Consider the following 227,565-nt stretch of genomic DNA (forward strand, 5'->3'; position numbering starts at 1 on the left):
TTCAGCAGTCAGGACCAGAGGTTCGAGTGGGCGGCCAGTTCGAAGTCGCATCTTCCCACTCACCTCCATGTGTTGAGGGAGGGGATCGTCCAAAAAATGTTCGCGTTCTTCTAACTCAGGACACTAGGCACGCTCGGGGCCGATGCCAGCGCGCCGCCGGCGTAGCCCTTGCACGAAGAGTTTTCCGTTCTCCAGGAGGACGGGGTTGCGGTACACGATGCTGTTGTCCCGCGCATTGAGGAGCGCCGGGCGCGTCTTCCCGGTCCCGAGGTCGAACAAGAAGAGCCCGTCCCGCCCGATGTACGCGACGTCGTCGCCGTTCCGGGCGCCGCCCTGAGAATACTCGTGAATCGCGTTGTACGTGCTGTTGAGCTCGTAGCCGGAGGCGGCGATCTCCGCCTCGATGTCGCGGTTTTTCCCGGTATCGTTCGCGTAGAAGAACGGGCCCGTGGCGGACAGGTAAAACACGCCCTTCGAATCCCATTGCGCGGCCATGGCCTGGGTCTCGTTCTTCAGCCACGTGGCCTTTCTTGCGGCGATGTCGAGGCTCCAGACGCGACCGCTCTCGATCAGGATCGCGGTATTGCCCTCGACGCCGAAATCCCAGAATTCGCCGACGCTCATGCCCGCCTCTTCCCAAACGCGAGCAGGCCGACGAGCGCCGTTCGTTCGAGCATGAAGCATCGTTGCATGGGGATCCGTCCTTTCTCCGCCAGGGTACCCGATCCACCCCGGTGCGCGCGGCGCGCCGCAGCGGGCGCGCGATTCCGCAGGTGCGGCGCCCGCTCCGCAGGCGAGATCCCGCGAAATCAGCGAGATCCAAGGGCCGCGAGCCTGGCACGCCGCGTGCTTTTCCTCCGCTCGAACCACGGCAATCGCCCGTAAAGGAGCCCCGCCATGTCGAGCCTTCGTACCTTCGTCCGCCCCCTCGCCCTCGCCCTCGCCTTCGCGTTTGCCACCGCCCCGCTCGCCGCCTCCGCCGAGGAGAAAGGCAAGGCGCCGAAGGTCGAGAAGGTCGACAAGAAGAAGCACGGCCAGGGCGAGTTCCCGATCGATTCGGCCCGTTTCGACGAGAAAGTCGAGGCGAAGATCAAGCATGCGCGCGAGCAAATGGAGTCGCTCCTCGCCGCGCACCCGCTGCCGGAGTCGATGAAGGCGCAGATTCGCAAGGACTTCGAGGCCGGCGCCGCCGCGATCCGCGCCGCCGCGAAGGAGGCCGGCAAGGACGGCAAGGTGACGCGCGATGAGGCGAAGGACGTGAAGAAGCTCGCGAGGGACCTGAAGAAGACCGCGCAGGAGAAGTACGGCAAGGAGGCGCGGCGCGACGGGAAGAAGCGCGAGAGGCGCGAGAAGCGCGCGAGTTAGCTCAAGGAATGGTCAGCGTGCCGCCATTGCCCGCCACGTCGCGAATCTCGACGGACTGCGCGTCCAGCGCCTCCTGCATCGTGAGCGGCACGCTGGCCTTGCCCTCGGCGTCGGGGGTCGCCTCGAGCGTCTTCGTCTGGTTGTTCGCGAACGTCACCGTCACCGTCCAGGGGCCGAGCAGCGGCACGCCCGTATCGCTCGGCCCGACGCGCAGCGCGCGCAGCCCCGGCGCCGCGCCGAGGTTCGCCACGAGGTCGATCGACGTGGCGCCGCGCGTCGCCGTCGACGCGGCCGAGAGCGGCGCCGCGACGACCTCGAACGGCGGGCTCGTGATCTCGTAGACCGTCTCGCCGGCCGCCGTTTGCGCCTTGCCCTTCACGCGGAAGCGGTATTTCCCGAGCGGGAGCGAAAACGGCAGCATGGGCTTCTGCGCCGCATAGAGGTCCGCCGGCACGGGCTGCCACGTCGCCGTGTAGACGTGGTGCGCGGGCGCCTCGGCATTCACAGGATCGGGCGAGTATGTCGTGACAATCGCGCCCTCGTACGACGTGGCCGGGCGGCCCTTCGCGTCCGCGAGCGGCTGGTACATGCCGAGCGCCGCCTCGCGCTCGATGAACACCACGGGCATGTCGACGGACGGATCTCCGCCATACCAGGCAAACCGCGCGGCGCCGACGGCCCGCGGCACCTCGGCCGCCGAGACCTCCGCCGCGACCGTGTCCGGCCAGAAGAGCGCGGGCGACGCGGACGCCGGCGTGCCGTGATCAGTGGTCTCGAGCTTCGCGATCGGCGCCTCGTCGGGGTATTTCCAGGCGGCGAAGCGCGAGCTGCCCACCTCGGGATCCTCGATTTCGGGCGTCCAGGCGAGCTTCGCCGCTTCGAGTACGCCGGCGAGGATCTGCTCGCCTTCGAGCGGGCCCCAGACGTTGATGCTGGGCTCGTAGCCGCCGGCGAGCCAGTCCTCGCCCGTGAGGATGTATCCGACGTGATCGTCGGCATACCCGATGAGCAGCGTCCGATCCGGGCCCGCGGGCGAGAGGCCACGCAGGTACGCAGCCCAGGGCGCGACGGGCTCGCCGGGCGCCGTGACGACGAGGTAATCGCCGGTCGGCGTGCCAGTGATACGAAGCGCCGCGGCCGTCGTGCGGACGGAGTCGCAGAGCGGAAGGGGCATGTCGGTGGCCACGTCGAAGAGGCCGAAGATGACATTGCCACCCTTGGCCATTTCGAGGCACGAGCCATAGACGGGCATGCTGATCGCGCCCGGGAGCCCGGCGATCGCGCCGAGGCCCGTCGCTTCGCCGCAGAGGCCCGCGCCGGCGTAGGTGTTGAACTCGTCGATCGGGCTCTTGACCTTGCCATTCTCGTCGAGCAAGACGCCGTCGGGCACGTACTCCTCGACGTTCGGATCGTACGCGGCGTAGCGGAGCTCCGTGCCGTCAGGGCGCTTCACGACGCCCTCGCGGCCGATGTAGTAGCTGCGCGTGACGATCTCGAACGCGGCCTTGTCGCCGGTCTGGACGCTGTCGATGATGGGCGCGATGATCTCGGTCGCGCGGGCGCCGAGCGTCTCCAGGCGCGGAATGTCGAGGCAGCGGAGCGAGTCGGGGCAGGCATTGCGGCCCTCGTGGCCCGCGGGGGAGACGTCGCCGGCCGCGCCCTGCACGTGCATGACGGGGTAGCCGAGCTCGGCGCTCAGCGCGCGCGCGACGGCGCCGGGGGCGTCGGTCGAGACGAGCGGGTTGTCGCCGCCGCCGATCGTGCCGTGCATGGGGAAATCGACGAGGGCCGCGAGCGGCGAGCCGTCCGCCTTGTCGACGCGCAGGACCCAGAGCGTCGGGTCTTTCCCCTTGCCCGCGTCGTTGCCGTCGGGCCCGGGGATCATGTTGTTTTCGCCGCGCCGGTCGCGGTTGACCTCGTCGTTCGGGTCGAAATTCTTCTCGACGGTGACGCCGATCTTCGCGGGGGCGAGGCTGTCGAGCGCTTGCTGGATGGCCTCGGCCATGCCGCCGATGGCGCGCTCGGCGAGCGCGGATTTGGGGCGATCGACGCCGGGCATGAGGATGAAGCTCGGCTGGTAGCCGGCCCAGGCGGCGTGGCTATGCGAGGCGGTCATGATGATGCGGCCGCGCATGGAGCCGTCGGGGGCGACCTTCGATTCGAGCTCGAAGAGCGTGTTCTCGTTGAGGAGCGGCGCGTCGACGCGCACGATGACCACGCGCTCGCCGCCGGCTTCGAGGGCGAGGGCCTGGGCGCGCGGCGCGTCGTGGATGCCCACGGTGGGGACGAGGCTCTTGCCGAAGCGGCGGGGCCGGTCGTCGACGGGCTTGGCGCCGCCGAGGCCGACGGTGCGGGACGCGTAGCCGCCCACGGGCGTGCCGATGGGCATGGGCAGGACGGCGGCGCCGTAGCCGGCCTTCACCTCCGCCGGGGCATTCGCCGGTTTGGACGGGTGCTCTGGCGGGGTTTCGAACTGGCAATGGGCCAGCGGATCGACCACGGTCGGGGGGGGATCCGTAATCTTCGTGTCTTCGTCCCCACAGGCTGTGAAGCTCGCCCCGAGCAACCCGAGGGCGATCCATCCGAGCGTTTTCTTGCGTGTTTTCGTCACCGAAGGCCTCCTCGCGGGCGAGGATAGCCGAAGCGGCGGACCTGGCGGGAGAGAGGTTTCAGAGCCGGGAGCTTTCGAGCCGGATGTCCGCGCCGGCGAAGGCGATCCCGAATCGGCCGATGACCAGCGCGGCCTCGCGCTCCTTGCCCTGCAGCCCGAGCGCGTGGGCGAGGCCGAAGAGCGAAAACCCGTTCTCCGGCAGCTTTTCGAGGTCCTCGCGATAGACACGCTCGGCGTCCGCGGCCCTCTGCGCGCGGAGCAGGACGGCGCCGAGGATCTGCCGCGTCGGGTGGTGCCAGTCCGGCGGCTCCATGTAACGGAGCTGATCTTCGAGCACCACGGCGAATTGGAGCTCGCGGATGGCCGTGTGGAGATCGCCCCGATCCGCCGCGAGCTCGCCGCGCGCGACCGCGAGGGCCACGCCGAGCACGGCGCTCGCAGAGTTCACGCCGGACACGGTCGCCCGGAGGAGCGAGGGCTCCGCCGCGAGGGTTTCCAGCGCGGCAAACTCGCGATCCGCGGCCGCCGCGTCGCCGCGCCGGGAGTATGCAATGGCCCGGGCATAATGGTATACGCCGCGCGAATAGAGGCGCTCCTGGGGCGGCGCGGGCTCGTTCAGGATCTCTTGCCAGCGGCCGAAACGAACCATGGCATAGAGGGGTGCGGCCTGAAAATGCTCGATAATCGTGGCGATGGCGCTGTGGTGGCGCGCGGCGTCGCCGAGGAGCCCCGGAATCGAGCGCGCCGCGCGCAGCGCCTCGGCGGACCTGCCCTGGAGCGTCGCCGCAGCCCACAGAAAATGCCAGTTGTGGATCCGGTACATGACCAGGTACATGTTCGACGGATCGGCGAGGGGGACGTACCTGTCGTCGACGACGATGGCGCGCTCGCTGGCGAGCGCGGCGTCGCGATAGCGGCCCAGGCGAAAATAGATGTGCGAGGGCATGTGCACGAGGTGCCCGGCGCCGGGCACGAGGTCCGCGAGCCGGTCGGCGACGTCGAGCGCGCGCGCGGGGGTCGGCGAGGCCTCCATGACGTGAATGTAATAATGGTTTGCCCCGGGGTGGTTCGGATCGAGCTTCATCGCCCGCTCCAGCGCGGACGTGATCTCCTCGGTATTCCCCCGCGGCATCCCGTGCTCCCAGTAATTCCAGGGGCTCAGGTCCATGAGCGATTCTGCGTAGAGTGCGAGGACGTCCACGTCGTTCGGGAGGCGCTTGGCGACCTTCTTCATGGCCCCGGCATAAGCGAGATCGAGCGCGCTGCGATCGGCGACGGGGGCGGGCGCGTAGCGGAGCGCGAGGGCCTCGACGAGCTCGCACTCGGTCCGCGTGACGGCGGTTTTGGTCGCGAGCGCGCGTGCGCGCTGGATGTGCGCATACGCGCGCGGGACGACGTCGTCGCTCATGGGAGCGTTGATGTTCGGGCCGAGCACGAGCGCGGCGCCCCAGAAGCACATCACGCAAGTCGGATCGAGGCGCGCGGCTTCGAGGAACGATCGCTCCGCCTCGGCGTGGTTGAAGGCATAAGCCAGCGTGAGGCCCTGGTCGAAATAACGCTGGGCGGCCGGGACGCTGGTGGTGATCGGGCGATGCAGTGATCCCATCCCTTCGAGCAGGGGCGCTGCTGCTGTCGCGGGCGCGCTCTTGCTCTCGCGGGCGTCGTCGCTCGCCGCGGTGCGCAGGGCGAGGAAGGACGAGGCGCCGAGCAAACCGAAAAGAACGTAGAGCGTCTTCCGCGATGAAATTCGCATTTTCATCCTCCCCGTCCGGGCCCCGTCGGGGGCACGTTCGAAGGCAATGGGGCGGGCCGCCCGGACGGCAAGCCCTCCGGACCTCTTGACGCCCGGTTGCGGCGGGGGCACTGGTCTGGAAAGGGCCCCAAACGCGGCGGCCGAAGAGGTACACATGAGGCGCTTTCGCTGGATTCACCTACTTGCATTGCCCTCCTTGCTCGCGGCTTGCGGCGGAGCCCCGGACGGGGAGCAGGGGGACGGGAACGGAGACGCGTACGATCCCTCGTCGGTCGTGACGGGCGCGCAAAACGAGACCCCCGAGCTCTGGTTCGTTGAGCTCGAAGAGGCGCCGCTCCTGCGTGGCGGGTCGGAGTCGTTGCTCCTCCAGCAGAAGGTCGTGTTCAAGGCCGAGGCCGAGAAGCGGGGCATCCAGTACTCCGAGCGGCTCTCGTTCCATCGGCTGTGGAACGGGCTTTCGCTGCGCGTCGCGCCCGAGCACGTCGCGGAGCTCGCGCAGATTCCCGGGGTCAAGTCGGTCTGGCCCGTGATCCCGATCCAGCAGGAGGACACGCCGGACGACGGCGGCGCGCAGATGGACATGGCGACGGCGGTCGCCATGACGGGCGTGGACATCGCGCGGAACCAGCTCGGGCTCACGGGCACGAAGGTCCGCGTCGGCATCATCGACAGCGGCGTCGATTACGATCACCCCGATCTCGGCGGCGGCTGCTTCGGTCCGGGGTGCCGGGTCCAGTACGGCTACGATTTCGTCGGCGACGGGTTCCAGGCGGGCGTCTCGGGGGCGTATGCCATTCCCGATGCGGATCCGGACGATTGCGGCGGCCACGGCACGCACGTCGCGGGCATCGTCGGCGCGAATGGCTCGGTCGTGGGCGTCGCGCCCGCGGTCACGTTCGGCGCGTATCGCGTGTTCGGCTGCACGGGGTCGACGACCCCGGACATCATGATCCAGGCGATGGAGCGAGCGCAGCAGGACGGCATGCGCGTCGTCAACATGAGCATCGGCTCCGGGTATCAATGGCCTCAGTATCCGACGGCCGTGGCGGCGTCGAACCTCGCGAAGAGCGGCACGCTCGTCTCCTGCTCGGGCGGCAACAACGGCGACCGCGGCGTGTGGGCCACGGGCGCGCCGGGTGTCGGGACGAACGTCATTGCGTCGGCCTCCGCGGAGAACACGCACATCGCGCAGCTCTCGTTCACGATCACGCCGGACAACAAGTCCATCGGGTACAACTCGGGCACGGGCGTGCCCTTCGCGCCGTTCACGGGCACGCTGCAATTCGTGGCCACGGCGACGGCGAACACGATTGCCACGGACGCGTGCAACGTGAATCCGCCGGCGGCGGGGAGCCTCACGGGCAAGGTGGCGCTCATCAAGCGCGGCGGCTGCCCGTTCTTCGAGAAATCGAAGAATGCGCAGGCCGCGGGTGCCTCGGCCGTCGTCGTTTACAACAACACGGCGGGCGCGCTCGTCCCCGGCGTCACGGTTCCCGCAGGCTCGCCCGCGGGGACGACGCCGGTGGGAATCCCGGTCGTCGGCGTCACGCTGGCGGACGGCGATGTCATCGCGCAGCGCATCGGCGCGGGCGCGACTTCGTTGACGTGGACGGACGACACGGTCACCACGCCGAACAGCCTCGCCGGGCGCATTTCGGCGTTCAGCTCGTGGGGGGCGGGGCCGGATCTCTCGTTCAAGCCCGACCTCACGTCGCCGGGCGGATCGATTTATTCGACGTATCCGCTGGAGCTCGGCGGGTTCACCTCGCAGAGCGGCACGTCGATGGCCTCGCCGCACACGGCGGGCGCGATCGCGCTGCTCATCGAGGCGACGGGCGAGTCGGATTTCGAGCTCATTCGCACGCGGCTCCAGAACACGGCGCAGCCGCTCCTCTGGGGCATCGATCCGGCGCAAGGGATTCTCGACAGCGCGCACCGGCAGGGCGCGGGCCTCATTCGCGTCGACAAGGCCGCGGTCACGAAGGCCAGCGTTTGGCCGAGCCGCATTGCCATCGGCGAGACGACGGGCCCCACGACGCACACGATCACGCTGAAGAACGACACCAGCGAGCCCGTCACGTACGACGTCACGCACCAGCCGGGCGCCTCGTCGCTGAACACGTACGGCACGCCGCAGGCGCTCTCCGTGACGAACGCGCCGCCGAGCGCGACGTTCAGCGCGCAAAGCGTGACGGTGCCGCCGAATGGCACGGCGACGGTGGACGTCACGATCACGCCGAACCCGAACCTCGCCGACCGCGGCGTGTACGGCGGCTTCATCCAGTTCGCGCAGACGGGCGGCAATGCGGCGCTGCGCGTCCCGTACATCGGCTTCAAGGGTGATTATCAATCGATCGTGGCGCTCGTCCCGACGGCGTCGGGCTTCCCGTGGCTGTCGCGACAAGACAATTCGACCAATCCTGCGACCTACAACAAGCAAAACGCGGGCGCTGTCTTCACGATGTCGGGCACGTCCAACGTGCCGAACGTCACGCTGCACCTCGAGCACCAGGTGACGACGGTCAAGGTCGACATCGTCGAGGCCGCGGGCCTGCAGAAGCCCTGGGGCAATGCGTACACGTACACGTACGTCGGGCGGAACGCCGACCCGACGGGCACGTATTCGTTCGCCTGGAATGGGACCACGACGGTCGGCAAGAACGTGGTCACCGTGCCCAATGGCACGTACGTGATGAAGATGAGCGTGCTGAAGGCGCTCGGCGACGCGAGCAACCCGGCGCACTGGGAGACCTGGACGTCGCCGGCGTTCAAGGTCGAGCGTCCCTGAGGTTCGCAGCGCGGGGGGCTCCGATCGGCCCGGAGAGCCGGTCGCCCCCCCGCGCGGCATTCAGCCGAAGGTGACCAGGGGATCGCCCGCGGCGAGCGCTGCGGCGCGGTTCGGAGCGGGAGGATAAATCCAGATCGTATTGATCTGGCGCTTGCGCTCCTTGCCCGCGGCAGCCGTGAGCTTGATCTGGCGATCCCAGCCTTCCGTATAAAGAGCCCCCCATTCGCCGAGGTCGAGGCAGGTGGCGTAGAAGCGCTGCCGGTATTCGAGCGTGGGAAGGTCGAGGAGATCGGCCACGACGTTGTGCCCGCCGAAACGACCCATCGCAACGGCGTGCTGGCACGACATGAGGGCGTAATGCCCCTCCTCGTCGGCGAGCGCGCGGGCGACGTCACCCGCCGCGAAGACGTGCGGTGTGCCGACGACGCGGAGGTCCGGAGTGACTTCGACGCGGCCGAGGGAATCGAGTGAGGAAGAGACCTGGGACGTGAGGCTGCTCGCGCGCATGCCGGCGGTCCAGGCGACGGTGAGGGCCTCGATGCGCTCGCCGGAGCTGGTCACCACGCCGCCGGCATCGATGGATGCGACGGCGATGCCGGCCCGGTATTCCACGCCGAGGGATTGGAGGGCCTCCACGATGATGGGACGTGGATTCTCACCGAGGCCGCCGCCGACCTCGCCTCCCCTTTCGACGATGATCACCGAGACCTTCGCATTTGCGCCCAATACCTGTCGCAGGCGCGCGGGCAGCTCCGTGGCGAGCTCGAGCCCGGTGAATCCGCCTCCTGCGACGACGACCGTATTCCGCGCGGGCGTCTCGGGCAAAGCGGCGAGACTCGCGAGGTGCTTGTCGAGCGCAACGGCGTCGCCGAGCTGATCGACGGAGAAGGCATGCTCCGAGAGGCCGGGAACGGGCGGTCGGAAGAGCTTGCTGCCGCTGGTGAGCAGCAGCCGATCATAAGGCAAGGTGCGCCTCGCGCCGTTCGTGCCCATCACGTCGACCTGCGCGTCGCGGGTTCGGATTTCCGTGACGGATCCCTCGACGAAATGGACGCCGATTGCATCGAGGAGCGGCAAGAGAGGCGCGCTCATGTCTTCTGGAGAAGGCTCGTACAGCCGTGGGCGAATGTGGAGGGCGGGCTGCGGAGAGACGAGCGTGACCTCGACGTCCGCGGGTTTTTTTCCTTGCTGATCGAGCAGCCGCGCGGCCGCAAGGGCGCCCCAGACTCCGGCGAAGCCTGCTCCGACGATCAAGACTTTCTTCGACATGCTACCTCTGGTAGGACGAGGAGGGCGTGCCGCAAATGCCATTGACCCCTGATTTTCGGCCAACGTGCGCGAGCACACCGAGGCTCGTGCTGTTCGTCGCGTTTCCCGGGATGGGGCTCCTCGACCTGACCGGGCCGCAGACGGTGTTTTGGGCCGCGTCGCGCTACATGGAGGCGCTCGGACGGCCGGGTTATGCGGGACGAACCGTGAGCCTGACAGGCGGGCTCGTACGCGCGGCGGAGGGCGTGGAGCTCGATACAGCGCCCGTCGCGGAGTTTGCAGGAAAGGAGGTGGACACGGTCATCGTGCCCGGCGCGCCGGAGATCGAGCAGGCGCTCGACGGCGCCGCGGAGCTTGCGTGCTGGCTCGCCGAGATGTCCCGGAAGGCGCGTCGGACGGCCTCCGTGTGCAGCGGGACGTTTTTCCTGGCATTGGCGGGGCTGCTCGCGGGGAAGCGGGCCGCGACGCACTGGATGATGTGTGACCTCTTGAAGAAACGTTTTCCCTCGGTCGAGGTCGATCGGGACGCGATCTTCGTGCAGGAAGGGCCGGTCTGGACGTCGGCGGGCGTGACCGCGGGGATCGATCTTTCGCTGGCGCTCGTGGAAGCGGATTGCGGGCGGGACATTGCGATGAAGGTGGCGCGCGAGCTCGTGGTCTTCCTCAAGCGGCCGGGCGGGCAGTCGCAGTTCAGCGAGGTGTTGCAATCGCAGCTCGAGGACGGCGGGGTGTTCGACGATCTGCACCACTGGATCTCGGAGCACCTCGGCCGCGAAGATCTGACGGTCGAGCAGCTCGCGGAAAAGGCGGGGATGAGCCCGCGGAATTTTTCGCGCGTCTACCGGCAGAAGACGGGACGAACGCCGGCGAAGGCGGTGGAGATGTTCCGGCTGGAGGCGGCGCGGCGGCTGCTCGAAGCGTCACCGCACAATGTGGACGAGATCGCGCAAAAATGCGGATTCGGCAATGAAGAGCGGATGCGCGTGACGTTCCAGAGGCACCTTTTGGTGTCGCCGACGGAGTACCGCAGTCGGTTTTCGAGGTGAGGGTTCACGCTCCCTCGGCGCAGGGGCCGCGCATTTCTTGCGCTTGAACTGGGGACTTGCCCGGCACGAAAGTCCGGCGCATGCTCCCGGCCCTCAACAGGACATGCACGGAGAAAACATGGCCAAGCTCAGCAAGGACATCGTCATCGTGGGCGCGAAGCGCACCGCGTTCGGGGCGATGAATGGCGCGCTCAAGGGTGTCTCGGCGAACGATCTCGCGGCGCACGCGGCGAAGGCAGCCCTCGCGCAGGCCGGCGCGGCGCCGGGCGACGTCGGGCACGTCGTCGTCGGCAACGTCATGCAGACGAGCTCGGACGCCATCTACTGCGCGCGCCACGTGGGCCTCAAGGCGGGCGTGCCCATCGAGATCCCGGCGCTCACGGTGAACCGGCTTTGCGGCTCGGGGTTCGAGGCCGTCGTGCAAGCGGCCCAGCTCCTCCTGCTCGGCGATGCCGACGTGGTGCTCGCGGGCGGCACCGAGAACATGTCGCAGGCGCCGCACGTGCTGCGCGGCGGGCGCGAGGGCTTCGCGTTCGGCAAGGCCCCGGCGCTCGAGGACTCGCTCTGGAGCGCGCTCACCGATAGCTACGTGAATTCGCCGATGGCCATCACGGCCGAGAACCTGGCGACGAAGTACGGCATCTCGCGCGCCGAATGCGACGAATACGCGCTCCGCAGCCAGAAGCTCTGGGCCACGGCGAACGAGGCAGGCGCGTTCAAGGACGAGATCGCGCCGATCGAGCTGCCGGGCAAGCGCGGGGCGCCGCCCGTGTCGTTCGCGGTGGACGAGCACCCGAGGCCGCAATCGACGCCCGAGGCGCTCGCCAAGCTCGCGCCGGTGTTCAAGAAAGACGGCACGGTCACGGCCGGCAACGCGAGCGGCATCTGCGACGGCGCGGCCATGCTCGTCGTGACGACGGCCGAGAAGGCGCGCGAGAAGGGCTGGACGCCGCTCGCGAGGCTCTTGCAATGGGCGTCGGCGGGCGTCGATCCCTCGATCATGGGCATCGGCCCGGCGGCGGCCATTCCGAAGGCCCTCGAGCGCGCGGGCGTGTCGTTCGACGCGGTCGACCTCTTCGACGTGAACGAGGCGTTCGCGCCGCAATGGCTCGCCGTGCAGAAGGAGCTCAAGATCCCGCTCGACAAGGCGAACATCAACGGCGGGGCCATCGCGCTCGGCCACCCGCTCGGCGCCTCGGGCGCGCGCATCACGGCGCACCTCGTCCACACGCTGCGCCGCACGGGCAAGCAGATCGCCGTGGGCAGCGCCTGCATCGGCGGCGGGCAGGGAATCGCGGTCGTGCTCGAGCGAATCTGATCGGGAGCGGCGAGGCCATGGCCCCTTTCCAGAAAGAACGCGAGGCCGACGTCGTCATCGTCGGCGCCGGCCTCGCGGGCCTCTCGGCGGCGGACGCGCTGACCCGCATGGGAAAACGCGTCGTCGTGCTCGAAGCGCGGGATCGCGTCGGCGGGCGCACGCTGGGCCGGGAGATCGGGGGCCGTGTCCTCGACCTCGGGGGGCAATGGCTCGGCGCGGGGCAACGCCGCTTGGGGCGCCTCGCCGCCGAGCTCGGGGTCGCGACGTTTCCGACGTACCATTCCGGAAAAAAAGTATTGCTGCGGGACGGGCGCGTCTCGACGTATGCGGGGACGATTCCCTCGCTTCCCGTGCCGGGGCTCGTCGCGCTGCACCTCGCGCTGCGCAAGCTCGACGCGCTCGCGGCGCGGCTGCCCGAGGGCCGTCCGCTCGCCGCGGCGGAGGCGCCGGCGTGGGACGAGGACACGCTCGAAACCGCCGCGCGGCAGCTCATTTCACGTGCCGACGTACGCGAGCTGTTCGACGCGGCGGTGCGGGTGGTCTTCGGCGCGGAGCCGCGCGAGATATCGATGCTGTATTTCCTCGCGTACCTGCGCGCGGGCGGCGGGCTCATGCGCCTCGTCGAAATCGAGGGCGGGGCGCAGGAGCGGCGCTTCGTGGGCAGCGCGCAGGAGCTTTCGATCCGGCTCGCCGCGGGGCTCGGGGACGCGGTCGTGCTCTCTGCGCCGACCCGGCGCATCGAGCAGGACGGGCGCGGCGTCGTCGTGACCTCGGACGGGATCGCGGTGCGGGCGCATTACGCGATCGTCTCCGTCCCTCCGGCGCTCGCGGGGCGCATCGAATACCGCCCGCTCTTGCCCGTCGTGCGGGATCAGCTCACGCAACGCATGCCGATGGGCTCCACGGTGAAATGCATTGCCGTCTATGACCGGCCTTTCTGGCGCGAGGCCGGCCTCTCGGGGGAGGCCGTGACGAGCACGGGGCCGATGTCGGTCGTGTTCGACAATGGCTCGCACGACGGCGCGGTGCATTCGCTGCTCGGGTTCGTCGTGGGACAGAAGGCGCGCGTCTTCTCGGAGAGGCCTCCGGAAGAGCGGCGCGCGGTGGTGCTCGGGAGCCTCGGTCGTATGTTCGGCGAGCGGGCGCTCCGGCCGAGCGAATACGTCGAGTTCGACTGGTCGACCGAGGAATGGACACGCGGCTGTCCCGTCGGGGTGATGGGGCCCGGCGTGATGACCGGCGTCGGGCGCGCGCTCCGCGAGCCGGTGGGGCGAATCCACTGGGCGGGCACCGAGACGGCGACGGAATGGACGGGCTACATGGAGGGGGCGCTCGAATCGGGCGAGCGAGCGGCCGGCGAGGTGAGCGCGAGGTTCGAGGGCGGGATCGGCTAGGCGGATCCTTCAAGGCATCCAGCAAATGTAGGGAATCGTCTTCGTCGCCGCGCCGTCACAATCGTCGGCCCGACGCAAACGCGCGTGGGCAAGCATCCTGACCGGAACGACATCGCTGGTTCCGCGCGAAAGAACGCCGACTGGACGCCGCGCCCACGTTCGGGCACGCTCGGCCCATGAGCGTCGAGGAGACGTGGGTCGGCCGGCACTACGTTCGATTCGAGCCCGAGGATCTCCTCGTGATGGAGTTCCATGGACCGATCCTGCCCGGCGAGATGAGAACGCTCACGCGCCTGACGGACGAGCGATTGCTCGCGCGGGGCCGGCTCTGCATCCTGTGCGACATCTCCGACGCAGACGGGTTCAGCCCCGGAACCCGGCACGAGCTGCGTGATCGGTCCCGGAACCTCCCTCCGCATTTCGTCGCCTACGTGGGCACGCCGGCCCCCGTTCGCGTGGTGCTCGATCTCATCATTCGCGCCACGATCTCCCTCACGGGCGCGAAGATCGCCCACCGCTTCTTCGAGACGCAGGCCAAGGCACGCGCGTGGCTCGAAGAGATGCGCGCGCAGGCCGCCTGAGCGTCAATCCGAGTTGCTCCACGTCAGCACGGCTGGCCTCGGATAAGGGCCGAACCCCGAGAAACCGGCGAGGTCGTCCCCGTCGGACGTGACGAGCGCCCATACCCACGCCTCGTGCGAATCCGCGAGTCGTGCACGGTCCACGGTGATGAACCGGGAGAGCCCCCACCCGCTCGGGAAGGAGAGAATCGCCCCGAAGCCGACGCCTTGCCAGAGCTCGACGGTGGGCAGGCGCCTCATTTCCCCGTGAGCAGCCACCGGAGCGCCTCGCCCTCCGTCGTGAAGAACGAATAGAGCGGCAGCCCCGTCTCGACCGAGAGCCGTTGAATCTGCATGCGCCCGAGCGCGCTGCTGACGAGATTTGCCGCGCGCACGAGGCCGTTGCCCCGCGCGTGGGTCATCGTCTTCTCGACGAACGCGCTCACGTCGGGCTTCTGCGGCGGGAAATTCGAGATGTTCGCCAGGACGTACCAGGGTTTGCCGAGGAGCGGCCTCGTCTTGCGCTCGAACTCCTCCCAGTACGCCTTGCCGTCTCCGACGTCCCAGAACCCCCACACGTCGACGCGGACCACGTTCGTCGCGCCATCGACCGTGACGAGAAACCCCTTTTTCGCGACCTCGCGCGCCGGAGGCACCGCGGCCGAAGATTTGGGTTTGGCCGATGGAACCTGCTCCTCCGGCGGGCGCGCGCTCTCACGCACGAGGTCGAGGAGCGCCGCGATGGCCGCCGTCGCCCGCGGAAAACGCGCGTCCACCGATTTCGCCGTCACCGTGGCGAACCAGAGATCGAAGCCGAGAGGCAGCTCCACGCGCTTGCGACGCCGAGCCCGCGACTCCGGCGATTCGCGTGGCCCGTCGGAGATGTCGGCCGCGAGCAAGATGGGCGAGCCGTCGCGCTCGAGCTCCTCGGCCCAGTATGGCTCGCCGACGAGGAATTCGTAGGCGAGCTGGCCGAGCGCATAAATGTCGGCGGCGGGGCCCACGTCGCGCGAGGCCTCGACCTGCTCGGGCGCCATGTAGAGCGGCGTGCCGAGGATGCCGCGGGTGCTGATGCCGGTGACGACCGGCTCGACCGTCTTCACGACCCCGAAATCGAGGACCTTGATGCAGGGCGCGCCGTCGTCGCGCCACGAGAGGAAGATGTTCTCGGGCTTGAGGTCGCGATGCACGACGCCGGCGGCGTGGAGCTTGTCGAGGGCGAGCGCGATCTGGCCGAGATAACGGAGCGCGTCCTCGACGGCCATTCGTACGCCCTGATCGAGGATCGCGCCGAGGTCGCGGCCCCGGAGCAGCTCCATCACGAGGAAAGGCAGCTCCGTGCCCGCGTCGACGCCGACGTCGAGGATTCGAACGATGTGATCACTCTCGATCGCGCCCGTCGCCCGCGCTTCGAGCTCGAAGCGCTTGCGTCCCTGCTCGCTCGTCACGAGATTCGGGAGCATGACCTTGAGGGCGCGCCGGCTCGAGGTCTTCTCGTCGACGACCTCGTAGACCGCGCCCATGCCCCCGGACTTGATCAGCCGGATCACCCGATAACGGCCGTGGAAGAGGGCATCGGCGGCGAGGAGCGCGGGGCGTTGGAGGAGCATGGCGGGACAGACGACGCTACCAACGCGCCCGCGCGGCGACAAGCTTCGCCCGCAGCCGTCAGGAGAGCCGCTTCGGCCCGCCCTCCCCCTCGCCGAGGACGTCGCCGAACGACGACGCCGAGGGGCCGGTGAGGCGGCCGAGTCGCTCGGCATAATGGAGGAGCAGCGTGCGGTTGTCCGAGACGGAAAGATTCTGGATTTCCAGGGCGCCGATGCGATCCTCGGGCGTGAACGCGCCCTCGGTCTTCTCCATGGAGAGTTTTTCGGGCGCGTACGCGCTCTTTTCGGCGCGGGTCTCGAGGATCGAGTAATCGTCGCCGCGGCGGAGCGAGAGGCGCACGATGCCGCTGATCGGCGTCGCGACCCAGCGGGCGAGCGACTCCTTCAGCATCATCGCCTCGGGGTCGTACCACTTGCCCTCGTAGAGCAGGCGGCCGAGCCGGCGGCCGAGCGTGACGTAGAGGTCGGTCGTGTCCTCGTTGTGCGTGGCCGAGAGCAGGCGCTCGTAGGCGATGTGGAGCAGCGCCATGCCGGGCGCCTCGTAAATGCCACGGCTCTTCGCGCCGATGACGCGATTCTCGATCTGATCGCTCATCCCGAGCCCGTGCCGGCCGCCGATCTCGTTCGCCGCGACGACGAGGGAGAAGAGCGACGAGAATCGAGCGCCGTTCAGCGCGACGGGCACGCCCTCGGCGTATTCGACCGTGATCTCCTCCTCGGCGATCGCCACGTCCGAGCGCCAGAACGGCACGCCCATGATCGGGTTCACGATCGTCATGCCCTTGTCGAGGAACTCGAGGTCCTTCGCCTCGTGCGTCGCGCCGAGGACGTTCGCGTCGGTGCTGTACGCCTTCTCGGTGCCCATGGGGTACGGCATGCCGATCGAATCGAGGTATTGCGCCATCTCGGTGCGGCCGCCGAAGGCGTCGACGAACTTCTGGTCGAGCCAGGGCTTGTAGATCTTGAGCTCGGGGTCGACGAGCACGCCATAACGGTAAAACCGCTGGATGTCGTTGCCCTTGTGGGTGCTGCCGTCGCCGAAGACGTGCACGCCCTCCTCGCGCATCGCCCGGACGATGGCCGTCGAGGTGACGGCGCGGCCGAGCGGCGTGGTATTGAAATATTTGCGACCGGCGGTCGAGAGGTGGAACGCGCCGCACTGGATGGCGATGATGCCCTCGCGCGCCATGGACTCGCGGCAATCGACGAGCCGCGCCGCCACGGCGCCGTGCGAGAGCGCGACGGGCGGGATGTCCGTCGGCGTCTTCTCGTCCGGCTGGCCGAGATCGGCGGTATAACAATGGACGCGGAGGCCCTGTCGCGAGAGCCAGGCCACGGCCGTGCGCGTGTCGAGGCCCCCGGAGAACGCAATGCCGAGCGCGGTGCCCGGCGGAGGAAGGGTGCGGTAGATACGGCTCATCTCGCCGCGTGCGATAGCAGGCCACGACGCGCCGCGAAAGAGCTTTTTGCGTCTTGTCCCGAGGGGGACGCCTCGCGTCCCCCTCTCGGCCAGGCGGAGCCCGGCCGATTCACCCCCCGAGGCGAGCTCGCTGCGCGACCTCACAGAGCAGCGAATGAATCGCTGCTCTAGTTCTCGTCCCCGACGAGCCCCTCACGCCGCCCCATCTCGTAGAGCTTTTCCTTGAGGTGCTGGAAGCGCTTGCGAAGCCGTGCGGCCGCTCGTTTCCGCTCGTCCGCCCCGAGCGGCGGCGCGTCCTCGCCGTGGAGCACGACGGCGAGGTCGTCCCACGAGAGCTGTCGATCGACGCGCAACATGAGGAGCTCTTGCTCCTCGGGCGGGAGGCGCGCCCGAAGCTCGGCGAAACGATCGCGCCGCTCGGTGCGGAGGTACGAGCGCGTGACCGTGCGGACCTCGGCCTCGATCGCCGAGAGCGCGGAGCCCTCCGGCAAGGGCACGACCCGCGCGGCGCGGCGCTTCTCCGCGCGGCGGAAATCGAGGGACGACGTGCGCGCCACGGCATACGCCCAGGTGCGGAAGGAGGCGTCCCAGCGAAAGCTCGGCAGGCTCTTCCAAAGCTTCTCGGCGAAGAGGGAGAACACCTCCGAGGCGTCGGTCTCGTTGCGGTGGAGCGCGGCGACGAACTCGAAGATCTCCGGGCCGTAGGCGCGCAAGGCGACGGACGTGGCGGCGCCGATGTCCCCGCCCTCCGCGAGGCGGCGGATGTCTGCGTCGATCGTGCGCCTTTTGTCCGCTTCCATGCGAGGGATGCGCGAGCCTCGGGGCTTTTCGCGCAGGCGTTCCATCTTGCCCGTCGGGCCGTCGCTTGGGAAGTGCTCTCCCGCGCGAAACGGGGCTGCCGGATGGTATGCTCGCGGCGGTCCATGCCAGGCGAGCCCTTGTCCGGACGCACGGACGAAGTGCGACGGGACGTCGACGACGACGAGGACGACGCGTCGCTGTCGTCCTCGTCCGAGGACGGCGAGGGGTCGATCACGCCCGATCCCTTCCTGGCGAAGATCGCGCGGATTCCATCGCGAGGAGCGCCGAGCGCGCCGGCGACGTTGCCGCGCCCCGGCGAACGCGTGGGGCGCTTCGTGGTGCGCGAGGAGATCGGCCGCGGCGGGATGGGCGTGGTGTTCGCCGCGACGGACCCGACGCTCGGCCGCGAGGTCGCGCTGAAGGTGCTCCTGTCGGAGGACGACGAGCGCAAACGGCGGCTCTTGCGGGAGGCGCGCGCGGCCGCGGCGCTCGTGCACGCGGGGGTCGTGGCGATCTACGACGTCGGCGAGGACTCTGGCCGGGCGTTCATCGCGATGGAGCGGCTGCGCGGATCGACGCTGCGCGAGCGGATCGACGCGAGGCCGAAGGACGCGCCGGCGCTGCCTCCGGACGAGGCGCGGCGCGTCGCGAAAGACCTCGCCCGCGCGCTCGCGAAGGCGCACGGGCGCGGCCTCGTGCACCGGGACATGAAGCCCGAGAACGTGATGATCGAGGGCGACGGGCGCGTGATCCTGCTCGATTTCGGGCTGGCGAAGGCGACGCACGTGGAGATCGACCCGGTGACGGTGGCCACGGCCGACGGCGCGATCATCGGCACGCCGAGCTACATGTCGCCCGAGCAAGCACACGGAAAACCGGTCGACGCGCGAAGCGACGTCTTCTCGTTCGGCGTGATGCTCTACGAGATGCTGACGGGCAAACGCCCGTTCGTCGGAAAAAACGCGGCCGCGGTGCTCGCGTCGATCGAGGGCTCGGAGCCGACGCCGCCGTCGGCGATCCGCGCGGGCGTCGATCCAGAGCTCGAGCGCGTCGCGCTCCGGTGCCTGCAAAAGCAGCCGCACGCGCGGTACGAGAACGCCGGGGCGATCGCGAAGGAGCTCGATCACGAGGCGCAAGAGAAGCCGAAAAGGATGCGCCTCTTGGCCCCGGGCGCGCTCGCGGCGCTGGTGCTGATGCTCGTCGCGGCGATCGGAGCGTCGAAGCTCCGCGGCGCGGAGACGGCCGCGGCGCCGCCTTCCGTACCCTCGGCGAGCACGCAGGTCGCCACTGCGAACGCGCTCTCGCCGGTGGTGGCGACGGACCTGCCGAGCTCGGCGTCGCGGAGCGAGGAGGCGCGCGCGGCCTACCGCGCAGGGCTCGAAGCGTTCCGCGCAGGCGGCTCGTGGGGCCCGGATTTTCAGCGGGCGATCACGCTCGATCCCGGGCTCGCCTCGGCTCACGTGCAGTACGCGGCGATCGGGATGGCGCAGCACCTCGACGGCGTCCGCGAGAGCTTCCGGCAAGCGCGAACGAAGAGCGACGCGCTCTCGCCGCGGGACCGCGCGCTGCTCGACGCGATCGAGCCCGTCGTGCAGCGCGAGCCCGCGGACTGGGCCGAGGCGAGCCGCAGGCTCGGGGCGATGATCAAGGACCACCCGGGCGACGCGCAGCTCTGGTACTTCCTCGCGCTCGGCCGCGGCAACTTCGACGACTTCCAGGCCGCCATCCAGCACCTCAAGCGCGCGATCGAGCTCGATCCGCAGTTCGCCCGGGCCCTCAGCTCGCTGGCCGTGTTCGAGGCCTACCGCGGCCGCTTCGACGAAGCGCAGAAGGCCATCGATCGATGCCTGGAGGTCGCGCCGGACGCGATGGCGTGCCTGTCGTACCGCGCGCGGCTCGAAGGCTACGCCGGTCGATGCGCCGCGATGGAGTCGACGGCGCGGCAGATGATCGCCCGCGGCGCGCAGGCGCACCTCTCGTACCCGCTGCTCGCCGACGCGCTCGCGTCGCAGGGCGAGCCGAGCGCGACGGTGGAGGAGGCGCTGCGGCACGCAGGCAAGCAAGTGGACGCGCTTCCGAAGGGCACGGCGGAGCTCGTGCGGAGCCGCGTGCTCGTCGTGGGCGCGATGCGCAAGGCCGCGCTCTACGGCGACTTCGAGGCAGCGCTCGAACAAGCGCGCACCCTCGGACAGCAAGCGGACGGCAGCGCGCGGCGCAACGATCACGGGATCGCGGCGCGCGCCGTCGCGGAGCTCTTGATCGAGTCGGGGAAAAACGCGGAGGCCGGCGCGGTCGCGCTCGACTATCTCGATCGTCAAGGCGCGTGGGAGCCGGATCCGAGCGCGGAGGACTCGGCCCTTTCGAACGACGCGACGCCCGCGCTGCTCGTGACGGCGCGGCGGGCAGGCGTGATCACGCGCGAGGGGCTCGCATCGCGGCGGCGCGCGTGGCTCGCGGAGTGGTCGGCGCGCGCGACGCCCGCGGCGCGCAGCTACCTGTGGCTCCACGGCTGGGCGGCGACGACGATCCATGCGGACGACGCGCGCGACGCGCTCGCGGCGCTCGCGGAGCACGGGCCGCTGCCGCCGTACGTACCCGGCACGCTGGTGGGCGCGTCGGCGGGCGTCACGTTCCTGCTCGGCGGGCGGCTCGAAGAAGCGAAGCGATGGCTCACGCAGGCGACCGGGAGCTGCTCGGCGCTGAGCTTCCCGATGGCGCACACGCGCGCGCATCTGTGGCTCGGACAAGCGCTCGAAGCGTCGGGGGACACACGGGGCGCGTGTGCGTCGTACCGGACGGTGCTCGATCGATGGGGGCACGCGCGGCCGCGGAGCGTGACGGCGGACGAGGCGCGCGAGCGGTCGACGCGGCTCGGCTGTACACGCTGAACTTTTTTCGTCACACGCGCCGGCCTTCCACGTCGATCTCCATGAACGGACCGACGGAGGGCCTGCCTGATGCGCACTTCGGAGATGTTGTTTGCCGCCGTATCGATCGTCGTCTCGGCCTCGCTCACGACCGCGTGCGACGCACCCGCGGGCGCGGGCGACGCGAAGGGCCTCGCGCGGGCAGGAGAGGAGACGTCGACGTTCGTCTTCGCCGGCAAGCGCGGTTCGACGGGCCAAACATGGCGTTCGATCGGGCCGGACGGCACCGAGAAGCTGCACGGCGAGATGCGCCTCATGCTGGCGAGCGGGGCCGAACGGCAGGTGGTCGAGGACGTGACGCTCGACGTGAGCGGCCGCATCGTGGCCGCGGAGATCACGGCGACGAGCAGCGCGCCGAACGAGCTGCCGGTGCGGCTCGGGCTCGTGCCCTCGGAGGGGCTCGTGCGGATCGTGTCGGGCTCCTCGGAGACGAGCTTCCGCGTGCCCGTGGACGCGCCGTGGGTCTACACGGCGCTGCCTGCCGGTCTCCCCGCGACGCCGATCGCGGCGTGGATCGCGAAGCGCGGGGCCGACACGGCGCCGTGGCTGCGCGTGGTCTCGGCGAGCGAGGCGCGGAGCTTCCTCGCGCCGCTCGATCAGGTCGTCGTGCGGACCGAGACGGGGACGACGGTGGTGCTCGGGCAGGACGCGGCGGACACGGATGCGGTGTTCGTGCGGGACCTGCGCCTCGTCGGCGGGGAGTCGATCTCGCGGACGAACGGGCCTGCGCTCGTGTTGTGAAGCGCGTCGTCGCTCACGACGGCGCATGAACTTTGTCCTCCAATCATTCCGTTCACGCGCGCTCGGGCTTGCGTGACCGGCGGTTCCAGCAGGACAAACCGGACCAGCGCGACGGCCTCACCGCGCGGCGCGCTCGGCCTCGATGTGCTCGTTTGCACGCTGCGCGATGCCGTGTCCGCCCGGCCGAAGGCCCGCCCCGTCCGCTGACCTCGCTTCCCCGCGAGAGACGTAATCCAAACCACGTCAGCTGCGCCAAAAAACTTCGATCATGCCCCCACGGCGGGAGGCTCGTCACGCGGTTCCAGCGGCTCGGGGGCCCTTTCGCGCGTGCTCGACACGTTCGGGCAAATTTTTGGCGGAAAGGTCGCCGGTCTGCATGTAGACTCCGTCCCCTCAACATGCCGACCGCTCCTCGTCGTCGCCTCGAAAGCAAAGACATTCCGCAAGCAGACAGCCTCGAAAACGTCCGCCGCATCATCGATGCGGTCGCCGATGGCTCGAAAACGAAGGCTGACGTCTCCGACCGCACCGGGATCAACCCCCGCCACGTGCTCTACGGACTCCACACCGCTCGGGTGCTCGGGTTCCTCGCGGAGGAAGAGGGCGGCGGGTTCGGGACCACCGAGCTCGGCAAGGCGCTCCGCAATGACGCGGCCGGGAGCGCCGAGGAGCGCGAGACGTTCCGCAAGTCGATCCAGGGCAGCGATATCATCGACGCGATCGCCCCGGGGATCCTCTCCGACAAGCCGCCCACGCAGGACGCGATCACGAAGCAGATCGTGAAGCTCAGCGGGCTGTCGGATTCGACCGCGGGCCGCCGCGCGCAGACGTTGATCTCGTGGCGCACGCAGATCCTGTCGCAGCTCGGGACGGGCGTCGTGCCGAGCGCGGATGACGCCGCGGACGAGAGCGACGACGACGAGCCGGTGGCCCAGGCCTGATCGGACCCCTCACGCGCCCACCTCCTCTCGCGGGGTGGGCGCGTTTGCATCCATGGTCCGACGACACGTGCCCCGGGTCGTCCTCCCAAAGTCGCATTTCTCCTTTTGACGAACAACCGTCAATGGTGTGACATACCATTGCGATCGCTATCGTCTCGCCCGGCGCATGTGTCCGTGTTACCTTGACTTTCTCCGGACGCCGGTGCTCTCCGCAATGCCCATCGGGGAGGATCCCGTGGAGAAGACGACCGCATGATCGCCATGGAACGGGCGAATCGAGAGCGCGCCGAGGCGCGCATCGGGACGCTTTTGAAGGGGAAGTGGCGGCTCGATGTGCTGCTCGGCGTGGGCGGCATGGCGGCCGTCTACGCGGCCACGCACCGCAACAAGAACCGCGCGGCCGTGAAGGTCCTCCACCCGGACCTCGCCGCCGAGCCCGCGATCCGCGCCCGGTTCCATCACGAGGGGTATGCCGCGAACGCCGTCGGCCACCCCGGCGTCGTCCGGATCCTCGACGACGACGAGACCGACGACGGCGTCGCCTTCCTCGTGATGGAGCTGCTCGAAGGCGAGACCTACGACCGCATCGCCCAGCGCTGCGGCGGCAAACTCCCCACGCCCGAGGTGCTCGCGCTCGCGCACGTCGTGCTCGACGTGCTCGTCTCCGCCCACGAAAAGCGCATCCTGCACCGCGATCTCAAGCCCGAGAACGTCTTCCTCACGCAGAGCGGGATCATCAAGGTCCTCGATTTCGGCCTCGCGCGCGCGCTCGAGCCCGCCGTGCAGCAAGGCCGCATCGTGACGAGCTTCGGCACGACGATGGGCACGCCGGGCTTCATGTCCCCGGAGCAGGCCCGCGGCGACTGGAACGAGGTCGACGCCACGAGCGACCTCTGGGCCGTCGGCGCGACCCTGTACACGCTGCTCTCCGGCCGCCTCGTGCACGACGCCCAGAACCTCACCGGCAGCCTGATCATGGCCGCCACGAAGCCCGCCACCTCGCTCGGGCTCGTCGCGCCCGGCCTCTCCCGCGCCGTGATCGACCTCGTCGATCGGGCCCTGCAGTTCGACAAGGCGAACCGCTTTCCGGACGCCGCCTCGATGCGCGCCGCCGTCGCCGACGCGATGCAGCCGACGACGCGCATCTCGCCCGGAAACACGCCCGACGCCCATCGCCTGCACGGCAAAGCGCTGATGGAGCCGAGGGTCGGCACGAGCTCCGAGCCGGCCACCATCGCCGTGGTCGACATGAGGCGCACGCAGCCGCCCACGTTGCCCACGCCGCCGGACACGGCGCCGTTCGCGCCTCACGCGCCTCACGTGCCTCACGCGCCCCCCGCCGCCCGCCCGCCGACGCCGGTCGCCCAGCTCCTGCCCTCGCGCGGCACGAGCGGCCCCCTCTCCCCCGCCGGGAGCCCGCCGGGCGGACACCGCGCCACGCCTGCCCAGCCGCTCGATCGGCCCGAGGTGGTCTCCCCCATCGAGATCGCGAAGGACACGTTCTGGGTCGGCAAGCGCGACCCGAAGAGCATCTTCCACGCGAACCCCTACCTTCGCATCTTCCGCCCGAAGCCGGGCTTCGAACAGGCGGGACCGTTCCACCTGCTCGTCGACCCCGGATCGAGCTCCGACTTCGCCGTCGTCTCGGCCAAGATCGGCACGCTCATCGGCGGGATGAACAAGCTCTCCGCGCTGTACATCAACCACCAGGACCCGGACGTCGGCTCGAGCGCCGCGGTGATCTCGGCCCGTTACGCGCCCGGCGCCGCGATCGTCTGCTCCGAGGCGACGTGGCGCCTCATCGTGCACTTCAACCTGCCGCCCGAGCGCTACGTCGACACGGCCCGTTTTCCCCGCGGCTTCGACGTGCCCACGGGCCACACGATGCTCCCCGTCCCGAGCCCGTTCTGCCACTTCCGCGGCGCCGTGATGCTCTACGACCCGGAGACGCGCGTGCTCTTCACCGGCGACCTCTTCGGCGGCCTCACGCCGATCGAGGCGCGCGGGCTCTGGGCCGACGAGAGCGACTGGGCCGGCATCCGCGCGTTTCACCAGACGTACATGCCGACGAACCGCGTCCTCACCCGCGCCATGGACGCGATCCGCGCCCTCGATCCGCCGGTCGAGATCATCGCCCCGCAGCACGGACGACTGCTGCGCGGCCCCTTGCTCCACCGCTACATCGAGCGCCTCGCGCGCCTTCCCGTCGGCCTCGACATCCTCGACGACGTCGCCGACGAGGAGACGATGACCGCCTGGAACAGCGTGCTCCGCCGCGTCGTCCGCACAGCGCGCATGGTGCTCGGCCCCGACGCCGACGCGCTCCTCCAGCAGCACGAGGACCTGCGCGACGTGCTCCAGGTCCACGGCGACGACGTGCGCCTCTCCTCCCTCGGCCGCTGGACCCTCGGCGCCGTCGTCGAGGCCCTCACGGTCGGACAAACCCCCACGATCGCGAACCCGATCAAGCTCGAAGCCGTCCTCGCCTGCGAGGAGCTCGAGCTGCCCTCGCCCGACATCCGCATCGAGGACGCCGAGTCGGCGGAGCCCATCGGCGGCTGAGAGAGGGTGTTCTACAGGCTGCTGCGCGGCTCGACGCGTCGGGCGGCCTCGCTCGACGTACAGTGTACGCCTCGCTCGGCCTCCCTAGCCTCGAGCCGCTCGCGACGCCTGTAGAACCCCCTCTCCGTTCAGCCTTCGCTTGGTGGACTCGCGGGGATCGAAGGCCTCGCGCTCGGGCGCGGCCCCGACACCTCGCTCGCTTCCGGGTGGAAACACGCGACGCGGTGGTGGCTGCCGGGCACGATCTCCGTGAGGTCCGGCGCCTCGACGTCGCAGCGCCCCTTCTCGGCTTTCTGGCAACGCGACTGGAAGACGCACCCGCGCGGCGGTTCGAGCGGGCCAGGCGGCTCGCCCCAGAGCACGCGCCGCGGCCGCGGATCGCCGTCCTCGCGCGGCAGCGCCCCGAAGAGCGCCCGCGTGTACGGGTGCAGTCGCCGCTCCGCCACCTCGCGCGCCGGCCCCATCTCCACGATGCGGCCGAGGTACATCACCGCGATGCGGTGGCTCATGTAGCCGACCACGCGCAGGTCGTGCGAGATGAACAGGTAGCTCACGGACAGCTCGTCCTGCAGCCGTTCGAGCAGGTTCAGGATCTGCGCTTGCACCGAGACGTCGAGCGCGCTCGTGGGTTCGTCGCAGACCACGAAGTCGGGACGCACCGCGAGGGCGCGCGCGATCGCGATGCGTTGCCGCTGTCCGCCCGAGAACTCGTTCGGGTAGCGATCGAGCGCCTCGCGGCCGAGACCCACCTTCGCGACCATCTCCTCCACGGTCTCGTCGGCCTCGCGCGTGGTCTTCGCGAGCCGGAGCGCCGCGATCCCTTCGCCGACGATCTCGCGCACCGTCATGCGCGGGTTGAGCGACGAGTACGGGTCCTGAAAGACGACCTGCATGCGCCGGCGCAGCGGCCGGATCGCGCGCTCGGAGAGGCGCGTGATGTCTTGCCCGTCGAACACGACGCGCCCGAGCGTGGGCTCGACGAGGCGCAGCACCGTGCGCCCGAGCGTGCTCTTGCCGCAGCCCGACTCGCCGACGAGCCCGAGCGTCTCGCCCGGTCGGATGTAGAAGCTCACGCCGTCGACCGCGTGCAAGAACTTCGGCGCGCGAAAGAGCCCCTGCCGCACGGGGAAGAGCACCGAGAGCTTCTCGACCTGGAGCAGCGGTTTGCCCGAGCGAGGTTTGTCCGGTCCGCCGCTCACGCCGCGCCTCCTTGGTGCAGGAAACACCGGACCGCGTCGCGCGCACCTGCCGTCGTGACGAGCGGCGGCGCCTCCTCGCGGCACCGATCCATCCCCTCGGGACAGCGCGGCGCGAACGCGCATCCACGGGACACGCCCCGTGGATCCGGCAGCGATCCTTCGATCGTCGGCAGCGCCTTCCGCTTCTCGCCGCGCGTCCGGAACGAGTTCGCGGGCGGCACGCTGCGCACGAGCGCCTTCGTGTACGGGTGCCGCGGCGAGCCGAGCACCCGCGAAGGGGGCCCCGTCTCCACGACCTTCCCCGCGTAGAGCACCACGATCTCGTGCGCGATCTCCGCGACGAACGGCAGGTCGTGGGTGATCACGAGCAAGCTCATCCCGAGCTCGCGCGCTTGATCGGCGAGCAGCGCCATGATCTGCGCGCGCAGCGCCATGTCGAGCGCGCTCGTGGGTTCGTCCGCGACGAGCAGGCGCGGCGGCGCGGCGAGCGCCATCGCGAGCAGCACCCGCTGCCGCATGCCTCCGCTGAGCTCGTGCGGGTAGCTGTCGAAGCGCTCGTCGGGCCGGGGAAACCCCACGCGGTGGAGCAGCGAGCGCGCGCGGTCCTTCGCTTCCTTGAGGGACATGCGCTCGTGAAGGCGGATCGCCTCCATGATCTGCGCGCCCACCGAGTAGACCGGCGTGAGCGCCGTCAGCGGCTCCTGAAAGACCATCCCGATCTTGCCGCCGCGCACCTGCCGCATCGCGCGCTCCGGCAGCCTGAGGAGGTCCTCGCCCTGGAACACGATCGCGCCGCGATCGATCCGCGCGCTCGGCGTGGGCAAGAGCCGCAGGATCGACAGCGCCGTCGCCGTCTTGCCGCAGCCCGACTCGCCCACGAGCCCCACGGTCTTGCCTTGCGGCACGTCGAACGAGACGCCGTCGAGCGCCTGCACGCGCGTTCCCTCGGCGGTCGCAAACGAGACGGCGAGGTCGCGGATCGAGAGCAGCGGCTCCGGGGCCGTCACCGGACGTAGACCTCGAGGCGCGGACCCCGCTTCTCCACCACGCCGAGGGAGAACGTGATCCCGCGCGGATCGTTCGGATCGGCCAGCAGCGCGAGCCCGTGCTCCTCGCCCGTACGCTTCGCCCATCGCTGCACCAGGTGCGTCACGTCGAGGCGCACCGGGCTCGGCGACGTCACGCCCACGGTGCCCGCCTTCTCGGCCACGTCGAGGCGCGGGCTCCGGCCCCACGAGACGAAATCGGCGCGCCACGGCTCGAGGATCCGCGCGATCGAGAGCGCCACTGGCTCCGTCGGCGGCTCGGCCGCGGTCGCCGTGTCCAGCACGAGGAACGCCGACGACACCTCGCCCACCTCGGCGACGGGCACCTCGAAGTGCAAGAGCAGCGACGTATCGCCCGCCGCGCTTCGCCCGAGCGAGACCACCTCCGGCAGCGCGCTACCGCCGCCGCTCGGCCCCTTCGACGAGACGACCGCGACGGCGTCCGGGAAGAGCACGAGGCGCCGCGCGTCCGTCGCGGCCACGACCGAATCTTTTTTGGGCCGACAGCGGCCGACCACGCAGACGTCGCCCTCGGCCGCGCAAGGCACGTCCGCGGCGCAGAGCGGCGGGCCGGGAGGGCTCTGCACGCAGCCGAGGAGCGAAGCGGCGAGGAGCACGGCGAAAGGCGGGCGAGCGATCCACACGGCGGCCCCGGGACCCTAGCAAAAGTGCCCGCCCACTCCCACCACGGAACGAAAAAGACGTCACCCCTCGGGCGAAGGCAGCGGCGCGGGCGGCGGGGACCAGCGGGTAATCCGGTAAATCTTGTCCCCGTCGCGAGGGCAATCGCCGCGGCCGTCGCAATTGCTCGTCGTCACGTAGATCGCCCCCTCGGGCCCCGTCACCACGTCCCGGAGCCGCCCGAGCCCCGTCGGCCCCTCGCCCTGGAAATACACCTCGTGATGCTCGACGCGCCGCGGGTCCTCCCGGTCGAACGTCACGCGGTGCAGGTGCTGCGAGCCGAGCGTCGCTACGAGCAGGCTCCCTTTCCACTCGCGAATCGCGTCCCCCTGGTAAAGCACGGCCCCGCCCGGCGGCGTCGCTTGATCGAACACGAGCGAAGGCGCCGTCACGCCGAGCGCCACCTCGCACCCATAATACGTGGGCCAGCCGAGATCGTCGCCCGCCCGCGCCCGCGTGATCTCGTCGTGCCCCTCGCGGCCCATCTCCCCGCTCGGCCCGTGATCCGCCACGATCACCTCGCCGCCCGGCGCGAATGCGAACGCCTGCACGTTGCGCACGCCGCTCAGGTACACGAGGCTCTTGCGGAAGGGATTGTCCCCGGGCACCTCCCCGTCCCGCGTCATTCGCAAAAGCTTGCCGGCGAGGCTCTTCGGATCCCGCGCGAGATCCGGGTGCTGCGCGTCCCCCGTCCCTGCATAAAGCATCTCGTCGGGCCCGAAGCGCAGCCGACCGCCATTGTGGAAACGATTCGCCGGGATCCCCGTGACGAGCACCTTGTCGCGCGTCGCGCTCGCGCTGTCGTCGGCGAGCCGATATCGCTCGATCTGATTCTCGGGCCCCTCCGGCCCGCGCACCGTCACGTAAATGTAAAAATACCGATTTTGCGCGAATTTCGGATCGACGGCCACGCCGAGCAGCCCGCCCTCGCCTTCCTGGACCACGGGCAAAACGAGAATCGGCGGCGTGAGCCCGCCTTGATGCACGAGCCGCACGCGGCCGGGTCGCTCGGTCACGAGCATGTCGCCGTTCGGCAGGAAGGCGATTCCCCACGGCACTTCGAGCCCGTCCGCGACAGTCTCCGCCTTCAGAGCGGCCCCGCCGGCCGGCCCCGCGCTTCCCCCGGGAATGAGCGTACATCGCGTGTCCTGGCGCGGCGCGCCGCTCGTCGAGCATCCGGCCCCGAGCGCGCCGAGCGCCACCCCGAGCACCACCCCGGCGAGACCGTACCGGCGTCTGAGGAGGGGTCCTTGCGGGCAGGCGCGCGCCATGGGGGCAGCGCTTGCAAGCGAGAGGCCTGCGACGACCGTTCCGCGGCGTATCAGGGTGACGGGTTCGGGGCCGCCCCGTTCCCTGTGGGGACGAGAATCGGGAGCCACCGGCCGAGCGTCAAGCCCACCATTGCGTCGTGCGGCATGGGCTCGCGCGGCTGCACGTGCTCGAGCTCCCGCAGAAACCCGGGCGCGGCGGGGTTCTCGGCCACGCCTTTCGTGAACACCGAGCGAAAATCACCAAACGGCCGCTTCGCCCACGAGAGCGTCTGCCACGAGACGATCACGTGCATGTCGGATCGGCCGCTCGCCAGCGCCTTCGCCATGTCGGGCAGCATGCACGTGTCGATCGACAGCGCCGCGTGCACCTTCGTTTTCCCGCGGATCGCGGTGGCGATGCCGCCGCGCGCATTGCATCCGCCGCCCGAGTGCGCGGCGACGAGGATGCGGCTCGGATCGATGCTGGCCGTGCCGCCGAGGGCTTTCCCTGTCTCCTCGACGAACCGATCGAGGTCGAAGGCGGGCCAGCTCGTCACGGCGTTCGTCACGGCGGAGGGGACGATCGAGCTCGGCGCGGCCACGATCACCGGCGGGATCTTCCCGGCCTCGACGAGCCCGGCCACGATGCGTCGCACGTCGCCCTCGTTTCCGCCGCCCATCCAGCGATACTTGATGCGCTCGGTGTTCAGGCCGTGGATGAAGACCAGGAGCGGGCGCTTGGCGTTCGCGTCCGCGAGCGCCGTTTGATGCACGAAGGCCCGACCGAGCCAGGCGCGCTCCGGATGCCCGACGTCCTTGCCGTCCCACGCGTAATCGAGCGTCTGGCCGTCGAGCGGCGGCGGAGGTGGCTTCTTCTTGCTCTTGGCCCACGCGGGGGCCGCGGCGAGGAGAACGACGAACGTGAGCACGATCGTCGCGATCGAGAGCGGGGCGCGGCGCTGCATGGGCGAGCCCATGATAGCGCAGGCGTGAGGGGAAATCGCGGGAAATTCTGCCGGGGGCTTACGGGCCGGCGGGATCAGAAGCCGGGATCGTGCCCGCCACTGTCGCCGTCGTCATCCCGATCCCGTCCGGGCGGCGAGTTGCCGGGCACCAGGCCCTTCAGGTATTCGAGCATGTTGTCGCGCCGGTACGGCAGGAAGCCGTTGAGCAGCGCCGGCGAGACGGCCCACGCGCACTGGCAGGTGGCGGGCTCTGCGGTGCACGCCGTATTGCAGTTGACCCCGGTGGCCAACGGCACGAGGACCGCGTCGGAGACCTGCACGAACGCGAGCGGCCGCACGCCCGGCGCGATCTCCGGCCCCGGCGCCAGGTCCGGCCAGACGAAACCGCCGCCGATCTGGTTTGCCTGGGCATTACCGCCGAAGATCGACGCCGTCGACGACGACAGCTGGTGGCAGCCGCCGCAGGCCTGGGACTGGGCCCTGCGCACGATCTGGGTCGGCGTGAGCGTGCTCTTGATCGCGTTGAGCTTGGTCTGGATCCTCTGTGCGAAGGCCCCGTTGGCATTGAAGAAGAGGGAGTAGTTCGTGTCGTTGACCACGGGCGGGCCCCCGGCCACGAGCGACGGTTGCGACGTGCTCTGCCCGCTGTTGTACTCCCGGCCCAATTTGTTCATGTTGAGCCGGTTCAGGTCGGCCCGCGCGAGCTCGGGGATCTGGCTGATGAAACCCTTCGGGTTGTTCGGATCGCGGAACGAGAGCGCCAGCGCGCTCAAGTTGGTATCGTCGAACAGACGGGCATCCGGGTTGACCAGGGTCGGGTCCATCCGGACGTCGGGCTTGCAATTCTGCTTCGGGCCATTGCCGGAGCAGCTTCGACGCAAATGGTATTCGCGCAGCTGCCACGGCTGCCCGAGCCCGCCGCCGGCCTGGTCGTTCAGGAACTGGTTGGCGCGGATCTGGCCGCTCAGGAACTCGCCCGTCTGCGGATCCCAGTCCCCCGAGAAATGCTCCCACCGAAGGGCCGCCGCGAAGCCCCCGACACCTTTGAAGAAGAAGCGATCGAGCTCCTCGGCCCGCTTCGCCGCGTCGTTCATCTCCGTGAGGCCGGCCCAGAACTGCACCAGCTTGGAGCAGCCCTTCAGCCCTTGATGCGGCTTCGGGTTCGGCAGGACCGACTCGAAAATGAGGAGGTTGCGGTTGCCGATGAGCTGATTGCCAGCCGTCTCGAGCGGAGAGCGCTGGAAGCCCTTGGCGAAGATCATGCGGTACTGGCCGCAGTTCTGCCCGTTGGACGGGGCCAGATCGAATCGATTGACGAGGGCGAGCGGCGTGTAGGGATCGCAGCCCGGGCCGCTGCAGAACGGGTTGTGCTTCGAGAGATCCGCGAGCGCGCCCTCCTGCCTCGGACAATCGATCGGGACGCCGTTCAGCACCGCTCTTCCAATGGCGTCCTTCTGGTCGTCGCAGTGCTGACCGTCGGGCACGAAGCCCCCGGCCTTCGTGTTGTTCGTATCGAAGATCCGCTGATAGAGCTTCGCGGCGTCGAGGCCGCCCGGGTTCGGCCCGCTGGTGGCCGCGAGCTGATTGAGCACTCGTTCCAGCGAGAAGATGAAGTTGCCGCGCGAGTCTTTGGCTTCCAGCGTCGGCAGATCCGTGATGATCAACGAGCGGTCGACGTTGACGACCGGTGTCTTGTCCGCTGACTTCGCGCCGACCGCCTCCGCGCCCTCTTCGAGTTGTACAGATTCCTCCGACGGGGCACAGGCGGCCACGCCGAGCAGCACGAGCATCGAGAGATACGGGGGTATCGAGCGGTGGATAGATCGTAGCCCGTCCGCCGGAGCACCGATGGTACTCATGTCAACCTCCCTGAATCGCGAGGCGCGCAGCACCCGCGAGCCAAGCCATCATTTGCGCTTTTCGCCCCGGCGACACGCCAGGGCATGCACGCAGCTTATCGGAGAGGATAGCGGGGAGAAGCTTCGCGACCACCAAAAAGTGAGACAGCTCACACGAGCGTTGCGCCCGGAGCTATGACGTCGCGTCCCGGATGATGGCAATGGTGACGTTGTCAGAAGCGCCGCGCCCGGGGCATCGCAGGCGGACGGCGTGGTCGATGGGGCGCGGCTTCCGTGACGGAGGGGCACGCAGCGCTCGCCTCGCGAGCCGTGCATGCACGAAAACGCGGGAAAGTCAGGCGAGGCGCTCGGTGGTGGCCGGCTCGGGAGCCGACTCGGGTTCGGCGTCGAGGCCTGCGCTCGGGTTCATCAGGCAATACGCGACCCCACCCAGGGTGTAGATCAGGGCGATACCGAGCAGGTACTCCGGCAGGATCCGAAGCGGCCCGCACAGGTACGCCCCGACGACGTTGCACACGGTGAACGCCTTGAAGACCTTGTTCTTGCCGAGCTTCAGCTTCGGCAAGCGGACCGTGCTCACCATGAGGCCCGCGGCGATCACGAGCACGGCGGGGCTCACGATGAGCATGCGCTCGGGCAAACCGTACTTGTCCCAGGTGAGGTACGCCGAGGCGACGATGGCGCCCATCAACGTGCCGGGCAGGCCGTAGAAGATGCCTTCACCGCCCGTCGTCACGTTGAAGCGCGCGAGGCGCACGGAGAGCGCGAGCGCGTAGAGGCCCGACGTCGCGAGGAGCGCGTGTTTCTCCCAGCCGAGCATCGGCCCGAGCGGCAGAAGCCGGAAGTACACGAGCGCCGCCGGGGCGATGCCGAAGACCACGAAGTCGGCGAAGCTGTCGAACTCGACGCCGAACTTGCTCGTGGCGTTGAGCAAGCGCGCGGCGCTGCCGTCGAGCTTGTCGAGCAGGACGCCCCAGAGGATCATCCACGCCGCGAGGCGGAAATTGCCCTCCGAGCTCATCACGACGGAGCCGAGGCCGAGGAGAAGCGAAAGCCCGGTGAACCCATTGGGTACGAAGTAACGAAGCGGCGGCACGGCGTGGGATGGTACATCCGTCCGGGGCGCCGCGTCAAAAGCCATTACACGATCCACGTCGATGCGGCGCGGTGCGCAAAATGCTTCGCAGTGGCCCTTCAGGGAAACCACGGGGGAGCTGCGGACTGGGCCCCGATCATCGAGCCGATTCCGAGCACCAGCAGCGCGAGCGAGAAGATGCCCCAGGCCGGGGATGTCTCGCCGTGGCGGATCTGTTCGACCACGGTGGCGAGGTCGGCTTCACGCACGCAGAAGTGGGGCGCCTCGCCGCGCACGAGCCGCGCGCCGCGGGCGGGCAGCCGGTACAGGGACCCATGCGGCTCGTCGCGGCGGACCTCGCCGACGGCGACGACGCGATGCCCGACCCGGACCACGCCATAATGGCGCGTGCCCTCGTCGATCGGCCCATCCGCGCCATCCGAGCGCTCGACGCGGAGCACGTCGCCGCTCGCGTCCGCGAGGACCAGCGGATAGTTGACCCATTCGTCGGCCCCCTCCTTCACGGGCTCGCGAGGCTCGATCGGGCGACCGCTCACGACCCAGGCGTCGATCGCCACGAATTCATGGGGCCGCGCCTCGCCCACGGGGACCTCTTTCGCGCGCGCGACGCGCGAGGAGCGGCGGCGGGCGAAGGTGCCTTTCACGAGGGAGATCGGGAGCAGGTACACCCCGATGAAGAGCCCGCCGAACGCGGTCGGATACCAGGACATCCCATCGGGGACGGAGAGGACCCACCGCTTGCAGGCGTACATGACGCCGAGCCCCGGCGCGAAGAGGAACACGATGAAGGCGGGTATCAGGACATTGACGAGGACGAAGGAGGCCATCTTCTCGACGACCCAGACCGACACCTCGATCGCCTCGGTCACCCGTTCTTTGAGTCTTTTCACGCCGGGAGAAACGAGTCCACGGGAACGCGATTCCCGCGCCTTCGTCGATTGCCACGTTGTCCGGGAGCGCGCCCCGCGGACGGCGGGCCCGGAAAAAATGACAATCACCGGGGCTTCGGCCGGGACGCCTCCCGCGCGGAATCGATGAACAGGATCCCGAGCAGCACGAGCAGAATGGACTCCGCGAGCACGAGCGCCCAGACGGGACCCTCCCGTTTGTCCGGAGGCACGTGCAGCATGTACGCCGCGATCGCGGTCATCCCCGAAAGCACGAACGTGAGCAGGTCGATCACGAGCTGGATCCACTTCCGCAGCTTGCGCCGCCCGTCGCGCCGGTGAAAACCTTCCCACCCGAAGAGCGCCTGCCGCGCCCTCGCGCGGAGCTTGACGCGCTTGCCGAGCTCGTCCTCCACGTACATTCGAATCGCGGTGATCTTCTGGTCGTTCACGAGGTACGTCCAGCCGAGGATGGCCGTCACCCACGGCACGACGAGGAAAGCCGCGTACATCGGGCCGCCGCCCCCGCCGAAGCCGCCGAGCGCCACGCTCGTCACGGCGCCGACCGCGCCGACGGTCACGTAAAGCAGGTTGTCACGAAAACCGATCCGCGCGCTCTGCTCGGATTTCAGCGCCCCGTACTCGCCGAGGAGGACCTCGAGCTCCTGCTCGCTCGCAACGTCCTCCTCCTTGCGCTCCGCCCCATTCATCCAAGGACCTCGCTCGGCGGCCACGGTAACGTCGGCAAAGCGCTCGGTCAACGAGGATCGGCGCGCGCGGGCCGCGCCTCCCGCATTGATTCGCCCGGCCGCCCCTGCTACGCCGGCTTCATGTCGACGCGCACCGGGCTCCCCCTCGCCGTCCTTCTCTCGATCCCCGTCGTCCTTCCGGCCTGCGGCGGCGCCGCTCCACGCGAGCCGTCCCGCGCGCCCGCGCACGCTGCGCATGCCGACGCTTCGCAGGGCGTGGCGCGCATCCGCGCCGACGCGCCGAAACTCGCGCCGCTCGTCCACTCGGATCTCGCGCGCCGCTTCCTCGCGGCCGCGCCGTCGCTCCCGGCCATCGCGCCCCGCACGCTCTACCGCGACGCCGAAAAGAAGCGCGTCGTCGACGCGGAAGGTTTGTCGCGGGTGCCGGACCGCGACGCCTTCAAGCCGCTGCCGGTCGACGAGGAGTTTTATTACAACACGCGGTATGGCTCGCCGCTCGCGTATACGCGCGCGCTCGACATCCTCGGCGAGGCCGGGGCCACGCTCCCGCCCGGATCACGATTCTTCGATTTCGGGTACGGCGGCGCGGGGCACCTCCGGATGCTCGCGAGCCTCGGCGTGCATGCGGTCGGCGTGGACGTCGATCCGCTCCTGCCGGTGCTCTACGGCGCGCCCGGTGATCAAGGCGTGATCCCGGGCCTCTCGGGCGCGGCCGGCTCGCTGCGCCTCCTCTCCGGGAGCTTTCCCGGCGATCCCGAGATCCGGGCGGCCGCGGCCGGGCCGTTCGACGTGATTGTCTCGAAAAACGTCCTCAAGAAGGGATACATCCACCCGGACAGGCCCGCGGACGAGAGCAAGCTCATCCGGCTCGGCGTGGACGACGCGGCGTTCCTCGGCGCCGTCTTCGAGCGCCTGCGCCCCGGAGGGTTTTTCCTCGTCTACAACATCTGCCCGGCCCCGACGCCCCCGGACAAACCCTTCGTGCCCTGGTCCGACGGCCGCTCCCCGTTCCCGCGCGAGGCCTTCGCGGCCGCGGGCTTCGAGGTGCGCGAATTCGATCGGGACGACACCGAGGCCATTCGGGCGATCGGCCGCGTCCTCGGCTGGGATCAAGGCGAGGACGCGATGGACCTGCAGAACGACCTGTCCGTGCTTTACACCCTCGTGGTGCGGCCACCTGGGTGATGTCGTCGACGCGACCTCGGGCCAGGCCTACCGCGGCGCGACGGCCGCGGCCTCGGCAGCCCCGAGCTCCAGCGCGAGCCCGATCATCTCGTCGAAGCTCCTCTCGCGCTCCGTGGAGGAGAGCGAGCGGCCCGTCGGCAGGTGATCCGCGACCGCCAGGAGCGCGAGCGCCCGCGCGCCCTGCTCGGCAGCAACGCCATAAAGGCCCGCCACTTCCATTTCGATCGCGAGCATGCCCATGCGCACGAGCGTCTCGTGCAGCCGCGCGACATCCGGCATGTAAAACAGGTCCGAGCTGAACACGGAGCCCGCCCGAACCGGCTGGCCCCGGCGCGCGGCGAGCTCCATCGCCCGCCGGGCGAGCTCGAAATCTGCGACCGCCGGGAAATCGTGGTCGAGAAAGCGGTGGCGATTGACGCGCGAATCCGTGCCCGCGGCGAGGGCGACGATCACGTCCTTCAGGTCGACCTCCGGCCGCAGCCCGCCGCAGCTCCCGACCCGGATGAGGACACGCACGCCGTAATGGCGAATGAGCTCCGTCGCATAAATGGAGATCGACGGGATGCCCATCCCGTGCCCCATGACCGAGACGCGCTGCCCCTGGTACTGGCCCGTGAACCCGAGCATGTTGCGCACGGCCGTCACCTCGCGCGGCTGCTCCAGGAATCGCTCGGCGATGTAACGGGCGCGGAGGGGATCCCCCGGCATCAGGACCACGTCGGCGAAATCGCCGGGCGCTGCGGAGATGTGAATGGTGGACATGGCTCGATCATTCCAGGGTGGAGTTCGTGACCTGCGGGTCCCCGTTCCCGAGCACGAAGATGCCGGGATAACCCGGGGTCTCGAAGCCGAGGCTCGGGTTCTTCGAGAGCACCGAGTCCTGGATGACGAGCGTGCCCGTGAGGTCGTTGCTGACGAAGAAGATGGCGCCGCCCCCTTCGTTCGCGTGGTTCTCCGTGATCTTCGTCCCGCAGACGGTGAGCGTGAAGGTATTGCCGTCGTTGTAAATGGCGCCGCCGCTGCCGCCGCCCGGCGTCCCGTCCTTCGCCGGGTTCGCGCCGTTGCCGATCGCGCGCTGGTGGGACATCAAGCTGTTCAGGACCGTGTACGAGACTCCGATGCTGCTCAGCGCGCCGCCGTTCGAGCAGACGTTGCCGAGCTTCTCGCTCCCGCCGAACGTGCTGTTCACGACGTACACGGGCAGCCCCTCGTATTGACTGAGCACGCGGATCGCGCCGCCCCCGACGTCCGGGCCGACCTCATCGCAGACGTTGTTGAAGAAGCGGCTGTTCACCACCTTGAAGCGCCCTCCCCGCACGAAGATCGCGCCGCCGCCGTCCGGATCCTCGCCCGTCGCATTGCCGTCGACGAACGTCAGGTTTTGCACCGTGAGCCGGGGGTGGTCCTGGTTCTGGCACATCGGCGTGGTCCAGTGTTGCGCCTCGTCGCACGTGTTCATGTAGAGAATGCGCCGCGCGCCCGCGCCGCTCAGCGTGACCTTCCCGCCGCCGTCGATCACGATCTCCGGACCGGTGTCGTTGAAGATCTTCGCCGTGCGATCGAGCGTGATGATCACCGGATCCGGGCCGCAATCGAACGTGATGATGCCGCCCTTCGCCACGGCGTCGACGAACGCGTCCGACGTGCAGCTCTCCTTCGTCCCATTGCCGACGACCTGGGTCGGATTCGACGTGTCCGCCGCCTGGGCCTCGGCCGGCACGGCGCAGGCGCCGTCCGGGTTGCCCTCGGTGGGCCCCTCGTCGGGGTTCGTTTGGGGATCGACGGGCAAAGGCGCGGGATCACCCCCGCAGCCGGAAACCGCGCCCGTGAAAAGACAAACCAGCGCCACCCCGTGAAGCATTCGTCGCCGCATCGCTCACCCTCGCTCGTCCCAGGCTACGTGCAGACGGCGCCGGGAACAAGGGGTTGACGCCGGGGTGACGGACGCGGATGCTCGCGCCGAGGGGCGTCATGAAATTTTGTCCGAACGTCGCGTGCTCGCATCGACAGCGCACCGGAACGCCGGCCGAATACGACGTGGAGCGATCGGACTGCGCCGATTGCGGCGCGGAGCTCGTGGACGGGCCCGCGTATTATGCACCGCCCTCGGGGGAGCCCGCAGCGCGCACGCTGCCGAAAGGTTTCACCTCGCGGATCTTGGTGACGGTGGTGGCGCTCGCCGTCGCGATCGCCGGGCCGAGGCTCGTGCCGCTGCCCGGCATCGATACGAGCGCCCTGCCCTCCAAAGTGTCGCTGGTCAACGTGAGCGTGTTCGCGCTCGGCCTGCTGCCCGTCATCGTCGCGGCGCAGCTCGTCGAGATCGTCGCCTGGCTCGTCCCCGCTCTGCGCCCACTCCGCCACGCGGGCCCCGAGCGCCGCGAGAAGCTCGGGCGCGCCACGGTTCTCCTCGCAATGGTGTTCGCGCTCGTCCAGGCCTGGGGCATCTCTGTGTGGCTCGGTGCATGGCAGTTCGGCGCGTCCCCGCTCGTCACGGTGGCCAGCCTGCTCGCCGGAACGAGCCTGCTCGTGCTGCTCGCGGCGTGGGTCACGCGGCGCGGCCTCGGCAATGGGTATGCCCTGCTCTTCTTCGTTCCATGGCTCGTCACCGAAGGCGAGATCCTCGAAGGGCTGCTCCGCGAACCGCTCTCGGCCGCGGAATGGGCCCCCATCTTGGCCATTCCAGCGGTGCTCGTGGTCACCACCCTCGCGTGCGCGCGCTGGCCTGCTCGGCGGGATGAACACACGCACGCGCGGGCGGCCGGCGCGGAACCTTATCGTCGGGGTGCCGGGTCGGTGGGCGCAGCTCCGACGCCGCTCAGGCTTCCGGCCTCCGGAATCGCGCCGTTGCTCATCCTCGCAACCGTGGGCTCGCTTCTCCTGACGTCGTCGAAGATTGGCCTCATCCCCTACGAAGCCGTGGTCTGGTATTTCAAGCGCGACGGCGCGTCGCTCGTCGTCCAGCTCGTCCTCACGGCCGCGCTCGTCGTGGTCTTCGGATGGGGATTCCAAACGCCGACGGCGCGCGAGGCGTTGTGGCGCCGCGTGCGGGAATTCTCGCCGAAGAGCCGCCCGCTCGACGAGGGGGATTCCGAGGTCCTCGCGTCGCTCGGCCGGAGCATCTTGCCGCTCTGTATCATCGTGGGCCTGCCCTTGTTCGTGGACGCCGGCCCGGGGGCGAGCTCCCATTTCCTACCGCTCGTGACCATGCTCGTCCTCGATTTCGTCGCCGAGGTCCGCGCCCGCATGCAAATCGAAGAAGAGCTCGTCTCGGTTTGGCCGGAGCATCGCGTCTTCGCCGCCGACATGGTCGCCGCCCTCCTTCGCAGCGAGGGAATTCCGGTCCACCTGCGCGGCATCCTCTACCGAACGATGGCGCGCTTCGCCCACCCGTTCGTCCCTATCGAGATCATGGTCCCCGCATCCCGCGCCGAGGACGCGACGCGGATCGTGCGGCACATCTTGCTCGGCGAGCTCCCGCCCGCGGAGGTTCGTAAGGACGAACCCGAGGGGCCCGCGGCGCCGAAAAAGAAGAAACGCAAGACGAAGCCGGCCGAGGACGAAGCGACGGCGTGACCGTCACTTCGGGCAGATGTCGAATTCGGCGATCGTCGTCTCCAGATGAAAATTCGAGCCCGACGTGTGCCGCTCGGCGAAGAAGAGCGCGAAGGGGAACACCTCGCCTTTCGTGATCCCGAGGGAATCGGCCTGCTCGTCGAGGAGGATCGTCCGGCTCTCGGTCGCGTGCACGCCCCCGAGGTCGATGGCGAGCCTGTCGTTGATGAAGACCCAGAGGTCGTCGTCGCCGCGGAACGTGAGGGATTCGCCGCCGACGTACCGGAATGGGATCTGCATCTCCAGCGTGAAGTGGAAATTGTGCGGGTTGCCCTCGTTGCCGAGGAGCTGCCCGTCGATCGGGAAAAAGTCGGGCGCGTTGAACTGGTACAAATTCGGCGCGCCCGGGCCCGATGCGAGCTCGATCGTGAACGACGTCGCCGCGTTGATGCCGGAGACGTCGCGGTACCATGGGTCGAAATTCGCCTGGCCGCTCGTCGTGGGCGTGGTGGGGCTCCCGGCATAGACGGGTTTGCCGTCGCTGCCGAGGTTCGTCTGGACGATCCCGAGATCGAGCCCGATCGCGGGCTCCTCGAAATCGGGGTGCGTCGCGCTGAAATCGCGGATCGTGGCGGCGAGGGGGAGCGTGGTGGAGGGCCTCGGCGCCGTGCAGCCCTCCCAGTGCCCGAAGACGCACGTCTCCAGGCCCTTGCCGCAAATGGTCTCGCATTCACGTGTTTGCCCCTCCACCTGGCAGACGGGCAGCTCGGTGCGCGCGCCGCAGCCTGCCAGGAGGGCCAGGAGGAGCCCACGAACGATCGTCGCCATGACGATCATCGTCCCCCCGGCCCAGGGGGAAATCAATCGATTTTACTGGAGGAAGCCGACCGCGCAGCCGTTCGCCACGAGCCGCGCCCAGTCGCCGGTGCCGAGCATGCCCGGGTGACCCGTGCCATTCGAGTAAACGACCTTGAAGTCGGGACGGTACGCTTGCGCGATCTCGCCGTCGACATAGGTGCCGTCGATGATCCCGGCTCCTTGCAGGATGAGGATGTCGCGGTAGGTCGAAGCATAGGCCGAGACGCCGCTGTGCAGGAACGTCGTGCCATTGCCCGAATAACTCGACGCGGCGTAGCGGTTGTCCCCGGTCGGCGAAACCACGGGCGAATACGGGGCGGTCATGATCTTGCCGGCGAGCGAGATGTTGCTCGTGTACGTCGAGAAGACGCCGAGGACGACGTTTCCGCCCGCGTCCACGAAATCGCCGAGGTTGTTGCCAAACGTCGTCGCGTTGGCATACGCCTCGTTGACCCAGGTGTGCACGCAATCGTAGGTGTTCAGCGTCGCGAGCGAGGGCGTGGACGAGCGGGGATCGACGTACGTCACCGTGCCGCCCGTGATCGCCGCGATGGCGGAGCGATACGACGCGGAGTCGCTCGTCGACGGGGCATACGCGATCTTGATGCGCGTGCAGGTGCTCGGCGTTCCCTTGCACCGGAAGTACGGCTCGACCTTGCAAAGCGCGCTGCACCCGTCGCCGCCCATGGCGTCCCCGTCGTCGCATTTCTCGCCGCCGAGGAGGATCCCATCGCCGCAGAGCGGCGCGCACACGCTCGGCGCGCCGGTGCAGCCATACCCGAGCTCCACCTGGCAGGTCGCGCTGCACCCGTCGCCCGACGTCGTGCCCGCGTCGTCGCACCCCTCGCCCGCGACGACGAGGCCGTCGCCGCAGACGGACGTGCACGTCTTGCCATTGCCGGTAAAACCCTGCTTGCAGGCGCAAGAGAAGGAGCCGGGCTGGTTCGCGCAGGCCGCGTTCGGATCACAATCGTCCGTGCCGACGGTGCACTCGTCCACGTCCGTGCACATGACGCCGTTGCCCGCGTATCCCATGTTGCACGCGCAGGTGAACGAACCCGGCGTGTTCGAACACTTCGCATTCGCGTGACAGTTGTCCGTGTCGAGCGCGCACTCGTCGAGATCCGTGCACACGATGCCGTCGCCGGCGTATCCCATGTCGCACGCGCACGTGAACGAGCCGGGCAGGTTCGTGCACGTCGCACTCGCGTGGCAGTTGTCCGTATTCAGCGCGCACTCGTCCACGTCCATGCACAGGACGCCGTCACCGACGTATCCCATGTTGCACGCGCAGGTGAACGAGCCGGGCGTGTTCATGCAGGTCGCGTTCGCGTCGCAGTTGGCCGTGCCGAGCACGCACTCGTCGACCTCCATGCACGTGACGCCGTCGCCCGCATACCCCATGTCGCAGGCGCAGGCGAACGAGCCCGGCGTGTTCGTGCAGGTCGCATTCGCGTGGCAGTTGTCCGTATTCAGCGCGCACTCGTCGAGGTCCGTGCACACGGTCGGCGTCCCCGCGCAATCCCAGCCGGATTCGAGCGCGCAGGCCGCGGAGCAGCCATCCGCGTCGACCGTATTGCCGTCGTCGCACGCCTCCGTGCCGGCGATCAGCCCGTCGCCGCAGCCCGTCGCGCACGTGCTCGGCTCCCCGGAGCAACTCCATCCTGCTTCGATGGAGCATTGGGCCGAGCAGCCGTCCGCGTCCGCCGTATTGCCGTCGTCACACGCCTCCGCGCCGACGATCAGCCCGTCGCCGCAGCTCGACACGCATTTGCTCGGCTCGCCGGAGCAGCTCCATCCTTCTTCGGTGGAACATTGGGCCGAACAGCCATCCGCATCGGCCGTATTGTCGTCGTCACACCCCTCGTCGCCCTCGACCACGCCGTCGCCGCAAACGACGCTGCTACCGCCCGCGCCGCCTTGGCCGCCCTCCCCGCCCTGGCCGCCGCCTTGACCGCCCTGGCCCGCGTCGCCGCCCTGGCCACCCTGGCCGCCTCGGCCGCCCGTCCCCGTCGTGGTCGCCGTCCCTGGATCGTCGCCGCAGCCCGCGGCTGCGCCCGATAGGACCCCGAGGAGCAAGATTCCGCCGATCGCCCGAATCCCACCACGCATGCTCCGACCTCCTCACGGGCTGCTCATCGTGCAGCGCGCAAACGTCGGGCATAAACCTGGACAGCCTCACTTGTCCAGACATTTTCGTGTGGGATCACGGGCGATTGGGGCCCCGCCGATCCGTCAAGCTCTTGGCCGTTGCACGAGCCGCGTCGAGAGGAAAATCAAATACAGACCCGCGAGGCCCACGAGCACGTACACGATACGCGTGAGCGCCGAATCCACGCCGAAAAGGGCGGCCACGAGGTTCCACTGGAAGAGCCCCACGAGCGCCCAGTTGAAGGCGCCGACGATCACGAGGACCATCGCCACCCACGCGAGCCCCGACATCCCATCCGTGCGCGTATCTACCATGCGAGACCCGGGATGCATGGGACGGACCAGCGATCCGCCCAGGCGAGCCGAGCCATCTCAGGATAGAAAATCGAGCAGCGCCCCGTAGGTCTCGAGCGGGGCCTCGAGCGGCACGAGGTGCCCCACGCCGCGAAGCGCGCGGAGCTTCGCGCCCGGGATGCGCCGCGCGATGAGCTCGCCATTCTCGAACGGAATGAGCGGATCGGCGTCGCCGTGCAGGACGAGCGTCCGGGCGCGGACATCGCCGAGGCGATCCCCGATGGAAAACCTGCTGATCGCCTGGATCTGCCGCATGAGCCCCTCCTCCTCGGGCGCGCCTTCGAGCGCGAACGCGACGGCCATGTCGAGGAGCTCGCGGTTCTTCTCGACAAACGATGGCCCCGTGATGGCGCGATAAAAGGCGCCGAGGCGCGCCTCGGATGCCGCACGATCACCGCCGCGGGCGAGCGCGGCGAGCTCGGAGAGGACCGCGCCTTCGGGTTTGCGCGCGAGGTCCCCGCCCGGCCAGGTCGCGATGAGCATGAGGCGCGAGAGCCGCTCGGGGAAACGCACGGCGAGCTCCTGCGCGATCATGCCGCCCATCGAAATGCCGACGAGCCGCGCCTCGGCGATCCCGAGGTGATCGAGCAGGCCCACGGCGTCGCCGGCCATGTCCGCGATGTCGTAGCTCCCGCCGGGGAAACGCGAGGATCGGCCGACGTCGCGGTTGTCGAACTGGATCGCGCGGTAGCCGCGCCCGGCGAGGGCCCGCGAAATGGGCGTCCAGTTGTCCCCGCGCGAGCCGAGGCCCATCACGAGCAGCACGGCCGGACCGCTCTCGCCGAAGATGTCGTAATGGAGGTCGACGTCGCCGATCCGCGCCATGCCCATGGTGATCCGTGGAGGTAGCCGCTTCCGCCCGCGACGTCGAGGCTTCCCAGCCGGGCCCATCTTCCACTACCCTGCCGGCACGGCCCCTCCGGGCCCTCGGGAGAGCATCGATGCTCGATATTTCGCAGCTGATCAAGGCCTCACTCGCCACGCTGATCTTCGTCACGATCGGGCTCGTCGTCTTCGCCGTGGCGTTCGTCATCATCACGAAGGTGACGCCGTTCTCGATCCGCAAGGAGATCGAGGAGGACCAGAACACCGCACTGGCGATCGTGATCGGCTCGGTGATCCTCGGCCTGTCCTGGATCATCGCCGCCGCCATCCACGGTTAGCGAGCGTCACCGAGGGAGGTCCCCGAGCGCCTCGTGAACGGGCCCTGGATCTGGGGCGCGCGCGTCGACGTGGCCGTCTTCGGAGGGTCCGCGGCGCTCGCGCTCGTGCTCGCCGCGCTCGCGCCCGCGCTGAGCGACGAGGGCGCGCTGCCGCTCTGGGGGTGGATCACGTTCGTGCTCGCGGTCGACGTCGCGCACGTCCACACGACGTTCTTCCGGACGTACTTCGATCGCGAGGAGCTCCGGAAACGCCGCGCGCTCTACGTCGCCACGCCGCTCGCGTGCTGGGCCGCGGGCGCGTGGCTCCACGCCACGTCCGAGCGGCTCTTCTGGCGCGTGCTCGCGTACGTGGCCGTGCTGCACTTCGTGCGGCAACAAGCGGGCTGGGTGGCGATCTACCGCGCGCGGGCCGGCGAACGCTCGCGGCACGGGCGACTCCTCGACGACGCCACGATCTACGCGTCGACCTGCTTCCCGCTGCTCTACTGGCACGCGCACCTGCCCCGCGCGTTCCGGTGGTTCGTCGAGGACGACTTCGTGACCGCGCCATGGCTCGGGGCGCTCGTCGTGCCCGCGGGGATCGTCTGGGCCGCGCTGCTCGTCGCGTACGCCGCGCGCGCCGTCTTCGTCGCGCGGCGAGGCGGGCCGCGGAACCCGGGCAAACACCTCGTGGTGGCGACGACGGCGATCACGTGGTTCTCCGGGATCGTCGCGACGAACTCGGACTTCCAGTTCACCGTGACGAACGTGCTCGTGCACGGGATCCCGTACATGGCGCTGCTCTGGGCGTACATGCGCGAGAGGGCGCGGGAGGCGCCCGCGGGGCTCGTCGCGCGGATCGTGGCGGGCGGCGTGCTCGCGTTCGCGGCGGCGGCGCTCGCGCTCGCGTTCGCCGAGGAGGCGCTCTGGGATCGGCTGGTCTGGCATGACAGACCCTCGCTCTTCGGCGGGATGCGCGAGGCGCCGCTGCTCGGCCCCTCGGCGCGCGCCCTCGTCGTGCCTCTGCTCGCGCTGCCGCAGGCCACGCATTACGTGCTCGACGCGGTGCTCTGGCGTCGCAAGGACACGGGCCCGGCGCAGGCGCGGGCGCTCGGGTTCCGGGGCGCGCCGGATCCTGCCGCTTGACCGGGCCACGCCGCGCGGCGAACGTTCGATCGATGCTTGCTCGGTCCCGCGGCGCGAGGCTCGTCCTGCCCCTGGTCGTCGTCGCCCTCGCAGGCTGCATCCCGAACGCGCCGGTCCTCCGCGTCGAGCCCACGCGCGAGCCCACCGCGCAGGCGCCCAAGGCCCCCGCGCCGCTCGCGAACGGCCGCCTGCCGGACACGGCGCGGCCGCTCCGGTACGCGCTCTCGTTGTGGGTGAACCCGAAGGAGCCGCGCTTCACGGGCGAGGTCACGATCGACGTGGAGATCCCGCGTCCGACGTCACACGTGGTGCTGCACGCGGCCGACCTCGAGCTCCGGCGGGTGCAGGTGATCGTGAGCGGCGAGCGGCGCGCGGCGCGGATCTCGACGCGGCCGAGCGCGGGGCAGAAGAGCTCGGACGAGCTCGTGCTCGCGCTCGATGCGCCGCTCCCCGCGGGGCGCGCGTCGATCGAGATCACCTACGTCGCGCCCTTCGGCGAGGGCACGGCGGGCCTGTTCCGCGTCGAGGACGCGGGCGCGTCGTACGCCTTCACGCAGTTCGAGCCCGTGGACGCGCGGCGGGTTTTTCCGTGCTTCGACGAGCCCGGCTTCAAGGTGCCGTTCGACGTGAAGGTGACGGTGCCGAAGGGCCAGCTCGCGCTGTCGAACGCGCCGGAGACCGGCCGGAAGGCCTCGCCGGACGCCGCGCACGAGACGTTCACGTTCGCCACGACCGAGCCGCTCCCGACGTACCTCGTCGCGCTCGCGGTGGGGCCGTTCGAGATCCGCGAGGCGAAGACGACCGTTGGTGGTCAAAAAGAACCCGTGCGCCTGCGCCTCGTGACGACGCGCGGCAAGTCGAAGCTCGGCGAGCTCGTGCTCGACACGGCGGCGCGCGAGCTCGCGGTGCTCGCGGGCTTCTTCGGCCGGGAGTATCCGTACCGCAAGCTCGATCTCGTGGCGGTGCCGGATCTCATGGCCGCGGCGATGGAGCACCCGGGGCTCCTCACGTTCCGCGAGGATCTCGCACTGCTCGACCCGGACGCGGCCTCGGCGGTGGGCTTGCAGGAGATGACGTCGATCGTGGCGCACGAGCTCGCGCACCAGTGGTTCGGCAACCTCGTCGGGCCGCCGTGGTGGGACGATCTCTGGCTCAACGAGGGGCTCGCGACGTGGATGACGGCGAAGGTCGTCGACACGATCACGAAGGACACGAGCGCCGCCGCGTTCGCCGTGCGCGACAAACACCTCGCGATGAAGCTCGACGAGCTGCCCTCGTCGCGGGCCGTGCGCGCGCCCGTGGTGAGCGCGGCCGATGCCGAGGAGATCTTCGACGCGATCACCTACGAGAAGGGCGCGAGCCTCATGCGCATGCTCGAAGGGTGGCTCGGGCAGGACGTGATGCAGAAGGGCCTCGCCGCGCACACGTCCGCGCACGCGCACGGCACGGCCTCGACGGACGTCCTGCTCGCCGCGCTCGCCGAAGCGTCGGGCAAGGACGTCGCGGCCGTGGCGCGCCCGTTCCTCGAACGCACGGGCGTGCCCTTCGTGCGCGCCGAGCTCGCCTGCGAAGCGGACAAACCGCCCCGCGTCGCGCTCGCGCTCACCCCGCCGGCCTCGCGTGCAGGAGCGAACGGCGAGGACGCGCGGGCGTTCGTCGTGCCCGCGTGCGTCGCGTACGAGGGCGGGACGGCGCCCGTGTGCGGGCTGCTCTCCGATCGCTTGACGCTGGAGCTGCCGCGGCGCGGCTGCCCTGCGTGGATCCATCCGAACGCGGACGAGCGCGGCTACTACCGGTTCACGTTGCCGCGCGCCTCTTGGGACGCGCTCGCGAAGGTCGCGAAGAAGCTCTCGCCGACCGAGCGCGTGGGCCTCGTGGCGAACGCGCTCGGGCTCGTGCGGAGCGGGGAGCTCGGGGCGGACGCGCTGCTCGAGCTGCTCGCCTCGCTGCGCGGAGAGCGGCACCCCGCGGTGCTCGCCGAGATGACGGAGAGCCTGCGGTGGATCCGCGTGGTGCTGCCGGACTCGGGGTCGCGCGAGGCGCTCGGTCGGTTCGTCGGGACGCTCTTTCTGCCGCTCGGCAAGGAGCTCGGGTGGGCGACGCGCAAGCAGGACGATGAAGCCACGCGGCTCGCGCGCGTGGCCGTGCTCGAAGCGCTCGGCGTGCTCGCGGAGGACCCGTGGACGCTGCGGCAGGCGGCCTCGCGCGCGACGGCGTACCTCGACGATCCGCGCGCGATCGACGCGGACACGACGGGGGTCGCGCTGCTCGTGGCCGCGCGGAGCGGGGGCGACGAGCGGCTGCAAGCGCTGCGGGACGCGGTGCGGCTGGCGGCGACGCCGGAGGAGCGGGTCATCGCGGCGCGGGCGATCGGGCGGATCGGCGATCCGGCGGAGCTCGGCCGGGGCCTCGACATCGCGCGGGCCGGCGAGCTTAGGGCGCACGAGTTCGCCCGTGCATTTCACGAGTCGGCGCGGGCGCCGGAGACGTTATCCACGTCGCTCGGGTGGATCCGCGCGCGGGGCCCCGAGCTCGCGCCGCGGTTCGGCGGCAGCCTCCTGCTCGAGCTCTCGAGCGCCGTGGGCGAGGCGTGTGACCCGGTGACGCGGGACGACGCGCTCAAGGTCTTCAAGGCGATCTTCGAGACGGCTTCCGTGAATCCGCGGAAGCTCGCGGCGCTCGAAGAGCAGGCGAATCAATGCATTTCCGTGCGGGAACGGGAGACGCCGCGGCTGCGGAAGAAGCTCGGGCTCGGGCCGCGCTGATCGATGCCGCGCGAACGAACGCCGACCCAGTAGGCCCAGGCGATGAACACGATCTGGAACGGGAGCCGCGCCCAGAGCGCCCATTGCGGCAGGGGCTCGTCGCCGACCTGGATCCCGTGGATCGCCATGTTGATGTTCGCGGGAAACACCGCGACGTAAAGCGCAATGAGGCCGATGCCCGCCGCGCGCCGGAGCCGCGGGACGAGCAGGCCCACGCCCCCCGCGATCTCCGCCACGCCGCTCACGTACACGAGCGCGAGCGGCGCGGGCAGGGCCGCGGGGACGATGCGCACGAAGGGTTCGGGGGACGTGAAATGCAGGATGCCCACGCCGATCATGGCCAGGGCGAGCAGGACGCGGAGAGCGACCTTCAAGCGACTCTCGGGCGGCGCGGGCGTGATGGGTTCGGTGGGGCGATCGGCGGGGGCCATTCGCCCTGTTTTCGAGCGCCCGGCGGGCGCCGTCAAGCGTCCGCGCGAATCTCGCCGGCGCAAATCTCAATATCCCCGCGAAGGGGAAGGGTCCCGGGGCTGTGCCCTCGCCGGTTTGAAGCATTCATGGTTCACCTCGCTGGAGTTCTTTTCCGTTGTCGCCGTCTCGGGCGGACGGAAAAACCGACCATGATCGTTTGACGTCGCACCATCCGAACGACGATTCCCCACTTTTGCCCGGCGGGCTCTTCGGATAGCCTCGGTCGTCGGACGACATGGCAGCGATCCAACTGTACTGCCCCTACTGCGGGCAGAAGTTATCCATCGAGACCGAGGCATTGCGCACGCAGACGACGTGTCCGCGCTGCGTGAAGGGCTTCGTGCCGATCGAGGCGATTCCGCGCGACCAGACCTTGCCGGTGATCAAGGTCGCCGACAAGGGCGACGTCGCGGCGTCGCCACCCGCCGAGGCGAAAGCGCCCGCGAAAAAACCCGGTCCGCTCGCCGGACAAGTGGATACGATCCTGCTGCCGCCGAATGGAGGCCCACTGCCGGTCGTCACCGGCGCGCAGCGGACCGCCGCGCCGGAGCCGTCCCCGAAAGAGCCCGCGCCGGAGCCCACGCCAGCCGCGACGACGAACGCTTTGCCTGCGCCCACGCCGCCGCCGGTCCTCGACGGGCCGACGTTGATCCGCGCCGCGTCGCCGGAGCCCACGGCGAATGCATCGGAAAAGCCGGACGCGCTCGCGGCGACCGTCCCTGTCGATCCCCCGGCCGCCGAGCCTCCGGCTGCCGCGCCAAGACCCCTCGAAGCGACCGTGCCCGCGTCGCCGGCGGTCGAGACCACCGCGCCCGCCGCGCCGGAGGATCTGCCGCCGGTGGCCACCGACGGATTGGCCACGACGGTGACCGCCGAGCCCGAGGCTCCGGCGCTGATCCCGCCGCCTCCGAAGCCGGCGTCGGCAGAGGGCGCGATTTCCGCGGAGCTCGCCGCGCGCGCGTCGACGCTGCTCGGAGCCGTGAAGGTGGGCGGCTCGAAGGCGCTCGGATTCGAGCACGTGGCCCTCGTCGCGGCCGTCGCGGCGATTCTCTCGATCGTGCTGCTCGCCGTCACGAACGTCGGCGCATTGCGGGTGGTGGGCGGTTTTTTCGGGACGATTTCGCTCGCCGCGGCCCTGCTCGCGGGCGCGGCGTTTGTTCTCGTCCGTTCGCGGAAGGACGCCTCCGCGTCGCCGGCCATGTCGCAACGAGCGCGCGTCGCGCTGATCGGGGGCGTGGTCGCCTCGCTCGTGCTCGGGTCGGCGATCACGGGCGGCGTCGCCGCGGCGACCGGCGGTCCCGGCGAGCTGCTCCGCGCCAAACACCTGCCGCCGCCCAAACTCCCGCCGAAGCCGGAGCTGCCGCCCGAGCAGCGCGCCGATTACAAGCTGAAGCGCGAGGGCCACGTCTTCGTAAACGGCGGCCTCCTGCACGTGCCGCCGAAGTTCCGCTCCGATGACGGCGCGTTCGACCTGTACATGCATTTCCACGGCAACACGAACCTCGTCGAGGAGAGCGCCGCCGGGGCGGGGCTGAACGCGCTCGTGTACACCGTGAATCTGGGCAATGGCTCGGGGCCGTACGAGGAGAAATTCTCGGTCGCGGGCGTGCTCGACCTGACGATCGACAAGATCCAGGACACCGCGAAAAAACAAGGCCTGCGTGACGCCAAGGTGCGACGCGTGGCGCTCGGCTCGTGGAGCGCGGGGTACGGGGCGCTCGCGAAACTGCTCGACGCCGCGAAAAACGTCGAGCGGATCGATTCGGTGCTGGTGCTCGACGGGATTCACGCCGCGTACCTCGATCCGAAGGCGAAGACCGTCGATCCGCTCCGGCTCTCGCCGTTCATGCGATTCGCGAAGCTCGCGGCCGAGGGAAAGCGGCTCTTCACGATCACGCACTCGGACATCGGCGGCACGGAGTACGCGAGCTCGGCGGAGACCGCGGACGCGCTCCTGCGCGAGGTGGGCGCCGAGCGAGCCCCCGCGCAGGCGACGCCGCCGCGCGTGACCACGAAGACGGCGCTCGCCGCGTTCAACAAAGGGGCGCAGGACACGAAGCTCGAGCAGACGACGGAGGCCAGAAAAGGCGGATTGCACGTGCGTGGGTACTCCGGACAAACGCCCGATCAGCACATGGCGCACCTCGTGCAAATGTCCGTGACCGTGCTCCCGGAGCTCGCCGAACGCTGGAAGGAATGAGCGCATCGATCCGGTTCGTCCGCGCGATCTCCCTCGCGGCCGTGTGTTTGTCCGCGTGCTCGCGCAGCCGGGAGCTGCCGCCGTGCGACGCATCGCCCGCGCTCGCCGTGGCGCCGAAGGATCCCGGGGCCGCCGTGATCGTCGCGGCCGGCGACATCGCCGAGTGTCCCGGGGGGCGGCAGGAGGAGACGGCGGCGCTCGTCGAGCAAATCGGGCCGGACGCGGTGTTCACGCTCGGCGACACCACGTATCCCGACGGCGCGCTCGACGAGTTCCTCGATTGTTATCACCCGAGCTGGGGCAAGTTTCGGCCCATCACGCGCGCGGTCGTGGGCAACCACGAGTATCACGCGCCGCGCGCCGGGCCGTTCTTCGCCTATTTCTGCGGCGGCGCGGGGGCCCCGTTCGAGGGGCGCGCGAGCTTCGACATCGGCGCCTGGCACGTGGTGATGCTGAATTCCAATTGCGGAGGCGACCTCGACGTCCCCGCCTCGGTGCCCGACGATTTCGGCGGATGCGGTCCGGACTCCCCGCAGGCGCGCTGGCTCAAAGAAGACCTCGCGGCGCACCCGTCGCGCTGCACGCTCGCGATGTGGCATCACCCGCGGTTCACGTCCGGGGAGCACGGGAGCGCCGCTTCCATGCGGGATACGTGGCGAATTTTGCAGGACGCCGGCGTCGACCTCGTCCTCGCTGGGCACGCGCACCTTTATGAGCGCTTCGCGCCTATGAACGCCGACGGGGAGGTGGACGCCATGCGGGGAATCCGCGGGTTCGTCATCGGCACCGGCGGCAAGATGCCGCTGCACGGCATCGACGAGGTCCACGCCGGGAGCGAGGTACGGAATACCGATACGGTGGGCGTCCTTCGGATGGAGCTCCGATCGAACGGTTATGCTTGGCGCTTCGTGCCGGCCGCGGGCGGCTCGTTCACGGACGAGGGAGAGGCGTCGTGTCACGATTGACGTGCGCCTTCGTGGTCTCGATTGTTACCACCATTCTGATGACACCGGCCGCGCGCGGTGAGGCGCCGCCCACGCCGCCGCAGCATCGATGGAGCGTCGATGCGCGGCTCGGGTATGCCACGGCGTGGACCACCGGGCAGTCGTTTCTCGGGCCGGCGACCGGGCTCGTCGGGGGATGGACGTTCCGCGTGCCCGTGCACGTCGAGCTCGGCGCGGCGTATCACGTCGGCAGCATCGAATCGGCCGTGAACGATACACTCGTCTACTGGTCGCGTCGGCAGTCGGTGTTCGTCCACGCGGCAATCGGTTACGATCGGGCGATGCAGGCGGGACGACTGCTCGTCAGGCCGAGGCTTCTCCTCGGTTCTTTCTTCATTGTCGACGAGGCCGAGCTCGGCGGGGCGATGCGCGAGGGGATCGAGCCGCGGTTCGCGTTCGGTCCCGGCGTCGACATCCTCTATCGTTTCGGGGATTTGCACGCGGGGATCGACGCGCGCGCGTTCTTCGTTCCGTCCCATGTGGCCGCGCCGATCGGCGGCCTCTTTGGCGTGTTGGGCGTCGAGAGGTAAGCCGGCCAGGATACCGCGGCATTGCCGCGACGCGCAATGGCGCCGCCCCCGCCCGTGTACCGCCGTATCATTGCTTTGCATGGATGGTGCAACGTCACTTGTGATAACAGTTCGAAGGATGATGGCCTCGACGCGCCGCTCCTTTTCCGTCGCCCCGATGCTCCTCACGATGTGCTTCGCCGCTGGCCCGCTCGGCTGCGGCTCGACCACGGAAAACTGTCGACCCGCGATCTCCGGAGATGTCGCGGCAGAGGCGCCTCGCGTGGACGCGGGCGTCAGTGGTACGGCCGGCGCGCGCGTGGATGCGGCGGCAAACGCGAATGTCGAGCCGCCGCGGACCGAGGCGCAGCTCCGCGAGGCCGCCGAGCTGCGCGCGCGCGCCAAGGTGAACATCGACGCGGGCCGTTTGCGCGAAGCCTTGCCGGATCTGGAGCGTGCTTTCGAGCTCTCGGGCGACGTGACGATCCTCGGGGACCTCGGCCTCGCGCTGCAAGCGGCCGGGCGCCTCGACGAGGCGTGGCTCGCGCTGCATCGATTCCGCGCGGAGGCGCGCGCGGCCTACGAGCCGATCCGCGCAAAAATCGACGGGGCGCTCGGCGAGCTTTCGGGGAAGCTCGGCGGGCTCGTGGTGGAAGGCGGCGTCCCCGGCGCCTTGGTGCTCGTGCGCGGGCAACTCGCAGCGAGATTGCCCATGGCGTCGCCCATTTATCTCGCGCCGGGTGACGTCTCGGTCGTGGTCCGCGCGCCTGGAAAGCCCGATTTGACGGTCCGCGCGCGCGTCGCGGTGGGCGCCGTCGCCCGCGCGAGCGCGAACCTGGATACACCTGGCATTGGCGTGGCCGCAGGAGGGCTCACGGGGACGGTCGGAGGCCTCGCAGGAGGGCTCACAGGCGGGCTCGGCAAACCGACGGGAGGACTCACAGGGGCGGTCGGGGGGCTCACGGCGCCCGTGGGGGGACTCACGGGGGCGGTCGGGGGACTCGCGGCGCCGAATCCTGGAATCGAGGCGCCGAATCCAGGGCTTTCGGCGCCGAACATCGGGGCCCCGAATCTCTCGGCGCCCGTCGGCGCGGCGACGGCCCCGGTCGGCGCGATCGCGGCGCCCGTCGCCGCGGCGACGGCGCCCGTCTGGCCGATCGTGGTGGGCGTCGGAGGGCTCGCCGTGATGGGCGGCGCAATCGCGGCCTCGGTCGTGCATTCGGGCCGGCTCGACAATTTCGACGCGAACCTCTGCGGCGGATCGGGCGCGAGCCCCGAATGCCCCTCCATCGAATCCGGAATCAAGGTGACGACCGGCCTCCAGGTCGTGGGGTACATTCTCGGGACCGCCGCGCTCACGACGGGCATCGTGGTCTTCGCGGTGACACGCTCGGCGCCCGATCTCGAATGCCCGAAGGTGGGGCGCGCGCCGGCCGTGACCCTCCAGTGTGGCCCCCACGTGGGCGGCAAGGGCGGCGGCGTGGGCTGCGTCGGCACGTTCTGAACCGTATTTCATGACAAACACGACCATGACCGAAACCACGAGCAAGCGAATTCGCGTGGACGACGCGGAGATCCACGTGTTCACCGAAGGTTCGGGGCCGCCGATCCTCGTCCCCACGGGCGCCGGCATCGAATTCTACCGGCGCACGTTTTCCCGGCGGCTCCTCGATGCCCATTCGTTCGTCTACGTCGAGATGCGCGGAACGGGGGCCTCGACCGGCAGCCCCGAGGGGGCCACGTATGCGACGCTCGCCGACGATCTCGACGCCGTGCGCAAGAACCTGGGGATCGATCGGGCCGTCGTCATGGGTCATTCGAACCACGGAGGCATCGCGCTCGAATTCGGGCTCCGCCACCCCACGCACGCGGCCGCGGTCGTGTCCGTCGCGAGCGTGCCCGATTTCAGCCGCGCCATGAGCGTGGGAATCGCGCGCTGGGAGGCCGAGGCGAGCACGGAGGAGAAAAGGCTCCTCGCTCGAAAACAAGCCGAGCTCGGCGCCCTCGATACGAGCGCGATGGATCCCGACGAGCTCGCGCTGCGTCGATATCTCGCCTTGCATCCTCTCGTGTGGAAGGACCCGGCGCTCGACGCGGGCGCCCTCTGGGGCGGCGTTCCGAGAGGATTTGCCCTCTACATGCAATCGGTCATCCGTCCCGAGGCGGAGCGCTGGAGCCTCGTGACATCGCTCGGCGAGATTGCTTGCCCCGTGCTCGCCCTGAGCGGTCGGTACGATTACGTCTGCCCTGTCGAGCTCTGGGCGGAGGCCATCGATCGGCTGCCGCAGGGCCATCTCGACATTTTCGAGCGGAGCGGGCACAATCCACAATACGAGGAGTCGGCTCGATTCGACGCCGTCTTGCTCGAGTTCTTGCGCCCCCTCTCCTGAGGGTGCGCCCGGCCGATGGAGGTCATGACCATGGAATCGCTTGATGGTTGCTGCACCCTCGACATCGATACGTTCCGGAGCACGCGCGACGCGGTGGAGAAGGCGCCCGAAGCGGGGAAAGGGAGCTTCGAGACCGTGACCGAATGGCAGAGCGGCGCGCAGGCCGTGACGCGGGCGAGGTCCTTCACGATCGAGACCGACGAGCCCACGCCGCTCGGCGGAAAAGACCAGCACGTCGATCCCATGGAGCTCTTGCTCGCGGCCCTGGGCTCGTGCCTCACCATTGGATGGGTCACGCAGGCGCGGCTCCGCGGGATCGAGTACCGCAAGCTCGTGATCAAGGTGCAGGCGCCGTTCGACCTGCGCGGGTATCTCGCGCTCGATCCTTCCGTCCGGCCCGGGTTCGGGGGGCTCCGCTATACCGTGGACGTGGACACGGACGCCGAAGCCGCGACGCTCGAAGAGATCCGAATCGCGGTGGAACGGACGAGCCCCATGTTCGACAACATTCTTCGTCCCACGCCGGTCGAAGGAATGGTCGAACGGCGCGCGAGCGTCTCGGCCTGATCGCAGCGTCGTCGTCGCCTCCTCCTCTGCGCACGCCATTCGAACCCGCGCGACGCCGCGGACGTTCGGGCTCTCTAAAAAGCACCGTACGGGAGAATACCAGCGCTCAGGCACGGGCGAGAGAAGTCCGCTGCGCTATGGTGTGCGAGGTCGCAGTCGCACGGGAGATCGTCGGGCGGGGGGGACGAATGCAGGTCGAGCGCAGGTCGGATTCGTCGTGGGAGGACGAGCCTTCGGGTCTGCCCGTGGCCATCGGCGACGTCCTCGATGGCAAGTATCGTGTCCTGCGCGTCCTCGGCAAAGGCGGCATGGGCGTGATCGTGGCCGCGGTGCACGTGGAGCTCGGGCACCGGGTCGCGCTCAAATTCCTGCTGAAATCAGCCACCCAGAACGAGGAGGTCGTCGCCCGGTTCGCCCGCGAGGCGCGGGCCGCGGCCATGATCCAGAACGAGCACGCGACGCGCGTGCTCGATATCGGGCGATTGCCGAGCGGACAGCCGTACATGGTGCTCGAGCTGCTCGAAGGATCGGATCTCGGCGCGCACGTCGCTCGGAACGGCCCCCTCCCCATCGAGGACGCCGTCACGTACGTGCTCGAGGCGTGCGAAGCGATCGCCGAGGCCCATTCCCTCGGAATCGTCCATCGTGATCTCAAGCCCGACAACCTCTTCCTCGCCCGGCGCCCGGACGGAACCCGCACCGTGAAGGTGCTCGATTTCGGAATTTCCAAGCTATCCGTGGAAAAGGATACGTTGTCCGAGCGCGGTGGTCCGCTCACGACGACCTCCGCCGTCATTGGGTCGCCGATGTACATGTCGCCCGAGCAGCTCCGCGCGACGCGCGACGCCGATCCTCGCTCGGACATCTGGTCGCTCGGCGTGACGCTCTACGAGCTCATCGCAGGGGAAGGACCATTCCCCTGGCAAAGCCTGCCCGAGCTCTGCGCGGCCATTCTGAAGGACCCGCCGGTCCCGCTCCACACGCGTCTGCCCGACGTGCCGCCGGGGCTCGACGCGGCCCTCTTGCGATCCCTGGAGAAAAACCCGGCCGACAGGTACGCGAACGTCGCCGACTTCGCGGTCGCGCTGTCGCCGTTCGGCAAGCCCGGGGCCATCGCGTCGAGCGAGCGGGCGGTGCGCCTGCTCGCGCGCGGTTCGTCCACGGATCGATTCTCGGGCGCGCGCGCCCGGATACGGACGTCGGACACGAGCACGAGCCCGACGTTGACCGACCCGCGCGTGCTCCTTCCGCCCCTGCATTCGACGCCGCCGGTCGCAGCGACCGCGATCCTCGAGCGAGATCCCGCGGGAGCGAAATGGCAACGCCTGCTGCGGCCCGTGCCGCTGCTCGCGATCGTCGCGGCGATCGTCCTCGTGGGAGGAGCCGGGATCCGACTGCGTCGCGAGTATGGCGCGCCGGACGTCCTCGCGGCCCTGGCGCGCGGGGGAATCGAGGCGACGCTCGGTCCGGCGTTCACGAAGGTGAAGCCGCCGCCGGCGTCGGTCGAGGCCGCCGAGACGAAAGCGCCTCCGCCCGTCGTGGCAGGAGCGCGACCCGCGCCGCGTCCGATGAACAAGGCGCCGCAGGGGGGCTTTTCAAAGCCGTGGCCGCAGACCACGATCACGGACAAGGCTTCGGAGAAACCTCCGTCGTCCGTGAAGCGCCCGAATCCTTTCGACGGGCGCGAATGACACCCATGACGAATACCTTCCGAATCACGCATCGTGATCCGAGGAGGCGCGCCGTCACGCCCGCGGCCGCCCTCGCTTTCGTGCTGCTCTCCGGCCACGCCGCCGCGGATCCGCCCGACCCGATGGACCGCGCCGCCCGGAGGGCCGCGGCGGAGGCGCTCTTCGACGAGGGCAAATGGCTGATGGACCAGGGGCGTCATCCGGAGGCATGCCCCAAATTCGCCGAGAGCCAGAGGCTCGACGCGGGCGTCGGGACGCTCTTGAACCTCGCCGATTGTCTGGAAAAAATCGGACGCACCGCGAGCGCGTGGGCCGAGTTCCGTGCCGCCGCTTATGCCGCGCGCGAAAAAGGGCAGGTCGAGCGCGAGACGGTCGCGCGCGAGCGGGCCGCGGCCCTCGAGCCGAGGCTCGCGCGGCTCGTGATCACCGCGCCGTGGGCCGAGAAGGTGCAGAGCCTGGAGATTCGAAAAGACGGGCAGATGTTCGGGCGCGCGCTCTGGGGGACGGCCGTGCCCGTGGACCCGGGCAAACACGTCGTCGAGGCGCTGGCCGAGGGCAAACGCCCCTACCGCGTGGAGGTGGAGGTGCCCGGGGGCCAGGCCGCGCGCGTGACGGCGGCCATTCCCGAGCTCGCGGACGCGCCCGCGGCGCCGCCGTCCACGAAGCCCAGTTCGAATACGAGGGCCACGGTGCACAAGATCGCGGGGGTCGCGCTGGGAGGCGCGGGCGTCGTGTCCGTCGTCGCTGGCTCGATCCTCGGAATGCAGGCCATCGCGCGGAAGAACGACTCGGCGGCTCATTGCATCGAAGGCAACCTCTGCGACGCGACCGGCGTCGCCATGCGCAACGAGGCGCGCATGCGCGGCGACGCCGCGACGGGGGCGATCCTCGCAGGTGTCCTCGCGGCGACGGGGGGGCTCGTTCTTTACCTGACCGCGCCGGAGGCCGCGCCCGCGCGCGCGGGCGTGGGGACGGTGGGATCGGGCACGGGGCTCGTGGTCGGAGGTGTATTTTGAGTACCAATCGACGAACGGGGCGCCTGCGCGGACGGCCCTTTTGGTGGCTCGGGCTCTTCGTGCTCGGACAGGCCCTCGGCTGCAATGCACTCGCGGGAATCGAGGAGGGCGTGCTCGCGCTTTGCCAGGACGGGACGCGCATCGATCGAACCGGCTGCCAGGGCACGGCGGAGGGGACCGGCGGGGGCGACGGGGGAGCGTCTTGCCAGAGCTGCCCGCCCCCCGTCGAGGACGAATGTCCTCTGCCGTGGCAATGGAAGTCCCCGACGACGGGCTCGTGTTATTTGCATCATGGCACCGAGCGAGACTGGAACACCGCGCGCGAGCATTGCCTGGAGCTCGGCGGCGACCTGGCCGCGCTGAGCACGGACGAGGAGTTCTGGTTCATGGGGAGCGTGGTGTCGGGGGACGTGTGGATCGGCGGGACGGACCAGCAGCAGGAGGGCGTGTTCTCGTGGTCGAACGGCGAGCCGTGGGGGTTCACGGCGTGGAAGAACCTGCCCGGGGATCAGGGGAACAAGCAGGACTGCGTGATGCTCTCGGCCTTGCCGGGGACCGCGGCGGCGTTCGACGACCGGCCCTGCGGCGAAAAACGAGGCTTTCTCTGCGAGCTGCCGGCTCCGCCCTGAAGTTTCTTGTCGCATCCCCGCCAGGGGTGCGATCCTGAAGGGGTATGCGGCAGGCTCCCCTTTTCCTTTCGTCCGTCCTCGTGCTCGCGTTTTCCGTCGGCTGCGGCGGCGAACAGAGCTCGCCGGCGAACTCCGGCTGGTCCCAGGATCTCGGCGATCCGACGGGCCAGCCGCTCCGCCGCACCGAGACGCTGAGCGAGCCCGATCAGGCGCCCGCGCCGCTCACGGGGACGACCGCGACGCCGCCCACCGAAAAACGGGTACGTCACGACGTGATGATCGCGAAGGACGCGCCCCACGAGGCGACGTGCTCCTGCCTCTCCGTGGTGGTCGGGGAGCCGGGCGATCCGCGGCTCCAGTGGCAAGCGGAAGTGCCGAAGCTCGGCGGGGACGTGGCCGTGGTCGCGGTGAGCGGAAAGGGCGTGCCGTGCCCCGGGATGGCCGAGGACGCGCCACGGCACCCCAGCATCGCGGCGGTGGCGCAGGAAGGGGCCGACGTGGTGGTGACGATCGAGGAGCTTGCGCCGGGCCGTCCGCAGGCCTCGGGGGCGGTCGTGCCACGGCCCGGGCCGGGCGGCGCGGTGTACGTGAAGCCGAAGGGGCCGAAGGTCCCGTACGGTCGGCCCGCGGCAGGGGCGGGGGCGCGCTGCAAGGTGAAGTGACCGAGCAGGCTGTCGAGAGGCGCCGCGAGCCCCCTTCAGCCTGATGCGCAGCGCAAGCAAGTCAGCCTCCATGCCATGTACATCTGTACATTTGTCCATCTGGACGTTTTTGTTTGTCCACGGGGTTTGTCTCGTATGGATTCCGTGGTAGGGCCTTCGGACACCCTCATACGCAGTAGGGAGGAACCGTGCCCCGACGAACCGAAGCCAAGCCGGTCTGCCTGAAAGTTGGCGCTCGTATTCGCGAGCTCCGCAAAGAGCGCGGCATGTCCTTGCAAGATCTCGCCGATGCCGGCGCGATGTCGAAGGGACACCTGTCGAGTGTCGAGCAAGGTCTCGCAGCGATCACCATCGAGACCCTCGACCGCATCGCACGCGCGCTCGGCGTGCCCTCCTTGTGCCTCGTCACCTTCCCGGCAGAGGACGAGCTGGACCGCATCGCGGATCTCGCGCGCAAGCTACCGAAAGGCGAACGCCGCAAGCTTCGGAGAGAGCTCCAGGCGCGCACAGCGCGCCCGACGTAGCTTCCTGCTAGAGGCCGCCCTCGACGCCGATGCTGGGCACGGTGACGGGGCCGATCTCCTGGGCCTCGCATTCGGTCGGGCCGCAGCTCACGCCGGTCTGCTCGGTGCTGAGCGTCGCGTTGAGCATCTCGATCACGAGCGAGACCCATCCGCGCTTTGTGAGGTTCCAGCGTTTTTCGATGCGCGCGTCGATGCGGAAGAAGGGATCGGTGCGGCTCTTGCCCCAGATGGCGGCATCCGCGGCCGCGATGGGCAAGCCCGTGTAGAAGACGACACGCGAGCCGAGGCGCCAGCCCTTGCCCGCGTCCCAGGAGATCGCGCCATTGAGGACGTGGGTGCGATCGAATTGCGCCGGGCCCGAGGAGAAGCCGATGCTCCGCGACGAGCGGGAGAGCGTGTACGAGATGTATCCGCCGAGCCGCTCCGTGAGCTTGCGGCGAATGTAGAGTTCGAGGCCCACGGCGGTGCCGAGGGAGCGATCGGTGAGCAGGTCCGAGCCCTCGTCGTCGTCGTTCGGCTCGGGCTCGGGCCCGCCCGGACCGCCGGGGCCTCCGCCAGGGCCCGGCGGGCCTCCGCCGCCGCCGCCGTTGTTCGCACGGCCGACCGAATCGAGCGCGTCGGCCATGTTGAAGAAGCCATTGAGGAAAAACGTGCCCGTGGCCTCGAAGCCGAACGGCAATTTGACGTCGAGGCCGGTGCTCGTCTGGACGCTGCGCTGGAGGCCGCCGGCGAGCTTGCCAATGGAGAGGCCGGGGAGGGGCAAGACGAACCCGGGCGGCTGATGAGCGAGGCCCATCGCAGAGACGAGCTTGAGCCGGGGGACGATGGGGACCTTCATGGCGAGCCGGACGTCGGCGCTGATCGCGGTGACGCCGCCCGAGCCCCAGAGGTCGAGGCGCGCCCCGGGCGTGAATTCGATCCCGCGGCCGGCCTCGAGGACGGCGTCCGCGTAAAACCCGACCGCGATGTCCTGGCGCGGCGGGAAGAGCTGGTCGAGGGCGGCCTGGAGGTTCCGGCCCTCCTCGTCGTCCGATCCCGTGACGAGGTCGTAATAATCGAAATTCGCGTCGACGCCGGCCCGGAGGAGCACGGATTCGCTTCTGCGGTGGAGGAGCTGGCTCCTCGCCGAGAAGAGGAAATCGCGCGCGAAAATGCCCTCCTGGCCGCCGACGGCCGTCCTGTCGTAGCCGAACGAAACGGCCTGGCGAAGGCGCGTACGCGGGCTGACGTCCTTGTCGTAGCGGAGATCGATGCGGTGGAACTGGACGTCGAAGAGGCCCTGCTCGACGCCGTCCTCCGTGGCGCCGAGGTAATCGTGCGCGCCGAACGCGAAGAGGGTGAGACGATCCGTGGGCGTGACGTCGAAGGTCGCGCGGGCCTGATAGTCCCAGTAATTGAGCGTGGTGTCGGGCGCGAGCAAGGAGAGCGCGGCCGCGGTGTACGAGAATCGGCCTCCGGCCATGACGGTGGCGCGGTCGCCGATCGGGGTCTCGACCATCGCGCCGGCGTCGAAGATGCGGATGTTCGCCTCGCCATGGAGCTCGCCCTTCGGCTTCGTCGTCTCGCCGGCGACGATGCCGCCGGCAAACCGGCCGAATTGCGCAGGGTAGCCGCCGGGATAGAGGTCGACCCGGTCCACGATCGCCGGATTGACGACCGAGGGGCCGAGGGCAAGGTGATACAGATAAGGGACGCGGACGTTGTCGAGAAAATACCCGACGTTGCCGGGAGGCGCGCCGCGAATGTAAAAGAAGGGCAAACCCGAGAAGATGGGCGTGACGCCGGGGAGGGATTCGATGGCGCGGAAAGGATCGCCGAACGCACCCGGCAAGACGCGGACCTCGGCGCGGCCGAGCGAGGAGGTGCCGACGGCGCGGCGCTCGCCGAGGGCGAGGACCTCGATGGGCGCAGGGCCCGGCGGCTTCGGCGTCGGCTTGTTGCCGGGCGCGCCGTCCTTCGGCGCGGCGCCGTTCTCGGCCGCAGGAGGGGCCTCCTCCTCGGCGGGCGGCTCCGGGGGCGTGAAGTGGACGAGGACGCGGATGCGCGCGGGGATGGGCTGGCCATTGCGCGTGGCCGGCTCGAAACGCCAGCCGGGCGCGGCGCGCGATGCGGCCTCGGTGAAGGGCGCGTCGCCGGAGACGATGCGCGCCTCCTTGACGCTGCCATCCGCGGCGACGGTGACATCGAGCACGACGTCCGCCTCGCCCGTGAGGCCCGGCTCCGTCGGATAAGCGGCCTCGAGCGCGGCGAGCGGGCGAGGCGGGACGAGGACGGGCGCCGCGGGGGGCGCTGCGGCAGGCGCAGGCTTCGGGGGTTCGTCGGCGAGCGCGGGCGAGGTGGCGAGGGAAAGAAAGGTCGAGAAGAGGAGCGGAGGAAGGAAGTGCGTGCTTCGCATCGCGGCGGGCAAGATCGCACGACCACGCGGCCGTGGCCTGGAGAATCCGTCGCAGGAAAACAAGCTGCGTGAAGATGACGCGACGCAGCAGGAGGAAGGCTTCCTGGCTGTCCTGGATGAACGCGCTTGCATTCACAACATGGAAAGTTGTAACCTGGCAGTGTGGGACCCATCATTCCATGGGCAGTTATGTGCGTTGATACCATCGGCTGGTCGCGTAACAATTGTTACTGCACTACCGCTCGGGAAGCAGCTCGCCTGTGCCGCACGTCCCCGCGCGAAGCGGGGGAGGCCCCCGGATGACGAGGGACCTCGCCCCGCTCGAGCTCGTCATCACCACGGCAGATGCGACCCACACGCAGCGGCTGCCAGCGACCGGTCGGCTCACGATCGGGCGTGATCCGCAGAACCGGGTTCACCTGCTCGATCCCTCCGTGTCGCGCCGGCACGCCGTCCTCGATCTCGGTCCGCCGCTGCGTATCGAGGACATCGGGAGCTCCAACGGGCTGCGCGTGACGACGTCCGAGGAATCCGACGGGACAGCGCGAATCGTGGAGCGGCGGGTTTCGCCAGGCCATTCGATGAACATCGAGCTCGGCGACGGCATGCAGCTCGGGGCGACATTGCTCATCGTGCAACGCGTGAATGCCGACGACAACCCCGCCTCGTCTCGCGTCGTCCGCTCCTTCTCCGTTCCCGTCGTCCACGACGGCGCGATGCGAAAGCTGTACGAGCTCGTGGATCTCGTGTCGCAGAGCGGGATCAACGTGCTCTTGCTGGGAGAGACGGGGGTGGGCAAGGAGGTGATGGCCGAGGCCATTCACCGGCGCTCGACGCGGGCGCGGGGTCCGCTCGTATGCCTCAATTGCGCAGCAATTCACGAATCGCTCCTCGAAAGCGAGCTCTTCGGGCACGAAGCGGGGGCTTTTACGGGGGCCACGCGGGCCAAACCAGGGCTGTTCGAGGTGGCCGCCGGAGGGACGGTCTTCCTGGACGAGGTGGGGGAGCTGCCCATCTCGGTGCAAGTGAAGCTGCTCCGCGTACTGGAGGAGCGGAAGGTGCTGCGGGTCGGGGGGCTGCAGAAGCGGCCGCTCGACGTGCGGTTCGTGTCCGCGACGAACCGCAATCTGGAGGACGAGGTGGCGCGCGGCGTCTTCCGGCAGGATCTCTATTTTCGTCTCAATGGGGTGACGATGGAGATCCCGCCGCTGCGCGAGCGGACGTCGGAGATCGAGCCCATCGCGCGGAGCTTCATCGCGCGGGCCGCGGTGCAGATGAACATGCGCGCAGAGCCGCGGCTGTCGCCGCCGGCGCTCGAGGCGCTGCTCGGTTATGGGTGGCCGGGCAACATCCGGGAATTGCGCAACGTGATCGAGCGGGCCGTGGTGCTGAGCGCCGGAGGGGCGATCCTCCCCGAGCACCTGGGGCTCGGCGGGCGCGGATCCGGGGCGTCGTCCGCGGGGCGAAAGTCGAGCCCGGAGCTCGTGACGCTCCCCCCGCCACCTCCGCGGCCCCCGAGCCCGCGCGCCGTCGAGCAGGCGATCGCGCCGCTCCGCGTGCCCGTGGGCGAGGACGAGCGGCAGAGGATCGTGGAGGCGCTGGAGCTCTGCGGAGGAAATCAGTCGAAGGCCGCAGAGATGCTCGGTATCTCACGAAGGACGCTGCTCACGCGGCTCGACCTGTACGGGATTCCGAGGCCGCGGAAGAATCGGTGATGTGCGTCGCGTGACCGAGGGTCCCGTTGTGTAGGTTTGCGCAACGGGGAACAGGTTGCGCAAGATTGCGCGAGCGGGGTTGCGCAAGGCCGAGGGAGATCCGCGCCAATCTCCCGAAAAATTGAATTTTTCAGCCTTGGCACGACGAGTGCACATCGTCTCGACAAAGAGCAAGCGAATCGGCCGCACATCTGCGGCACGGGCCGCCGCGCCGTGTGGATCGAGGAGGACGGGACGATGAAACGGAACTGGCATCTGGCTTTGTTGGGGATCTCGGCGGCGGTGGCGGCCGGCTGCGGCGCGGATATGGATACCGATGCCGAGCTCGGCTGGGACGAGGGTGAGGTGGCCAGCGCGGAGCAGAAGGAGATCCTGACCTGCCCAGCTACCTTCGCGACGGCGGCCGCCACCGTTAAATACGACAAATCGCTCGTGATCAATGATCTCGCCGTCGTCCAGGACGTGTGCCGGACGAACTGGAACTCGTCGGACCCTTCGTGCACGACCTCGACGAAGAACAAGTGGCATTTCTGGTATCTCATGCAGCAGATGGCCGGCACGAACAACGTGACACGGTACGTCCTACGGTGGCTCGAGTCCTACGAGTTCTGGCCCGATCAGGTCAACCAGCAGACCCTACAGACGCGCACCCGCGTGCGTAACCTCATCATCGACCCCTGGATGCAGAAGACGAACCTCGTCAACAGCAACAGCAATTGCGTCCCTGGACAGAAGATCGACGCCGCGGCCAACGTCAACTGCCAGCTCGATCCTGGTTCGACGCCGATGCGATTGCTCGCAATCGTCAACCGCACCGATCTCAGAGCCCCCGGCGTCGTCTCCGGTTATGGTGGAGGGAACGCGGGCGAGGGACGCTTCGTCTTCGGCTTCACGAACCTCAACTCGCTCGACGCCAGCGGGAAGCCGAATCCGCTCAACGCCGTGGTCATCCTCGAGTACAAGCTCCCCACTCCCGCTGGGTGGAATCCCCAGGAGTGGGCTCAACGGTGGCGCAACCTGGGCTCGTTCACCACGTTCGACGCGAACTACAAGTCCTCGCTCCAGACTCTGACCGACAAGTGGACAGCGAAGTTCGCCGTGTCCGGACCCAACAGCGGCACCTCCATCAACCAGGTCCGCATGAACGACTTCGATTTCGATCAAGGTCATTGGGACCCGATCCTCAGTCAGAACATCAAGGTCTGGAACTTCCGCGAGTTCAAGCTGGGATGCCCGTCGGGGACGACCTGCACGACGGACACCCAATGGCTCGTGCCGGTGCCGGTCGCGCACACCCCTGCGAACGGCCGCAACAACACGCCGACCCTCGAGAACTTCGTCGCGGCGAATGCTTCGCTGATCCTGAACGAATCGGACTCCTACGCCGTCCCTGCCTCGTTCGGAGGGTCGTTCTTCCTCGGAGCCGAGTCGATGTCGACGTCGAAGTTTTCGATGTTCGGGCCCATCGTCTGGACGTACCCGAATTATGATCCGTTGATGAACCCCAACGACACCAACCTGCGGCGCAGGGTGTCTTTCGTGACCTGCAACGGTTGCCATTACGCAGAGACGGAGACGAACAACCTGCACGTCGGGAATCGCGCTTTCGGTCAGCCTGCGCTGCTCTCGAACTTCCTCAAGCAGCAGATCACGACCACGTCCGATCCCAGCGGCGAGCCGTTCACGTACAACGAGCCCGAGCGCCGCAAGTGCGAGCTGGCCGCTCTCAGCATGGGAAGCTCCACCAAGGTCAGCACCACGACGGGTCGCCCGCACTGAGCCATCCCCGGCCTGCGAGTTCACCGGAGCTCGCAGGCGTCACGGGCCGCAGGGCAAGGGGCACCCTCCACCACAATCGATTCCCTGCTCCATCCCGTTCTTGACGGCGTCCTCGCACGTCGGCGCCTTGCAGATGCCGCCGATGCATACGCCGCTCACGCAGTGCGACGGCACGGCGCAGCCCTCGCCGACGCCGCACGCCATGGCGCACGCGCCCCCGCAGTCGACCCCCGTCTCCTTGCCGTTCTTCACCCCGTCGGAGCAGCTCGCCATCGCGCATTGCGCCCCGGTGCACACCTTGCTCGCGCAATCCACGCCGAGCTGACACGCCTTGCCAGGGATGCACGGTGAGCACGCGCCGCCGCAGTCGATATCCGTCTCCCCGATATCCTTCTGGCCGTTGGCGCACGTGAGCGGGACACATGCCCCTATCACGCACGTCTTCGGGGCTTGACATTGCGATGGATCCACGCACGCCACGCATTCGCCGCTCGCGTTGCAGTATCCGCCGGCGCAGGGCGTCCCGGGCGCCGTGGGCTCGTTTTGCGAGACTCCTTGGTCGCAGAGCTCCAGGGTACATTCCTTTCCATCATCGTATGCGTCGGTGACGTCCTCCTGGAACACGACGTTCCCGGCCCCGTCGCATACGGTCCTCCGACAATCCCCCTGCAGCTGGGATTCGGTCGGCGTCGCGGCGGGCAATGTCTCCGCGCTGCACGCGCCCCCGTCGCACACTCTCTGCATGCATGGGTTCGACGAGAAGGGACAGTCGGCCGCTTCCGTGCACGCAGCCTGTCCGCCCGCTCCATTCCCCCCAACGCCGCTCGCGGGACTGCCACCACTGCCCGATACGGTCACCCCACCCCCCCCGCCCGTTCCGCCGGGCCCCCCCACGCCTCCTTGCCCGCCAGCGCCACCCGGCCCGACTCCGTAGTTCCTCTCCGCCGGCTCGCACGCGTTCAGCATTCCTCCGAAAGCCAGCACGCACGCCGCCCACAAGAACCCAAATGCCGACCGGCTCTGCCCATCCGATCCTTCACGCCGCTCCATACTCACGCTCCTTTCGCCGCTGCTCACGGACACGCCACGTCCGCCACCACCACGTCATCCACATTCCACGACCCCACCTTTAGCGCCATCCCACCCACGGCGACCCCGAACCGCACCCGCATCGCAGCATTCTTGTAGGCCGTCACGTCATGCTGCACGTACGTCCACCCCTTCCCGACGACTGGCGAGTCCTGAATCCGCGGCGGCGGACCGCTCGTCCATAACCGCACCCACGCCGACCCGTCCCACACCTCGACCGCGTTATCCATGTGCGGCGCAAAATCACTGTTGAGCCACCGATGAAAGCCGAGGACCACGCCTGCCGGTGCCTCCGACGTGTCGAATGCAGGGCTCTCCAGCCAATGAAAGGGGTGCGCGACCGTCGACGCCACCCCGCCGATCACCACCCCCGCGACGCCGTTGTCCGCCGTCGTCGTGTGATCGGCGTCCGGATCCGAGCCGAAAGCATCCCCGATCGAGGCCTTCGCCGGCCCGATCGCCCACTCGAGGCCGAGGAGCCAGCCCTGCTCGTTGCTCGCGAAATCTTCATGGAAATAGACATTCGGCCCGGATGCCGTCACGCACGCGCCCCCCGCGCAGACCTCGTCCGTCGTGCACGCAAGCCCGTCGTCGCACGTCATCCCGTCGTTCGCCGCAACCTCGCCGATACATGCGCCGTTCGCGCACGTCGCCCCCGCCAAGCAAGGGTCGCCGTCGTTGCACGCGGCGCCGTCGTTTCCGGGGGCGGCCGTGCAAGTGTCCGTCGCCTCGTCGCACGCAGCCGTCCAGCACGCCGAGGGCGCGGCGCACGGCTTCGGGCTCCCGGCTCCGCAAATGCCGGCCTGACAGATCTCGGCCACGGTGCAAAACAGGCCGTCATCGCAAGGTTTTCCTTCGTTTGCCGGGACAATCTCGCACTGCCCCCCCGTGCACCGCCCGGCCTTGCAATCCTCCGCCTTGGCCTCTCCACACGCTCCGCCCTCGTTCGCCGGGACGGCCACGCACCCTTGCGCGGCGTCGCATATCCCCAGCGTGCAGGGGCCATCGAGCGCCGTACAATCCACCACGCCCGCGCCGGCGCAGCTTCCCTTGCTGCAAACCCCCCCGACCGTGCAGAGGTCGCCGTCGTCGCAGCTCGCGCCCTCATTGCCGGCGATGCTCGTGCAGGTCGCCGCGGCCTCGTCGCAAACCCCGATATGGCAGTCGTCCGGCGAGGCGCAGAACCGCGACGCGCCGCCGACGCAGACCCCATCGCGACAGGTGTCGTCGATCGTGCAGAACAGGCCGTCATCACAAGCGCCTAGCTCATGGGCCGGCACGGCCTCACACGCCCCATTGATGCAGGCCCCCACGAGGCACGGCCCCGCGAAAGCTTCGCAGTCGGAGGCCCGTGTACATCCCTCGGCGCCGCCCCCGGAGGCGCCCCCCGTGCCGCCGCCTGCGGCGCAAGCCGCGCCGAGCACCAGCACGAGCCCAAGAAGCCCCGCCGCGACCGCCCTCTCGTGCGACATCCTTCGTCTCCCGCTCATTTCGGCGGCACGAGCGTGCAGCGTTCATTGATGCACACGAGGTCTGAGGTTTCGCAGCAATCCGCGCTGGTCACGCAAGCTTCGAGCTCGTCCGAGCACGTGCCGTCCGGCGGACCGCACCGCGGGACCGGGGGATTTCCCTTGGGATCACATTGCCCCCCGCAGCATTGCACGCCGCTCTCGCACGCCTCGCCGTCCTTCCGGCACGGATCGAGGACCCAGAACCCGCGCGTGTTGCCCGACTCGAGCTCCTGCCCCGCGAGGTAAAACGCGGGGTGTGAGGGATCGACGCCGGGGGGCGCGTCGATGTCGATCGCTGCGATCCAGAGGCGCTTCGTGTTCGCCTCGGGCCCCGTGAGCTTGTTCCCGTAGGTGCGGCGCGACGTGAACATGACCCAGAAGTACCCGCCGGAGGCGACCGGGGCGACGGAGGGGATGAAGTTCTTTCGCTCGTCGCGGTCACCCGCAGGCATGGTGCCGTCGCCATTCAATCGAAGCAAGTACACGGGCTGGCTGGTCGACCGGTCGACGGCGAGGATTCGACCCTCGTTGAGCGGATTCGTGTCTTTCCACGTCGCGAGGTCGCCGCTCTGGCCGTCCTGGTAAAGGACGTACCGACCGTCGGGCGTGAACGCAGGCCACGAGAGGTGATGCCCGGGCTTGGGCGCGGCGAGCACGTCGTAATCGCTGAACGTGCGGTTCGCAGCGTCGTACCGCAGAATGGCGAGGACGCTCGGATAAGGAAAAACGGGGTCCCGATCGGTGAACGCGAGCCAGGCGCCGTCGTGCGAGAATGCCGGGGTCTGCGCATAAAACGTCTCGATTCCGCTCGATGGGATCACGACGCCGGCGCGCGTCCGTAGCTCGCTCGTGAAAGGCCCCACGGAAGAGCCAGCCGTATTGGGCGGCCAATACCCACCCGGCAAGGCGCTCGTGACCAGGACGTCCCCGCCTTTCGGATACAACGCGGCGAACGCCGCTCGCTCCGGCTCCTTCCAGACGAGCGGGGGATCGACATTGCCCCCGGAGAGGTCGAACGTGCCGCCAGACCCCTCATGGTTGGCGGCGGCCAGCGTGGATCCGTCGGCGGAGACGCCGTGACAGACGGTGCAGCCGCCAATCAATACCTCCGGGCTCTTGGCGCCGGCCTTGATGCGCATCACCGCGCCCGTCTGCTGGGCCAGGAGAGAGTCGTACGTGTTGTAATAGATGGTGCCGTGGAGCGCGCCGGGCGCGAGTCGGAACGTCCGAGAAATGGGGCCGTATTTCTGGCCCCCGGAGAGCTTGGCGACACGAACCTCGATCGTCGCATTGCCCGCCGAGGCGCCGAGCACCTCCCACGCAGGCTGCGACATGACGAGACGCGTGCTTTTCGAGCCCTGGTTGAAGAAGCCCTCGTACTCGAAATCGCTCGCGACGATCCGGACCGAAAATGCCTCGCCGGGCGCGCTCCCTTCGCTCAGGTGGATCTCCGGCGCGGGAATCCCACGAGGAAAGACCGTCTCGTCATACGGATACAGGAAGACAAACCCCGGGTCCGCGAGCCCCGGAGGGCCCCCGAGCGCTTCGATCTGCGCGGGTGCGAGGCCCGGATCGGTATCGACGGCGTGGATGCGGACGCGGAGCGTGGTCTTCGCCTCGTATGCGCCGTGCTCGCAGCGTACCACGACCTGCCCGGTTTGCTGGCCGCTCGGCGTGAACACGCCCTCCGGCGAGAGAACACCGAGGCCGACGTTCCCCAGGGAAAACGTGGCGTCGGGGATGGCCGCGCCCGTGAGGTTGTCGATGCACTGAAAGACCACGGTCTGCGCCGCGAGAGGCAACGAAAGCGAGAGGACCGGGCTCGCCGGGTCGATCCGCAGTCGGTCGGGGATCCCCGCGTCGAACGAATCCCCCCCTGCGCCCTCGGATCCCGCCGTGCTCGACGCGCCGCCGAGGGGATTGGCGCACGACAGAAGCACGAGCCCTGCGACGAAGACGAGAACGGAGATGCTCCGCGAGAGGCGACCACGCGAGGCGCGCGGGGCGTTATGCTTTTCCATCATGGCGCGAGGGACTCCGACCGCAGGGCCGCGGATGCGCGGGCGACGTCGAAGCCCTCGGTACCTACCATCGATGCATGGCCGGTGCCGACGCTCCGGATCAGGTTTCGCCGTCGAAACCACGCATTCTCATCGGGAGCGCTTGCGCAATTTTGCGCTCGACGCGCAAAGCTGCCCAACTTGCGCGGGCGCGTGCAGCGCTCCCTCGAAATCGAACGCGCCCCAAATGCCTTCCTTCCGCGCCGGGAATCCACGTCGCGGGGCGAGCGACGAGCCAACCTCGGCCGCACGGTGCTCGCTCGACGAATCGTAACGGGCCATCCGTTCGAGCGCCCCCTGCTCGCAGGGCGGTTCTCCTCGGCGATCTCGCCGAAGGCGAGCTCCCAGGGCCCGCACCGCGAATCCTCTTGCGCCCGTCACCCCAAACATGGAAGGAAGCCGCCATGGCGAAGCGCATCTACTTCTTCGGCAGCGGTCAGGCCGACGGCGATGGCACCCAGAAGCCGCTCCTCGGCGGCAAGGGCGCAGGGCTCCACGAGATGACTCGGATCGGCATCCCCGTGCCCCCGGGCTTCACGATCACGACCGAGGTCTGCACGGCCTTCTTCGCCTCGGGTGAGCGGATGCCGGACGGCCTGCTCGACGAGGCGCGCGCCGCCATCCAGCGGGTCGAGGCGATCGTCGGCACCCGCTTCGGCGACGCGGAAAACCCGCTGCTCGTGAGCGTCCGCTCGGGCGCGCGCGCCTCGATGCCCGGCATGATGGACACGATCCTGAACCTCGGCCTGAACGAGGCGATCGTGGCCGGGCTCGGCGCGCGCACGCAAAACCCCCGCTTCGCCCTCGACGCCTACCGCAGGTTCATCGTGACGTACGCGGACGTCGTGCTCGGGCTGCACAGGAAGCGCTTCGACGACGCGCTGGAGATCGCCCGGCGCAAGGCCGCCGCCGCGCGCGGGATGGTCGAGGCGCAGCGGCTCACGGTGGCGGAATTGCAGCGCAAGCTGCCGGACTCGATGTTCGACGAGGAGACCTTGCGCTCGCTCGTGAAGGAGCAGCGCCGCATCGTGCAGGAGGAGACGGGCGCGCCGTTCCCCGACGATCCGTGGGCGCAGCTCGAAGGCGCGATCGTCGCGGTCTTCCGGAGCTGGAACAACAACCGCGCCAAGACGTACCGCAAGATGCACGACATCCCCGAGGCGTGGGGCACGGCGTGCAACGTGCAAGCGATGGTCTTCGGCAACCTGGGCGAAGACTCCGGCACGGGCGTGGCCTTCACGCGCGATCCGTCGACGGGCGAGAAGCGCTTCTTCGGCGAGTGGCTGCCGAACGCGCAAGGCGAGGACGTGGTGGCCGGCGTGCGCACGCCGAACCCGATCGCGAAGGGACAAGGCCACGACGAGGGCTCGCTCGAGGTGCGCATGCCCGAGGCCTACGCGGAGCTCGTGCGCACGCAGGAGCGGCTGGAGAAGCACTTCCGCGACATGCAGGACCTCGAGTTCACCGTGCAATCGGGCAAGCTCTATCTGCTCCAGACGCGAAACGGGAAGCGGACGGGGCGAGCGAGCGTGCGGATCGCGGTGGAGATGGCGAAGGAAGGGCTCATCAACCAGCGCGAGGCGGTGATGCGCGTCGATCCGGCGTCGATCGAGCAGCTCCTGCACCCGACGATCGACCCGAAGGCGCCGAAGAAGCTCCTGGCCAAGGGTTTGCCGGCGAGCCCGGGCGCGGCGAGCGGGCAGGTCGTTTTCCACGCGGACGAGGCAGAACGAAAGGCCGCGCAAGGCCTGCCCGTGATCCTCGTGCGCGCCGAGACATCGCCCGAGGACATCCACGGGATGAAGGCCGCGAACGGGATCCTGACGGCGCGCGGCGGCATGACGAGCCACGCGGCGGTCGTGGCGCGCGGCATGGGCAAGTGCTGCGTCGCCGGGTGTTCGGCGGTCGCCGTGAGCTACGAGACGGCCACGATGACCGTGACGATCTACGACGAGCTCGGTCGGCCCACGGACACGGTGAGCGTGAAGGGCGGCGACGTGATCACGCTCGACGGAGCGACGGGCTCGGTCTACCTCGGCGCGATCCCGACGGCGCCGGCCGCGCTGTCGGCGGAGTACGAGGAGCTCATGCGCTGGGCCGACACGTCGCGTCGGCTGAAGGTGCTGGCGAACGCGGACACGGGCGCGGACGCGCGGACGGCCCGCTCGTACGGGGCCGAAGGCATCGGCCTCTGCCGCACCGAGCACATGTTCTTTGACGACAAACGAATTGCCGCGGTGCGTGAGATGATCCTCGCCCGCGACGTGGACGCACGAAAAGCGGCGCTCGCGAAGCTCCTGCCCTACCAGCGCGAGGACTTCGTCGCGATCTTCCAGGAGATGGCGGGGCTGCCCGTGACGATCCGCCTGCTCGATCCGCCGCTGCACGAGTTCTTGCCGCAGGGGCGCAAGCAGATCGAGGACCTCGCGGCGACGATGAAGGTCCGGCCGGCGGAGCTCGTGCGCAAGGTGGAGGAGCTGCACGAGCTGAACCCGATGCTCGGCCACCGCGGCTGCCGCCTCGGCGTGACGTTCCCCGAGATCAACGAGATGCAAGCGCGCGCGATCTTCGAGGCCGCATGCGAGGTGGCCACGAAGGGCGCCGCCCCGAAGCTCGAGATCATGATCCCGCTCGCCATGACGCGGAAGGAGCTCGCGCTGGCGAAGGTGACGATCGAGCGCGTCGCGGCCGAGGTGTTCGCCGAGAAGGGCCGGGCGGTGTCGTACCTGTTCGGCACGATGATCGAGCTGCCCCGCGCGGCCCTGCGCGCCTCGGAGCTCGCCGAGGAGGCCGAGTTCTTCAGCTTCGGCACGAATGATCTGACGCAGACCACGATGGGCATCTCGCGCGACGACGCCGGGAAGTTCCTCGGGGCCTACGTGGAGGCGGCGATCCTGCCGAAGGATCCGTTCACGAGCCTCGACACGGAGGGCGTGGGCGAGCTCGTGGCGATCGCCTGCGAGCGCGGCCGAAAGACGCGCGCGAACCTGGAGCTCGGCGTGTGCGGCGAGCACGGCGGCGACCCGGCCTCGATCCACTTCTTCGAGCGCGTGAAGCTCGACTACGTGTCGTGCTCGCCGCTGCGCGTGCCGATCGCCCGGCTCGCGGCCGCGCAGGCGGCGCTCGCCGAGGGCGCCACGACGACGCTCCAGACGACGGCGTAATCGATCGGAATCGACGCGGGGGGCCGAGGTCCCCCGCGTCGATTTCGGCTCCGAATCGGAGCCGGAAGCAGCCGAGTCCGCAAAACGGCAAGGCCGCCCCGGGCCCACATTCCTCTCCATACGCGGATCCGACCATGCACATCACCGCTCGGCCCTACGCCGGCCTCGCCGATCTGCACGCTCTCCAGCGCACGATCACGGCCTCGTGGCTCCTCGCGCGGCCGTTCGTGAACATGACCGTGGGTGACGTCACGTGGTGGATGACCGTCTCGCCGCTCGAGGTCGACTGGACAACGCGGATCCGGTTGTGGGAGGCGGATGGCGACGTCGTCGCCTGGGGCGGGTTCCAACCGCCAGGTGAGTTCCTCTTTCATCTCCGCGCCGACCTGCCGGCCGCGCCTCGTCACGCCGTCGTCGCCGAGCTCGTCGAATGGCTGACGAAAAAGGTCGCATCCCACACGACGCCCCCTGGAGAAGGCGCGCCCGCGGAGGCGCCGAGCCACCTCACGACCGACGTCCTCGACACCGATCACGGGCTGCAAGAAGAGCTCCGATCGCTCGGGTTCACGCCCGCCGACGAGCCTTCGTACAGCCACTTCATCGCGCCGCTCGACGAGAGCCCCGCCGCGCCCGTGCTCCCGCCCGGCTACACGATTCGCCACGTCCGAGGCGAAGACGAGATCCCAGCGCGGGTCTCCGTGCATCGCGCCGCCTTCGCGCCCTCCCGCATGACGGTCGAGAAGTACCAGCGGTTCGTCGCCACGAACCTCTACGCCTTCGAGAGGGACCTCGTCGTCGAGGCGCCCGACGGGTCGTTCGCCGCATTCACGATGGTCTTCTGGGATCCGGTGGCCCGCATCGGCGAGTTCGAGCCGGTCGGGACCCATCCGGACCACCGACAGAAGGGCCTCGCCAAGGCCGTGAACCTCGCGGGGCTTCACCTGCTGCGCCGGCTCGGCGCGCTCGAGGCCCTCGTGTTCTCGAGGCCCACGAACGCCGCGTCGGAGGCGCTTTACACCTCGGCCGGCTTCCGGCGCGTCACCGTGCATCGAGCCTGGACGCGCCCGCTCCAGGCTCGTTGATCCAAGCCCCACGCTTTACAGCCGCCGCTCGCCGGTGCACCTTTGCCGCATGGGCATCTTCGACCGGATGGGCAAGGTCATCTCGAGCAACGTCAACGCGCTCCTCGACAAGGCGGAAGACCCGAAAAAGTCGGTCGATTTGATCGTCGAGGAGATGAAGGAGCAGATCCGCGCGGCGCGCAAGGAGCTGGTCGAAGCGGTGGCGGCCGAGAAGGTCCTGCGGAAGAAGGTCGACGAGATCGACGCCGAGACGGGCAAGTGGGAGCGCCGCGCCGAGCTCGCCCTGAAGGCCGGCGACGAGTCGCTCGCGCGCGAGGCGCTCGTGCAGAAGAAGCGCATCATCGCCGAGCGAGACCGCGCCGAAGCGCTGCGCGCCGAGCAACGCGCGGCCGCGCTGAACATGAAGCGCGAGCTCGAGCGGATGGAGCAGAAGCAGCAGGAGCTCGAAGCCCGCAAAGGGACGATCGCCGCGCAGCTTCAGCAGGCGAAGGGCGGCGGCGGGGCCGAGGGCCTCGGGGCGCGCGGGAGCACGGGCGGCGCGTTCGCCGAGTTCCGGCGCATGGAAGACAAGATCGAGGGCAAGGTCGCCGAGGTGGCCGCCGCCCGCGAGCTCGACGACGCGCTCCGCAGCGGCGGGATGTCCGACGTGGAGCTCGAGTCGAAGTTCGCGCAGCTCGAAGGCGGCGGGACGATCTCGAAGGACGGCAAGCCCTCGAACCCCGAGATCGACGACGAGCTCGCCGCGCTGAAGAAGAAGATCCGGATCGGCTGAGCGTTCGCTGCCCGGGTCAGGGCAGGTCGGCGCAGCAGCGGAAGCCGGTGTTCGTGTTGTTGGCGTTGCGCAGGGTGGCCGAGCTCGCCGTGGAGCAATCCATGTCCGTGTCGATGCTCGTGTAGCCGCCACCGCGACGCCGACACGGGTGATCCTGGGGCATGTCGCCGGACTCGTCGCAGGCGTCCTCCCACTCCCAGACGTTCCCGCTCATATCGAAGATCCCTGGGAACCCGCCCTCGCACGTCGCGAGGTTCCTCACCGGGAGCACGACGTCGTCCGCAGCATCCTTGTCCTTGCCGTTGCAGGCCGCGGGATCGTACGTGTCGCCGTAGGGGTGCTTCTTCGTGCCCCCCGCCGTACAGGCGTTGTGCCATTGGCTCTTCGTCGTATCGGCGACCTCGGCATATTGCAGCGCATTGCCGTCGATGTGCCCGCAAAGCCGCTTTCCATGCGCGGCGCAGAACGCGTATGCGTCGCACCAGTCGACGGTCGCGACCGGCAGATCGTTCGCCGACGGCGGCGTCCCCGGGGCAAACGAGGTGTTCCACCCGCACTGCGGGAGCTGCTCGACCACGGGCATCTGCTTCGTCCACGCGAGGTAATGCGCGTTCGTGACCTCGGTGCTGTCGATGCAATAAAACTTCCCGCCGGCAGGGGCCTGCACCTTCACCATCGTCGGCGTGTCGGGCACGTCGGGACACCCATTCGGGACGCCGCCCGTGCCGCCCGCCCCGGAGCTCGACGACGAAGAGCTCGACGACGAGGAGGACGAAGAGGAGGTCGCGCCCCCTGCCCCGCCGGCGCCGCCCATTCCAGCGGCGCCGCCCGACCCACCCGACCCTGGCGGCGGTGCGTCGATCCCCCCACCGCCGAAGCACCCGGCCGCGATCACGAGCGGGCAAGCCATGAGCAGGAAAGAAACGGCGACGCGCATGAGTCCGACGATGACACACGTCGCCCGCGAACCGCAATGGGGGAGCGAGGACCGGGACGGACGCGCGTTCGCCCGCCCGCCGAACGTGAACCTACTTCGACGTCTGGCGGCTGAGCGCCACGACGTTGTCCGCCGCGATCGCGTCGCCCCCGGCCACCGCCGTCACCTTCACGCGGGGTTTGGCGCGGAGCAGGCTCACCACCAGGGTGAGACCCCATCCGTCCTCGCTGCGAATCTGCACCGCGCCGTGGCTGTCCTCGATCGACAGGATCAGCCGCCCGAGCACCTCGAGCCCCGGCGGCGCCGCGCCCGGCGCGATGAGCACGCGCTGGAGCGCCGACTCGGGCAGGCCAAAGCCGAGGCTCCAGTCGAGGATCGAGAGCTCGACCGCCGTGCTCGTCTCACGCACCGAGATCACCGGCGGCTGCGCCGACGGCGACTGGCCCGCGGCCTCGACCATGAACGCCTCGAGCGCCCGCTCGAGCGCGGCCCGATGCCCGATCACGTGGCCCATGCCGCGCATCGGCTCGATCTTCACCTGCCGCCCCGTCGCCCGCGCCGTGCCCGCCACCGCCTGCGCGATCACCTCCGAGAGCGGGAACGCGCTCAGCGGATCGTGCGTCGGCGCCGTCGCGAGCGCGCGGACGTTCGTGGGTTTGTCCTCGGGCTGCTCGACGACCGACGCGACGTATCCGACGATCGAGGAGAAGCCGTCGGCCTTCTGCCGGAGCGCGCGGATCGTCAAGACAAACGTCGGCGACGTCCCCGCCTGGCTGCGGCCCGTGATGCCCGCCTCGCTCTGCAGCACCTCGGCCATGCTCGTCGCCGCCTCCTCCGCCGTGCAGCCCGTGAGCGCGACGAGGATCTGGCTCAGGTGGATCGAGCCGGGCGGGAGCGCGCCGTCGGCCGACTCGGGCGGGACCGAGACGCCGCGCGCGCCGAGCCAGCGGCCGAGCTCGCGGCTCGCGAGGCGCACGTCGCCGAGCGCGTCCGCATAAAAGAGGCCCACGGGGGAGCTACGCAGCACCTCGCCGAACGTGGCGATCTCCTTCGCCGCGCCGTCCGCGCGTTGCACGAGGCGCTCGGACGGCGGCAAGGGCGCGTCGAGCAGGCGCGATCCCGAGATCGGCTCGCCTTCGCCCACGTTGCCGAGGCGGCGTCGGCGCGCGATGAGCGCGAGCTCGCGCGCGAGCCTTTCGAGGCGCTCGGGCGTCTTGGCGAAGGCGGCCTCGGCCTTCGGGCCGCACAGGAACACGTACCCTTCCGTCTCGCCGAGCGCGATGAGCGGCACGACGAGCGTGGGCTCGCCGGGGTTCTTCAGGTAATCCGTCACCACGTGCGGCGCGGCGACGCCGTGCTCGTTGATGTACGGCCTGCGGCGCACGTCGCGGCGGCGCTCGCCGATGAGGTGCTCGCCGACGTCGCCGTCGTCCCAGAACTTGAGGTGCCACTCGGCGGACGGCAGCTCCGCGACGAGCACGAAGTCGGCCGGGAAGAGGCGCCCGGCGAGGCGGCCGAGGCGGGGCCAGAAGACCGCGTCGGGCTCGGTCTGCACGCGGCGGAAGATGCCCTCGCGGCCGAGCAAATCCGAGGTGCGGCTGACCGCGCGTCGCCAGCCGGAGAGGTCGAGCGAGAGCGCAACGATCGCGCCGGCGAGGATGCCCGCGACGAGGCTCGCCGCCGGCAGGAGGCCACGCACCATCGAGGCGGCGACGATCGCTTGCACGAGGATCATCCCGAGGAGGCACACGCCGAGCGCGAGGAGCGAAGCTCGGATCGAGGCGACCCTGCGGATGAAGGCGAGGAGCAAGACCGCGAGCGACGCGACGAGCGCGCTGATCCAGCGCGGCGCCTCGCGCCTCGCGCCACCGTCGAGCAGGCCACCCAGCGCGGAGGCCACGTGCGTGCCCATCGAGATGCCGGGCGCGCCCGCGGCGCTCGTGCGTGGCTCGAACGGCGAGTCGAGCGCGGCGATCACGACGCGGCCGGCGGCGACGGAGAGCGGCGTTCGACCGGCGGCGACGTCGGCGAGCGAGACCTTGGGCACGCTCTCGGCCGGCGCGGGCACGATCCACGGCGCCTCCGCGATCCCGAGCGCGGCGAGCGCTGGCCGATCCGCGGGCGGCGCCGCGAAGCCCACGGCCGTGCCGTGCGCGCCGAGGCGCACGATCCCCGGCGGGAGCGTCTGGATCGACGCGGCCGGCTCCGCGCTCGGTTGTTTGCGGGTCCCACAGAATGCGTCGAGCGGCGGCACGAGCAGCACGCCGCGCGCGTGGCCCTCGACGACGAGCTCGGAGAGGTTGCCGAGGCAGTCGCGTTCGGCGAGCGTCTCGGGCGAGGCATGGACGACGAGCACGTGCGACGAGGGGCTCTGGCCTGCGATCGCGCGCAGCGTCAGCTCACGCGCCTCGTCGTCGGCGGAGCCGAGCGGCGCGATCGCGGCCGTGATCCCGGCGACCAGGATGGCCGTCGCTTCGAGGCGCGCGCGGCTCGAAAGGCGCGAGCGATCCTTCTCGAACGCCATCGGCCGCGGGGCGCGGAACGGCTTCGGGATCTTGCGGGCTTCGAGAAGGCGTCGGGCGAAACTTCGCATCGAGGGGTAACGGGTTCAGCGTGAGCGGCAATTTTCCTGCCATCGGACCGATGCCCGGTAGAGCTCACCCGTCTCGCTGTGGGAACGTCGATCGTTGCACTTTCTCGATCCTGGAAAATCGACCGGCTTGTTCCCGGGTTGCCTCCGCGGGCTTCTCGCTGCGGGCTTCCGTCCTCGCCTCCGATGTCTCCAGGCCTCACGCAGCCTGGTCTTTATACCTCAAAGTCCTGTTGCGTGGGCGGAACCGTGGCCCGGTCGTCGATGCTACCAGGCGCCGTGTCCAGGCGCCCATTTCTCGGCAGCGTCCAAATTGTGCTTCGTTTTCGGATATTTGAGCGGTGTTTCGCCCGGAACGCGTGCTGCACATCACCCGGAATTGGTGGATTTTTTCCCCGCATGGAGGGAGCATCGCTCACCATGCTGTCCTTGCGATTCCCTTCCTCCACCACGGCGCGGGTGCTCGCGCTGGTCGCCCTTGTCAACGGAACGGCGTTCGCCGCGGCTAGCTGCAGCGGTGACTCCGGGGAGACGCCTCCCGGCGGTACCGCCGGCTCGACCGCCCAAGGCGGCGCCGGCGGTGTCGGCGGTCAAGGCGGCGGCGGCACAGGTGGTCAGGGCGGCCAGGGCGGCCAGGGCGGCCAGGGCGGTCAAGGCGGCGTCGGCGGCCAGGGCGGCCAGGGCGGCGTCGGTGGCCAGGGCGGCGCCGGTGGCATCGGCGGCGAAGGCGGCCAGGGAGGCGCGGGCGGCATGGCCGCGACGAGCAGCAGCTCGTCGAGCTCGTCCAGCAGCAGCAGCTCGTCGAGCTCGTCCAGCAGCAGCAGCTCTTCGAGCAGCGGCACGGGCGGCGCCGGTGACCCGGACGCGGGCGAGCTTCCCGACGCGCTGCCCGATTTCACGGACGCCGAGCTCGAACCCGTGACGAGCATCGACGGCATCCCGAACCCGCTGCCGGGCGTCTACCAGGACCTCGGCCCGGCCAGCCTGAACGCCGAGTTCCGCTCGCTGATCGCCTTCCCGACGCGCGACAAGGCGCTGCTCGAAGAGGCGATCACGAACATCTACAACCCGGGCCACCCGATGTTCCGGGACTACATGACGGCCGACGAGTGGATGGAGAAGCACGCGCCGCCCGAGATCGATCTGCACCTCGTCAAGATCTGGCTCGAGTCGCAGGGCTTCACCGTGCCGTACGTCGCGACGAACCGCCTGCTCATCGAGTTCCAGGGGACGGTCGCGAAGTTCAACGAGGTCTTCCAGACGAACCTGCACGTCTTCGAGCGCGAGAACCCGCAGGCCGGCAACCCGCCGATCGACGTGTACGGCACGCTCGAGCCGCTCAAGGTGCCGCTCTGGGTGGCGCAGCGGATCGGCGGCGTGATCACCTGCGACATCGCGGCGGACAAGACCCCGCTCACGGCCGAGGGCGGCGGCATCTCGGTGCAGCCGCAGAACGTGCCGACGAACCGCCAGTCGCCCGCGAAGATCGCGAAGGCGTACGGCGTCGATCAGCTCTACAGCATGGGCTACCGCGGCCAGGGCGTGAAGCTCGGCGTCACCGTCGGCGCGATGTTCCGGTACAAGGATCTGCAGTCGTTCTGGCAGTCCTTCGGGATCATCCGCGACGATCCGGTGGTCACGTACACGATGGAGGCGCCGTCGACGCGCTACATCGAGACGACGCTCGACGTGGAGTGGGCCGGCGCGCTCGCGCCGGGGGCGACGCTGATGGTCTACGCGGGCCCCGACGCGCGCAACACGTCGATGGTCTTCACGTTCAACGAGGCGATCGGCAAGAACGAGGTGTCGGTCATCACCGACTCGTTCGCGCACCGCGAAGACTCCGAGCCGGCGCCGGTGCGCCTGCAGTACCACGAGTCGGCGCTCCAGGCGGCCGCGCTCGGCATCACGGTCATGGCCGCGACGGGCGACTCGGCGCAGGCCGATACGCCCTCGGTGAGCCCGTACGTCACGGCCGTCGGCGGCTCGCGGCTCTTCTGGAACGCGAACGGAACGCTGCAGCAGGAGACGAACTGGTACCAGTCGGGCTGCGGCGACTCGCTCACGTTCCTCATGCCCGAGTGGCAAGCGCCGTACGTCACGAACGTCGAGATCAACATGCCGCCGCGTCGCGCGACGGCGGATCTCGCGGTGCACGCCTCGCAGTACGCGGGCTACTACATCTACTACCTGAGCACCTGGTACAACGGCTACGGCGGCACGTCGTTCTCGTCGCCGGTCTTCGGCGGGCTCATGGCCGTCGTGAACCACTACCGCGCGGCGAACAACCTGCCGCGGGCCGGCTGGCTCAACTCGATCCTGTACTCGAACGCCGCCGTCAAGGCGACGTTCCGCGACATCACGACGAAGGATCCGGACGGCACCACGGCGGCCAACAAATCGCCCAAGGCGGGATGGGATTATCCGACGGGATGGGGCGCGCCAAACGCGATGGGGCTCGCGCTCACCCTCCCCTGATCCAGGATCATGCGTTAATTCGACAGCGCGGCCCCGCCGGCGCGAAGATCATCCACACTTCGCGCCGGAGCTCCTAGCCGCGAGTCCATGCTGGCATCTCTCGCTGTCCTCCCGCCCAACGGGCTCGATCGAAGCCTGCACGTCGCCGTGCTCATCGGCCTCGTGATCGGGACGGTGTTCACAGAGCTCTTCGGCTGGACCTACGCGGGCCTCGTCGTCCCCGGCTACCTCGCGACGATCTTCATCGCCGCGCCCGCGACGGCGCTCTTCATCGTGCTCGAGTCGGTCGTGACGTACTGGCTCGTCGCGGGCGTGGGCCGATGGGTGACGCACCTCGGCGCGTGGTCGGCGGCGTTCGGGCGCGAGCGCTTCTACCTGTTCATCGTCGGCGCGGTGCTCGTGCGGCTGCTCTTCGAGGGCGTCATCGTGCCGCGCGTCGAGGCCCAGTACGGCTTCGCGCACTCGCGTGAGCTCTACAGCGTGGGGCTCGTGCTCGTGCCGCTCGTGTCGAACACGTTCTGGAACGCGGGCATCCTCAAGGCGTTCCCGCGCGTCGGGTTCGTCACGGTGTTGACCTGGATCCTGCTCGTCTTGCTCCTGCGCACGACGAACCTCTCGGTGTCGCGCTTCCAGGTCATCAACGAGAGCCTGTCGATCAAGTTCCTCGAGTCGCCGAAGGCGCAGATCATCCTGGTGATCGGCGCGCTGCTCGGCGCGCGGAACAACGTCCGGTACGGCTGGGACTACAACGGCATCCTCGTGCCGGGGCTGCTCGCGGTCGCGTGTTACGAGCCCTTGAAGCTCGTGACGACCACGGTCGAAGCGCTGCTCGTGTACGGCGCATCGAAGTTCTTGATGAGCGTCCCGCCCTTCTCGCGCATGCTCATCGTCGGCCCGCGGCGCATGCTCATGTGCTACATCACGGGCTTCTTCGTGAAGGTGATCCTCGGGTTCGTCCTGGCCTACTTCTGGCCGGGTGTGCCGATGATCGACTACTTCGGATTCGGCTATCTGCTGCCGAGCCTGCTCGCGGTGAAGATGTGGAACAAGGACCACATCGGCATCGTCGTCATGCCGACGCTGCAGGTGTCGATCACCGCGTTCCTCGTGGGCAACGGGATCGGCTACGGGCTCGTGAAGGCCGAGGGGCTGCTCGTGCCGCACACCGCGGTCTCGGAGATCGCGATGATCACGAGCGGCGCGAGCGTGTCGTACGAGCTCACGCTGGGCGACACGGGGCCGAGGCCAAGGCCCGCGGCGGAACGATCGGCGGGGATCGCGGCGCTGGAGGTCGCGCTCGAGGTCGCGAGCGAGGTCGATGATTTCACGGTCGAGCGGGGTGGGGAGGAGGTCTCGCCGCGGACGCTGACGGCGGCGAAGACCGCGGGCCTCGTGGTCATGCGCGAGGAGAAGGGCGGCTGGGTGGTGGCGCGGCCGCGCGCGTCGGAGATCGATCCGGACGACGTGACGCCGGCGCCGCGCTTCGCGGTGCGGCCGAAGTCGGCGCCGGGGCTCGTCGCGCGTCGAGGCGGCTTTCTCGTGCTCGCGTCGCCGGAGGGGCCCGGCTCGGCGCTGCCCGCGCTCGCACACGCAGCGGCGGAGGCGCTCGGCGCGCAGGCGATCGTGCTCCTGTCGCGGCACGAGGGGCAACGCGCGCTCGACGAGGCGTTCGCGGCGGAGCTCGGAAAGCGGCTCGGGCTCGATGAGATGCTCGTGGTCGAGGCGGGCGGAGACGCGTCGCCCGGCGTGAGCGCGGTCGGCTCGGTGCCCGAGGGCTTCGACGTGATGGCGCTCGGGCGCATGCTCGGCGCGGACGTGTCGCTCTCGTGGAGAGCGCCGATCCAGGGCGCGTCGCAACGGCCGTGGTCGAACGCGCCGACGCTGCGCGTGCCTCTCTCGCTCGTGGAGGAAGTCGGGGGATCGCTGCTCGGCGCGCGCGAGGTCGAGGTGTGGTCGGGTGGTCTGCGGCAGGAGCTCGTGGGCCGCGTCGTCGCGCTGACGTCGGTGGGGACCGCGGGATATCGCGGGCCGACGATCGAAGAACTGCGCCTCTTCGACGCGACGCTCGCGCGGCGGATGACGCACGCGGGCAGGGAGCCTCGATGGACGGCGTGGGAGCGCGCGGTGGCGGCGCGGCTCGGCTACACGATCGTGCGGGTGCACCAGCCGGACGGCGAGATCGAGGCGTGGGGGCTCGTCGAGGAGGAGACGGGCGGGCGGCGCGGGAACGCGAGCCTGTTCGTGAAGGTCGAGAAGCTGGGGCTCGGGGAGGAGGACGCCGAAGGCGATCCGAAGCACGAAGCGTCGCCCAGAGAGGTGGTCGCGCCGGGGGAGATCCTCATCGAGGTGCCGGCGCCGCGCTGGGAGATCGGGACGTTCGGCGCGGGTTTGTCGCTGTACGACGCGCTCGGGGCGCGCGGGCTGCTCATCGCGGGCGCGATGCCGAGCGCCGATCCTCGCGGGGTCGCGGACCCGCGGCGCCGCGTGTCGCGTCGATCGTTCTTCCAGCGCCTGCACGAGGTCTGGCTCGGCGAGGGCAAGAGCGGCCTCAGCATGCAGGGCATCGCGCCGGAGCGGGACTACACGGGCGATCTCGTGGTTTCGTTCGGGCGTGAAGTAATCCGGCGCGAGCAGGTGCCGGAATGGGCGCGGCCGATGGTGGAGGTGTTCGGCGACCTCGGCCTGCGCGTGGGGATGTTCGACGGGGCGCGCGAGCACGCGCCGTACAATGGATCCGCGGACCTCTCGATGAGCTACGCGCGCAAGTTCGCCGATGGTCGCTTCGCGCTCGTGTACATGTCGGGCGAGCTGCGATCGGCGCTGTCCGCGGTCGAGGGCGATGGCATCCTGACGCCGAGGCTCGGGCGGCTCGGCGTGGATCTCGGCTCGGAGGACGTCGCGTCCCGCGCGTTCGAGCTCCTCGCTTGCAAGACGCAAGAGCCCGCGCCGAAGGGGGCGGCGAAAAAGACGGAGGCCAAGAAGAAGGGCGCGGACGACGCGGCCCCGGCAGAGGTCCCGAAGCCGCGTTGCCCGACCTTCACGGCGGACGCGGCGAGCCGCTGCGATGTGGACGCGCGCCTCGAGAGCTTCGAGCTCTACCTCGATCAGAACAATCCGTTCGATCTGCGCGCGGCGATCAAGGACGATCGGGGCTGCCACGTCGAGGTGGTGCGGGACGCGGTGTCGCGTCGAATCTGGGCGCTCGTGGCGGAGCCGGGGCAGGTCGTGCTGGTCCCGCTCGGCACGTCGCGGGTGCCGCGCGCGCCGAAGCCGCTCACCTCGATCGTGCGGGTGCGGCGCGCCGTGGCGACGGGCCTGACCAGCATCCGGGTGACGGAGAGCCCGTGATCATCCGCTGGTTCATCGTCGCGATCCTCTTCTTCGGCTGGGCCGCCTTGCTCTGGCCGCTCACCGCGCCGCCGCCCGCGTCCCACCTCGCGCTGCCGGCGATGGACGAGATCCTCGCGTATCGCGTCGACCCCGAGAAGCCCGTCGCCGTGAAGGTGCCGTCGTCGATCGACGCGGTCGTGGTCTCGACCTGGGCGCTCGTGGCCCGCTCGACCGTTTGTGATCCAAAGGCTCGCTTTTCGTACGGTTTCGAAGCGACGTTCGTCGACGAGAACGGCAAGGACGTCCAGACGCACCGGTTCGAGCTGGAGAGCCGGCTCTCGTGCGACGACAAGGACGGCGCCACGGCGGGCGAGTACGCCGCGCGGGTCGCGCAGGGCGACGAGTGGGTGATCGATCCGCGCACGACCACGATCACGACGGGCGAGCTCCTGCCGCGCGGCGGCGTGATGCGGATGCGGGGGCTGCCGATCTCGGTGAAGGACGTGCTCGCGCGCGTGGAGGGTCGGTACCGGCGCGGATCGTACGAGCGCACGTTCTACGAGATGAGCCTCGACGACGAGGATCGCTCGCGCGTCGTGTCGGACATGACCTCGCTCGGCTTCGAGGATCTCCCCGAGACGGCGCGATCACGCGCGCTGTCCGGCTGGGATCGTCGCCTCGACGCGGCCGGGCTCGAAGGCAAGGACTACGCGCTCCGGCGGCTCTTGCTCCGCAACTACCGCACGCCGTTCCCCGCGGCCGCGGGCACGGTGCCGGGGTATTCGGTGGGCGAGCGGCACGCGGCGGCGATCAACGTGATGGGGCCCGTCGAGCTCGACGTGCTCGCGCCGCCGGGGCGCTCGGTGACGGTCAGCGAGGGCGGCGGCGGCGGCGCGCGCATGCTCACGGTGCCCGAGGACGGCGTCTTCCACGTGTCGTCGTCACGCCTCAACCCGCGCACGTTCGTCGTCGACGGCAAGGGCGACGATTTCCTCGTGCGGTTCGTCCTGCCGAAGCCCTACGAGCGCGCGCAGATCGGCGATCTCATCGCGCTCCCGTTCGAGGGCGATCGTCTGGAGCTCCGGCCCGACGTGCGGGTCGTGAAGTACCTGAAGCTGGATCCCGAGCGGCCCGTCCTCGCGCGCGTGGCGCCGGAGCAGCCTTACCTCGGCCTCCTGCTCCGCGCGGAGTTGCCCGAGGAGGGCGCGCCCGACTCCATGGCCGGCACCGTCGTCGCGCGCTGGGGCCCCGGGCCGAACGAGCGCGCCGAGCTCCGCCAGATCTTGCCGCGCTCGCGCTTCGAACGCTGGGGCAGGCCGCGGGATCAGGCCGCCGAGGGCGCGATCGCCGGGGGCAACGACAAGACCGAGGCCGACGCGACCGATCCGCGCCGCGCGATCCTGCGCATCCCGAAGGGCGCCACGAAGATCGAGATCCTCGGCGACGCGCACATGCGCGTCCACCTGCGCGTGCTCGATCCCGGCGTGCCCGAGGACATCCTGCGCATGCCGTACCGCGTCGAGCTCGCCGAGAACGAGATCTGGCGATATGCGCCGTTCGACGTGCGCACCTGGACGCCCATCCGCGCCGAGAACCAGAACGAGCTCGAACGACAGGGCCGCATCGCCGACCTCTACGAGCAGGTGCGCATCGAGCTGCGCGGACAGCCTTCGCCGAGCGAGGCCGGCCAGAAGCCCGAGCGCACGCTCGTCCCGGATCAAGCGCCCGTTCGGCGTCGCTTCCTCGCGCCGTTCGAGATTGCCGCGAAGGAGCTGCTCCCGAACGACGGATGGACGCCGCTCGATCTGGAGAACCCGCTCAAGCTCGGAATCGGCTACGCGGGGGAGCGCGGCGGGCGGCTGAAGGTGCTGTACCGGGCGCACCCGTCGCGGCTCGGGAAGATGGCCGAGCTCTGGATCGACGGGAAAAACATGGTGGAGCAGCCGATCGCGTCGCTCTCGGGTGTGCTCCGGTCGAGCCTCAAGGCCGGCATCCACGACATCCAGGTGAAGGGGATCGGCGACGGGCTCGTGTACGCGGACGCGGCGCCCTGGGAAGGCGGGGCGATCATGCGGCGGCGCGACGTCTTCGAGCTGCCCGCGCGTGAGCCGCTCTCGTTCACGTTCCGGCATCGCCCGGGCGAGTCGCTCACGCTCGTGCTGTTCGTGATCAGCGAGGCGTCCACGCGACCGTTCAAGATCCGCTACAGCATCGACGGGGGCAAACCCGGGCGGCAGAAGGGCGCGTTTTTCCGGACGATCACGACGGCGAGCGGCGAGCTCTCGGGGCGCACGGGCGACGCGGGGATGGGCCTGCTCTGGGAGGCGCGGCGGACGGCGAAGGAAGCGCGCAAGAACCCGGACGGGCTCGCCAAGGTGAAGATCCCGATCGGCGACGACCTCGAACCGGGGCTGCGGACGATCAAGATCGAGAGCGTGGATCGCGTGTGGATCGGTGCGGTGCTCGTCGGCCAGGCGCCGCTGTCGGGAGACCTCGAGCCGAGGCTTTGGTCGGAGGACGATCTGTGAAACGAGCGCGATGGGCAGGGCTTTTGGCGACGACGTTGCTCTTCGGCTGCGGGGCGCCTTCTTGCCCCAAGACCCCGCCCGCGCCGGCGGCCGCTTGTCCTCCCGCGGAGGCCAGCGCGATGATGCCCCAGGTGAACGAGGAGGCAACGAAGGCGCTCGAAGAGAGGATCGCCAAGCTGCGCAAGGGCGGTCGCCGCACGGTCACGTACAAGGCGCCGACGAACGAGGAGGAGCGCGCGTACGCCGCGTGGGTGCGCGACGCGCTCGTCGCCGCGACCGAGCGCAAGGAGCCGCCGAAGAAGGCGCCCGAGGGGTTTTCGTTGCGGGTGCTCGGCGACGTGTGGCTGCTCGAGGAGACGCGAAAAAAGAAGCGCGGCGCGGGCGTGATCGTGATGCGCACCGGGCGCGCAAGGCCGATCCTCGTGGAAGCGCCGCACACGTTCTACGACGCAGGCACGCTGCCGATCGCGCTCTCCGTGTTCGATGCGCAGGCGGCGCGGGTGCTCTTGATCAACACGGTGCACCGCTACATCGACAAGCCCGCGGACGCCGCGAAGGACGGCGGGACGAAGGACGAGAAGGCCGCGACCAAGGACAAGGCGAAGGGCGCGGAGGCGGAAGGGGACGAGGTCGACGAGAAGGACGACGACAAGGACGATGAGAAGGGCGCGGCCGTGGAGGAGCCGGCCGGCGTCGATCGCGACGAGGCGGACGACGCGAACGCGGCGGCGCCGGTCGTCGCGTCGGACGTGGCCCACGCGGACCGCTCGTTCTTCCACGCGGCCCACCGCGAGCTCGTCGCGCTCATGCAAGGCGCGGTCACCGTGCAGATCCACGGCTTCCGCGACGACAAGTCCGAGGGCACGGGCCTCATCGTGAGCGCCGCGAAGTCGAACGCCGACGCAGCCGGCCTCGCCGCTCGTCTCGGGCCCGCCCTCACCGACGCCCGCGTCAAAATCTACCCGACCGACGTCTCGATCCTCGGCGGCACCATCAACCAGCAGGCGCGCACCTGCCGCGAGCTCGGCGCGCCCTTCTTCCACGTCGAGATCTCGCGCACCGTCCGCGACGCGCTCGGCGCCGACAAGCAGAAACGCGCGCGCTTCGCCGCCGCGCTCGACCCGATCTTCGCCCCGCCGAAGCCGCCGAACCCATGAACGTTCGGTCTGCCCTCGCCGCGGCCCTCGGGCTCGTCCTCGGCCTCGCTCCTCGTGAAGCGCGCGCCGAAACGAGCCTCGATCCGCCCGGCTGGGTCGCGCCGACACGCGCCCGCGTCGCGCCCTTCTCGCTCGACAGGCCCACGCAAGGCGGCGCCGTCGAGGTCGATCCGAGCGCGCCGATCCCCCTCGGAAAGGGCTCGGTCCTGCTCCTGCCCATCGAGCCCGGTGATCGCGTCCGCCTCGAAGGACCCATCACCGCCGTCGGCCTCGGGACCGGCGTGCGCGACGTGCCCGACGTGGTCACGTGGCTGCCGCTTCCACCCCCGACGTCCCCCCAAGCACCCGCCTCCCGCATCGTCGACGTCCCCATGTGGACCGGCGCTCGTTTCCTCGTGGTTCGGTCCGACAAACCCGCCGCGATCATCGCCTCGATGGGCAGCCTCCTCCGCTCCTCGCTCGCGTGGCACAGGCTCGACGAGGACGTCACGCGCTGGCTCCGTGATCCGGCCGCGCCCCGACCCGAGACCACCATCCCCGAAGCCGCCGCGATCCTCCGCTGGCTCTTCGCAGGCCGAAGCGCGCTCGACGCCGTGCCGCCCGCGTCTTCCCGCGACTGGCTCAGCGTCCGCTGGCTCGAAAGCTCCCTCCTCGTTCGCCCGCTCGTCGAGCCGTATTTCGTCCGCCGCCCGGTCTCCCTCGAAGGCGGCCGTGACGCCCGCGAGGCCGCCGATCAGCTCGCCGCCGAGCCCGACGCGTCTCCGTGGCGCCTCGTCGTCGCCTCGCGCGGCGCGCTCGCCGCCAAGGCGAACAGCATCGTCGTCGACGCGCCCGCATGCGACGTCGTTCGCCTCTCGATCCAGGCCCGCGGCATCGGCGCCGCTCGCGCCATCGTCCGCGCCGGCGATCTCGTCGTGCGCGAGCTCGTGTGGGACGTCGCGACCCGCACCGCCGACGCCCAGCGATGGACCGCCACGCAAAGCATCCGCGTCGCCTTGCCCGTCGACACACGCCGCGTCTCGATCGAGGCCCTCGAAGGCGAAATCGCCGTCGCCGCCACCGCCTTCCGCAAGCGCACCGACGTCCTCGACATCGCACCACGCGCGCGTGATCGCGAAGCCCGCCTCGACGCCCTCGGCGAAGGCCCGAACGAGCCCGCCGCCGCAGCCGCCCTCCGCCTCGCCGCCGCGGCCGACCGCACAGGCGCGGCGCACGACGTCGATGCGGCGCTGAAGCGCGTCCTCGCGAGCGACGTCCCTCCCGCCCTCCGCGCCTTCCTCCTCGCCGAAGCCGTCCGCTGGGCCACGAGCCCCGAGCAGGCCCGCGAGGCCGCCGAGCGCGCCTTCGACCTCGCCCGCGCCCTGCCCGCGGGCGCCGCCGGCCCCACCCTGCGCGCCGTCCTCGAACGGCTCGCCTCGGCCCACGCCCGCGCGCTTCCCCCGCCGCGCCCCTGGGAGCGCCCTCTGCCCGAGGCCACCCACGAGGACGACCGCGCCGCCCTCGACGCCCTCCGCGCCATGCTCTCGCCCCCCGAGGACGGCCGCCGCCCCGCCGCCGCGCCCCTCGCCGAGCGATACGCCTGGCTCCACGGCGACCTGCCCGGCGCCGCGAACCGCGCCCGCCAAACCTGGGTCCGCGAGGCGCCCTGGGACACCCTCGATCCGCCCTCCGGCGCCGTCGTCTGGAACGACATCTCCGTCCCCTTCGACGCCATCGGCAGCAGCCGCTGCGCCCTCGTCGGCCCGCGGGGCCTGCGCTGGACCGTCCTCCGCGAGGGCCGCGCCGACATCGACGTCCTCCCGCCGCCCGCACCCGCGACCCACACCCGCCTCCTCGTCATTTCCGGACAAACCGACCCGGCCCCCGAAACCTCGCTCCTCATCGACAACATCGCCGCCGCCGTGCACACCGGCGCCGGCCTCGGCAGCGGCATCGCCGTCACGCCCGGCCGCCACGCGTTCGAACGCCCCGCCGGCGCCGTCCCCGTCTTCGCCCGCATCCCGCGCGACGGCGCCGCGCCTTGCGACACCTTGCGCGAGCTCACCCGCTGGATCCGGCTGAACGGCGACGCCACGTTCCGCGTCCCCGACCCCGGCCGCGCCACCATCGCGCGTGTCGTCGCCCATGTCGCGGAGAGCGGCACCCGCAAGCCGCGCCGCCTCCACGTCCGCGTCGGCGACCGCGTGTACGAGGCCTGGATCGACCACGGCGCGACCGGCGCGATCGAGGTCCCGGTCCCGGCCGATGTCGGCGAGATCCAGGTCGAGACCGAGGAAGAGGCCCTCGTCCGCGTCTCGGCGCGCCTGCACCCGAGCCCCGCCCCCGCGCCTCGTATCCCTGCCGCGGCCCGCGAGACCTCGCCCGAGGCCACGGCCCTGCTCCTCGCCCGCGTCCGCGACGCCAGCCGCGAGCTCGAAAAAGCCCCGCCCGCAGCGCAAGACGCGATCCGGAAGAGGCGCGCCGAGGCCCTCGAATCGCTCGGCTACGGGACCCTCGCCGCCCTCGACCGCAAGGACGTGCTCCCCCTCGACGGCCTCGAAGAACCCGACACGCAAGGCCCGCCGCAGGCCCTCCGCTTGCCCGCGGGCAGCCCTGCCGTCGTCCCCCTCGGCCTCATCCCGCGCATCCCGCCCCTCCCCTTGCCGAAGGACCTCGATCCGCTCACGCGCGCCCGCCGCGCCCAGGCCGCCGACGACACCGCCACCGCCCTCACCGCCCTCACCGAGGGCAACGCCCGCGCCTCCACCGACGCCGACGGCCTCCTCTACGCCGTCCTCACGGAGCGCACCGGCGCCGGCTGGATCGCCGGCGAGGTCTTCGAGCGCATCGGCCTCGTGCACCGCTCCGGCCCGGCCCTCGCCCGCGCCGCCACCCTCTCCGCCGACCGCGCTGCCGACGACCAGGACCGCGCCCGCGCGCTCCGCAGCTTCGTCCTCGCCCAGCACGCCGTCGAGCACGGTGATCCCGCCTCGAACGCCTTCGCGCGCCTCGCACCCGCCGTCGGATGGCTCGCCGTCGCCCGCGCCGATCAGGCCGCCGGCACGGGCCTCGTCGACGTCCGCGGCGGCCGCGCCTCGCCGCTCGGCTTCCAGGTCCGCCGCGCGCTGCTCGACGCCCCCGACGACGCCCTCCTCCTCGCCGAAGGCCAGCACGTCGAGCTCCGCGTCCGCCAGAGCAAACCCACCACGCTCAGCGTCGAGACCCAGTGCCTCGCCCTCGAAGACGACCCGTCCTGCCAGCTCAGCGTCGAGATCGACGGCAGACCGACCCCTTGCGGCGACACCACCACCCCTTCGCCCCGCGCCGCCTGCACCCTCTCGATCCCCCGCGGCCCCCACCGCGTCGAGATCCGCGCCCCGCGCGGCCGCACGATCATCGGCTCGGCGCGCCTGTCCGGCGGCGGCGGCTTCTCCTTCCAGGCCCGCGTCGTCTCCGAGTGGTTCGAGATCGACCCCGCGCGCCCCCTCGAGCTCGCCTTCGCCGCGCCCACCGTCCTCCGCCTCGAAGCCCGCGGCCCCGCCGGCGAGCCTCGCACCCTCGGCTGGTCGATCGACCCGGCCATTTCCCTGCCCGGCACCACCTCCCGCGGCGAGCTCACCCTCGATCCGACCGCCGATCCCGCCGCGCACCTCGTCGGCGGTGATCCGAACACCCTCGTCCCCCTCGGCCAGGAGCTCGAAAAGCGGATCCCCGTCCTCCCCGACGGCCCACACACCCTCCACGTCACCTCGCCCGGCGGCCGCGCCCTCGTCCGTGTCCAGCTCGCCGTCCCCATCGGCCTCCCCAAGCCCCGCCACGCCCCGCCTGTGCCGGGCCTCCGCCCTGCGCCCACCGGCGCCCCCGAGCCGCCCCTCCGCGTCGCGCCCGACCTCGTCACCGATGCGGATCCCGGCAGCCTCCTCGCGTCCGTCTACGCCCGCCTCGTCGACCTCGACGTCGGCGACGAGGACAACCTCACCGGCGCGCGCCTCCTCGAAGTCGGCGTCGCCCTCCGCCGCGAGATCGAATCGATCCAGGCCTGGACCCAGGGCTCCTTCTTCGCCCGCGCCCGCGCCGGCGCCCCGAGCTTCGGCGTCGCCGGCTCCTTCGACCTCGCCCCGCACGGCGCGGTCCCTGGCGTCTTCGTCCGCGGCCGCATCGTCGCGCAGCCGACCGAAGGCACCTTTGGCCTCGGCGCCCGCGCCCTCGCTGGCGTCCTCTGGTCGATCCCCGTCGCCGACTCCGTCTCCCTCGTCCCGTGGGGCGGCGCTGCCCTCATCCTCACCGACCCCGCCCTCGCCGGCCGCGACGACGCCGACCGCGAGGTCTGGACCCGCTACTCCAGCACGCACCCCGCGTACGGCGTCGTTGGCCTCCGCGCCCTCTTCCGCCCGGCCATCGACGGCCTCGCGAGCGTCGGCCTCTCCGCCCGCACCACCCCTGATTTCGCCGGCATCGACCGCGCCGACCTCGAAGCCCAGCTCCACCTCCTGCCTGGCCGCGGCCTCGCGCCCTGGATCACCCTCGGCGCCCTCGCGAGCTACCGACCGGCCGGCTACGACCGCGACGAATCCTTCCTCCGCACCGGCGTAAACGCCCAGCTCACGTTCTGGACGTGGCTCATGCGGGGCCATCGCCTCAGCGCCGGGGCCGAGGGCCGCGTCTTGCTCGACCTCCCCGTCGAGTCCTCGCCCTTCCGACTTTCCGGAGGTATCTTCGTGGGCTACGACCTCACGGGTGGCAGGGGCCTTCGTGACTTGCCGCCGCGGGAGGCACCGTTCCGCGCTCGGCTCGAGGAGGGCAGTGGCCGTATCGACAGGCGCCGCACCTCCTCCGACCCGACCTGGGGCACGCCGCCTTGAAGTACCCCCTCGCTCCCGCGCTCACGAAACGCAAATCCCGCCACGCCGACGGGCGGGACGGGCTCGCGGTCGACCTCTTTCACAGCGTCTCGCCCCTCATGGCGAAGCTGCGCGTCCCCACCGTCGAGCGCATCGCCGAGAACATCGCCGCCGAGCTCGGCCCGGGCCCGCACCCTCCGGGCATCCTCATCGCCTCCCTCGTCCGCGCCGCCGACGTCGCCGTTGGCGAGCTCGACCGCCTCAATGGCGAGGCCGCCTCGCTCATGGTCGCCTACCAGGGCGCCGCCAACGACGAGGACAAACGCAAGATCCTCATCGACCACCTCCGCGCCTCGGCCAAGACCCGCCTCGACGCCCGCCGCGACGTCCAGGCCACCAAGCGCTGGCTCGACATGGAGGCCGTCCAGGAGCGCTTCGCCGCCCGCATCGCCGACCAGGTCGACGCCGTCGAGGTCGCCTACGAAGCGACGATCACAAAGGCAAAGTCCCTCTCCGACGGCGACGCCTTCCGCCTCCTCTCGGGCGGCGGCGTCCTCGAATTCGCCATGTCGCACGCCTCGGCCGGGCGCCCGCAGCCCGTCCGCGTCGCGTCCTTGCGCGTCCTCGCCGCCCTCCTCGCGCGCCTCAATGCCTCGCAGCGCCTCGGCCGATTCGGCGTCGAGCGCGCCCGCCAGGTCCTCGCGTGGGCTCGCGGCGTCGACGCCATGCGCTGGGCGCAGGTCGCGGCCCTCGAAATCGCGTCCCTCGTCTTTCCCGACGGCATTCGCGGCGTCATCTCCGAGCGCCTCCGCATTCGCTCCGGCAAGGACGGCCCCATCATTCGCCGCAATGCCTTGCGCATCCTCGGCACCCTCGCCGACGACCCTACCCGCCTCGAAACGGGCCTCATCGCCAAGGACGACCCGAGCGAGCACGTCCGCCAGGAGCTCGCGCGCTTCCTCGGACAAACCCGCTGCGACGGCGGCCTCGCACAGCTCGTCAAGATCATCACCGAGGACAAATCGCCCCGCGTCCGCGGCCTCGGCATCCGCGTCCTCACGAAGCGCGCCGGTGGCTTTGCTTGCGAGGGCCCCCGGGCCGCGAACGAGCCTCCGACCGAGAATGGCGATCCGGCCGCGGCCGATGCGCTCCTCGGCGTCATCCAGCGCGCCCTCACGAAACCCGAAGATTCGCTCCCGGTGCGGGTCGCGCTCGAATCCGTCAAGCTCGTCGCGGCCGGCACCTCGCCTATCCTCCGCCCGGGGCATTTCGTCGAGCCCCTCGCCGTGCTCGCCAACAATGAAAAGGCCGGCGCCGAGCTCACGGAGGGCGCCGCGGCCACGCTCCGCTGGCTCGAAGTCGCGGCCGAGCCGGAGCTCGTCGCCCTCGCGCAGCGCTTCAAGGACAAACTCGAAAAGATCAAGGAAGGCCGCTCCGCGCGCTTCGAGGTCCCGCCGAACACGCCCACGCGCGACCTCGAACGCGCCCTCGCCGTCGCCGCCCGCGGCGACATGACCGTCTCCCTCCAGAAGCTCGGCCCCGGCAAATACACCCTCTGGCGCGGTGAACCCCGGCACTGGCGATTCTGGCGTTTCTGGAACGAGCTCAAGACGCCGATGCCGGACAAACGCAAAGGCTACGCCCATACCCAGGGCCGCGTCTGGCAAGGTGAAATCGTCGTCCCCCCGTATGGCATGGCCGAGGTCACGCCGACCCGCGTCCCCGGCGAACGCCAGCTCTGCCCGCCCGTCGCTGGCTGGGGCCCGTTCTTGCCGCGCGTCGACGAATTGCTCGCGGTCTGCTCCATCTCGGGCAAACCCCTCCGCATGATCACGCCCGTCGGCACCGTCCTCCTCCGCGGCCCGGGCACGCTGAAGGAGCGCATGCGGACGCGGTGGAAGCTCTCGCTCGAATACCCCCAGCTCGCGCTCGTCCGCCAGCGCTCGCTCGCCGCCAGCGAGCCACGCGAGAAAAAGCTCTTCTGGCAAAAAGCCCAGGAGCTCGGGTTTTCCCTCGACGTCATCGACACCGAGGGCGAGATCGAAAACGCCCGCTTCAACCTCGTCCCGCACCTCCCGCGCAATTTCTACGCCCCGCTCCCCTTCGCGCTCCCGCCGGTCGCCGAGCACGTCCTTTCCTTCTTGTTATCGCCCTCGGGCAACACGCCGGCCCACCTCGCGGTCGTCGTGTGGGGCCTTTTCTCGTACCTCATGCTCCGCACGGCGGTCATCATGCGCGGCATCGAGAAGGCGCGCGCCTCGATTCCGCTCTCGATCGGCGGCTGGGGCACGCGCGGCAAATCTGGCTCCGAGCGATTGAAGGCCGCGCTCTTCCACGCCATGCGCTACGACGTCGTCGTGAAGACCACTGGCTGCGAGGCCATGTTCATTCACGCGATGCGCGACCTCCCGGCCGGCGAGATCTTCATTTACCGCCCCTACGACAAGGCCACGATCTGGGAGCAGCGCAACGTCCTCTTCACCGGGAAAAACCTCCATTGCCAGGTCTTTCTCTGGGAGTGCATGGCGCTCCAGCCGCGCTTCGTCGAGACGCTCTGCAACGAATGGATGCAGGACCCGATCACGACGCTCACGAACGCCTACCCGGATCACGAGGACATCCAGGGCCCCGGCGGCGAGGACGTCGCGCGCGTCATCTCCTGCTTCATGCCCCAGGACGGCGTCACCTTCACCTCGGAAGAGCAGATGTTCCCGCTCTTCCTCGACAATGCGCGCCGCAAACGGACGAACCTCGTCCACGTCCAGCCCATCGAGGCCGACCTCATTCCCGTCGACCTCCTCCAGCGCCTCCCGTACCAGGAGCACCCGCGCAACGTCGCCCTCGTCCTCGAGCTCGCCGATTACTTCCAGATCGACCGAGAAAAAGCGCTCGTCGAGATCGCCGACCACGTCATCCTCGACCTCGGCGTCTTGAAGACCTATCCCACGGTCGAATACCGTGGCCGCAAGCTCACCTTCTCCAATGGAATGAGCGCGAACGAGCGCGCCGGCTTCCTCTCGAACTGGACGCGCCTCGCCTACGACAAACACAACCCCGACGAGACGCCCGACCGGGCCACGTGCGCCGTCGTCAACAACCGCGCCGACCGCGTCGCCCGCTCCCGCGTCTTCGCGCAGATCTTCGTCGACGACGCTGGCTGCGACCACATCGTCCTCATCAACACGAACCTCGGCGGCATGATGCAGTTCATCACCGAGGCCCTCGACAGTTGGCTCGGCGGCACCCGCATCACCGCCGACGCCGACAAGGAAAAGGCGCTCCTCAAATTCGACGAATACCTCCGCCGCACGGGCACCCGGTCGAGCCTCGAAGCCCTCGAAGAGACGCTCCTCATCATGCTCAAGGCCTTGCCGATGGAGGACGAGGACGCGCGCAAGATCGTCGAGGACGCACGCCCGCACTTCAACGCGGCGCCCGAGGAGCTCGGCGCGGCGATTGAAAAAGCCTTGTCCGGAAAATCAACCCCCGAGGGCAAGGACGACATCCGCCCCGACATCGTCGCCCACACGATTCGCTACGCCAAACGCACCAAGATTCGTGATGACGCGAAGAAGCGTGTCTCGGACGCGCTCGACCAGAAGGCGTGGGCAGAGGCCGACGTGCTTTTCCGCACCGCTTACCGCGAGCTCTTCCTCGAACGCGTCTATGTCCTCTGGAACTCCGGGTCCACGGGCGACCAGGTCATCGATTTCATGGTCAAGCAGATCCCGCCCGGGATGGACGTGCGCATCATGGGCACGCAGAACATCAAGGGCACGGGCCTCGACTTCGTGTACCGGTGGCTCTCGATGGACCGCGTGCGTCTGAACATCGAGAAGATGGAGACCACGCCGAGCGCGCGCGCCGAGGTGCTCACGTTCTTCATGTCGTACAACGACTTCAGCCTGATCGATTGCCGCGAGGCCCTCGAAGCGACCAAACGCGCAAAGACCTCCGACGATCCCGACTGGCAGCAGCACGCGAATCTGATCAACGCCGCCCTCGAACGCCTCAGCAACCTCGAGCGGGACAAGGTCACGAAGCTCCAGGCCACGGGCAAAGCGGGCCTCGGGCAACGCGTCCTCAACAAGGTCGAGCAGCTCTTCGACCACCTCGACTCGGTCCGCCGCACGAACACCGCCCAGACGGTCATGAACGACCTGTTCGCCGCGCGCGTCGGGCACGGCCAGGCGGCCATTTTGCTGCGCGACGTCACGGGCCGCTCGAAGGGCGGCTGGCTCTACAAGGACCTCAAGAAATGGTGGGCCAAGCAGGAAGAGCGATTCCCTTGGCTCAAGGGCAAGAGCGAGGAAGAGCAAAAGAAGGACGACAAGAAGGGCGACGCGCCGTCGACGGGCGATCCCGCGCCGGCGGGCTGAGTCGGCCGGGAGCCGAGGTGTAATAGCCTCGTATCAGCCGTTGTCACGTCGCCGTGACAGGTGACACGGCCGCATGACAACCCGCGGTGGGACGCCGCCGTGACGCAAACCCGTTCTTCCCCGAGCTATTCCGCCCAAACGACGGATGGCAAGGGCATTGCTTTGCGGCGGGGCTCGAGACGAGCACGGCACCCGCGAACGGCCCAAGGGCCGAGGCGCGGCGTGTGGGCTGCTCTCCGATCAGCCATGGAGAAGATCATGAACGGACACCCTCCGCCCTCTCATCGAGAAAAATACCGCTCGAATTTGAGATTTTGCAGCGCCCTCTCCCTCGGCGCCCTGAGCCTCTGCGCGGCCGCGTGCGAGGTTTTCGTGGGCGACGAAGACCCGGCGGAAGCCATCGTCGCTTCCGCGGCTGCGCCGCTCGTCCGGAGCGCCACGGCCCCGCCGGAGGAGATGGAGCTCGTCTTCCAATCGCGCGTCGAGGAGACCGAGGACAAGGAGATCGTCAGGAGCGAGGTCGTGGGCGAGCTCGACGTCCAGCAGCGCGACCGCGTCGCGCGGCCCTATCGCTTCGTTCACGAGGCCACGATCTATTCCGAGGAGGCCTGGGCCCGCGGAGGCAAGGATGGCGTGACGGAGCGTGGATACCGGGTGTGGCGTCATGCCAACAAGACCCCGCTCGACATCAACGCCCGCACCTCGGCCCCGCCCGTCGTCAACGCGAATGTCGCGAAATTCGTCGCCGACGCGGCCGACGACGAAGTCCTGCAGCTCGCCTTGAAGCTCCGCAATTTCCCCGAATGGAACGTCCCGCTGGCCCCGACTGCCACGGCCATGAGCCCCGCCGACGTAAAGGAGCAGTCGCAGCGGCGCGAGACCGCCATCCGGGATCGTGAGGCTCTGTTCGACAGGATGACCGCAGACATCGCCGCGCAGGTGGAATCCCTCGGCGGTCGCGTGTCGGTCCGGCACAAGAAGTCCGGCTGGCTGCGGGTGGAGGTGCCAGCCGCGGGATTCGAGACACTGGCCGGCAATACGGCGCTCGCCCGCATCGACGGACCTTATGGCAAGGAGGGCGGGCCGGCCTGGGCGCTGGGTGAAGGCCGGAAAAAAGAATACATGGACGCCGACAAGTTCCACGCCGCGGGCTTCGACGGCGGGGAGCCCAATCCGGGGCGACACTCGTACGGGAACATCATCATCGGCATGAACGAGCCCGACGGTTACGAGAGCGGCGCCTGCGCCTTCAAGGACGGCGCGGGCTGCACCGGCACGAGCCGCATCGCCGCGACGTACCGCTGCGACGACGCCGACTCCGACGGCAACGTGTGCGAGCCTGGGGTCGTCGAGACGAACAGCGTCGACAACCACGGCACGGCCACCACGTCGATCGCCATCGGCGATTACACGGAAGGACAGGCCAACGGCAAGGCATTCGGCGATACCTGGGCGTCGAATACCTGCACCTCCAGCGCGCAATGCAATGGCCAGCCCTGCGAGAGCAACCTGTGCGCGCACAGCAGCGCGTGGGAAAACAACCGCACGGGCGTGGCCCCGGAGGCGAGCGCGATCCTCTTCGGCGTCACCTTGAGCGGGTCGGCGAAGGAGAGCAGCTTCACCGACATGTTCGACGACGCCATCGACCTCAACCTCGATATCACCAGCAACTCGTGGGGGTGGGGCGACACCGATTGCGATCTCGCGACGTCCGACCCCACGGAGGACGAGGTCGAAAACGCCTACGACGATGGAATCCTCGTCGTCTTCGCCGCCGGAAATGAGAATGGCGACGATGCCACGAGTTGCCAGATCCGCGACCCGGCGGACACGCCCAAAGCGTTCACCGTCAACGCCTACGACGCCGGCGAGGCCAATTGCGCGAACTACCCGTCCACGCGTTGCCTCCTGGACAAGGTCAACTGCCCCACGAAAGAGGGCGTCATCAAGGGTTGCTCGGCGCGCGGCGGCGCCGACGTCCAGGTGGCGGGACGCGGCCTGCGTACCGATGCCGTTTCGATCGTCGATCTGGTCGCGCCCAACAACGTCGGAAGCGTCACGTATCCGTCTCCGGGCACGGGTACCGAAGGCAGCCAGGTTGGCGGCTTCGTCGGCACCAGCGCCGCGACGCCGCACGTCTCCGGGCTCGCCGCGCTGGTCAAGTCCTGGTACCTCGACCAGGGTTTGACCTGGGTGAACTCGCCCGGACGCCTCCACACCATGATGCTCGCCATGGGCGATCGCCATTTCAGCAGCGATCCGACGAGCGCCACGACGTGGACGACGCAGATCGCGGCCACACCGGACAAATGGTACGGCGTCGGTCGCGCCCGCCTTCGCCTGCTCGAAAGCTCCGGTGGCCTCAGCCCCTGGGCCAATCACTTCGCCACGTACACGTTCACGGCGCAGGGCAGCGTGGTGTATAACCCCTTCGGCAAGAATCCCATGCCCTCCGGGATCGAGCTCGTGAAGTGCGTCGCCATGCAGGCCGAGGACATGTCGAGCAAGACGGACATCAGCGAGATCAAGCTGAGCGTGCGCGTCCTGCCCAATGCCACGGGGACGACCTGCTCGGGCACCTCCACGGCGACGAGGATCAGCGACAATTTCGATACCAAGAAGGTCGCGGCGCTCGAGGGCTTCGCCTTCACGAATAGCTGCGTCGAGGTCACGCTCGACGCCGAAAACGTGACCACCCAGGGCGTCACCGTGCACACGATGTGCTATTACGCGGGAATCAACGACGATGAATCGCTCTGAGCGCACGCGACCGGGGCTCTGGCAAGCAGCCCTCGCCTTGCTACTCGTACCTGCGTCGCTGGCTGCTCTGGCCGGTTGCGCCCGCGCACGTGGTACCACGAAGGACGCGCCGGACTGCGCTGTCGCGCGGGTCGGGGAGGACGTCGTGACCGTCGCGGATGCCGAGGTGGTCCGGGCCGCCATTCAACCGCCGCTGACGCGCGACGAGGCGAAGCGCCTGGCCGTCACGGCGACCGCGGCCTATCGCCTGAAGCACCCGGATGGGCCCATGGCGGGCATCGGCGCCCGCCTTTCGGCGCACCGTGAGGCCATTCGCGACCGCTCCGCTTCGGGCACCCTGCCCATCGAGCCCGGTGCCTGCTGGGCCGGACAGGAGCCCGGAGCGCCGCAGTCCGTTTCTCACGCACAACGCTAGCGCGCGTAAATCGTCGGCCCCTCTTCCCAGGAGAGCCACGACTCCGAGATGACGAGGAACGTCGAGGCCGACGTCATCCCCTTGTAGCCGAACTCCACGCCGAGCCATTCGAATGCCCGACGATCGCCGGGCCGCACCGGGAACACGATCTCGCCGGCCTCGGGGAACGGGATGAACTCGTCCGTGCCCACGGGATCGAGCTTGATCGACACCCCCTCGTGATTGCCGCCCAGCATCGCGATCTGCGCCGTCGTGGTCGTGCATCGAATCCGCACCCATTCCCGGATCCGGTGAAGCGTGCACCCATTGGCCGACGACCCCGGCGAAAACGACATCTTCTCGCCGAGCACGTCCCAGTCGGCGTCCTTCGGCCGCGCCGACTTGTCCGACGCAATCGCGAGCGTCTGCTTCGGCGGCACGGCGGGCCCTGCCTCCTCCCCTCCGTCGCCCCCGTCCTCCGCGCCCGCGTCCGAGAGCGCCGCGACGCTCCCGAGCGGCGCCTCCGCGGCGGGCGGCGCGTCCTCTGCGCTCGCCCAGCCCGCGAACAGCGCGCCCCCTGCGCATGCCAGCGCCACGAACCCGATCGTACCCTTCTTCGTCTTCATAACGTCCCCAGGAATGCCACGAGCGCGATGCGCTCTTCCTTGGTGAGCTGGTTCGTGTTCCCCATGCGATCGTCGTTCCGCTCGACGAGCTCTTCGAGCGTCGAGAATCGCCCGTCGTGTGCGTAAGGCGCCGTCCCCCCGACAAACCGCAACGACGGCGTCTTGTACCCGAGCTCCGGATCCGCCTCGAAGCCCTCCGGCGGCGGCAGCTTCGAATACACGGGGTACGGCGCGCGATCGCTGTAGTCCATCTCGGGCACGTGGCAGCCCGCGCATTTCGTCTCCACGCGCAGAAACACCTCCTGCCCCTTCTTTTCCATGGCCGAAAGCTCCCGCGCCTTGCGCGGCGGCGGCACGAGCCCGAGCCGCAAGAACGCCCGCAGCGCCATCGCCCGCTCGGTGAGCTCCTTCCGATCGTGCCCGTACGGCAAATCGCCCCACCTGTGCAGCAGAAACCCGTTCGTCAATCGATGCGTGAGGTGCGGGCTCTCCCCGTGCCATCCATAAGGCCCCTCGTACACCACCCGCCCCGCGAGCATCGGTGTTTGGCGCGCAAAACCCCCATTCGTCCCTTTGTCCCCATCCCAGATCGGGATGTTCGCCGCGCCCGCGAAGAAGTTTGGATGTTGCCCGACGGCCTGGGCCTCGTGCCAGACGTGCCCATCGTCTCGCCCCTCCGGATGGCACCCCGCGCAGCCCATCCCGCCGCTCGTCACCTCGTCCGAGCCATTGTAATAAAGCCGCCGGCCGAGCGCCGCCTGCGCGGGCAGCGGCTCCTCGCCGAGCCGCATCCATTGATTCTTCCGCGAATCGAAGAACACCACCTCGACCGAATGCGTCGCCCGGCAGAACACGAACGCCGATCGGTCGTCCGCGCCGAGCGCGATCCCGCTCGGCGCGCCGCAGCCCGTCGCCACCTTGTATTTCGGATCCAGATCCTTCCGCAGCTCGACCTTCGCCGCGACGAACAGCGCCGGATCGATCGGCCCCGCATGAAGCTCCGCCAGCTCGTCCGTCCCCTCCGAGGCCACGAGCAGCGTATCCGTGCTCTTCCGATACACGATCGCGCGCGGCTGCACGAACGGGTTTGGCGTGGAACGCGGACCGTCGCCGCCCGTCTCCCCATCCGTCGCCATCCCCGCGGCTTGCGGCGTCGTCATCTTCGGGGCCGCGAGGCGCGTCGGCGCGAGCGGCGTATCGTCGTTCGTCAGCAGCACATCGACCGCCGACACCCCCATCCAGACCTGCGGCCCCAATCCGCCGAGCGCGTGCCGCGCCACGTAGAGCTTCTTCCCATCGGGCGACAGCACCGCCGAATACGCGAGCGACGCATTCGACTTCGTCCCCACCGGCGTGCGGAGCGGCGACGCCGGCAGCTTGATCGGGTGCGAAAACGCCGCCGCGCCGTCGATCCCGTCGATCCGCGTGAGATCCGTTCCCACGAGGTGCGTCACGTACGCCGCTTTCCCGCTCGGATGCACCACCACGGCGCGTGGCTCGCGCGGCACGTCCAGGGAAAACCGCACCTTTCCCGTCGCGATCTCCACGCCCGACACCTGGTGCGTCCAGGCGCTCGTCACGAGCGCCATCGATTCATCGGGCGTCACGGCCACGCCCCACGCATCTTCGGGCAATTCGATCCGCGACTCGACCACGAGCCCCTTTTCGGCGTCCGGCCGCATCACGAGCAAAAGCCCCGCCCCCGTCGCCGACGGCACCGTCTTCGGCTTCACGTAGACCTCGGGCCCTTTTGCTTTCGTCACCGCCGGCGCCGCGCTCGCCGACGCTGTGGGCGCGGGCGCCGCGCTCGCCTCGCGCTCCTCCGGCGACAGGTCCGTGCCTGGCGCGATCGCCCCTTCGCTCCGGATCGTCACGAGCACCCGATCCGCGAGCGCGAGCACCTGGGCCGGCTGCCCGGGCACCTTCACGGCCTTCGCGGGCTTGTCCACGTCCACCGGCATCGCGATCACGTGCACCACGCCCCGATCCTCGTCGGCCACGTAAAGCGCGTCATCCGAGGGCGAACGCGCGATCGTGCTGCCCTCCCGCGCCACGGCCTTCGGTCTTTCTTTCGGCGTGGGCGCCTCGGCCGCGCCGTTCGCCGCCGCGCTCGTCGTCTCCGCCGGGCTCGGCGTGGGCCCCGCTGTCTTCTCGCCTCCCCCCTTGCATGCGACGAAGGCCGCTGCGACTGCGATCGGATAGCCCCATGAAAAACGCATCGTCCCTGTCTCTCCCGGACCGCGTGGCCCCTGCCTTCACCGCAGCGCCGAGCAACGCTCGGCCCTCGGCCCCTCGTCCAGGGTCCCGCGAGAGCACGCATCTTACCTCGGTAGAGGCGCCTTGATCATGATAAGGTTCTCCCCCATGACGACGGAGATGCGCAAGCTCGTCGAGGAGCTCTGTTCTCCGGCATGCGCCGGTCGCAAACCAGGCACGAAGGAGGGTGACGCGGCGCGCGCGGCCGTCGTATCGGCGCTCCGCGGCGCGGGCCTCGACCCGCACGAGCAGCCTGTCCCGGGCCTGCGCGGCGCGAACGTCGTCGCGATCCTCCCCGGCGACGTCGAGCGATATGTGCTCGTCGGCGCCCATTTCGACCACCTCGGCAAGCTCGGCGGCCAGGTCTACTGGGGCGCCGACGACAACGCCGCGGCCGTTGGCATCCTCCTCGAAGTCAGCCGCGCCCTCGCCGCAAAGCGACCGACCGGGCGCGGCGTCATCCTCGCCGCGTTCGACGGCGAAGAGCCCCCGCATTTCACACAGAACACGATGGGCTCGATATTTTTCGCATGCGACCAGGCCGGCGCCCTGCCGGAGCCGCTCCGCGATCACGCGTCGATGCTCGTGGGCATGCTCGAATCGAAGCTCGCCTGAGGTGCGCCGCGATGGATCACGCCGCACGCATGCGCCGCATCGTCGACACCCTCTCGCGCCTCGTCGACGAAGAGATCCCCCCGCTCCTCGACGTCGTCGAGGACGGCCCGCTCGGCGACATCGAACGTGAGGTCAACCGCGCGGTCACGAGCCTCGGCGCGCGCCTCGAAGAGCGCTTGCTCTTCAGCGTCGGTCCCGTCGTCGTCTTTCGCTGGCGCGCCGAGCCCGGCTGGCCCGTGGAGTACGTCTCGCCAAACGTCCTCGATCTGACGGGGTATCCTGCCGAAGAATTCCTCTCCTTCACGCGGACCTACAACGACCTCATCCTCCCCGAGGACCTCCCGCGCATCACCGAGGAGCTTCGGACCTTCGAGGCGAGCCGCGCCGAATGGTTCACCCAGTCGCCCTACCGCATCACGAAGCGCGACGGCCGCATGATCTGGATCTCCGATACCGCGGTCATCCACCGCGACCCGTGGACGCGAGAGATCACCCATTATTTCGGATACATCGTCGACAGCACCGCCCACATCGAGCAATCCGTCCGCCTCCAGCAAAACGAGCGGGCCCTCCGCAAGCTCGCGAGCCCCCTCCTGCACGTATGGGACGGGATCCTGGCGATGCCCGTGATCGGCGCCCTCGACGAGGCCCGCGCCGCGCACATGACCGAGACCTTGCTCCAGGCGATCACGCGCGGCGGCATCCAGGTCAGCGTCATCGACTTGACGGGCCTCGACGATGTCGACGCGGCGACGCTCGAGCACATCCTGCGAATGGTCCGCGCCGCCGAGCTCCTCGGGAGCCGGTGCCTCGTCTCGGGCATTTCGCCCCGGGTCGCCGCGGCTATCGTATCGCTCGGCATGGACGTGACGAAACTGCGCACGTTCGCCACGCTGAGCGCCGCGCTCGGCCACGCCCTCCGGCATAAAAATTTCCACGACGCCGGCCCGTAGAAGAGCGCACAGCGCGGCATCCGCATTGCGCCTCACGGACGCCTGGCGAATTCCGTCGTTGTCCGAATTCGCTCCGCGTATGACCCGCGTAAACCCCTTGTCGACGGAACTGCGGCTGGGCTAAACTGGACTGGTTTTCATTCGGGGGGAGAAACTTCGGGGGGGAGCTCGAAGCCGAAGGGACTCCCATGGATCAAGCCGAGAGACTGCGTCGAATCTCCGCGACCCTGGCACGCCTCGCCAACGAGGAGCTGCCCGACTTCATCGAGGATATCGACGAAGGCCCGCTCGGCGACATCGAACGGAACCTCAATCGCACGATCGGCACCCTGGCCACGCGCCAGGAAGAGCGCCTCCTCTTCTCCGTGGGCCCGGTCGTCGTCTTTCGCTGGCGCGCCACGGAGGGCTGGCCCGTCGAGTACGTCTCCCCGAACGTGGCCGCACTGACGGGGTTCCCGACCGAGGATTACCTCGCGGACAAGGTGAAATACTCGGACCACGTCTACCCGGAGGACCTCCCGCGCGTGATCGAGGAGGTCAGCACGAACAGCGCGAGCGGCGCCGAATGGTTCGCCCACGAGCCTTACCGCATCCAGCGCCGCGACGGCCAGACGCTCTGGATCGCCGATTATACCGTCATCCGCCGCGACCGGGCGAGCGGCCAGATCACCCATTATTTCGGCTACATCTTCGACACCACCGACCGCATCGAGCAATCCCTTTTGCTCGAGCGCAACGAGCAGACCCTGAAGCAGCTCAAGAGCCCGCTCTTGCACGTGTGGGACGGCGTCCTCGCGATGCCCGTGCTCGGGGCCGTCGATGCGTCGCGCGCCTCGGCCATGACGGACGCGCTGCTCGCCGAGATTACCCGCAGCAGCGTCCGCGTCACCGTCCTCGATCTCACGGGCCTCGAGGACGTCGACACGGCCACGCTGGATCACCTCCTGCGCATGATCCGCGCGGTGGAGCTCCTCGGTAGCCGTTGCCTCGTCTCCGGCGTCTCGCCCCGGGTGGCCACGATCATCGTCGCCCTCGGCGTCGACGTGGCGAAGCTCTCCACGTTCGCCACGTTGAGCTCCGCCCTCGGACACGCCCTCGGACACGCGACGCGCCGCCGCCCGGGCCGCCTCAACGCGTGAACGACTCGACCGCCTTGTACTCCGCGCGCCGCGGCCCGAGGTGCGCGTCGAGCCATTGCCGCGCCCGCCACCGCCCGAGCGCGTCCGCCCATTCGTCGACCACGTTCACGTGCTTACGCACGGTCTCCAGCGCGAACACGAGCGGGAACTGCGCGAACGGGTGAAACCTCCAGATCCCCGGCTCCGGCAATCCGAAGGTGCGGAACGACTGCGGCGACAGGAAAAACTTCGTATACCCGAGCTCGAGGTGATATTCGAGCCTCTTCCAGAACGCCACGGCCGGCGCGTCCCCCTCGCGCGGCGCGTACGATTGCACGTACGAGCGCGCCAGATCCACGCCGTCATTGCCGGCCTTCCTCGCGCCCTTCGTGAGCGCGGTGAACAGCAGGCGCACGCCGTCCTCGAACGTCGTCGGATACCACCTTGGCTGCACGCCCATCAAATGGCCCACGTACCGCCAGAAATGCATGAGCGACTCGATCTCGGCGCGGCTCGTGCGATACCCGAGCTTCCTCAGCGCGATCGCGCCCACGCTGCCGGCCATCAGCGTGATCAGCGCGTCCCCCTGGCTGATCGGCACGCCCCAGGCGTCGAGGTTCCACTCCGGATGACGCAGGAGCTTCTTTCGCACGAACACGTGCATCAACCGGACGCGCAGCGCCGTCTTCCTCCCCTGCCCGCCCGGCCGCAGGGCCCCCGGCTCCGAGATGTCGATCCAGAACGCGGCGGTCTCCAAAAACCGCCGCTGCGCCGATTCGCCGGTATACGCGCCCGTGAACGCGAGCGGCTTCGCGACCGACGACTCCTGGTACCCGTCGAGCGTCACCGCGCCCGCGAAGCTGAACATGTGCGTCCCGTACCGCCGCCAGACCCGCGCGCCGTGCTCGACCTTCTCCCAGTCGAGCCATTCGGGCGGCGTCTCCACCTCGGCGAACAGCGTGCGCAGCGACGTCGGCGCGTCCTCGATCGACGCCACGCCCGATTCCAGGGCCCGATCCACGAGCGCGCGCCCGGCCCCCTGCCCGCGCGCGAGGTAGACCTCCTCGACGAAGGCCTCGGCCACGGGATCCGCGTCGTAATAGCAATGCGCGAACGTCCGGACGAGCTCGTCGGGCAGCACGGGATCGAAGCCGACGAGCCTCCCGAGCTGCTTGCGACGCTTCTGCGTCCGAGCGTCCTTCATGTTGTCCCAGTACCGGAACTCGGTCGGAACCCGATCCTCGGAACCCGACCTGAAAAACGCTCGCTCGCCCATCCTGGCCCCTTCCTGCGCGCGATCGTCCTCGTGATCGAGACCGGCGCGGACCCGAGGATAGCTCAATCGTCCCAGGGCCGGGAGGATTCGAGCAGCCGCATCATCTCTCCCGAGGAGACGCTCGGGACCGCGCCGCTCTCGCTCTCGCCCTCGGAGACCACGTGCCGCATCCGCGTCGAGCGCATCCCGTCGCGCCCGCGCACGAGATCCGCGAACACGATCGCCCTCGGCAGCCCTCGCAGCGCCGCGATGATCGCCGTCGAATGCGTCGAGAGCAGCACCTGCGGCACGGCCGTCGCCTCCCCGAGCGTCGGCGCCGTCGCCGAGAGCAGGGAATCGACGAGCGCGCGCAGCCTCCCTGGATACACGCCGTTCTCGGGCTCCTCGATCGCCACGATCGCCCCGCGCCGCGCCGACCGGAGCAGCGTGAAGAGCGCGAGCAGCCGGAGCATTCCGTCCGAGAGCAGCCGCGCCGGCAGGCGCTTCGTATCCATGAAATCGGCCTCGAGCCGCAGCTCGTCCTCGAAGGCCGTCACCTCGAAGCCACGAAACCCGGGCAGCAGCGTCTCCATGTCCTTTCGAATCACGGTGCGCGCCTCGGGACCGAGCGCGGCGAGCACGGTCGGCAGGTTCGATCCGTCCTCCGTCAGCGACGTCCCGGCCGCCCGATCGCTCGGTTGCGTGAGCCGATGCGGCTCGAGGTGCAGCAGCCGGAAGGCGCGCAGCTCACGGCTCGTCGCCTCCACGAGCGGCGTCACGAGCGCATACGGCAGCGAAAGCAGGCTTCGATCCCGCCCGATATCCACCGATAACGACGGCCCGCCGTCGCCCGGCTCGATCTTCACGATCCGCTCCGGCCCCGGGGCGCCTTCGAGCTCGACGCGCATCTCCGGCATCCCGTACCGCGCGAGTGGCCCCCAATGCGGATGATGATCGATCCACGCGTCCGCGCCGCGCTTGACCGGCAGGAGCCGCTCGCGCGTGATCACGAGGCCGTCGAGGCCGCCGCGCTCGAGCGTCCGCTCGATCTCGACCTCGTACCTCACCCGTGACAGCACGAGCTCGTGCCGCGACGACCCCGGCAGGAACAAGAGCTCCACGGCGAAGCGCATCGAACGCTCCACCCCTTCGGGCGTGCGCGCGAACTGATCCCGAATACGTCCCCGCCCTCCCTTGAACGCGGTGACCAGGTTCGTCTCCGCCACCTTCGCGAGCAGCGCGAGCGCGTCGAACAGATTCGACTTTCCTGCCCCGTTCGGCCCGACGATCGCGGTGAGCGGCTCGAGATCGAGCGAGAACGCGCGCAGCGACTTGAATCCGTCGATCTCGATGCGTGTGATCATCCCGAGGTCCGCGAGAGCCGGCGTCCGGCCCCCCTCCGCGACGCATGCTAAAGCGGCCTCCCCCGGCCTGTCAAACGTCGTATTGGCCTAGCGCACGCTGAAGCTCGTTTTCGCCGTGCGCACCGCGAGCCGCGGATCGGCGGGCCGCACCACGAGCTCGTGATCCCCCCGCGCCGCGTGATACCGCGCCCGGAACGGCGGGCGTGATCGCCCCACGACCTCGCCATCCACCACGAACTCGACCTCGCTGACGCGCCGCTCCACCGGCCCGCCCGCGACCGACGCCGAGAGAACGACCGCCTGCGCGTCGCCCTCCTCCCCGTACACGAACACGCTGCCCGCCGCGGGCCCGTCGATTCGCAGCGCCTGCTCCTCGTGCGTCACGTCGCCACAGCCGGGCACGCTCGACCGTGCGAGCCAGGGCAAACCCAAAGGATCGTGCCCCGGCGCGCCGACCGGCAGCGCCGCGAGAAACCCCTCGTAGGCCTCCGGCAACACCACGATCGATCGGCTCCCCTGCGAATCGCAGGTGAACGGCGCCTCGCCCTCCCGCGCGCCCTCCCGCGTGCTCGCGCGCACGTGCCAATCACACGTCTCCTTCGGCGTCCTTCCGCGAATGAAATGCCGCGACGCATGATCCGCGCAGGCCGGCCCGGGGAGCTTGCCCGTGAGCGGACAAACCTCAGCGGATTCGAGGTGCGCCTCGTCCCAGAGCGGCGCGCGGGAAGGCACGTCCTCCATGGCCCGCCGCATCACGTCCGCGAAGAGCGGCCCCGCGCCGCTCGCGCCGGTGAGCTTTTGCGTCGGCGCGCCGTCGGCATTGCCGATCCACACCGCGACCGTCCGCTCGTGTGTATACCCGACGCACCACGTATCGCGGTGCCCCGAGCTCGTCCCCGTCTTCACGGCCACCGGAAACCCGAGATCGAACGGCCCGCGCCCATGCAATCCCCGCACGCGCGCCAGCGGATCCGAAAGCGACTCCGTCACGAGCGACGCGACGGCCGCATCCATCACGCGCGAAGGCTCGCCCGCCGCCTCGCCCGCCAGGATCCGAACGGGCATTCGCTCCCCGCCGCGCGCGAGCGCCACATACGCGCCCGCGAGCTCGCGCAGCGTCACCTCGCCGGTCCCGAGCGCGAGCGACAAACCATAATGACGCGCCTCCCGATCGAGGCTCGTGAACCCGAGGCCCCGCAGCGATTCGAGCAGCCGCCCCTCGCCCACGTCGGCCGCGAGCCGCACCGCGGGCACGTTCAAGCTTCCGGCGAGCGCCTCGCGGGCGCTGATCGGCCCCTCGAACGTCCCGTCGAAATTGCCTGGTGCGTACGTGCCGCCCTGCTCCGAGAATCGCGTCGGCACGTCCGGAAGGGCCTCGGCCGCCGAATGCCCGTCCGCGAACGCGAGCGCATAGACGAACGGCTTCAGCGTCGACCCGGGCTGCCGCCGGGCCCGCACCATGTCCACCTGCCCCGCGATCGAATCGTCCCAGTACGAACCACTCCCGATCCAGGCGAGCACCTCTCCGTGCTCGTTATCGACCACGATCACCGCCGCGTTCCTCGCCCCGAGCGACGCGAGCGCCGCGAGGTGCGTGCGCACGAGCCCCTCCGTATCCTCCTGCAAGACGAGATCGAGCGTCGTCTTCGTCGTGCCATGCCCGCGCTCGCCGGGCGGCGACACTTCGCGCAGGACCGCGTCCACGAAGTGTGGCGCGTAAAACGGCCGCTCGATCTTCCGCACGCCGATCGGCTCGTCCACGGCGCGCGCGTGATCGGCCTCGCTCATCACGCCTTCCTCGCGCAGATCGTCGAGCAAGGCCCGCTGCCGCAGGCGCACCCGCTCGGGATGCTCATAAGAATCGAGGAACGACGGGGCGCGCGGCAACACCGCGAGCCACGCGGCCTGCGCCCAGCTCAGATCCTTCGCCGACCCCCCGAAATACCCGAGCGCCGCCGCCTCCGGCCCCGTGAGCCCGTGGCCATACCCGAGGCGATTCATGTACGCTTCGAGGATCGTCCGTTTGTCCACGGCCTTTTCGAGGTTCTGCGCCCGCGCGGCCTCCGTGACCTTGCGTTCGATCGTCCGCGGCGCCGGTTTTCCCTCGGCGTCGAGCAATTTCACGAGCTGCTGCGTGATCGTGCTCGCCCCGGACACGATGCGCCCACCTTTCAAATTCTGCCCGATCGCCCGCGCGATCGCCCGGCCGTCGACGCCGTCGTGCTCGAAAAACCGTTTGTCCTCGCTGACGAGCGTCGCGAGCACGATGCGATCTCCCATTTGATCGAGCGCCACGGGCCTGCCGCGCTGCTCGGCCTCGGAGCCGATCTCGCGGAGCAAGCGCCCCTCGCGATCGACGACGCGATGCCCCTCGTGCCAGTGGTCCGCGAGGCGCGCCGAGGGCTCGCCCGCCGCGGCGCGCACGCGCGGAGACGCTGCGACGACGCCGAGGATGACGCCGGCAACCACGAAAGCGGCAATGCCGAACCGCCGCAGGGCTCTCCTGGAGGGACGACGTTTCATTGGATCGTCACCTGCCCGGCGTCGCTGTACCCCACGCCGTCCTGCTCGTACATGAGCTCGCCGGCCGCCGCGGGCAATGCGAACACGCCCGGCGTCGTCGCCCGCACGAGGTACGTCGCGGCCACCGAGTCGCCCCACACCTTGTCGAAATACACGTTCACCCGGTCGTCACGCATCTCGATGTGGCTCGCCTCGGCCGAGCTCCAGCGGAGCGCAGAGTAAAACGGATGATGCGAATCGATCCCCGGCGCGCTCGCCACCGTCGCGAGCTCCGGCTGCACCGGCTCGAAGCCCGCCGGCAGACGATCCGTGAGCGCGACGTATCCGCGCCGCTCGTCGTCCACCTCCGGCAGGCGCGCATACAGGGCCACGCGCAAGAGATCCCCGGCCTTGACCTTCGAGAGATCCACGGCACCACCGCGCGGATCGCTGATCACGCGATACACCGACGGACCGTTCTCGCCGCGCGTCGCGGCCGGCGAATCCGCGGCCGCGATCGCCCGCTGCCAGGCCGACGAAATCGCATACCCGACCGACCGATCGCCCTCGGCCGAGAGCACGAGCTTCATCTTCTTGCCCCGCACCCGGCTCAACGGAATGGCGAATTCCTTGCTGCCGAAGCCGAGGTCCGCCGTGGGCGCGAGACTCTCGCCGTCGAGGCTCACGCGCACGGTCACGCCGTCGTCCGTGCTCGCCTCGAGGTGCTGGCTCAGCGCGAGCAGCGAATACGCCGTCGCCTGCGTCGTGTAATCGTCCATGTCCGCCGCGATCTCGCGCAGGAGCAGCGGCAGGATCGTCGACGAGCGACGCAGGCGCGCGAGCGCGATGGCCGCCTGCGCCCGCGAGCGCGAGGGCGAGCCATAATAGTAAAAATCGCTCATCCGCTTCGTGTTCGAGAGCTCGCCCCGCTCGTCGAAGCTCCCCTCGATCATGTCGAGCAGCGTCTTCACGCGATCCTCCTGCTCCGGGAGCGAGCCGAGCGCGAGCGCGAGGCTGCCGAGCCCGAACACGCTCTGATCACCCTTCCGATCGAAGAGCGCGTCGGCCGCGCTCCGATCGAGTGCGCCCGCGTCGGCTAGGCTCTCGGCGATCGCGGCCGAGACCTCGGGCGCCGTGTCCTTGTCGAGCATTCGATCCGCGAGGAAGCCCTGCATGCCTTCGAGCAATCCCGCGGGGGGATTCACGCCGGCCTTCTTCGCCAGGATCACGGCCCGGATCGCGTACGCCGTACCATACACGTTCGGCTCGTCGCCGCCCGGCCAGTATGCGAGGCCGCCCGAATCCGTGCGCATGGTGGCGAGCCGCTGAATGCCCGCGGCGATCCGCTTTTGAAGCTCGCCCTCCGAGAGCCGCGTGACGCCGATGCGCGGCAGAATCGTCCGCGCGGCGATGAGCGGCAGCGTGCTCGACGTCGTCTGCTCCACGCAGCCGTGCGGATACCCGAGCAGCCATTCGAGCCGCGCGCCGAGCTCGGGCCAGAGGTGCTCGCCCACCTTCACCGTGAGGAACCCGCCGCGCTCGATCACGCCGGCCGGCACGTCGAGTTGCACCTCTTCATTTCGGACAAACGCCCCGCCGAGCCGCGGGCGCTCGTCGATCCCGGGCTCGTCCACGGCGAGCTTCGCCTCCACCTCGTCGAGCTTCTTGCCCGCCTCGTCCTCGGCCGAGAACAGGAGCGGCAGCGCGCCTGCGGCGGCCGGTTCGAGCGAGAATCCCACGCGCGCCTTGCCGCCCGCCGGCACGTTCACCGTCTGCGAGCGTGCCCCGAGACGCACCGTCGCGCCGAGCGCGGCGGCCGTCTCGTTGTGCAGCATCGCCGCTGCCTCGAATCGATCGCCCACGCGCGCGAACCGCGGCACGACGGGCACGAGCATCACCGGCTTCTTCACGAGGAAGCTCGACTCCGACTTCGCCCCCTTGCCCTCGCGATCGAGCGCGACCGCCATGATCCGGAACTCCGTGAGGTTATCGGGGAGCTTGAACCGCACCTTCGCCTTGCCCTGCGCGTCCGGGCGCACGTCGGGCTTGAAAAGCGCGGTCTCCACGAATTTCTTGCGCGCCTCGGTGATCGTCGACAGCGCCGCGCCGCCGCCGTCGCCGGGCACGTGGCTGCGCTCGAAGAGCTCGCCGAGGTCGCTGCGCGAATCACGCACGCGGAACGACAGGCCCCGCCCGGGCCGCAGCGCAGCGGCGGGATCGATCGGGTGGAAATCCGTCAATCGAAGGACGCCCTCGTCGACGACGGCGAGCGCGATCTCCGCGTCGCCTTCGGGCTTGCCCCCGTCCGTGACCTCGAGGTCGATCTCGGCCTCGTCCCCGGGCCGATAAAACGGTTTGTCGCTCCGCGCCGCGACTTCCAGACGCGCGCCCGCCATCGATACGGGCAGCCGCACCGCGCCGATCTTGTAATCGGTGGCCGCGCGGCCCTTCGCGCCGATCGGCAGGAGCGTCGCCGTCGCGTGCACGTACGGCGCATGCTCGGCCCGCAGCGGCACGTCGATCACCGTCGCGCCCGCCTTGACGCGAATCGCGCGTTTTTCGAGCAAATCGCCCTGCTCGATCGTGGTCACGAGCGTCGCCTCGGGGAACGGGCTCCGCACGAGGATCTTCGCCGTCTCGCCGGGCGCATATTTCGATTTGTCGGCCGATAGATCCAGCGCGTGGGGCCGCTCCGGTGCGGCCGGCAGCGCCTCGCCCTCGCTCCCGTAGGCCCAGAGCCCCATGGCGCCGCCGGGCCGGCCGTCCACCTCGGCCGTGATCTCGTAGCTGCCCGAGCGGCCGATGTTCACCTTGCATATCACCGGCTGCTTCGCGCTCGTCACCGTGCAACGGCCGGCCTCGACCCGCTTCGACGTCCAATCCCATTCGAGCGAACCGCCCGCGCCGCGGCGCTTCGCGTATTGCCACTCGATCCGCTCGAGCTTCGCCGCCACGGTCTGGCCCTCGACGGGCCGCCCCTCCAGATCGATCACGCCCAGCTCGACGGGCACATCGTCGCCCACGCCATACCACGTCGAGGGCAGCTTCATCCCGGCATATCGTTTGGCCGGATGAACCACGACGCTCCCCCTACCTGCGACGTGGCGATGCGAGGCGTCGGTCACGTCCGCCTCGATCACGAATCGCTGCGGGCCCATCGCGGGCGCGACTTCGAGCGCCTGCACGACCGCGAGCTTCCCTTCGGCCGAGAGCGACCCCTCGCCTGCGCGCGACCACGGCTGCTCCTCGTCGTCGTACCAGCGAGGCGCGCGCCGGAACGAGAGCCCCGCCGAGGTCAAGGGCCCCTCCGGGAAAGGCGCGCCTTCGCGCCGCACCGTCCACGACGCGGTCGCGCCGTCCATGGGCGCGCCGAAGAGATACCGCGCCCGCACCTCGGCCCGCATCGTATTCTTTGCGTCGGCGGACGCGTCGACGTCGACCACGAATCGAGGCGGCTCGAACTCGGCGACCTGCACCATCGTCTGCGCGAGCGGCTCCCCCTCCCGATCCGGCTGCTCGAGGAGGATCTGATGCCGGCCGATCTTTGCGTCGGCCGGAAGGGTGACCGTCGTCGAGAGGCTGCCCATGTCGTTCGTCGTGAGCGTCTGCTGGAAGACGTCGTCGCCGGTCGGGCCCACGACGTGCAATCGCAGGGACGCGCCTGCAATGGGCGAAAGCGCGGCCCCGTCGGGCTTGCGCACGGTTGCCTTGACGAACACGCTCGATCCGGGCCGATAAATGCCACGGTCCGTCAGGACGAACGCCCGGCCGAACGACGAAGGCGCGCCCTCACCCGAGGCGAGGTCGGGGAAGATCTGCCGCTCCGTGATGCCGTCGCCGTCGAGCGGCAGCATGAAATCCGCGTCCTGCGCGCGTACGTCGAGGAAAGGCCGCTCCGTCGTGCGCAGGTCGAACGGCAGGAGCGCGAGGCCCGAGGCGTCCGTGGTCACGCCGGCCGAAGTCTCGTCGCCCGAGAGGCGCACGAGCGCGCCCTGCACCGGCGCGCCGCCCGCGAGGCGCGAGACCTGCACGATCGTCGCATTCGGCGTCGCGCGGGTATGCACGGCGAGCGAGCGCTCGTCGCCGGGACGAATCAAAGCGACGATGGGCTTCGCCGCCTCGCTCCCGCGCGGAAACTTCGCGAGCTTCGCGCCGAACGCAATCTCGTCGGCCTCGATCGACGTGAGATAACTTTGCCCCGCCGAGAGGTGCTTCGAGAGATCGAGCTGCGTCGTGACGAGCTTGTTCCGCTCGGCCTTGACAGCGATCGGAATGCGCACGGGCGCGGATTCGGGGGGGAGGTCCCGCGTGCGCACGCGCCGGAGCGCGGCCTCCTGCGCGGCGCGGTCCGTGGAGGCGACGGGCCAGGCGAGGAGTGAGGCCTTGGAGACGTTGCGCGAGGTCACGGCGAAATGGCGCGTCGTCTCTGGATCGAGCCACAACATACCGTCTGCCATGGTCACGCTCGCGGGCATCGGGGCCATCTCGGCGCGGAAGGAGACGGGCTTCGCGAGGCGGCTGCCGTGATCGTCGACGAGGCCGTCGATCGAGACCTCGTACGATTTCGAGGGCTCGAACTCGCCGCGGATCACGATTTCGCTGTCCCACCGCTCGTTCCGCACCGTCATGTTCCGCACGGGCGGGCTCACGCGCACGCGGGCCGCGAGTTTGTCGTCCGGGGTCGCGATCGCCTGATTGAACGACACGCGAATCTCGCGCCCCGCCGTGTAGAGCTTCCCGTCCTGGAACGTACACGACCGTTGCCGGCCGTCGTCGTCCCAGTACCATTCGCACGTCACCTCCAGGAACGCGAGCGCGTCGGCCACGGTGACGTCGATCTCAAGCGTCTGATGGAGTTTTTCCTGGAACCGAGGCTTCGCCTGGAGGACGAGCTTCGTGCCGGCCGCGACGGGCGAGACGGGACGGACGAGCACGACGAGCTTCGGATCGACCTTGATCCCCTGAAACGTCGGCGTCTTCGGGTGATCGAGGACGACGGAGATGGGCCTCTCGGTCGCCGCGTCCGTCAACGTGACGAGGCTCCGCGCGAGGCCGAGGTCGATCGGCTGATCATAAAGAACCGCGAACGTCTCGCGCGCGCCGACCTCTCGGCCGTCGTTCGGGTGCATCGCGATGACGCGGTGGCGGCCAGGAATGGGGAGGTAGCCGAGGTCCTTGCCGGCGATCGTGACGCCCGGGGTCGCCTTGAATTGCGCTTTCCAGGCCTGCTTCAGGCCGGCGCCCGCGGGCGTCTTCAATTCGCCGAGCTCCACGCCGTACGTGGTCTCCGTGTCGAAGGGGCGCTTTGCCACGAATTCGAGCGTCGTGTCGTCGATCCAGCGCGCCTCGCCCTCCACGCTCGGCGTCACGCGAATCGTGCCCTCCGCGGCCTTCGTGGGCCCTTTCGCGGCGGGATCGGGCGCGGGGCGCGCGACGGGCTGATTGAACACGATACGGAACGAGGTGCCATGGAAAGAGAATTTGCCGTCGTCGAGGCTCGGGCTCCGGACGTCCAGATCGGTCGAGGTGCGGTCGACCTCGTCGCCATGGACCGGCAGGCGAGCCTGACGCGACGCGGCCGGGGGAAAGACCAGCGGCTCGTCGCCCTTGTGCACGGCCCGCTCGATGACGACGGGCGGCGGAGGTTGTCCGGGCAGGGTGGTGGGAACGGAGGGGGAGCTGCTGCAAACGAGGCCGAACGAGGAGGCGAGCAGCACGGCCGGGACGAGCCAGACAGGACGGGTGCGGGCGGAGGACATGGTCCGCGCACCTTCCACGCCCCGCGCCGGTCGTAGAGGTGAATGAAAACGCATGGTTACGAACTCCCGTGTGTGTCCGACAGGCCGCGACGTGTGGAAACCGCGCCGCGGGGTGGGCCCGGCTGGGACGAGGCGCGCGTGCGAGCTTCCATCGTTCGATGCTACCACCATTTCCTATGCGGGACGTCATTCGAAAGGACGAAAAAAAAGCCTGCTTGCATCTGGAAATCGCGGGGCCCGAGGGGCATGATTCCCGGGGGAGGGTCAAATGGGTGGAGTCACGGTCGAAAGCCTTTTCGAAGAGCTCGCCGGCACCATCGAACAGTGGACCGTACCGCCGAGCCGCAATCTCGGATGGACGGAGCCTCTGCGTCCCTGGCGCGCGACAATCGATGACGCGCTGCGTGTGCTCGCGGGGGACGGGCGGCTCGCGCGGCTCGACGCGCTCGGGCATCCGCTCGTCGAATCCCTCGTGACCATCGCGACGCGCCCGCTCTGGAGCTTCTTCGCCACGCCGGAGGGGCGAAATCGAGCGCTCTTCGAGCTCGTCCAGAACCTCGCGAATCCGGGGCGCATCAATCAGGGGCTCAAGGGCACGTGCGCCGCGGCCTGCGTCGAGACGTATCTCGCCGTGCAGGATCCGGCCGAATACGCGCGCCTCGTGGCCGGGCTCATTTCCACCTCGGGGCGGGCCACGCTGCGGTCGGGCGAGGAGCTCGTCTGCGACGAGGACATCCTCTTGCCGAGCGCGGGCGAGCGCGGCCGAAATCCCATCAGCCGCATCTTTCAGGTCGCGTGCATGGAGTTCGCGTACCCCGATCTCGATTACGACAACATCCTCGACAGCCACTTCAAGGGCGAGGCGTGCGTCGGGACCGGGCTCGAAATGGGCGCGTTCGAACGCCTCCTCGTCGCGGTCACGGGCAAACCCTGGAAGACGCTCTCGACGCAGCACGCGATGATGGCGAAGGCCCTCGCGAAGCTCGGCATCTCCACCGAGGGCGTGGCCGACCTCGCGCGCGACGGGCTCTCGATCCTCGAGCAATCGACGCGCAAAGGGGAGCCGGTCTTCGCGACGATCGTCCTCCCCGCCGTGACGAGGCTCCAGGGGAATGCAGGGGGCGAGCCCATCCAGCACGCGGCGCACAAGATCCTGGTGCTCTCGATCGACGGGGAGGAAGGCGTCGTGCATTATGACGACCCCATCGATCCACACGAGCGCTGGTTCGAAGGCGCGAGCGTGCGCATCGAGGACGAGCTCGGCCGATGCAGCATGCCGATCGCCGATTTCGAGCGGCTCCTCGGCGACCTTTCGTATCGAGAGGATCTCTGGGACCGGTCGCTTCCACGGCCGGAGGCACGCGTCCGAGAAGCTCAGCCGGCGTAGGCCTCGTCCTGCTCGATGCGGCTCAGCACCCAGTCGAACGTGCTCGCCTCGACGAGCGTCCCGCAATGGCCGCAGCGCTCGGCCATCTCCATGGTGAGCGGCGCGCCGCATTGCGGGCAGGACGGGGCGGCGCGCGTCGGGCCATGCTTGGCCGCGCTCCGCACGAGGGTCCAGTATTCGGTGTAGGCGCGCTCCCTGTCGCGTCTGCCGCCCACGACGGCATTGTCCCCCAGCCGGATCGTATAATCGAGCCCGGTCGCGTGCACCCGCACGGTCGCGGCCTCGTACCACCGGTCCGAGGCGATCCGCACGAGCTCGACCCGCAGGATGCGCGCATTCTCGGTGACGTTGCGGAGCCCCTGCTGCCGATAGGCCTCGATCCAGTAGCTCTGCGCTCTCCAAAGACGATCCGTGAGGCAAGGCCGGGCGCGATTCCATTCGAGCGACGTCCACGCGTGTTGCATGGTGGCGAAGATCCATTGCACGCGCCCGGAGAACGTCGACTCGGTGAAGGACGCGTCGCGACGCGCCATCTCCATCCGCGCCGCCGAGAGCCCCGGATCGAAGACCGTGCGTAGCTCCGTGCCCTCCTCCTCCGTCGTACCCGTGAGCATGGGCCCGCGCGTCTCGCGGGCGAGGAGGTCGATCCGCTCGACGACCCAGTCGAATTGACCCGAATCCACGGCTTGGCTGCAATACGTGCAGCGCCCGTGCGTCGTGCGTTCGAGCGGCGCGCCGCAGTTCGGGCAGGAGAACGAGCGGACCCGATCGGGCGAACGCGAGCGGGCGCCGAAGGAACGCACGAAGGTCCAGCGCTCCAGCGCATAATGGGAGGTTGGAGACGCGCCCTGCGGATCCTCGGTATAATTGGATTCGAGCTCCACGACGAGCCGGCTCTGCTGGGTCCGCGTGTCGACCAGGAACGACACGAGCCGGAGCGATCCGACGATCACGGTCGTGACCGGGACACGCGGCAAGCTGCCGAGGGTATTGCGCGCCGCCGGGCGCAGATAAGGCGAATACTTTTCGAGGGCATTCGATCCGCGGGCCGTGTGCGCCTCGGTGTAGAGCGCGGTGATGAAGTCTTCGAGCAGGATGACCGAAAAATCGGGGTCCTGGCCGCGCAGCCACTCCATCTTGCGGCGGACCTCGGCCGGGCTCTCCTCGGGCGCGGACGGCACGTGCATGGGCCCGGTGGCGACGAAATGGCCGGCGGAGGACCAGCCCACGTCGAGCTGATGGCGCTTTCGTTGCCGGCGCAGGAGGAGCCCGATGAGGAACATGGGCGCCGCGAGCACGCCCGCGCCCGCGGCGAAGAAGCCGGCGCCGAAGACGAACCCGACCATGCGCTCGGCGGTCGTCGTCGTGTCGGGCCCGATCGGAATGGGGGCGTGCGGCGCGGGCGCCGGATAGATCGATGCGCCCGGCGACGGGCCTTGTTTGGCGCGAAGAACCCCGCTCTCGTCCCGAAAGGCCCAGACGTGTTTGCGCGCTGTGCCACTGCCGGAGGTCCTCGAGCCGCTCCCGGTGGTGCCGCCGACCGTGATCGGCCGGCTCCCCCAACTCGATCCCGAGGACCGGCTCCCGCTGCTCCCGCTGCTCGACGATCGGCTCCCGCTGCTCCCGCTGCTCGACGATCGGCTCCCGCTGCTGCTGCTGCTGCTGCCGGACGAGCGCGAACCCCCCTTGAAGGAGCTGCCGCCGCCGGGGCGCGCGAAGGCCTGGTCGTTTGACCACAAAAGGAGCAGCGAGAGGAGCGCCGAGCCGAGGAGCGTTTTCTGCCGAATCATGGTCACCGCACCTCGTCGCTGAGCTCGTTGATGTCGTCCGCGCGTGGCGGGAGCGCCTCTTTCAGCCAGGCGCCGAGGCCTCGGACCGCGGAGACAAACCCCTCCATGGGCAAAGCCTCGGCCACGGCGCGCTCGATCCCGCGGATCGCCTCGCCGGGCTGGCCGTCGCTCTCGCGGCGCAGAATGCCGATGTCGGTGACGACCTCGGCGCGGCGCTCGAAGACGGAAATGTAGATGAGAATGCCCGTCCGATCCCGGGTCCCCGCGATTCCCTGGTCCAGAAACGCCTCGCGCGCGGCCGCGCGCACCTGGCGCTCTCGCAAGGCTCTCGGCAGGAGCAGCCGCCGGAGCGGCGCGACGTTCGCGCAAAAGACCGCGCCGGCGGCAAACAGGAGGAGCAGTGCCGGCGGCACGAGATCGTCCGTGAACTCGGTCGGCGCATAGATGTAGACGCAGAGGCCGACGAACGCGCAGATCGCGCCGAACAGAACATCGGCCTGGCGGTAGGCCCCCGAGCGGGGCCGCACCGTGATGACGATCTCGGCCGAGCACATCGCCTCGACCTCCTTGATGAGGCCCTCGATCTGCGCCCGCTCCGCCCCGTCCTTTCGCCACGATATCGACGCCATGATCAATCCTCGATGGGCAGACCGGGGAGAGCCTTCCGCGCCGCGGTCTTCAGCGCCTCCTCGATGTTGCGATGGAAATTCCCGGCGATCTCACCCTTGACGTTCGCGCCGTCGTCGGTGACGTCGACCATGGCGCTGCTCTCCGCCACGAACGCGAATCCGCCGAGGTGACGGCCCGACTCCACGTCGAAGACGAGCACGTCGGCCTTGAGATACCCGCCGCCGAATCGATGGCAGGTGCCAGCGTCGGCCGCGCCGCCGTCCTCCACGCCCGCGTCGAACGGGCTGCACGTGGTGCTCGTCCGCGGATCCGAGGGCTCGACGAACGCGAGCGAGCGGACGACGAGCAGATAACGGAGCGCCTCGCAAAGTTCGAGAACGTCGTCCGCGCGATAACTGCTCATCGACGGCGGGGACAATTGCGGATGCGCCGCGTCGTACGGCTCCCTGTGCGTCGCGAGCACCGACGCACACCGATTGATCGTCCCGGTCGCGGCCGCCCGATACGGGACGTTCCCGAGCTCCGCGAGGTTGTCGAGGTCTTCGAGGTACGCGATCGCGGCATTGACCCCGACGGTGCCGCCGCTGAAGGAAAGAACCGGCGCGGGGCCGCCCGCGACGTGGACGACGTCGCTCGACACCGCGGGGAGCGCGCGGGCTTGCTCCTTCAAGGCCTTGACCTTGGCGAGCTTCGCTTCGACGGGGGCGCGATGCTCGGCGAGGACCTCCTTCAGGTCCTTGCCGAGGAAGCACCCTGCTGCGAATGCAGGTGCGAGGAGAAAAAGGAAAAACCGCGCCGTCCGGAGAGGCATGCGGGCCAGTCTACCAGCCCTTGCCTCCTCGGTGCGTCGTCAGCAAGCTCCCGCGCAACCGCGGACGCTGTGGAACCAGAGACCGCCCTGATTTTCGCAGGCGTCGCGCTCGAGCTTGATCGTACAGCAGCGCTTCGCCGAGCCGCCGCAGACCTGCTCGACGGGTCCGCTCCGAAGACAGCAGACCTCGGTGTCCTCGTCGAGCGGCACGTCCATCTTGGGCTTCTCGGGCGCCGACGGCAGCGAGACCGAGGGCGGCGCAGGCGCCTCGAGGGAGGGAACCTCGGGCGTCTGGGGAAGCTGCGGAAGCTCGACCTTCGGCGCCTGGGGCGCATCCGGCAGGCCGATGAGCTGGCAACCCAGGGGGCCTCCCGCGAGGGCGACCAGGACGAAGGGCACGCAGAGGGCGGCGAGATGGCGGAGCGGCTTCACGATCCCCTTGCATCGCCGAGGGACGGGCACCTCGGCCGACAGTTCAGGTCAACGTGTGTCTCACGAACACGCGCCCGTGGCAAGATCCCAGCTCTTCCCCCGGAGAGCGCGGGACATTAGGGTCGCCGGATGCCCGCCTGGACCCTGCCCGCCATCGTCGCGGCATGCTTCTTCGGCCTGCACTACCTCGCCCTGCGCGCGTCGAGCGGACGTATCGGCGACGCCCTCGGCGCGCTCTGCCTCGAAGGGACCGCGGCGCTCGGGATCCTCGCGTTTCTCGTCGTGCGCCGCGAGGCCGAGAGCACGCCCACGAGCACGCCCGGCGTCGTGTGGGCATGCCTCGCGGGCCTGTGCATCAGCGTCGCGACGACGCTGCTCTTTACGGCCCTGCGCCTCGGCGGCCCGGTCGCCGCGACGGGCACGCTCGCGCTCGGCGGCGGCGTGGTCCTCTCGGCCGCCGTCGCCCCGCTCATCTTCGGCGAGGGTTTTACATTGCGGCGCGCGCTCGGCGTCGCGCTCGGCGTGATCGCGATGGTCCTGCTCGCGACCCCTTCCGGTGCGAAGGAAGCGCCCCAAGGTGCAGGCGGGGAGGAGGGTTCACCCATGCCGATCGACGATCGCCACACGGCCGAGTCCGGCCACGATCCCAAGCGAGTGGTGGGCGTGCGCCAGCGCGAGATGCAACACGTGGAGGTCGAGCGCGAGCGGGAGCGCCAGCGCGCCGAGCCCACGATCGACGAGCTCGTCGAGGAGAACGACCCTCGTTCGAGCGCCGAGGAGTCGGAGGAGCTCTAGCCTCCGGGACCGTTGCCAGCGGGCGCGCGGAATGCCATGGGGGAAGGCATGACGTCCGCACCGCTCGCTTCCCCGGCGCCCGCGCGCTCGCTCGCGCCGCGGGAGCACGGCGCGTACGGTCAGCTCGGCATGCCGCTCGTGGCGGCGCTCGCGCTCGGCCGGCCGGGGATGGCCGCGTTTGGCCTGACGATCGCGTGGGTCGCGGCGTTCCTCGCGCACGAGCCGGTGCTCGTCCTGCTCGGTCAGCGGGGCAAGAAGGCCCGCGCGCAGGACGGCCCGCGCGCGGCGCGTCGGCTCGCGTGGCTCGGCGCGGCGATGGCGCTCTTCGGCGGGGTCTTTTTGGTTCTCGCGCCGCCTCCCGCGAGGCTCGCGCTCGTCCCGCCGGTGGTGCTCGGCCTCGTCGTGATGGCGTTCGTCTGGCGGAAGGAAGAAAAGACGGCGGCGGGCGAGATCATCGCGGCCGCGGCGCTCTCCGGCGCGGGTTTTCCGGTGGCGCTCGCGGGCGGGGCCCCGATGTCTTCTGCGGCGCTCGCCTGGGGCGTGTGGACGACGGCGTTCCTCGTGTCCACGCTCGCGGTGCGCGCCGTGATCGCGCGGGCGAAACACGAGGGAATGGCGCCGCTCGTCGCCGCGTACGTCGCGACGATCGGATTCGGCGCGGCGAGCGTGATCCTCGTGCTCCGGGGCGTGCTCCCGAACGCCGTGCCGATCGCGCTCGCGCCGTTCGTGCTTCTCTCGCTCGGGGTCTGCGTGTTTCCGGTGCACACCCGGGAGCTGCGCCGCATCGGGTGGGGGCTCATCGCGGCGAGCGTGGCGACGCTCGTCATCCTCGTCGCCACGCTGCGCGGGTCCTAGCTAGTTTTCCTGACAATCGAGCTTTTGCGTGCTGCACTGCGTGTCGATGCAGGCCTGGCAATCGGGTGTCGTCGCGGTGCCGGTGCAATGGGAGTTGTCCTGGCAAACGGACGCGCAGGCCGTCTGGCAGGCGCATTGTTTGAGCTCCAGGAACGCGGTGTGGGCCGCGCCCTCGCAAACGTCGACCTCCGTGGTCCCCAGCGTGCCCATGCCCTGCGCGCACGAGATGCACTTGGTCGCGCCGTCGCCCGCGTCCTCGGTCTCCTCCCAGGCATTGCCGTCGACGCCGTCGCAGTTCTGATCGATCCCGTCGCCCTTGGGATCCTCGAGCTGCTCGGGATGGATGTCCTTGTTCGTGTCGTCGCAATCGTACGTCGGGCAAAACCCGTCGCCGTCCTTGTCATCGGCCGGATCACACGGGGGCAGGCCATAACAGGCCATGAGCGTGACGGCCATCGCGCCGCCCGTCGCCAGGGCGACGAGGCTCTTTCCGAAGCCCGCGAGCGCCGCGGGCGCCTTCTCCGCGGGCGCGGTCGCGCCACAGTGAGGACAGCTCGGAGCCGATCCGGGGACGAAACCTTCACACGATACGCAAGTCTTCAGCATGCATCGGTCCTTTCGGGGTGTGGACAACGTCTCGGCGCCGCCGCGAGCAAAAGCTGGGCCGCGCCTGGACGGATCCAGAAACCCCGAAAGAGCATCCCGGAACGGAAAGCCACGGAACGCGAGGCATGACGAGGCTGTCACGGGTATCCGTCGCCGCTGCATGATCGCGCAACGGCTTGCGCGTGTCGGCGCGTGGTGGTCTTCCCGCGTCATGCGGATCACGCCAAAATCATGAGGATTGCGCAAAGGCACGCCGGTTGCCCATGGCGCGAGCATGGCCTGGCGGGCGCTTGGGGGGCCCCACCGTGGATCCAACGGGAGACATCCATGGAGACGATGCGCGCGATTCGAATGCACGAGTACGGCGGCCCGGGCGTCCTGCGCCTGGAGGAGGTCAGGCGCCCCGAGCCGGGCCGCGGCGAGATCCTCGTCCGCGTCCATGCGGCGGGCGTCAATCCGGTCGACGGGAAGACGCGCAGCGGGCGCGGCGCGGCGGGCAGGATCACCCGTCCCTTCCCGATCATCCTCGGCTGGGATTTTTCGGGCACGGTCGAGGCGCTCGGCGAAGGGGTCACCGAATTCGCGCCCGGCGCCGAGGTCTACGGCATGGTGCGTATCCCCGACGAGGGGACGTATGCCGAGTACGTCGTCGTGCCCGTCGAGCACGCGGCCCCGAAGCCGAAGACCCTCGGCCACGAGGAGGCGGCCGCGGTCCCGCTGGTCGCGCTGACGGCGCACCAGGCCCTGTTTGGCGCGGCGAACCTGTCGCCCGGCCAAACCGTCCTCATTCATGCGGGGGCGGGCGGCGTCGGGCACGTCGCCGTGCAGTTCGCCCGTGGCTGCCGCGTCCTCGCGACCGCGTCGGCGAGGAACCACGATTTCGTGCGGTCGCTCGGCGCGGCGCAGGTCATCGATTATGAAAACGAGCGATTCGAGGAGCGGGTGCGCGGCGCGGACGTCGTGCTCGACACGGTCGGCGGCGAGGTACAGATACGCTCGTTCTCCGTCTTGAAGTGGGGCGGGACGCTGGTTTCGATCCGGAGCACGCCGAGCGCGGCGATCGCGGAGCAGCGCGGCGTCCGGGCGAAATCGGTCTTCGTGCAGCCGAATGGTGAACAGCTCCGCAGGCTCGCCGCGCGGATCGACGCCCGCGAGGTCCGCCCGAGGGTCACATGTGTCCTCTCGCTCGCGGACGCGGGGCTCGCGCAATCGCTCGTCGAGCAGGGTCATACACGAGGCAAGATCGTGCTCCGCGTGGCCGAAACGGGAGGGAGGTGAGAATGGATCCGTGACGGCCATCGCAGCGCGGTGCACCTCCCGCACGCGCGCCTCCCATGGTACAATGGGCGCCATGTCCCTCCGCCGCGTCCCCGTGCTCCCGGACGACCTTCATCCCGCGTATGTCGTCTGGGAGCTGACGCTCCGCTGCGATCAGCCCTGCGCCCATTGCGGATCCCGCGCCGGAGGGCCGCGGACGACCGAGCTCGGGACCGAGGAGGCGCTCGGCGTCGTCCAGCAATTGAAGGAGCGTCGCGCGCGGGAAGTCGTGCTCATCGGCGGCGAGGCCTACCTGCACGAAGGGTTTCTCGAAATCGTCCGGGCCCTGAAAGCGGCCGGGATCCGGCCGACCATGACCACGGGCGGCCGCGGGATCGACGCGGCGCTCGCGCGGGACATGAAAATCGCGGGGCTGCACAGCGTCTCGGTGAGCGTCGACGGGCTCGCCCGCACACATGATCTCATTCGCCGGGCGAAATCGAGCTTCGAGAGCGCCACGCGCGCGATCGGCCACCTGCGCGAGGCGGGCCTGCTCGTCGCGGCGAACACGAACGTGAACCGCGTCAATCGGGGCGACCTCGAAGCGCTCTACGAGCACCTGCGCGGGCTCGGCATCGTCGCATGGCAGGTCCAGATCACGGCCGCCCTCGGCCGCGCCGCCGATCGCCCGGACATGCTGCTCCAGCCCTACGACCTGCTCGATGTCGTGCCGCGCGTCGCCGCGCTGAAGCGCCGCGCCTTCCGCGACGGCATCACGCTGATGCCCGGCAACAACCTCGGATACTTCGGCCCGGAGGAGGCGCTTTTGCGCTCCGTCAAAGAAGGCGGGCGCGACCATTTCGTGGGCTGTCAGGCGGGAAAACGCGTCCTCGGCATCGAATCGGACGGCGCGGTGAAGGGTTGTCCCTCGCTGCAAAGCCATCCCTACGTCGGCGGCTCGTTACGCGAGCAGAGCCTCGGCACGATCTGGGACGAGGCCCCGGCCCTCGCGTTCGCGCGAAACCGCACCCCGGACGACCTCTGGGGCTTCTGCCGCTCCTGCCCGTTCGCTGAGGTCTGCATGGGCGGCTGCACGTTCACGGCGCACGCGCTCTTCGGCCGGCCCGGGAACAACCCGTATTGCCATTTCCGCGCGCGCACGCTCGCCGCCGAGGGCAAACGCGAGCGGCTCGTCCCCGCCGCGGCGGCCGAGGGCAAACCCTTCGATCATGGCCTGTTCGAGCTCGTCGTCGAGCCGCTCGACGCCCTCGAACCGGCGCCGCTCGGCCCGGCGGAGAGCCTCGTTCAGATCACGCGGCGGAAGTGACGTTCTGCCCCTCGCAGCCCGGCCAGGGCTCGGCGCGTGTGCACACCCGGCCGAGGGGGGTCTCCGGTCCACCGTTCCAGACCTTAGGGATCTCCTGCGCCGGATCTCCTTTTGTATGTGCGGTGCAGGGTTGCTCCTCGATCACCGGAGGCGAGATGGTGATCGACCGGACGCACGGCGCGCCGCCGCAGAGCGTGGCGGAGGGGATCGCCTTCTCCTGATTGCAGGTGCCGTCCCAGTTTGTCGGCGGGTTGAAGTTTGTCTTGACACCACCCCCGGGATCATCACAGCCGGCGGAGCTGACGGTCCACGTCTCCGGTAGCAAACACGTCCCTTCGGGCTCGTCGCACGAGCACTCCCCACAAGGAAGAGGAGGAGGCGCCGGCGTGCCCTCGAACGCGAGAATCGGCATTTCGTCCGGGCACGGCGGCGGATCGCGCCAGTCCGAGAAGAAGGCCACGAGCATCCACTCTTCCGGGGACTCGTCCACGCATGCGCCGCCGCCCGGGCAGAGCGACGACATCCCCCCATCGGCATCCCCGCCATCCGCGCCCCCGTCGAAGCACTTGGGCGGCAGCGGAGGCGGGCCGTCACACGCGTTCGGGCAGTCCCACGGGATGGGCTCCGGGCCGTTCGGGCACGATTCGGGCCACGGACACGGGCAGCATTCGTTCCGCGGGAGTCCAGGCGGGCAGTCGCCGCCGACATCGGCGCCGCGATAACCGCAAGCTCCCCCGAGGAAGATCGCCGCCCCCCACCCCGCCGCGATCACGAGCATCGTACCCACTGCCCTGCGCATGGTGCGATCCTATCTCCTGCCCGGCTTCTCACGCAAGAACGCAGACAAACCAGGAGACCCAGCCTCGACGCGCGGAAAAAGGGGGAGGCCGACGCGACATGCTGCAAGGAAACCCGGCCAGGGCGCAGAATCTGCGCCGGCCTCCCGAGGACACTTCTTACCAAGGACAATCCCGGGGGTCAAGCTCCGGGACAAACTTTTGGTTCCGGGACGAACGCGGGGGCTATGGGAGCAACGTGACGCGTTCATGGTGCCGCGATGCCGAGCGTGAACCCGGTGATGGGGATGAGAAGGAGCGCTCGCGTCGCTTTGCCGATATTCGACAAATGAGAGACGAACGTGGAGCGGTCGCTACCGGATGAGCTCCAGATTTCCTTTAGGATGATTGGGCTTCTTGTACATGGCCCTGAATGTCGCAGACCGCTCGTTGACGATACTTTCGAGGCAATCGTAAGTGTCGTCGATCCCCACACCCCGACCCCGCCATCCCCCTCCGCCACCACCACCTCGGCCTCGATGACCCCGACCTCGGCTTCCCGCACCGCGCCATCGGGATGCCGCAACCCGCCTCGGGATGCGCAGACCTCGACCTCGGCCCCCACCATCCCGACCGCAGGCTCCATCCTCACGCCCTCGTGACCACACACCCCGCCTACGGGCCCTGGCGCCCCGCCCTCGCAGCGCCGCACCCCGACCGCGGGCTCCCGCCTCCCGACCGCGCCATCGACGAACCGCGCCCGGGTTCCCAGCATCCCGACCTCGGCCTCCGTCAGCCCGACCTCGGCTTCCTGCTTCGTCCTTGACAGATCCGGCACGCTGTTGGTTACCTTCCTGCGCGCAACCACCAAGGAGACCACCATGGCACGCATCGAAGGGCCCCCCTACACGGGGGATTTGGCCATCGACCTGACCGACCAGAAACATCTCCTCGTCGATCTCCCGCCGAACGCTCTCAAAGGCGCGCGGGGCGAGCAGGAGGGCATCAACCCCGTGCTCGACGAGCTGGCGCACGCAATGCCCAAATACGGCGACGAAGCCGAGATTCACCCGAGCGCGTACACCCGCGTCCTCGACGCGACGGTCGGGATCGCCGTGCTCCGCAAGCAGGAGGAAAAACTCCTCAAAGCCCTGGAAGTCGTGCGCGAGTCGCGAGGCCGGCTGGAAAACAACCGCGAAGAAGACCTGAGCGAAATCGGGGGGAAGGCCGCGGACAAAGGCACGCGGGGGAAGAAACCGGACCTCTTGGCCCATTTCGAGAAGACCATCGAATATCGGTCGAGGATCGCCACGAAAGCCGCCGCGACGCGAAAAAAGAACGAGGAAGGCGCGGAAGCGAGCAAGGGCGCGCCATCAAAGGGCACGAGCGAGGACGTGGGCGGGTAGACGGCGCACCGCATTCGCAGGCTGCCAAACCGGGCTTTCGTGTTCCCTTCGCAAGAGGGGAGCACGAAGTTCGCGTCCGCCAGCACGAATTCAGCGCGCAATGATGAACGTTGACTTCTCTGGAATTTCGACCTACCTGGGGCCGGGGGTGGAACTGGGGGTCGTAGCACCCATTCAATACACGCGAGCCCCCGCGAAAGGAAACGTCATGGCCTACTTTGCATTCAACCAACCTTCTTCGCCAGGGGTGGAGTTCATCTTCGAGCTCACCGATGAAAACCAGATCGCCAAGGCGCGCCGGATCATCTCTGGAGAGGAAAAGGACGAGGTGCATGTCCATGGGCGGATCGTAAAGAGAACCGCGCCCTACAACCCGAAGTTTTCGTTTCACCTCGATCCCAGCACGATCAGCTTCTTCACGATGGCGATCGAAGTATGTGATGCCAACATGTTGTATGTCGACGAGCACCTCGATGAAGCTTGCGGCGCGTTCCTTCCGGGCTGTCATTGGTGCCCGTGGGACTCCAGGGTGACGCGAGAAGTGACGCCGTAGGCTCGACGAATGGAGGTGCGAGACCTCGCTCGCACCTCGACGCTCGCGGCGAAATCAGCCGTATAGCTCCCTGAGCAGCGTATACGAGCGCTTGCGCGCCTCCGCATCCGGCACCACGCATAACACCATCAGCTCGTCGGCGCGGGTGGCATCGAGGAGCTTTTCGAGCTGCTCACGCACGGACGCCGGGCCGCCGACGATGTTCTGCGCGAGCCATTTCTCGGCGAAAGCGCGCTCCTCCGGCGCCCACGGATACGTCTCCGCCTCCTCGATCGTCGGATAAGGTTCGCGTTTGCCCTGGCGCACGCGCAGGAATGCAAGCGCGCTCGGGAGCGCGAGGCGCCGCGCCTCGGCGTCCGTCTCGGCGACGATCGCAATGACGCCGATCATCGCTTCGGGCTGGGAGAGCACGGCGGACGGGCTGAACGTCTTTCGGTAGAGCTCGAGGGCCGGCAGCGTGTTGGCCGGACTGAAATGGTGGGCGAACGCGAAGGGCAAGCCGCGCCGGCCGGCGACCTTGGCGCTGTAGCCGCTCGATCCGAGCAGCCAGATCGGCGGTTCATGGCCGAGCGCCGGGACGGCGCGAATGCCATGGTAGGCGTGATCCTCGCCGAAATTGCCGCGGAAGAACCCATAGAGCTCGTCGAGCATCGCGGGGAGGCCGTCGCCCGTCGTCGGATCGTCGCGGCCGAGCGCCGACGCCGTGAGCGGGTCCGTGCCCGGGGCGCGGCCAATGCCGAGGTCGATGCGGCCGGGGAAGAGCGCTTCGAGCGTGCCGAATTGCTCCGCAATGGCGAGCGGCGCGTGGTTGGGGAGCATCACGCCGCCGGAGCCGACGCGAATCGTCGACGTCGCGGCGGCGATCCGGGCAATCAACACCGCAGGCGCCGCCGACGCAATGCCCGGCATGGCATGATGCTCGGCGAACCAGTGCCGCTGGTATCCGAGCGCCTCGACGTGGCGTGACAGATCGATGCTCTCGGCAAAGGCCTCGCTCGCGTTGGATCCACGCCGAACGGGCGCCAGATCGAGCACGGAAAGCGGAATTCCCATCATTCCACCGCAATCATCACGGCAAGGGCGGCGGCACCAGCGGCACGAGCGCGCGCAGTTCGTCCTCAATGAACATTTCGAGGCCCCGCCGCGCCTCCCTCCCCGCCCCCTCGTCGCCGAGGTCCGCGGCCACCGCGTCGTGCCGCAAGGCGAGCTCGCTCCTCCGCACGTACGAAGGATCCGACCGCAGCGCCGCGGCCCACGAAAGCGCGAGCGCCGCCTCGCGTTGCTTCTTGTCGAGTGAATGCTTCTTCGTCAGCACCACCTTGCCGCCCACGTTCACCGCCGTGATCGCCTCGGTCCGGTGGTTCATCGGGAGCGTCAGCCGCGCCGCCGCGACCGCGAGCTCGTCGCTCGACTCCTTCTCGCCCTCCAGCACGTACCGAATCGCGTCCACGCAGGGCGCGCCGAACGCCCGCGCCGCCTCGATGCGCTGCCGCGCCTCCCCGTGCGCCGCCGTGACCTCCTCGGCCGGCAGGGACGTCTTTTTCCCGATCACCAGCACCGCCTGCTCCTCGCGCGGGTCGACGCCCTCCAGCATCGCCGCGTAAAACGCGCCCCGGAGCACGGCGCGCGCGATCTTCGGCGGCAGCCCCTCCGGCACTTCGAGCACCTCGGCCCGCACGGGCTCCTCCTTCGCGAGCGCCCGCTCGTCCTCCTCCGGCAAACCGAGCGACGCGATGAAGCAGCCCCGCTGCGACTTCGCCTCCATCTGGAACGTCCCCGTCGCCCCGAGCACCGCCGCGAGCGCGCGCGCCGCGAACCCCCCGAACGCCTTCACCCGCGCGATGTCCTTCTCGCTCGGCTTCGTCGTGAAGAGCGAACGCACGCCGCGCGCGCCGCCTTCGAGCGAGATCCCCTCGTCGATCACGTCTGCCATCGCGAGCCAGCGCGGCGGCTGGATCGGGGCGATCGCCGCCGCCATCCGCACGACCCACGTGTCCCACGCGCCGAGGTGCTCGGGCGGCGCCCCGCGCGCGGCCGCCTGAAGCACGGGCGCGCGGCGCTTCGCGAGCGCACGCAGGGTGCCGTCGTCGAGGCGGGCGGTCGAGGCAATCGTAAAAAACGCGTCGTCGCAAAGGCTGCGCGCAGCGTTCACCAGGCAGATGTTCGGCGGAAGGGCCACGGCCGGGGTTTTATCAGAAGGACCGCGCCTTCGAAAGATGAAGCACGCGCCGGATCGCATGCCGGAGGCCGTCGCCCAGCGTCGCGAAGGTCCGCGCGCCCGGGAAGAGCTCGCCGATCTCCACGAACGTGCGCGCCGCGTCGCCGCGCACCCCGACCAGCATGCCCTCGGCCCCCACGAGCCCCGTCGCGCGCATCATCGCGCCGAGCACCCCCGCCGCGTGCGCGTCCACCACGCTGAGCCCCGTCACGTCGATGAGCACGACGCGCGCCTGATGCGTCCCGATCGCGTGGAGCAGCACGCTCTTCGCGTGCTCGGCCCGCTCGGGCGAGATCTCGCCGACGAGCGGCAGGAGCAGGACCCCGTCCCACACAGGGAGGACCGGCGAGGAGAGCGCGTGCAGCATGCTCCGCTGGGCGTCGATCGTGGCGAGCTTGTCGTCGAGCTCGGCGCGCTTCTCCCCGAGCTCGGCCTCGAGCTCGCGCTTGCGCGCCACCACCGAGCCCACGAGCTTCTCGCCGTACACGTCCGAGAGCTCGAAGATGGCCTCGTAATAGACGTCCTCGACGAGCCCGAGCGCGGCGAGCGCCTCGCGCGCGGGCCAGCGCTCCTCCGTGATCACGACCGCGACGCCGCGCTTGAACGAGAGAAACCCGCGGAGCAGCGTGGAGACGCGGAACTCGCTCGCCGCGCGCAGGCTCGTCACGTAATCGATGAACGCGCGCAGCGGCGCCCGATCACCCGACGCGAGGACGGCGAGGTTCGTCGTGATCACCCGGTCGACGAGGCTCTGCGTCTCCTCGCGTGGCCTCCTGCCCTGGAGGTCCGGCGCGAGCGCGAAGACCCAGTCCGTGCCGCGCTCCAGCACGTCGTCCCTGCGTCGCGCGAGCAGACCGAGCAGCGCCGCGAGCCCCGGCGTCTCCCTCGTCGCGCCCGGACGCGCCCGGATCGGCCCCGCGCGGCGCCTTTGCACGCCGGCGAGGAGCCGCGTCCGGACGCGACGCGAGCGGCTCACGGCCGGCGCGCGGAGAAGAAGGCTTGCAACAAGGCAGCCGTCTCCCGCGGACGCTCGACCTGCACGTAGTGGCCCGGCCCGGGCAAGTACGCGAAGCGCGCGCCGCGGACCTTCGCGACGATCTCGCCGCGCAGCGCCGCGGGCGGGAGGAAGGGATCGTCGGTGCCGACGACGAGGAGCGGGGCCTTGATGTTCCCGAGCGCATCGGCAAACCCGCCCGTCCGCCAGACGTCGAACGAGAGCCGCACGGCCTCGGGCAGGGTGCGGGCGCCGTCGTCGAGCAACCGCTCGAGCGAGGCCGGCGAGAGCTCCTTGCAGGCGAGGCCGAGGATCGTGCGCTGCGCGTCGCGGTTGCCGCCGGCGCTCGAGAAGAGGCCGATCGCCTCGGGGGGCAGGGGCGCGCCGCTCGCGGGCACCGGGCAGAGCAGCACCACGCCGTTCACCCGGTCCGGATGATAGGCCGCGAGCCACTGGGCGATCTGGCCGCCCATGCTGTGCCCGACGACGGTGAACGACTTGATCCCCTCGGCGTCGGCGATCGCGAGGATATCGTCGGCATAACGCTGGATCGAGTAGCCCGCCTCGGGTTTGTCCGATTGCCCCGCGCCGCGCAGGTCGGGCACGAGGATGCGCAGGCCGTCGCGATCGAGGTGCTCGAGCAGGTCGTCGTGGACCGCGCCCGAGACCATCCACCCGTGGACGAGGAACACCACCTCGGGGCCTTCCCCGAAGCTGCGGTAAGCAATCTTGATTCCGTCGTTCGCCTGCGTGACGTGCATGGATGCCCTCCTCTGGTCGGCAGACACCTTATGCACCCCTCTTCCGCGACTCAAGCACGAATACGCGTACCTTGGCGAAGAGCCCCACCAAGGAGCACGTCGTGCTCCGCGTCAGAACACCCGGTTCAAGCCGTTCAGCGCCGCGACGCGGTACGCCTCGGCCATCGTCGGGTAGTTGAACGTCGTGTTCACGAAATACAGGAGGGTGTTGGCCTTGCCCTCCTGCGACATGATCGCCTGGCCGATGTGGATGATCTCGCTCGCGTTGTCGCCGAAGCAATGCACGCCGAGCAGCTCCAGCGTCTCGCGGTGGAACAGGATCTTGAGCATCCCCACGGTTCGCCCGGTGATCTGCGCGCGCGCGAGCGACTTGAACTGCGCGTGGCCGACCTCGTAGGGGATCCCCGCCTTCGTCAATTCGCGCTCCGTGCGGCCGACCGACGAGATCTCGGGCGAGGTATAGATGCCCGTCGGAATGTCCTCCACGAGCTTCGTTTCGAGCCGGCCTTCGACGAGGTGCGTCGCGGCGAAGCGGCCCTGATCATAGGCCGCGCTCGCGAGCGAGGGAAAACCCACCACGTCGCCGACCGCGTAGATGTGCGGCACGGCTGTCTGGTAGGCCTCGTTCACCTTGATGTTTCCGCGCGAATCGACGGGAATGCCGAGCGCTTCGAGCCCCATCCCATTCGAATTGCCCGTGCGCCCGTTCGCCCAGAGCAAGACGTCGGCCTTGATCTTCTTGCCGCTCTTCAGGTGCAGGACCACGCCGTCGTCCTGGCCCTCGACCTGCTCGTATTCCTCGTTGTGCCGGATCAAGCAGCCCATGTCGCGCAGGTGATACGCGAGCGCGTCCACGATCTCGTCGTCGAGGAACGACAGCAGTTTGTCGCGTGTATTGATGAGGTTCAGCTTGACGCCGAGCATGCGGAACATGCTGCCCCACTCGCATCCGATGACGCCCGCGCCATAGACGATCATCGACTGCGGCATCTCCTCCATCCGGAGGATCGTGTCGGAGTCGTAGATGCGCGGATGATCGAAATCGACGTCCGGCGGGTGATACGGCCGCGAGCCGCTCGCGATGATGAAAGCCTTCGCCGTGAGGATGTCGAGCGCCCCCTTCGGCTGCCCGACCTCCAGCGTGTTCGCGTCGAGGAAACGGGCGCGGCCCTCGACGACCTCGACCTTGTTCCGCTCGTAGAACGTCTGCCGCATGTCGGTCTGGCGCGCGATGACGCTGCTCGCCGTGCGGGTGAGGTCGCCGAACGAGGGCTGCGCGTCGGGGCTCGCCCGGAAACCCGGGACGTGGCGCATCTCCACGAAGCGCTGGATCGCGTGGCGAAGCGCCTTCGAGGGGATCGTGGCCGTGTGCGTGCAGGCGCCCCCGACCTCGTGGCGCATGTCCACCACGCAGACGCTCCGGCCCTCCTTGGCGCACTTCATGGCCGCCCCTTCCCCGCCGGGGCCGCTGCCGATCACGATGACGTCAAACGATCGCGAGCTCATCGGCGCGCACTGTACGTCGGGCCGGCAAAACTCGCAACGAAGCGGCCAGCCGCCGCGCGCCTTCAGAGCGCGACCACGGGATCACAGGCCAAACCGAGGAGCTCGCCCCGCACCTCGCCGACGAGATAAATCGACCCCGCCGCGACGATCAGGTCGGACGGCGCCGCCATTGCGAGCGCGCGCGTGATCGCGTCCCGCGGCTCGGGCGCCGGGACACCGGAAAAACGCGCTGCGAGCTCGCTCGCCTTCACCGGCGCGCGGCCCTTCGGCTCCGCATAAACGCGCCGATCGGCGAGCGGGGCCAGCACGTCGAGCATACCCATCCACGCCTTGTCCGCGAGCGCACCGAAGACGAGCACCACCCGCTCGGGCGGAATCGCGAGGGAGCGCACGTGCTCGGCGAGCGCGGCCGCGCCGTGCGGATTGTGCGCGCAATCGAGGAGAACGACCTTACCGTCCTTGTCGATCCGTTCGAGCCGCCCCGGCCATCGCGCCGCGGCGAGGCCGCGCTCCACGAGGCCCGGCAGCGCCTTGAAAGCGGGCATCGAGCTCACCGCGGTGAGCGCCGCCGCCACCGCCGCATTGCCGATTTGATGCGAACCGGCGACCCCGAGGTGTGTCTCGACGCACAGGCCCGGCAGCTCGATCCGCGCCCGTCCATCCGGGAGCGCCCGCGCCTCGAACACGATGACCCCGCCCGCATCCGAGGCCACCTCGCCCGGCCGCGCCACCCGGAGGATCGGCCGCGCGCCCACGTCCTTCGCCACCTCGAGCGCGGCTGCGAGCGCCTCGTCGTCGAGCGGCCCCAGCACGACCGGCACGTCCCGCCGAAACAGGCCCGCCTTGTCCCGCGCGATCGCCGCGTGCGTGTCGCCGAGCAGCGCCGTGTGGTCGAGGGCGACCGACGTGATGGCCGTTCCGAGCGGCCGTTCGAGCACGTTCGTCGCGTCGAGCCGCCCCCCGATCCCCACCTCGATCACGCCGACCTCGACGTCCGCCGCGTCGAACGCGACGAACGCCGCGAGCGTCATCGCCTCGAAAAACGTGACCCCCTCGGGCGCAACCGCGATCACTCGTTCGAGCGCGTCCGCGAGCTCGTCGTCGGAGATCGGCGCGCCGTTTACCCGGATCCGCTCGGCGAACCGGCAGAGGTGCGGCGAGGTGTAGAGCCCGGTCCGGAAGCCCGCCTCCCGCGCGATGGACTCCAGCATCGCGCTCGTCGAGCCCTTCCCGTTCGTCCCGGTGACGTGGAAAAACTGCCGCTTTTTCTCGGGGTTTCCCAGCGCCGCGAGCGCCGCGTGCATGCGGTCGAGCCCGAGCGACATGCCCCGGCCCGCGCGCCGCATGAGGTCGTCGACGAGAGGGATCAGGCGCGCAGATGTCATCCGATCAGCGTCAGCGTGGGGTCCGAGCGGCGCGGCCGTCCTGCAGATGATCGAGCAACACGCCGATCGTCTGCTTCATCTCGAGGCGTGAGACGATCGCGTCGATCATGCCGTGCTCCAGCAAGAACTCCGCCCGCTGGAAGCCGGGCGGCAAGGTCTGCCGGATCGTGTTTTCGATGACGCGCGGCCCCGCGAAGCCGATGAGGGCCTTCGGCTCGGCGATGTTGACGTCGCCGAGGAACGCAAAGCTCGCGGCCACGCCGCCCGTCGTCGGGTGCAGGAGAACCGAGACGAAGGGCAAACGGCGCTGCCGGAAGCGCTCGAGCGCCGCCACGCTCTTCGCCATCTGCATGAGCGAGAGGATGCCCTCCTGCATGCGCGCGCCGCCCGAGGCCGAGAGCAGCACCACGGGCAGCTCCTCCTCGGCCGCGCGCTCGAAGAGGCGCGTGATCTTCTCGCCCACGACCGAGCCCATGCTGCCGCCCATGAACGCGAAGACGAACGCGCCGTACCCGATCGGCCGGCCGCCGAGGCTCGCCTTGCCGATCTCGATGCCCTCGCGCGCGCCGGTCTTCTTCTGCGCGGCCGAGACGCGTTCCTTGTAGGTCCGGCCGTCGCTGAAGCGGAGCGGGTCGTCGGGCACGAGGTGCTCGTCCCATGCTTCGAGTCCGCCGTCGTCGCAGAGCAGCGCGCGCCAGCCGGCCGCGGCGAGCTTGTGGTGGTGTCCGCAGCGCGGGCAAACCTCGAAGCTCGCGGCGAGATCGTCGGCCGTGATGGTCTCGCCGCAGCCCTCGCAGCGCCGGAACACACCCGCGCCGATCGAACGCTTTTCCCCTGCCCCTGCGCTGGGCGGTGTTTTGTCTGGCCAGCTCATTGCGACGCCGCTACGCCCCCAAACCCCCACCGTCGAGCTCGATTTCCTTCACGTCGTGCGGAACCTTGAGGGTCGGCTCCGTCTTCTCCTGCACTTCACGCGCGGAAATCCCCGGCGCGAGTTCGCGCAGGACGAGCCCGTCGGGCGTCACGTCGATGACCGCGAGATCCGTGATGATCCGGTGCACCACGCCCCGCCCCGTGAGCGGCAGGCCGCACTGGCGCAGGATCTTGGGCGACCCGTTCTTCGCGGCGTGGTCCATGATCACGACGACGCGCCTGGCCGAGACGACGAGATCCATCGCGCCGCCCATGCCCTTCACCATCTTGCCCGGGATCATCCAGTTCGCGAGGTCGCCCTTCTCGGAGACCTCCATCGCGCCGAGGATCGCGAGGTCGATGTGGCCGCCGCGGATCATGGCGAAGCTCTCCGCGCTGGAGAACGTCGCGGAGCCGGGCATCATCGTGACCGTCTCCTTGCCCGCGTTGATGAGGTCCGGGTCCTCCTTGCCGGCCACCGGGTAGGGGCCGATGCCGAGCAGGCCATTTTCGCTCTGAAGCACGACGTCCATCCCTTTCGGGATGAAGTTCGCGACCAGGGTCGGCATGCCGATGCCGAGGTTCACGTAGAAGCCGTCACGGAGCTCTCCGGCCGCGCGGCGTGCGATCTGCTCTCGCGAAAGGCTCATCTTCCTACTTCGCTCCCTCGGGCTTCTGGACGGTCCTGCGCTCGATGCGTTTTTCGTACTTCGCGCCGACCACGACGCGGTGCACGTAGAGGCCGGGCGTGTGGATCGTGTCCGGATCGAGCGTGCCGACCTCCACGAGCTCCTCGACCTCGGCGATCGTCACCTTGGCGGCCGTCGCCATCATCGGGTTGAAGTTCATCGCCGTCTTGCGGTAGACGAGGTTTCCGTACCGGTCGCCCTTCCAGGCCTTCACGATCGCGAAGTCGCCCTGGATCGCAGGCTCGAGCACGTAATCCCGACCATTGAAGGAACGGATCTCCTTCTTCTCGGAGTACTTCTTCACCGAGCCGTCGGGGTTGTAGAGGACCGGCAGGCCGCCCTCGCTGATGGCCGTGTGCGCGCCCGTCGGCGTGTAGAACGCGGGAATGCCCGCGCCGCCGGCCCGGATGCGCTCGGCGAGCGTGCCTTGCGGCGTGAGCTCGACCTCGAGCTCGCCCGAGAGGTACTGCCGCTCGAACTCCTTGTTTTCGCCGACGTAGGACGAAATCATCTTCCGGATTTGCTTGTTCCGGAGGAGCACGCCGAGACCAAAATCGTCGACGCCGCAGTTGTTCGAGACGACGACGAGGTCCTTCGTGCCGAGCTCGCGCAGCGCGGCGATGCAGTTCTCGGGGATGCCGCAGAGGCCGAAGCCGCCCGCGAGGATCGTCGCGCCGTCGGGGATGTCCCGGCACGCGTCGAGGGCGCTCTGGTACACCTTGTTCATACGGCCGGGAGTGCTACCAGAGCCGCGCCCGGGTGGCCAGCGGGATCCCTCGAACTTGGCCACGCCTTTCGCCGAAGGTTATTCCCAGGGCCGTGCGTAGCCCCTTCCGCTCCCTCGCCGCCGCGCTCGCGATTGCGCTCTGCGGCACGCCCACGACGCCCGCCGAAGCCGCGCCGCCCGCGCCCGCCGCCCCCCAGGCCGCACGCACGGCAGCGCACAAACCCCAGGGGGCTTCGCGTCGCGCCAGGACCGAGCCCGCGGCCACGGCACGCCCGGGACGGGTGGGCAAGGTCGCGGCCCCGGAGAAGAAGCCCGAGCCGCCGCCGCGCGCCGATTCCGTCGGCCCGCCCAACGACGGCCGCCTCGAAGGGGGCATTCGGCTCGATACGACGAACAAGCCTTATCTGCGCGTCGTCCCGGCCTACAATTACAAGGACGCGGACACCCGCTGGGGCCTGCCCGCCCTCGTCCGCTCGATCGATCGCGCGGCGAAGGCCGTGCACAAGAAGCATCCGGGCGCCGTCCTCGGCGTCGGGGACCTCTCGCGCAAGAACGGCGGCGAGCTCGCGCACCACCACTCCCACGAGAGCGGCCGCGACGCGGATCTCGGGTTTTACCTGGTGAATGAAAAGGGACAGCCCGTGCTGCGCTCCTCGTTCGTGAAGGTCGACGAGAAGCTCACGGCCCCGAGCGTGCCGGGCAGCCGCTTCGACGTCGCGCGAAATTGGCTCTTCTTGCAGAACCTCTTGCTCGATCGCGAGGCGCGCGTGAGCCACATCTTCGTGGCCGAGCCGCTCAAGCACGCGCTGCTCACCCACGCCCGTTCGCGCGGCGTCGCGCGCGCCCTCTACGTGCGGGCCGCGCAGGTCATGATGCAGCCGACGGGGGGTTTGCCCCACGACGACCATTTCCACGTGCGTATCTCGTGCCCGCCGTCGATGACGAAGAGCTGCGTCGAGATCGCGAAGAACGCGCCGAGCAAGGCGCGGCTCAAGATGGCGAAGAAGGGCCGTCGCGGCGTGAAGACCCCGGAGCGCCGCGCGGCGCCCGCGGCCGCCGCCCCGGCCCCGCGCCGCACGGCCGAGGCCCGCATCGAGAATGGCGAGCGCTCGGGTGGCATTTATCTCTCCCGCGCCACGAAAGCGACGACGGGCCCGGACGTCCCGGTCTCGTTGTGGGCGCTCGCGGGCGCCTCGATCGGCCGCGGCGACGCGGCGCGGGCCGAGGCGACGAAGACGGACGACGGGCGTGACGAGGCCGCATCCGACACGGCCGACGTGAAGGACGCCGTCGACGAGGAAGGCGCGCCGCGCATCACGCGGTGACCGCGCGCCGAGGAGCTTCTTTCATGCGACAAGGTATTTTCCTGGCCGCGGCGCTGGGCGCGTTCGCCCTCGCGACCGCGTGTTCGAGCCCCGACGTGCAGCAGGGCGCCGGCGGCAACGGCGGCAACGGCGGCAATGGCGGCAATGGCGGCGGCGGGCCGGCCATGAGCCTGCTCGCCGCGGGCGTCGTGAGCAACGATTGCGCGCCGAACGACGGCCCCTGGCTCGTGTTCACGCTGGGAACGGCGTCGACGTGTGGCGAGACGGCGGGCTCCGAGCCCCAGCTTCACTTCGCGGTCTACCCTGGCACCACGTCCATGCTCACGCCGGGGCAATCGTGGACGTTCAACGGCGCCATGCCCACGAACGAGGTGCAGGCCTGGTGGTTCGCGGATGGCGTCGGCGGCAATACCGACGTGCCGAAGAGCGCCTCGGTCGAGGTCGTCACGGTCGGCGCGGACAAGGCCCATGTCAAATATGGGTTCGTCACGCCAAACGGAACCCATTATACCGGCCAGATGGACGTCTCGATCTGCACCACGATCCCCATGTGTGGATGAGCGCGGCGAGAGCGCGCGAAACAACAAAAGCGCCCGTTCGTTCACGCTCCCACGTTTCGCCCAAGACCTGGAAAAGGCCTGTTGCACCGAACAGGCGGTCGCTGGTAGGTTGACCGGTCATGTCGCCGGGTCGACTCAGCCCCTTTCCCAAGCGCAAGAGCAGCACGAAGATGCGTGCCCAGAGGTCGGGCTCGATCGCGCCGCCGCGCGCGAGCGTCCCGCCGCCGATGCTGGATCCGGCGAGCGAGCTGTCGGCCCTGCTCGGCGAGCTTTCCCCGCACGGCGTGGCCGCGCTCCTCGCCCACGCGCGCAAGCTGCGGGACGACGAGCGACGCCGCGGCGCGTCTCCGCCCCTCATCGTGCTCTCGCCGCGTGATTTCGCGGCCCGCGTGGTGCAAGCGGCGAACGACTTCTTCGTGGGTCGGGACGACGGCAAGGTGTTCATCGCCGCGCTCTTCCGATCGCTCGAGGAGCGCGGCGAGACGTCCGGGCTCGGGCTCGCCGAGTTCAAGAACCGGCTGCTCATGGCGCACCAGGCGGGCCTGCTCGTGCTGAGCCGTATCGAGCCGCACGAGCGCGCCGACGCCGCGACCGTCACCACCTCCGAGATTCGCCACCTCGGCGCCACGTTCCACCTCGTGCTCGTGCGTCGCCCCAGCCGGAAGGATTGAGGTAGACTCGGACGGCAATGGCGCGTCCCGTTGCCGAAAACAGCCCCGCTCCGCCGCCCGCCGCGCGCGCCGCGGCGCTCTTCGTGATCGGCGCGGTCGTCCTGTCCCTCCTGCTGATGGGCGCGGCCATGGCGCTCTATCCCGGCGGCACGTGGCTCGATCGCGCCTCCCCCGAGCACGACTTTTTCCGTAATTTCTTCTGCGACCTGACGGCCGAGCGCGCCCTCAATGGGCAGACGAACCCGGGCGCCGCGTTCGCCAAGGCCGGGATGATCCTCCTGTCCGCCGCCACGCTGCCGTTCTGGTTCCTCGTCACGCGGCTCTTTCCGGAGCGCGCGCGGCTCGCGGCCTTCGTGCGCTGGCTCGGGCTCGCCTCCGCGCTCGCGGCGATTGCGGTGCCGCTCGCGCCCTCGCAGCGTTATGGCTTGCTCCACCCGCTGCTCATCTTCGTCGCGGGCGTGCCGGGCCTCGTCGCGGGCGGCCTCGCCACGTTCGGGCTCTTCGCGACGAAACGTGCCGCCCGCGCGCCGGCGCGCCTCGCGGGCCTCACGGCGGGCCTCGCGGCGCTCGACGGCGCGCTGTATGCGGCGCACGTGGCGTCGGGCGTGGAGATCACCTCGGCGCTGCTCCCCACGCTGCAAAAGCTCGCCGCGCTCGCGCTCGTCGCGTGGATGGCCGCAGCGGCCGCGCACGCCGGTCTTCGCGATTAAGGTACTCCCCAGCCCGTCGACGCCGTCCACAGGACAAACCAATCCTGCAGGTCGAGATCGATCACGAGCGCGCTCGCCGATGCCGCACGCGCAGATTCGTCTCCATGCGGGGCATCCTACCGGGAGGAGGCGCGCCTTGTCACGGCGCACGAAGGCCGGTCAATCGGCCGTCGTGTCGCAAGTCACCTCCATCCATCCATACGGCTGCGACCTCGCTCCGCCGGTGAAACGGAGCGGCCATTCGTGCGTCCCCTCCTCGCAGCTCACATGCTCGAAGGAAAGGTTTGTCACACAGAACCCGCTCGAACAGCCGGGACAATCGGGCGAGGTCCGGCAATTTTCGAGCGCTGCGCCCTCGTGTTGCACGACCTCGCAGCGCCGCAGCGTCTCGCCGATGCGCTCGACGAGCGTCTCCTTCCCGTCCGGATCCCGCCAACCATTCGCTGGATCGCATTGCCCGAGGTCCGGCTGCTCGACGTAGACCTTGCACGCGGCCACGCCGCTCGTGTCGACCTTGATCGGTCGTTCGAGGCAGATGCGCCCACAATCGATGAACCCCGGGTGGAGGACGTGGTCCCAGGTATCTTCGTTGTCGCACGGCCATGCGTAGTCCACCGAGCCGAGGAGATCGCCCCACGCTTCGAGGCGCGTATCGCCGGCATCCGGGATCCGACAATCGAATTCCCCCGCGTTCGACGGGCTCACCATGACGACGTGCGTCGCCGACGACGACACCTCGTTCGGCAAAAGCTCCTGCGGGGACTTGGCGTCCTCGTCGTCCCGCGTGCTCGCGACGAAAACGGACGCGATCGTGCCTTTGGCGAGCGACGCGACGAATGCCGTCTCCGCGTCGGTCGCGGGCGCCTGCAATCCTTTCATGAGATCGAGCACGCGGCTCGCTGCGCGGAGCGGCCGGTACACCTCTCCAGGTATCGCGAGCCGCTGCTCCATGGCCTCGGCCGCGGCGGCCACGACGGCTTCGACCTCTTCCTCTTTCGAGGTGATCGTCTTCCACGCGAGCGCCGGCCGATCGATGGGCGTGACGAGGGCAAGCTCCGTCGGCGCGCTCGGACGCACGATGATCACGCGATCGTCGCCCGGGCGCCATTCTGCGGGATCGAGCGTCCCCGCGCAGGTCTCGCGCCGCCGCGCCACGAGGGCGAGCAAGCTCCCGCGCAAGGCCTGCGCCGCGCGCGCCCGGAGCGTGGCCGCCTCCGGGGTATTCGCGTCGTCGACGACGAGCACATACACGTTCGGCTCCCCCTTGCCATAACGCCCCTCCAACGTGAGCGGCTCCGTCGAGCTCGGCGTGATCGGCACCGCCTCCGTCCCCTCGCACGCCGCCGCCACGAGCCCCGCCGACACGAGAAGAAAAAGCCTCGATTGCCATTTCATGGCCGCCACGTGCGGCAACTTGTATGCCCGTGAGCGAACGCGTACATCCCTCACGATTTGTAATATTTCTGTGTCAACCCGAGGGCGCAAAGAAGGCCACCTCGGTTGGCAACCAATCAACTGAGGAGCGCCAGCAGATCGTCGCGCGTAATCGCCGCCGCCTGCGCCGCCTCGCCGAGCGCCGCGTCCGCCACGAGCCGCTTTTTCTCCTGCAGCGCGAGGATTCGCTCTTCCACCGTATCCTTCGCGACGAGCCGGTACACGAAGACGGGTTTGTCCTGGCCAATGCGGTGCGCGCGGTCCGCGGCCTGGTCCTCGACGGCCGGGTTCCACCACGGATCGAGCAAGAACACGTGATCGGCCGCCGTCAAATTGAGGCCCGTCCCGCCCGCCTTGAGCGAGAGGAGCATCACCGGCGGCCCGCCTTCGGCCTGGAACTCGTTCACGACGCCGGCGCGGTCCACGGTCGAACCGTCGAGGCGATTGAACGAGATCCCTGCCTCCGCGAGGTGCGGCTCCACGAGGTCGAGCAGCGACGTCCATTGCGAGAAGACGAGCGCCTTGTGGCCGTCCGCCGCCGCGTCGGAGAGCGCCTCGACGAGCGCCTCCACCTTCGACGACGCATTCGCCACCTGCCCCGGCACGAGCGCCGCATGACAGGCGGCCTGGCGCAGGCGGAGCAAAGCTTCGAGCGCCGCGAGCACGCTGCCGCCCTCGGCGAGGCGCTTGACCACGTCGTGCAGCGTCGCCGCGCGCACGGCGTCGTAGACGGCGCGCTCCTTGTCGTCGAGCTCCACGCTGAGCACGCGGTCGGTGCGCGGCGGCAATTCGGGCGCGACCTCGCGCTTCAGCCGGCGCAGGACGAAGGGCCGGATGCGCTCGCGCAGCCGCTCGGCCGCGCCGGCGTGGCCCGCCTCGATCGGCCCGGCATAACGCTCCTTGAAATCGCCGCGCCCGCCGAGCAATCCGCGGTTCGCGAAATGCATCTGGCTCCAGAGCTCCTCCAGCCGGTTCTCCACGGGCGTGCCGCTGAGCGCCACCTTGAATTTCCCGCGCAGCGCATACGCGGCCCGCGCGACCTGGCTGTCGGGATTCTTGATGGCCTGCGCCTCGTCGAGCACGATCGTGTCCCACTCCACGGCCGAGAGCGCCTCGACGTCGATGCGCAGCATCGAATACGTGGTGAGCGTGACGTCCGCCTTGGAATCGAGCGCGCGCTTCGGGCCATGATAGAGGGCCGTGGAGAGGTTTGGCCGGAACTTCCGGATCTCGGCCTCCCAGTTGAAGAGCACGCTCTTCGGACAAACGACGAGCGCGCGGCCGCGCGTGGCCGCGAGCGCCTGCAAGGTCTTTCCGAGGCCCATGTCGTCCGCGAGGATCCCGCCGAGCCCCGTTTCCCGCAGGAACGCGAGCCAATCGATGCCGCGGCGCTGATAGGAGCGGAGCGTGGCGGAGAGGCCGGCGGGCAAGGGTGTCTCGGGTATCCCGGAAAAACCTTCGAGCAGGGGAGCGAGCCGGGAAAAACCCGGCGGGCGCGGGGCGTCGATCTCCTCGCAGAGGCGCGCGAGCGCGGGCAGGAGCGCAGGCGGAATGGTCTGGTCCTCCGTCTCCGCGCGCGCGGCGAGCAAATCGGCGACGCGCTCGCCGAACCGCGAGAGCCAATCGGAGGGCAGCGGCGCGAACCCCCCGCCTTCGAGCGGGACGATGTCGAGTCCGTCCTGCCACGCGCGAATGACGGCCGCGCCGCTCGCGTGTTTCGTCGCGCCGCCCCCCTCGCCCTCCTCGGCGAAGGATTCGAAAACGACGTCGAAGCTGTCGCCCTGGATGTCGAATCGGGGCACGAGCGGGCGCTTGCCAAAGAGCTCGCCAAGCGTCTCGCCCTGCTCGCCGCCGCGGAACCCCTTGAGCTTCTGGGCGAATCGCAAGGCGGCATCGCCATCGAGATCGACGCGCCGGCCGGGGATCAGGTTGAGCTCGTCGCGGAGCCGCTCGATGAGCCGGCGCTCCTCGGCCTCGTCGCGCATGGGCACGGCTCCGCCGAGGTGGACGAGGACATTCTGATCGACGCGCGCCTCCGGCGGATCCCCGTATACGAGCAGCGGCAGCACGGAGAGGGTATGCCCGGCCTGCGAGAGCTCGATCGAAATGCGCGGGCGGCTCTTCCGGCCGACGCCCGGGAGCCTGCGCGTGCGCACAACGAGGCGCGTGTGTTTGTCGAGGTCGGGGAGGATCTTCGTGACGAACGTGCCGAGCTCCTCTTTCGCGACGTGCCGCTCCATCGGCAGCTTTTCCCACGCGTCGCCCGTGATCGAGGTGTCCCCGAGGGGGCGCAGGACGTCGCCCGTGCGCGCGGCGCCGCGCGCAATGACCTCGTCGACGGACGGGTCTTTCTCGACGCGCACGAGCACGCCGTCATTCTTGCCGTCGAGCACGACGGCCGAGGGGCGAACGGCTTGCTTGCTCGCGCGGACGGGAAAACCATCGAAGAGGACGCTCGGCGCATTCTCCAGGAGCGCGAAGAGCTCCCGCACGCGCGCGATCGGGACGACGCCGCCTTTCCAGGTCGAGAACATGCGGTCGATCGTGATGTCCTCGTGCGTGGGCAAGACCGGCAGATCCCCGCGCGAGACGCGATTCGTGATCGATCCCTGAAAAGGCTCGCGGCGGCCGTCCGGGAAGACGACCGCGCGTTCCAGGAACAGCGTGCCCGCGTCGCGGCTGAACTCGTATTCGATCTTGCCGAGCGCGGGCTTTGGCGCGGGCGCGGCGCGCGGGCCGGACTCCGTCCCGGTCTGAGGGCTCTGGCCCTCGGGGGCTTGGGCCGCGACGATCACGGCGGCGGCGACGTGCTGGCAGGGATCGAATTTGCCGCCGCAATCGCACGTCCACTCCTCGTCCGCGACGTACAGCGTGACCGTCGGCGCGATGGCGACGCCGGGGACGCGGATGCGATAGGTGAGCTCGGTGGCGGTCCTCCTGTCGAGGATCACGGCGCCGTCGCGGGCCAGGTTGACGCCCTTCGACCAGAGACCGGGCGGGCAGGCTCTACGAACCGCCTGGAGGAGCGAGTCCATGACGACGGGAGCGGTAGCACGGGACGGCGCGCGTGTCGCCTCCCCTCATGTCAGCGCACGTCGGCCTCGATCTCCGCTCCGTGAGGCCCGTAGCATTCGTAGTGGACGCGATCGGCCGGCACGCCGAAGACGTGCAGCGCCCCGCGGATCGAGCGCATGAAGGGAATCGGGCCGGTGAAATAAAACTCGCAATCGTTCCCGGGGAGGTTCCGCGCGAGCGTGCCGAGCCCGAGCCGGCCCCGGGTCTCGTAATCACGCCCAGGCTCGTCCGCGGCCGAGGGCTGCGAATAGCAGCGGTGGAGCGTCACGTTCGGGTGGCGCCGCGCGAGCGCCTCGATCTCACGCCGGAGCGGGTGGTGCCGGCCGTCGCGCATCATCTGAAAAAAGTAAATCGGCCGGTCGATCCCGCGATCGAGCGCGCTCTGGAAGAGGCTGAACATCACCGTGATGCCGATGCCCGCGCCGATGAAGACGAGCGGGCGCGGCGAGTCGACGAGCGTGAGCTCGCCGAACGGCGTGGAGACGTCGAGCACGTCCCCTTCCCCCACGTGGTCGTGGAAGAACCGGGAGCAGACGCCGTCGGGGTTGCCCTTCGCGCCGGGCTCGCGCTTGATCGTGACCCGGAAATACCCTTTCCCCGGGGCCGTGGAGAGCGAGTAATTGCGATACACCGTGCTGCCGCCGGCGCGTGCATACCCGGGCACCTCGACGCGAAACGTGACGTACTGGCCGGCCTCGTAATGCGGCAGGGGGCCGCCGTCCTTGGGCGAGAGATAAATGGACGCGGCGTCGTCCGATTCCATCACCTTCTGCCGGACCACGAAGGGCCGGAACCCCTCCCAGCCGCCCGGCGTCCGGGCGTTTTTCCGCACGAGGTCGCGCTCGACGTCGATGAACAGATCGGCGAGGACGCCATACGCCTCGCGCCACGCCTCCATGATCTCGTCCGTCGCCACGTCGCCGAGGACGGCCTTCACCGAGGCGAGGAAGTAGTGCCCGATGATCGGGTAATGCTCGGGCCGGACGTCGAGCGCGGCGTGCCGGTGCGCGATGCGCATCACCGTGGCCTTCAGCGCGGGCAGGTCGTCGAGGCTCGTGAGGGAGCCTTGCAAAGCGTTCGTCAGCGCCGCGCCCGGGGCGCCCTCTCGGCCGAAGAAATCCCCCCGGAACGCCTCCTGCTGCGAGCCGCGCGTTTTGTCTTCCCCCGTGCCCTGGTTGGCCGGGTTGAACAAGAGCTCGAGATCGGGGTGAGCCTGGAGCAGATGGCGGTAGAAATGACGAATGATCGTCGCGCCATGCTCGGCGAGGACAGGGGCCGTCGCCTTCACGATCGCGACAGCTTCGGCCGAGAGGGTCTTGCGGCTCATGGTTCAGCCCGCCGCGCGCATGCCGGCGATGAAAAAGGGATATAACTCGGCGCGCATCAGGCCCTCCGACACGACCGGATCGGCGTCGACGATCGCCCGCGCAGCGGCCTCGTCCTCCGCCTCGACGACGGCCATGCCGAACGTCTCCGGGCCCGTCGTGAGCGTGCGGCCGACGAAGACGAGCACGCCCCGCGCCTTCAATTGCTCGAGGTACGCGCCGTGCCGGCCGAGTGTGGCCATCTCGGTCTCCGTGGGGCCGGTTTGCAAGAGGTCCGAGCGCACGGCCCGGACCATGTAAATCCACTTGTTCGTGGGCTGGGAGGCTGCTTGCTCGCTCATGGCGCTCGCATCATGTCCATCGTTGCGCGATAAATCCACTCGAACCTACGACCGGGAACGGCTGTCCTCGAGGATGGCCCGGAAGATCACCTCGGCGAGCTCGGCCGGGACGCCGAGGCGCTCGGCATACGCGCGCCGATCCGCGAGGAGCTCGGCCTCGCGCGAGGGATCCACGAGCGGCAGGCCGAGCGCACGCTTTTTCACGAAGAACGCGCCGACGAGCGCCCTCCGCCGCGCGACGAGGTCGAGCAGCGCATGGTCGAGCTCGTCCAGGGCTCTGCGGGTCTCGCTGACTTCGGCAGGAGGCATGGCGCGACGAGCGTACATCCGCTTCGCGCGCGTGCCACCGCTTTCCGACTGCGTTATAGGGTCGGACCATGAGCTCCTCCGCACTCCCGAGGCGCCCCGAAATCCTCGCCCCCGCCGGCGACGAAGCCGCCCTCCGGGCCGCGGTACTGGCAGGCGCGGACGCCGTTTATTTTGGACTCCAAGGTTTCAACGCGCGGGCGCGCGCGAAAAACTTCGACGCCGAGGGGCTCGCGCGGACGATGGCGTTCCTGCACGAGCACGGGGTGCGCGGGTACGTCACGCTGAACACGCTGGTCTTCGAGGAGGAGCTCGAGAGCGTCGAGAACGCGGTGCGCGCGTGCGCGGAGGCCGGCGTGGACGCGGTGATCGTGCAGGACCTCGGGGTCGCGCGGATCGTGCGGGCGATCGCGCCGGCGCTCGCGATCCACGCCTCGACGCAGATGACGTGCACCGACGCGGCCTCCGTGGAGCTCGCGCGCGAGCTCGGCGCGAGCCGGGTCATCCTGGCGCGCGAGCTGTCGGTCGACGACATCGCGGCGATCCGGCGCGCGACGGACGTGGAGATCGAGGTGTTCGTGCACGGCGCGCTCTGCATCGCGTATTCGGGGCAGTGCTTGACGAGCGAGGCCATCGGCGGTCGCAGCGCGAACCGCGGGGCGTGCGCGCAGGCGTGCCGGCTGCCGTACGAGCTCGTCGTCGATGGAGAAAAGCGGGAGCTCGGGGATCACGCGTATCTCCTGTCGCCGGAGGATCTGGAGGCGAGCGCGCTCGTGCCGAAGCTCGCCGAGCTCGGCGTCTCGTCGCTGAAGATCGAAGGGCGGCTGAAGGGGCCCGACTACGTGGCCGCGACGACGCGGCTCTACCGCGCGGCGCTCGAAGCGAGCAGCGCGGGCCCGAGCGAGGCGCTCGGTTCGATCCGCAAAACCGCGCTGCAAACGTATTCGCGAGGATCGGGGCCGGGCTTCCTCGCCGGCGTGGATCATCAGCGGCTCGTGGAGGGGCGCGCCTGCGATCATCGAGGCTTGCCGGTGGGCGAGCTCGTCGCGACCACGCGCGCGCGTGGGAAAACGTTGCTCCAGATCCGGCTCACCGAGGCGATCGCGCGCGGCGACGGCGTGCTCGTGGAGGGCGGATTCGCGGGCGCAGGCGAGCTCGGTGGGCGCGTGTGGACGATCGCGAAGGGCGGCGCGGATACGCCACGCGCCGAGGCGGGCGACGAGGTCTCCGTCTGGCTCGGGCCCGACGCCCGCGTCGACGTCGCGAAGCCGGGGCGGCGCGTGTGGAAGACGGACGATCCGGCGACGGAGAAGGCGGTCCTCGCGGAGATCGAGCGTTCGCCGCGGAAGGTGCCGCTGTCGATCCGGGTCTCCGGGGCGATCGGGGACGCGCCGCGATTCGAGGCGTGGACGACGTCGGGGCTCGAGTGCGCGGTGACGGGCGACGCGCCGATCGGCGAGGCGCGCGGCGGCGCGGACGCCCTCGCGGTCTTGAAGGACAAACTCGGGCGGCTCGGCGATACGCCGTTCGAGCTCGCGGAGATCGAGGCGAATCTACCGGCGGGCGTGATGATCCCGCCGTCGTCGCTGAACCGCGCGCGGCGCGCGCTCGTCGAGGGCCTGCTCGCGTCGGCCGCGCGGAAGGTGGAGACGACGTCGGTGCATTTCCAGGACCTCGTGCGCGCGGCGCACCCGCCGGATCGGAGCGCGCCGCCGGCCGGTCTTTTCGTGCTTTGCAGGACGGAGGCGCAGGCCGCGGCGGCGCTCGACGCAGGCGCGGACGGGGTCTATCTCGATTTCTTGGAGCTCGTAGGAACGGGCGCGGCGCTCCGCGCGCTGCGTGCGTCGCGGCCGAACGTGACGATCGGCGTCGCGCCGCCGCGCATCCGCAAGCCGGGCGAGGAGAAGATCGACCGGTACCTGCTCTCGCTCGCGCCGGATCTCCTGCTCGTGCGCGGGCTCGGCGCGCTGCGGGAGGGCGCGGAGCTTTCCATCCCGCGGATCGGTGATTTCTCGCTGAACGTGACGAACCGATTGACGGCCGCGGAGGTGCTCTCGCGCGGGCTCTCGGCGTTCACGCCGTCGTTCGATCTCGACGCGGCGCAGCTCGAGCGCCTGCTCGATTCGCCGTTCGGGCCGTTCGCCGAGGTGGTCCTGCACCACCCGATGCCGCTCTTCCACATGGAGCATTGCGTGATCGCGGCGCTCTTGTCGACGGGCAAGGATTTTCGTGATTGCGGCAGGCCCTGCGAGAAGCACAAGGTGTCCTTGCGGGATCGCGCCGGGATGGAGCACCCGGTGGAGGCGGACGTGGGCTGCCGGAACACGGTGTTTCACGCGGCGGCGCAGAGCGCGGCGAGCCTCGCGTCGGCGGCGACGCGGAGCGGCGTGCGGCGGTTCCGGATCGAGCTCGTGCGCGAGACGGCCGAGGACGTGGCGACGATCGTCGGGACGTATCGGCGGCTGCTCGAAGGCAAGATGCACGCGCCGGAGGTGTTCCGGGCGCTCAAGACGGAGGGGGGGTATGGCGTGGTCAAGGGCTCACTCCGGGTGCTGCCGGCGTGAGGGAGGCAGGAAACGAGGGCCATGAAGAAGCGCGAGCCGATTCACTTTGGAAAACATACCCTCTCTTTCGAGGAGCCCGGGATCGCCGTGCACGTCTACCGGGGGCCGATCTCCGTGGAGGACATGCGTATCCTCGTCGATCTGCCGGACATGGACGAGCACGAGGGCAAGTTCCAGCTCGGGATCTATGACATGAAGGAGTTCGGCGGGCTCGACGCCGCCGCGCGCAAGATGGGCGCCAACCGGCCGCGCCCGTCGGGGACCTATTACGCGGCCTACGTGGGCGCGACCTTCAAGATGCGCGTGGTCGTCTCGCTGTTCATGCGGGCCGCGAGCTTCTTGCACGGCCAGAAGAACATCTCTGCGTTTTTCGAGGATCACGAATCGGCCAGGGCGTGGCTGATCACGTGCCGCGAGAAGCACCTCGCCGCGGAAATGAAATAGACCGGAGGCGCACGTCTCCGTGCACCCCCGGCCTGAAGGCTAAGGAAGTGGTGCGGCCCTGGGACGCCCCGGGAGCGGGAGGGACGCCCCGGGGCGGCGGAATCGATTACTTGCGCGCGGCGACCTGCGCCTGGATCTGGCGGCGCAGCTTCCGCACCTCGGTCTGGGGCAGGTAGCGGAGCAATTCGGCGGCCTTGGCGCGCTCGTCCTCCTCGGCGAACGTGAGGAGGTACATCGGGGGCACGCCGAAGCCGTCGGCGAGGCGCGCGATCGTCTGGATCGTGATCGCGGCGAGGCCGTGCTCGACGCTGGAGAGGTGGCCCTTCGAGAGCGCGCTCGCGTCGGCGAGGGCGCCGAGGGACATGTTGCGCTCCTTGCGAAGCGCGCGAATACGGGTGCCAACCTGGAGGGCAAACGGCTCGGGAGTGGAACGTCGGGGCATTTTGATATGGTTCTCGGTTCGCCCACGCGGGCGCTCCGACCGGCCTCCTTCTCGCCGGGGAAAACGGTTTCGTCTGTCGTTTCGGAAGCTCTCGTCGCCTCGCGTCGCTCTTTCGCGACCACCGCGGCGACCACGAAAACGAATATGCACCCATTCAGACGAACCCGCACGAAAAACCGTCGAGTGGTAGGACCGTCAATGTCCCACCAAGCATGGCCGCCGCATCGAGGCCAGGGAAAACGGCGGGCGTGATGGACATTGATTGTCCGAGCTGTTTCGTGGTGGACAAAAAAGCGAGAGCGCCGATCGGGCCTGCCGATCAGCGCTCTCTGGGTGATTTTGGGGTGGGACGCGATTACTTGCGAGCGGCGACCTGCGCCTGGATCTGGCGGCGCAGCTTCCTCACCTCGGTCTGCGGCAGGTAGCGGAGGAGCTCGGCCGCGTGGGCGCGCTCGTCCTCCGCCGCGAACGTGAGGAGGTACATCGGCGGCACGCCGAAGCCCTGCGCGAGCCGGGCGATCGTGCCGATCGTGATCGCGGCGAGGCCATGCTCGACGCTCGAGAGGTGGCCCTTCGAGAGCTCGCTCGCGTCGGCGAGCGCCGCGAGGGACATGTTCATTTCGTACCGGAGCTCGCGGATACGGGCGCCAACCTGGAGTGCAAACGCATCGGGAGTGGAACGTCGGGGCATGTGGATGTGGTTCTCGGTTCGCCCTCGCGGACGCGCCGACCGGCCTCCTTCTCGCCGGGAATCCAAGGGTCTTTCTTGCTGGTGAAGCTCTCGATCGTCCGGCCTCTCCGCGCTCACCGCGCTCTCGGCTCGGCACGACCGGGAACGAATATGCACCGCATTGGACGAACCCGCACCGAAAAACGTGATCCTGGTAGGACAGCAATTGTCCCACCATGCACAGGCGCGGCAGTGAGAGGAGGGAAAACGCGAGGCGGATCGGACGGTTTTCGTCCTAGCCCGCGTTCACTTGCGGCGACGGCGGACGATTGCGCCGGTCGCGAGCGAGAGGAGCACGAGAAAGCCCCCGCCCGGGGGCAGCTCGGGGGTGACGGCGCGGCAGCCGCAGCCGGAAGCCTCGTTCACGCTGGGATCGACGTCGCCCACGGGCGGCTCGCAGGCGTCGCCGAGGCCGTCTTCGTCGGTATCGGTCTGCGAGAAGTTTTCAACCTCGGGGCAATTGTCGACATCGCCGCACACGCCGTCGCCGTCAATGCAGGACGATCGTGGGGCGCTCTTCGCCGGGCAGCCAGAGCTCGGAGATGGTCGCGAACGTGTCTTCCCGCATGTACCAGCACTTCCAGCCGCAGGAGGCCCAGCTCGCGATGCTCAGCACGCGGCGATCGCCTCTGCGCACGGGAAACACCACGTGCAGGCCGTCGAAGGTCTTGTCGATCTCCTTGCCCGTGAAATCGGTGCCCTTGCCCTTGACCTTGAAGTCCGAGATCGAGACGTCCTGCTCGGAGCCGCCGACGACGCGGAGGCCCTTGAACTCGTTCGACGGATCCTTGCAGGAAATACGGAGCCATTCGCGGACCGCGGACGCGGTGCAATGCTCGCTTGGCCGGAGAAGCTCGAGCGGCGCGGCTTTCTCCCATTCCTCGGCCGTGGGTTTGTCGGACGTCGCCTCGGGGGGAGACCACTCCGCGAGCGGAGGCCCGCTCGGCTCCGCGGGAGCAGCGGCCGGCCCGTCGGCCGGCGCGTCGGCGGAGGCGCGCGGAGGCCCGGCGGCAGCGTAGCCAGAGGCGTAGGCGGACGCAGAGGCGCGCGCAGGCGCGGCGGCGGGCGCGGGGGCCTCCTCGGCCACGGCGAACGAGAAGAAGGCGAAGAGGACCAGGAAAGGCGGCGAAAAGGCCAGGGCGCGGCGCACGTTGGAGTTCGTCATAACGTCTTCAGGAAGGCGACGAGCGCCGCCCGATCCTCCTTGGAAAGTTGATCCGTATGGCCCATGCGCTTGCCATTGCGCTCGACGAGCTCTTCGAGCGTGGCCGCGCTGCCGTCGTGGTAATAGGGCGCGCTGCCGGCGAGGTAGAGCAGCGAGGGCGTCTTGAACTTCCAGTCGTCGAGCGACTCCGGTTCGAACCGCGCCTTGTCGAATGCCCACGGCCCGAGCCCCACGAGAGCGCGGTTCGTGTAGTCGGTCTTCGGCAGATGGCAGGTCGCGCAGCCGACGTTGGGGTCGTTGAAGAGCACCTCGCCGCGCTTTTCCGCGTCGGTCTTCTCGTGGTTGTCGCGCGGGGGCGGGACGAGGCCATGACGCGCGAAGGCGGCGATGGCCTCGGCGCGCGGGATCGTCTTGTCCGCGGAATAACTGAGCGGGCCGCCGCCGAGCCAGCGGTGAAGGCCAAAGCCGACGATCACGCGGTGCTTCAGGTTCGGGCTTTCGCCCTTCCAGCCATAAGGTCCGAACGCGGCGACACGGCCCGCGAGCATCGGCGTCTGGCGCGGGACGCCCTTCAAGAAGCCCTCGAACGCCTGCTTGTCCTCGAAGGCATGCATGGCGTAGGGCTCGTGCTTGCCCTTTTCGTCGAAGCTCTCGCGGATGTCCTCGTGCCAGACGTGACCGTCGTCGCGCCCGTCGGGGTGGCAGCCAGCGCAGCCATACGAGCCGCTCAGGAGCCAGTCGCGCGCATTGTAATAAAGCCGGCGGCCGATGGCGGCCTGCTCCGGCAAGGGATCCGGGCCGAGGGAGAACGTGCCAGGGGGCCTGGTTTCGTAGGGCGTGCGTTTGTCGTAGGCGTCGAGCGCGACGATCGCGAGGTCGTGGCTCGATCGGCAGAACACGAAGGCCGTGCCCTCGTCCTCGGCGAGCGCGATTCCGGTGGGCGCGCCGCAGCGGGTGGTGCCGGGCTTGTCGTCGTCGGTGCTGCCGCCGCCGAGGTCGTACTTGCGAAGGGCGCCGAGCGAGGGATCGAGGGAGAGCGCGTCGAGCTCGACGAGCATGTCGGTGCCTTCGCTCGCCACGAGGAGCGTGCGCGTCTTCTTGCGATACACGACGGCGCGAGGCTGGACGAAGAGCTCGCCGATCTGCGAGGGCGCCGGGCCCGTGAGGTGCGGGTCGGCCTCTTCGAACCCGAATTCGCCGAGGGTCTTCTGGAACGCCTTCGATTGCATGACGAACCAGCGCGGCGCGCGCACGGCGAGCGGGCTCTCGTCCGCGATCGAGAGGATGTCGACGGTGTTTTGCCCATTCCACGCGCTCTCGCCCATGGCGCCGAGCGCCTGGCGCGGGACGAAGAGGCGCGCGCCGTCGGGCGAGAGGACGGCCGAATACGCGAGCGTCGCCGCCTCGCGCCGCACCGGATCGGGCGGGGTGCGCAAGGGCGCGGCCGGGAAAGGGACGTCCTTGACGCGGGCCTCGCCGTCGACGGCGTCGATGCGCGAGAGCGTGGCGCGGACGAGGTGCGTGACATACGCGGTTTTCCCGTCCGGCAAGGCGACGACGGCGCGAGGCTCGCGCGGGACGTCGAGGGTCCAGCGCTTCTTCAATGTCTTGAGGTCGACGGCCGAGACCGCGTGCGTCCACGCGGAGGTGACGATCGCGGTGGATTCGTCGGGGGTGATCGCGAGGCCCCAGGCGTCGGCCGGGAGCTCGACACGGCCGATCTCGACGAGGCCCGCCGCGGGATCGGGGCGCATGACGAGCAAGAGGCCCGGGCCTTCGTAAGGCGAGGCAGGATCGTCGGTCTTGCGAATGCCGCGGACCGTGACGAGGACGCGGTCGTCGAGGGCGAGGACGGCCGCTGGGGGGCCGGGCATCTTGACGGCGACGGGCGGGTTCTGGGCGTCGGCGGGGAGCGCGATGCGCCGGACGACCTGCTGGTCCTCGTCCGCGAGCCAGAGCGCCGGCCCTTCGGGCGATCGGACGAGCGCGCCGCCCTCGCGTACGAGCGGCGGCTTTCGCGCGGGCGCAGGCGACGCGCCCGGGGCCGCGTTCGAGGCGGAGGGCTCAGGGGTTTTCTCGGTCGGCGAGGTCGAATCGCCGGATTTGCAGGCGGCGAGGGCCGCGAGCGAGGTGAAGGCGGCGAGGAGGAAGGTGGACGCGGTGGTTCGCATCGGCGGGATCCCGGTACGCCCCAGGGTACCCCGACATTCCAGCCGAGGGCTACTGCCGGTCGCGGGCGCCGCGCGAAGTAAATGCGTTTGTCAGGGTGATCCGTTGCCGGCGAGGATGGCGTGCGCGACGAATCCGAGGACGAACCCGACGCCGAGCGCGACGAGGCCAAACGCAAAGGCGGCGCGGCGCGGGACGGCGTCGGACGGAATGACGACGGCCGGCGCGGCCCGCGGGACGCCCGCCATTTCGCCGAAGCCGACGACGGGAGGACGACCAAGCGGCGGGGCGACGGGGGGCGCCGCAATCGGCGCAGCGACGGGCGGCGGCGCGACGGGCGGCGTGAGGATCACTTGCGGCGGGGCCGCAACCGGCGCGACCGCGGGCATTCCGAACGCGGGAGACGGGCGGCGGAGGGCCGACGGAGGGCCCGGGTCGGGAATGTCGGTGACGGCCGGCATCGGCACGGTGAGCGCGGGGGACGGGCGCTTTAGCGAGGCCGAAGGACCGAGGCGCGCGGAGGCAGGAGACGGGGCCATGGGCGAAGGCGCGGCGGGCGCGCCGTAGGCGAGCTGCGTGGGGGCGGAGCCGAGGAGCGAGGAGACGGGCGCCGCCTGGGTGGGCGCGTCGACGTCCGAGCCTTGCGGGCGCGCGAGCGCGCGGGCCTCGGCGAGGTCCTTCAGCATGGGCTCGATGCCCTCGTACCGCTCGGCAGGCCTGCGCTTCACGGCGCGCATGACGATCGCGGAGAGGCGCTCGGCCGCGGGATCCTTGCGGGCGAGCGCGATGGGCGGGGCCTCGTCGCTGAGCTTCTGGCGCGCGTACGCGAGGTCGTCCTGGTCGCCGAAGACGTTCCGGCCCGAGGCGGCGCGGTAGAGGATCGCGCCGAGCGCGTAGACGTCGGCGGCGCCGCTGACCTCGCGCGAATTCAGGAATTGCTCGGGCGCCATGTACGGGATGGTGCCGACGGCCATGTCCGCGCGGGTGATGCCGGTGAGCGTCTCTTCCTGGCCGCGTTTGTCCTCGGCCGGATCGAGGAGGCGGGCGAGGCCGAAATCGATCAGCACGGCGCGCCGCTCGCCGCTCGACAAGCGCCGCAGGATGACGTTCTCGGGTTTGACGTCGCGGTGGATGATGCTGGCGCGGTGCAGGTCGGCGATGGCGCGCGCGACGCCCTCGCCGATGTCGAGGACCTCCTCGACGGCGAGCGTGCCCTGCTTGTCGAGGAGATCGGCGAGGGACAATCCCTCGACGTACTCCATCACGAGCAAGAGGCCGAAGTCGGGATCGGTCGTTTGTTCGACGACGCGCGAGACGTGGTCGCTCTCGATCTTGCCGAGGAGGAGTGCTTCGCGTCGGAAACGCGTGACGAGATGATGATCCCGCGCGGCGTCGGGCAGGAGGCGCTTGATCGCGACCTGCGCGCCCCCCACCTGCGCGCCGATCCACACCTCGCCCATACCGCCCTCGGCGATCTTGCGCTCGAGGCGGTACTTCCCCCCAATCATCGCCCCCGGGACGAAGTCCATCGGCCGCGATGCTACCCGAGGTCGGGCCCCTAGCACGAGGTTTTGGCGTAGAAAGACGCCCACCTAAGGCTTGGGGTTGTATTCGACGGTCAGGGAAAACGTGTCGACACTGTCGACGACACAACCGCGGCGCAGGCGAACGCTGAACGTGTAGAGGTTCGACCCGCGCAGGTACTGGGAGGGATCGACGCCGAAACGAACGATGCCCGTTCCGCACTCGTCCGCAGGGAGCGCGAGCGGCGAGGTCTCGCAGGTGGTCGCCTTGTGCGCCGGAGTGTCGCAGCGCTCGAGCTCGAGCACGTAGCCGCCCTGCGGTTCGACGGGCACGCGGGTGGCATACTCGGCGAACCACGTGACGCCGACAGCCTGCGAGATCTGGAACTTCGGGTCCGGCGCGCTGACCCACGCTGCGCGCGCATGCGGCTCGCCCTCGCCGAGGAGCGTGCCGCACGGATCGTTCGGGTCGACTTCGCTGCCCGGTTCGAGGCCGCCGCGCTCGGCGCATTCGCCCGCGTCGGATCCTCCGTCCCGCCGTTCGAAGTCGCCCGGCCCTTGCGCAGCATCGTCGTCACGTGCTTGTTCCTGACAACCGGAGACGGCGAGGAGCAGCAAAAGCGCAGCCTGGGACAGCAGGAACGGCCGAAGCGTCGTCGAATGCATGATGCCTTCCGACCTCTGCAATCGAGATGCCCGAAAACGACGGGGACAGACGCCGGAGAAACACGGCGCGGGGCGTTGACGGAGCGGACAGGCCTTCGATACTTTCGTGAGATGTTCGGCGCGGGATCCGCACGTTCGGGATATCGGCTGGCGGCGCTGTTCGTGCTCGGCGCGTTCTCGCTCGCAGGCTGCGGCAGCGACGAGCCCGCGGCGAAGCCGGGCGGGACGGGTGAGCCACCTCCGACCGAGAAGCCGCGGCTCTCGGGGTCGCTTCTATACGAGCACGTAGCGTACGACCGCGTGGCGGACGGGCTCGACTATTCGAAGGTGGAGCAGAAGCCGATCCGCGGGGCGCGCGTGGCGCTGCTCGACGCGGCGAACGAGGCGGTGCTCGCCGAGACGACCTCGGACGCGATGGGCCGGTACGCCTTCGACTGGGAGGGCACGGCGCAGGTGAAGATCTGGGTCTACGCCGAGACGATGGAGCCCTCCATCGCCGTCGTGGACAACACGGCGAACGACGCGGCGTACGTGCTCTCGAGCAACGAGATCGTGGCCGACGAGCCGAAGTCGCTCGACGTGGTGGCGACGACGGGGTGGACGGGTGTTTCGTACGGCAAACCGCGGCTCGCGGCGCCGTTCTCGGTGCTCGACGCGGCCTACACGGCGGCGCGGCGGTTCCTCGACGAGACGACGCCGCCGCCCGTGTTCCCGAAGCTCGAGATCAACTGGAGCGTGGACAACCGGCCCGAGGACGGGGACCTCTCGATCGGCCAGATCGGGACCTCGCACTGGGGCGACGGGGAGATCTACGTGCTCGGCAAGGAGAACGTGGACACCGACGAGTTCGATACGCACGTGCTGGTGCACGAGTGGGGGCACTCGTTCGAGGAGCACATCACGCGCTCCGATAGCTGGGGCGGCTCGCACGGGTTCGGCGACGTGCTCGATCCGCGGCTCGCGTTCAGCGAGGGGTTCTGCAACGCGCTCTCCGCGATGATCCTCGATCCGGACACGGTCTACACCGACGCGATGGGCGTCGGGCAGAAGGACGGGTTCTGGGAGGACATCGAGAAGAACGACACGAGCCAGTCCTCCAAGCCCGGCTGGTACTCGGAGACGACGGTGCAGAACGTGGTGTTCGACGCGTACGACGGGTACGCGGAGGCCTTCGACGGCGTCGAGCTCAAGCTGCAAGGCGTGTACGCGGTGATGATCGGCGATCTGAAGTCGACGCCGGCGATGACGACGCTCTTCCCGTTCGTCGCGGGGCTGAAGAGCGCGCATCCGGAGGCGGCGACCGCGATCGACGCGCTCGTCGGGCACCACGGCGCGGGCAGCTCGTTCGGGATCGATCCGGTGACGGACGCGTGGGGCACGGGCGAGACGCACACGGCCGGCGATCCCGGGGCGCTGCCGGTGTTCGTGCCGGTCGCGGCGAACGAGTCGGTCACGCTCACGCTGATCGGCGGGCTCGATCCGGCGCTGCTCGGTCAGAACCGGTTCCTCCGCGTGAAGGGCACGGGCGGGACGCTGAAGGTGAGCTCGAGCTCGACGAGCGACGTCGACCTTTACGTGTATCTGCGCGGCAAGGAGCTCGACAAAGCGGAGTCGACGAGCGGCGAGGAGACGGTGTCGTTCGCCACGACCGCCGGCGAGGACTACGTGGTCAACGTGGCGGGCTACGGAGAAATTTCGGGGCCGTACGAAGTGAAGATCGAGGTCCTGCCATGAAGAGAGGGAACGAGATGCGCGCGCTCTGGATGCTCGCTTGTGTCGCGGCTGCGTGCGGGACGGTCGATCGGAAGGAGCCCGATCACGGTAGCCCCGAGGCGCCGAGCGCCGAGGCGAAGGCCGAGGAGAGGGGCGAGGTCCGGACGAAGAAGCCGGGGGCGCCCGTGAAGGTCGAGGGGAGGCTCTCCACGTCGAACGCGCTCCTGACGGTCGACTTCGAGCAAGACGCGACCGACGTGACCGTGGAGGTCTGGGGCGTGGACGGGCTCGTCGTGACGAGCGCGAAGGAGCCCGTGCAGAACCGGCGCTTCGGCAGGGGCGAGTCGCTCGACGTGGAGGTGGCGTTCACGGCGCCGGCGACGCGGGCCGATCTCGCGGTGCGGGTGCGCGGGACGTTCGAGGGCCGCGTGCGCGAGCGAGTGCAGTCGTTCACCGTGAACGCGGAGGCGCCGAGCCTGACGCAGCCGCCAGGAGAGATTCGTACGGGGCCGGACGGAAGACGCGTGCGGGTGATGACGGCGGAGTAACGGCGCAGGCAGGGGCGGTCCGGCTTCGACGGGGGTCGAGGGTGAGCGAAGGCGGAGAGGGTCCGGCTCGGCTGAGGGTCGAGGCGCGGCGCGGGTGGAGGGGGTCCGGCTTCGCTGGGGGTCGATGTCGGCGCGGCTACAGGACGGACCGGCTTCGCTGGGGGTCGATGTCGGGGTGGCTACAGGAGGGTCCGGCTTCGCTGGGGGTCGATGTCGGCGCGGACACAGGTGGGTCCGGCTTCGCTGGAGGTCGATGTCGGCGCGGACACAGGTGTGTCCGGCTTCGCTGGGGGTCGAGGGTGGCGTCAAGGCTGCGACAGACGAGCCAACGTCAGCGATACCCGTACTTGCCGACCGCGTCCGCGACCTCCTGGGCCGAGGGCCGCGCGGCGGGGTCGGGGTCCATGCAGCGCTCGAAGAGGAGCGCGAGCCCGCCCTGGAGGCCTTCGACGCGGCGAAGGCCCGAGGGGCGCGGCAGGGTTTGGCCCTGCATGCCGACGAAGATCGGCGGGACGTTGAAGGGGCGCTTGCCCGTGAGGATCTCGTAGGCGATGACGCCGAGGCTGAAGACGTCCGAGTGCGCCTTCCAGTGGCGTGAGCCCTGCGCGAGCTCCGGGCCCATGTAGGTCGGGGTGCCGACGAGGATGCCCGTGCGCGTGACCTCCGAGGGCGGCGGCGGCGCGATGCTGCGGCGCGTGGACGGCGGCGCGTCGAGGTCGCGAGGCCGCTCGGAGACGGGCGGGCGCTCCTGGACCTCGCCCGTGAGCGTGGAGATGCCGAAGTCGACGAGCTTGACCTGCGCGTGGCCCTCGGCGTCCTCGGCGACCATGACGTTGCCCGGCTTGAGGTCGCGGTGGATGACGCCCTGCGCGTGCACGGCGGCGAGCCCCGCAGCCATCTGGCGGAGCACCGAGCAGGACCACGCGACGTCGCGGTAGCGCTCTTTGCAGCGATGGAGCGGCTTGCCCTTGCAGAGCTCCATGACGAGGTAGAGCAGGCCCTCGGGCGTGACGTCGACGTCGGCGATCGAGGCGAGGTTCGGGTGATCGAGGCGGGAGAGGATCTGCGCCTCGCGCACGAAGCGCGCCATCGCGACCTTGTCGCTGCGGCTCGTGAGGACCTTCATCGCGAAGCGGCGCGTGTCGCGGACGCGCTCGACCTCGTAGACGACGCCCATCGCGCCCTGGCCGAGCTCCTCGATGACGCGGTAGCGCTCGGCGATGAGGGCGCCGACCTCGAAGCTCGGCGTGGCGGTGACGAGCTCGTCCTCGTCGACGTCGACGTCGGTGCGGAGCGAGGAGAGGAGGCTCGAGGTGTGCTGCTGGATCTTGCGGCGGAGCTCCTCGTTCAGGACCTCGACCTCGGTCTTCTTGGCCTCGATGGTGCGGATCTTCTGCTGCACGTCGCGGCGCATCTGGTCGAGGCCCCGCGCGAGGTCCGCGAACTCGCTCTTCTCGTCGACGGGGATCGGGGTCTTGATGTCGCCCGACGCGAGGCGCGCAGCCGCTTCGAGGAGCACGGCCTGCTCGGCGATGCGCTTCTGGTGGAGCGAGCTCTCGAGCTCGGCACGGACGGCGCGCGTGGAGACGATGTTGATGGAGAGCTTTTCGCCGAGGGCGTTGAGGAGCGAGAGGTCGGCGTCGTCGAAGTGCCGGCGCGACTCGTCGGCTTCGAGGTAGAGGACGCCGAGGAGCTCGTCGCGCACGAGGAGCGGCGCGGCCATGGCGCTGCGGCGCGTGCCCTCGATCTGCTTCCACACGCGCGCCTCGCGGCGGAGGCGGACCTGCTCGACGAGGTCGTCGAGGTTCGAGGAGAAGCCGGCGATGACCGAGGCGAGCGGGATCTCCACGCCGCCAGCCTCGCGGCCCGCCGCGATTTCGAGGTCGGCCCCCTCGACCGCGCCGCCCTCGCGGGTGACGAAGAGGAGCGCCGCGCGCGCACCGAGGAGGCGGATGATCTCGTCGAGCCCGACGCGCGCCTGGCCGCCGCGATCGAGGACCTGCGCGGAGGCAAGGCTGAGCTCGAGGACCCGCGAGGAGCGGCCCATGCGCTCGTGCACCTCGACGAACCGACGCGCGAGGATGAGGCCGAGCGCGAGGGTGAAGGCGAACATGCCGGCGTGCCCGAGCGAGACGTGGTCGCGCGGGACGAGGCCGATCGCCTTGAGCACGTCGTGCGAGGCGGCCGCGGCGGCCAGGAGGAAGCCACCCGTGAAGATGCGCGCGTCGAGGTTGCCGCGCGTCGCGTGGAGGACCGCGCGGGCCGTCATGAAGAGGATCGTGATGAGCAGGAGGATCTGAAACGGCAGGAGCGTGCGCAGCACGGGGACGAGCCCGAGCGCGACGACGAGGGCCGAGCCGACGAAGTACGCGCCGTGCACCCACGAAAAGCCGCGGAGCAAGCGGAAGCGGCCGGGCCCGAAGACGTGCTCGAAGTACGCGGCGAAGAAGATCGGCGTGAGGTAGAGGCTCGCGAGCTCGACGTGGACCCAGAAGAGCGGCGCGTCGAGGAGGAGGCCGCGGATGGGCGCGGCCGCGGGGAGGTAGATCCCGAGCGAGAGCGCGAGCAGGCCGTAGGCGAGGTTCGATTTGTCGCGACGCTCGGAGAGGAAGAGGCCGAGGACGAAGAGGCCCGCCGACACGAGGAGGATGCCCATCGCGAGCGCGGGGAGATCGGCGCGGACGGCGTCGAGCGCGATGTCGGCGCGCGGGCCGATCAGCGCCTCGCCGTAGGGTCCGATGTTGACGTGATCGGAGTGGATGCGGAGCGCGAGGGTCTTGCCCGCGAAGCTCGATCCGAGCGGGATGAAGTGCGGCTCGTAGCCCTGGAAGCGGAGCGCGCCGTCGCCCTCGAACGCGCCGAACCGGTAGACGAGCGCGCCGTCGAGGTACGCCTCGACGATCTGATCGACGCCGCCGAGGTAGAGGACGGGTTCGCGATCGACGTGGCCCACGAGGCGCGTGCGCATCCAGAGGAAGCGCTCGCCGCCGCGGCCCTCGGGCGTGGCCTTCGGCGGCAAGGCGCGCCATCCGTCGGCCGCCGCGGGCGTGGCCCAGACGAGCGCGCCCGTGGGATCACGTGGTGAGTCGCCCCAGCGGTACTCCCACGTGCCCTGGTAGGCGTGGGCATGCGCCTCCTCGACGGCGGCGGGCAGAGGTACGTCCGCGCGCGTGATCGGCGTGGCCGAGAGCATCACGAGGGCGAGAGCTCCGGCGAACACGGTGCGCCGGCGCGGCAAACGAAGCATCGCTTGGTCTTGGTCCAGGGGTCCTTCGGGCAAGCCGTGAGAATATCAGAGGTGGAGAGCAGGCGAACTCACCGCGCGCTCGCCTTCTTGTTCGCCTCACCGACGGCCTTGCCCGCGATGCGCGCGCGGGCCGCGTGCACGAGCGGCTCGGCCGGCGTCAACGCATCGACGAGGTCGCCCGCACGGAGCGCCGCCTCCTCGGCCCGCTTCCACGCGGCCGAGGCGCCGATCGTGTTCGGCCCGCTCCGCTGCGCGAGTGCGAGCGCGGACGCGAGGTCCCGCCCGACACGCTCGATGCGCTGGAGCTCGACGCGCCCCGCCCCGGAGAGTTTGGCGGCCGCATACATTGCCCGCACGATGCCGATGAGGTCGCGCACGGCCGCCGCGGGAAAGGGTTCCTCACGCCCAGAGATCACCTGAACGAATGTATCGGATTCGTGTCGAAATGGCGAGCGGGCGCGTTTTCAGGGTCACCGCAAGGAGCCGGTGACCTCTTCGACGGCGCGGCGGAGGGCGTCCGAGAGGACGATGTCGCGGACGGCGGCAATGTCGCGATAGAGCGGGCGGTCCTCGTCGAGCGTGGGGGAGACGGCGCGGACGGCCGCGTGCGCCCGCTCGACGGCGGCCGAGGAGCGGAGCGGGCGGCGCTGATCGATGCCCTGGGCGGCCGTGAGGATCTCGATCGCGAGCGAGGTGCGGACGTTCTCGATGACCTGCGCGAGCTTGCGGGCGCTGACGCTGCCCATGCTGACGTGATCCTCGCGGCCGGCGCTCGAAGGGATCGAGTCGACGCTGGCGGGGTGGCAGAGGACCTTGTTCTCGCTGACGAGCGAGGCGCTCGCGACCTGCGCGATCATGAAGCCGGAGTGCAGGCCGCTCTGCGGCGCGAGGAACGGGGTGAGGCCGCTCGAGAGCGCGGGGTTGACGAGCTGCTCGACGCGGCGCTCGCTGATGTTCGCGAGCTCGGCCGCAGCCATCGCCGCGAGGTCGAGCGCGAGCGCGAGCGGCTGGCCGTGGAAGTTGCCGCCGGAGAGGAGGTCGGCGCCGCCGTCGTCGCGGAGGAAGACGGTGGGGTTGTCGGTGACGCTGTTGATCTCGCGCGTGAGGACGTCGGCGGCCCAGCCGAGGGCGTCGCGCGAGGCGCCGTGGACCTGCGGCATGCAGCGGAGCGAGTAGGCGTCCTGCACGCGCGGGCAGTCCGCATGGCTCTGCATGATCTCGCTGTCGTCGAGCATCGCGCGGAGGTTCGCGGCGCAAGCGGCCTGGCCCGGGTGCGGGCGGACGGCCATGAGGCGCTCGTCGAAGGGACGCTTGGAGCCCTTGTTCGCTTCGAGGCTCATCGCGCCGGCGACGTCCGCGATCGTGCAGAGCGCGAGCGCGTCGCGCACGGCGAGCGCGCCGAGGGCGGCCATGTACTGCGTGCCGTTGATGAGCGCGAGTCCCTCCTTCGCCGCGAGGACGACGGGGCGGAGCTCGGCGCGCGCGAGGGCCTCGGCGCTCGTCATGCGCGTGCCGCGGAAGGAGGCCTCGCCCTCGCCCATGAGCGTGAGCGCGAGGTGCGCGAGCGGCGCGAGGTCGCCCGAGGCGCCGACCGATCCTTGCGAGGGGATGCGCGGCGCGACGCCGGCGTTGAGCATGGCGAGGAGCAGATCGACGACCTCGGCGCGCACGCCGGAGTACCCGAGCGCGACGACCTGCGCGCGCAAGACCATCATGGCGCGGACCTCGGGCTCGCCGAGATCCGGGCCGACGCCGCACGCGTGGCTGCGCACGAGGTTCTTCTGCAAGGCGATGACGTCACGCTCGGCGATGCGCGTCTCGGCGAGCGCGCCGAAGCCCGTGTTGATGCCGTAGACGGCAGGCGCGGCGTCCCCAGCCTCGGCGATGGCGTCGACGGCGCGGCGCGAGGCGACGATGCGGGCGCGGGCCTCGGGACAGAGGGCGACGGGGCGGCCGCGGCGGCTCACGTCCTCGAGATCGGCGAGGGTGATCGGGCGGCCGACGAGAAGAGGCTCCTTGGGGTGCACGGGCGCCACGTTAGTACATCCCGCGCCGCATGCCTGCGCGTGGGCGCACGACGCGGGAGAACGGGCGAAAGCGGCTTTGACGGTCGGGGGCGATCGCCTAAGCTCCCGCCCCATGCAAAGCCTACGATTGTCTTTCGCGGCGCTCGTGCTCGGGCTGGTCGCGTGTGCCGGCTCCGCAGCCGAGGGGCCGGGCTCGCCCGAGCCCGGCGCGATCCAGTCCGCTCCGAACGAGGCGCCTCCGGCAGCCGCGGAAGGCCCGATCACCTGCGGCCTGCCCGCGCCCGTGGTGAGCGAGGACCCGTGTACGAAGGACGCCGAGTGCGCGCCCGCGGAGCCTTGCCATGCGCACGCCTGCGTCGCCGTCGCCAAGGCGAAGCCGCGCACGCCCGACACCGTCTGCTCCACGATGCTCGACTGCAAGAGCGTCGACGCGAACCCCTGCGTGTGTCACGAGGGCCATTGCGCCCTCGTGCCGAAGCCCAACTGATCCACGAAACCTCATGCGGTACTTCGTCAAATTCCCTTCCGGTCGCGAGGTCCCCGTCGATCTGACCGTGCTGCCCTCGGGCGAGATCCGCGTTGAGGTCGAGGGCCGCTCCTTGGCCATCGACGCCTACGACCATCAGGGCGCCATGCACCTCGACATCGGCGGCCGCTCGGTCGAGCTCTGGATGGAGGGCACGCCGCCCGAGGTCGGCGTCGTCACGTCCTCGAAGCGGTTTTACGCGCGCGTCGAGAACGAACGGATGCGCGCGCTCTCGGGCGTGCAGGGCGGCAAGAGCGGCGGCGGCGAGGGGCTCATCACGTCGCCGATGCCGGGCCGCGTGCTCAAGGTGCTCGTGGCCGAGGGCGACGAGGTTCACGCGGGGCGGCCGCTCGTCGTGGTCGAAGCGATGAAGATGGAGAACGAGCTCTCGTCCACGCGCGACGGTCGCGTGAAGAAGGTCTACGTGACCGCTGGCGCGACCGTCGAGGGGGGTGCCAAGCTCGTCGAGATCGAATGACTCTTCGAAAGCGCCTCCCGCTCGCCCACCTGCCGACCCCCCTTCAGCGCCCGCGGAGGCTCGCCGCCGCGACGGGCATCGACCTCTGGGTCAAACGCGACGACATGACGGGCGGCGCCGAGGCGGGCAACAAGATCCGCAAGCTCGAGTTCCTGCTCGGCGAGGCCCTCTCGCTCGAGTGCGACACGGTGATCACCTGCGGGGGCCTGCAATCGAACCACGCCCGCGCCACGGCGCTCGCGGCCGCCTCGCTCGGCCTGCGGGCGGTGCTCTTTTTGAGGACGAACGATCCGTCGCTCGCTCCTCCGCTCGAAGGCAACGTGCTGATCGACCACCTCGCCGGCGCGGAGATCCGGCTCATCACGCCCGAGCAGTACCGGGATCGCGAGCGCATCCTGGACAAGGCGGCCGAGGAGCTGCGGGCCGAGGGGCAGAAGCCGTACGTGATCCCCGAGGGAGGATCGAACGGGCTCGGCGCGCTCGGGTACGTCGAGGCGATGGGCGAGGTGCGGCGGCAGCTCGATCTCGGACTCGGCGGGGGCAAGCCGTTCGACGCGGTCGTGGTCGCGTGTGGATCGGGCGGTACGGCGGCGGGCGCAGCGCTCGGCGCGGCGTTCCACGGCGTCGCGAGTGAGGTCGTGGCCGTGGCGGTCTGCGACGACGCGCCCACGTTCCAGGCGCGGATCGAAGGCATCGTCCGCGAGGCGCGCTCGCTCGACCCGCGGCTGCCGGAGCCCGCGCGGGTCACCGTGAACGACGCCCACAAGGGCCCCGCCTACGCGGTGAGCACGCCCGAGCAGCGCCGGCTCATCGCGAGCGTGGCGGGTTTGTCCGGGATGGTGCTCGACCCGGTCTACACCGGCAAGGCGTTCTCGGCGCTGATGGACCTCGCGGGCGCGGGTGGTCCGCTCGCCGGCAAGCGGGTCCTGTTCGTGCACACGGGCGGGCTGCCGGGGCTTTTGGCGCAAGGGGCGACGTTCCAGGACGCGCTCGGCCTGGACTGACCCCAACGAAGAGAGGCGAACCGATGCTACCGCGTGTCCTCGAACCCGAGGTCATGGACACCCCCGAGGAGGCCCGTGACTACGACGCCATGGACCACGCCGCGGTGAACCGCGCGTTCTGCGAGGACATGCTCGCGGTCCTGCCGAAGCCCGAGCGCGCGCTCGACGTCGGCACGGGCACGGCGCGGATCCCGATCGAGCTTTGCACGCGCGCGCCGGGCGTCACGGTCGTGGCCCTCGACCTCGCCGAGCACATGCTCGCGCTCGCACGGGAGAACATCGAGCGCGCGGGGCTCGCCTCCCGCGTCACCGTCGCGAAGATCGACGCGAAGGCCCTGCCCTACCCCGACGGGTCCTTCAGCGCCGTCATGTCGAACTCGATCGTCCACCACATCCCCGAGCCCGCCGAGGTCCTCGCCGAGATGTGGCGCGTGACCGCCCGCGGCGGCCTGCTCTTCGTGCGCGACCTCCACCGGCCCGAGACGGAAGCCGAGATCGATCGCCTCGTCACGCTCCACGGCGGCGAGCGGCCGGCCGATCCGGCCGCGGTGCCTTCGTTCGAGCACCAACGATCGCTCTTCCGCGCCTCACTCGCCGCGGCGCTCACCGTGTCGGAGATCGTCGCGTTCGTGGCGTCGCTCGGGATCCCCGCGTCGGCCGTGCGGATGACGAGCGATCGGCACTGGACGCTCTCCGCCGTCAAACCCTGACGTCGAAGAGCGCCCCGCGCGCGTGGATTTCTCAGGGGTGGATGTTCACCACGGTGCCCTCGCCCGTGGATTCGCTCGCCTGCACGCCGTGCCAGTCGGTGGGCAGCGGCGGATCGGTCCACATGAAGACGCGGCGCGCGTCGATCGGCGAGAGGTTGATGCAGCCGTGGCTGCGAGGCTTGCCGTACTCGTCGTGCCACGGCGCCGCGTGGAGCGCGTAGCCCGCCTCGAAGTACTGCACCCACGGCACGTCGCGCAGCTCGAACTTGTTGCCGACCTCGTGCGAGTCCATCGTGGTCGTGACGTGCTTCTCGCGGATCTTGAAGGTGCCGCGCACGGTCGAGTACGTCTTCTTGGGATCCCCGAGCCCATCGCGGCCCGTCGCCACCGCCGTCGCGTAGACCGGCTTCGTGCCCTCGTACAGGATGAGGATCTGGCTCAGGATCGAGATGTCGATCCACTTCTTCGTCTTCGCCGCGAAGCTCGGCAGCTCCGAAGGTTTGACCGCGATCGCGACGTCGCTGTCCTTGATCCACGTCCCGTCCTTGGCCTCGACGAGGCGCGTCTCGCCGATGCGCGTGCTCTTGCCCGTGAGCTGGATCGGCGTGTGGAACGCGAGCTTGCCTGCCTTCTCGAGCGAGCGCTTGCTCGTGTCGTATTTGTACGCGTCGGTGACGCGCACGAACGCGAGCGGCAGCTCCCAGCCCTTCTTCATGTCGACGCCGTGGAACGTCGAGCCACGCGCGGGCTTGAGCTTCGAAGTCGGCACGAGGCGCGCGTCCGTGGTCATCGCGAAGCGTCGATCGCCATCGCCCACGAACGTGCCGATGAGCGCGAGCCCCGCGTGCCGCGCGACGCGGTTCGTGATGATCGCGTAGTCGGGGACCTTGAACGTCGAGATGTTCGGGATCTTGCGGCCGCCCTGGAAGAACCAGGGGATCGCGTCGTTCCCGTCGCCGCCGTAGAGCTCCTGATCCGGAAGATCCGGCGGCTCGCTCGGCGGCTCGCCGATCGCATTGCCCTCCGCGTCGAGCGGCACGTCGTTCGCGCCGACCTCGATCTCGTCCCACTTCTTCTGCAGGCGCTTGTAGCTGCGCAGGTGCTCCTTGAGCCGCATCTCGTACTGGAACTGCTCGGCCTTCGTCGCGGGCCGGTAGTAGTTCGGCGCGATGGCTCGTACGAACGCGTACGGATACGGCATCGGCTTCGAGAGGTCCGGCCGACGCGTGAGCGCCCGCAAGATCGGGTGCTTCATGTCGATCGACGCGCTGGCCTCGGCGCAGATGTATCCAGCCGGAAGGACCCGGTAGTACCCGCCCTGGCAGTCATCGAACGCGGCCGGCTTCTCGCCGCGCACCGCGGTCGCGCCCGCGCGCAGGTAGCCGATCTTCGGCGACCTTCGATCGGGCTTCAGGTAAATCGGCGCCGCCATCTCCACGGCGCCGATGCGGGGGCCGCCCTCCTTGGGGACCGTTGCCGGATCAGCCGCGACCTGCTCCGCAGGCGCGGACAAGCTGACGATGCCCTCGGGGGAGCCCTTGCCCTTGCACCCGGCGAGCGCGAGCGCACCGAGCGCCAGGAGAGAGAGCGGCTTGCGTGCGTCCATGGGGCCCGGATGCCGGATGTCGGACGAGAGGGCCAAGTTTTGAGGCCAAGCCCGAGGAAAGACGGCCCGAGCGGTCCCCGCGCGACAAGGACGCTCGAAGAGCTTGCGCAGGGGCAAACTTCTCGCTAGGTTGCTGGCCCCCGCGTCGAACACGCGGCGTGCGCCACTAGCTCAGCTGGATAGAGCGTCGGCCTCCGGAGCCGAAGGCCAGAGGTTCGAATCCTCTGTGGCGCGCAGCGAAATCATTGAGGATTTCGGTCCCTCCTCCTCCTGCGTGGGGAGATGGCTGGGGAGATGAAGTCCGAGGACGGTCCCTGCCGCGGCCTCCGCTAGAGCGCTCGCGGCGAGGTGGGCGTACTTCTCCGTCACGTCGATCGAGAGGTGGCCGAGGAGTTCCCGAACCTCCGGGAGGGTCCACCGTCGACCCCACCAACCGGACACGAGCGCGCTCGCGCAGGTGTGCCGGAGGTCGTGCCATCGGCACGCGCGCCGGTCGTGTCGTCTCTCCGGACGCTCGAGGCCGAGGCGATGCTTCAACGCCTTCCAGCCGCGCGGCGGCTTCTTGTCCCGCTGGCGGTTGCCTCGCGGCGTCGGGAAGACGAGGCCGCGGGGGTTGTCGGGTGCGTACCTGGGAAGCACGCGCAGCCAGACACGCATGGCCCAGAGCGAGAGGCCGAAGAGCGGGACGATCCGCGTTCGGTTGCTCTTGACGTTGTTCACGATGCAACGCGGCTCCGAGTCGTCGAGGAACACGAGTCGAAGCTCCAGATCCCATTGTTCGGACTGACGAACGCCGCTACCCGCCGCGAAGCAGGCCATCAGCGCGGCCGGGTCCTCGGTCGCGTGCGCGTACTCGACGAGACGCCGAAGCTCGGGCCGATCGAGGTAGGACCACCCCTGCCGCGGGTCGATGGTCGGTAACTCGAGCTCCTTGACCGGCGACTCCTTCACGTACTCATCCGCGACGGCCGAGCGGAAGATTTTCCCGAGCATGTTGACGCAGTGCTTAACCGTCTGCGCCGATAGGCGCCGCGGTCGCCGTCGGTCCGCCGTCCTCTTGCTGATGAGCTCGTCGACCCACGCTCGGACGTCGCGCGTGCGCACCGTGCGAAGCGGCTGATCGGCGAAACTCGCTGAGAGCAGGTGCACCTTGAAGCGGCTTCGGTCCGTCTTGATGTTCTTGGTTCCGCGCTTCTCGCGCCGGTCGAGCCACTTCGCTCCGTACGATCGAAGCGTCGGATCATCCGGATCGCCCTCCTCCTCGCGGAGCTTCGCCAGGCCGCGCAGCACGCTCTGCGCGTCCTCCTCGCGGCGGCAGTTCGCGACGTCCTGATACTTCCCGGCCACGCGGACGCGCGCCCGCACAGAGCCCGAGGACCGAACCTCAACGGCGCCGAGGCCGTAGTTCTTCGACCCCTGCCCGGGGCGGTTCTTCTTCTCGTTGGTCTTGCGCTTCGTGTCTTCCATGGCTCCCCCGACATCAGCATCGAATCCAGCCGAGTCCTAGCCCCGTCTCGGCCCATCGGTTTGCCAGGACGTCATGCAGAGCGCGACGACGCGCGAGCGCGCTACCGTCCTCCTCGTTCATCCTGTCCGCATCCGCAGCCGCCTCGGCCTCGATCGCCTCAACGACACATTGATCGAGCGCCTGCCGCGCGAGCTCGACGCCGGCACCTCCCGCGCACGCGCCGAGGATCACACGCGCGAGCCAGCCCGCGGCGGCCTCAGCCTCGCCCTCGACAACCCGCCGCAGCGCGCACTGGCGATCACGTGCATCGCGCGGCTCTGCCTCGAGCAGCTTGCGCCCGCTCGCGGCCCATCCCTCGCCGTGGATCCGCGCGCGCAGAAAGACCCACGCCCAGACGCCCGGCCAGGCTTCCGCCTCGACCACGCTGCCCGCCATCATGGTCTCACCGAGGACACCGACCACGCGCAGCGCATCCGAGCCGAGCGCCGGCCACGTCCGGACGATGCCGCCCACGTACTCGAGCGCGTGCCGCACGGCGAGGAAGCGCGGATCGGTCATGCGCGTCTGCTGTCTCGTGTCAACGGGCATCATGCCCTCGCCCTCCCCGCGGACGCGTCCACCGGATCCCGTGCTCGTTGGCCAGCCGCCGCGCCCTCGCGACGTCGAGATCGGTTGCCTCGTCCGCGCGCCTTCGAGGCCGGCGCGTCGGCTCCATGTATTCGCGCAGCGCCACCGCGCACGCGTGCAGCACCTCGCCCGCGTCCTCGCCGCGCAGCTCCTCCCCCAGGTGATCGAGCAGATCCCCGACCCGCCGGCCGCGCGCACGGTCCGGGTGGTCCGGTCGCTCGTGCTCCCCCTGCTCCTTATTGCTTGTCCGCTGCATGGGGTTTTCCTCGTCGTCCTGGACAGATCGCTAGACGCAGCACCGCGTATCGGCGAACCGATCCGCCGGCCGCGCCCTCGTTTGTCTTACCTCGTGAATACCTGTCCGCCCGGTCGCTAGGTTTGGCCGGTACGCCGGGTTTTCCGAATGCACGCCGGTTTGCCTGGCTGGTGAATCAGCCTCGATTGCCTGGCACCCGTGCAGCAACGTCCCGACAACGTGCAGCGAAGTTGCACGGCGGCGACGGATTCGTCAAGAGCCCTTCGATGATTTCCCCATTGCGCCAACCGCCGAGCGACACCAGGGTCCTATCGTGAAAGGTCGCGAATCGGGGGCGTCCCTGAAAGATCGTGTCCGTACCGCATGGGAAGACCTCCCACCAGTCGGCCCCCGTCAACAGCCGCCGAGTTTTCGCACGCTCGAAGAGAAGCACGGGCTACCCTCGGGCATCTTTTCCCGGGTTATCAGCGGCAAGACTGCCACCCTGACTCAACGCAACGCGGAACGCATGGCGCAAGCCTTGAACGTCCCGCTTTCCTGGCTGCTCACGGGCGAAACTGAGGCACCGGCGCCACGCTCGCGCTCCCCGGAGGCCGCCCGCAACCTCGCGATCGAATGGGCGCGATGGGAGCAGATCGACGAGCGCGCTATCCAGATGGTGCAGGTAATGCCCCTCTATCCATACAGTCCGCGCGCGTGGCTTTGCATGATCGAGCTCTGCCAGGCAAACCTCCGTCTCGGGCAAGGCCCACAACAGCCGCCCGATATCGGTACGCCCGGCGCTTGACGACAACGCTGCACGCGTGCATCCTCGCTGCACGTCGGCAGCCGCGATCCTGCATTTCGCGCCCGGCCCCGCTTCGTTGCCTTCCACGCTGACCAGCGGTCGGAATATTCGCGCGGCGATTGCTTTTCATGCCGCCGCGTAACGCTTGGCACACGAATCCCGATGAACTCTTCACTCGCGCTTCGTTATGCGCGCCGCGGATGGCCCGTCTTTCCGGTTGCATGGCCCATAATGAGCCCGCACGGGCGGCACTGCGCCTGTTACCGCGGGCCACGCTGCGACCGGGCCGCGAAGCATCCATGGGCGCCGCTCGTCCCTCATGGCCTGCGGGACGCTTCGACCGACGCGCAGATCATCGGCCACTGGTGGTGGCGCGCTCCACTCGCGAGCGTCGGGCTTGTCCTCGGGGAGCTCGCGGGCGTCTGGGTCCTCGATGTCGACGCTGGGGCGGGAGGGCCGGACACCCTCGCCGACCTCGAGCACGAGCACGGTCCCCTCCCCGCGACGCTCCGCGCGGAGACGGGGGGCGGGGGCTTTCACCTCTTCTTCCTCTGGCCAGGCCGGCGCGTGGTGCCGCGCGCGCATGCGCTCGGGCCCGGCGTCGATGTGCGCGGGGATGGGTCCTACGTCGTCGCCCCGCCGTCGCTGCATGCGAGCGGGCGGCGGTATCGATGGGCCGAGCCGCTGCTTCCGCTGCGCATGGCCCCGCCGTGGCTCGGTGAGCGGGTGATGGTCCCCCCTGCCCCGCCGTCGGAGCCGCCGCGCTCGGAGCTTCGGCCGCTCGCGCGGGCCTCCTTGCACGAGCGGGCCCGGGCCTACCTGCGAGCGCTCCCCCCGGCCATCAGCGGGCAGGGTGGCCACGCCGCGACGTTCCGGGCCGCGCTCGCGCTCGTCCGAGGGTTCGGGCTCGATCCCCGGGCGGCCCTCGAGCTCCTGGAGGCGGAGTACAACCCCCGATGCCAGCCCCGGTGGGATCGCCGCGCCCTGCTGCACAAGGTCGAGAGCGCGGCAGCCGCCCGGACGCCGCCCGGTTACCTCCTCGGGGGGCGTCGAGGATGACGGCCACGATGCCGAACGGCACGCCCGGATGGAAGGACCGGCTCGCCCTCACTTCCTCGGGGGGTATCAAGCCGACATACGGGAATCTGTGCCTCATCCTACGGAACGTGTACGGGTTGCGGCTCGCCTACAACGAGATGCGCGCGGCGCCGTGCATTGACGGCCGCCTCTTTGGGGATGGCGACCTCGGGCGCCTCCGGGAAGACATCGAACGCCGGTTCGCGGTTGGCTTCTCAGCGGAAAACCTCGGGATGGGCGTCCGCCAGATAGCCGAAGAGCGGACCTTCCATCCGGTCCGGCAATACCTCGACGGCCTGCGCTGGGATGGGGAACTCCGGATCGCGCGGCTTCTGCCGGAGGTGTTCGGCCAGGCCGAGACGATCCTCCATCAGGCCTACCTCGTCCGGTGGTTCGTCGGGTGCGTCGCCAGGGCCATTCGGCCGGGGTGCAAGCTCGACACCGCGCTCGTCCTCGTTGGCGAGCAAGGCGAGCGCAAGAGTACGTTTTTCGAAATCTTAGGCGGCGAGTGGTTCGTGGATACCGCCGTTGACATCTCGACGCGTCAAGGACTGCTCCAGGTCGCTGCGGCCTGGATCTATGAGTGGGGCGAGCTCGAACGGGTCACGAGCAAAAAAGCGGTGTCAGAGGTCAAGGCCTTTCTTTCCTCCCGAAAAGACGTTTTCGTCCCGCCCTACGGTCGGGGTGTCGTCGAGCACGCGCGGACCACGGTCATCGTGGGGAGCACGAACGAAAACCACTTTTTGAACGATTGGACCGGCTCCCGCCGGTTCTGGGTGCTCCCCGTCCATCGGCGCCTGAATTGGCGTGTCCTCGAGCAGTGGCGGGACCAGCTATGGGCGGAGGCCGCAGAATGGTATCTGTCCGACCACCCTTGGTGGCTCGACGACGAGGAGGAGGAAGCCCGAAAGGCGGAAGCCGCGGACTATGCCACCGAAGACTCTTGGCAGCCATTGATCGCGAAGTGGCTCGATGAGTTCTTTCTGAAGCCGCGGGACCCCAAGCGCGACCCGAGCGACGCGCTAACCACCGCCCGGATCCTCTCCTCCGCGCTGAACATCGAGCCCGCGAAGCACGACATGATGAGCCAACAGCGAATAGGACGGATCATGCGCGCTCTTGGGTACGTATCGATCACCCATTGGCACGGCGAATGTCGGGACAGCCGAAAGAGCTTCCGGATGTGGAAGCGCCAGGCGACAGCCGGTGAGGCCGCGCCATCCACCGACGAGTAGGTCAACATGTTCCGGAAAGCGCGATTCGAACGGTAGCCCGGCGAGATCCGACCGCGACGCTTGCGGGCCGCGGCCCCCCGCCCAATGTCAAGGTATGGACACGGGGAGGGATGATGCTGACGCTCACGCGGCTGTGCGGACTGCTGTTTCTGGGTATGCTTTCGTTTGCCGGCTGTGCCGGGTTTGCGGAGGATCCGCCGACCGACATCGGGAGCGACGACAGCGCGGACGATTCCGCGGAGGCCCCGGAGGATCTCCAGGGGCAGGTTGGGCGCGGGCGCGCCTGCCTTTCCAATCGGGATTGCCGCGGCCCGAACTTCGTCTGCTCCACCTCGCGCGGCGATTGCCACCCGCCTCCGGGCTGCAATCCTCGGCGCGAGATCTGCCCGGCGATCTGCTACGGCGTGTGCGAGTCCGCCCGGCCTCCGCGCCCGCCCGGGGGCGAGCTCTGCGGCCGTGTGACGTGTCCCCACGGGACGACGTGCTGCAATCCGCTCATGAGCATCTGCACCCCGCCCGGCCGGGCGTGCATCCTTTGAGAGGGTGTTCCACAAGGAGTTTCGCCTGGCCAGTCTGGTCATGGGGAACTCTGGCGCATGGCCATCCATGAGCGCCCGAATAGCTCGCGAATGTGGAAGCGACGGGAGACAGCCGCCGAGGTCACGCCACACGCCAAGGAATTGCCCAGACCAACTCAGAACGAAGCCCCCGCGGAGGAACCCCGCGGGGGCTTTTTCGTTTTTCTCGTGCTACGTGAGGCCTCGGTGGTGTGTCGGCAGGGGGTGCCGTCACCGGGGGGCCGGGCTCAATCTGCCTATACCCCCCCAGAACCCGCCGACACCGCCGACACCGCCGACACCCCCTCGGATCTGGCTCGATTGTTGGACCGCGGGATGGGTCGGCGGGCGGCACCGTGGCCAACCTGGGGCACCGTTGCGGCCTGGAGCTCCGCGAGCAGGTCCCGCTCGTAGAGCCCTGCCAATCCCCGGCCCTCCCGCCTCTCCACGAGCGCCGCTAGTTCCTGCTCCGCCCTGCGCCACTGCTCGGCGGGCGGCGCGTGCGCGATACGCTTTGCGACGCTGAGCGGCGCGCGCAGCTCGTCGATGAGCCGGCCGATCACGGGGTGCACGTTCGCGATTCGGCGGAACGAGCACCGCGCCGCGCGCTTCAACTGGAGAACTTCGCGCAGGAGCTCGTCCGGCGTCCGCGCGACCTTGCAGGCGACCGAAAACCAGCGGGTTTTCACATCGGGAAGCGGCATATGGGGGCCAACGTATCCCGCGTCAGGATACAGGCAACCCGAGATACATAAAAAAGCGCCCGTTCCATCGAATGCCAACCTCCTCCCCGCGCTCACGGCGCAGCAGGGACGCGGGAGGAAACGCAGTAAATGGCAACCATGGCGATGCCGGCCGTCGGGCCGGCGCAGTTGGCGCTCGTGAAGAACCAAGCCGAGATGGCCCAGGTTCGACGCGAGGCCAACGCGATCAAGAAGGAAAACGAAGCGCTCAAGGCCGACCTCGCGGTGATCTCGCGCGGCGTGCGTGACCGGGTGGGCTCGGGCCTCTCCTCGGCGATCACGGCGGGCGCGGCATTCGGTGCGGGCGTAGCCGATGGCTATCTGGAGGCGAAGGGCTCCGACAAGGTGGGCCCCTTCAAGCTCGTTTCCGTGGCGGGCCTCGGCCTCGCGCTCGCGGGCGTGTGGCTCGACGATCCCGACTTCGCCGAGGGCGCGTCAGCGCTCGCGCGCGGCCTCGCCGCGGGTCCGCTCTATGTCTCCGGCCGGGACAATGGACGCAAGATGGCGCAGCGCGGGCAGACCGCGCAGCCGACGCAGCCCGGGCTCGCCACAACGGCGCCGGCTCGGGTCTAGCCCATGTCCGGCCGCGCCCAGCCGGACTTTTCCGGCGCCTCGGAGCTCGCCGAGTCGTTCACCCGCTTCGCCGACAAGATCATGGCGCGGCAAAACGACACGCTCGCGCAGATCTCCGGGACGCTCTTGACCTATGACAGCATGGTCAAGGGTTTGGCCGGGACCATCGGCGAGCAGGCCGCGACGATCAAGGCGCAGGGGGCCGAGATCGCAGGGCTTCAGCGCTCCGACCTCGAGCGGGCAAAGTTCGTCGCCGAGATCGAGCTCAAGCGCGAAGAGATGGCGTGCCGCGAACGGAGAAGCGCGGCGATCATCGGCACGCTTCGCGAGGTGGGGGGCTCGGTCGTGCAGCAGGTCGTCGCGGGGCGAATGCTCGCCGCGGCGACGCCTGCGGCCCAACCGTCGGCGGCCATCGCGCGCCCCGAGCACGGGCGGCCCATTGCGGCGGTGCTCGCGGACATCTGGGCGCGGCTGTCCGACGAAACGATCGAACGACTGCAACAGGAAGCCGGCATCGAATTGGTGCACGAGCTTCTTACCGAAGTTTCTGGGGCGATGCCCCAGGGGGAAGAAAAGACGAGCTGATGGATATCCTGGACGAGCTGACCGAGGGGACCAAGCGGATCAAGATGAAGCTGACGAAGAAGGTGCCCGCGCCCCTTCGGAAGCCTGCGGCGCCGGTCAATCCGGTCGTCGATCGGTCGATCGGCGCGTTCCTCGGGGCCATGGCGCAGAAGTCCGCGGAGGAGAACGCGCGCCCGAACAAGGCGTACAGCCTGATTCCCTCCGATCCGACCGCGGTCATCAACTCGGGCGCGACGGCCACGGCAACCTTCACGCTGCCCGACGACGCTTACCTGGTGTACTGGTCCGCGGTCGACGCGGACGCGACGAACTTTCTTTTGACGTCGCTCAAAGTGGCGGGCTATGACGTCGTGGGCGGCTCGCCGATCAACCTCGCGAGCTTCCTCGCGAACGTCAATCGCTGCGATCGCCCGGGCCCCCTGACGGGCCGCGTGTTCCAGAGCGGCACGACCGTGGAGGCCACGGTCCGCAACATCCAGTCCACGCCGCAGCTCTTCCACGGGCTGACGGTCTGGTGCATCTCGACCGACTGCCAGAGCACGCAGAAGGGCCGCCCGGCGCCGTCGGTGCTCTCGTTCGCCTCGATGGCGCGCTCCATCAAGGGCCTCGGCTCGCGCATTCGCAAGTAGGGCCCGCGATGCTGAATCCGCGGGTGCCGATGACGGCACGAGAGTCCTTGTTCGTCGCGCGGGCGCTCGTGCTCGCGGCGCCCGATCCGGGCGCGCCGAGCGCGGCATTGCGCTACGAGCGGGATACACGGCGCCGGGATCGGCGCCTGCGGGCTCCGGACCAATGGCAGCGCCCGGAGCAGACCGACGCGCAGGGGCGCGGCGATTGCGAGGATCTGATGATCCGCTACGCCGCGTTCCTCGCGCGACGCCGCCCGATCCTACTCTGCATCGTGCGGACGGGCGCGCGAATGTGGCATTACTATCTCCGAGAGATTGACGGGACAATCCTGGATCCATCGGTGCGGCACGGCATGCCGGCGATGCGGCCGAGCGAATACGAGGGCGAGGGGTTTCAAGTGCGAATCGATCCCACGATGTTCGAGATGGGCGAGGAGGGCGCGGGCCCGGTCAAAGCCGACGACGCGATCCGCGGCTTCAATACCGCGAGTCAGGTTACCGCGGTCGCAGCGACCGGGCTTGCCACGGTCTACCCGCCGGCCGGAGCCGTGGCGGGGGTCCTCTCGGCCGCGCTCGGCCTCGTGGGCGGTGCAATCGAGCAGGCCAAGCAAGATGCGCTCGCCAAGGCCCGCGCGCGCCGCGCGCAGGGCAAGAAGCCGCGCAAGGCCGCGCGACCGGAGAAGGTGATCACGGCGAAGGTGCTGCGGGCGCCTCCCTCGCGGATCCGGCTCGCGGCGGTCGCTCGAGGGATGCAACCGGTCGACGACGCGGCGATCAAGCGCGCGCAGGACGCGATGATCGTGGTCGGTGCGGCCCAGGCCGGCGAGGTTCGCGCGAGCGCAGCGGTTCAGGCAGCCATGCGGACGCCCGTGGTGGGGACGGGGGGCGAGGTCAACGAAGCCGCGCTGGCCGTGCGGCTCGCCCTGGCCCACACGGCGCTCGCTGCGCCGCCCGTGGATCCGGACGTGGCTGCGGCCTTCGCCGAGAACCCCGACGCAAAGGCGGATGACGTGCTCGATGCCGACGACCTGGACGAGGACGAGGAGGGATCGGGAGCGTGCTGCGAGGCGTGCGCCCACGGCAAGAGCTGCGAGGGCGGGACGTGCAGCGCGCACGGTGCCGAGGACGACGACGGCGGCGCCGAAGGCGACGACGGCGGCGCCGAGGACGACGACGACGACGACGACGACGAGGACGGGGGCTGCGGCGTGTGTGCGCTCGCGGCTGGGGACGACGAGGACGACGAGGACGACATGGACGACGGCGGCGCCGAGGATGACGACGACTTCGAGGACGAGGACGGCGGCGCCGAGGACGACGAGGACGACGAGGACGAGGACGAGGACGGCGGCGCCGAGGATGACGACGACTTCGAGGACGACGAGGACGAGGACGAGGACGAGGACGGCGGCGCCGAGGATGACGACGACTTCGAGGACGAGGACGAGGACGGCGGCGCCGAGGATGACGACGACTTCGAGGACGAGGACGGCGGCGCCGAGGATGACGACGACGAGTTCGAGGAGGACGGCGGCGCCGAGGACGACGAGGACGACGAGGACGACGAGGACGAGGACGAATAACCGTGTGGTCCATCGCCGGACGCGGCACGGATCGCGGGAATCGGGTCAAGCTCCTTGACGTCTGCGAGCCCGTCCTGCTCACGGGCAACGTTATCGGGGCGGACCGCGTCTTTCCAGCGACCGGGCGGCACCTGCACTTGGTCTATTGCATCGACGGCGGGAAGGTTCGGCCGGGAATCGCAGGCCTCGGAGGGGACGCAACGGATCCAGCGTTCGAGGTGGAATTCGACATCACGGGCCCGAACCATCTGAATTGGCCCGGCACCGTGTACCTCACGGACGGCGATCCCACGATAACCTACCAGGTGGAAACGTCGGTGCTTCGGTGCGCGCCTCAATTCGCGTGGCACCCGCTCACGACGAGGCAGTTAAACCTAGAAATACCGGTCCGTATTCCGAAGCATCACAGCAGAATGAGCGCCGCCCGCGGGGCCGCCTACACGCTCGCGGGGACAACGGGCACACTCGATCACGTGCCGATCCCGTGCGCGGGTGACGATCTGATCGTGTTCTCGGGCGCGGGCACAACGTTTTTTACGGAGTGGTGGGGATGATTGACGTGATCTTGCAGCTCGGGGCGCTCAGCGCTCCGGCTGCACGCGAGCTCATGATCGCGCTCCGCGAGCGGCTGCGCCGCGGCGGGCGCGAGTTCTGGCGCTCGCGAGCGTACGCGCTCGGCACGGATACGCCCGGCCCGCTGACGCACGAATGGGCGCGCTACGGGGGCGCGCGGCCGGAGCTCCGCGGAGCGCCGCGGAATTCCATCCTGGCCGTCAAGGGGCTCGAGAAGATGACGCCGGCCTTTCGCGCGCGGCTGCTCGACCTCTGCGAAGCGCTCGGCATTCCGGTGGACTCGATGGCGGCCATCATGTCGAGCGAGAGCGGCTTCGACCCCAAGGCCCTAAACCCTCTGCCGGCGGCGGGGCTGATCCAATTGACGGTCGGGGCGCACCTCCCCGGGTTCGGCACAAAGGAGGCGATCCTGGCCGTGCTGAACATGAGCCCGGAGCAGCAGCTCGAGGCGATCGTTGCGCCGCTCTACGCGCGAATGCCGCGCGCGAAGCGTGCGACGCCGGGCCACCTCTACATGATGAACTTTCTACCCGACGAGGCCGGAAAGCCGGAGGAGCACCAGGTCGGGATCCTCGGCGAGACGAAGCCCGACGGGAAGCCGACGTTCCGGGCGAAGGTCTACGAGCACAACACCGGGTTCGACCAGGCGAAAAAGGGATTCATCACGGTTGGCGACGTCTACGCAATGGCCGCGGCGAAGGTCCGCGGGGCGCGTGGCCGGCGGATGACCGTGGACGGGACGATCCTCGAGCCCAGCGGCGCCGTTGTGCCGGCGCCATCGTCGGCCCCACCTCAGGCTCCGCCGCCCCCGAAGCCGATGGAGGCCCCGGCGGCCCCGAGCCCGGAGGCCTCGCCGGCCTCCTATGCACAAGGGGACGCCGTGCTTTTCCGGAACTTCGACGACTGGATCCCGGCCCGAATCGTGGCTGTCGATCGGGATTCCTTCGGGGCAAGCTACGCCGTCGAGCACGAGGCGAGCACGCGGCTACCGGCGGGGACGGCATATCAGGTACGCGCCGAGCGCCTGCGGCCTCGCCAGGCCTCGACGGCAGCGCCGAGCCCTGCGCCCGCGGCGCAGGCTCCGGCCTCGGGCCGACGCGCAGGACGAGGGACGCCGGCCGATCCGATCGCATGGGAGGCTGATGTCGGCGGCCTGCTCGTCGCGCTCGCCGAGCAGGACCGCGTCGAGCTCCCGGCCTGGGTGCCCGTGCAGCTCGGGGATCTCGTGGTCGAGGTCTCGGCCGACGCGCTGCGCGCGCAGGTGGCCTACCTCGACGAACGCGGGAAGCTCGTGGAGGCCGCGCTCCGCGTCCCGTGCTCGTACGCCGACCAGATCACCCTCGCGAGACGTCTCGGCGCGATCTCGCCCTGGCCGGCGCTCTGGGATGCCACGTTCCGCGCGGCGCGGCTGAAGGTCGTACCCGAGCCGCTGCCGGCCGGTCCGCGCATGGCCTCGCTTGGCTACTCCGTGCGGCACAACCGCAACCTCGAGAAGTACAACCCCGCGCCGGGCGTCCTCATCCGCGACGTGGGCAAAGGCTGGGTCCTCAGCCCGCGGCTCGATGTGCTCGGCGCGGTGAACTACGGGTGGATCCAGCCAAACGGCAGGGCCATCCAGACGGAGGGCGCACGGCATAACCCCGCGCACGTCGACTATTCGCAGCTCCCCGTGTTCGTCCGCCGGTATGCGCGCGACAGCAAGGGCGGGACGATCGATCTCCTCGAATACCTGCAAGGCCAGGGCATCGCGAAGAGGTGGCTGGATGTCTACCGGTAAGCCACGGCGGAAGCGCGCACAGCGGCTCAACGCCGACGAGGGCGCGGGCGCCTCGGCGGAAGCGCATGCCCGCGTCGCGGAGCTCGCCGCGCGCTGGCAGAAGGTGAAAGCCTGGGGCGCGGCCGAGAAGCTACGCCACACGCGCGAGACACAGGCCGACCTCGAAAGGTTTTTCGCGACGTGGGAGAAGGACCCCGACCCCTCCCAGGTCGTGGGCGTGACGGCCGACGTGCGGCGCCTCGAGCTCGAGGCCGAGGACTACGACAAGCGCCGCGCCGTGGCCCAGCCCTACGAAGCCCGGCCCATCGGCACCACGTTCGACATCGAGCGTGGGAGCGTGTCGCTCGAGGCCGCCACGGCAATCAACGACGGCGCGCGCGTGGTCGGCTCGATTGCAAAGGATATCGCCAAGGAAACGGCGGAGCTCGTCGAGGACACGGCCACGGTGATCCCGTGGTGGGTATGGGCGGGGCTCGGCGTGGGCGTGGTTTACGTCGGATGGCTCGGGAAACGAGCCGTGGACAAGGCAGCAGCGGCGGCCGCCGTGGCCGCGGCATAACGACGAACGGAGACCAAGGTGGCCAACGACCAGGACGAGGACCAGGAGCGCGAAGACGACGGCGGCCGAGGCGTCGCCCTCCTCGCGGCGGGGCTCGCGCTCGGGGCGGCGGCCGTCGGGGTCGCGCTCGCGCATCGGAAGGACGCCCCGGATTCGCGGACCTCGGCGCACGTGCGCGCGAATTATCGGCGCTTCGCTCCGCTCGGGGCGATTCCACCCTCGCATCCCATGCTGCACCCGTACCTCCCGCGCGCTGCGCGCGTGCAGCTCAGGTTGATGAAGCGGCTGGGCATCGGTGACGAGCTCGGCGCGCGGCTCGCGAGCATCTTCACGCCAGGCCGCGGCGAGGCTCGGAAGCACACAGAGCGCTGGAATGACGCTCAGCGAGCCTCGGATCCGTGGACGTTCGGCGTGCCGCGGGAATGGCGCGTCGATGGTGGCCGCTGGCGCTGGGTGAACGTCCCGCCGCGTTTCGGCGGCAGGTAGGCGGCCCATGTTCACAGAGAAGCAGCCGGGCGCCCCGCGCGTCGCGCTCGTGGGATGCTCGGCGCTCAAGGGCGACAAGGCTGCCCCGGCGAAGGATTTCTACACCTCGCCGCTGTTCCGTGCGGCCTACGCGTACGCCGAGGCCACGTGCGACGCGGTTTTCATCGTGTCGGCCTTCCATGGGCTCGTCGAGCCGCATCAGGTTCTCGAGCCATACGATCGGAGCCTCCGCGGCCTTCGGAAGGTCGAGCGCGAGGATTGGGGGGCTCGTACCGTCGGCGAGCTCCTGCCGGGGTATCACGGCGGGCCCCTTCCGGTCCTCGTGCTCCTGGCCGGCGAGGTCTACGCGGACGCGCTCCGCCACGGGGCGCACTGGCATAACATGCCGAGGCCGGAAGAACCTCTTCGAGGGATTCGAGGCGTCGGGCGGCGGATTGCGTGGCTACGCAATCACACGCCGAAACCGCGTTTCCTCCCCCATCCCGACGATCCGGGCTTCGAGGCCGCGATCGCCGACATGGTGAGCCGGCGCCAAGACGCTTGGCTCGTGTACGGGCACAGCGGTCGCGCGGGCGCGCCGTGGCGCGTGCTCTTCGAGGCCGGAGGCCGCCCCGAGGCGGAGGCCTTCTACAACAAGCGAATTCGAGACACGGGAAAACTGACCTACAAGGCCACGGCCTTGCGCCACAAGGGGTGGACGATCCGCGACGACGGGATCGCGCCCGCGGTGGACGGGATCACGCCGAGTTTCGCCGCCGCGGTGGGTCGCGAGGAAGCGTCAAGGACCCGTTGGGAACGCGAGCAGCGCCGGAACTATTGGGGCCGCGGGGCCCCGCGGCGCGAGGAAGCGCGGCCGGCGGAGCGAACGCGTCCCGCGCAGAAGCGCCGAGAACCGGAACCGGTAGCGCCGAGGCCGCTCGAGGTGCGGGCGCCAGCATTACGACAGGGGAGAGCGGTCACGATGGCACGACGCAGACAAAAGAAACTGAGCGCGGCGGAGGAGAATTACCGCGCCTGGCGGAAGGAAGCCCGGGAAAGGCTCAAGAGCGCGAACAAGCTCGTCCGCGATACAGTCCGCAGCATTAACGGCCAGATCCAGGAGGCCATGACGCAATGCAAGGCCAACAGCGCGGCGGCACGGGTGGCCACGCTCGAGGCGCGGAGCCAAGCGCGCAAGGTCCTCGACGAAGCGGCCGCCGACTGCAAGAGGCGCAAGGAGCTCTCGACGTTCCGCCCCGGGGATGCGCGGAAGGATTGCGCACGTCTCGGCAAACTGGCCCGCGCGAACGCCAACAACATCAAAGCGGTCGCGCTGGCGGCCTCGCGCGACCAGGCGCGCACGTGCGCCGCGACGAAAGCCACACTTCGTAAGGACGGCGAGGAGAAGATCAAGGAAGCGATCAAGGAGCTCGCCGCGGCCGAAGACCGCTGGCGCGAGGTCCGGCCCGAGTGGAAGCCGCGCGGCTCGACGTCGAGCCGGCGCCGCGTGTCCCCCGGCGAGCGTGCCGCCGAGTATCGGCAGGAGCAGCTCGGGAACGTGCCGGACGAGATCCGGGGCTTCTGCTCGGACAATTGGCCGCGACTCCTCGGAATCGCCAAGGAAGCGAAGGGCCGGAAGGCGCCCTACGAGGCGTGCATGGAGATCGCCTACGTTCCCGGCGGCGACAAGAGCCCCAACTTCGAGGAGTGGCGGGCCAAGAAGGAGCCGACCGCGAAGCAGCAGGACCGCCTTTACGAAAAGCTCGCGGAGGAGGCCTATTACGCGTCCCTCGATGAGAACCCCCCGCCGAAGAGCGAGAAGCGGCCGGGCTTCCGAGCGCAACGGGCGGCCGCGGGTACCCAGACGCCAAAGGCCACGCCGAGGAGCAAGCGCGCGCCGAAGAACAAGACCGCGTCGAAGAGCAAGGCCGCGCAGCAGGCCAAGACCGCGCCGAAGAGCAAGGCCGTGCCGAAAGCGAAGGTCTCACCGAAGGCGAAGGCCGCGCCGAAGAGCTGGGACGAGCTCCAGGCCGAGCGGGCCGACGCGGTGGAGAAGATGCGCCGGGCGGCGGCTACGTACTCGAAGGCCGCCAGCGGACCACGCAAGAACGAAACGAATAGCGAATGGCAGGCCCGCGTGGCCAAAGCGAAAAAGACGCTCGATGCAGCCGAGACGGCAGCCCGCGACGCGGAACAGCGGCTCGATGCGGCGATCCCGTTCTAGGCCGCCACCCGGAAAGGAAGCGAAAACGGTGCAAGAGCAACCGCAAAACAACCCCGAGCAGGGCCAGCACGCGCCGCAGCTCGACGACATGAGCATGGCCGTTGGTGGCCTCTTTGGCCTGCTCTTCTGGGCCGGCACGGCATACCTCGGGTATAGGGCACTGCGCGCAATCGCAATTGCGCACGCGGAACACTCCCGGCCGGCCAGCCCGGAGGTGCGTCGATGAGCACGCACGCGGAGCAGGGCGGCGGAAGCCATCGGCCGTGGTCCGGCGTCGTGGTCGACGTCGTTGCAATCGTCGGGCTCGTGGTGCTCGCCTGGGCCCGGGTCCTCGACGGGACCGCCGCGGCGGGGTGGATCGCGGCCGTTGTCGCGGGGCGAATGACGGCGAGCGCGTTTCGGCCTCCGCCCGATCCTCCCGCGCCGCCCGCTGTCCAGGTGGCAGGGCACGCGAGGCCGCCCGCGTCGGGCCTGCTGACGCTCGCTCTTGGCCTGCTTCTAGCCGTCCGCGAGGGGGCCGCGGTGCTGTGCCGTCAATTGCAGGCGTAGGGGGAGCGAATGGACACCGAGACGGCTCCGGAACTGGAATCGGGGGATGGGGTCGATTGGTCTGCCCTCGGGCTATCCCTGGCGCTTTCCGTCGGGTTCGTGGCTGCGACCGTTGGTGGCCTCTACCTCTACGGGCGGCGCCTCGACGCGCAGGACCGAGCGATCACCGGCGGCATTCCTTACGACCAATGGCAACGCATGCGCTGGGACGAAGACGGACGCCGTGCGTACGAACGATTCCTCCGCCGTGCGGAGGCAGAGAAGCAGGAGGGCAAGCGATGAGCAAAGTTGCGGGCAGCGGGAAACCTTCGGCAGCGGAGCGGACGATTTCCATGTTCGCCCCGCAGGACATGGCGCCGCAGTTTGGCGCACGGCCGCACCCCGGTTTTGGGGGTGGCACGCTCGACCTCTTCGCGCCGAGGCCCGAGCCGCGCACGCCAGCCGCGCAGGCGGCGATCGCCAAACGAGCGACGAAGCGGGCCGCGCGCGCGACGGCGAGCGCGCGGCCGCGCGTCCTCGGCCCGGGAGGTCGCAAGGCCGAAGGCTTCGGGCGCCAGGCCTTGCGGGCGGCCCTCGAGCGATGCCGGACGCGCCTCGCGACGGCCGCGCGGCCTTCATCGAAGGCGTGCGCGTGCAGGGCGAAGCACGGGAAGAAGCGGGCCGGCTAGGCCGGGGATAGCGTGACGCGAGCGACGACCTACAAGGCCGGCCAGCGCGTGCTCATCCTGGGGACGCCGGAGCGACAAGCCTCGGGCGGGTTCGTGCGCGCTGCGAAGCGTGTGCCCGGCCTGCGACAGACGAGCTACCTCGTGGAGCTCGACGACGGGCGGAAGGCCAGTGCCGCGCCCGGCGAGCTCCGCAAGCTCCCGAGGTACGCGGGCGCGTGGGTGGTGACGGTCGAGGGGGACGGGCTGCTGGTGCCCAGCAAGGCCGCGGCGGGGATCTTCAAGCTCGCCCCCTACCCCGGCCGCTTCGGCGCCTGGGGCGTGGAGCCGTGCGATTCGTGCGGGGCAGACCTGAACGGCAGCCGCGACGAGGACATCGAGGAGCCGCGCCGAGCCTTGGTCGAGGGCGACGCGGTGATCTGTGCGCACTGCGGACACGCGCACGCCATCCGCTACGAGCTCGCGGCCGATGACGACGAGTGACCGAGCGATCCCGCCGCACGCATGAAAAGGGGAGACCGGCGCGGGTCTCGTGGTCCTGGCCAACCAACCGCGAGCCCGCGCCGATCTCCGCGGCAGGAGGACCCGCCGACAAACCTAGGCGGCGGAAGGGGTTTCGTCAAGCCAAACCCTGTGTCCCCCAGGTGTGTTACGGGGCTCAGGACACCGCGCGCCGTAGCGCGACCTTCCATCTCTTGCCGCGCTCCATGGCGACGACCACGCCGACGGCGGCGAGGCCATCGAGTAGATCGGCCACGTCGGCCCTCTTCGCACCCTTGAAGCCGGCGGCAACGTCGTCGGCTGTAAACGCTCCGCGGAGCGTGCCGAGGCGATCCCGGACCGCGGCGATCTGCTCGGGGAGCTTCTTCGGCCAGGCCTTCGCCTTTGGCGCCTCGGCGACCGGCGCTTCCTCCTCGTTGGGCGCCTCCGTGCCGGTGGCGATCGTGGTCTGCGCGGCGGCCTTCGCGCCGCTGGGGTTCTGAAGCTCGGGACGGAGCCAGCGAACGATCCCGCGCGCCTCTTCCGCGGCCCGCTCGGCGTTCAGGGCAACTAGCTTCTCCAAGATCTGCTCGTCGGTGAGGTCGGAGGGCCAGCCGTACGCCTCGAAGACCGCGGAGTCTAGGTCGTCGTGGATCTGCTTCAGGACAGAAACAAGGCCCTTGTCATGGATATTTCGCTCCTTATCCGTCAGCTCTTCGCCGCTGCGGAGCTTTGCAAGCACGTTGTACATGCCCGTCAGCGCTAGGTCCGGATACGCCGCCTGCTGTTGCTTGCGATGAACATCCAACAACTCTCCGAGTTCCTTAATACGCTTCTGGACCTTGGCAGGGGGTGCCGGAAATGGAAATTGTGTAAAGCAACGGGTGTTGTAGACGGGCGTGTTGCCCACCCCCTGCCGACCACCGAGCCGGTTAGCGAATACGACATGAGGCCGAGAGGAAAGGACCCCTAAAACGAAGGCATCCTGTGTTGCAATTACACGAAGCTTCTGATCCGGCAGAATGTCACTGTCGAGGAACACGAACACCCGAACTGGCGAATTCTCAACGGTTACAATGTAGCGTTCAAGCCCCTTGATCGCTTCTCGGAGCTGCGGCCTGTTAGCCTCAAACAGCCACCATTCGTCGCGAAGCCGCTTATTCCTCTCGGCTTGACGCCCGGGTCGGACATGAGTGAGGACGTACTGATACACCGCTGGGAGCGTGGAGCGAAGCGCCGCTTCGGACAGGCCGAATAGATCCAATACGTGCACGCCCCGCGGTGCCTGACCGATATCCTGCCCGTTACGGTATTGCGGAGCGTATTGCGCTCGTGCCTTGGGGTCCGGAAGAAGCTTGCGCGCAACGTCGGAGCTGATGACGAGCCCCGCAGCGTAGGGCTTCATGCCCGCGCTATCGAGTTGTTCTGCGGCCCGGAGATCCCGCAATGCAGACACGTCGACTTGAGGCGAAAGATCCGCAGAGATCGCCGACACGTCCACTGCGCGAAGGTCCGACTCTGCAACGACGGTAGCTCGGTCCTGACCTCTCGCCACCCGATCATGCATCGGCGTCAGCAAAAGCCTAGGGGACGCGGTGTCCTCCTTATGGGCGACAACCGTCATCGATATACGCACCTTGGCGTTGGCAGGGTCGTCCGGCCAAGGGTGGTCCGGGATAGCGAACACGAGCTTACAATCGGATGCCAACGCTTGACGGACAACGCCTTGATTCTGCACCATGCGAATGCTGTTGGTCGTGATCAGCCCCGACCGGCGTACCGTCCGTGCGCCTACTGAGCTAGCTGCGCGCCACCAGAAGTACATGACAAAATCGACGGCATCGCGGAACTCCGGGTAGGCGGCACGAAGCGCCTCCACATAGCCGTCCCCGAAGAAGCTTCGCATATTGCGATTGGCAACAAACGGCGGATTTCCTGCAATAAAGTCAGCCTCGGGCCAACGCGCTTTTCGGGGGTTGATGTACTGGTACGTTGGAACGGTGGCCGTTTCATCGGGCACCATTTCCCCCGTGACGGGGTGCTTCTTCGTGGTTTCCCCGTCCCACCGCGTCACGGGCTTGCCTTTCTCGTCGCGGACCAGCACCTCCCGATCCCACGCGAGCACGGCATCCCGACACTCAATGTTTTTGAAGTCCTGGAGCACGGGCTCCGGCGGCGGCGTCAACTTCCCATAAGTACGGAAGTGCCATTGGAGGTAGCCGATCCAGAGGACGAGCTCTGCGATCTCCTTGGCCCACGGCTTCACCTCGATCCCGAGGAACTGCCCAGGCGTCACGCGGATCCCCTCCGCGTGCAAGAGCTCCTGCCGCTCGCCGAGGTCGTTGAGCAGCGCAAGAACCTCGCTTTCGAGCCGCTTGAAGAGGTCGAGCGTCACATAAAGGAAGTTGCCCGACCCGCAGGCCGGATCGAGGACGCGCGTCTGGGTCAGCTTCGCGTGATAGGCGCGCACGGCCGCCCGAGCTTCCTTCTCCTTGCCGCTCTGGTAAAGCTTCCGCGCTGCGGTCTGCACGTTCTCCCATTCCTCGCGCAGCGGCTCCTCGATCGTCGGGCGGATCAGCCGCTCGACGTAGGCGCGGGGCGTGTAATGGGCCCCGAGCTTGTGCCGCTCCTTCGGGTTCAAGGCGCGCTCGAGGAGCGTCCCGAAGATCGCCGGGTCCACCTCGGACCAGTCGCGCCGCGCGGCCTCGAGCAGGAGCGCGAGCGATTCCTTCGAGAGCGGCAGGCCGGTCGGCTGCTTGAAGAGCCCGCCATTGAACCGGAGGAGCTTGCCGAAGTAGGAGAACGAGGTGCCTTCGTTCATCGCGCTCCAGAGCCCTTCGATGGCCGAAGGGAAGGCGCGCGGGTTCGTGATCCAATGGTGCTCCAAGCCCTCGGTGAAGAGCCGCGATGGCAGGAGCGCCACGTCCTCGGCGAACATCGTGAAGATGCAGCGCATGAGGAACTTGGCCACGGCCTCGGGCGGGTTCTTCTCGGCCTCCAGCCTCTTCGCGAGCTCCGCGAGCTGGGCGGCAACCTCGCGCGTCACCCGCTCGGCCCGGCGGGAGGGGTCGAGGGACAGCGGATCGGTGAAGACCGCGCGCAACGTGTCGCGGTGCTTGGCGAGGTCGCGAAGGTAGATCCGCCGGTTCTGGGCGTTCGGGAAGGCGGGCCAGCGCCGCGTGCCGTCGAAGTCGGCGTAGAGCTCGAACACGTACCCGATGTCGCAGACGATCAGGAACGGCGGCGGCTCGTCGAGCGCGCTCGCGTAGCCGAGGGCTTGCCCGCGAGCGTCGACCATCGCGAGGTCCCACGAGTCCGTCCCGCGCTGCGTCTTGCCGCTCTTCTTCTGCCCGGCCGCGGCGGCCTGCTTCGCTTCGAGGAGGAAGCAGCCATGCTTGTAGAGGTCCGCGCGCTTGGTCGTGACCTTGCCGCCCTCCTGCGTCATCGGGATCGGCTTCTCGAACACGTACCGATCGCGGGCGGGGTCTCCCGTGGCCGGCTCCGGCCGGGGCACGCCCAGCACGTCGCAGAGCTCCGCGAGGAAGAGGTCCTTGTTGGCGCGCTCGGAGGCGCCGGAGGCGCTCCACTTTTCGACGAAGGCGGCGACGTCCATGGCGGAGGCGGGAGGGTAGCCCACGGACGCCCCCGACAGGAAGGGCCGATCGCGTCAGAAGACGATCGGAACGTCGACCTGCAGGATCTTGTACTGCTCCCCCGCGAACCCGTTCGGGGCGTCTAGGCTCATCGAGAACGAGATCGCGGGCCGCACCCATACGTCGCGCTGTCCGAGCCTGAAGTTGCCGCGGGGCCCTATGCCGATCGTCCAGTTGTCGACCGCGGCGGGCTCGTTGCCGATCTCCATCGAGCCATTGACCAGCCACGCTTGATAACGAACCTCGGCCCCGATCGAGAGCTCGCGAATCGGAAAAAACGCGAAGTGCCCCGCGGCCGTGAGGTTAGTCCGCGCCTTGTCCCCGTCGGCTGCGCCTCGAACGCGGACATGCTCGCCGAGCGTCAACTCCATCTGCGCGGTGATCCGGTCCGTGACGTAGGCGATCCCCGCGCCGAGCATGGGCGCGATGAAGTCGACGTCGAACGTCGCGTTATCCATCGCGGCGCGTGCCGGCCGGCCGGCGAGATTCGCGGCCACCGTCGAGGTGTCGCCAGCGCGCCCGGTGCCAATCGGGAGCGTCGTCCCCCCGAAAAGGCCGAGGGTCCAGCGCTTCCGATCGAGCGGAATCGAGTACAGGGCCCCGAGGATGGGGTTCACGAACGACGTACCGCGTACGGTCACATCGTGGACGATCGACCATCGCAGGACAGCGGCCAGGCCGGGGATGATCTCCTTGTGGAACCGCCAAGTGATGGGGATCGTCGTGGTGGACCTGGCGAGCGCGATCGACACATCAATGCCGACCAGATTGCCGGCCGTGACGGGGCGCAGCAGGAAGGGCATTGCGTAGGGCGGGGGCTCGGTGGGAGCCGGCTCTGAAGGGGTGCCCATCGAAGGGAAGGGCGATGGGACGCCGGAACCTACGCGGCCCGGACTCCGGGGCGGGCCAGCAGGCCGGCCTTGCTTCGGGTCGGGCGGAGGGCTGGCTGCGGGCGGCTTAGGTGCCGCGGCGGGCGGGGGGCTGCCTGCGGACGCCTCGGCCGGCGGCGCGGAAGGCGCTGCGGGTGCCGGTTCGGCTGCCGGCTGGCCGGCAGGCGCTTCGGGCTCGGCGGGCGGCGCCCCCTGCGCACGCGCCGTCACCGGTGCGCCGAGGAGGGCGGCCAGGGCCGACGAGGCGAGGAGCCGGCGGAGCGTCGTAGGGGTCCTTGGGAGCGGGCCATCCGTCGCGCGGTTGCGAATCACGCCTACAAGGTGCCCCGGTCGTGACGAGGACACAAGATCGGACAGTCCCTACCCCGCTTGAGGTCACTCCGCGGGCGCCGGTGCGGGCGCCATACAGCACCACGTGACGGCGTGCGTGTCGTCGAGCTCCACCGTTCCGAACGCCGCGCCGCCCGAGGGCTGGCACTTGCCGGGTACGTACACGAGATCCGTGAGTTCCTTGCTCCCGATGGCCCGGCCGGCGGGAATCACATCGTCGCATTCGTGTTTGAGGGAGCCGAGACCGCCAACGGAGACGGGGACCGAACACGCGTCGTCCTCGTACACGCCGAACGTCCCGTAACACACCCCTCCGGACGCCTTGCACGCGCACGGGCTGCACCCTCGCGAGTCCTTGATCGCGTCGTACGGATAGACAACGAACCGCTCCGCGTAGGGCGATCCCTCGACGCACGCGTGGACCCCTTCGCGCCGCGCGCAGTGCCGATAGCCTGGGGGCAGCTTCCACTGGCACGTGGTATCCGCCGCCTCGCATGTCCACGCGGGCGCGGGCGGACTCGCGCTGCATGAAAGCGCGACCTGTTCCCACCACGGCGCGTCGGCCGTCGCCTTGGGCACGGGTGGCGGCTCGGGCTTGCACCCTTCCACCGGGTCGGGTAGCGCCGAGGCGTAGACCGATTGCGCGCACGGAATGCCGCTCCCCGGCGGGCACTCCGCGCCGGCCGGGAGCGCGCCTGCGCTCGTGCAGGAGCCGTCCCAACCGGCCGGCGCTCCGAAGTCGACGGTGGGCGTTTGCGCCTCGGCGCACGAGCCCGCGCGGACGAGGATCGAGCCTGGCGTCGGCGAACAGGAGCCCTCGATCGGCCCGCACACGCACGCGGGGCAGCCTGCGGTAGGGAGCTGAAGATCGGCGTACGCGAGCGAGCCGAACGAACCCACGTCGTCGGGACAAAAAAGCTTCGCCTCGTCGTGCGGTCCGATCCAGAAGGGTTGCGGCGGCTCGAATCCGTCGGGCTCGTTCGGAATGCAGACGCCACGCGGCGCGCAGCTCTTCGCCTCCATGGCCGCGTCGTCAACCTGGGCCGCGTCGGTGCCGGCATCGCAGTATTTCGAGAACGCGGGGAGCTCCGGCACGCACTCTCCACGCGCGTAGCGGCAAGCGGGCTCATTGTATTGCGGATGATCGGGACGGTACGGACATCGGTCTGCGGAGGAAGAACCCTCCCAGCCGCACCCATGCACAAGGCCCGCGCCGGCAACTGCTGCCGCGATCGCCGCCTTCATCCAGGTTTGTCGCCGCATGGCTGCACGATACACGGAAAACCTCCCCGGTCTAGAAAATCATTACCCCCGCGAGGCTCAGAGCCCCGCCGAGCTCCGAGCCTCGCCAAACCACGAAACCGCCAAGCGAATAACCCGGGGGCACTGGTCGCAGGACCCCCTCACCCCATGCGCGGACGCCGAAGGACCCCCAGAAAAGGTCAACCCCGAGCCGCGCCCCCGCGCCCACCACGGGGCGGACCGTGTCCGTGATCCCCGGTGTGATCACGGCTTCGATCTGCCCCAAGCCACACAAGAAGGCGCGATGGGCGTGGACACAGACGGGGAGGGTTGCCGATACCGACCAGAGCGTCGAGTCGGGGGCTAACTCGAGACGACCGAGCCCCCTCACCCCGCGCGCATCGAGCCCCACGGACAGCCCGACGGTGCTCACGGGCCATCGAACCTCGAAGAGCCCGACCGGACCGAGCGCCGCGCCCGGAGCGAACCCCCCCGCAAGTGAGGCACCGAGGCCCACGACGAAGCGGGGGCTGTGAGAGGCGGACGGGCCTACCGGCTCGCGAGCCGGCGCAGCGCTTGGCGCGGGGTCCGGTGGCGGATCCGGCGCACGCTGCATCTCTATCTGGAGCGGAAGGGTTCCGCCCTTCGTCACGGTAAATCCCTGGACGTACGGCACGAACCCGGGCGCCTCGGCGCGGAGCTCGTGCCGGCCGGGCTCGAGGTACGCCACGAACCCGGCCCCCGTGCCGGTCAGCCGCTCCGCGTCGATGTGCACGACCGGGCCCACGACGTTCAACGTCACGCGGACCAGGCCGATCTCGTTACGGGCCCGAGTGAACATCTTCCCGAACGTCTCACGCTCGGCGTCGGAGTCTCCACCGTTGCCCTCGATGGCATCGTGCAGGAGCTCGACGGCCCGCACCCATTGCCCGAGCTCCGCGGCGGTGAGGCCCAAGCGGCCTAGAACGGTCGGCTCGTTCGGCCGGAGTGTCAGGGCGTGCAGGTACGCACGGCGCGCGGCCTCCGATTTGCCCTGAGCGCGTGCCGCGTCGCCGAGGTCGACGAGCGTTCGGAAGTCGAGGCCCTGCGCCGTGGTCGTCGTCGCGATGGCGGCCGAGGTCTCCGCGGCGGCCGCGGGCGTAAACGCGAGCGCGGCAGCGGTCACGGTGAGACGAACGAAGGCGCGGGCCATGGGCGGCGGTCATTCTCTGACAAACCGCTCCGGTTGGCGAGGTGATTCTAGGCTCGCGGCGCGAGCGTCAGCGCACGGCCACGACGGACGCGGCCCCGCGTGTGCGACCTCGGACCGGGGCGGCTGGGCCGGATCTTCGACTCGAGCCGCTTCCGCGTGCGTGCAAGGGCGACGCGGGGTAGGCCGCGCGTGGCCTCGATGAACACGCCACGGGGGCCGCTTTCGATGTTCAGCACATCGATCAATGCGACGCCGAGAGCCACCGCGAGCCCGTGCAGGGTGTCCACGGTGGCATTCGCGCAGCCGTTTTCGACCTTCGACAGGTGAGATGCGCTGATCCCCGCCCGGGCTGCCACGGCCGCCTGGGACAAGTCGAGCGCGAGACGTAGATCCCGAACCCGTTTTCCCAGGGCATGGAGCCACCAGGAGAACGCAAGCCGGTCCACGGTCAGCGCCTCCCGAGGTCGGCGGCGCAGTAGTAGAGCAGCCCGCGCGGGTCCTCGATGGCCGCGCACGGATCGGCGAAGGCCTCGCCAGGGAACATCGGCAAGAGCCGGAGCCGTCTCTCCGCCTCGAGCGCGAGGACGATGCGATCGAATGCGGGTCGAGGGAGCTCCGCGAACGCGTACCGCAGCACGGACAACGGAACCCCGGGCACGCCCTGGTAGCTCCTGGCGAAGTCGCCGATCTTCCGGAGCACGTCCCGCCCGTCCGTCGGAAGAGGCCCGCGGCGAGCCTCGAGCAGCCGCACGATCCACGCGTCCACCTTGGCGAAGGCCTCGGTAGCGTCTTCGCGCTTGGCGAGCTCGCGCAGAAGCGCGAGGGCGTCGGGTGCGGTGCGCCGCGACGGTGGCAAGCTCCCGCTATCCGGAGGCGCACAGTAGTAGAGCAGCCCCCGATCGAGAGTCGGAAGCGCGGCAGCCCGCTCAATGCTGCGCAGTACGTAATCGGCCGGCACGAGCGCCACGAGGCGGCGAGCCTCGGCGTCGAGCAGAGCCGCGTCGAGGTCTCCACGCGACATGAGCGGGAACGCCTGACGCACGCGGACCAACGGGACACCCGGCGCGCCCCGATCGAGGGCGATAGGCGCAAGGCGTTCAATGGCCAGCAGGAGCAGCCGCACGTCGTGCCCATGGCCGCGCATCGCGAGCTCGCCGCGCAGCATGTCGAGAGCATCCGCCGTCTCGGCGCGGTTGAGCAGCGGCAGGCGCTCGAGGACGCCGGCCGCCGAAGACCGCAGCCCCTTCCGCCAGGGCACCGTCTCGGGCGCGGAGCTTTGCGCACGTGCGACAATCATGCGCGCCCCCTCAGGCACGCCACGGCCCCGGCAAACCATCGCAGGAATGACCACCGGGGAATCGACGGCGGCGCCGGCTCCGATTCTCGCGCGGCCAGATGTCCGGCCTCCGGCAATGTAGGGCGCTCCCAATACGTGCCGGGCTCCGTCGGGCGGTCTTCGGCCGATGCGCCGGAAGGCCCGACCGGCGCGGCGTTTACGTGTCTCGGTTTCAATGGACGCACCTCTCCCCAGCGCGGCGCGACGCCGCGGCGTTCAAGGGCTCAGCGCGAGACGGCACGCAGAGCGGACGCAGAAGCAGTCCTTCTCCGTGTACCTTGGCCAGATGCGCGCGAGCGTGGCGTCCCTACCCCTGCGCCCGCTCTGCGTGCCGTCTCGTCCGAATGCTTCGTTTACGGGCCGGCGCGCGGCGGCACGACACGCCGCGGCAGATCCGGCAGATGCGGCAGCTCAGGTGCCGCGGCGGGAGGCCTCGGCGGCGGACTCCCCCGGCGCACGCGTCCGCGCGCGGCCTGCGTCGGCCTCGGCGCGGGCTCGACGGGAGCGACCTGCGCGGGCGCCGCGGGCGCGCTGTCGCTGCGTACCTCGGGCACGTACAGACCGGCGCGCGCAATCATCGGCGGTCGCTTCACCGGCCGCGGCACGAATAGCACCGCGAGGCCGACGATTACGCCGAACGTGAGGAATACGCCTCCCGTGATGGCCGCGACGATCCACGGATTGGCCGGCGGGGGCGGGAGCGGCACGAAAAACGCAGGAGCCGCAGGAGGCTGCCCCGAAGGGCCACCCGGCCCCCCAACGCTCGGGGCACGCCCCTCCGCCGCGTGCAGCGCGGCGAAGGATGCACGTGTGACCGGATCGAGCCCCAGCGCAAACGGCGCGATGATGAGCCCCGCGCGCTCGCTCCGCCTGTCAACCTCGCGCCGCACGTCCGCTCGACCCCGGGCCAGCCAATTCTTCACCGAAGGCACGGGGGCGCGCATTTCGACGGCCGCTTGTGCAACCGTGTATTCGTACACGTCGCAGAGAATCACGGCCTGCCGATACGGCTGCCGCAAGGCTTCGATCGCCAGAACGAGCTCGATCGAGCGCTCGACGTCGACTCCCTGCGACGGCGTAAGCTCCGCGGCCTCGAACTCGCGCCGTCGCCGCCGAGCCGCGCCACGGCGGACGCGCTGCGCGACCGCATGCGCGAGCCGCAACATGGCGACCCTCGGGCCGCGCGGATCTCGCATCACGTCGGAGGCGTTCGTCCAGATTGCGACGATGGCCTCTTGAACCGCGTCTTCGTGCTCGGCCCCGGCGACGCCAAACCAACGGAGCCAGCGAGGGAGCTCCTGGGCGAACCGTTCGTACAGCTCGGCGAAGGCGACGTCGCGGGGCGGGGTCTCGACGGGCGCGGGTGTCACATCCCCATATGGCCCTCTCGGAGACGATTTGATTCACCCCGATGTCGATTTTTTTCGTGAGGGGTCCGCCCTGGTCGGTCTGGGCTCGTTCTCGCGGCGCAGTCGCCGGTAGCGGTCAACCGCCGCGCTCGCGTCGCTCGCGCAGGTTACGCGCTGTCAGGCGCAGCACGGCGCGTGCCCGGGGCGTCATGCAGAGCTCCAGCGCAGCCGCGACGCCGCGAGCGATGGCGAACTCGGGCGACACGCGCGGCTTCTCCTCGGCCTGGTTCCACTCGGGCCCCCGCGCCGCTTCCTCTACGGCGGACGCGAAGGCCAGGACAACCTCTTCCACCGCCATTACCGCGACTCCTTCCTCGTTTCGACGTGCCAGAGGCCGAGTTCCGGCGACTGTCGGGCCTGGCCGTCGCGGGCGAGCGTGGCCAGGGCCGCCTCGACCCGCTTGACCGGCAAACCGAGCAGCGCGGCGACCATCGCCGCGCTCATCGGTCCCCGCGCGGCGAGCTCCGCGCGGACGTGCTCACCGCACGTCGGCGGCATGCTCGCCTCGGTCGGAAGGTGCGGGGCCGGGCTCGGTCACGCGGTCGGCCTCGATCGCCGCGAGCTCGCTCGGCGTGTGCGTGCATGTCTCGCAGCACGGGCCGATCCAGTACCGCGCGCCCACGCAGTAGCCGGCCGCCTTGCCGCATGCGTCACACCGCGCGCCCCGCTCGAGGCTGTCAACGAGAACCGGGCGGTGCGCGTGGGGCCCGTCGAACAGCTCGAACGGCACAGGTGCGGCGAGCCCCGGATCGTCGCCCTGCCAAAGGAAGCCGCGGAACTCCTCGGCGGGTCCCCGCTGGTCGCGTTCCACGGCGCGCACCTCGGCCCGCACCTCGGCCCGCACCTCGGCCCGCTCCTCGGTGGCGTCGACCTGCGCCGCTTTGGGCCGGCGTTCGCCCGAACACAACGCCTCGAACTTCTCGCGCAGCCACGCCCACGCGCGCCCCCACGACCAGGGCCGCAGGCCCTCGGCCCAGGCCTCGATCTCCCGCGCGTCGTCGTGCTCGTCGCCCTGGTGCTCCTGCACCTTGCTCATCGTGCAGCCTCCTGGCTCCCCTCCGCACGCGGGCGGATCTCCGTCTCTCCGTTCCGCGCGCGCGCCGCGAGCACCGTGTCCCCTGCGACGATCGCGAGGTCGTAAGCCTGGCCGAACGCCTCCGCGAGCGCTGCATGCAGCGCCTCGACTGCCGCGACGATCGCGCGTGTCGCCAACGGGCGCAGCCCCTTCGGCGTGGTCCCCTCGAGCAGCCTCCGCAAGCGATCGCCGGCTGCGGGCACCTCGACGGCCATCATCCTGTCGAGGAGTTCCCCGCAAAGTCGCTCGGTCTGCCCGTAGTCAAGCCGCTCCACGGCGGCGCTGAACCTACGGCGGAAGAGGTTGATCGCGGCCACCCCCTCAGCGGGAGGCTTCGACTCCACCTCTGGTTCGTCCGGGGGCGCGTGGCCGTCGCAAACGCGCACGAGCTCCGCGACGAACACCCCGAAGCCGGGATCGTCCCACAACATGCCCAGGCCCGTGAGCACGCCGCTCACGAACTCCAGCGCCTCTTCTTTCCGGTAGTCGCTCGGCGCGCTCATGCAGCCCTCCCGAGGCTGGCGAGCCTTTCCATGTGCAGGAGCGTCCGGAGGTAGTGCCGGCCCTCCCGCTCGGCGGCCTCCGTCGTATCGGCTGCGTTCGCCAGCAGGGCGACCGATCGCAACGGCGGCGCGCTCGCGAAGTGCACGCGCGGCCCGCCTGCAACGTTCCGCGTGATCACTGCCTCCAGGTCACGCGCGGCGAGCGAGAACGACCCGATCAGGCCGCGCGGCGCACCCTCGATGGACGAGACCGGCGCGCGGGCCACCTCCGCGAGCGCGCGAAGGTCGGCGCGACGAGTGGGCCGGCCAGACCTCGCGCGTGCGCTGAACTCGGCCGCCGACAGCGCCCCGCGCTCCCCGGGCGCGAGCGCCGCGAAGACCGCTTCACGTGCCGCCCGCAAGATCGCCCGCTCGTCCGCGCCGTGCTCGCAGAGCGGCGGCAGGAGCGCGAGCGCGCGGAGCTCCGGCGCGGCGCCGAAGTAAACCCGCGCCTCGTTGCGGCGCGTGAGGATCGCCGCAGCCTCGATCTCGAGGTCATGATCGGCGATCGCCCAAAGCGCGCGGCCGCCTCGGTCGGCGTCGCGCAGCAGCTCGATCAGATCGTTCCGTTTCTCGAGCGCCAGCCCGAGATCCTTGTGTGTCATTCCCTCTTCCTCTCCCCGGAGGGCTCGATGGCCCTCGTTTGGCCTGCTCGGCAGGCACCACCTCATCGGCGCTTGCACGCACGCCGGCAGCTCGCCGACATGCGGCCGTCTCGACGCGTCACGCCCCGCTCGTCGCGAAGAGCGGACCCGCGATGCGCTCGGCGACCGCGACCCGACAGCACCATTCCGCTACGTCGCACGCGTCGACGTAGAGCCCCCTCCCAAGTGCTGCGGCGATGTCCGGCCCGCTGCCCATGTACGGCACGAACACCCGATCACCCCGCTTCAAACCGGCCTGCTCGAATACCCAAGTCGACAGCGCGACGGGCTTCTGGGTGGGGTGGAGATGCGGGCGTCCGGTCTCGCTCGCACGTGCCAGTCCACGCCATGCGTGCCCAAAGCGCCGCGTGCGGCGTCCGATGTTCGTCCAGGCGAGTTCGACGTCGCCGTTATCGTCGCTTGTTGTCCCGTCGCGCTTATCCCAGCACCACCACGCGGACGAGTCCGGTAGCCGTGAGGCGTAGTTTTGCGCCCCCCACAGCACGGTCGGGCGGCCGAGAGCTAGCACTGCCGAGGGGTCGCACGGGCGATCGTCTCCTTCGATCTCGGGCCAATCGTGCGCCTGCGCATAACCTGCCACGCGCGGCGTTTTGCTGGGCACAAGGCCGCGCCGGTTGCTACGGCGACGGACACGTTCCCTGACGCCGTAGCTCGGATCCGCATGCACGAGCGCGAGGCGCTGCACATCGATTACACCAGCCGCGAGGACTGCCTCGAACGCGGCGTGCCAGATGCGCACGCCCTGCCCTTCGTAGAACGGCTTCACGTCGACCGCTCCCGACGCGCTGGAGCCGCGAGCGCAGCCGCCTCTGCGCGCAGCGCCCCGCGCGCGTCCTCGCAGATGCCCAAGTCGACGTCGCAGCCGATGAACCGCGCACCAACCCTCAGCGCCGCAACCCCGATGCCGCCACCCCCGACGAACGGATCGACGACGAGGCCCCCAGGAGGAGCGACCACGCGAAGGTGGCGCGCGATGAGCTCCGGCGGCTTCGGCGTCTGGTGGTTCTTCTTCTTCGGCGGCACGCGCCGCACGCCGTGAATATTGCCCTCGTCGCTCGCGTGGTACTCGGGCGAGCGGTTCACGAAGTGCAGCACCACCTCGTGCTGCGCTCGAAACCCCTTGCCGAGGCCCGGCGTCAGCTTGTCCCAGATGAGCAGGTTCGCATACCGGAGCCCGCTCGACTCAAGCGCGGGCTTCAGCGCGTCGATCATCCGGTGATCGGTGAAGCAGCCGAAGTGCCCCGAGGGGCGCAACGCGCGAGCCGCGCGCATGGCGACCGCCCGCAGGAACCACACGAGGCCCGTGGTCCCCATGTTGTCATTCACGAACCAGCCGAGGCGCTTGATCGTCGCGGCCTGGAGCATGCCACGTGCGCGCCGCTTGGCCGTCTCGAGGAAGCCCCCCGAGCAATAGGGCGGATCGCACCACACGGCATCGACGCACCCGGGCGGCAGGAGCTCGAGGAAGTCGACCGCATCCCCGCTCGTGATCGCCCACTCGGCCCGGCCCGCGATGACATCCGCGATCGAGCCCTCGCGCGGCGCGATGCGCGAGGCCGTGCCGTTCACCTCTTCGATGCAGTTCAAGCTCTCATCCCTCCTCGCGTCGGGTACACCTCGACGCCAACCCGAGCGCGCTCACGCTGCCGGGCCTCCGTTTGTCGTTCGCTTCCGCTGCGGCTATCTCGGCGCGTGTTCTGCTTCGACGAACCCGACGCACGCGCAGCGGTCGCCGCAGTAGGCGCAGGCGCCGTGCCCTAGCTCGTCATGAAAGGCCCGCATGTGGCCGCATCGGCAGGCCTTGAGCCACCAATCCGGCCCGTGCTCGGCCTCGGCCTCCGCCGCGCCGCTCGTCGCGAGCAGCGCCAGAACGACGAGGGCGATCGCGAGCAGAAGGACGGCAACGATCACGCCCGCGCCTCCCCGCGTCCTCGGCCGAAGAACGCCAGCAGCAACCGCGCTGCGGTCATCCGCCCCTCGTGTGACGTCAACGGTCCGAGCAGCGCCGGCTGCGCGAGGTAATCCGCAAGCTCGTCTTCGACCGGCAGCGCCTCGACCTCCGCGAGGCGTCCCCCGTCGTCGCACGCGAGGCACTGCCACGAGCGGCCGCCGACCACGATGTCGAAGGAGAGGCAGCGGCCGCAAGCGATGGGCTCGCCCTTGCGTCGGGTGGTCATCGCGCGCCGTTGCTCCTCTCCTGCGCCTCGGCGCGCCGCACGAGCTCCGCCGCAAGGGCACGCGCGCGACACGGCGCGAGCCCGACGAGGACCTCCGCGTCGCCCTGCTTCACGTCGAGGATCACCATCCCCGCGTGCCCCTCGCCCTCGTCGACCACGCGCACGGTAGGAGCCATCAAGAGCGCGCGGATCATCGGCCCTCCTCAGCGGCGCGCGGCAGCTCGTACGTGTGCCGGATGGGCCGACCCTTCGAGGGTTTGCCCGCATGCGCGTCGCTCTCCCGCTCGGCGTATGTGGCGGCGATGTCGAACGCCTCTGCCGCCTTCCGGCAGTACGAGGAGGCCAGCCGATGATCGCCTACGCTTACCGACTGCCGAGCGGTGATGAGGTGCTGCGCGCCCTGGTCGCGATAGACGCGCGACGCTTGCGCGTTCGTAAGCCGCTGCCCGGGCCGCGCCGTCTCCACGGCACGGCCGGCGCCTACGACCGTCCCCGTCACGATTTCACGAGCTCCCACGTTCGACCCTCCTCGTCGCGGCGTAGAACCCCCAGGGCACGCCCTCGATCATCACGCGCAACACGCGACGCCCACGGAAGGTCCACGAGCCGAGGACCTCGCCCGTCTTGCCGCGCAGACGCACGGCGCTCTTCTGCAAGACCCGCACGGTCATGAGCCCGGCTCTCCCCAGCGCACACGCGGCGCGTGCGCGATGCGGCGCGGCTTTTCCCCGCGCGCCACGAGAGGCCGCACCGCGAGGCGGGCGGCCGTCACGATTCCGTCCGTCCACTCGCGGGGATGGATGCTGTAGTGCTCAACCGCGATGACCTCCCACAGCCCAAGCAGCGCATTCTCGCCGTGGTAGACCTTGTCCACGCGCACGGCGTCGCCGACCTGCGGCACGCGCGTTAGCTCGACCGTGGCCATCAGTCCGGACCGAGGCAGCCACAGATCCACGTGCACCGCGGGTGCGCCCGCCGTGCCGAACCGCCGCCGCTTCCTCGGCGCCGTCATCGCGCGCCCTCCCAGCGGCCGCGCGACTCGAGCGCGCGGAGCGCGTTCAAGAACGCCCGATCGAGCAGCCGCGCCGCTTCCTCGAGCCGGAGGCGCGCGGCGCCCCTGCGCGCGGGGATCTCCGCCTCGAGCGCGCCCTGCGCGCGCGCGACGTTGTGCAGGAAGACGCGCAGCCCCTCCCGGTCCGGCGGGGGCAGGCCCGGCAGCATTCCGAGCCGTTGCGAAGGGTTCGGCGCGCCGTCTACGTCACCCAGGCGATGCATGCCACGCACGGTCACGCGCGCGGCCTCGATGTCTGCCAGCGCGAGGTGCACACGATCCGTGTTGCTGCGCGTCCTGGCGTTCGTGTCGATGCCGTTGGTCCTGGTCGTTGTACTTCGCTTCATGTGATGCCCCAACTGCGCCGCGCCTGCTTCAGCAGATCGATCCCGTTCTCGTAGAAGTGCTCCGACATCCGGCCGTTCATCGGCATCGGGATGTGCTTCGTGGTTTTGTTTGAGTTCATAGTTTTTGACCTGCGAACATTCCCCGCGCCCAAGTCACCGGGGCGCCACACTCGAGGAAGAGCGGCCCGCCGCTACGCACCCACCGCACGCGCCCTCGGCCGCGCGGCAGGTCCGCCGCATGCTCGAGGTCGAGGTCGCCCCGGTCGTGCTCGTCGCTCTCCCTGGCTAGGACGCAGACGAGGCCGGACGCGTGCCGATGTCCGCACCGCGGGCCGCCATCGCTCACCCCGCCCCGCGCATCGCTCGCGTCATCTTCGCCGCGGGATGCGACGCGTCCGCGAACGTCTCGAGGAGCAGATCGCAGAGGTCGAGCGCGTACCGATTGACGAACCGATTACGGCTCGCCACCGCACGCACGTACCGCTCGGCGCGCGCTACGAGCTCCGCCGCCGTCGCCGCGTCGACCATCAGGCCCGCGGCGGTACGCGAGGCAAGAACTGTCGCCGCAGCCGCGAGCGCATGTCCGTGTCCAGGCTCACAATTCGCAACCGTGACGACGTGGGAAGCGGCGAGCGTGGAGACCCGCCCCGCCATCTCCCCGCCATCTCCCCTTTGTGGGCCTATCCCTTTGGAATCACTGCGTTCTGCGCGGGCCTCCGGAGCCGAAGGCCAGAGGTTCGAATCCTCTGTGGCGCGCAAAGTCCTCATCGCAGCCCGTTCATCGCAGCGAGGAGATCGTCGGTGCTCACCGGCTTGACGAGGTGGTGCTCGAAGCCCGCCTCGGTCGTGTGCTTGCGATCCTCCTCCTGGCCGTACCCCGTCACCGCGAGCAGGCGCGGCGCCCGCGCCCCGAGCCGCTCGCGGATCCGCGCGGCGAGCTCGTAGCCGTCCATCACCGGCAGGCCGATGTCGAGCACGGCCACGTCCGGCGCGAACGACTCGATCATCGAGAGCGCCTGCGGCCCGTCGAAGGCCACGGCCACGGGCCATCCTTGCGCGCGGATCACCTCCGCGAGCAGCGTCGCCGCGTCCTCGTTGTCGTCGACGACGAGCACCCGATGCGCGGCCAACGCTGGCGCGGGCGCGCGCGCCTCTTCCGCCGCAGGCAGCGATGCGCGGTCATGCGCGGGCAGTCGCACCTCGATCGTGCTGCCGTGACCCGCGCCGTCGCTGCGCGCCGAGACCTCGCCGCCGTGCAGCGACACCAGGCTCTTCACGAGCGTGAGGCCGATGCCGAGCCCGCCTGCGCTGCGCTCCATGCTCTGCGCACCTTGCACGAAGGGTTCGAACACACGCGCGAGCAGCTCCGGGCTCATGCCCATGCCGGTGTCGCGCACCGTGGCCACGATCGTGTCGCCGTGCCGCTCGGCCGAGACCTCGACGTTCCCGCCGGGATCGGTGTACTTCGCCGCGTTCGTGAACAGGTTCGCGAAGACCTGCGCGAGCCTGTCGGGATCCGCGTTCACGAAGAGCCCGGTCCGCGGCACGTTCACGGTCACGTGGTGGCGACGGCTCTCGAGCAGCGGGCTCGCCATCTCGAGCGCGCGCGTGATCACCGGTTCGAGCTCGATGGGGCGCTTCGAGAGCGAGATCAGGCCACGCGCGACGCGCGAGACGTCGAGCAAATCGTCGACCATCCGGCCGAGGTGATGCACTTGCCGCTCGATCACCTGCTCCGGGCGGCCGAGCTGTCCGCCGCTCCGCATCCGGACGAGCTCGAGCGCCGTGACCATCGGGGCGAGCGGGTTTCGGAGCTCGTGACCGAGCATCGCCAGAAATTCGTCTTTCGCGCGGTTGGCGGCCTCGGCCTCGCTGCGCAGCGCCTCCACGCGCGCCGTCGCCTGCTCGGCGTTTTGCCGGGCGACACGCTCGTTATTGTGGGCCTCGCGCAGGTGCGCGATCGCGACGTTGCGCTCGTTCGTCAGCCAGCTGATGAGCACGCCCATCAAGAGAAAAACGATCAGGCTCGTGACCTCTTCGATCTCGCCCTCGATGTCCGGGTAATCGTATCGAAGGAAAAACCATGCAACGCTGGAGCCGCCGACGAGCGTGGTGAGCATTCCGGCTCGGAATCCTCCATACCAGCCGCTCAGCACCACCGCGGGGAACATCGTGATGAACGGGACAGCGTGGCCGAGCGCTGGTGTCAGCAATACCCGCGCGCCGAGGCCGAGCCCGGCCGATAGCAGCGCCACCGCGTAACGTTTCCACGCCGCGCGTGCGCAAGGCGCCTCCGAGCGCTCCAATGCCGTACCTCTTGGCTTCACGATGCTCAGGCGATCGGGACCAAAATACTACGGATCGTGCACGCGCGCGATCCTGGAGGAACGGCGGCGCCCAGAGGCGCGGAGATCCGGAAGGGGATGGATGGAAAGGTTTTCCGTTTGAGCAAAAACGGATGACGGGGAGGCGGACGAGGCGCTCGATAGCTCGAGCGGCCGGACGGTCAGGGCGCTTTGACGTCCTCGAAGTTCGTCCTCGCGGCAATGTGCTCCTCGCTCAGATTGAGCAGGATGGGCAAGGTCTCGCATTGCCAATCGTCGTCGGCGATACGGCGCACGGTGACGCGGCCGGGGACGAGGTTGTAGACCGCGTCGACGATATCCATGATGACGTAGAACCCGTTCGAGTTGCAGAAGCGCATCTTGACGAAGTCCATCGTCGTCTCGGTGACGGACTGCCGGGGGAGGACCTTCGCAAGCTCCTCGAGGTACGTGTGGAGGTAGCGGTAGGGGTTGTCCACCCGGATGACGCCCTCGAACGTCAGGATGAGGTGATGATCATCGAGCTTCGCGACCGAGTGAAACACGCTCAGTCCGCCGTCCATGATTTCACCGTAGGTGAGGACCTTCATGCGAAACCTCTCATCGGGAATAGCGCTTTGACAACGAGGAACCCCTGCTCGTACTCAGCCGTGAGCTTGAACTTGCTCTCCGCGGTGAGCCGCATGAGGCCGAGGCCTCCCTTCGCCTTGTCGATACGCCGGCGATAGACCGTGTCAGCGAGGAGCTTTCGCGGGTCCTCGGCGTTGGCGATGACGGTGAAGCGATCGCTCACGGCTTTGAACTCGTCTTCCGTGGCAGGATTCGCCACGGTGATCATGAGCTCGTCGCCGTCGATCTTCAGGTCGACGCGCAATGCGCCGTCACGGATCGAGCAGTGCTCCATCACGTTGGTGACCAGCTCGATGACGACCACGTTCGCCTTCGAGCAGATCTGCCGCGGGTAAAACATCCCCAAAAGGTCGAAGAGAAAGTTCCCGAGCAGGCCTGCCACGTCCCCGGCCACGTGATCGAGCGGCGCGATGGAAATCGACGCTCCGACGGCCGTCTGCGTCCGGTTGCCCCCGGCGCTCATTTAGCGCACCTTCGCATGATGAGGAGCGTGATGTCGTCGATGTCCTCGGCCCTGAAGGACGTATAGTCGTCCACACATCTCTTCAGGATATCCTGGACGGGTTCTTCGCTATGCCGCGCGATGATGTCATTGAGACGTTGCACGGTATAACCCTTTCCCTCTGCATCTAAAGCCTCGACCATACCATCCGTGTACAGCGCCAGGACGTCTCCCTGCTCGAACGGCAGCTCGAACTCACGGAACGGCTTGGTCCTCAAACCGATGTAATTGCCCACCCTGTTGAACGTTCGCTGCATCCCGTGCCGGACCAGGAGTCCATATCCTCCGCCGGAGACATACCGGATGAACCGATCGCTGAAGACCACGAAGTTCACCGTGGCATACCGCCTCACTCCGCGGAGAAAGGCATACGACGCACGGTTGACCCAATCCACGATCGCGCTCGGGCTTTCGGAACGCCGCGTCGCATTCTCGATCTGTGCCTTCAAGAACGACATGATCAGCGCCGACGACACCCCGTGCCCCGAGATGTCGAACACGCTGACCGCAAAGCGTTCCCCAGGTAGCTGGGAAAAGTCGTAATAGTCCCCGCCAACCTCCGCGAGTTGCTTGTGGTAGATGGCGATTTCCAGCTCCGCGGAGAGCGCCGACGGGTCTGGCAAGAGCGCCTGCTGGATCCCTCGGGCGACCTCGAGGTCCTCGCTCACGATCCGGTTCTGAAGCTCGAGCTCGTTCTCGATGCGCGTCGCGTGTTCGAGCGTGAGCTCGTGCACCACAGACATCTCGTCGATGTCGGCCCGGAGACGCTCGCATTGCTCGACCAGGCCCCGACACCGGGCAAGGAGCTCGAGAGCCCCGCCGTCGCGCGCGAGCAAAGCCTTGCAAGCAGCGTCGTCCGATAGGAGCGCCTTGACGGCTTCGAGATCCGTCTGCTCCGACCGAGCTTCGGCCACCGGATCCGACGAGCTGTCCTTCGATGCGGTCATCGTTCGAACAAATCCTCCGACACGGGCGCCCTACGTTCCCCTCTCCTGTCAGTCACAGAAGATCATCTCGAAGTTCTGGTTGAACTTCTTCAGGTTCGGGAGCGACTTGCCCTGCCACGGAATGGCCTTCGAGCCCCGGACGACGAGCTGCACGTCGCCCTTCTTCCGCATGGCGATCGCGAACTTGTAGAGCACGTTGATCCCGGAGCTGTTCAGGAAGTTCAGCGTGCGCATGTCGATCGTGATCGACTTGGCATTGCCCAGGAGGACCTTCTCGAGGAGATCCTCGATCGGCTGGTATTCCTGCGGCCCGCCGAGGCGCAAGATACCCTCGAAGTAGACCGTGACCTCCGACGGGTCATACCAGACTCGATAGTTACCACCTTTGATTTCCATTCTGGCCCTTTCCTTCAAGATGGGCAGCCGCGCCATCGTCCTGATGCAAGTGTTCTGCGCTGAGACCGGATCGAGCTTCCACCCCAGGCTCACGCCATAGTCGCTCATGATGATGAGATACCCGAGCCCGGAGCCCGTCGCCTCGACATCCTCGGCATTGGCCTCGGCCTGGCGACGCAAAAGCTCTCCCGGGTCCTCACGCGAGAGCTCGAGCAGCTTCTCCCGCAGCGGAGGCACCTCGCCGTTGGCGATGTGGTTGCTCACCAGGCACACCAGATCTTCCTTGCCAATCCCAACCGTGACGTTGATGTCACCGCTGCGGTTGAACTTGACGGCGTTCTCCACGAGCTCGTTGAGCACGTAGCTCACCGCGCCGCTGACCTCCGCCCGGCTGATGAGCTTCCCGTCGTTGTCCGCGTCCGGAAAGAGCTCGGCGAAGTACTCCGCCATGAAGTTCGCCGTGAGGTTGCAGAGGCTCCACCGCACCGCGAACGAATCCGGGTACAGGGTCAACGACATGTGCTCGCTGAACGAGTCGTCCAGCGAATAGACGCCAATGATCTCACTCATAGTGTTGCCGGTCTCCTACGCGTCATAGCCTCTTGATGACCAACACGGTGATGTCATCGTAGACCTTGTTCGTGCCGATGTGGTTCATCAGGTCCTCGATGATCGCGTCCTTGATCTCCTGCGACGTCTTCTTGTGATTCTGAGAGACGATCTCGCATAGCCGCTCGACGCCGTACTGCGCCGTGTCGGTGCGCTCCGCCTCCGTCACCCCGTCCGTGAAGAGAACGACGACGTCCCCCGACTCCAGATCGATCTCCGTGTTGGAGAGGAAATCGGTGATGTCCTCGTCCATGCCCACCGGGAGCCCCAGCCCGGTCGTGTCCACGCGCTCGAGCTCGCCCGAAGCACGCACGACGATGACCTCCTCGTGCTGCCCGGTGAGCCGGAGCTTGCCATCGCTGTAGTCCATCAGCGACAGCGTGAGGTTCTTGTCCGAGCTGATGCGCTGGATGTTCTGGTAAATGACCTTGTTGACGATGCCGAGGAACCGCGTGGGATCGGTCTCGTTGCTGGCGAGCAGCGTACGGACCGCGGTCTGCACCATCAGCATGAGCACGCCGCTCTCGAGGCCGTGCCCGGTCACGTCGCCGATGCCGATCTTGATGACGCCGTTGCCGCGGAGAACGTCGTAATAATCACCGCCGACCTCGTCCGCGGGCGACATGTACCCCGCGATGTCGAGGTCCTTGATCTCCTGCAGCTCTTGCGCGGGCGGGAGCACCATGAGCTGGAGCTGCCGCGCCACGTTGAGCTCCGCGCCGAGCCGCAGGTTCTCCTGCGCGAGCTGGGCGTTGAGGCTCATGATCTCCTTGTTCGCGTCCTCGAGCTCACCCGTCCGTGCCTTGACGAGCTGCTCGAGGTTGTTCGTGTGGGCCCGGATCTCGGCCGCCATCTCGTTGAAGGCGCCCGTGAGCTGGCCGATCTCGTCGCCGCTCCGCACCTCGACGCGCACGCCGTAGTCGCCTTCACGCATGCGCGACGCGCCCTCGGAGAGCGCCACGAGCGCGCCCGTCATGCGACGCGCGACGAGGTAGACGCCGAGCATCACGATCACGAGGGAGCCGATCGTGATGAGGCCCTGGCTCTTCGTGAGGCTCGTCCGCGTCTGCTCGATGGTCGCCTGCGCGCGATCGAGCGAACGGTAGAGCTCCTCCTTGGGCACGACGAAGCCGAGTGTCCAGTGATCGGGCACGATCGCGCCGTTGACCAGGCCGTCGAGCGTACGGAGTCGCTGGAGCACGATGATGTGCGGCCGGTTGTCCAGCGTGATGTCGTGATAGTCGACGTTCACGTTGTCGGGCAGCTTGAGCGTCGCGATCGCGGGCTCCTTGCTGTCCTTGAAGGCCTGCTTGAGCATCGCGAGGCCGCCGTCGCCGCCCTTCTCCGCGCTGACCTTCAGGCCGAGCCGCGTGGCGCCCGCCTCGTTCACGGCGAGGACGTTGCCGTCCGACTGCGCGAGGAAGGCGAAGCCCGTCTCGGCGAGCTTCACGTCCTTGATCGACTCCACGATCTTCGCGAGCGCGATATCGAAGCCGATCGCCCCTCCGAAGCCCTTGCGATCCTTCGTCCACAAAGGGTGGAAGAGCGTCATCACGAGCCCCTGGCCGGCCGCGTCCTCATACGGGGGGATCACGGTGATGAGGGACTGCCGCTTCTTCAAGCCATCGGGTTCGGCCAGCCACTTCTGCCAGCCGTCGTGCAACCCCGGAAAGAAGTAGTCGTAGTAGTTCTTCTCGTTGTGGCCGGGCGCCGTCTTGTCGCAGTACCCGCCGATGTCGACGTAGGGCGTGAGGCGCGCGATCGGGATCTCGTGCGGCCCGACGTAATAGATCTGGAGCTTGTTCGCGCCGTGGGTCGCCATCACGGGCATGATCAGATCGAGCACGGCGGTGCGATCGATCTGCGCCTGCGTCTCCGGCTTCAGCGTGCCCGTGTTCTTGTCGCCGAGGTATCCCCACGCGGTGACGACGGCGGGCTCGTCGCTGCCGTTCTCGTACCAGTCCGACGCTTTGTTGTAGACGAGCTTGTCCTTGAGGAGCGGCGTGTTCGCGGCTTCCCGGAACACAGGCTCGAGCTCCGTGTCGTGATCGATCATGTTCTGCATGATCGCCGACAGCGTTTCGAGGTCCTTCTCGGCATGGCCGAGCTGGTAGTCGGTGTACTTGACCTTGTCTTCGATGGATTTGGTCAGGTATTCGCGGGTCGCCGCCGTGAGACCCTGATCGATCTCGGCGCGCGATCGGTCGCTCAGCTGGAGCAGGCCCGTGCGCGCGACCATCACGTTCAGCGCCGCGCCGAGCATGACGCTGATGCCCGTCACCAGGAGAAACTTGGTGTTGAATTTGTTGAGCCGCGCGAGGATTCCGCTCGGCGGGCTCTGGCCTGGTTGATTACCGCGATCGGACGACACGGCCCGGATCCTCCTGGACGACGCGGCCAGCGCGCAGAGACCGCGTCTCGCTCAGAACTAGACGGTTTTCCGCCGGAAAGCCATACGAAAACATGCGGGCAACCTCACAGGCCGTCGTCGTTCGTCCCTGGATGCAGCGCCGAGCGCAGGGACCGTCATCCGCTCGACATGCGCGCCCCCGGCGCGGCGTCTCCGAGGCACGCGCCAGGGGCTCGCGTGGCACGATCATGCCCGGAAGGGCTTGCGACCCGAGCCGGCATAGATGGGCCACGAGGCGAAGCCACGATCACTGTTGATGGCCTCGACGTGGGCCATGAGGCCCTCCTTGATCCGCTCGAAGACCTCCGGCGGCTGCGAGCTGCGCATGCACATCTGCCCCGTCACGTAAGTCCAGCTCTCGACGACCTTCCCGAAATCATTCGGATCGGAGTTCATGTTGTTGATGTCGATGAGGTGGATCTTGATGTCCTCGAGGCCAGCGTCGGTGAGGATCTCCCTCGTCTTCAACCCGGTATCCATGTCCATACCGAGCGAGTGGCCGATCTCGATGACCTTGTCATACGTCCAGCGTATGAGATTCTCGCCGGGGTGAGCCACGATACCAGCCATGAGCTCGTTCGTGATATAGATGCGGCCGCCGGGTTTGCATATCCGGAGGAGCTCACGCAGGATGTGCTGCGGCTCATTGAAGACCTGCAAGGACAGACGGCACGTCACGAAGTCGAACGAGCTGTCCGGCAAGAGCAGCGCCGCGGCGTCGCCGTACTGATACTCGATGTTCTCCAGCCCGAAGTCCGAGACGACCTGACGGGCATACCGCAGGAAGGGCTTCGAGTGATCGACGCCGACGAGGTACTCGGGCCGGAAATCACGCTGGAGCAGGATGGCGAAGTCCCCGAGGCCGCAGCAGATGTCCGCTACCCGGAGCCCGGGTCGCATACCGTGCCAGGCGAGCTTCTCCTGCTCGTGCTCCCAGATGATCTTTTCCTGGGTGCGGAGGACGTTGATGAACTCGTCGTCCTCGATGACGTGCTGGATCGGATAGAAGGCCTTGTCGTAGACCTCGATCGTGACGTTCGGATAAAGCTCGGCGATCACCTGGAACTTGCGTATGGCCCAGGGAATGACGCTCGACAGAATGAACTTGACGCGCAAGTCCGGACGCGCGCTCGCCGCCCACCGCACGAAGCGGTTGAGCTCGAGGAACGCCACGTTGTTCATGTACTTGAGGCGCTTCAAGTTCACGCACAACGCACCGCGCGCGCTCCAGGCGGCCTGCTCGAGCGACCGCCGGACCGACGCCATCTCCTCGGCGACGAAGGGCCGGAGCGTGCCCGTCAGGGTCACCTCCTGCTCCTTGTCCCCCGTCAAGCGCATGTTGAGTGCGACCGGCATGCACGACGGCGGAACGCCGGACGAAGGCGTGCCAGACGACGCCGGAGCAATGGAATTGCTCATACCTCCCCCATCTCGTCGACCTCTGGGAGCTCCAGGAAGAGGCTAATCCTGTCCTGGCCGGGTGGCTCGGATATCGTCAAAGTACAGGCGTATACCGCAGCGAGCTCGAGCAAACCGAGCATCGTATCCTCGCCCTCGGCCGGCTCCTCGAGCCTGGCGCGATACCAGCTCTTCAGATCGGGCTGGTTCACGATCTGCACGGCCATACGATAGAACACTCGATTCTGCTCGGTGACCGGGAGCGCGATCTGCAGGATCACGTGCCGGCCCCGCTTGCGGAAGATGAGCTCGATCTGCCCGTCTGCCGCGTGGTTGCGATAGATGACCTCGAGCAGCTCGTTGATGAACGTCGAAAGCAGCGTCGCGTGACGCTCCGGGTCCCCCTCGTTCGCGCTCACGTAACGGGCGAGATAGTTCGCGAGCAGATGGCAGTGTGCCCACTCCCGAGCAAAGCCGCCCACCGTAAAGCGGGCCGCCATGATCATCCTGTATCGGCTCGACGCGAAGTCGGCTTCCATCGGTGGAGCCGGGGTGATGGTCTTGACAATCGACATCGGGACCTCGAAGGCGGCCGACCGTCGGCCTAGAAAGGCTAGCCGGTCCCGACGTCGACGTCGAGTGCCGTCTGTCCAACCGTGATGCCTCGCGACGTGTCTCAACATGCTTCGCAAGCGGCCGTTCGCGCACGCGCGGGTAGCAGCTACCGTGCCACCCCTATCACGATCCTTCACACGCCTGCGAGCGAAGCACGAAGCCCACGTAGAACGGTAGAAGCAGCGCGGCCCTGTAGCGCAGTTCACCCGAAAGCCGGCGCCAAACCCTCGGGTTTGTCCGCGGCGAGACGAAACGATCCTCGCATGCTAGGTTCGTCGCGGCTCGCCCGGCCGAAGGTGTTTCCCATGAAGCAGCTCGTGTTGTTCTCGGGCAAGCCAGAGCCCGAGCTTCCCGAGGTCGATGCAGATCGCGCGATCGCCGCGATGCTCGCCCCCTCCGTTCGCCTCGGAACGTCGACATGGACGTTCCCAGGATGGCGAGGAATTTTCTACCCCAAGGATATCCCCGAGCGTGAAATCACCACGCACGGGCTACGGCTCTACGCGCGAAACCCGTTGTTCCGGACCGTAGGGATCGATCGGAGCTACTACGCGCCGCTGCGCGCCGAGGAGCTCGCGCGCTACCGCGACGATCTGCCCGACGGGTACGGATGCGCGATGAAGGTGTGGAGCGGAATCGTTGCGCGGCGAGATCCCCACACGGGACAGCGCTCGCCCTGGTTCCTCGATCCACACGCGTTCGAGGAGCGCGTACTCGCTCCGATCGTGAAGAGTTTTTCCCGGAACGTCGGCGTCCTCTTGCTCGTGCTCTCGCCGATGCGCGCCGAGGAGCGGATGGACGCCGGCGAGCTCGCCGAGCGGCTCGACCGTTTCTTCGAAGCCGCGCCGCGATCGTTTCGTTACGCCGTGGAGCTCCGCAACCCCGAGTTGCTTTCGAGGGCATACCTCGACGTGCTCGCGCGGCACGGCGTGACGCACGTGCTCGGCCTCTGGGAGCGTATGCCCTCGATCGGACGGCAGCTCGCCGTGCCGAAGATCCTGACGGCGCCGCTCGTCGTGTGCCGGTTGTCCATCCGCCCCGGCGAGAGGTACGAGGACCGGAAGCGGATCTGCGCGCCGTTCGACAAGATCGTGGCCACGGACGAGGAGACCCGCGCCGACGTCGTGGAGGTCGCCGCGCGCTGCGCCCGGGAGGGGCGAAGCCTCATGGTGATCGTGAACAACAAGGTGGAAGGATCGGCGCCGCTGACCGTGCGCGCGCTCGCGCGGCGGATCGTGGCGGGCCGCTGAGGCGTGCGCCCCGATGGCTGAGGAGAGGCGGACCTCGGCGGGTCCGCCCCTCCTTATGTAGGATCAGGATCGGATGCTCAGAAGCCGCCGCCGATCTGCGCGAGCAGGTTCCACGTGTCGGCGCCGGGCTGGTCACCGACCGGGATGTTGGGCGCGCCCAGGTGGTCGAAGAAGGCCGGGCGGTAGTTGAAGCGCGCGCCGACCTTGATGTTCTCCGTGAGCATGCGGTCCGCGCCCACAGCGACGGGAACGACGAGCGTGAAGCCGTCGCCGTAGCGACCCGCGAAGCCGGCGTAGCCGACGCCGCCGGCGACGAAGGGCTGCAGCGGGAGGCGGTTCGCCTCGGCGAGGTTGTAACGGATGCCCGCGTCGAGGGATGTCATCACGAGCTGGGTGCGGGTATCGGCGCGGGTGTTGGCGCTTCCGAGGTAGTTGCCCTCGACCGCCCAGCGATCGTTGATCATGCCGGTGACGCGCACGTTCCAGCCCGGGCCGACGCCGCCGACGCCGCTGAGGAACCCGACGATGCCCGCGCCGCCTTCCACGGTGAACGCCGTCGGCCGCGGGATCTCGCGGATCATGGGCTGATCGGCGGGAGGCATGCCTCGCCGTGTGTCCTGCGCGTGGGCCAAAGTCGGCGCTCCCAGTGCGGCACAAGCCACGAGAGCCGCCACGATTCGTGCGGTGGTCATTGCTTCCTCCTCAGCGAATGCTCGAGGTCCTTGCCGAGAGCGAGTCTCGCCTTGCATGCGTCCCTGTGCATGCTGCGGGCCATGGAGGCTGTGCAGGTCGGACCCTGCACGTCCAGACGGCCGGCCCGGACCTGAACCTTGCCGTGAGAGCGGACAGCGGCCACGCGAGGCGCGGCGTCACGCCGCAAAGGCGGGGGCGTCGGGGGCTGTCAAGCCTTTCTTGTTGCCGCCCGAGGCGCTTCGGACCGAAAGTAGAGGAGCGACGCCGAAGGCTTCGGGGAGGGGCGCGGGACTCGAGTCGGGGATCCGCGCGGGGGTGGAGGCCGTAGTTGGTGGTGCAAGCATCGAGGAGCAAACGATGAACGCGAAGAGCATTTACGAGACCCTCGCGGCGCTCGGGGCGAGTGCGATGATCGCTGGTTGTGCCGGGACGCAAGAGCCCGTGAAGGCCGCCGAGGAGCCGCAGGCCGAGGCGCCCGCGCAAGCCGCGACGGACGAGAAGAAGGCCGAGTCGACGGCGGGGACGGAGGCGGCAGGCGCGACGAACGCGGCCGCCACGCCCACGGAAGCGCCGGCGGCGGCGGCTCCGGCGGCGGCAGCGCCCGCGGCGGCGGCGACGCCCGCGCCCGCGGCGACGCCCGCCCCGGCCAAGGCAGCGGCGCCCGCCCCGGCCAAGGCGGCGCCCACGGCGAAGCCCGCTGCGAAGAAGGCTGCTGCGAAGAAGGGCACAGAGGCGGCCTGCGGCGAAGGTTCCTGCGCCTGAAGGGTGGCTCTCAGGTCGACAATCCCAGGGGTCGGGCTCGGGCTCCGCTTCGACTTCCTCGACGACGTGCTCGCGCGGGTCGAGGCGGACGCGCCCCTTGGCCCCGCGCGTTTCTTCGAGGTCGCGCCGGAAAACTACATGCGCCGGGGCGGGTTCGTCCCGGCCGCGCTCGAGCGGATCGCCGCGCGCTTTCCGCTGCTCTCGCACGGTCTCTCGATGTCGCTCGGCGGGCTCGATCCGTTCGACGACGCGTACATGCGCGAGCTCGCCGCCTTCACGCGGCGGTTCGGCGTGCCGTTCCACTCGGACCACCTGTGTTTCTCGGGGTTCGGTGGGCGCATGGCGCACGAGCTCTTGCCGCTGCCGCTGACGCAGGGCGCGGCGGCGTACGTGGCCACGCGCTTGCGAGAGGCCGAGGATCGGCTCGGGCTGCCGATGGTGGTCGAGAACATCACGCGGTACGTCGTGCCCGGCGCGCCGGAGATGGACGAGGCGACGTTCCTCGCCGAGGTGCTCGATCGTTCGGGGTCAAAACTTCTGCTCGACGTGAACAACGTGTACGTGAACGCGATCAACGACGGCACGGATCCGCTCGCGTTCCTCGCCGGGATCCCGCTCGATCGCGTCGCCGCGATCCACGTGGCGGGGCACGAGAAGCGCGAAGGGACGGGCCTCGTGATCGACACGCACGGCGCGGACGTGCTCGGCGAGGTGCTGTCGCTGCTCACGTGGACGATCGAGCGGACGGGGCCCGTGCCGGTGGTGCTGGAGCGGGATCACGCGATCCCGCCGCTCGACGAGTTGCTCGGGGAGCTGTCGCGGGTCGAGGCGGCCTACCAGGCAGGGCTCGCGGCGCGGGAGGCACGAGCGCGTGGCTGAAGAAGAGGAAGGGCGGGCCGCGATCGCCGAGGTCGCGGCGTCGTTCGCGGCCGTCGTGCAGGGGCCGCCGGACGAGACGCGGATCGGCGTCTACAGGTCGCTCGTTCGCCGCGGCATCATGGGGGCCGTGCGGGCGCAGATGCCACGCACGGCGGCCGCGCTCGGGGCGCGATTCGAGGCGACCGTGGAGGCTTGGATCGACGAGGCGCTGCCGAGCTCGCCGTACTTGCGCGACGCCTCGGCCGAGCTCGTCGGCTGGGCTGCTACGCGGTGGACGGAGGATCCTCTCGTTCCGCGGTGGATTCCAGATCTCGGGCGTTACGAGGTCGCGCGGTTCGAGGTCGCGGCGGCAAACGTGGCGGACGCGCCGAGCGGCGGGCCGCTCGCGCTCGATCGGGCGGTGCGGCTCGGCGGCGCGGCCCGGGTCGCTCGGTATGCGTGGGCCGTGCACCGCTTGCCCGAGGACACACCGGGCGAGCCGCAAGAAGAGCTTACGGCCTTGCTTCTGTACCGGGACAGGGCGCACGAGGTCCGGTGCCTCGTGCTCTCGCCGCTCGCGGCCGCGATCCTCGAGCGGCTCCTCGGGGGCGCTCGGCTTGGGGAGGCGGTGACGACGGCGTGCGCGGCGCTCGGGGAGCCGATGGGCGACGCGGTGTTGCGAGGCACGGCGGAGGTGCTCGCGGACCTCGGGGAGCGCGGGGTGGTCCTCGGCGCGGTCGAGCAAGGAAATCACGATCCCGACACGCACGCGGCGGGCGAGCAGGGTATAGTCGCGGGCGAACGACCATGAGCCGACACCTCCGCGTTTTTCCATGACGACGAGCACGCAACAGGACCCGCTCGGCATCACGGGGACCATCCTCGCCGAGAAATACCGGATCGACGCGCTCATCGGCGAAGGTGGCTTCAGCGTCGTCTACCGCGCCGAGCACCTCATCTGGCAGCAGCCTGTCGCGATCAAGTGCTTCCGCATCCTCGCGCAAGCGCCCGAGAACAAACGCGACGAGCTGCTCGACGGGTTCATCCAGGAGGGCCGCCTGCTCGCGAGCCTGTCGAGTCGATCGGCGGCGATCGTGCAGGCGCGCGACATCGGCAAGTTCACGACCGCGGACGGGATGTGGATCCCGTACATGGTGCTCGAGTGGCTCGAAGGAAAGACGCTCGATCACGTGCTCTTCGTGGAGCGCGTGAGCGGCGCGAAGCCGCGCGAGATCCACGAGGCGCTCGCGCTGCTCGAGCCGGTCGCGGTGGCGCTCGAGATCGCGCACGCGAAGAACATCGCGCACCGCGACATCAAGCCCGCGAACATCTTCGTCATCGGCGATCCGCGCGGGCCCTCGCCGTTCACGAAGATCCTCGACTTCGGCATCGCGAAGGTGATGGCCGATCACGCGGCGGCGACGGCCGAGCTCGCACAGACGGGCAAGGAGATCACCGCGTTCACGCCGAACTACGGGGCGCCCGAGCAGTTCAGCCGATCGTACGGCGCGACGGGGCCGTGGACCGACGTGTTCGCGATGGCGCTCATCATGGTCGAGGTGCTGCGCGGCGGGGTCCCGGCGTTCGAAGGCGAGGACTTCATCCAGTTCGCCGTCGCGAGCCGCGATCCGACGCGCAGGCCGACGCCACGCACGTTCGGCGTGCAGGTCTCGCCCGAGGTCGAGGCGGTGTTCGAGAAGGCGCTCGCCGTCGCGCCGACGGACCGGTACCCGTCGATGGGCCGCTTCTGGGCGGCGCTGCACGAGGCCGTGTTCCCGGACATCGCGTGGAACCCGGGGACGACGAGCGGCGTGTCGTCGTCGATCACGTCGTCGCCGGGCGGCAGGTCCGCGTCGCGCGCGAGCCTGCCAGGTCCGCTGCAGGAGACGTTGCCGCGTCCGACCGGCGGCACCGCGGTGATGGATGGAGCGCCGTCGCTGCCGATGCCGCAGGGCACGGCGCAACGCACGACGCAGGACGCGCCAGGATCGATCGCGACGCCGCCGGGCGCGCCGATGCCGACGGGGAACGCGCCGACGCCGGATCAGGGCAAGGGGCTCATGGCGTTCGCTGCCATCGCGGCGATCGCGCTGCTCGGCGGCAGCTTCGCTGCCTACAAGATGTTCACGAAGCCCTCGGGGGGAACGCCGACCGTGGCCTCGTCCGCGCCCGTGGCGAGCGCGGCGCCGAACGCGAGCGCGTCGGCGATCGCGGCGGCTGCGCGGCCGACGGAGTGCCCGGCGGGGATGGTGCTCGTGCCCGGCGGCAAGTTCTTCATGGGCTCGGACGAGCCGTCGTTCAAGCTGTGGCAACCGGCGCACAAGGTCATCCTCGACACGTTCTGCGTCGACCTGCACGAAGTGACGGCGGCCGAGTACAAGGAGTGCTCGGATCAGGGCGAATGCAAGCGCCCGGAGGCCGCGCCGAACTGGCCGAAGACGGCCGGGAGCACGGACGAGGAGCACGAGAAGAAGCGCGAGTCGTACTCGGAGTTCTGCACGTTCGGCAAAACGGGGCGCGAGAACCACCCGGTCAACTGCGTGAGCTGGTTCCAGGCCGACGGCTACTGCAAGTTCCGTAAGAAGCGCCTGCCCACGGAGGCCGAGTGGGAGTACGCGGCGCGCGGCTCCGACGGTCGCAAGTTCCCGTGGGGCGCGGACGAGGCCGCGGCGGGGCACATGAACGCGGGCGGCAAGGAGTGGGCGGCGTGGGAGAAGGCGCAAGGCCTGAAGCTCACGGGCACGCTCTACGAGATCGACGACGGCTTCCCGGGCACGGCGCCCGTCGGCAGCTTCCCGCAGGGCAAGACGCGCTTCGGCGCGGACGATTTCGTCGGCAACGTGTGGGAGTGGACCGCGGACTGGTACGAGACCTACAAGGCCGACGACGAGCAGATCAACCCGAAGGGCGCGCCCGCGGGTGACCGGAAGGCGATCCGCGGCGGCGGCTTCAACGGCGGCGTGCAGCAGTGGCTCAATCCGGCGTTCCGCTTCCACCAGGTGCCGGACGCGACGACGCCGGTGATCGGGTTCCGCTGCGTGATGAACCTTTGAGGTCCAAGCGCGAGCGGAGCCTCGCCGCGACGAGCCCGATCGACGTGCCGACGAGCGCGCCCACGAGGATGTCGCTCGGGTAGTGCACGGCGAGGAAGCAACGCGACCAGGCGACGAGCGCGGCGAAGACGAACGCGGGGACGGCGAGCGTCGGGCGCACGGAAGCGACGAACGCGGCGAAGGTGAACGAGCCGGCGGCGTGTCCGCTCGGGAACGAGTGTCCGCCGGGTGAAGCGATGAAGACGGGCTCGCAGGCGGCGAGCGCGTCGCAGGGGCGGACGCGGCCGACGAGGGCCTTCACGGTGGAGACGAGGGCGCTCGTGACGACGAGCGCGGCGATGAGGCGCGTGGTCGTGGCGCGGGTCTTTTCACGCGCGAGGAAGGGGATGAGGCCGAGCATGCCCCAGCCTCCGCCGATGAAGGTGACGGCGACGAAGAGGGGCGTGGCCCAAGCAGGCGAGCCGCGGGCCGCGCGGAGGAGGGCCTCGTCGGCCGCCGAGATCACATCGAGGAGGTGCAAACGCGGAGAGGATATTCCTTGGAGCGCCGAACGCTCGGCGGTTCGACACGCGCTCGCGCGGAGAGCGGGGCGCGCGAGGCGTCCCCCTCGGGACGAAGCCCTGCTAGGTTGTCTGGCCGTGCCGGTCCCCGACCATCTCCTCGGCGATACGTCGGTGACGGGGCCGCTCGGCTCCCTCGCCTTGTCCCAGGTGCGCCCTGGGAGCACCGTGCTCGCGCTGCGGGCGGTGAAGTGGCACGAGGGGCTCGGTCGGCTCGGCGTCGTCTTGCCGTTCGCGCTCGTGCACGACGTGGGCCTGCTCTTCGCGACGTCGCGGGATCACGTGGAGATCGGGCCGCGCTGCGAGCCCGCATCGATCGCGCGCGGGATGCCGGATCTCGCGCGGCTCCTCGAAGGCTACCGGCGCGTGCTCGAAGAGCTCGGGCAGAGCGAGGCGGCGCGGCGCGCGCCGGAGCTCAAGATGAGCGACGACCTCGTCATCGTGCTGCTCTCGCGGCTGCTCGGCGCGGTCGCGTCGCGCGTGAACGTGCCGCCGGCGTATCGCGCGGCGGTGCCGATGGATGCGTCGCTCTTCGAGCGGCTCGACCCGCAGCTTCCGCAGCTCTTCTCCACGGCGCGGCGCGGCTTCGAGGCATCGGCGCTCTCGGCGCTGGAGGTCTCGCGGCTCTTCGTGCTGACGATGACGGACGCGCTCGACCTCGACACGCTGCGGCTCTTCGGCATGCTCGGCGCGGAAGGCGCGGGCGGCGCGCTGACGCAGGTCGATCTGCTCGCGGCGCTCGAGTCGCCGGAGGCGAACGACATCGTGAACTTCTCGCTGGAGATCCTGCCGAGCGTGCTGGAGACGAAGACGCGGCCCGCGGCGGGGACGACGGCGGCGCACGGCTACTCGGGCATCGGGACGCGCGGATCGATCGACGGGCTCGTGCTCACGGAGCTCGCCTGGGACGACCTCGAGCTCGCGCGGAGGCTGCTCGACAACGAGGTGCTCTACTACGCGCGCGAGCAGAGCCGCGACGAGCAGAAGCGGGTCCACTACCTGCTCGTCGACGCGTCGGCGTCGATGCGCGGCGACCGGCAGACGTTCGCGCGGGGGATGGCGATCGCCACGGCGAAGAAGCTCTTGCTCGAAGGCGAGGACGTGGCGTTCCGCTTCTTCGACGCGCGGCTCTACGAGATCCACCGGGCGCACGGGGACAAGCTGCCGACGGCGCACGTGCTCTCGTTCAAGGGCGAGCGCGGTCGCAACCCGGCGCGCGTGTTCGCGGAGCTCTCGACGGAGCTCGATCTGCACCGCCACCGCGATCCACGCGCGCCCGTCGTGCACCTCTTCACGCACGCGGCGCTCTACATCCCGCGCGAGATGGTCCAGGCGGTGCGACGCTCGGCGCACATCGCGGCCGTGTTCATCCTGCCCTCGGGCGGCAAGCTCGACCTCGACTACCTCGACCTGCTCGACGCGCACTGGGTCGTCGATCACGCGACCTTGTCGAGCGGCTCGGCGCGGGCCAACGCGGCGCGGTCGATCCTCGATCAGACGACGGCGTCCTCCGGCGAAGAGGCGGGCAAGGGCGCGGCGAAAGGGGCAGAGGCGTGAGCGGCCGGCCGGTATCGGATCTGCGCGAAGAAGCGCGGACGGCGAGCGCGCGGGGCGACCTCGGGCGCGCGAGGCAAGCGCTCGTCACGGCGCTCGGGCAGACCATCGCGCGCGAGGAGGAGTACGCCGCCGCGGTCCGCGATCTGCGCGAGGTGCTCGTCGCGATCGGCGACCTGCGCGGCGCGCTCACGCTCGACTGGTACACGGGCAGCGAGAAGGGGCAGCGTGACCTCGTCGCGAGCGGGCGCGTGCCGGGGATCGATCGCGCGCGCACCTACCTCGCGTGGGCGGATCGGGCCGAGGACGCGTCGCGCAAGCAGGCGCTCTACGCGAAGGCCGCGGACGAGTACGAGTCGGCGGGCCTCGTGGCGCAGGCGGCGATCGCGCGGGAGCGCGGCGGCGATCTGTACCGGGCGCGCGCGCTCTGGTCGCGCCTGTCGCAGATCCTCGGCGCGTCGGGCGGGGACTTCTACGCGGCGGGGCTCGCGCGCTTCAACCTCGCGCGGACGTCGACGCGCACGGGCGAACCCGCGGCCGCGCGCGAGGCGGTGGTGGCGGCGGTGCACCTGCTCGAAGAGGCGGCGGATCGGTACGAGACGATCGGCCAGCGCGAGCGCGCGTTCGACTGCTACCAGGTGCTCATCGCGATCGGCCGGGAGAGCGGCGAGTTCGAGCACGTGCTCGAGGGCTACGTGAACGTGATCCGCATCCTGCGCGAGGATCACCTGCGATATTACGCGCTCCAATCGTACGAGGAGGCGCTCTCCGCGGCGGAGAAGCAGAAGGAGGTCTCGGCCGCGGCCACGCTCGCGCGCGAGATGAGCGCTTACGCGCGGAAGGAGGGGCTGCCGGGCGTCGCGAACTTCGGGACGCTGGCGCAGGCGCGCCTCTGGCAGGAGGTCGCCGAGGCGTCGAAGGCGCGCGGCGCGCCGCCGTCGATCGCGGAGAACGCGCTGCTCGCGGCGGTGATCGCGCTCGGCGAGGCGGGCCAGTACGGCAAGGTCGGCGGCGTGTACGAGAAGCTCGCGGCGCTCGACCTCGAAGAGGCGCGGCGCAAGCACTACACGAACGCGCGCAAGCGCTACGTCGAGGCGCAGGACCTCCGGATCGAGAGCCAGCCCTTGCCGGCGCACCTCCGCCACGAGGTCGGCTTCCCCGAGGTCTGGCACGTCGATCTCGTCGAGTGGGAGCAACGCGGCAGCGCGAGCCAATCCGCGGGTGACGTCGTGCTCGATCCGTCTGCGTGGTCGGAGGTGACACGAAGGCGCGCCATGCTCGCGCGGCTCACGGCGCTCGCGATCGAGGCCGAGGAGGAGGCCTCGCCTGGACGAACGGCGCAGAGCCAGCTCTACAGCGCGCTCGCCGAGCAGCTCGCGCTGGTCGAGCTCTACACGATCCTTTCGCCGCTCGAGGCCCTCTTCCGCAGGCCCGAGCGCGAGGTGCGGATCGCCGTCGTCCGCGCGCTCTCGCGATTCCTTTACAAGCGTACGTTCATCACGCTGCGCGAGGCGCTCGTCGACGCCGACGGCGGCGTCGTGCAGGAGGCGGCGAAGGCGCTCGAGGAGCTCAGGTTTCCGCACGCCTTCGATCCGCTCGCGCGCATCTACCGCGAGTCGCAGAGCGCCGTGGTGCGCGCCTCCGCGGTGAAGGCGCTCGCGCGCATCGACACGCTGGAGGCGGCCGAGATGCTCCTCGGCGTGATCGAGCACGACGGGCGCGAGGAGCGCCAGGCCGCGATCGAGGCCCTCAAGAGGGCGCGCGGCATGAAGTTCGTCGACGTCGCGAAGTCCGCGCTGCCGGGCCTCTCGGGCGCGGCTCAATCGGCCGTCCGCGAGGTCCTCCGCAGCCGCGGCATCGGCTGATCGACCCTGGAAAGCGGCCTTCCCAGGTTGTGAATTCCAGTCTCCGCGTACGTCTCGTAGGGGACATCAGGTCGGGACCGGACACGCGATTCCAACTCGTCCCGAGCGATCCCGAGACGAAGATGGCCTATGCATGGACTCATGGACGGCGCGCTTCGGGGGGAGCGTCTCACTAGGCCGTCCCGGCCCCCGGGAAATTGCTGCTCGACAAGCTCGACTTCTCGGCAACTCCCGGCGGCCGGCGTCTTTTGAGGCGCTTCGCCGGGGAGAAGGATCGAAGGACGGTCAATCTCCCCGGCGAAGCGCGAGGCGCTCCGAGGGACCGCCCTACGGCCTGAGGATCGACGCGAGCGCCGGGACGAGCGCCGGGTACTGGAACACGTAGCCGAGCTCCTGCGCGCGGGTCGGCGCGACGCGTTGCCCCGTCGTGACCACCATCGACGCCTCGCCGAGCGCGACCTTCACCGCGATCTCGGGCGTCGTGAACCACGAGGGCCTGCGCATCACGTGTCCGATCGCGGAGGCGAGCTCCTTGCTCGTCGCGGGCTCGGGCGAGACGACGTTGATCGGCCCGCGCGCGCGCGTGTCCTCGAGCGCGAGCAACGTCAGGCCCACGACGTCCTCCGCGTGCACCCACGCGATCACCTGCGAGCCCGGCGCGATCGGCCCGCCTGCGAACATCTTGAACGGCAGGAGCATCTTCTCCAGCGCGCCGCCGCCCTCGCCGAGCACGACGCCGATCCGCAGCATCACCGTGCGCACGCCGAGCGCCTCGGCCTTCGCCGCTTCGGCCTCCCATCGGTCCACCACGTCCGCGAGAAACCCTTCCCCGCGGGAGCTCGTCTCATCGAGCAGCTCGCCGGGCGGCCTCGGCCCGTAGTAGCCGACGGCCGACGCGCACACGAAGACGTCGGGCTTCGCCTCGGCGCGGCGGATGCCTTCGACGACGAGGCGCGTCGAGTCCACGCGGCTCGCGACGATCGCGCGGCGGGCCTCGTCGGTCCATCGCTGCGCGGCGGGCTCGCCGGCGAGGTGCACGATCGCCGACGCGCGACCGATCTCGTCGAGCCACGGCCCTTCGTGCTCGGGATCCCACGCGACGGCGGTCGCGCCGCGGGGCAACTTGCTTCGGGCGCGGTTCGGATCCCGCGTGAGCACTGTCACGCGGTCGCCGCGCTGAAGAAGCGTCTCCGTGAGACGAAGGCCGATGAACCCGGTGCCGCCCGTCAAAAGGACCGTCTTCACCACGGCGCTCTTTACCATGGTAAGAGGCTACCGACATGAACCTCGAGGTCTTCCGCAAGCTCCCGCTCGGCGGCACCGATCGCCGCGCCATCGTCCAAGCGCTGGCCCAGGATGGCTCTCGCGTCGCGCGGGAGCTGCTCGCCGCGCAGCGAACCGAGCTCCGGCCGCGCGGCGCGCGCCTCGCGAAGGACACGGCCGTCGTCATCCTCGGCGGCTCGAACGGCATCACGCGTGCCCTCGCCGTGCAGCTCCTCTTCGGCGAGCGCGCGGCCGTCTTCGGCGTGCACTACGACAGCGAGAAGATGCAGATCGGCGGCCACCACGTCGCGGCGCTCGTCGAGGCGGCGACGGCCGAGGGGCTCACGGCGCGCTTCTGGAACGCGGACGCGACGAAACCCGAGACGGTCGAGGAGGTCGTCGCGGCGCTCAAGGGCCAGTACCGGGCGGTCCACCTCGTCAATGGCATCGCGGCGGGCGCGACGAAGCGGTACGTCGAGCACGGACCGACGAACGTGAAGGACATCGACGTCGCGTTCGATCCGATCCTCCAGGTCCCGGATTTCAGCCGACCGGAGAACATCCGGCGTGTCGGGCTCGTGGAGGTCGAGGTCGCGACGGACACGGACATCGAGCGGACGAACCGGTTCATGGGCACGTCATCGCTCCTCTGGGCGGAGCCGCTCGCGGCGGCGGGCTTGCTCGCGCGGGACGAGAGCGTCGTATCGTTTTGCGATTACGACTATGAGCCCGACGATCCGGTCTATGCGATGGGCCCGCTCGCGGGGGCGAAGAAGCTCCAGCGGCAGACGATGCAGCAGATTCACGATCGATTCGGCGTGCGGACGGTGCGCCTCTGTTATCCGGCCGTCGCGACGACGGCGCTCGGCGCGATCCCCGGCGGCCTGCTCATGTATGGGCTCTCGGCGCAGATTCTGAAGGAGCGCGGGCAATACCAGGACGTCCTCGAGCTCGGGGCTGCGACGGCGCCGATTTTCGCGCCGGAGTTCCGGGACTCGATCTTCCGCCTCGACGAGGCCTACCAGGCGGCGCTGCCCGAGTTCCACCGGCGCAAGGACGCGCTCGCGCCGGAGAACCTGCGGGAGTCGTTCACGAAGCTGTATCGATGACGGACGGGACCACGGCGGGGGTCGGCTCGTAGCGGCCGACCTGGGGGCGCTCGCCGAGGTCGATGATCTTCAGGAAGGCGAGCAGGCGAATGACCTGCCATGTCGGGTCGAGCTCCCAGGCGCGCACCGCGAAATTCGGGGCCTGACCGAAGCGGTGGTGGTTGTTCTGGAAGAGCTCGCCCATCGTGACGAAATCGAACGGCAGCGTATTGCGCGAGTCGTCCTTGCTGTCGAAGTTCCGGTATCCGTACCGGTGACCGCACCAGTTCACGATCGCGCCGTGAATGACGCCCATCAGGAAGTGCGCGGGCAAGAGCAAGAATTGCCACCACGCGGTCGCGAACACGAGATAAAAACCGACGTACGCCGTGCCCCAGGCGAGGCGAGCGGGCCAGTCGCCGCCGATGCGGTCGACGAGGTCCCACTCGGGATATCCGCCGTCGAACTTCGGCTCGGGTTTCTCGATGCGATAGGCGAAGTCGTGATAACGCTGCCTCGTCCCCCACATCATCGCGAATGGATTGCCCGTGTGCCGCGGTGAATGCGGATCCCGCTCGGTATCGCTATGAGCGTGGTGCAATCGGTGCAGGATGGCGTAGGCCCGCGGCACGAGGAACGAGGAGCCCTGGGCGGCGAACGTGAGCAAATAAAAGAATCGCTCCCAGCCCTTGCTCATCGTGAACATGCGGTGGGAGGCATAGCGGTGAAGGAAAAACGTCTGGCAGAAAATGGACAACGTCCAGTGCCCGACGAAGAACAACGCGATTGCCATCGCTCCTTCGTAGGCGACGCCAGGCGCGCGCGGCGTCACGGCTGGGTCATCTTTCCGTCGGTCCAGGGACAGCGAGGGCGGTGGGAAGTCCGGAAACCACCTCGCCCGGCCTCGCGGCGCGACGGGCGTTTCGCGCTTTGAATGCGCGGCCGCCGTCCCCGTCCAAGTTTTTTGGCCAAGCGGCGACCGGGAAACCCGAGCCCGTTCGCGCGTGGAGGTTCGCTTGCTTCCGATGCTTCGCGCTCCGGCTCCGTCGTGGGGCCCTTGCCCCCCGGTTGGCCCCGGCGGAGAGCTCTGCTAGCCTCGGCCCGTCCTTGTCGAACTCGGGTGCTTACCTGGGAGGAACTCCAATGAACATGCGATTCTTTGCGATGCTTGGTGCAGTGGCTTGTATGGCTTTGACGGCGTGTGTCGTCGTTGACAACACCGGCGCCGGCGGCGCCGGTGGCGACGCGGGCGCGGGCCCGGGCGTCGGCGGTGCCGGCGGCGCCGGTGGCGCGGGTGGCGCGGGCGGCGCCGGTGGCTCCGGTGGCGCGGGCGGCGGC

Annotated in this window: 193 protein-coding genes and 1 tRNA gene; 88 read left to right on the forward strand and 106 right to left on the reverse strand. The window is 69.4% G+C overall.

Features of this window, described 5'->3' with window-relative positions; all coding sequences use genetic code 11:
* Nucleotides 1–123: 123 nt before the first annotated feature.
* The gene (locus QHF85_RS10585) at nt 124–624 is read right to left on the reverse strand and encodes a hypothetical protein (RefSeq protein WP_281326996.1); all 501 of its coding nucleotides are present in this window, start codon (nt 622–624) and stop codon (nt 124–126) included.
* Nucleotides 625–897: 273 nt separating this feature from the next.
* On the opposite strand from QHF85_RS10585, the gene QHF85_RS10590 reads away from it, so the two are divergent.
* Nucleotides 898–1,365: a hypothetical protein gene (locus QHF85_RS10590; RefSeq protein ID WP_281326997.1), complete on the forward strand. Its 468-nt coding sequence runs from the start codon at nt 898–900 to the stop codon at nt 1,363–1,365.
* Between the two features lies 1 nt (nt 1,366).
* On the opposite strand, the gene QHF85_RS10595 is transcribed toward QHF85_RS10590, so the two are convergent.
* On the reverse strand, nt 1,367–3,976 hold the full coding sequence (locus QHF85_RS10595) for a neutral/alkaline non-lysosomal ceramidase N-terminal domain-containing protein (RefSeq protein ID WP_281326998.1): 2,610 nt from the start codon (nt 3,974–3,976) through the stop codon (nt 1,367–1,369).
* A gap of 58 nt (nt 3,977–4,034) precedes the next feature.
* Nucleotides 4,035–5,729 carry a hypothetical protein gene (locus QHF85_RS10600; protein WP_281326999.1) on the reverse strand — a complete coding sequence of 565 codons (1,695 nt, stop codon included), beginning with the start codon at nt 5,727–5,729 and terminating at the stop codon, nt 4,035–4,037.
* 154 nt (nt 5,730–5,883) lie between these two features.
* Between QHF85_RS10600 and QHF85_RS10605 the strand changes: the two genes are divergently transcribed.
* Nucleotides 5,884–8,517: a S8 family serine peptidase gene (locus tag QHF85_RS10605; RefSeq protein ID WP_281327000.1), complete on the forward strand. Its 2,634-nt coding sequence runs from the start codon at nt 5,884–5,886 to the stop codon at nt 8,515–8,517.
* Between the two features lie 60 nt (nt 8,518–8,577).
* Here QHF85_RS10605 and QHF85_RS10610 read toward each other — a convergent pair whose 3' ends face one another.
* Nucleotides 8,578–9,786 carry an FAD-dependent oxidoreductase gene (locus tag QHF85_RS10610; RefSeq protein ID WP_281327001.1) on the reverse strand — a complete coding sequence of 403 codons (1,209 nt, stop codon included), beginning with the start codon at nt 9,784–9,786 and terminating at the stop codon, nt 8,578–8,580.
* 35 nt (nt 9,787–9,821) lie between these two features.
* On the opposite strand from QHF85_RS10610, the gene QHF85_RS10615 reads away from it, so the two are divergent.
* The 4 genes from QHF85_RS10615 to QHF85_RS10630 all read left to right on the forward strand — a co-directional run bounded on the left by QHF85_RS10615 (nt 9,822) and on the right by QHF85_RS10630 (nt 14,125).
* Nucleotides 9,822–10,832, forward strand: coding sequence for a helix-turn-helix domain-containing protein (locus QHF85_RS10615; protein WP_348652728.1), 1,011 nt, complete (start codon nt 9,822–9,824; stop codon nt 10,830–10,832).
* Between the two features lie 118 nt (nt 10,833–10,950).
* A complete protein-coding gene (locus QHF85_RS10620; RefSeq protein WP_281327003.1) occupies nt 10,951–12,150 on the forward strand; it encodes an acetyl-CoA C-acetyltransferase in 1,200 nt (399 codons plus the stop codon).
* Between the two features lie 17 nt (nt 12,151–12,167).
* Nucleotides 12,168–13,544 carry a flavin monoamine oxidase family protein gene (locus QHF85_RS10625; protein ID WP_281327004.1) on the forward strand — a complete coding sequence of 459 codons (1,377 nt, stop codon included), beginning with the start codon at nt 12,168–12,170 and terminating at the stop codon, nt 13,542–13,544.
* A gap of 176 nt (nt 13,545–13,720) precedes the next feature.
* Nucleotides 13,721–14,125: an STAS/SEC14 domain-containing protein gene (locus QHF85_RS10630; protein ID WP_281327005.1), complete on the forward strand. Its 405-nt coding sequence runs from the start codon at nt 13,721–13,723 to the stop codon at nt 14,123–14,125.
* Between the two features lie 3 nt (nt 14,126–14,128).
* Here QHF85_RS10630 and QHF85_RS10635 read toward each other — a convergent pair whose 3' ends face one another.
* From QHF85_RS10635 to QHF85_RS10650, 4 genes are all read right to left on the reverse strand, one after another.
* Nucleotides 14,129–14,365: a DUF6210 family protein gene (locus QHF85_RS10635; protein ID WP_281327006.1), complete on the reverse strand. Its 237-nt coding sequence runs from the start codon at nt 14,363–14,365 to the stop codon at nt 14,129–14,131.
* Nucleotides 14,362–15,714: a serine/threonine-protein kinase gene (locus QHF85_RS10640; protein ID WP_281327007.1), complete on the reverse strand. Its 1,353-nt coding sequence runs from the start codon at nt 15,712–15,714 to the stop codon at nt 14,362–14,364. Before QHF85_RS10640 ends, QHF85_RS10635 begins: the two co-directional genes overlap by 4 nt.
* A 58-nt stretch (nt 15,715–15,772) precedes the next feature.
* Nucleotides 15,773–17,134: an argininosuccinate synthase gene (argG, locus tag QHF85_RS10645; protein ID WP_281327008.1), complete on the reverse strand. Its 1,362-nt coding sequence runs from the start codon at nt 17,132–17,134 to the stop codon at nt 15,773–15,775.
* Between the two features lie 167 nt (nt 17,135–17,301).
* Nucleotides 17,302–17,934: a sigma-70 family RNA polymerase sigma factor gene (locus tag QHF85_RS10650; protein WP_281327009.1), complete on the reverse strand. Its 633-nt coding sequence runs from the start codon at nt 17,932–17,934 to the stop codon at nt 17,302–17,304.
* Between the two features lie 159 nt (nt 17,935–18,093).
* On the opposite strand from QHF85_RS10650, the gene QHF85_RS10655 reads away from it, so the two are divergent.
* The 4 genes from QHF85_RS10655 to QHF85_RS10670 all read left to right on the forward strand — a co-directional run bounded on the left by QHF85_RS10655 (nt 18,094) and on the right by QHF85_RS10670 (nt 25,106).
* On the forward strand, nt 18,094–20,823 hold the full coding sequence (locus tag QHF85_RS10655) for a serine/threonine-protein kinase (protein ID WP_281327010.1): 2,730 nt from the start codon (nt 18,094–18,096) through the stop codon (nt 20,821–20,823).
* A gap of 69 nt (nt 20,824–20,892) precedes the next feature.
* Nucleotides 20,893–21,603 (forward strand): hypothetical protein, encoded by a 711-nt coding sequence (locus QHF85_RS10660; RefSeq protein ID WP_281327011.1) that lies wholly within the window; start codon nt 20,893–20,895, stop codon nt 21,601–21,603.
* A gap of 398 nt (nt 21,604–22,001) precedes the next feature.
* Entirely contained in the window at nt 22,002–22,544 is a 543-nt protein-coding gene (locus QHF85_RS10665) for a hypothetical protein (protein ID WP_281327012.1), read from the forward strand.
* Nucleotides 22,545–22,796: 252 nt separating this feature from the next.
* Nucleotides 22,797–25,106 carry a protein kinase gene (locus QHF85_RS10670; RefSeq protein WP_281327013.1) on the forward strand — a complete coding sequence of 770 codons (2,310 nt, stop codon included), beginning with the start codon at nt 22,797–22,799 and terminating at the stop codon, nt 25,104–25,106.
* Between the two features lie 128 nt (nt 25,107–25,234).
* Here the strand turns inward: QHF85_RS10670 and QHF85_RS10675 are convergent, their stop codons facing one another.
* From QHF85_RS10675 to QHF85_RS10715, 9 genes are all read right to left on the reverse strand, one after another.
* A complete protein-coding gene (locus QHF85_RS10675) occupies nt 25,235–26,305 on the reverse strand; it encodes an oligopeptide/dipeptide ABC transporter ATP-binding protein (RefSeq protein ID WP_281327014.1) in 1,071 nt (356 codons plus the stop codon).
* Nucleotides 26,302–27,312, reverse strand: coding sequence for an ABC transporter ATP-binding protein (locus tag QHF85_RS10680; protein WP_281327015.1), 1,011 nt, complete (start codon nt 27,310–27,312; stop codon nt 26,302–26,304). Before QHF85_RS10680 ends, QHF85_RS10675 begins: the two co-directional genes overlap by 4 nt.
* Entirely contained in the window at nt 27,309–27,995 is a 687-nt protein-coding gene (locus tag QHF85_RS10685; RefSeq protein WP_281327016.1) for a DNRLRE domain-containing protein, read from the reverse strand. The genes QHF85_RS10680 and QHF85_RS10685 overlap by 4 nt, the downstream gene beginning before the upstream one ends.
* 60 nt (nt 27,996–28,055) lie before the next feature.
* Nucleotides 28,056–29,246 (reverse strand): PQQ-dependent sugar dehydrogenase, encoded by a 1,191-nt coding sequence (locus tag QHF85_RS10690; protein WP_281327017.1) that lies wholly within the window; start codon nt 29,244–29,246, stop codon nt 28,056–28,058.
* Nucleotides 29,247–29,353: 107 nt separating this feature from the next.
* Nucleotides 29,354–30,247 carry a hypothetical protein gene (locus QHF85_RS10695; protein WP_281327018.1) on the reverse strand — a complete coding sequence of 298 codons (894 nt, stop codon included), beginning with the start codon at nt 30,245–30,247 and terminating at the stop codon, nt 29,354–29,356.
* A gap of 74 nt (nt 30,248–30,321) precedes the next feature.
* Nucleotides 30,322–32,106: a hypothetical protein gene (locus QHF85_RS10700; protein ID WP_281327019.1), complete on the reverse strand. Its 1,785-nt coding sequence runs from the start codon at nt 32,104–32,106 to the stop codon at nt 30,322–30,324.
* Nucleotides 32,107–32,440: 334 nt separating this feature from the next.
* On the reverse strand, nt 32,441–33,202 hold the full coding sequence (locus tag QHF85_RS10705) for a CDP-alcohol phosphatidyltransferase family protein (protein ID WP_281327020.1): 762 nt from the start codon (nt 33,200–33,202) through the stop codon (nt 32,441–32,443).
* Nucleotides 33,203–33,300: 98 nt separating this feature from the next.
* Nucleotides 33,301–34,092, reverse strand: coding sequence for a hypothetical protein (locus QHF85_RS10710; RefSeq protein WP_281327021.1), 792 nt, complete (start codon nt 34,090–34,092; stop codon nt 33,301–33,303).
* A 104-nt stretch (nt 34,093–34,196) separates the two neighbouring features.
* Complete coding sequence (locus tag QHF85_RS10715; protein WP_281327022.1) at nt 34,197–34,799, reverse strand: hypothetical protein; 603 nt, start codon at nt 34,797–34,799, stop codon at nt 34,197–34,199.
* A gap of 120 nt (nt 34,800–34,919) precedes the next feature.
* Between QHF85_RS10715 and QHF85_RS10720 the strand changes: the two genes are divergently transcribed.
* Nucleotides 34,920–35,984, forward strand: a complete 1,065-nt coding sequence (locus QHF85_RS10720) for a hypothetical protein (RefSeq protein WP_281327023.1) — start codon at nt 34,920–34,922, stop codon at nt 35,982–35,984.
* A gap of 27 nt (nt 35,985–36,011) precedes the next feature.
* Here QHF85_RS10720 and deoD read toward each other — a convergent pair whose 3' ends face one another.
* Both deoD and QHF85_RS10730 read right to left on the reverse strand, forming a co-directional pair.
* On the reverse strand, nt 36,012–36,746 hold the full coding sequence (gene deoD, locus QHF85_RS10725) for a purine-nucleoside phosphorylase (RefSeq protein WP_281327024.1): 735 nt from the start codon (nt 36,744–36,746) through the stop codon (nt 36,012–36,014).
* Nucleotides 36,747–36,753: 7 nt separating this feature from the next.
* The gene (locus tag QHF85_RS10730) at nt 36,754–37,857 is read right to left on the reverse strand and encodes a hypothetical protein (protein ID WP_281327025.1); all 1,104 of its coding nucleotides are present in this window, start codon (nt 37,855–37,857) and stop codon (nt 36,754–36,756) included.
* A 98-nt stretch (nt 37,858–37,955) separates the two neighbouring features.
* Between QHF85_RS10730 and QHF85_RS10735 the strand changes: the two genes are divergently transcribed.
* Nucleotides 37,956–39,557 (forward strand): DUF2007 domain-containing protein, encoded by a 1,602-nt coding sequence (locus QHF85_RS10735; protein WP_281327026.1) that lies wholly within the window; start codon nt 37,956–37,958, stop codon nt 39,555–39,557.
* Nucleotides 39,558–39,560: 3 nt separating this feature from the next.
* Here QHF85_RS10735 and QHF85_RS10740 read toward each other — a convergent pair whose 3' ends face one another.
* The 4 genes from QHF85_RS10740 to QHF85_RS10755 form a co-directional block, all read right to left on the reverse strand.
* Nucleotides 39,561–40,364, reverse strand: coding sequence for a fibro-slime domain-containing protein (locus tag QHF85_RS10740; RefSeq protein ID WP_281327027.1), 804 nt, complete (start codon nt 40,362–40,364; stop codon nt 39,561–39,563).
* 42 nt (nt 40,365–40,406) lie between these two features.
* Complete coding sequence (locus tag QHF85_RS10745; protein WP_281327028.1) at nt 40,407–42,506, reverse strand: EGF domain-containing protein; 2,100 nt, start codon at nt 42,504–42,506, stop codon at nt 40,407–40,409.
* 123 nt (nt 42,507–42,629) lie between these two features.
* Complete coding sequence (locus QHF85_RS10750; RefSeq protein ID WP_281327029.1) at nt 42,630–42,860, reverse strand: DUF378 domain-containing protein; 231 nt, start codon at nt 42,858–42,860, stop codon at nt 42,630–42,632.
* 57 nt (nt 42,861–42,917) lie between these two features.
* Nucleotides 42,918–43,730, reverse strand: coding sequence for an alpha/beta fold hydrolase (locus QHF85_RS10755; RefSeq protein WP_281327030.1), 813 nt, complete (start codon nt 43,728–43,730; stop codon nt 42,918–42,920).
* Nucleotides 43,731–43,840: 110 nt separating this feature from the next.
* On the opposite strand from QHF85_RS10755, the gene QHF85_RS10760 reads away from it, so the two are divergent.
* Genes QHF85_RS10760 through QHF85_RS10770 form a run of 3 tightly spaced genes read left to right on the forward strand, consistent with a single transcriptional unit; the run spans nt 43,841 to nt 47,952 of the window.
* Complete coding sequence (locus QHF85_RS10760; protein ID WP_281327031.1) at nt 43,841–44,062, forward strand: DUF350 domain-containing protein; 222 nt, start codon at nt 43,841–43,843, stop codon at nt 44,060–44,062.
* Nucleotides 44,063–44,095: 33 nt separating this feature from the next.
* Nucleotides 44,096–45,187: a hypothetical protein gene (locus QHF85_RS10765; RefSeq protein WP_281327032.1), complete on the forward strand. Its 1,092-nt coding sequence runs from the start codon at nt 44,096–44,098 to the stop codon at nt 45,185–45,187.
* Nucleotides 45,188–45,219: 32 nt separating this feature from the next.
* Nucleotides 45,220–47,952: a M1 family metallopeptidase gene (locus QHF85_RS10770; RefSeq protein ID WP_281327033.1), complete on the forward strand. Its 2,733-nt coding sequence runs from the start codon at nt 45,220–45,222 to the stop codon at nt 47,950–47,952.
* Here the strand turns inward: QHF85_RS10770 and QHF85_RS10775 are convergent.
* A complete protein-coding gene (locus QHF85_RS10775; protein WP_281327034.1) occupies nt 47,883–48,383 on the reverse strand; it encodes a DoxX family protein in 501 nt (166 codons plus the stop codon). The genes QHF85_RS10770 and QHF85_RS10775 overlap by 70 nt on opposite strands.
* A gap of 275 nt (nt 48,384–48,658) precedes the next feature.
* Between QHF85_RS10775 and QHF85_RS10780 the strand changes: the two genes are divergently transcribed.
* From QHF85_RS10780 to QHF85_RS10830, 11 genes are all read left to right on the forward strand, one after another.
* Nucleotides 48,659–50,623, forward strand: a complete 1,965-nt coding sequence (locus QHF85_RS10780) for a hypothetical protein (RefSeq protein ID WP_281327035.1) — start codon at nt 48,659–48,661, stop codon at nt 50,621–50,623.
* Nucleotides 50,620–51,588, forward strand: coding sequence for a metallophosphoesterase (locus QHF85_RS10785; protein WP_281327036.1), 969 nt, complete (start codon nt 50,620–50,622; stop codon nt 51,586–51,588). The genes QHF85_RS10780 and QHF85_RS10785 overlap by 4 nt, the downstream gene beginning before the upstream one ends.
* Complete coding sequence (locus QHF85_RS10790; RefSeq protein WP_281327037.1) at nt 51,576–52,157, forward strand: hypothetical protein; 582 nt, start codon at nt 51,576–51,578, stop codon at nt 52,155–52,157. The genes QHF85_RS10785 and QHF85_RS10790 overlap by 13 nt, the downstream gene beginning before the upstream one ends.
* A 118-nt stretch (nt 52,158–52,275) precedes the next feature.
* Nucleotides 52,276–53,640 carry a tetratricopeptide repeat protein gene (locus QHF85_RS10795; RefSeq protein ID WP_281327038.1) on the forward strand — a complete coding sequence of 455 codons (1,365 nt, stop codon included), beginning with the start codon at nt 52,276–52,278 and terminating at the stop codon, nt 53,638–53,640.
* Between the two features lie 25 nt (nt 53,641–53,665).
* On the forward strand, nt 53,666–54,526 hold the full coding sequence (locus tag QHF85_RS10800) for an alpha/beta hydrolase (protein WP_281327039.1): 861 nt from the start codon (nt 53,666–53,668) through the stop codon (nt 54,524–54,526).
* A gap of 30 nt (nt 54,527–54,556) precedes the next feature.
* A complete protein-coding gene (locus QHF85_RS10805) occupies nt 54,557–55,093 on the forward strand; it encodes an OsmC family protein (protein WP_281327040.1) in 537 nt (178 codons plus the stop codon).
* Nucleotides 55,094–55,281: 188 nt separating this feature from the next.
* Complete coding sequence (locus tag QHF85_RS10810) at nt 55,282–56,784, forward strand: serine/threonine-protein kinase (protein WP_281327041.1); 1,503 nt, start codon at nt 55,282–55,284, stop codon at nt 56,782–56,784.
* A 5-nt stretch (nt 56,785–56,789) separates the two neighbouring features.
* Nucleotides 56,790–57,800: a hypothetical protein gene (locus QHF85_RS10815; RefSeq protein WP_281327042.1), complete on the forward strand. Its 1,011-nt coding sequence runs from the start codon at nt 56,790–56,792 to the stop codon at nt 57,798–57,800.
* Nucleotides 57,797–58,429, forward strand: a complete 633-nt coding sequence (locus QHF85_RS10820) for a C-type lectin domain-containing protein (RefSeq protein WP_281327043.1) — start codon at nt 57,797–57,799, stop codon at nt 58,427–58,429. Before QHF85_RS10815 ends, QHF85_RS10820 begins: the two co-directional genes overlap by 4 nt.
* A gap of 44 nt (nt 58,430–58,473) precedes the next feature.
* Nucleotides 58,474–59,091, forward strand: a complete 618-nt coding sequence (locus QHF85_RS10825; protein WP_281327044.1) for a hypothetical protein — start codon at nt 58,474–58,476, stop codon at nt 59,089–59,091.
* A 188-nt stretch (nt 59,092–59,279) separates the two neighbouring features.
* A complete protein-coding gene (locus QHF85_RS10830) occupies nt 59,280–59,615 on the forward strand; it encodes a helix-turn-helix transcriptional regulator (protein WP_281327045.1) in 336 nt (111 codons plus the stop codon).
* Nucleotides 59,616–59,622: 7 nt separating this feature from the next.
* Here the strand turns inward: QHF85_RS10830 and QHF85_RS10835 are convergent, their stop codons facing one another.
* Complete coding sequence (locus QHF85_RS10835; RefSeq protein WP_281327046.1) at nt 59,623–62,010, reverse strand: TonB family protein; 2,388 nt, start codon at nt 62,008–62,010, stop codon at nt 59,623–59,625.
* Between the two features lie 299 nt (nt 62,011–62,309).
* Here QHF85_RS10835 and QHF85_RS10840 point away from each other — a divergent pair, with 299 nt between their 5' ends.
* Both QHF85_RS10840 and QHF85_RS10845 read left to right on the forward strand, forming a co-directional pair.
* The gene (locus QHF85_RS10840) at nt 62,310–63,725 is read left to right on the forward strand and encodes a sigma 54-dependent Fis family transcriptional regulator (protein WP_281327047.1); all 1,416 of its coding nucleotides are present in this window, start codon (nt 62,310–62,312) and stop codon (nt 63,723–63,725) included.
* A gap of 237 nt (nt 63,726–63,962) precedes the next feature.
* Nucleotides 63,963–65,504, forward strand: a complete 1,542-nt coding sequence (locus tag QHF85_RS10845) for a hypothetical protein (protein WP_281327048.1) — start codon at nt 63,963–63,965, stop codon at nt 65,502–65,504.
* 39 nt (nt 65,505–65,543) lie between these two features.
* Here the strand turns inward: QHF85_RS10845 and QHF85_RS10850 are convergent, their stop codons facing one another.
* From QHF85_RS10850 to QHF85_RS10860, 3 genes are all read right to left on the reverse strand, one after another.
* Complete coding sequence (locus QHF85_RS10850; protein ID WP_281327049.1) at nt 65,544–66,248, reverse strand: hypothetical protein; 705 nt, start codon at nt 66,246–66,248, stop codon at nt 65,544–65,546.
* A 329-nt stretch (nt 66,249–66,577) separates the two neighbouring features.
* Nucleotides 66,578–68,065 carry a hypothetical protein gene (locus QHF85_RS10855; RefSeq protein ID WP_281327050.1) on the reverse strand — a complete coding sequence of 496 codons (1,488 nt, stop codon included), beginning with the start codon at nt 68,063–68,065 and terminating at the stop codon, nt 66,578–66,580.
* A gap of 14 nt (nt 68,066–68,079) precedes the next feature.
* Nucleotides 68,080–70,128 (reverse strand): hypothetical protein, encoded by a 2,049-nt coding sequence (locus QHF85_RS10860; protein ID WP_281327051.1) that lies wholly within the window; start codon nt 70,126–70,128, stop codon nt 68,080–68,082.
* A 440-nt stretch (nt 70,129–70,568) separates the two neighbouring features.
* Between QHF85_RS10860 and ppdK the strand changes: the two genes are divergently transcribed.
* From ppdK to QHF85_RS10875, 3 genes are all read left to right on the forward strand, one after another.
* Nucleotides 70,569–73,328, forward strand: a complete 2,760-nt coding sequence (gene ppdK, locus QHF85_RS10865; RefSeq protein ID WP_281327052.1) for a pyruvate, phosphate dikinase — start codon at nt 70,569–70,571, stop codon at nt 73,326–73,328.
* Nucleotides 73,329–73,462: 134 nt separating this feature from the next.
* On the forward strand, nt 73,463–74,410 hold the full coding sequence (locus QHF85_RS10870) for a GNAT family N-acetyltransferase (RefSeq protein ID WP_281327053.1): 948 nt from the start codon (nt 73,463–73,465) through the stop codon (nt 74,408–74,410).
* 49 nt (nt 74,411–74,459) lie between these two features.
* On the forward strand, nt 74,460–75,182 hold the full coding sequence (locus QHF85_RS10875) for a PspA/IM30 family protein (RefSeq protein WP_281327054.1): 723 nt from the start codon (nt 74,460–74,462) through the stop codon (nt 75,180–75,182).
* 16 nt (nt 75,183–75,198) lie between these two features.
* On the opposite strand, the gene QHF85_RS10880 is transcribed toward QHF85_RS10875, so the two are convergent.
* Both QHF85_RS10880 and QHF85_RS10885 read right to left on the reverse strand, forming a co-directional pair.
* Nucleotides 75,199–76,119, reverse strand: coding sequence for an SUMF1/EgtB/PvdO family nonheme iron enzyme (locus QHF85_RS10880; protein WP_281327055.1), 921 nt, complete (start codon nt 76,117–76,119; stop codon nt 75,199–75,201).
* 91 nt (nt 76,120–76,210) lie between these two features.
* Entirely contained in the window at nt 76,211–78,712 is a 2,502-nt protein-coding gene (locus tag QHF85_RS10885; protein ID WP_281327056.1) for a hypothetical protein, read from the reverse strand.
* Between the two features lie 417 nt (nt 78,713–79,129).
* Here QHF85_RS10885 and QHF85_RS10890 point away from each other — a divergent pair, with 417 nt between their 5' ends.
* The 8 genes from QHF85_RS10890 (at nt 79,130) to QHF85_RS10925 (ending at nt 100,576) form a co-directional block, all read left to right on the forward strand.
* Nucleotides 79,130–81,187 carry a S53 family serine peptidase gene (locus QHF85_RS10890; RefSeq protein WP_281327057.1) on the forward strand — a complete coding sequence of 686 codons (2,058 nt, stop codon included), beginning with the start codon at nt 79,130–79,132 and terminating at the stop codon, nt 81,185–81,187.
* An 87-nt stretch (nt 81,188–81,274) separates the two neighbouring features.
* A complete protein-coding gene (locus QHF85_RS10895) occupies nt 81,275–84,535 on the forward strand; it encodes a poly-gamma-glutamate biosynthesis protein PgsC/CapC (RefSeq protein ID WP_281327058.1) in 3,261 nt (1,086 codons plus the stop codon).
* Nucleotides 84,532–87,045, forward strand: coding sequence for a hypothetical protein (locus tag QHF85_RS10900; protein WP_281327059.1), 2,514 nt, complete (start codon nt 84,532–84,534; stop codon nt 87,043–87,045). The genes QHF85_RS10895 and QHF85_RS10900 overlap by 4 nt, the downstream gene beginning before the upstream one ends.
* Nucleotides 87,042–88,202: a hypothetical protein gene (locus QHF85_RS10905; protein WP_281327060.1), complete on the forward strand. Its 1,161-nt coding sequence runs from the start codon at nt 87,042–87,044 to the stop codon at nt 88,200–88,202. Before QHF85_RS10900 ends, QHF85_RS10905 begins: the two co-directional genes overlap by 4 nt.
* Entirely contained in the window at nt 88,199–93,043 is a 4,845-nt protein-coding gene (locus tag QHF85_RS10910) for a hypothetical protein (protein ID WP_281327061.1), read from the forward strand. Before QHF85_RS10905 ends, QHF85_RS10910 begins: the two co-directional genes overlap by 4 nt.
* On the forward strand, nt 93,040–97,401 hold the full coding sequence (locus tag QHF85_RS10915) for a capsule biosynthesis protein CapB (RefSeq protein ID WP_281327062.1): 4,362 nt from the start codon (nt 93,040–93,042) through the stop codon (nt 97,399–97,401). The genes QHF85_RS10910 and QHF85_RS10915 overlap by 4 nt, the downstream gene beginning before the upstream one ends.
* 258 nt (nt 97,402–97,659) lie before the next feature.
* Nucleotides 97,660–100,161: a S8 family serine peptidase gene (locus QHF85_RS10920; protein ID WP_281327063.1), complete on the forward strand. Its 2,502-nt coding sequence runs from the start codon at nt 97,660–97,662 to the stop codon at nt 100,159–100,161.
* Between the two features lie 145 nt (nt 100,162–100,306).
* Nucleotides 100,307–100,576 carry a hypothetical protein gene (locus tag QHF85_RS10925; protein ID WP_281327064.1) on the forward strand — a complete coding sequence of 90 codons (270 nt, stop codon included), beginning with the start codon at nt 100,307–100,309 and terminating at the stop codon, nt 100,574–100,576.
* Here QHF85_RS10925 and QHF85_RS10930 read toward each other — a convergent pair.
* On the reverse strand, nt 100,573–101,181 hold the full coding sequence (locus QHF85_RS10930; protein WP_281327065.1) for a hypothetical protein: 609 nt from the start codon (nt 101,179–101,181) through the stop codon (nt 100,573–100,575). The two genes, QHF85_RS10925 and QHF85_RS10930, sit on opposite strands and share 4 nt — an antisense overlap.
* A complete protein-coding gene (locus QHF85_RS10935; protein ID WP_281327066.1) occupies nt 101,178–103,400 on the reverse strand; it encodes a hypothetical protein in 2,223 nt (740 codons plus the stop codon). Before QHF85_RS10935 ends, QHF85_RS10930 begins: the two co-directional genes overlap by 4 nt.
* A 145-nt stretch (nt 103,401–103,545) precedes the next feature.
* Here QHF85_RS10935 and QHF85_RS10940 point away from each other — a divergent pair, with 145 nt between their 5' ends.
* The 3 genes from QHF85_RS10940 to QHF85_RS10950 all read left to right on the forward strand — a co-directional run bounded on the left by QHF85_RS10940 (nt 103,546) and on the right by QHF85_RS10950 (nt 106,144).
* Entirely contained in the window at nt 103,546–104,052 is a 507-nt protein-coding gene (locus tag QHF85_RS10940; RefSeq protein ID WP_281327067.1) for a M28 family peptidase, read from the forward strand.
* 11 nt (nt 104,053–104,063) lie between these two features.
* A complete protein-coding gene (locus tag QHF85_RS10945; protein WP_281327068.1) occupies nt 104,064–105,005 on the forward strand; it encodes a PAS domain-containing protein in 942 nt (313 codons plus the stop codon).
* 188 nt (nt 105,006–105,193) lie between these two features.
* Nucleotides 105,194–106,144 carry a PAS domain-containing protein gene (locus QHF85_RS10950; RefSeq protein ID WP_281327069.1) on the forward strand — a complete coding sequence of 317 codons (951 nt, stop codon included), beginning with the start codon at nt 105,194–105,196 and terminating at the stop codon, nt 106,142–106,144.
* On the opposite strand, the gene QHF85_RS10955 is transcribed toward QHF85_RS10950, so the two are convergent.
* The 4 genes from QHF85_RS10955 to QHF85_RS10970 form a co-directional block, all read right to left on the reverse strand.
* Nucleotides 106,134–107,327, reverse strand: a complete 1,194-nt coding sequence (locus tag QHF85_RS10955) for an oxygenase MpaB family protein (RefSeq protein WP_281327070.1) — start codon at nt 107,325–107,327, stop codon at nt 106,134–106,136. The two genes, QHF85_RS10950 and QHF85_RS10955, sit on opposite strands and share 11 nt — an antisense overlap.
* Before the next feature lie 134 nt (nt 107,328–107,461).
* Nucleotides 107,462–108,742 carry an AAA family ATPase gene (locus tag QHF85_RS10960; RefSeq protein ID WP_281327071.1) on the reverse strand — a complete coding sequence of 427 codons (1,281 nt, stop codon included), beginning with the start codon at nt 108,740–108,742 and terminating at the stop codon, nt 107,462–107,464.
* Nucleotides 108,743–108,829: 87 nt separating this feature from the next.
* Complete coding sequence (pbpC, locus tag QHF85_RS10965) at nt 108,830–111,265, reverse strand: penicillin-binding protein 1C (protein ID WP_281327072.1); 2,436 nt, start codon at nt 111,263–111,265, stop codon at nt 108,830–108,832.
* Nucleotides 111,262–117,003 carry an MG2 domain-containing protein gene (locus QHF85_RS10970; protein WP_281327073.1) on the reverse strand — a complete coding sequence of 1,914 codons (5,742 nt, stop codon included), beginning with the start codon at nt 117,001–117,003 and terminating at the stop codon, nt 111,262–111,264. The genes pbpC and QHF85_RS10970 overlap by 4 nt, the downstream gene beginning before the upstream one ends.
* Nucleotides 117,004–117,271: 268 nt before the next feature.
* Here QHF85_RS10970 and QHF85_RS10975 point away from each other — a divergent pair, with 268 nt between their 5' ends.
* Nucleotides 117,272–118,390 (forward strand): hypothetical protein, encoded by a 1,119-nt coding sequence (locus QHF85_RS10975; protein WP_281327074.1) that lies wholly within the window; start codon nt 117,272–117,274, stop codon nt 118,388–118,390.
* On the opposite strand, the gene QHF85_RS10980 is transcribed toward QHF85_RS10975, so the two are convergent.
* From QHF85_RS10980 to QHF85_RS10995, 4 genes are read right to left on the reverse strand one after another with little or no spacing between them, the layout of a single operon-like run.
* Nucleotides 118,378–120,180 (reverse strand): TIM44-like domain-containing protein, encoded by a 1,803-nt coding sequence (locus tag QHF85_RS10980; protein WP_281327075.1) that lies wholly within the window; start codon nt 120,178–120,180, stop codon nt 118,378–118,380. The two genes, QHF85_RS10975 and QHF85_RS10980, sit on opposite strands and share 13 nt — an antisense overlap.
* 2 nt (nt 120,181–120,182) lie before the next feature.
* The gene (locus QHF85_RS10985) at nt 120,183–120,809 is read right to left on the reverse strand and encodes a hypothetical protein (RefSeq protein ID WP_281327076.1); all 627 of its coding nucleotides are present in this window, start codon (nt 120,807–120,809) and stop codon (nt 120,183–120,185) included.
* Nucleotides 120,810–120,811: 2 nt separating this feature from the next.
* Nucleotides 120,812–121,621, reverse strand: a complete 810-nt coding sequence (locus tag QHF85_RS10990; RefSeq protein ID WP_281327077.1) for a hypothetical protein — start codon at nt 121,619–121,621, stop codon at nt 120,812–120,814.
* Nucleotides 121,622–121,660: 39 nt separating this feature from the next.
* Complete coding sequence (locus tag QHF85_RS10995) at nt 121,661–122,053, reverse strand: hypothetical protein (RefSeq protein WP_281327078.1); 393 nt, start codon at nt 122,051–122,053, stop codon at nt 121,661–121,663.
* A gap of 129 nt (nt 122,054–122,182) precedes the next feature.
* Between QHF85_RS10995 and QHF85_RS11000 the strand changes: the two genes are divergently transcribed.
* Nucleotides 122,183–122,848, forward strand: coding sequence for a DMT family transporter (locus QHF85_RS11000; protein WP_281327079.1), 666 nt, complete (start codon nt 122,183–122,185; stop codon nt 122,846–122,848).
* 48 nt (nt 122,849–122,896) lie between these two features.
* On the forward strand, nt 122,897–123,703 hold the full coding sequence (locus QHF85_RS11005; RefSeq protein ID WP_281327080.1) for a YwiC-like family protein: 807 nt from the start codon (nt 122,897–122,899) through the stop codon (nt 123,701–123,703).
* Here QHF85_RS11005 and QHF85_RS11010 read toward each other — a convergent pair whose 3' ends face one another.
* The gene (locus QHF85_RS11010) at nt 123,704–124,309 is read right to left on the reverse strand and encodes a putative metal-binding motif-containing protein (protein WP_281327081.1); all 606 of its coding nucleotides are present in this window, start codon (nt 124,307–124,309) and stop codon (nt 123,704–123,706) included.
* Between the two features lie 327 nt (nt 124,310–124,636).
* On the opposite strand from QHF85_RS11010, the gene QHF85_RS11015 reads away from it, so the two are divergent.
* Nucleotides 124,637–125,587: an NADP-dependent oxidoreductase gene (locus QHF85_RS11015; protein ID WP_281327082.1), complete on the forward strand. Its 951-nt coding sequence runs from the start codon at nt 124,637–124,639 to the stop codon at nt 125,585–125,587.
* 73 nt (nt 125,588–125,660) lie between these two features.
* Nucleotides 125,661–126,893: a radical SAM protein gene (locus QHF85_RS11020; RefSeq protein ID WP_281327083.1), complete on the forward strand. Its 1,233-nt coding sequence runs from the start codon at nt 125,661–125,663 to the stop codon at nt 126,891–126,893.
* Here the strand turns inward: QHF85_RS11020 and QHF85_RS11025 are convergent.
* Both QHF85_RS11025 and QHF85_RS11030 read right to left on the reverse strand, forming a co-directional pair.
* The gene (locus tag QHF85_RS11025) at nt 126,877–127,692 is read right to left on the reverse strand and encodes a hypothetical protein (RefSeq protein WP_281327084.1); all 816 of its coding nucleotides are present in this window, start codon (nt 127,690–127,692) and stop codon (nt 126,877–126,879) included. The genes QHF85_RS11020 and QHF85_RS11025 overlap by 17 nt on opposite strands.
* A 245-nt stretch (nt 127,693–127,937) precedes the next feature.
* Nucleotides 127,938–128,561, reverse strand: coding sequence for a hypothetical protein (locus QHF85_RS11030; RefSeq protein ID WP_281327186.1), 624 nt, complete (start codon nt 128,559–128,561; stop codon nt 127,938–127,940).
* Here QHF85_RS11030 and QHF85_RS11035 point away from each other — a divergent pair.
* Both QHF85_RS11035 and QHF85_RS11040 read left to right on the forward strand, forming a co-directional pair.
* Entirely contained in the window at nt 128,551–129,075 is a 525-nt protein-coding gene (locus tag QHF85_RS11035) for a hypothetical protein (protein WP_281327085.1), read from the forward strand. The two genes, QHF85_RS11030 and QHF85_RS11035, sit on opposite strands and share 11 nt — an antisense overlap.
* 208 nt (nt 129,076–129,283) lie before the next feature.
* Nucleotides 129,284–129,628, forward strand: coding sequence for a hypothetical protein (locus QHF85_RS11040; RefSeq protein WP_281327086.1), 345 nt, complete (start codon nt 129,284–129,286; stop codon nt 129,626–129,628).
* A 54-nt stretch (nt 129,629–129,682) separates the two neighbouring features.
* Here the strand turns inward: QHF85_RS11040 and QHF85_RS11045 are convergent, their stop codons facing one another.
* From QHF85_RS11045 to QHF85_RS11085, 9 genes are all read right to left on the reverse strand, one after another.
* The gene (locus QHF85_RS11045; protein WP_281327087.1) at nt 129,683–130,684 is read right to left on the reverse strand and encodes an LLM class flavin-dependent oxidoreductase; all 1,002 of its coding nucleotides are present in this window, start codon (nt 130,682–130,684) and stop codon (nt 129,683–129,685) included.
* A gap of 13 nt (nt 130,685–130,697) precedes the next feature.
* Nucleotides 130,698–131,807, reverse strand: a complete 1,110-nt coding sequence (locus tag QHF85_RS11050; protein WP_281327088.1) for a hypothetical protein — start codon at nt 131,805–131,807, stop codon at nt 130,698–130,700.
* 13 nt (nt 131,808–131,820) lie between these two features.
* Nucleotides 131,821–132,822, reverse strand: coding sequence for an STAS domain-containing protein (locus QHF85_RS11055; RefSeq protein WP_281327089.1), 1,002 nt, complete (start codon nt 132,820–132,822; stop codon nt 131,821–131,823).
* Nucleotides 132,819–133,601: an alpha/beta fold hydrolase gene (locus QHF85_RS11060; RefSeq protein ID WP_281327090.1), complete on the reverse strand. Its 783-nt coding sequence runs from the start codon at nt 133,599–133,601 to the stop codon at nt 132,819–132,821. Before QHF85_RS11060 ends, QHF85_RS11055 begins: the two co-directional genes overlap by 4 nt.
* Nucleotides 133,602–133,712: 111 nt before the next feature.
* Nucleotides 133,713–135,107 (reverse strand): Si-specific NAD(P)(+) transhydrogenase, encoded by a 1,395-nt coding sequence (sthA, locus tag QHF85_RS11065; protein WP_281327091.1) that lies wholly within the window; start codon nt 135,105–135,107, stop codon nt 133,713–133,715.
* 62 nt (nt 135,108–135,169) lie between these two features.
* Entirely contained in the window at nt 135,170–136,492 is a 1,323-nt protein-coding gene (locus tag QHF85_RS11070) for a folylpolyglutamate synthase/dihydrofolate synthase family protein (RefSeq protein WP_281327092.1), read from the reverse strand.
* 10 nt (nt 136,493–136,502) lie between these two features.
* Nucleotides 136,503–137,366, reverse strand: coding sequence for an acetyl-CoA carboxylase, carboxyltransferase subunit beta (accD, locus tag QHF85_RS11075; protein ID WP_281327093.1), 864 nt, complete (start codon nt 137,364–137,366; stop codon nt 136,503–136,505).
* A 10-nt stretch (nt 137,367–137,376) separates the two neighbouring features.
* Nucleotides 137,377–138,054, reverse strand: a complete 678-nt coding sequence (locus tag QHF85_RS11080) for a CoA transferase subunit B (protein ID WP_281327094.1) — start codon at nt 138,052–138,054, stop codon at nt 137,377–137,379.
* 4 nt (nt 138,055–138,058) lie between these two features.
* Complete coding sequence (locus QHF85_RS11085; RefSeq protein ID WP_281327095.1) at nt 138,059–138,820, reverse strand: CoA transferase subunit A; 762 nt, start codon at nt 138,818–138,820, stop codon at nt 138,059–138,061.
* Nucleotides 138,821–138,912: 92 nt separating this feature from the next.
* On the opposite strand from QHF85_RS11085, the gene QHF85_RS11090 reads away from it, so the two are divergent.
* From QHF85_RS11090 to QHF85_RS11105, 4 genes are all read left to right on the forward strand, one after another.
* A complete protein-coding gene (locus QHF85_RS11090) occupies nt 138,913–140,145 on the forward strand; it encodes a penicillin-insensitive murein endopeptidase (protein ID WP_281327096.1) in 1,233 nt (410 codons plus the stop codon).
* A gap of 23 nt (nt 140,146–140,168) precedes the next feature.
* Entirely contained in the window at nt 140,169–140,705 is a 537-nt protein-coding gene (locus QHF85_RS11095) for a hypothetical protein (protein ID WP_281327097.1), read from the forward strand.
* Nucleotides 140,706–140,824: 119 nt separating this feature from the next.
* Nucleotides 140,825–141,376, forward strand: a complete 552-nt coding sequence (locus QHF85_RS11100; RefSeq protein ID WP_281327098.1) for a hypothetical protein — start codon at nt 140,825–140,827, stop codon at nt 141,374–141,376.
* Nucleotides 141,377–141,393: 17 nt separating this feature from the next.
* A complete protein-coding gene (locus tag QHF85_RS11105) occupies nt 141,394–142,086 on the forward strand; it encodes a hypothetical protein (RefSeq protein ID WP_281327099.1) in 693 nt (230 codons plus the stop codon).
* Between the two features lie 159 nt (nt 142,087–142,245).
* Here the strand turns inward: QHF85_RS11105 and QHF85_RS11110 are convergent, their stop codons facing one another.
* From QHF85_RS11110 to QHF85_RS11130, 5 genes are all read right to left on the reverse strand, one after another.
* On the reverse strand, nt 142,246–143,481 hold the full coding sequence (locus tag QHF85_RS11110; protein WP_281327100.1) for a hypothetical protein: 1,236 nt from the start codon (nt 143,479–143,481) through the stop codon (nt 142,246–142,248).
* A 116-nt stretch (nt 143,482–143,597) separates the two neighbouring features.
* Nucleotides 143,598–146,555: a DEAD/DEAH box helicase gene (locus QHF85_RS11115; protein WP_281327101.1), complete on the reverse strand. Its 2,958-nt coding sequence runs from the start codon at nt 146,553–146,555 to the stop codon at nt 143,598–143,600.
* Between the two features lie 50 nt (nt 146,556–146,605).
* Nucleotides 146,606–147,922 carry a globin domain-containing protein gene (locus tag QHF85_RS11120; protein ID WP_281327102.1) on the reverse strand — a complete coding sequence of 439 codons (1,317 nt, stop codon included), beginning with the start codon at nt 147,920–147,922 and terminating at the stop codon, nt 146,606–146,608.
* A gap of 3 nt (nt 147,923–147,925) precedes the next feature.
* Complete coding sequence (locus QHF85_RS11125) at nt 147,926–148,261, reverse strand: YciI family protein (RefSeq protein WP_281327103.1); 336 nt, start codon at nt 148,259–148,261, stop codon at nt 147,926–147,928.
* Between the two features lie 45 nt (nt 148,262–148,306).
* On the reverse strand, nt 148,307–148,570 hold the full coding sequence (locus tag QHF85_RS11130; RefSeq protein WP_281327104.1) for a chorismate mutase: 264 nt from the start codon (nt 148,568–148,570) through the stop codon (nt 148,307–148,309).
* Between the two features lie 68 nt (nt 148,571–148,638).
* Between QHF85_RS11130 and QHF85_RS11135 the strand changes: the two genes are divergently transcribed.
* Together QHF85_RS11135 and QHF85_RS11140 are read left to right on the forward strand one after the other, a co-directional pair.
* On the forward strand, nt 148,639–151,131 hold the full coding sequence (locus tag QHF85_RS11135; RefSeq protein WP_281327105.1) for a U32 family peptidase: 2,493 nt from the start codon (nt 148,639–148,641) through the stop codon (nt 151,129–151,131).
* 21 nt (nt 151,132–151,152) lie between these two features.
* Nucleotides 151,153–151,575, forward strand: a complete 423-nt coding sequence (locus QHF85_RS11140; RefSeq protein WP_281327106.1) for a hypothetical protein — start codon at nt 151,153–151,155, stop codon at nt 151,573–151,575.
* Nucleotides 151,576–151,681: 106 nt separating this feature from the next.
* Here QHF85_RS11140 and QHF85_RS11145 read toward each other — a convergent pair whose 3' ends face one another.
* The 7 genes from QHF85_RS11145 to QHF85_RS11175 all read right to left on the reverse strand — a co-directional run bounded on the left by QHF85_RS11145 (nt 151,682) and on the right by QHF85_RS11175 (nt 158,270).
* Nucleotides 151,682–152,017, reverse strand: a complete 336-nt coding sequence (locus QHF85_RS11145) for a helix-turn-helix transcriptional regulator (RefSeq protein WP_281327107.1) — start codon at nt 152,015–152,017, stop codon at nt 151,682–151,684.
* A gap of 355 nt (nt 152,018–152,372) precedes the next feature.
* Nucleotides 152,373–152,708 carry a helix-turn-helix transcriptional regulator gene (locus QHF85_RS11150; RefSeq protein ID WP_170228992.1) on the reverse strand — a complete coding sequence of 112 codons (336 nt, stop codon included), beginning with the start codon at nt 152,706–152,708 and terminating at the stop codon, nt 152,373–152,375.
* Between the two features lie 285 nt (nt 152,709–152,993).
* Complete coding sequence (locus QHF85_RS11155; RefSeq protein ID WP_281327108.1) at nt 152,994–153,227, reverse strand: hypothetical protein; 234 nt, start codon at nt 153,225–153,227, stop codon at nt 152,994–152,996.
* A 10-nt stretch (nt 153,228–153,237) separates the two neighbouring features.
* Nucleotides 153,238–153,912, reverse strand: coding sequence for a hypothetical protein (locus tag QHF85_RS11160; protein ID WP_281327109.1), 675 nt, complete (start codon nt 153,910–153,912; stop codon nt 153,238–153,240).
* On the reverse strand, nt 153,909–156,083 hold the full coding sequence (locus QHF85_RS11165; RefSeq protein ID WP_281327110.1) for a hypothetical protein: 2,175 nt from the start codon (nt 156,081–156,083) through the stop codon (nt 153,909–153,911). The genes QHF85_RS11160 and QHF85_RS11165 overlap by 4 nt, the downstream gene beginning before the upstream one ends.
* A 90-nt stretch (nt 156,084–156,173) precedes the next feature.
* Nucleotides 156,174–157,610: a serine/threonine-protein kinase gene (locus tag QHF85_RS11170; RefSeq protein WP_281327111.1), complete on the reverse strand. Its 1,437-nt coding sequence runs from the start codon at nt 157,608–157,610 to the stop codon at nt 156,174–156,176.
* 63 nt (nt 157,611–157,673) lie between these two features.
* A complete protein-coding gene (locus QHF85_RS11175) occupies nt 157,674–158,270 on the reverse strand; it encodes a hypothetical protein (RefSeq protein WP_281327112.1) in 597 nt (198 codons plus the stop codon).
* 111 nt (nt 158,271–158,381) lie between these two features.
* Between QHF85_RS11175 and QHF85_RS11180 the strand changes: the two genes are divergently transcribed.
* On the forward strand, nt 158,382–160,004 hold the full coding sequence (locus tag QHF85_RS11180; protein WP_281327113.1) for a hypothetical protein: 1,623 nt from the start codon (nt 158,382–158,384) through the stop codon (nt 160,002–160,004).
* Complete coding sequence (locus QHF85_RS11185) at nt 160,001–160,531, forward strand: hypothetical protein (RefSeq protein WP_281327114.1); 531 nt, start codon at nt 160,001–160,003, stop codon at nt 160,529–160,531. Before QHF85_RS11180 ends, QHF85_RS11185 begins: the two co-directional genes overlap by 4 nt.
* A 331-nt stretch (nt 160,532–160,862) precedes the next feature.
* Here the strand turns inward: QHF85_RS11185 and QHF85_RS11190 are convergent, their stop codons facing one another.
* The 3 genes from QHF85_RS11190 to hutH form a co-directional block, all read right to left on the reverse strand.
* The gene (locus tag QHF85_RS11190) at nt 160,863–163,778 is read right to left on the reverse strand and encodes a protein kinase (protein ID WP_281327115.1); all 2,916 of its coding nucleotides are present in this window, start codon (nt 163,776–163,778) and stop codon (nt 160,863–160,865) included.
* A gap of 68 nt (nt 163,779–163,846) precedes the next feature.
* On the reverse strand, nt 163,847–164,194 hold the full coding sequence (locus QHF85_RS11195; protein ID WP_281327116.1) for a hypothetical protein: 348 nt from the start codon (nt 164,192–164,194) through the stop codon (nt 163,847–163,849).
* A gap of 54 nt (nt 164,195–164,248) precedes the next feature.
* A complete protein-coding gene (hutH, locus tag QHF85_RS11200) occupies nt 164,249–165,805 on the reverse strand; it encodes a histidine ammonia-lyase (protein WP_281327117.1) in 1,557 nt (518 codons plus the stop codon).
* 112 nt (nt 165,806–165,917) lie between these two features.
* On the opposite strand from hutH, the gene QHF85_RS11205 reads away from it, so the two are divergent.
* Genes QHF85_RS11205 through QHF85_RS11220 form a run of 4 tightly spaced genes read left to right on the forward strand, consistent with a single transcriptional unit; the run spans nt 165,918 to nt 168,523 of the window.
* Nucleotides 165,918–166,292 (forward strand): hypothetical protein, encoded by a 375-nt coding sequence (locus QHF85_RS11205; RefSeq protein WP_281327118.1) that lies wholly within the window; start codon nt 165,918–165,920, stop codon nt 166,290–166,292.
* 13 nt (nt 166,293–166,305) lie between these two features.
* A complete protein-coding gene (locus QHF85_RS11210; RefSeq protein ID WP_281327119.1) occupies nt 166,306–166,809 on the forward strand; it encodes an acetyl-CoA carboxylase biotin carboxyl carrier protein subunit in 504 nt (167 codons plus the stop codon).
* Nucleotides 166,806–167,813, forward strand: a complete 1,008-nt coding sequence (locus QHF85_RS11215; RefSeq protein ID WP_281327120.1) for a pyridoxal-phosphate dependent enzyme — start codon at nt 166,806–166,808, stop codon at nt 167,811–167,813. Before QHF85_RS11210 ends, QHF85_RS11215 begins: the two co-directional genes overlap by 4 nt.
* Before the next feature lie 23 nt (nt 167,814–167,836).
* Nucleotides 167,837–168,523, forward strand: a complete 687-nt coding sequence (locus tag QHF85_RS11220; protein ID WP_281327121.1) for a class I SAM-dependent methyltransferase — start codon at nt 167,837–167,839, stop codon at nt 168,521–168,523.
* 31 nt (nt 168,524–168,554) lie between these two features.
* On the opposite strand, the gene QHF85_RS11225 is transcribed toward QHF85_RS11220, so the two are convergent.
* Complete coding sequence (locus QHF85_RS11225; protein ID WP_281327122.1) at nt 168,555–170,129, reverse strand: L,D-transpeptidase; 1,575 nt, start codon at nt 170,127–170,129, stop codon at nt 168,555–168,557.
* 160 nt (nt 170,130–170,289) lie between these two features.
* On the opposite strand from QHF85_RS11225, the gene QHF85_RS11230 reads away from it, so the two are divergent.
* A tRNA-Arg gene (locus tag QHF85_RS11230) sits at nt 170,290–170,363 on the forward strand.
* 1,246 nt (nt 170,364–171,609) lie between these two features.
* On the opposite strand, the gene QHF85_RS11235 is transcribed toward QHF85_RS11230, so the two are convergent.
* Nucleotides 171,610–172,188, reverse strand: a complete 579-nt coding sequence (locus tag QHF85_RS11235) for a hypothetical protein (protein ID WP_281327123.1) — start codon at nt 172,186–172,188, stop codon at nt 171,610–171,612.
* Complete coding sequence (locus QHF85_RS11240; protein WP_281327124.1) at nt 172,175–172,480, reverse strand: hypothetical protein; 306 nt, start codon at nt 172,478–172,480, stop codon at nt 172,175–172,177. Before QHF85_RS11240 ends, QHF85_RS11235 begins: the two co-directional genes overlap by 14 nt.
* Nucleotides 172,481–172,793: 313 nt before the next feature.
* On the opposite strand from QHF85_RS11240, the gene QHF85_RS11245 reads away from it, so the two are divergent.
* The 4 genes from QHF85_RS11245 to QHF85_RS11260 all read left to right on the forward strand — a co-directional run bounded on the left by QHF85_RS11245 (nt 172,794) and on the right by QHF85_RS11260 (nt 176,118).
* On the forward strand, nt 172,794–173,267 hold the full coding sequence (locus QHF85_RS11245; RefSeq protein ID WP_281327125.1) for a hypothetical protein: 474 nt from the start codon (nt 172,794–172,796) through the stop codon (nt 173,265–173,267).
* Nucleotides 173,268–173,429: 162 nt separating this feature from the next.
* Nucleotides 173,430–174,326 carry a bifunctional DNA primase/polymerase gene (locus tag QHF85_RS11250; RefSeq protein ID WP_281327126.1) on the forward strand — a complete coding sequence of 299 codons (897 nt, stop codon included), beginning with the start codon at nt 173,430–173,432 and terminating at the stop codon, nt 174,324–174,326.
* An 8-nt stretch (nt 174,327–174,334) separates the two neighbouring features.
* Nucleotides 174,335–175,579: a virulence-associated E family protein gene (locus tag QHF85_RS11255; protein ID WP_281327127.1), complete on the forward strand. Its 1,245-nt coding sequence runs from the start codon at nt 174,335–174,337 to the stop codon at nt 175,577–175,579.
* Between the two features lie 155 nt (nt 175,580–175,734).
* Nucleotides 175,735–176,118 (forward strand): hypothetical protein, encoded by a 384-nt coding sequence (locus QHF85_RS11260; protein ID WP_281327128.1) that lies wholly within the window; start codon nt 175,735–175,737, stop codon nt 176,116–176,118.
* Nucleotides 176,119–176,393: 275 nt separating this feature from the next.
* On the opposite strand, the gene QHF85_RS11265 is transcribed toward QHF85_RS11260, so the two are convergent.
* Nucleotides 176,394–176,840, reverse strand: coding sequence for a hypothetical protein (locus QHF85_RS11265; protein WP_281327129.1), 447 nt, complete (start codon nt 176,838–176,840; stop codon nt 176,394–176,396).
* Nucleotides 176,841–176,969: 129 nt separating this feature from the next.
* Here QHF85_RS11265 and QHF85_RS11270 point away from each other — a divergent pair, with 129 nt between their 5' ends.
* The 13 genes from QHF85_RS11270 to QHF85_RS11330 all read left to right on the forward strand — a co-directional run bounded on the left by QHF85_RS11270 (nt 176,970) and on the right by QHF85_RS11330 (nt 187,544).
* Nucleotides 176,970–177,452, forward strand: a complete 483-nt coding sequence (locus tag QHF85_RS11270) for a hypothetical protein (protein ID WP_281327130.1) — start codon at nt 176,970–176,972, stop codon at nt 177,450–177,452.
* Nucleotides 177,453–177,455: 3 nt separating this feature from the next.
* Nucleotides 177,456–178,037, forward strand: coding sequence for a hypothetical protein (locus QHF85_RS11275; RefSeq protein WP_281327131.1), 582 nt, complete (start codon nt 177,456–177,458; stop codon nt 178,035–178,037).
* The gene (locus tag QHF85_RS11280) at nt 178,037–178,666 is read left to right on the forward strand and encodes a hypothetical protein (protein ID WP_281327132.1); all 630 of its coding nucleotides are present in this window, start codon (nt 178,037–178,039) and stop codon (nt 178,664–178,666) included. Before QHF85_RS11275 ends, QHF85_RS11280 begins: the two co-directional genes overlap by 1 nt.
* An 8-nt stretch (nt 178,667–178,674) precedes the next feature.
* Complete coding sequence (locus QHF85_RS11285) at nt 178,675–180,249, forward strand: hypothetical protein (protein ID WP_281327133.1); 1,575 nt, start codon at nt 178,675–178,677, stop codon at nt 180,247–180,249.
* 2 nt (nt 180,250–180,251) lie between these two features.
* Nucleotides 180,252–180,803 carry a hypothetical protein gene (locus QHF85_RS11290; RefSeq protein WP_281327134.1) on the forward strand — a complete coding sequence of 184 codons (552 nt, stop codon included), beginning with the start codon at nt 180,252–180,254 and terminating at the stop codon, nt 180,801–180,803.
* On the forward strand, nt 180,800–182,599 hold the full coding sequence (locus QHF85_RS11295) for a hypothetical protein (protein WP_281327135.1): 1,800 nt from the start codon (nt 180,800–180,802) through the stop codon (nt 182,597–182,599). The genes QHF85_RS11290 and QHF85_RS11295 overlap by 4 nt, the downstream gene beginning before the upstream one ends.
* Complete coding sequence (locus QHF85_RS11300) at nt 182,586–183,158, forward strand: hypothetical protein (RefSeq protein WP_281327136.1); 573 nt, start codon at nt 182,586–182,588, stop codon at nt 183,156–183,158. Before QHF85_RS11295 ends, QHF85_RS11300 begins: the two co-directional genes overlap by 14 nt.
* 18 nt (nt 183,159–183,176) lie before the next feature.
* The gene (locus tag QHF85_RS11305; protein WP_281327137.1) at nt 183,177–183,644 is read left to right on the forward strand and encodes a hypothetical protein; all 468 of its coding nucleotides are present in this window, start codon (nt 183,177–183,179) and stop codon (nt 183,642–183,644) included.
* A gap of 7 nt (nt 183,645–183,651) precedes the next feature.
* Complete coding sequence (locus QHF85_RS11310; RefSeq protein ID WP_281327138.1) at nt 183,652–185,847, forward strand: DUF6884 domain-containing protein; 2,196 nt, start codon at nt 183,652–183,654, stop codon at nt 185,845–185,847.
* A 222-nt stretch (nt 185,848–186,069) separates the two neighbouring features.
* Nucleotides 186,070–186,396 (forward strand): hypothetical protein, encoded by a 327-nt coding sequence (locus QHF85_RS11315; protein ID WP_281327139.1) that lies wholly within the window; start codon nt 186,070–186,072, stop codon nt 186,394–186,396.
* Between the two features lie 9 nt (nt 186,397–186,405).
* A complete protein-coding gene (locus QHF85_RS11320) occupies nt 186,406–186,678 on the forward strand; it encodes a hypothetical protein (protein ID WP_281327140.1) in 273 nt (90 codons plus the stop codon).
* Entirely contained in the window at nt 186,675–187,064 is a 390-nt protein-coding gene (locus QHF85_RS11325) for a hypothetical protein (protein ID WP_281327141.1), read from the forward strand. Before QHF85_RS11320 ends, QHF85_RS11325 begins: the two co-directional genes overlap by 4 nt.
* Before the next feature lie 12 nt (nt 187,065–187,076).
* On the forward strand, nt 187,077–187,544 hold the full coding sequence (locus tag QHF85_RS11330; protein ID WP_281327142.1) for a hypothetical protein: 468 nt from the start codon (nt 187,077–187,079) through the stop codon (nt 187,542–187,544).
* 175 nt (nt 187,545–187,719) lie between these two features.
* Here the strand turns inward: QHF85_RS11330 and QHF85_RS11335 are convergent, their stop codons facing one another.
* From QHF85_RS11335 to QHF85_RS11485, 31 genes are all read right to left on the reverse strand, one after another.
* Nucleotides 187,720–191,154: a DNA methyltransferase gene (locus QHF85_RS11335; RefSeq protein WP_281327143.1), complete on the reverse strand. Its 3,435-nt coding sequence runs from the start codon at nt 191,152–191,154 to the stop codon at nt 187,720–187,722.
* Nucleotides 191,155–191,208: 54 nt separating this feature from the next.
* Nucleotides 191,209–192,045 (reverse strand): hypothetical protein, encoded by an 837-nt coding sequence (locus QHF85_RS11340; protein WP_281327144.1) that lies wholly within the window; start codon nt 192,043–192,045, stop codon nt 191,209–191,211.
* A gap of 414 nt (nt 192,046–192,459) precedes the next feature.
* Nucleotides 192,460–193,509, reverse strand: coding sequence for a hypothetical protein (locus QHF85_RS11345; protein ID WP_281327145.1), 1,050 nt, complete (start codon nt 193,507–193,509; stop codon nt 192,460–192,462).
* Between the two features lie 199 nt (nt 193,510–193,708).
* Nucleotides 193,709–194,848, reverse strand: coding sequence for a PEGA domain-containing protein (locus QHF85_RS11350; protein ID WP_281327146.1), 1,140 nt, complete (start codon nt 194,846–194,848; stop codon nt 193,709–193,711).
* Between the two features lie 47 nt (nt 194,849–194,895).
* Nucleotides 194,896–195,294: a helix-turn-helix domain-containing protein gene (locus QHF85_RS11355; RefSeq protein WP_281327147.1), complete on the reverse strand. Its 399-nt coding sequence runs from the start codon at nt 195,292–195,294 to the stop codon at nt 194,896–194,898.
* Nucleotides 195,295–195,296: 2 nt separating this feature from the next.
* On the reverse strand, nt 195,297–196,145 hold the full coding sequence (locus QHF85_RS11360) for a hypothetical protein (protein WP_281327148.1): 849 nt from the start codon (nt 196,143–196,145) through the stop codon (nt 195,297–195,299).
* A 392-nt stretch (nt 196,146–196,537) separates the two neighbouring features.
* Nucleotides 196,538–197,554: a sigma-70 family RNA polymerase sigma factor gene (locus QHF85_RS11365; protein WP_281327149.1), complete on the reverse strand. Its 1,017-nt coding sequence runs from the start codon at nt 197,552–197,554 to the stop codon at nt 196,538–196,540.
* Nucleotides 197,555–197,669: 115 nt separating this feature from the next.
* Entirely contained in the window at nt 197,670–197,891 is a 222-nt protein-coding gene (locus QHF85_RS11370; protein ID WP_281327150.1) for a hypothetical protein, read from the reverse strand.
* Complete coding sequence (locus QHF85_RS11375; protein WP_281327151.1) at nt 197,891–198,091, reverse strand: hypothetical protein; 201 nt, start codon at nt 198,089–198,091, stop codon at nt 197,891–197,893. The genes QHF85_RS11370 and QHF85_RS11375 overlap by 1 nt, the downstream gene beginning before the upstream one ends.
* Nucleotides 198,072–198,629: a hypothetical protein gene (locus QHF85_RS11380; protein ID WP_281327152.1), complete on the reverse strand. Its 558-nt coding sequence runs from the start codon at nt 198,627–198,629 to the stop codon at nt 198,072–198,074. Before QHF85_RS11380 ends, QHF85_RS11375 begins: the two co-directional genes overlap by 20 nt.
* Entirely contained in the window at nt 198,626–199,171 is a 546-nt protein-coding gene (locus QHF85_RS11385; protein WP_281327153.1) for a hypothetical protein, read from the reverse strand. Before QHF85_RS11385 ends, QHF85_RS11380 begins: the two co-directional genes overlap by 4 nt.
* A complete protein-coding gene (locus tag QHF85_RS11390) occupies nt 199,168–199,815 on the reverse strand; it encodes a hypothetical protein (protein ID WP_281327154.1) in 648 nt (215 codons plus the stop codon). The genes QHF85_RS11385 and QHF85_RS11390 overlap by 4 nt, the downstream gene beginning before the upstream one ends.
* A 118-nt stretch (nt 199,816–199,933) precedes the next feature.
* Entirely contained in the window at nt 199,934–200,641 is a 708-nt protein-coding gene (locus tag QHF85_RS11395; RefSeq protein WP_281327155.1) for a hypothetical protein, read from the reverse strand.
* Nucleotides 200,638–201,462 carry a site-specific DNA-methyltransferase gene (locus QHF85_RS11400; protein ID WP_281327156.1) on the reverse strand — a complete coding sequence of 275 codons (825 nt, stop codon included), beginning with the start codon at nt 201,460–201,462 and terminating at the stop codon, nt 200,638–200,640. The genes QHF85_RS11395 and QHF85_RS11400 overlap by 4 nt, the downstream gene beginning before the upstream one ends.
* A 93-nt stretch (nt 201,463–201,555) precedes the next feature.
* A complete protein-coding gene (locus tag QHF85_RS11405) occupies nt 201,556–201,786 on the reverse strand; it encodes a hypothetical protein (RefSeq protein WP_281327157.1) in 231 nt (76 codons plus the stop codon).
* Complete coding sequence (locus QHF85_RS11410) at nt 201,783–202,052, reverse strand: hypothetical protein (protein WP_281327158.1); 270 nt, start codon at nt 202,050–202,052, stop codon at nt 201,783–201,785. The genes QHF85_RS11405 and QHF85_RS11410 overlap by 4 nt, the downstream gene beginning before the upstream one ends.
* Complete coding sequence (locus QHF85_RS11415; RefSeq protein ID WP_281327159.1) at nt 202,049–202,246, reverse strand: hypothetical protein; 198 nt, start codon at nt 202,244–202,246, stop codon at nt 202,049–202,051. Before QHF85_RS11415 ends, QHF85_RS11410 begins: the two co-directional genes overlap by 4 nt.
* Nucleotides 202,243–202,569, reverse strand: coding sequence for a hypothetical protein (locus QHF85_RS11420; protein WP_281327160.1), 327 nt, complete (start codon nt 202,567–202,569; stop codon nt 202,243–202,245). The genes QHF85_RS11415 and QHF85_RS11420 overlap by 4 nt, the downstream gene beginning before the upstream one ends.
* Nucleotides 202,556–202,723 carry a hypothetical protein gene (locus QHF85_RS11425; protein ID WP_281327161.1) on the reverse strand — a complete coding sequence of 56 codons (168 nt, stop codon included), beginning with the start codon at nt 202,721–202,723 and terminating at the stop codon, nt 202,556–202,558. The genes QHF85_RS11420 and QHF85_RS11425 overlap by 14 nt, the downstream gene beginning before the upstream one ends.
* On the reverse strand, nt 202,720–203,064 hold the full coding sequence (locus tag QHF85_RS11430; RefSeq protein WP_281327162.1) for a hypothetical protein: 345 nt from the start codon (nt 203,062–203,064) through the stop codon (nt 202,720–202,722). The genes QHF85_RS11425 and QHF85_RS11430 overlap by 4 nt, the downstream gene beginning before the upstream one ends.
* Nucleotides 203,061–203,450: a hypothetical protein gene (locus QHF85_RS11435; RefSeq protein WP_281327163.1), complete on the reverse strand. Its 390-nt coding sequence runs from the start codon at nt 203,448–203,450 to the stop codon at nt 203,061–203,063. The genes QHF85_RS11430 and QHF85_RS11435 overlap by 4 nt, the downstream gene beginning before the upstream one ends.
* On the reverse strand, nt 203,447–203,569 hold the full coding sequence (locus QHF85_RS11440; protein ID WP_281327164.1) for a hypothetical protein: 123 nt from the start codon (nt 203,567–203,569) through the stop codon (nt 203,447–203,449). Before QHF85_RS11440 ends, QHF85_RS11435 begins: the two co-directional genes overlap by 4 nt.
* Nucleotides 203,570–203,792: 223 nt before the next feature.
* A complete protein-coding gene (locus QHF85_RS11445; RefSeq protein ID WP_281327165.1) occupies nt 203,793–203,978 on the reverse strand; it encodes a hypothetical protein in 186 nt (61 codons plus the stop codon).
* Between the two features lie 236 nt (nt 203,979–204,214).
* Entirely contained in the window at nt 204,215–205,756 is a 1,542-nt protein-coding gene (locus QHF85_RS11450) for an ATP-binding protein (RefSeq protein WP_281327166.1), read from the reverse strand.
* Nucleotides 205,757–205,956: 200 nt separating this feature from the next.
* Nucleotides 205,957–206,364, reverse strand: coding sequence for a hypothetical protein (locus QHF85_RS11455; RefSeq protein ID WP_136928624.1), 408 nt, complete (start codon nt 206,362–206,364; stop codon nt 205,957–205,959).
* A complete protein-coding gene (locus tag QHF85_RS11460) occupies nt 206,361–206,867 on the reverse strand; it encodes an ATP-binding protein (RefSeq protein ID WP_281327167.1) in 507 nt (168 codons plus the stop codon). The genes QHF85_RS11455 and QHF85_RS11460 overlap by 4 nt, the downstream gene beginning before the upstream one ends.
* Nucleotides 206,864–207,820: a SpoIIE family protein phosphatase gene (locus QHF85_RS11465; protein ID WP_281327168.1), complete on the reverse strand. Its 957-nt coding sequence runs from the start codon at nt 207,818–207,820 to the stop codon at nt 206,864–206,866. Before QHF85_RS11465 ends, QHF85_RS11460 begins: the two co-directional genes overlap by 4 nt.
* Before the next feature lie 81 nt (nt 207,821–207,901).
* Nucleotides 207,902–208,819, reverse strand: a complete 918-nt coding sequence (locus QHF85_RS11470; RefSeq protein ID WP_281327169.1) for a hypothetical protein — start codon at nt 208,817–208,819, stop codon at nt 207,902–207,904.
* 22 nt (nt 208,820–208,841) lie between these two features.
* A complete protein-coding gene (locus QHF85_RS11475; protein WP_281327170.1) occupies nt 208,842–211,229 on the reverse strand; it encodes a SpoIIE family protein phosphatase in 2,388 nt (795 codons plus the stop codon).
* A 225-nt stretch (nt 211,230–211,454) separates the two neighbouring features.
* The gene (locus tag QHF85_RS11480) at nt 211,455–212,624 is read right to left on the reverse strand and encodes a methyltransferase domain-containing protein (protein WP_281327171.1); all 1,170 of its coding nucleotides are present in this window, start codon (nt 212,622–212,624) and stop codon (nt 211,455–211,457) included.
* A gap of 59 nt (nt 212,625–212,683) precedes the next feature.
* Nucleotides 212,684–213,166 carry a hypothetical protein gene (locus QHF85_RS11485; RefSeq protein WP_281327172.1) on the reverse strand — a complete coding sequence of 161 codons (483 nt, stop codon included), beginning with the start codon at nt 213,164–213,166 and terminating at the stop codon, nt 212,684–212,686.
* Between the two features lie 378 nt (nt 213,167–213,544).
* On the opposite strand from QHF85_RS11485, the gene QHF85_RS11490 reads away from it, so the two are divergent.
* A complete protein-coding gene (locus QHF85_RS11490) occupies nt 213,545–214,531 on the forward strand; it encodes a DUF72 domain-containing protein (RefSeq protein WP_281327173.1) in 987 nt (328 codons plus the stop codon).
* Nucleotides 214,532–214,608: 77 nt separating this feature from the next.
* Here QHF85_RS11490 and QHF85_RS11495 read toward each other — a convergent pair whose 3' ends face one another.
* Complete coding sequence (locus QHF85_RS11495) at nt 214,609–215,223, reverse strand: outer membrane beta-barrel protein (protein ID WP_281327174.1); 615 nt, start codon at nt 215,221–215,223, stop codon at nt 214,609–214,611.
* Between the two features lie 358 nt (nt 215,224–215,581).
* Between QHF85_RS11495 and QHF85_RS11500 the strand changes: the two genes are divergently transcribed.
* The 4 genes from QHF85_RS11500 to QHF85_RS11515 are packed head-to-tail and all read left to right on the forward strand — an operon-like array spanning nt 215,582 to nt 219,897.
* A complete protein-coding gene (locus QHF85_RS11500) occupies nt 215,582–215,986 on the forward strand; it encodes a hypothetical protein (RefSeq protein ID WP_281327175.1) in 405 nt (134 codons plus the stop codon).
* Between the two features lie 3 nt (nt 215,987–215,989).
* On the forward strand, nt 215,990–216,865 hold the full coding sequence (locus QHF85_RS11505) for a DUF692 domain-containing protein (RefSeq protein ID WP_281327176.1): 876 nt from the start codon (nt 215,990–215,992) through the stop codon (nt 216,863–216,865).
* Nucleotides 216,858–217,655 (forward strand): putative DNA-binding domain-containing protein, encoded by a 798-nt coding sequence (locus tag QHF85_RS11510; RefSeq protein WP_281327177.1) that lies wholly within the window; start codon nt 216,858–216,860, stop codon nt 217,653–217,655. Before QHF85_RS11505 ends, QHF85_RS11510 begins: the two co-directional genes overlap by 8 nt.
* A 22-nt stretch (nt 217,656–217,677) precedes the next feature.
* Nucleotides 217,678–219,897: a bifunctional serine/threonine-protein kinase/formylglycine-generating enzyme family protein gene (locus QHF85_RS11515; protein ID WP_281327178.1), complete on the forward strand. Its 2,220-nt coding sequence runs from the start codon at nt 217,678–217,680 to the stop codon at nt 219,895–219,897.
* Here QHF85_RS11515 and QHF85_RS11520 read toward each other — a convergent pair.
* Nucleotides 219,818–220,417 carry a phosphatase PAP2 family protein gene (locus QHF85_RS11520; RefSeq protein ID WP_281327179.1) on the reverse strand — a complete coding sequence of 200 codons (600 nt, stop codon included), beginning with the start codon at nt 220,415–220,417 and terminating at the stop codon, nt 219,818–219,820. The genes QHF85_RS11515 and QHF85_RS11520 overlap by 80 nt on opposite strands.
* A 118-nt stretch (nt 220,418–220,535) precedes the next feature.
* Between QHF85_RS11520 and QHF85_RS11525 the strand changes: the two genes are divergently transcribed.
* Both QHF85_RS11525 and QHF85_RS11530 read left to right on the forward strand, forming a co-directional pair.
* Nucleotides 220,536–222,014: a hypothetical protein gene (locus QHF85_RS11525; RefSeq protein WP_281327180.1), complete on the forward strand. Its 1,479-nt coding sequence runs from the start codon at nt 220,536–220,538 to the stop codon at nt 222,012–222,014.
* Nucleotides 222,011–223,876: a HEAT repeat domain-containing protein gene (locus tag QHF85_RS11530; protein ID WP_281327181.1), complete on the forward strand. Its 1,866-nt coding sequence runs from the start codon at nt 222,011–222,013 to the stop codon at nt 223,874–223,876. The genes QHF85_RS11525 and QHF85_RS11530 overlap by 4 nt, the downstream gene beginning before the upstream one ends.
* 327 nt (nt 223,877–224,203) lie before the next feature.
* Here QHF85_RS11530 and QHF85_RS11535 read toward each other — a convergent pair whose 3' ends face one another.
* On the reverse strand, nt 224,204–225,139 hold the full coding sequence (locus tag QHF85_RS11535) for a TIGR01777 family oxidoreductase (RefSeq protein ID WP_281327182.1): 936 nt from the start codon (nt 225,137–225,139) through the stop codon (nt 224,204–224,206).
* Nucleotides 225,140–225,156: 17 nt separating this feature from the next.
* On the opposite strand from QHF85_RS11535, the gene QHF85_RS11540 reads away from it, so the two are divergent.
* Nucleotides 225,157–226,248: a hypothetical protein gene (locus tag QHF85_RS11540; RefSeq protein ID WP_281327183.1), complete on the forward strand. Its 1,092-nt coding sequence runs from the start codon at nt 225,157–225,159 to the stop codon at nt 226,246–226,248.
* Here the strand turns inward: QHF85_RS11540 and QHF85_RS11545 are convergent.
* The gene (locus QHF85_RS11545; RefSeq protein WP_281327184.1) at nt 226,229–227,020 is read right to left on the reverse strand and encodes an acyl-CoA desaturase; all 792 of its coding nucleotides are present in this window, start codon (nt 227,018–227,020) and stop codon (nt 226,229–226,231) included. The two genes, QHF85_RS11540 and QHF85_RS11545, sit on opposite strands and share 20 nt — an antisense overlap.
* Nucleotides 227,021–227,370: 350 nt before the next feature.
* Here QHF85_RS11545 and QHF85_RS11550 point away from each other — a divergent pair.
* On the forward strand, nt 227,371–227,565 hold a 195-nt coding region (locus QHF85_RS11550; protein WP_281327185.1), incomplete at its 3' end, for a hypothetical protein.

It is taken from the genome of Polyangium sp. 6x1 (assembly GCF_029946515.1).
GTDB lineage: Bacteria > Myxococcota_A > Polyangia > Polyangiales > Polyangiaceae > Polyangium.

Coding starts and splice junctions, on each gene's coding strand:
- QHF85_RS11215 (WP_281327120.1), top strand. CDS start 166,806: ATGACTCTTCGAAAGCGCCTCCCGCTCGCCCACCTGCCGACCCCCCTT.
- QHF85_RS11085 (WP_281327095.1), bottom strand. CDS start 138,820: ATGAACAAGGTGTACCAGAGCGCCCTCGACGCGTGCCGGGACATCCCC.
- QHF85_RS11100 (WP_281327098.1), top strand. CDS start 140,825: ATGTCGCCGGGTCGACTCAGCCCCTTTCCCAAGCGCAAGAGCAGCACG.
- QHF85_RS11170 (WP_281327111.1), bottom strand. CDS start 157,610: ATGGACTTCGTCCCGGGGGCGATGATTGGGGGGAAGTACCGCCTCGAG.
- QHF85_RS10845 (WP_281327048.1), top strand. CDS start 63,963: ATGAAACGGAACTGGCATCTGGCTTTGTTGGGGATCTCGGCGGCGGTG.
- QHF85_RS11250 (WP_281327126.1), top strand. CDS start 173,430: ATGAACTCTTCACTCGCGCTTCGTTATGCGCGCCGCGGATGGCCCGTC.
- QHF85_RS10745 (WP_281327028.1), bottom strand. CDS start 42,506: ATGCGTGGTGGGATTCGGGCGATCGGCGGAATCTTGCTCCTCGGGGTC.
- QHF85_RS10800 (WP_281327039.1), top strand. CDS start 53,666: ATGACCGAAACCACGAGCAAGCGAATTCGCGTGGACGACGCGGAGATC.
- QHF85_RS11315 (WP_281327139.1), top strand. CDS start 186,070: ATGAGCACGCACGCGGAGCAGGGCGGCGGAAGCCATCGGCCGTGGTCC.
- QHF85_RS11280 (WP_281327132.1), top strand. CDS start 178,037: ATGGATATCCTGGACGAGCTGACCGAGGGGACCAAGCGGATCAAGATG.
- QHF85_RS10960 (WP_281327071.1), bottom strand. CDS start 108,742: ATGATCACACGCATCGAGATCGACGGATTCAAGTCGCTGCGCGCGTTC.
- QHF85_RS11205 (WP_281327118.1), top strand. CDS start 165,918: ATGCAAAGCCTACGATTGTCTTTCGCGGCGCTCGTGCTCGGGCTGGTC.
- QHF85_RS11080 (WP_281327094.1), bottom strand. CDS start 138,054: ATGAGCCTTTCGCGAGAGCAGATCGCACGCCGCGCGGCCGGAGAGCTC.
- QHF85_RS10755 (WP_281327030.1), bottom strand. CDS start 43,730: ATGGGCATGGCGCGGATCGGCGACGTCGACCTCCATTACGACATCTTC.
- QHF85_RS10945 (WP_281327068.1), top strand. CDS start 104,064: ATGGATCACGCCGCACGCATGCGCCGCATCGTCGACACCCTCTCGCGC.
- QHF85_RS11000 (WP_281327079.1), top strand. CDS start 122,183: ATGCCCGCCTGGACCCTGCCCGCCATCGTCGCGGCATGCTTCTTCGGC.
- QHF85_RS11225 (WP_281327122.1), bottom strand. CDS start 170,129: ATGGACGCACGCAAGCCGCTCTCTCTCCTGGCGCTCGGTGCGCTCGCG.
- QHF85_RS11040 (WP_281327086.1), top strand. CDS start 129,284: ATGGCCTACTTTGCATTCAACCAACCTTCTTCGCCAGGGGTGGAGTTC.
- QHF85_RS11480 (WP_281327171.1), bottom strand. CDS start 212,624: ATGCCGGTCGCACTCAACATGCGCTTGACGGGGGACAAGGAGCAGGAG.
- QHF85_RS10985 (WP_281327076.1), bottom strand. CDS start 120,809: ATGGCGTCGATATCGTGGCGAAAGGACGGGGCGGAGCGGGCGCAGATC.
- QHF85_RS11070 (WP_281327092.1), bottom strand. CDS start 136,492: ATGACATCTGCGCGCCTGATCCCTCTCGTCGACGACCTCATGCGGCGC.
- QHF85_RS11010 (WP_281327081.1), bottom strand. CDS start 124,309: ATGCTGAAGACTTGCGTATCGTGTGAAGGTTTCGTCCCCGGATCGGCT.
- QHF85_RS10930 (WP_281327065.1), bottom strand. CDS start 101,181: ATGAAGACGAAGAAGGGTACGATCGGGTTCGTGGCGCTGGCATGCGCA.
- QHF85_RS11460 (WP_281327167.1), bottom strand. CDS start 206,867: ATGAGCGCCGGGGGCAACCGGACGCAGACGGCCGTCGGAGCGTCGATT.
- QHF85_RS10670 (WP_281327013.1), top strand. CDS start 22,797: ATGATCGCCATGGAACGGGCGAATCGAGAGCGCGCCGAGGCGCGCATC.
- QHF85_RS10890 (WP_281327057.1), top strand. CDS start 79,130: ATGCTGTCCTTGCGATTCCCTTCCTCCACCACGGCGCGGGTGCTCGCG.
- QHF85_RS11325 (WP_281327141.1), top strand. CDS start 186,675: ATGAGCAAAGTTGCGGGCAGCGGGAAACCTTCGGCAGCGGAGCGGACG.
- QHF85_RS10770 (WP_281327033.1), top strand. CDS start 45,220: ATGCTTGCTCGGTCCCGCGGCGCGAGGCTCGTCCTGCCCCTGGTCGTC.
- sthA (WP_281327091.1), bottom strand. CDS start 135,107: ATGAGCTCGCGATCGTTTGACGTCATCGTGATCGGCAGCGGCCCCGGC.
- QHF85_RS11110 (WP_281327100.1), bottom strand. CDS start 143,481: ATGAAATGGCAATCGAGGCTTTTTCTTCTCGTGTCGGCGGGGCTCGTG.
- QHF85_RS11320 (WP_281327140.1), top strand. CDS start 186,406: ATGGACACCGAGACGGCTCCGGAACTGGAATCGGGGGATGGGGTCGAT.
- QHF85_RS10625 (WP_281327004.1), top strand. CDS start 12,168: ATGGCCCCTTTCCAGAAAGAACGCGAGGCCGACGTCGTCATCGTCGGC.
- QHF85_RS10620 (WP_281327003.1), top strand. CDS start 10,951: ATGGCCAAGCTCAGCAAGGACATCGTCATCGTGGGCGCGAAGCGCACC.
- QHF85_RS10835 (WP_281327046.1), bottom strand. CDS start 62,010: ATGCGAAGCACGCACTTCCTTCCTCCGCTCCTCTTCTCGACCTTTCTT.
- QHF85_RS11425 (WP_281327161.1), bottom strand. CDS start 202,723: ATGACCGTGCGGGTCTTGCAGAAGAGCGCCGTGCGTCTGCGCGGCAAG.
- QHF85_RS10660 (WP_281327011.1), top strand. CDS start 20,893: ATGCGCACTTCGGAGATGTTGTTTGCCGCCGTATCGATCGTCGTCTCG.
- QHF85_RS11025 (WP_281327084.1), bottom strand. CDS start 127,692: ATGCGCAGGGCAGTGGGTACGATGCTCGTGATCGCGGCGGGGTGGGGG.
- QHF85_RS10615 (WP_348652728.1), top strand. CDS start 9,822: ATGCCATTGACCCCTGATTTTCGGCCAACGTGCGCGAGCACACCGAGG.
- QHF85_RS10860 (WP_281327051.1), bottom strand. CDS start 70,128: ATGATGGAAAAGCATAACGCCCCGCGCGCCTCGCGTGGTCGCCTCTCG.
- QHF85_RS11435 (WP_281327163.1), bottom strand. CDS start 203,450: ATGAAGCGAAGTACAACGACCAGGACCAACGGCATCGACACGAACGCC.
- QHF85_RS11120 (WP_281327102.1), bottom strand. CDS start 147,922: ATGAGCCGCAAGACCCTCTCGGCCGAAGCTGTCGCGATCGTGAAGGCG.
- QHF85_RS10585 (WP_281326996.1), bottom strand. CDS start 624: ATGAGCGTCGGCGAATTCTGGGATTTCGGCGTCGAGGGCAATACCGCG.
- QHF85_RS10795 (WP_281327038.1), top strand. CDS start 52,276: ATGATGGCCTCGACGCGCCGCTCCTTTTCCGTCGCCCCGATGCTCCTC.
- QHF85_RS10910 (WP_281327061.1), top strand. CDS start 88,199: ATGAACGTTCGGTCTGCCCTCGCCGCGGCCCTCGGGCTCGTCCTCGGC.
- QHF85_RS11190 (WP_281327115.1), bottom strand. CDS start 163,778: ATGCTTCGTTTGCCGCGCCGGCGCACCGTGTTCGCCGGAGCTCTCGCC.
- QHF85_RS10950 (WP_281327069.1), top strand. CDS start 105,194: ATGGATCAAGCCGAGAGACTGCGTCGAATCTCCGCGACCCTGGCACGC.
- QHF85_RS11095 (WP_281327097.1), top strand. CDS start 140,169: ATGCGACAAGGTATTTTCCTGGCCGCGGCGCTGGGCGCGTTCGCCCTC.
- QHF85_RS10850 (WP_281327049.1), bottom strand. CDS start 66,248: ATGCAGAGAGTGTGCGACGGGGGCGCGTGCAGCGCGGAGACATTGCCC.
- QHF85_RS10785 (WP_281327036.1), top strand. CDS start 50,620: ATGAGCGCATCGATCCGGTTCGTCCGCGCGATCTCCCTCGCGGCCGTG.
- QHF85_RS10990 (WP_281327077.1), bottom strand. CDS start 121,621: ATGCCTCTCCGGACGGCGCGGTTTTTCCTTTTTCTCCTCGCACCTGCA.
- QHF85_RS10630 (WP_281327005.1), top strand. CDS start 13,721: ATGAGCGTCGAGGAGACGTGGGTCGGCCGGCACTACGTTCGATTCGAG.
- QHF85_RS10885 (WP_281327056.1), bottom strand. CDS start 78,712: ATGCGAAGTTTCGCCCGACGCCTTCTCGAAGCCCGCAAGATCCCGAAG.
- QHF85_RS10735 (WP_281327026.1), top strand. CDS start 37,956: ATGAAATTTTGTCCGAACGTCGCGTGCTCGCATCGACAGCGCACCGGA.
- QHF85_RS10730 (WP_281327025.1), bottom strand. CDS start 37,857: ATGCGGCGACGAATGCTTCACGGGGTGGCGCTGGTTTGTCTTTTCACG.
- QHF85_RS10980 (WP_281327075.1), bottom strand. CDS start 120,180: ATGATTCGGCAGAAAACGCTCCTCGGCTCGGCGCTCCTCTCGCTGCTC.
- QHF85_RS11375 (WP_281327151.1), bottom strand. CDS start 198,091: ATGCCGCCGACGTGCGGTGAGCACGTCCGCGCGGAGCTCGCCGCGCGG.
- QHF85_RS11150 (WP_170228992.1), bottom strand. CDS start 152,708: ATGCCCCGACGTTCCACTCCCGATGCGTTTGCACTCCAGGTTGGCGCC.
- QHF85_RS10840 (WP_281327047.1), top strand. CDS start 62,310: ATGACGAGGGACCTCGCCCCGCTCGAGCTCGTCATCACCACGGCAGAT.
- QHF85_RS11115 (WP_281327101.1), bottom strand. CDS start 146,555: ATGGACTCGCTCCTCCAGGCGGTTCGTAGAGCCTGCCCGCCCGGTCTC.
- QHF85_RS11135 (WP_281327105.1), top strand. CDS start 148,639: ATGAGCTCCTCCGCACTCCCGAGGCGCCCCGAAATCCTCGCCCCCGCC.
- QHF85_RS10590 (WP_281326997.1), top strand. CDS start 898: ATGTCGAGCCTTCGTACCTTCGTCCGCCCCCTCGCCCTCGCCCTCGCC.
- QHF85_RS10640 (WP_281327007.1), bottom strand. CDS start 15,714: ATGCTCCTCCAACGCCCCGCGCTCCTCGCCGCCGATGCCCTCTTCCAC.
- QHF85_RS10610 (WP_281327001.1), bottom strand. CDS start 9,786: ATGTCGAAGAAAGTCTTGATCGTCGGAGCAGGCTTCGCCGGAGTCTGG.
- QHF85_RS11380 (WP_281327152.1), bottom strand. CDS start 198,629: ATGAGCAAGGTGCAGGAGCACCAGGGCGACGAGCACGACGACGCGCGG.
- QHF85_RS10940 (WP_281327067.1), top strand. CDS start 103,546: ATGACGACGGAGATGCGCAAGCTCGTCGAGGAGCTCTGTTCTCCGGCA.
- QHF85_RS11335 (WP_281327143.1), bottom strand. CDS start 191,154: ATGGACGTCGCCGCCTTCGTCGAAAAGTGGAGCGCCTCCGGCGCCTCC.
- QHF85_RS11255 (WP_281327127.1), top strand. CDS start 174,335: ATGCCGAACGGCACGCCCGGATGGAAGGACCGGCTCGCCCTCACTTCC.
- QHF85_RS10970 (WP_281327073.1), bottom strand. CDS start 117,003: ATGTCCTCCGCCCGCACCCGTCCTGTCTGGCTCGTCCCGGCCGTGCTG.
- QHF85_RS11490 (WP_281327173.1), top strand. CDS start 213,545: ATGCTAGGTTCGTCGCGGCTCGCCCGGCCGAAGGTGTTTCCCATGAAG.
- QHF85_RS11175 (WP_281327112.1), bottom strand. CDS start 158,270: ATGCATTCGACGACGCTTCGGCCGTTCCTGCTGTCCCAGGCTGCGCTT.
- QHF85_RS11455 (WP_136928624.1), bottom strand. CDS start 206,364: ATGAAGGTCCTCACCTACGGTGAAATCATGGACGGCGGACTGAGCGTG.
- QHF85_RS11360 (WP_281327148.1), bottom strand. CDS start 196,145: ATGATTGTCGCACGTGCGCAAAGCTCCGCGCCCGAGACGGTGCCCTGG.
- QHF85_RS11105 (WP_281327099.1), top strand. CDS start 141,394: ATGGCGCGTCCCGTTGCCGAAAACAGCCCCGCTCCGCCGCCCGCCGCG.
- QHF85_RS11270 (WP_281327130.1), top strand. CDS start 176,970: ATGGCAACCATGGCGATGCCGGCCGTCGGGCCGGCGCAGTTGGCGCTC.
- QHF85_RS11015 (WP_281327082.1), top strand. CDS start 124,637: ATGGAGACGATGCGCGCGATTCGAATGCACGAGTACGGCGGCCCGGGC.
- QHF85_RS11540 (WP_281327183.1), top strand. CDS start 225,157: ATGAACCTCGAGGTCTTCCGCAAGCTCCCGCTCGGCGGCACCGATCGC.
- QHF85_RS10935 (WP_281327066.1), bottom strand. CDS start 103,400: ATGCGTTTTTCATGGGGCTATCCGATCGCAGTCGCAGCGGCCTTCGTC.
- accD (WP_281327093.1), bottom strand. CDS start 137,366: ATGAGCTGGCCAGACAAAACACCGCCCAGCGCAGGGGCAGGGGAAAAG.
- QHF85_RS11005 (WP_281327080.1), top strand. CDS start 122,897: ATGACGTCCGCACCGCTCGCTTCCCCGGCGCCCGCGCGCTCGCTCGCG.
- QHF85_RS11535 (WP_281327182.1), bottom strand. CDS start 225,139: ATGGTAAAGAGCGCCGTGGTGAAGACGGTCCTTTTGACGGGCGGCACC.
- QHF85_RS11545 (WP_281327184.1), bottom strand. CDS start 227,020: ATGGCAATCGCGTTGTTCTTCGTCGGGCACTGGACGTTGTCCATTTTC.
- QHF85_RS11370 (WP_281327150.1), bottom strand. CDS start 197,891: ATGGCGGTGGAAGAGGTTGTCCTGGCCTTCGCGTCCGCCGTAGAGGAA.
- QHF85_RS10605 (WP_281327000.1), top strand. CDS start 5,884: ATGAGGCGCTTTCGCTGGATTCACCTACTTGCATTGCCCTCCTTGCTC.
- QHF85_RS11145 (WP_281327107.1), bottom strand. CDS start 152,017: ATGCCCCGACGTTCCACTCCCGAGCCGTTTGCCCTCCAGGTTGGCACC.
- QHF85_RS10810 (WP_281327041.1), top strand. CDS start 55,282: ATGCAGGTCGAGCGCAGGTCGGATTCGTCGTGGGAGGACGAGCCTTCG.
- QHF85_RS10875 (WP_281327054.1), top strand. CDS start 74,460: ATGGGCATCTTCGACCGGATGGGCAAGGTCATCTCGAGCAACGTCAAC.
- QHF85_RS10870 (WP_281327053.1), top strand. CDS start 73,463: ATGCACATCACCGCTCGGCCCTACGCCGGCCTCGCCGATCTGCACGCT.
- QHF85_RS11275 (WP_281327131.1), top strand. CDS start 177,456: ATGTCCGGCCGCGCCCAGCCGGACTTTTCCGGCGCCTCGGAGCTCGCC.
- QHF85_RS11385 (WP_281327153.1), bottom strand. CDS start 199,171: ATGAGCGCGCCGAGCGACTACCGGAAAGAAGAGGCGCTGGAGTTCGTG.
- QHF85_RS11300 (WP_281327136.1), top strand. CDS start 182,586: ATGTCTACCGGTAAGCCACGGCGGAAGCGCGCACAGCGGCTCAACGCC.
- QHF85_RS11130 (WP_281327104.1), bottom strand. CDS start 148,570: ATGCCTCCTGCCGAAGTCAGCGAGACCCGCAGAGCCCTGGACGAGCTC.
- QHF85_RS10895 (WP_281327058.1), top strand. CDS start 81,275: ATGCTGGCATCTCTCGCTGTCCTCCCGCCCAACGGGCTCGATCGAAGC.
- QHF85_RS11470 (WP_281327169.1), bottom strand. CDS start 208,819: ATGAGTGAGATCATTGGCGTCTATTCGCTGGACGACTCGTTCAGCGAG.
- QHF85_RS11260 (WP_281327128.1), top strand. CDS start 175,735: ATGCTTTCGTTTGCCGGCTGTGCCGGGTTTGCGGAGGATCCGCCGACC.
- QHF85_RS11160 (WP_281327109.1), bottom strand. CDS start 153,912: ATGACGAACTCCAACGTGCGCCGCGCCCTGGCCTTTTCGCCGCCTTTC.
- deoD (WP_281327024.1), bottom strand. CDS start 36,746: ATGTCCACCATTCACATCTCCGCAGCGCCCGGCGATTTCGCCGACGTG.
- QHF85_RS10805 (WP_281327040.1), top strand. CDS start 54,557: ATGGAATCGCTTGATGGTTGCTGCACCCTCGACATCGATACGTTCCGG.
- QHF85_RS11430 (WP_281327162.1), bottom strand. CDS start 203,064: ATGACGGCGCCGAGGAAGCGGCGGCGGTTCGGCACGGCGGGCGCACCC.
- QHF85_RS10955 (WP_281327070.1), bottom strand. CDS start 107,327: ATGAAGGACGCTCGGACGCAGAAGCGTCGCAAGCAGCTCGGGAGGCTC.
- QHF85_RS11220 (WP_281327121.1), top strand. CDS start 167,837: ATGCTACCGCGTGTCCTCGAACCCGAGGTCATGGACACCCCCGAGGAG.
- QHF85_RS10635 (WP_281327006.1), bottom strand. CDS start 14,365: ATGAGGCGCCTGCCCACCGTCGAGCTCTGGCAAGGCGTCGGCTTCGGG.
- QHF85_RS10600 (WP_281326999.1), bottom strand. CDS start 5,729: ATGCGAATTTCATCGCGGAAGACGCTCTACGTTCTTTTCGGTTTGCTC.
- QHF85_RS11440 (WP_281327164.1), bottom strand. CDS start 203,569: ATGAACTCAAACAAAACCACGAAGCACATCCCGATGCCGATGAACGGC.
- QHF85_RS11415 (WP_281327159.1), bottom strand. CDS start 202,246: ATGATCCGCGCGCTCTTGATGGCTCCTACCGTGCGCGTGGTCGACGAG.
- QHF85_RS10825 (WP_281327044.1), top strand. CDS start 58,474: ATGCGGCAGGCTCCCCTTTTCCTTTCGTCCGTCCTCGTGCTCGCGTTT.
- QHF85_RS11485 (WP_281327172.1), bottom strand. CDS start 213,166: ATGGCGGCCCGCTTTACGGTGGGCGGCTTTGCTCGGGAGTGGGCACAC.
- QHF85_RS11310 (WP_281327138.1), top strand. CDS start 183,652: ATGTTCACAGAGAAGCAGCCGGGCGCCCCGCGCGTCGCGCTCGTGGGA.
- QHF85_RS10700 (WP_281327019.1), bottom strand. CDS start 32,106: ATGAGTACCATCGGTGCTCCGGCGGACGGGCTACGATCTATCCACCGC.
- QHF85_RS11515 (WP_281327178.1), top strand. CDS start 217,678: ATGACGACGAGCACGCAACAGGACCCGCTCGGCATCACGGGGACCATC.
- QHF85_RS11165 (WP_281327110.1), bottom strand. CDS start 156,083: ATGCGAACCACCGCGTCCACCTTCCTCCTCGCCGCCTTCACCTCGCTC.
- QHF85_RS11035 (WP_281327085.1), top strand. CDS start 128,551: ATGGCACGCATCGAAGGGCCCCCCTACACGGGGGATTTGGCCATCGAC.
- QHF85_RS10815 (WP_281327042.1), top strand. CDS start 56,790: ATGACGAATACCTTCCGAATCACGCATCGTGATCCGAGGAGGCGCGCC.
- QHF85_RS11125 (WP_281327103.1), bottom strand. CDS start 148,261: ATGAGCGAGCAAGCAGCCTCCCAGCCCACGAACAAGTGGATTTACATG.
- QHF85_RS11235 (WP_281327123.1), bottom strand. CDS start 172,188: ATGATGCCCGTTGACACGAGACAGCAGACGCGCATGACCGATCCGCGC.
- QHF85_RS11185 (WP_281327114.1), top strand. CDS start 160,001: ATGAAGAGAGGGAACGAGATGCGCGCGCTCTGGATGCTCGCTTGTGTC.
- QHF85_RS10650 (WP_281327009.1), bottom strand. CDS start 17,934: ATGGAAGCGGACAAAAGGCGCACGATCGACGCAGACATCCGCCGCCTC.
- QHF85_RS11340 (WP_281327144.1), bottom strand. CDS start 192,045: ATGGGCACCCCTTCAGAGCCGGCTCCCACCGAGCCCCCGCCCTACGCA.
- QHF85_RS10720 (WP_281327023.1), top strand. CDS start 34,920: ATGTCGACGCGCACCGGGCTCCCCCTCGCCGTCCTTCTCTCGATCCCC.
- QHF85_RS10665 (WP_281327012.1), top strand. CDS start 22,002: ATGCCGACCGCTCCTCGTCGTCGCCTCGAAAGCAAAGACATTCCGCAA.
- QHF85_RS10760 (WP_281327031.1), top strand. CDS start 43,841: ATGCTCGATATTTCGCAGCTGATCAAGGCCTCACTCGCCACGCTGATC.
- QHF85_RS10855 (WP_281327050.1), bottom strand. CDS start 68,065: ATGTCGCACGAGAGGGCGGTCGCGGCGGGGCTTCTTGGGCTCGTGCTG.
- ppdK (WP_281327052.1), top strand. CDS start 70,569: ATGGCGAAGCGCATCTACTTCTTCGGCAGCGGTCAGGCCGACGGCGAT.
- QHF85_RS11350 (WP_281327146.1), bottom strand. CDS start 194,848: ATGGCCCGCGCCTTCGTTCGTCTCACCGTGACCGCTGCCGCGCTCGCG.
- QHF85_RS11410 (WP_281327158.1), bottom strand. CDS start 202,052: ATGACCACCCGACGCAAGGGCGAGCCCATCGCTTGCGGCCGCTGCCTC.
- QHF85_RS10775 (WP_281327034.1), bottom strand. CDS start 48,383: ATGGCCCCCGCCGATCGCCCCACCGAACCCATCACGCCCGCGCCGCCC.
- argG (WP_281327008.1), bottom strand. CDS start 17,134: ATGAGCCGTATCTACCGCACCCTTCCTCCGCCGGGCACCGCGCTCGGC.
- QHF85_RS11295 (WP_281327135.1), top strand. CDS start 180,800: ATGATTGACGTGATCTTGCAGCTCGGGGCGCTCAGCGCTCCGGCTGCA.
- QHF85_RS11500 (WP_281327175.1), top strand. CDS start 215,582: ATGAACGCGAAGAGCATTTACGAGACCCTCGCGGCGCTCGGGGCGAGT.
- QHF85_RS10740 (WP_281327027.1), bottom strand. CDS start 40,364: ATGGCGACGATCGTTCGTGGGCTCCTCCTGGCCCTCCTGGCAGGCTGC.
- QHF85_RS11210 (WP_281327119.1), top strand. CDS start 166,306: ATGCGGTACTTCGTCAAATTCCCTTCCGGTCGCGAGGTCCCCGTCGAT.
- QHF85_RS11020 (WP_281327083.1), top strand. CDS start 125,661: ATGTCCCTCCGCCGCGTCCCCGTGCTCCCGGACGACCTTCATCCCGCG.
- QHF85_RS11060 (WP_281327090.1), bottom strand. CDS start 133,601: ATGCACGTCACGCAGGCGAACGACGGAATCAAGATTGCTTACCGCAGC.
- QHF85_RS11045 (WP_281327087.1), bottom strand. CDS start 130,684: ATGATGGGAATTCCGCTTTCCGTGCTCGATCTGGCGCCCGTTCGGCGT.
- QHF85_RS10880 (WP_281327055.1), bottom strand. CDS start 76,119: ATGCGCGTCGCCGTTTCTTTCCTGCTCATGGCTTGCCCGCTCGTGATC.
- QHF85_RS11390 (WP_281327154.1), bottom strand. CDS start 199,815: ATGACACACAAGGATCTCGGGCTGGCGCTCGAGAAACGGAACGATCTG.
- QHF85_RS10920 (WP_281327063.1), top strand. CDS start 97,660: ATGAACGGACACCCTCCGCCCTCTCATCGAGAAAAATACCGCTCGAAT.
- QHF85_RS10750 (WP_281327029.1), bottom strand. CDS start 42,860: ATGGTAGATACGCGCACGGATGGGATGTCGGGGCTCGCGTGGGTGGCG.
- QHF85_RS11445 (WP_281327165.1), bottom strand. CDS start 203,978: ATGGTCGACGCGGCGACGGCGGCGGAGCTCGTAGCGCGCGCCGAGCGG.
- pbpC (WP_281327072.1), bottom strand. CDS start 111,265: ATGAAACGTCGTCCCTCCAGGAGAGCCCTGCGGCGGTTCGGCATTGCC.
- QHF85_RS10695 (WP_281327018.1), bottom strand. CDS start 30,247: ATGCAGCGCCGCGCCCCGCTCTCGATCGCGACGATCGTGCTCACGTTC.
- QHF85_RS11285 (WP_281327133.1), top strand. CDS start 178,675: ATGCTGAATCCGCGGGTGCCGATGACGGCACGAGAGTCCTTGTTCGTC.
- QHF85_RS11180 (WP_281327113.1), top strand. CDS start 158,382: ATGTTCGGCGCGGGATCCGCACGTTCGGGATATCGGCTGGCGGCGCTG.
- QHF85_RS11265 (WP_281327129.1), bottom strand. CDS start 176,840: ATGCCGCTTCCCGATGTGAAAACCCGCTGGTTTTCGGTCGCCTGCAAG.
- QHF85_RS11240 (WP_281327124.1), bottom strand. CDS start 172,480: ATGCAGCGGACAAGCAATAAGGAGCAGGGGGAGCACGAGCGACCGGAC.
- QHF85_RS10780 (WP_281327035.1), top strand. CDS start 48,659: ATGGCAGCGATCCAACTGTACTGCCCCTACTGCGGGCAGAAGTTATCC.
- QHF85_RS10975 (WP_281327074.1), top strand. CDS start 117,272: ATGGGTGGAGTCACGGTCGAAAGCCTTTTCGAAGAGCTCGCCGGCACC.
- QHF85_RS11495 (WP_281327174.1), bottom strand. CDS start 215,223: ATGACCACCGCACGAATCGTGGCGGCTCTCGTGGCTTGTGCCGCACTG.
- QHF85_RS10715 (WP_281327022.1), bottom strand. CDS start 34,799: ATGAATGGGGCGGAGCGCAAGGAGGAGGACGTTGCGAGCGAGCAGGAG.
- QHF85_RS11030 (WP_281327186.1), bottom strand. CDS start 128,561: ATGCGTGCCATGGTGGTCTCCTTGGTGGTTGCGCGCAGGAAGGTAACC.
- QHF85_RS11140 (WP_281327106.1), top strand. CDS start 151,153: ATGAAGAAGCGCGAGCCGATTCACTTTGGAAAACATACCCTCTCTTTC.